Here is a 230,686-nt window from a genome sequence, read left to right as displayed (position 1 = left end):
CATCGTACCTGCGTAGTTTGCGATCGCTTGATTGGCCTCTTGAACTTTGTTTTCAAAGCGATCACACCGCTCGGCTTGGGAACGCGCACTTTCAATTATCATTGAATTGTCTCCGGCCGCCCCGGAAAAACCCTGCACGGTGCATGTGGGATTGTTCGTAACATAGTCCACCAACTCCGAGCAGGCCGAGCGGCAGGAACTGATCGAGCTACTGCAGTTCAAACGATAAGCCGCCACCGCAGCATTGGCCGCGGCAGACAATCCCGCCATCCGCGAACACGCCGCCTGAATACTGGAAGCCGTCTGCTGACCAAACATCAGACTGAGTTGGGAAGCCATGTTGGCCACGCCACCCATTCCGCTGTCATTCTTTTCATCACACGTGTGAGCAGTTTCTTCGACCGCCTCGGAACATCGCTGCGCCAACTCAGAGTACTGCGCAGAGCAATCCGGACCACGCTGTTGAATTTCTGACTGGCATACATATCCACCATTGCCATTCACATCCAGACACTGATTGACGGGGCAACGATTGCCACAAGGATTGGTTTGCGAGGAGCTTGGAGGTTCCTGTTGTTGCCGGGATTCAGCGGGCCGTTGGGTTTGCGAAGGACGAGAGGTGCCGCCCCCGGAACCACGGTTGGTGGAACCTGAGCCACACCGACCTTCCCTCTGTGTTTGCACGACACAGTTATCGTATCGAAGCATCTGATCCCGGCTGGCTGAACCCGATTTGGGCAGATATCGACTGGCACACCATTCAGCACAACCCAGAAAGGTGCCGGCCGAAACCTTCACGCTTCCGAGAAGTACCAAAAGAATAAGAGGGAGGAATCCCCTTAAATACCAGTTTCTCATAGAATGCCTATCGGCCCCCAACCCAGTCTGCTACAACTGTGTTCGGATATGTTCTCATATTTTAATGAAGTTGGATTCGCAAAACAGAATCAAAATGAAAAAACGATTCAAGATGAAACACTTCTTACTAGGGTATCAAAGTGGGACGCACGAACTGATAGCGGTTTTGAATTTTCATCCAGATGTTTGAATGCGGCCCGGTGATACCATCGGGTCCTGATACTCCCGCTGGACCACGAATTTTGGGATCGAATTTTCCACCCGGCAAAAACTGACGAAGATTGGGTGACACCGTTGAAGCGCTCACTGTCGCAGTAACTCCTGCGCTTCCTCTTCCCGCAGGGCCCACCCCTGCAGGGCCAAAACCACCGCCGCCTCCACCGCCATAGAATCCGGCTGTGACAGCATGTCCACCGCCCTCAGATTCTTCGCTTGAGGATTCTGTTGCTTCAAAGCTTCCGCCTGCTGCTCCTGCTCCTGAACCCGAAAGGTTTGCACTGCCACCCTGGCGCCCTTCAACGGCTTCTCCTGACCCACCGGCTCCCGGTTTTCCCGGAGATATCGCCGGCAGACCTGGCAAGTCTCCTATGCCTGCCCCCGCAGCCCCTGGAGTGGTCAAACGCGCTGACGGATTGATGCTTCCCATTTGAATCGACCCGACCGAGCTTTGCGATAAACACATTGGATCGGTCGGGTTCTTGGAGCAGACACAGACTTTATTGGTGGCTAATTCTGGTTTGGTACAATCCACTGGCCCAGCGGGTGTACATCCCGGAAGATTGGGATTGGTTTTACAAACATCCGGAACCTCCGCAGATTCGCCCGACGTTAAGGATGCGCATTGAGAGGCATTGTTCATGGTGCTGCTTAAATTGCTGATGGCCTGATTGGCCTCTTGAACCTTATTTTCAAACTCAGAACATTTTTCTGCGTCAGTTTCGGCCGCCTGCAGGATCAAAGGATTAGTCCCCATGGTCCCTTCAAAACCAGAGGCCATGCATGCTGGATTACTGGCGACAAAATCTTTTAAGCTGGAGCAGACAGAACGGCACTTGGCAATCGCACTGCTGCAGAGCATGCGGTAAGCGGCCACTGCACTGTTGGCCGCTGCCGAAAGACCCGCCATCTTAGAGCATGCCGCCTGAATGCTGGCACCTGTCTGCTGCCCAAACATCAGCCCCAACTGCGTTGCTGTATTGGAAACACTGTTCATTCCTGAATTGCTTTTTTCATCACACGAACGGGACGTTGCCTGAATTTCCTGACGGCAGGCTTCCTGCAATCCGGAATACTGCTGACAACCCTCGCCCGCCACGGGGCTGGTCGAAGGTGAGCCCGCACCCGCAAATCTTTCACGGCATCGACTGTAACAGGTTTCCTGATAGTGAATCATCACATTCACATTGCAGGTCTCGATGCAGTTTTGCTCAGAGAAGGCCCCCTGAACCGTGAAACTGATGGCTCGCATCTCGCGATCCCGTTCATCTGCCTCTGTTTGCTGTGGTAAACTGTTAAGATACTCCAGATGCGCTTCGACGGAACCGTCGTTGGATCGTGAAGGACTTCTTCTTTTATTGGACGAGGCCCAGGCCAGATCCACCACAAGGGTGACAGCCAGAAGAGAATAACTAAGAAGAATGAAACGAACCCCTTGCCTCATGGGTTAAAAATCGGCCAAACGTAAGGACTGCTAAAATTTCCAAATCGGCTATAAGAGAACTACCAAAGATCTGTTTCCTTCTTCAGACGGAACGTATCAATTTGCGCCGCAACTTCTTCCAAGCTATGCTAGCCTTGCATAGACAGGAGATCATATGACAAGCCTTTATAATTTCTCTGTAACCAACGCCAGTGGTAAATCGACTTCTTTGGAAGAGTATCGCGGCAAAGTCGTTCTGATTGTAAACGTCGCCAGCAAATGCGGTTTCACCCCACAATACAAGGGCCTTGAAGAGCTTTACGCTCAGTTCAAGGATCAGGGCTTGGTTATTCTGGGCTTCCCTTGCAACCAGTTCGGCGCACAGGAACCAGGAACAGATTCCGAGATCCAACAGTTCTGTGAACTGAACTATGGCGTTTCGTTCCCGGTGATGGCCAAAATCGACGTGAACGGAGATAAGGCAGATCCTCTTTACCAGTGGTTGAAATCTTCCGCTCCAGGTCTGCTGGGCACAGAGATGATCAAATGGAACTTCACCAAGTTCCTCGTGGGGAAAGATGGTCAGGTTCTAAAGCGCTACGCGCCTCAGGAAGAGCCCGCGAACATCGCCAGCGATATCAAGAAAGCTCTGGCTTAATATTCCGCGAATATCCATAAGCTAATAAATGGCACCGCCCTGTCTGAGACTTCGACAGGGCTTTCTTCACCGCCGACACCACGATGCTTGCGATTGTCTGGCACCCTCGTTGCTATCTCTTCTTTTCATGATGAAGAGCCCTTTTCAGACAATCAGAAACTCGCTGCTCGCAACGACCCTGTGTCTCGTTCTGGGACAGTCATTTGCCTGGGCTGCTGTCACTGTTAAAACTGAAAAGTTCGACAACGGCGTCACCGCGAAAGAAAGTTACTATCAGGATACGGTTCTGACAGAGCGACGCTATTTTGATATCGACGGCCGCTTCACCGGCTGGATGCGGTTCACCAAGTCCACGCAAGGCCTTGTGATAGTGACCGAACTTTCTGTCGAAAAAGAAAACTATGGTCAGATTAAAAGTCAGGAAGAGTGGTCTTTGCTTGATCAGGAAGGCCATCAAACCGACAAGTCACGTCTGATGCGCAAATGGCACTACACCAAAGAAGCCCCTGTCGCTTTGGAATACATTGGCCACCACGAACAGAATGAGCCTTTCAGAGAAATCCGCAAAGACTATTTGAACAAGGAAAATCAAATCACATCCTCGATCTTCCTTTACTACAAGGGACAGGATGAAAAGCCCTACGCCTTTATTGAAAAGAACCCCCAAGGGAAGGTTCTCAGTCAATTTTCCCTTTATGAAAAATATGATCTTGTGGGCAGCTTAAAAAAAGCAGGACTCACGGCAGATGAAATTGCCGTTTTAAAAAAGCAGCAGGAAAACCCCAACCGTTTTCTTGTAGCCATCATCGATTCGGGCTTTGACTATAACCACAAAGAGCTTGTCAGCAAGTGGTGGAACAACCCTCAGGATCCGGTCGATGGCATCGACAATGATGGGAACGGCTGGGTTGACGACAACTTCGGGTGGGAACAAGTGCGCAATATCGGCCTGCCCACAGAATCTTCCATTGGTATGCATAAAGACCACCGTCCGCTGTCCCATGGAACCCATGTCGCCCACATCGCCAGCCGTGGACTGAATAATATCGCACTGGTGGGCTTTGCTGGCGACTACACCCGTGCCGACTACATTCGCAAAATGTCAGATTTCATCAAGAAGCATCAGGTTCGCATCGTCAATATGAGTCTGGGCTTTCCTGCTGACAACAAAGACCTGCTGGGGCTGCGCGACGGTATCCGGGCTTATAAGACTATGATCGAAGAAAATCCCAACACTCTTTTTGTCGTGGCCTCGGGTAACGCCGGTGTTGATCTGGATATCACCAAGAACCGCCAGTACCCAGCCAGCTTCACCCATCCCAATGTTCTGAAGGTCGGCGCGCTGACGGCCAGCACGATCGAAGAAGTGACCCCTGAAAATGCCAAAATGGCTGATTTCAGCAACTTCGGTAAAGAGAACGTCGATATTCTGGCTCCGGGAGTAAAAGTCAATGCGGCTTCCTTGGGCGGCGGTCTGATTGAACACTCTGGCACCTCCATGGCAACGCCTTACATGGTCAACCTGATTGCCCGCCTGTGGAGTGAGTTGCCTGAGCTTTCGGCCATTGAAGTGCGGGACCTTTTCATCTCTACAGCTCAGGTCACCAAAGACCCCGCACCAGTCAAGTCCGGGGGATATGCGGATTTAAAAAAGGCCCTGCTGACTGGAAAGATGAAATTGCTCAAAGACCGCTACGCCAAGGTCGATGGTCCAAACTGCTGGAATGCCTCCACCTATCTGGCCGGAGTTTCCAAAGGACTGCACCACACCTTTGCCAGCGAGTTTGCCAACATCGTGGACTCAGCTCTGTGTCAGCCTGTACCGTTGGAGCAAGCCCAAGCTGGCGACATCATCGCATTTCGTCGCTTGAACAGACACGGTAAAGTTTTACCCGCCGCCTTTGCTTCGGAAGTGCATGGCTACACGCTGATCGGTCCGGGACTGGGTTTCACCAAGAATGGTGTTTCTGCGGCAGCCCCCTATCAAGAGCAGCCTTCACAAGAAATCTTCTACAAGTACCGCTCGCAGGAAGGACGCGAATGCAAGAAACTGGGCATTGAACGCCAGGACTGTCGGTTGGTGCAAATGGCCTATCGCTGCAGGGGACTTGAAGAATTTATGAGCCAACACGGCGGACTTAATGTCTTTGAAAAAGATCTTCTGCTGGAAGTCAGCCGACTGGAAAAAATAGTCCAGAGTCAGATGCTTGATCAGAAGAATCTGAATGTAAATATCGAACCCGTGCTGGAAAGACTAAAAAATAAAGTCCTGGAGCTGAAGGCTCGCGGCAGTTCTTTGATAGTCACCGACTATTTTGAGTCCCGCCTGGAATCTTTGGAATACAGATAAAAAAACAAAACTAAAAAGGAGTTCCCATGAAAAAGATCTTTATCACCGCACTGATTCTGGCCGGCGTTCAAGCCCAGGCTGAAGGCGACCTGCGTATCTTCGTCAACAATCAAGGCTGCAGTGTGATTGAGCAAATCGAAGCCACCAAGCGGATCGTCGATATCCAAAAAGGCAGCGAGCGAGAACTTATTGTCATCAACAGTGATGGCACAATGGATGGCGATCTCCAGATGATCGAAGATGCCGGCGGCATCCGAGCCGTCAGCGCCAATCAGGGCCGCCTTCAGTGCGCTGATCTGGAAGAGGATATCGGGCCTTAGTTAAAAGCCCGGGTGTTCTTTCATAAATTCCAACTCTGCCGTCGTGGACTCTCTCCCCAGGACGGCATTTCTATGTGGATAGCGTCCGAACTGATCGATGATCTTTTTATGGGCGACCTCAAACTTATAAGAATTCTCAAGCCCCTCTTGCGCAAACAGCTTCATGGCCTGTTCATGGATCAACGGCGATTCGCTGTGCATATAGGGCATATAGAGAAAACCACGCTGTTGCAGAGGTAATTCCATATCATCCCCTTGCGAAACTGCTTCCTGAGCCAACACCAAGGCTTGTGCATCACTGGCAAAGGCCTTCGCTGATCCACGAAACATGTTCCGGGAAAACTGATCCAGCACAAGAATTTCTGCCAACCGACCTTCTGGAGAATTTCGCCAAAGATAGGTTTCACCTTTGCTGACTTGGTCATGCAAATCAGAAAAGCGGGCGCGCAGAAGTTGATCAAACTCTTCATTCCTGGCAAACCACAGCTGCGGATCAATTTCTTCAAACCAAAATGAAATAACAGTCTTTGCATTCATGTCTTGAGCATCCCCGAAGCCACCCCCGGTGTCCAGACACATTGAGACATCAGCGGTGCGGAGGCAAAAGAATGACCTTCCTGGTCTTGGGATACCCAGTCCTTTCGCGCACCAAAGCAGCTTCTTCTTCCGTTGCCATTCGGAAAGGAAAGCTGTTTTTGATATTGGCAAACCCCAGACGATGAAAAGTGTTTTCAGGGACAAAGGGTTTGGTAAAACCCGTATAGAAATCAAAACGATTCGGACCTTTGATGGCTCCTCCGGCATCGCGCACGACAAAGAATCCATCGTGTTCCGTTCCATCAGGCATTCGCTGGCCTTCCAAGCGAGGCACAAAAATCACATCCCCCAACTTATAGATACTTAAGTCGGCTGCGACCGTATGATATGGATCCAGGCACACGTTTCTCATGCCATACCCATAGGGGCACTTTCGCAGATCCACTTCCTTAAAGCGTGGCACCCCATCCTCGCCACGAGCATAATAGTTGAACGACCGGAATCGTCCATTTTCATCATGAACGTAGCAAGCCCCTTGCATCACACAATTATTAAAGTCCTTCAGACACAGACGGGTCAGAATTTTGTCCTCTGGGGACAGCATCTCCACACGGGTCTGCTCTTCGCAGCGATCCACATCATATTTGATAATGGGCTTGTAATAGATTGTTGGATTTAAAAAGGTTGGCTCTTGCGGCTCGGGTAAGGGCGGTGGCATCGGTGGCTCAAAAAAGCCCACCCCTTGGGCCTGCACACCCATCGCCAACATTAGTCCCATCACCAACTTGATCATCGGCTCATACTAACAAACTCACAGGGCATCCTTCACAACTAGGTCAAAAGACATAACAAGGTGCGCTTGACCTGAACTGTAAATAAACGACGGTTCAGCGCCGTTTTCGCTCTTTATTTGAATTTATTGAATTAAAAAAACATAAGGTTCAGCCAGAGGGAGATCAGAACTTTTCTAAAACCTCTTTCAGCACATGAGCATGATTGATCTTTTCATCCCGAGCCGCATACAACAAGGTGACGTTCTGAGCTTGCGCACGCTCCGCCAACTCAGCGAGCTTATCTTGGGCTGCCGCAGCCTTGAGTTCTTTTTTGTATTCCGTTTTGAATTCAGAAAACTTTTCGGGCTTGTGTCCGAACTCTTTGCGCAGCTCCGTGCTGGGACAAATCTCCTTGGGCCACTCACTGAATTTCAGCTCTTCTTTCTTAATTCCCCGCGGCCACAAACGATCGACAAGAACACGATAACCATCATCCCGACTAGGCTTTTCATAAACTCGTTTAATCTTAATCATAAAAGGTACCTGCTCACTTTTGCAGAAGCTCTGCGTTTGATTTCTTCCATTTTACGCGCAGCTTCTGCAAAAGTGAGCAGGTACCTTTAGGGTGGTGAAAAAAACAAAACCCACTCTTGTTAGGAGTGGGTTTTGGAGTTGCTTCAGCTTGCGCGACTGCCGTCGCTCCAGCTCTGCCGGCGGGGCCGAGCTCCAGCTCTGCCGCTGGCGCGAGCTAGTGTTTGCCTTTTTTGCCTTTTTTCGGAGCGTCTTCAGCTTCAACTTCTGGCTCAACACCTTCGTGGTCTTCGCCGTTGTTGCCGTTGGTATCAACCAAAAGTTTGCCGATACCGTTGGCCGCAAGGATCTTCTTACGAAGTTCAGTCATGTACTCTGGGTGCTCTTTCAGGAAGGTCTTCGCAGCATCACGGCCTTGGCCCATGCGCTCGCCGTTGATAGAGAACCACGCGCCGGATTTTTCAACCATGCCCGCAGTCACTGCCAGATCCAGAAGGTCACCCTCTTCAGAGATACCTTCACCGTACATCAAGTCGAATTCAACTTTGGTGAATGGAGGTGCCATTTTGTTCTTAACAACTTTCACCGCAGTACGGTTCCCAGTCACGTCCTCACCGTTTTTGATCGCGCCCACACGGCGTACATCCAAACGAACAGAAGAGTAGAATTTCAAAGCGTTACCGCCCGTAGTTGTTTCAGGGTTACCGAACATAACACCGATTTTCATACGGATTTGGTTAATAAAGATAACCAGAGTGTTGGAACGATTGATCGCCGCAGTCAATTTACGAAGAGCCTGGGACATCAAACGAGCCTGCAAACCAACGTGGGAATCACCCATGTCGCCTTCGATCTCTGCGCGAGGAACCAAGGCTGCTACGGAGTCGACAACCAATACGTCGATCGCGCCGGAGCGAACAAGAGTTTCAGTGATTTCCAAAGCCTGTTCACCAGTGTCTGGCTGGGAAATCAGAAGATCTTCCGTGTTCACACCCAGTTTACGAGCATAGTTTACGTCCAACGCGTGTTCCGCATCGACGAAGGCAACAACGCCGCCTTTTTTCTGAGCTTGAGCGATCACAGACAAGCACAGAGTTGTTTTACCAGAAGACTCTGGTCCGTAGATTTCAACGATACGACCTTTTGGAAGACCGCCGATACCCAAAGCGATGTCCAAGCTCAATGCACCCGTGCTGATCGCTTCAACGTCTTTAACCAAAGATTCGTTCGCGCCCAGACGCATGATAGAGCCTTTACCGAATTGCTTTTCGATAGTCGAAACAGCCAATTCAAGGGCTTTGATTTTTTCTGAGTTTGCTTTGTTGTCTACAGTAGCGTTTGCCATCTGTCGTCCCTCTCTCGTGACTTCTGTCACGACACTTTTATTGTTTAAAATTCAGGCCGGGGGCCTTTTACTATTTCTTGTCGAGAACTTCTTTCAGCCAAGACACTGCGTAGTCTACCGAAGCCATCTGGATGGATTTGCGATCGCCTGAAAAGAGTTCTTTTCGGGAATCTTCAAAACCCGGTCCAGCGATGGCAAAGCATACAGTGCCCACTGGCTTTGACGGTGTTCCACCTGTCGGACCAGCGATACCTGTGATTGCCACAGACCAATCAGTTTTAAGCTGACGACGCACTCCGTGCGCCATTTGACGAGCGACTGTCTCGCTCACCGCACCCTCTTGCATGAGAGTGTCTCGACGAACCCCCAGAAGATCCACCTTCGCCTCGTTAGAGTAAGAAACCACAGAGCCTAGAAATATGTCGGACACGCCTGCTTGCTCTGTTACAAAAGCCGAAAGTGCACCTCCAGTACAACTTTCCGCAAAACCCACTGTGAGTTTTTGGTCGCGAAGGGATCGAATGAGTTCTTGAAGCTTTTCATGACTCAGTGACATTAGTTTGCCACCAGAATCTGAGAGCCCAACCAGTTGGTTTGAGTGTAGATCACTTGCATGATGAGGCTCGCAATTATCCCCGCGGCCACGTCATCAATCATCACCCCAAGTCCTCCTTGGATCTTCTTATCTAAATATCCTATGAATAAAGGCTTTGTGATGTCCAGCACTCTGAACAAGGCAAAACCGATTAAAATGGCTTGCCATGTCATTGGCAGCCAAACCATGGTAATCAGAAAACCTAAAACCTCATCAATTACGATCTCTTTGTGATCATGACCGCCCTTAACCTGCTCATAAGCTTCGCAGGCCGCGATTCCGACTGGGAGCAGCAAAATCACCGCCCCCATATAATAGAGCGGCCCCAGTTTGCTTAAAAGAATGACAATAGGAATAGTCACCAGGGTGCCGACAGTACCGGGGCCTTTGGGAAAACGGCCGATACCGAACATAGTCGCAAGTTGTATCAGAAAGCTTGTCATCATACCGATGACGTACGCCGGACCCACAGGCCTTGCAATGCAGAATGAGAAGCGTCAGAACTAAAGGTGCAGTTCCTGATGGAAGCCCACAGGTTCCCGCAAAGAAGACCTCCAGAGCTCGCCGGATTGGGCCGAATATTTTGTGAAGAATTTTTCCCGACGGCAGACCATCACCGCCGAAGAGCGCTCCGGCATCTCCACCACTCCCTGCATCTCAAAACACGTGGCTTCTGCATAGCGAAGCACCATGCGGTTGTTGATGTCCGGTTCACCAAAAACCCGCTGCGTGCGCACATCCTGAAAAAGAAATTTCAAGAAAGCCGCAATCAGCGACGGTGTGAATCTGCGGCCCAGATATTCCTTTTCACCAATAAGGAAATGCAACCCTTGATCAAAGGGCTGAGTTTCCACATAGCGACCCAGAATATCCTGCTGCAACCAATAGCGTTCCCAATAGCTGACGGGAACCCCATCCACACAACCGATAAAAAGACTCTGATGTTTATCTGCGAGTTCTTTTTCCAGATGAGTTTTTAATTCCGCCGGAGATTTTGCCAAGTTCCACCATTGCGATACGTACGACTGATTCATCCACTTGGAGTAGACATCAAAATCACGCTCGATGGAAAAGGGGCGGAAAGAGTACGTGTGCCCGTTTTGCTTGTTATAGATCTCAAAACACTCGGACTGCATACCCAACGTCGTATTTTTCGACCTCCCAACAGGCAAGTTCCCGTCACAAAAAAGGCTCAACTGCAAACCAACCAAAAATATTTTCAAGTGGCTTTCACCTTCGACTGATCATAACTCAGTGCGAAAAACTTATGGCTTCCATCAAAATTAGCGATTCGACTTCTCCGAGTCCTTTTCGCATACTGCCTTCACGGAGGCCCCATGATTCGTTGGATGATTCTGTTGGCTAGCTTGGTCTACTTCGTAGACACTCTGATAGCTCTCCAGTTGTAGATCAAACGCCGGAAACTAAAATGTTTGGTTTCACCTCTAAGACTCTCGGGGCCGACCTATTTTCTTTCCAGAACTCAGTTCCCAGCCACTTCCGTTAATGCTATAGCTTTTTTATGAAACCAATCATTCTTACGGGCGACCGCCCAACAGGTCCCCTCCATCTTGGCCATTATGTTGGATCGCTTAAAAACCGCGTGGATCTTCAGGACTCCCACGATCAATACGTCATCATCGCAGACGTTCAGGCTTTGACGGACAACTACGATGACACCACCAAAGTTCGCGAAAACATTCTGCAAGTAACTTTGGATTATCTGGCGGCGGGTATTGATCCGGCGAAAAGCACGATCTTCGTTCAATCTGAAATCCCAGAACTGTTTGAGATGACCACTTACTTCATGAATCTGGTCACCGTGGCACGCCTGGAAAGAAATCCCACCGTAAAAACGGAAATCCAGCAAAAAGGGTTGGAAAAATCCTTGCCTGCCGGCTTCCTGACTTATCCCGTCAGCCAGGCCGCCGACATTCTGGGATTCAAGGCCAATCTGGTCCCAGCCGGTGAAGATCAAAATCCAATGATCGAACAGACCAACGAAATCGCTCAGCGCTTCAACCATATCTACAAAACGGACTTCTTTAAGCCTGTGAAAGGTATGCCGGGTGTGGCTGGCCGTCTGCCAGGCATCGACGGCAAGGCGAAGATGAGTAAATCTTTGGGGAACGCCATCTATCTTTCCGACGATGCTGACACCATCAAAAAGAAAGTTCAAAAGATGTACACTGATCCAGGGCACATCCGCATTGAAGATCCAGGCAAAGTGGAAGGCAACGTGGTCTTCAGCTTCCTGGATGTCTTCGATCCAAGAAAAGACGAAGTCGCTGCACTGAAAGAACACTATCAGCGCGGCGGTCTGGGGGATGGCACTTTGAAAGTGCGGCTGACCGAGGTTCTCAACACGATCATCGCCCCTATGCGCGAACGTCGTGCGCAGTACGCTCAGGACCCACAGGCAGTTCTGAAAATCTGCAAAGAGGGTTCTCTGAAGGCGCAGACCAAGGTCCACCAGACATTGAAAGAAATGAAATCTTTGATGGGAGTCGGACTCCAATAAGAAAAGGGCGGTACAAACCGCCCTCTTTTTTTTGCATGAACTTCCACTGGCTTGCCTACGGCAGCTCCTGCGCCCAGGTGTCGGCAATGCTGATCTTGGAATCCTCTTCCCAGAACTCATAGGGCGCCCGTTCACCGCTTTGGCGCTTTTGTTTTTCCATCGCAATCAAGTCAGAACGCAAAGTTTCGCCGGCCGTGTTTTTGGGAATTTCCATAAATTCCAGGCGGCGGATCCGTTTAAACGGTGACAGTCTGGTGCGCGCAAAGTTCATAATGTCCAAAGCCAGCTCTTTGGTGGGCTCCACCCCTTTTACAACAGAAACCAAAGCTTTGGGAACGGCCTCACGCACGGGGTCCGGACTGGGAACAACCACCACATCCCGAATCGACGGGAAGTCCTTCAGAACAAATTCAAGCTCGAAAGGACTGATGCGGTAACCCGAGGACTTAAACAATCCATCGATGCGTTCACAGTAAGTATAATTTCCAGAAGCATCGACATAGGCCGAATCCCCCGTGTGATAATATTTTTGAGTGCTGTCCAGCCCGCTCATCAAGCCCCATGGATTGCCTGAGATATCCACACAGATTTCCCCAGTGTCGCTCTGCTCCCCTTGTCCGTCCAGCAGCGCGATTTTAAAGCCTGGCATGGCTTTCCCGGTGGTCCCAAGACTTTCTTTTTCCCCAGGAGGCACTCCTATCAACGTGGCAGTTTCTGTCTGTCCATACCCATCCCGCAGGAAAAGTCCCCAGGCACTGTGAATCTTCACGATAAGATCCGCCGTCAATGCTTCACCTGTGCTTATCACTTCACGCAGACTGATTTCACTGGCAGCAATCTCTTCCTGAGCCAGCAGCCGCCAAACTGTCGGTGGCGCGCACAGGGTTGTGATTGGATATTCTTCCAGCACATCCAGAATCAGCCGTGCATTAAAGCGTTTTTCCTTGAAGACAAAGACCGTCGCTTCGGCATTCCAAGGCACAATGAACGAATTCCAGTCGTGCATCGCCCAGCCTGTGGAGTTGATCGCCAGGTGCACATCCCCAGGACGCAAGCCCATCCAGTACATGGTCGACAAATGCCCGACCGCGAACCCGCCGTGACTGTGTTCGATAGCTTTGGGTTTCACACCACTGGTGGAAATAAAATAGCGAAACAGCGGATCGGTCGCCTTGGTTTTCCCTTCAGGCTCAAACTCTGAACTTTCCAGATAGGCGTTTTCGTAATGAATCCAGCCCTCCTGCTCACCATCAACAACAATGGGAATGACTCCAGAGGCCACCACATCAAACTTTGCAGTGTGAGACTTGGTTGTGGCTATGAGTTTGATCTTTTCCCGATCCAGACGGTCTTTCAGTTCCTGTTGGGATAACAGCGGATTATTGGGCACCAGGATGGCCCCCACCTTCATCGCCGCCAGCATGATTTCCCACAAGGCCACATCATCTTCGATCAGCAGAAAGATGGAATCACCTCTTTGCAATCCCTGAGCTCGCATAAAGTTGGCAACCTGATTAGATCGTCGGGACAATTCTGAAAAGCTGAATTTCTTTTCCCGCCCCGTTTCATCCACCAGCCACAGTCCAATCTTGCTGTTGCCGTTGGCCATTGGGTCAAAGTAATCAAGGGCCCAATTGAATTCATCCAAGCGCGGCCAGCGGAAGTTTTTATAGGCATAATCATAATCCGAGCGATGCAGGATTAAAAAATCCCTCGCCTGTTCAAATTCATTGCGAAAGCTCATACAAACCTCCAGGGATTTTCTAAGGTTAGCACTTCTAACTCGACTCGCCGACGTGTGTTTCTACATTGGACTGTGCAAAGACAAGGGGACATGTTAAAAAAATCCATGGGAATTTTTCGCACTATCGCCAGCACCTTTGTTCTTGTGATCTTCGTCTATGTTTCGCACCAATTGACTCGCTTCACAGATTTTTCGTGGCAAGGCACAACTTTGCTGGTGAGCTTTCTGGCCTTCCTGTTCGCCCTGGTCCTAGGCAGCTTCACACTTCTTCTGCGCGAAAAGCGTCCGGACCACAATCCATGGCGCGATCGTTTTATGAACGGCGCCCTGACAGTCATGGCCTATATCAACTTTCTGATTTCGTTTGTAATTCTGCGTGACGTCCTGGCATTTGCGGATAAGATCTCGGTTGAATCATTGTCGTTGGAAACGCTTTACAGCGCTCAGGCCACGACGACACTGATGGGGCTTCCGCTGTTATTCATCCTTGTAGGTCATCTGATCGTGCGCAAAGGGGCCTTTAATAAAACGGTGCCCATCAAGTTTGCTCATCTGCCCGCCGACTTGGAAAATCTGCGCATTGTTCATATCACCGATCTGCACATCAGCCCCAGCCTGCCTGTTCGGCTGGTTAAAAAACTGGTGGCGCAGGTGAACCGCCTGGACGCCGACCTGATCGTATTTACCGGAGACATACTGGACAGCTTCGCGGAAAAGCACCACGAAGAATTCCAGATCTTAAAAGGTCTTCAGGCTAAACACGGAATCTACTACGTGCCCGGAAACCACGAATACTATTGGAACGGCAGTAAGAGCCTTCAGGCCTTTCGCGACATCGGGTTCCGGGTCCTGATTAACCAGGCCGAATCCCTTCGTTTCGGAACTGCCGAGTTGCAGATGATCGGCATCCCCGACCCTGCCGCCAACCATTTCAAAGAAGAAGGACCGGACCTGGCCAAGGTGCATGCTCAGTTGAAAACGGACAGCTTTAAGGTCCTTTTGTCCCATCAGCCGGCACTGGCTAAAAAAATCGAAAAGCTGGGGGTGGATTTGCAGCTTTCCGGTCACACTCATGGTGGCCAGTTCTTTCCATGGAACCTGTTGATTGTTTTCTTCCAGCGCTACAACAAGGGCTTGTACCGCATCGGCGACATGCAGCTCTATGTCAATCAGGGAACCGGCTATTGGGGACCTCAGTTGCGCCTGGGAACATATTGCGAGCTGACTGAAATTATCCTTCGCAAGAAATAAAAAACGGGGTATTAATTTCCCCTATGTCCCGAGAGAAAGATCCCCTAAAAACCCGACAAGCCGCCAAAAAGAAGGTCATGGACATGATCGCGCGCCGGGACCATTCCGAAAAAGAACTGCGCACCAAGCTGCGCGAAAAGTTCTCGGACGAAGATGACGTGGGGGATATCATCGACGAGGCCATCGAGTTCGCCAAAGACAACCGCTGGTTGGGTGACCCGTTGGACCTGGCCCATCGTTTGGCCGACATGCTTCATCGCCGCAACAAAGGCATCTATTACATCAACAACTACCTTAAGGAAAAAGGTCTTCCCACTATTGAGACCGATCGCGCTTTGGAGCTTGAAAAGGCGCTGGCGATTGTCAAAAATAAGTACGACGAGGACCACAGTTTTTCCCGTGAGGAAAAAGCCCGTGTGGGCCGCTTGCTGGCTTCCCGTGGATTCGATTCTGAGACCGTAAGAAAGGTTATTTATGAAAAGCTCTGAGATCAGAAACGCCTTTATCAAATACTTTGAGAAGAACGGACACAAACATGTCGCCTCTTCTTCCCTGATTCCTGAAAATGATCCTACGTTGCTTTTCGCCAACGCCGGAATGAATCAGTTTAAAAACACATTCCTGGGTCTTGAGAAGCGAGACTACAACCGCGCCGTGACCGCACAAAAATGCGTGCGCGCCGGTGGTAAACACAACGACTTGGAAAACGTGGGATTCACCGCACGTCACCACACGTTCTTCGAGATGCTGGGGAATTTTTCTTTCGGCGATTACTTCAAGAAGGATGCAATTCACTTTGCGTGGGAATTCCTGACAAAAGAATTGCAGATCCCGAAAGAAAAGCTTTACGTGACCGTTCACCTTTCTGACGATGAAGCGGCCGACATCTGGCACACCCAGGAAGGTGTCCCGCGTGAGCGCATTTTCCGCTTCGACAAAGACAATTTCTGGAAGATGGGTGACACCGGTCCTTGCGGTCCGTGCACAGAAATCTTCTATGATCACGGCCCCAAAGCTGGCACCATCGACGATCCTTACAAAGGCATCGCGGCCGGCGAAGACCGCTTCGTGGAAATCTGGAATCTGGTCTTCATGCAGTACTTTGAAAATCCTCCGGGCACTCTGACACCGCTGCCGAAGCCTTCTGTGGACACTGGTGGCGGTCTGGAGCGCATGACTGCAGCCATGCAGGGTGTGTTTAACAACTATGACACCGATCTCTTCCAGCCGATGATTCAACATGCCTGCAAAATCGGTGGTATTGAATACATCACAGACAAAGAGGTGCTGGCGAAAAACCCTGCGGCGGCGGAAACTACAGCCGCTCTGCGCGTACTGGCCGATCACTGCCGTTCCACGTCTTTCCTGATTGCTGACGGCGCTTTGCCATCCAATGAAGGCCGCGGTTACGTGCTTCGTCGTATCATGAGACGCGCCATCCGTTACGGGCGCAAGCTTTCTGCTGACAAGTCCTTCTTGCCTGGCATGGCGGAAGCGTTGATTGAAAGCATGGGCTCTGTTTATCCAGAGCTGAAAACCCGTCGCGACCATATCATCAACACCATCCGTGACGAAGAAGACCGCTTCATCGCCACTTTGGACAAAGGGACCGCGATTCTGGCCGATGAACTTTCCAAGGCCAAAGCCAAAGGCGTTAAAGAGCTTTCCGGCGAAGTCGTCTTCCGTATGTATGACACCTATGGCTTCCCTGCCGATCTGACTCGCGTGATAGCCAACGAACAAGGCATCGAAGTGAATGAAGCCGCGTTCGAAAAGGAAATGGAAGACAACCGTGCCAAATCCAAAGCCTCCTGGAAAGGCAAATCCATGGGCGCTGACGAAGCTCACATGATCAAGTTTGCCAAAGACTATCTTCAGTCCGGCAAAACAGTGACCTTCCTGGGCTATGAAGGAACCATCGGCGACGGTAAAGTGATGGCCCTTTCCAATGGCCAGGCTGAAGTTTCAGAACTCAAAACCGGCGATTCCGGTTTGATGATTCTGGATGCAACAACCTTCTATGGTGAAGGAGGAGGTCAGTCCGGTGACGTGGGTTACATCATGCAGGACACCCACCGTGCGCGTGTCGTGAACACCACAAAAATCGACGATATCGTTCTTCATCATGTTGAGATCGAACACGGCTCGTTCAAAGTGGGCAATGCCGTTGTGACGGGCGTGGATCCAGTTGAAAGACGCAATACGGCTGCGAACCACTCTGCAACTCACTTGTTGCATGCGGCTCTTCGCAAAGTACTGGGCACGCACGTGACTCAGGCCGGTTCTTTGGTTGATTCGCAAAAGACCCGCTTTGACTTTACTCACAACAAGCCGGTGTCTTCTGAAGAAATCAAAAAGATCGAAGACCTGGTGAATGAACAGATCGCGCGTGCCAATCCGGTGCAAACCGAGATGATGTCCCACAAGGCCGCCCTTGAAAAAGGGGCCATGGCACTGTTTGGGGAAAAGTACGCAAGCGACGTGCGCGTTCTGACGATGGGTGATTTCTCTTGCGAACTGTGCGGCGGCACACACGTAAAGAACACTTCCGAAATCCGCTTGTTCAAAGTCGTTTCTGAAGCAGGTGTCAGCTCAGGCGTTCGCCGTATCGAGGCGATTACTGCTGACAATGCCGTTCACTATGTGATGAGCGCTGTAAATCATCTGGATGATGCTTTGGCAGCCGCAGGCTTCCAAAAAAGCCCGCACTATATCAAGCATCTGGAAACCACCGGCGAAACAGCCACTTTGGCAAACCGTGTGGAGTCCCTGAAAGATCAGGTGAAGCAGCTGGAAAAAGAAATGAAGAAACTGCAGGGCGGACAGGTCAACGTCGATGATCTTGCTGCCAAAGCCCTGACCTTCAAAACCAAAGCCGGCGCTTCTGCGAAACTGGTATTGGCGGATGTTCCTTTGGATGACCGTCAGGTTCTGGCAGAGGTCACTGATCATCTGAAGAACAAAATCCAGTCCGGCATCGTGGTTGTGGTTGGCCAGGGGGACGGCAGTCACCCGATCATCGTGAGTGTTTCCAAAGAGATCACCTCCGAAACCAAAGCCGGCGATCTTTTGAAGGAAGTTGCTGGTATTATGGGTGGTAAAGGGGGCGGTCGCCCAGACTTCGCTCAAGGGGCCGCACCAAATCGTGCGCAAATGAACGAAGCCTTCAGTAAGATCAAATCAATGCTGGGTCTGTAAAGACCTGGCTATTCGCAGCTCATGTCCGACCAGTTGGCGCGGACATGGGCGACGTAAGCTTGGAAAACATCAGCCAAGCCGCCACATAAATCCTGGCGACCCCGGCCGCAGGAATCTTTTTCTTCGCCCAGATTCACACGCTTTTCATCTGCATATAAAGAGGCATAAGCTGGCGTGTACTTCATCGCACAAATATCATTCGATTTCACCGGCGCCGCACACACAGAGGAACCACTCAGGATTGTTTTAAGTTCCGCCAGATTAGCAGACCCCAAACAACGCTCTTGCAGAATGTTGTTCCCATCATCGACCAGATGAATTTTTCCCGAATCGATTGCAATCACCAGTCGGTAAGGGCTGACTTCGGAGGCCTTTGCAGATACTGCGCCGTCCTCAGAGATATTGGGAATTTCAACATAGGTGACCTTGCTGGCTTCTGTGGGGGACTCGCCACCAGCTGCCGGAGGCACGATCACAGAGACATCGTTCATGGATGCCATTTCGGATGTTTGAAGTGCACTTTGGCTGCAATTCTGAAATCCCACAATGAGACAGACTGTACCAGCCAACACTGCCAAACGCTTAGTCATGAATTCCCCCTGTTTACCCGTTTCATAATGAATAGAGGCAAGATCCGTTCCGGGCTCAGACCTAAGTAATATCGGGAATAGCTGTTAAGAACTTAACGCTGTCTTGATAGTTTTCACTTTTGTGGGTGCAAATAGATTAGACCTGAGCGGTTTCAATATTCTGCAAACAGTACTTCTGAACCACTTCGAGCACCGTCTGCTTGCGCACCGGCTTACCCAGGTGTTCATCGGCACCGGCAACCAGGCTTTTCTCGATATCTTCTGTAAAGTTATTGGCTGAAATCACCACCACTGGGGTCCGGCGCAGGCCGCGCACCCGTTCTATTTCACGCAGCTTGCGAATGGTGTCCAAACCCGACATCTTCGGCATTTGCACGTCCATAAAGATCAGGTCGTAGTGATTCTTTTCCCACATTTCCAGACATTCAAAACCATTATAGGCGGACTCCGTGGTCACAAAGTCCAAGCGCTTGATATACGCTTTTAACAGCGTGTGGTTTTCTTCCATGTCATCCACGATCAAGACCGTGCGACGACCACTGTCCACCACCTTTGGGGCCGCATCCGTCACGGGGACCGCAGGAGCCAGGTTCAGATCCATCGCCAGACGACGGCTCCACAACTCTGCCTTGCGCGAAACAAACTTCAGCGAGAAATGAAAACGTGAACCCACAAACTGGCGGCTTTCACAATAAAGTTCGCCCCCCATGGACTGCACCACTCGCTGGGAAATACTCAACCCCAGCCCTGTTCCCCCAAAGCGTCGGGTGACGGAAGAATCTTCCTGCCCGAATTCATCAAAGACTTTCTTCAGATTTTCTTTCGCGATACCGATACCCGTGTCTTTGACCTCAAAGAAGATCACTTCACGACCATCTTCTGCGGCTGGATAGGGCTGAATGGTCAGCTCAATGACCCCACGATCTGTGAACTTCACTGCATTCCCCAGAAGATTCATCAGCACCTGCTTTAAACGCAGGGAGTCCCCCACAATCCACCGATCATACTCCGGAGGATGAAACACAAACTGCAGATTCTTGCGCAGCACTGCCGTGGCAATCAACGCCTGAACCTCACGCACCAGATCGCTCAGCAGAAACTCACGACTTTCCATCTGCATTCGGCCGGACTCGAACTTCGAATAATCCAGGATATTGTTCAACATGCTAAGCAGGGTTTCTCCTGCGCTTTGCAAAGAGCTCAAGAGTTCTTTCTGTTCATAACCCAGCGGCGTTTCGCTCAACAGTTCCGCCGAGCCCAGCATGGCATTCAAAGGGGTGCGGATTTCATGGCTCATCGTGGACAAGAAAAGTGACTTGGCGCGAGTGGCGGCCTCAGCCCGATCCCGGGACTCCTGCAATTGGGCCAGGGCTTTTTTATCCTGCTTGATCACGTAGTTCCCGGTCATCCAGACCATCACCGTAAAGACGCCATACGTGACCAAGGCCACAAATCCAAAGAAGAACAAACGGAAGTACAAACCGGAATAAGCTTCCGACTTTTCCTGATAGATTACCAGATGCCAGGACTTGCCTTTGATCGGATTGGAGTAGGTCAGATAAGTTTTTCCATCAGCGCCGGGAAACTCCCGAATCTGTTTTTGCGCCTGGATATTAAAAACTTTCTGCGAAAGCTTCGGCATGGACTTAAATTCGTCCTGACTTAAAGCCCGCAGATATCTGTAACCCAGCAAAGGCAAATCTTTGGCGATCAAGGGCAGCACGGGGCGCCCATGTTCATCCACAATGACAGCCCCACCGGTTTCCCCCAGCTTGAAGCTTCCCAGACGGTGGGCAATGTCACCCGCCAACGTGTCAATTCCAACAACGGCCTCCAACTTACCAGCCTTATAGATGCCGGTGGTCGCACTGAACATGACCTTTTCCATGAAGCCTTTGTCGAAGTAGAAATCTGAATAATTGACGTTTTGATTCTTTTCATTCAACCACCACCACTGTTGATCAGGGTCACGGTCGTATCCAGGTTCAGAAAAAACCTCGGCAATGAATGTCGAAGGTTCATTGTACTGTGGACTGGCGAAAAGTGAAAAGTCCCGGTGCAGGACATAGACGTAAGCTTTTTTTCCGAAGTATTCATTCGCCAGACGAGGCCCCAAAGCCACGTAAGCATTAAACTGACTGCTGTGACTGGCGATGGTTGTGGAGGCAAACTGACGGAACTTTTCAATGCGCGTGCCCTTGGGCATGACATCAAATAGCTCCACCATGCTTTTAAGCCTCAGGACGTTGGCCTCCAAAGCGGCAAAATCGTGGTTCATTCGCTCTACTTCCCGAACGGAAGCCGGCTCCATGCGCTCGCGCAATGCTCTTTGCTCCTGAATGAACAAGTGAGTCCCATAGACCCCCAGCACCGTCAAAAGCACCAGGGTGGTCACCAGTTGGTTCAGCAAAAAAAGATGGACAAAGGTGAGCTTCTTTTTCATCAACCTTCCGTTTAAAAGTTAAGCCCCAACCCCACGGTTCCATAGAAGGTCGTTAATTTGGCTCCGGAGCCGTCAGACTTTTTCTCGTAGTAGTAGTTCTTCAAACCAAACCCCGCCTCGCCAAAGAAGCTGGAGGTCCACAAAACTTTTCCGTGGAAATTCAAAACATAGTCATCACCCAGGGTGATGTCACTGTCCGTGGACGACATGTACTTGATGAACTCCATATCAACCCATTTTGGATAGTTCATGAACGGAAGCTTCGAGAACCAATAATCAATTACTCGCGGCATAGAGCGCGCCCAGAACAGACCCGCTCCCATCTTTGGAACATTGGTGTCCCCCAAGGACATGGCCTCGTAGGCCAGAATCACACCCAAAGTTTCATCCTTTTCCCAAAGTCCCGGAGTCAAACGATAACGTAAATCCACATCCGCCACGTTCAGATTCACATCTTCAGAACCGCCCCCCGCCGTGGATGCCGGAAGTTTTGTTAACGAAGTGAAGTACTTCGCACTGACACCCCATCGTTGTTTGGACAAGTAATAGTTCTGCCAGTCAAAAAGATCATTGAACCACCAGGAAACGTGCCCTTCACCAAGGACCACATAATCACTTTCGCTGGTCACCACACCGGTCAGACGAAGACTCGCCTCGCCCGCACCTGCACGATAGATTTCCATATATGCTTTGTGATTTGCTTTTTCTCCAGGAACTTCCAACAGAACCGTATTCATCGCAAACTTCTGCGGGACATCGAAATGCCAAGGCGTCACTTTGTCTTCTATATCACGCACTGGCACCTGGTCTCTGGAAGAATAAGTACCCTTCGGAGCGCGGTAGGAAATAAAGCGACGATCCTTTTGTCTCGGAGGATCGGCAATTTCCAATCCATAAACGAAGACGCCACCAGATTTTCCAGGAATCACAAGGCGGGTGTTCTTCTGCGGAAGATCGGCCTGCCATAAATCTTTGGGTGCCCCAATGGTGCTTTCAAAACCCAGGATGCGGGTCACAGTCCCATACTGCTCTCCCTGAATTATTGTGGAATCAACCTTCAGCGGGCGTGGCAGTTCGGCTGTCAACGTGACTTGATCTGCTTTCTCAGATTCGATCATGTCCCGCACTACAGGCATCACCGGCTCGGAAACGAATTCATACGTCGCATCTGATGTCAGCGTCGCCAGAAACTGCACCGGCGCTCCCACTGCCACTTCCTCTGAGCCCTGCAGCTTTCCTTCTTCGTTTTGGAAGATCACGCGCGCAGTGGCTTCGGATTTGGTCACACCAATTTGTGCCTGCCCATCTTTGATCTCAACCCCATACCACTGTGAGCAGATGCTCGCATAGCCTTTGCCGACCTCTGAACGCAGACAGAAACGGAATCTTTCACCGTCTTTCCACGGCGGAGCTTTGGCACCGCTCAGTTCAGCTGACTTCCAAGAGCCCGTGCCCTGCACCGTCTGTTTCCACAGCTCTTTTCCCTGCTGGTTGATAATTGAAAGATCTCCGCCTGCAACCAGATCGTAATTCCATGTCACAATCAGGCTTGAGTTTTCCATTTTCGCCACCAAGGAATCACTGCTGAAAGTGACTCCACCGATGTCCATCTGCTTTCCTTTGGAGGTCTTCAGATCATACTCCACGACGGGATTTTTAATTTTCAGTTCCTGATCCATGACCGAGAAAAACAGAGGCTTGGAGTATTCCGATGCAGCTTGTGAAGGCTCTGCCTTCTTCTCTGAATCGGTGGCAGGTTTGGTCTCAGCAGCGGCTGGTGCCGGGGTGGAAGGGGCTTCAGGAGCTTTGTCCTGAGCAATAGATAAGGAGCAAACAAGAATGACGATCAAAGATGAAAGCATGGATTTCACGTAACGTTCCTTCGGCAAATTTTCCTTAACACATAGGGTAATCAAGAAACGCGAGTCTGTCCCTTAAATCAGAGGGAACTCAGACCAAGTGCTAGTAAAGATGTGCGTCCAAGTGTGGGTCATTCTAAAAGTCCTCCTCCAATAGTGCGATGCATTTGGATTGCAAGGCTTCGTCCACTGAAATAGCCTCCCCCCGTTCACCTTATAGGAGGTTGATAATGAAAAAGCTTATTATGGCTGCTTTGGTTCTTATGGGTTCTTCTGCTATGGCAGATACAACAATCATGAAATGTGTTGTTCCTTCCGAAAGCAACGCTGTCACTTTGACAGTTGAATTGGCTGATGATCAGTCCGTTGACTTCGTGGTTGTGAACTTGGTTGAGCGTGCAAAAACGGCTGTCTTCTTCTCTCAAATGGATAAAGGCACCGTGGCACAACAAATCCAAAATGGTTTCTTGAACCTGTTGGCTTTGACTGACAAGTCGTCTCAAGTAGACGGTGTGATCACAAACACTGGTTTCTTGGGTCTGGGTCTTGAAAACGATGGTACGTTCGGTGGCTTCTTGGCTGCGAACGGCAACATCTATCCTTTGTCTTGCACAAAGTAATTTACCGGACTTCAAAAGGCGCCTGCTACAGGCGCCTTTTTTTTATCATCCTGTTACGTCCCCAGAATTCGATTTCAGACAAATTTTATGACGGAATAAATGTAGGACGATCAAAAAAAAGACAAAAAAAAAGGGAGCTCGAAAGCTCCCTTTTTTCTTCCATTCCCAAAATCCGAAGATCTTGAGTCCGTGCGAATTAACGCTTGGAGTATTGGAATCTACGGCGTGCACCAGCTTTACCGTATTTTTTACGCTCAACCATACGAGGATCACGTGTAACGAAGCCAGCTTTCTTCAAGATCCCTTTGAATTCAGGATTGAAAGCGATCAACGCACGAGTGATACCCAAACGGATAGCACCAGCTTGTCCAGACTCACCACCACCGGAAACAGTGATTTTAGCGTCGAACTTGCCAAGTTGGTTCAACAGGTCCAAAGGCTGAACGATAACCATTTGAGACTGCATACGAGTCAAATAGTCGTCAGATTTTTTACCATTGATTGTGATTGTACCTTTACCAGGCTTCAAGAAAACGCGCGCGGAGCTTGTTTTTCTTCTTCCAGTTGCATAGTAGAATTTATCTGCTGCTGCCATTGTCTATCTCCGATTATTTCTTAGAAGGGAGTGTGTAAAGAGCCGGCTTTTGAGCTGCATGAGGATGCTCAGCACCAGTGTATGTCTTCATTTTCGCGATAACGTGACGGGATAGCTTGTTTGTTGGAAGCATACCGCGTACAGCTTCGTGCATGATGAAAGTAGAATCTTTCTCTTTCGCCTGAGCTGCAGTCATCTCTTTCATAGAACCGAAGAAGCGAGTGTGAGAGTAGTACTTCTTATCCTGCCACTTAGTTCCAGAAAGCTCCATCTTGTCCGTGTTGATAACGATCACGAAATCGCCAGTATCAACGTTCGGAGTGTAGATAGCTTTGTTTTTACCACGAAGGATAGTCGCTACGTGAGTTGCTACACGACCAACTTTTTGGCCAGCGGCATCGACAATCCACCATTTTCTTTCAACTTCATCTGCCTTAGCATTGAAAGTCTTCATTAGAATCTCCAGTTTCATTTTGAACAGTCAGTTTTACCGTCTGCTGCTCGGCAAAAATATGTTTGAGTTTACAACGGGCTCTTACACTATTTTGCGGGAAGGGATGTTTTAAAGTTCTAGGCACCTATTGTCAAGGTCCTGAGGATAATAAACCTTCATCAAATACAGGCCTTGAGCGGGCGCCGGAGGCCCTGCTTTCATGCGGTCCTGAGCCGCAATGATCTCCTGCATTTTAGAGGGGGCTAAGCCTTTTCGCTCCAAAAGCAATGAGGTCCCCACAATATTGCGGACCATCTGCTTCAAAAACCCACTGCCAGTAATCGTGAACTGCAAGACACCGGGTTTACGCCATTCCCAGTCGGCCTTATAGATCTCTCGAATGGTGTCCTGAACCGGTGTTCCGACGGACTGAAAGCTCTTAAAGTCTTGATTTCCCAAGAGATATTTAGAACTTTCCTGCAAATGTTCGATATCGATCGGCAGGCGCACCCAATCGGCATAACGGTTCAGATGGGCACTGGGGCGGGGTTTATTCATTATAAGATAACGATATGTCTTATGGGTGGCTGACAAAGTGGCATGAAAGTCCTCTGGAGCAATCCAGGCCTTCTTGGCCACGATGGACGGAGGCAAGTGCGAGTTCAAAGCCCAGCACAGATCCCATTTCTTGGCCGGGTCGATCTTGCGATGCGTAGAAAAGTGGCAGACCTGGTTCAGAGCATGAACTCCGGCATCCGTTCTTCCCGAGGCAAATAGAGTGATTTTTTCATTAAAGACCTTGGAAAGGGCTTCTTCAATAACCTGAGCCACCGAAATCTGATCTTCCGGCTTTTGCTTCTGCCATCCGCAGAATCCTGTTCCGTCGTAAGCAACGGTAAAGCGCACTTTTGTCGTCATGGCCGGAACCTATCAGGTTCCCCTGCCCACGGCAACCCTGAGGGTAAAAGGTACCCACTTACAAAAGAGCACCGTCGCAGCGGATGATTTTTCCGCGATTGAAGGCAAAACTGCGCAGAGCTGATACGATGTTGTCTTTGAAACCCGCCAACGCCGGGAAGGAAGCTCGAAGCCCTTCCGTTCGGAACAAATAATAGCGAGTGGCTTCATCCTGATAAACCAGCAGAATCCCGATCCCCGGAGGCAAAGACATTCCGGTGGAAGCCGCCCAGCCAAACTGCTGAGAGCCCTGACGGAAAACCCCAGTCGCACCTCCATACATGGTCGTGCTCTTTTGACTTCTTATGGAACCTTCACGTTTTTCGAAGACCAGTCCGTAAGTACCCGCCGCCGACACCTCGGCAATTCCGGTCAGAGTTTTCTTCAGTTTTTCCACATCCAGGAAGAGTTCGAAAACAAAACGAGCTTTGCCGTCCGCACCCACCTGCCGAGAAAATCCTGCCCCCAAACCCAGCATGTAATAAAACCCGCCGGACGCCGGGACAAAGTTTCCGATACTGCGAGCTCGCATGGCTTCCATCACTTTTTGAGGCAAGGCCAAGCCCGCAGAAATCGAGAACATCACCGTGCCACCTTTGACGTTACTCTTGGACACCACGTGGGAGCTTTCATAAAAACGGGCGTTTAATTCATTCAAAGCTTTGTTCACTTTCGCCGGGGAAACCTTAAAGAATCTCAGAACCCTGGCAAACTTCCCAAGGAACGCTTTCTTCTTCGCCAGAAAAACTTCGATCTCGGCATCCGGCAACTGCAGCAGCTTTTCCAGCTCCGCTTCAGTACGAGGACCCTCAAATTCATAAACAACATCCTTGGGAATATCGGCCTTCATCGCCAGGCGCGCCCGCTTGATAAAGTCCTCTCGATGAAACTTTTCGGTTTCCGCCACTTCAGAAGGATCCAGCTGAACCACGACCTCCTGGGCCTCGGAACGAATCTGTTCTGAACCCGCACTCTTTTGTTCGAAGATCAGAAGGTTGGCTTCATCATCCACTCCCCAGGCCAGGGAAGCAGAAAGACTTAAGACCAACGCCAGCGCCGCGGTTTTACAAGCATATAAGAGTTTCATGGAAGCACTCCTTGTGCTTCCAAAAAGCAACGACTGTACCAGTCTCATCTTGAGACGGCACCCGCCAGGGACGGCTCAAGTCCCACTCTTTCAAGATCAAACGGTCGGAATGTCACGGCCTGAAGCCGCTGTCGGCAAAAAGCCGTGAATCGGCAGACACTCCGTCGCGTTCTGACACTTTCCGCCTCGCAATCCACCCTGTCCAATTTTCACAGGGCATTGCAATCCCGCGCGGATAGGCGTACTTCTCTGGGCGTTCATTTTCATTATTAACTCAGGAGAATAAAATGAAAGCTTTGATCGCTGTATTGTTGTTGGCTTCCGGTTCCGCAATGGCTCAAACTTCCCAGGTTAACCAGTCCCGTCCAGATGATTTTTATGTAGATTTCATCAGCTGGTGTGACCAAAACAATGTTATGGGTTACGACTCTAACAACCAGGTTTATATTCGCGCCAACTGCAGCACCTACGGTCAAACTTGCTATCAGGCAGTTACTCACCGCCACGCAAGAACCATCTACACAGCAACTTGTGTGAACAAGTAATGAAACAAAAAAAGGGGCCCACGGCCCCTTTTTTAGTAGTCCACCGTCACACCGGCGGCAATGATCCCTGAAGAAAAGTCCACGTCCTCCGTGAACGTCTGCAACTGACGATACTCCAAAGAAATCCAAAGATTTTTAATTCCGTATTCTGAGCTCAGGGTGAAGGCTGTGTCCCGGCTCATGGCCGAAACATTAAACAGCAAACCCCCGGCACCATACACACCCGGTGTTCCCACCAGGGATGGAGACTTGCCGTCATCGCGGATCTCAGCCACGCCGATATAAGTTCCCCCCCCTGAAATGTACGGTGCCACCCACTGACGGTGACCCCACTCCAAACGATAGATAACACCCAAATTCAAAGGAATTGCCAGAAACGTGTATTCCTCTTTGGCTTGCTGATCCGGGAACTGAGGATCTGCCACAATGAAACGCCCCTGACCTGTGGCGTACATGATGCCCAGACCGACCTGCAAGCCCAAGCTTCCAAAGCCGTTAAACGGTTTCCATTCGTAATCAAACATAAAGACCGGCTGAGAGGAGCCACCATACATGGAGCTAAAATCTGTCACCTCATCCGCGGACTTGATTTTGGGAGGATCAATCATTCCCACCCGGAAGGTCCCGGATTCTTTCGACGCCGACGGCGGCTTCACGCGATAAATATAGGCGCCGTCTTTTGTGATGGTCATCAAACCCTTGGCTGCCTGAGGATGCTGAATGTATTCCACCCCACCACTCTTTGAGCGGCGAACCACTTCCACCTGCGGTGTCTTGCGCGCCGGAGCCACTTCGTAAGCGGGTTCTTCAGGCACCGGTGGTTTTTCTTCCACGACGGGCGCAGCTGGCTCTTCAAACAACAGATCTTCTTCAACCTTTGATTCACCGGGACTTTGTTCGTTCAGATTTACTGTTTCTTTTTTGCTCTCTGGTGAAGCGCTTTGAATTTCACTTTCAACAGCTTCCGCCTCGTTTGTGAACAGGTCGTCCTCTGGCGCTGGAACTTCAAATTCACTTTCCTCCTGAACAAAAGGAGGCTCCTGCGGCGCAGACTCTTCCTGCGCTGGGGCCGAATGGAAAGCTAACACAGCCAAAACAACAACGAAGTGCTTATGCCATGATTTCACACTACACCTCTTGCTTTACGCACCTGAAACCAGCGGCGACAAACCGCATAAGCAGACGCCCCGGCCAAAGTCAAAATCAGTAAGGTCGTCCACAATCCGAAGGTCACACTTAAACGTGCAAAGAACAACAACGGCCACAAAACCGCACGTGCCGCGGTCTTGGCATACTCATTTTGAGAAATCCATTCTGCATAGAAAGGACTGTGCTTGTAATAGAACTTCACAAACTTCGTGCCTGCGGAATTGCTCAGTAAATACTTATTACGGAAGTCCCGGAAGCTTTGAACTTCCGGAGCCATGTCGCTGCCAAAAGCTGCCGTGGCAATAAAACAGTGCTTGTCATCCAAAAGTCCGACCACCTGGGAAGGTGTCGCACACAAGTCCGTCGCATTCACTCCCCCGGAGGTTCCCGGCAGTGGCGTGAAGAAGGAAATAATTCCTGTCTGATCCTGGTTCGCCATCACCATGCAGTAGCGAACTTCATTTTTAAGACCATCAATGCGGTTGTCCTGCTCTGGAGAAATCAACTGCATGTAGTCTGACGCATTGGTGATGTTTGCGATGGTGGTGTTGTCGTCTTCGCCCTGCAACTGTTCGCGGAAGAAGAACACCGGGCCGGTGTACTCAATTCCCGCCGCTGTCGTCGCTGGATATCCATCGGCACGACCCAGTTGATCGGCATAAATCTTCGCATCACCACGATAGACTGAAAAGTGACAGTAACCCGAACCCGGCGTCACCTGCGAATCATCGGTCGGACAGTCCTGATAAACCAAGTCCTGCCCGGCGGCGATCGCGCGTCCATATACTTTAAAAGTCAGAAGGTCATTCGTGGTGGTGGAATCCGTTGTGGTCTTAAAACCCAGAGCAAACTCTCCGGAAAAGCTTTTGGTGCAACTGTCATTATCAGTCGCCATCGCCCGGCACAGTTCATACCATTCTACTTGTGCCGTCAGAACGCCATCTGACAACGTCGGTGAGATGTTCGGAGTAAAAGTTGTGTCGTTGATCTTGAAAACAGCATCTGTCACAGCCACAGAGGTGCTGCTGGACCGGATCCGAATGGTCAATCGCATGGTGGGATAGGCATTGCGTTTATTGCAAGGCCACAACTTGCTGCCGCTGACGTCTTCCCCTGTGCAGCTGTCACACGTTTTGGTGACATCCGTAGAGGTACAACTGCCGGCAAAGCCCGCAAAAATCTTCGGCGTTGCGGCCACTGAAAAATCAGTCGCCGAGGCCCCTTCGGCCGACACCAGGGTGATGGTTGCAAAACTGGAAGTTGAAAAAAGCAGACCGCCCACCAACGTGGATAGGGCCCAAGACTTATAATTGTGAATTCCCGTCCATGGAAAGAGTCTCATCCTTTAATCGAACCATGCTAAGGTCCGGAAGTCAAAAAATGGACCCTGCCCAGACCTTGGTCGCACAGAATGAATTAGAAAGGCCGTTTTTGAAACGGCCTTTCCACGATTTTTACTTATTGAAAGAAGATCTTTTCGGCGATCTGAATTCCATTCAGAGCGGCCCCTTTGCGAATGTTGTCAGACACCACCCACATCAACCACATGTTGGGATTATCAACGTCGCGGTGAATACGCCCTACGTAAACCGGGTCCTTGCCTGAAACATCACGAGCCAGCGGGTAAATGCTTTTCTTGGGCTCATCCTGCACCACGATGCCTGCCTGACCTTGCAAAGCTGCGGTCACTTCATCACGACCGACAGACTTTTTCAACGTCACCCACACAGATTCACTGTGAGCATTCAAAGCAGGAATACGAACTGTGAAAGCCGAAACCTTCAGATCATTCTGACCCAGAATTTTGCGGGTCTCTTTCATGATCTTCACTTCTTCACTGCAATAGCCTTGGTCGTTGAAAGACCCGATTTGAGGGATGCAGTTGAACAAAATAGTATGAGGGAATGTTTTCGGTTCATGGCTTTTTTGATGATTGGAGGTTTGCTCCATCAATTCATCATAGCCACCCTGACCAGCCCCGCTGACTGCTTGATAAGTGCTGACACGCACCTCTTCCAAACCGAACTTTTCCTGCAAAGGTTTTAAAGCCACCACCAATTGAATGGTGGAGCAGTTTGGATTGGCAATAATTTGTGGTTTTGAGTCCTTGTTCACCAAATGACCGTTCACTTCAGGAACAATCAAAACTGTGTTCGGATCCATGCGGAACGCCGCCGAGTTATCCACGGCAAAGGCTCCGGCAGCAACAGCTTTCGGCGCCCACTCTGCAGAGATTTCATCCCCGGAAGAAAAGAACACCAAATCCAAACCGTCAAAACAGCCTTCTTTAAGAACCTGCACCGGCCATTGCTGACCCTGCAGTTCAATCTTTTTACCCAGTGAATTTTCAGAGGCAAACGGGCGCAGTTCCGCAATAGGGAAGTCACGCTCTGCCAAAATGTTCATGAAGGTCTGGCCGACCATACCGGTCGCACCAACAACACCAACTTTAAGTTTTCTTTTCATCTTTCACTGCCTGTTCTTCCTCTTCTTCGAGGACTAGGTCGCTCTCATGCACAGAGGCTGGAGCGTACACACTTGGCTTGATCTTACGGATATTCTTTCCGAGCTTGAAGACACCAAAAACAGCACCCAAAGCAGCATAAGCCATGAAGAGAACAAACAGCATCACTTCAGGACGAAGTGCGACAACAACAAGAACACCCAGACCCAGAATCAAATAACGGAAAGGCAAACGCTCTTTCAGATCCAAATCTTTGAAGCTGCGGAATCGGAAGTTGCTAACCATCACCAGCGCCAGCAAAATCGTCATCACCAACAGACCGTAGTTCCCCAGCGGCTCCAACTCAAGATCCTGGAACGCCAAAACGGAAGAAGCCACGATACCTGCCGCCATTGGAATTGGCAGACCCTGGAAGTAGTTCTTTTCAACTACGTTGGCCTGAACGTTGAAACGCGCCAAACGAAGAGCGCCACAAGCCACAAACAGGAAGCACGCCACCCAACCCAAACGGCCAAACGGTTGCAGAGCCCATAGGAACAACAAAACACCCGGCGCCATACCGAAGCTGACCAGATCACACAAAGAATCATATTCTGCACCGAACTTACTTGTGGAACGAGTCAAACGAGCCAGACGACCATCCAACTGGTCAAAGACGGCTGCCACAACGATCGCGTAAGCAGCAAAAAGGTAGTTACCTTTGATGGATTGAATCACCGCAAAGAAACCTGAGAACAGATTCCCTGTCGTCATCAGGTTTGGAAGGATATAAATGTACATCGCCAAGCGCTGAGCCTTAGCGTCTTCAGAGTCAATTTTATCGATGTGAGTTTCAGTAACCATAATATCCGCCTTTAATAAGGACAGACATTATCCTACGGTGGCAAAAAATCCAAAGAAATAAAACAGGATGGTCAACCCCACCGCACTCATCAAAGGCAGAGTCAAATTGTCATCAAGCTTTGCCACAGGAATCAGCTCGGCAAAAGCGCCGACCAAACCTGCGAACAAACTCACGACGATCAGACGATCCATAAGATAGTTGTGGTAGATTAAATAAATGAAAGTCACTGCGGCGCAGACAAAGAATGCCGCCATGAAACCTTGAATGGATTTGTGACCAAAGATTTTATCTTTGCCGTACAAGATTCCAAAATAGCTCGCGATAGGATCGGCAAAAGCCAAGAATAGCAAAGTCAAAGCGACAATGGGTCTTGGGAACAAGACATCCACGATCAAAACACCACTTAGAAGGAAGGTCGTTCCCGCCAGCTTCTTGACTTCACTTTGACGCATGATTGGCTTGAAGGCGTGCATCACCCAGTCATTCAGAGCCGGGTATTTCAAACGCAAGAAATCAAACGGAACAAACAATGCCCACGAAATCAAAAGGATAGCCATGGACGCCGCGGGCGGCAAATAAACATAGCCCAGGAACATCGCGAAGACTCCGGACATATGCCAAATTTTGCGAGCATAATGAATGTCCGAGCGTTTTTTTAAGTCCACAGGTTGGGTTAATCCTTCAATTAGCATCAATAAGTCCACTCACTATCCACACGGTGATCGTGGGACGGGGGCTAACTTAAAGGCAGAGCGAGGCAAGATCAATTTAATTGATCTTACTCTAGCTGGTCGCATTAAGTGCTTGTATTTTCAAGGTTAAATTTGGTTCGAATGGACCAGAACAACCTCTTCAACGGCTTTTCCAGGGCCATCGTGATAACGAATCGTAATTTCGTTGTCGCCCTTCTGCAATTGAATCAGGTCTGTTTGGTATTTGTCAGTGCCTTTGAGGAAAACAGAGGCCGTATAACCATTACTTTTATTGACGATCTCAAGAGTCTTATCCCGAAGACAGTTTTTGCCCTCGAACTGGACATAGCTGCCCTCAACACGCAACGGACTCGCCGCCTTCTTCGCACAACGCAGATCAAGCTGAGCAAGGTGGGAGAGAGCTGAAGACACTTTGTTTGTTAGCCCCGCCGTTGGCACACTGGCCGGAGTTCTTCCCTGTGCGAGCACGGCGCCCGGCCCAGCCGCCACGGCCTCTGGGGCCAAAACATCTTCTTCGGTCAAATTCATGAAGGTTGGCACTCCCAGAAAGAGCACCAAAACAAATGTCACAATGAGAAATTGTGTGTCCGAAGGCTGACGTTTCAACATACTTCCTTGATCGGAAGTTCAACGCAGGACTTTAGCTGTGTCATTTTGAGAAAAACGGCCAAAAAAACCAGACTTTCGCTTTAGTTTTTCCATGATTCTTCCGTATTAAAGTCCAGGCACTGAGGGGAAAGGTGACCATGAACAGACGTATTCTGCGAAAAATTCGAAACTTTCGAGTTCTTTCTGCGATTGTTGTCGCGTCACTCACCATTGTGAGTTTCCAGAACTGCGCGCCACAGAACTCTCTGTGCGGTGGTGCGGACTGTGAAAACCAAAACAGCGAGGGCTCATCCTCGACTGGCTCCAAAGGCTCATCCACAAGCAATTCATCTATTTGGGGCTCCCGACCCGGCAGCAGCGGCGGCATCAATATGGGGGGCGGCTCCAATACCGGCGGAACTTCCGGCTCTGGCAGCCCTTCCGGCGGGGCGGTGACGATCGGCGGTGGATCCGGTGGTGGCTCCTCCGGCGGTGGCGTGAGTGTTGGCGGCGGTGACTCTTCCAGCGGTTCCAATGGTGGCGGGGATGGTCCTCTGAAGATCGTCAATCAACCCACCAGCGTGAGTGTCGTGGAAAAAGGCTCCTTCCAGCTTGAAGTGACCTTCAGTGGAGGAACTTCTCCTTATACAATTCAGTGGTATCACAACAGCAAGGCCATCACCAACGGCATGGGCCACTACAGCTTTTATTCAGGTTCGGCCGATTCGTGGCACAACGAAGGCACTTACTATGTGGTGATCAAAGACAGCCGCAATCAATCAGTCCAAAGTAATTTGGCGCGCGTCACTATTCTGGAGCCTGCGGTGGGTTGCACTGCCGGCCGCTATTTCACCTACACCAATGCGACTTATGATCAGGCCTATAACTACTTCACTGAATATTTTGATGGCCCCCGCGGGAAGTTCCTGCTGCATCAAAGTTACGATCGCTACAATGCCCTGTTCCCTTATCCAAGCTTCAGTAAGCTGAGCAGCTATGACGTCCCGGCATTAAAATATCTGGATAAAACCTGGATGAACTGCCGAACAACCATTCCGCGAATTCATACGCCCACGGTGAACCCCAACTACGACTATGATTATGGGGACCGCTATGCTGACAATTATATGTGGAAATACACCGGAGAAGTTTTATTTGAGTGTCGCAACAACAAACTGAAGCTCATCTCTAACACCTGCAAATGGGTGCGACAGGACAACTAAAAAAGGGCTCTTACGAGCCCTTTTTTAGTTCTATTTTTTATCGATACTGATGGCGAACTTTTTAACTCCGGACCCTTTGACGATATCCAGAAGTCCGACCACTTTTCCGTGCGGCACATCTTTGTCCGCTGAGATGATGGCCTGAACATCCGCGTTCTTGCCCACTTCTTCAGTGGCTTTGGCGCGAACGTCCTCTTCCGTCACGAAAGATCCATTCAGATTGATGCGTCCGTCAGCAGTCAAAGCAATATTCAGCTTGCTCGGAGCTGTCTGGTCACCGCTGGCTGCCTTGGGCAGATTCACGTTGATCGTGGGCTTCATAAACATGGGTGCTGTCACCATGAAGATGATCAGAACCACAAGAATGATGTCCACGAGCGGAACGACGTTAATGTCCGCTATGGCTTCATTATTGTCGCTGTTATTAAATGCCATTTTTAAACACCTTTTTTCTTAGCGTAAGCCAGGCACAACTCTTTCACGCTCTCCAGATTCTGGAACACACCACGAACCTGTTTGCTGTAATAGTTGTACGCCGCCACCGCCGGGATCGCCACGAACAGACCCGCTGCCGTTGCCACAAGGGCCATGGAGATACCCGCCATCACCGTCTGTTGACCCGCTTCTGGAGCTGTCGCCAAGTCGTTGAAAGCTTTCATGATACCCAAAACCGTACCAAACAAACCGATATACGGAGCGTTCGAACCGACTGTTGCCAGGAAGCCCAGGAACTTTTCCAGTTCTGGGCGTTCGGTCAATGCGAAGGTGTTGAAGATCTCGGAAAGACCTTTGCTTCCTGCATCCTTCATATGTTTCAAAGCGTAACCAGCCGCACGACCTTCAATGGAGTTTGGATCCTTTGCCAGATCTTCGACATCTTCCAGGCTGTTGCTTTGCAACGCCAGCTTGATGCGTGCGCGAACACGTTGAGACTCAGCGGAAACTTTTTTCAGAGCAAAGTAACGCTCCAGAATCATGCCGATGCTCAGGACGCTGAGAACAAGCAAGATCCACAAAACGACCTGATCCGCCAAGTGGGCAACTGTAAATATTTTTTCCGTGAGCATGGGTGATTTCCTCCAAATCTTTGACTGCGCAATCTAATTGATCCATTATCACTAAAACCATTACATACGGTCAAGGTATGCGGAAAATCATTTTAACTCTCACACTGCTCCTTCTGAGTTTGGTCCAGCTTTCTTGCCAGACACACGACAGGAAATCCATTCTGGTCATTGCCGTCGATGAATTGACCATCAGCGACGTCAATTGCAATCAAGAAGCCCCCGAGAGGTCTGGTTTTCAATTGCTTTGCAAAGAGTCCGTGCGCTTCACCCACGCCTTTTCACCATCCCCCCTGTCCGTGCCCGCCCTGACTTCACTGCTGACTGGACTTTACCCCTATCAGCACAAGGTTCGTCACAATGGCGGTCCGGGTCTGGCGGCCGAATTTGAACTGGCCTCCGAAGTGGCTTTGGATCAAGACTATCGCACCAGCTTTTTTTCCGGTGGCGCCCCGGTCTTCCGTCGCACAGGTTTAAATCAGGGCTTCGAGCTTTTTGAAGACAATATCGTTCCGACCTTCCGCAGCCTGATCCGTCCCTTTAAGCAGAATGCCGATGCCTTTCGACAATGGGTCCATCAGGACGCGGCCGGTATGGCTTTTTTCAGTGTGATCTACGTTCCGGATCTGCTTTTCACCACAACTGAAACCGTCACGGATCTGGGGGAAACACGCAACCTCAGTTTTGAAAGCCAATTGGATGAGTTGGATGAAAGCCTCTACGAACTTTTTGAGGACCTCAAAAACAGTGGTCGCTGGGACAAGACCACCATCTTCTTGGTCGGCTTAAACGGTCACACAGGCAATGATCGCCCCAAAGAGCTCAGCACCATGAACCTGCATGGCGAAAACACTCAGGTCGCCTTGTTTATCAAACCATCCCAGAAACAAAAACGTGACGAAGCCATTCATTGGAAAATTGACCAGAACGTCAGCCTGGTCGATGTGGGGCGCACCTTATTCCATCTTCTGGGAGAAAGCATCGTGGATCAGGCCCCTCCGGCCTTCCCGGCGCAGTCTCTGGTGGAGGTTCTGAAAAGTCCGAACGCCAACTGGCCTGATGATCGTCCTTTACTGCTGGAATCAGGCTGGGCTCTGTGGCGCAAGGCGGGTCCACTGAAAACCGCTGCCATTTCCAACCATGTTCTGCTGATCAATGATGAAAAGCCTCTTTTGTATAACACCCTGGTGGATCGCTTTGAAACCAATCCACTTCCCATGTTGCAGGAAAGTATTCTACCAACGACTCAACGACTGCAGTCGCTGCTTTACAGAAATCAGTTCCCGGCCTTCCCTCCACTCGCGTCCGAATGGACCACCAAGCTGAGCCTGCCTTTTTCGCGCTGGATGCGACTGGATCAGGAAGCCCAACTGCTGAAGGATCTAAAACGACTCCTGCAAGTTCAACCCGGCAGCCTGGATCTGCTGAACTGGACCGCACAGATCGCCCTGAACCAAAAAGACTGGGAAACCTTGAAACAACTGGGCACCAAACATAAAGTCCCCACCTGGCAGTTTATTGCGGAAAAGAATCTGGGCATCAAAAGCGCCAAGGTTTCAGACCCGTGTTTTGATTTGATTTCCGCCAAGACAATCAACACCGACAACCTGAAAAACTGCGGGGACTCTTTATTCCTGGAATGGATTGACTGGATTCGTGCGGATGCGCGGGGACTTTCTCGTGACACTCAGAAAAAACGTTTTGAGCGTTCATTTAAAAACTACATGTTGGATCAGCAGATTCAGCGCACCAACATCGCCGCAGGCCTGATCTGGGATACGTCCCGGGATAATGTGTTCGCCCCTTCAAGGGTGGAACTGGCGTTAAGCCTGCCGGAATTCAGCAAACTGCGCAGTCAGGTTTATAAGAATCTGACATTGGAAGATCTTTAATCCGCATCCACTTCAATGAGTCCCAACCAGAAAGGCGACTCAGGGCTTTCCTGAATCATACCGGTTGTGACTGAGGACAGATCCAAAGAGTTGCCTTCACGAGTCCACAGGGTCGTCGCGACTTGGCTGCTGGCCAGCAGGACCAGACGATCCCCTTCTTTCACCGAGGTGTGCCCGCACTGGATATAGCAGGTTGGGTCCAAACCTAGAAGCTGGGCCGGAAGCGGTGGCAGTTGCTGGGAGGCCGACTCGCTGGACAGATCCAGCCCCACAGAAAGCGGCTGCAATCGTTGATTCTTTCTTTGAATGAATAAACTCGGACACCCTACATGGGCCCAAGCCAACTGCGATCCTCTTCTAAAGATCGCCATCAGTTCCACACCGGAAAAATATTCGGCGCGGTTTTCACCCCGATACAGCAGATCATTGGCAATCAGAATACCGGTGCGCACATAGTTCACTTCATCTGTCAGGCAGGTTAAAAACTCAAAAGGCGAAGTCACTTCCACGTCAGCCTTGGCAGCACTGACATATTTCACCACTTCCTCCAGGGCACGCTGTGCGTGCTCTGGCTGCCCCCAGGACGTCGCCACGACGATCAGACTTCCGTCATCTTCCCGATGAATCAGCGGCTTGGGGCGAAGCATCTTGGTGCTATAGGACCGTTCTTGAATCTTCACGACTACAGGGCTCCGTATTTCTTCAACTTGATGTAGGCCTTTTTATAGTATTCCCCGTCAGGAATATCCATTTCCAAAATCTTGCGCCATTTGTCCTTGGCACCAGCTTTGGCCTCGCCTCCATCGACGTTCCCGAAGCTTTCCTCAAGAATGCCTTCCTGATAAAGCGTCATCATCTGCTTACGCAATTCCACCACGTAACGTTCGATCCGTTCAGGCAGCTCGTCGTTTGTCGGATCCAAGGTGCGAGCTTTACGCAAAGACAGAATGGCCCCTTTAAGATTCTGAGCCTGATAGTATTTTTCAGCCTCGGCCTGCAAACTAGCCGTCTTGGAATTCATCATCTGACGAATGGAGGCAATCGTCCGCTTCGACTGACCCTTATAGCCGTTCGGATCCGGAAGCTGTGCCTCGATCACTTTCTCATAGGCCGCGATGGCATCCAGTGGTTTGCCTTTTTTATGAACTGCTTGGGCTCTGTCATACAGACCCTTCATTCTTGAAACCAACGATTGATAAGCGGCCTTTTCAGCTGCTTTGGCTTCACGCTGCATATTCAGCATTTCAACCTGAGCTTTCAAATCCATAATTCGTGGATGCTCGGGATTAAATTGCAACACCGGGCTTAAGCAGTCCTCAATTTCTTGAGCCGTGATCATCGGATTGATCTTTTTCTGACATTCCGCGACCTGCTTCTGAATTTTTTCTTCCGCCTCTATCTTGGATTTTTCAATCTCAGCCTGACGTCTTTGCTGCTCCTGAATGAAGATGGCCTCTTTGGACAGACGTTCAATCTCACGAATATCCTCATAATCCGGAACCAGTTCCTGAATCTTGATGATTTCATCCTGAGCCAACTGGTACTTACCCTGCATGTACAGGTTCTTTGCATCTTTATAGCGCTGACGGACCAGAGCCTGCTGTTCGGGTTTCAACTTCGCAAACAGATCTGCCGGTGAACCTGGCGCCACCAAACCCTGCCCCGGTTGCGCCGGAGGAGCCTTGGTGTCATTGCCACTGAACAAATACGCCACCGCCACCAGAACAACCGCGCCAATGATGATCTTTGGACGGTGCTTTTGGAAGTCAAACTTCCCAGCCGCCGCCTGAGGATAATGCGGCTGCGGACCCGGCACACCCATTCCCGGATACTGCATCGGTTGCTGATAAGGCATGGGCGGCATCGCGCCTTGATAAGGGGCCATTTCATAGGACTGCTGCTGTTGATATTCCATCGGCAGACTGTCCTGCGCCGTCGGAACCAGCGGACTGGGTGGCGCCACGCTGACCAGCTCCATACGACTTTGGAAGCTGGCATCGTGCAATTCAAAATAAAGATAGTTTTCCAGCACACTGATCGCATCACCGCTCTTGATCGGTGTCATATCCGTGGAGGAAATAGGGTTTCCATTTAACAAAGTCCCATTGACGCTGCCCAGATCCAGAATGACATACTGGGAACCGGCTCTGCGGATTTCAAACTGGCGACGGCTGACACGCTGATCTCGGATCTGAATATGACAGGACGGATCACGACCCGCAACCCACGAATCCCCCGCATCCAGACGGATCATTTCTTTGGCTTCATTCTGACTGTCCACAATCTTGATGAAGGCCGCCGTCGGCGCCACACCAATCATGGTCTTTTCATCACTGCCTTCAAAGGACTCCAGGTGCGCACCGGCCAACGCAGGCAGGTTTTCCCCAGTAGGGGCCTGCGGCTGCTCTTCATACGCCGGGGCTTCCGCCACTGTGTTCAGGAAATCAAACTCATAGGGCGGAACAGAAAACTGACTGCCGTGATCCAGGGAAAACTGCTGAACCTGCTCTCCGTTATGGATGACTTCGCCATAACGGGACACCACCTCAACATTCCAGGTGCCACCGGCAAAGAAGACCTTGAAATGTTCCCGCGAGATTCCTTTTTCAGGCTGCAACACAATATCGCAGTCCTCTTTACGGCCAGCCACGTAAGAACGGTCTTCACTTAAATTCACTTCACAAACTGTCTTGCCACGAAGGCGAACCCGAAGCAGTGCCATTAGTATCTGCCCTCCAGGTTCAAAGTACATTCTTCATAATACTGTTTGGCTTCTTTATAGGACGGATCATCCTTCCTATGTTGAAGCATTGTCATCACGTTGGAATAGTTGGACTGGCACATTCTCCAGTTCTTCTTCTCTCGGTAGCGGTTGCCCTGAATCATGTTGAATTTCACCAGCTCATCAAACTTAATCTTCGACAAATGGAAATAGCGCTTGGCCAGTTCATTGTCCGGATCCAGATTTAACACCACCTGGAATGCTTCACGGGCACGGGCGTACTGTCCCTGCTGGAAGTCACGGAAGCCCTTGATAAAGTTTTCCTGGGCACGACGATATTGAATGGAATCATACTTTTCTTTTTTTACTGTCAACAGTTCCTGTGAGCGCTTTTCTGCTTCGGCCACATCGGCCATCGACAACGCCGAGGTTCTGAAGGCATTGGCATCCTTTTTCGGTTTTGAATCACCCGAGAACAGGAAGAACCACGCCGCCAGACCAATGAGGGCCACAATTCCATAGAAGCGAACTTTCGGGTTCGACAATGGCCCACCGGTCGGTGGCGGAGCCATCGTTCCCACCGCCGGCCCACCAACACCACCGGAAGGAGGCGGGGTGTATCCACCATAACCCATCGGCTGAGCCGGAGGCATGGACGGATTGGGCATTGATGGCATAGGGCGCGGTTGTTGATACGCCGGCATCTGCTGCGGGCGAGGCGTCGCCACTGGTGTCGGGAACGGATTAGGAGTCAGGCCCGGTGGCCCCTGCTGAAGGGGCGATCCCGGATTCGGAGTCAGGAAGGACACCGGGGCTGGAGCTGCGGCTGGAGGCGGAGCCACCTGAACCTCAGGCATCTCGGCGCGGAAAAGAATTTCTGTCTCACCAATCTGAATCACCGAATCGTTTGTCAACGGCTCGGATTGAACGTTCTGGCCATTGACCATCACGAAGTTCTTTTGACTTAGATTGACGAGCACAAATTCGCTGCCCCGCTGTTTGATTTCCGCATGTTGACGGCTGACGCGCGGGTCCCCGGAAAGAACAATGTCGTTTTCCGGCCCACGCCCCAGCGACACGGAGGCTTTGCTGAACGAAAGCTTCAAACCGCTGTGAGGCCCCTTGATGACCTCAATATCGAATTTCAATGCATCCTTCATTGAAGGGGCTGCACTCATCAGGAGCCTCCTTCAGTTGGCGATACTGTAATTACGAAATAGTCCACTTCTTGTCCTGTGCACATGGCCTGGCAACTCAAAATACAAAGATGGCCGCTGAACTCCAGCTGATCCGTATGGATGCCTCGGGTGTTTTCGCGCGAGCGCACCATCAGGCCTTCAATATTCTGCTGAAGGGCTGCATCCGGAATCGCCTTATAAGGCTGACCCTGCAACTGCGCCATTTCCGCGCGCGCCACCTGCAGGAAGGCAGGATTGCAGGCCACAATGCGACCTTCTTTGGAAATCGTCACACACGGGAAGCCCACGATCTGCACCAGATTTTCTGCTTCGCCGTCTTTATTCACAAAGCCGGCACCACCCGACCCGCTATCCGTGTCACCATGGATATAGCGAGTCAGAAGACTGTTGATATTGCCGATCAAAGCCTGCAAAGGCGGGAACTGGAAATCCAGTGCGGTGTTATCGGTTTTTTCACGCATGGCTGTGTCCAATTGAGCATTCAGTGCCACCAAGGGATATTCGATCAGCTTGTACATGAAGTAATAAATCAAAAGTCCCAACAGGGAAGCGATCACCAGCGTCTGCATGAACAAGCTGATAGCCCGTCCGTCATCGAACGCCAGACTTCCCACATCATACAACACGATGGCATGCGCCTTCACTGACTGCTCACCCGTGTTCGGGTCAAACAAACCAATCGGGAAGCTTGCACCAATTGTGGAGGAATCGACTTCCATAGCCTGAGGCCGCATCTCACGACGAGCCGAATGCACGAATGGAAGATCCGGCGTGGTCCCCGCACGGGAGGCCGGCGCCAGGATCATGCCATCGGACTGCTGCACAATCAGAACCTGCTTCACTCCGTCCTCGGCCTCGGCAGCATTCGTCGACAAAGACGAATAACTGTTCTGGATCAGCGCCGACTGATTCAGCGTTGCCACGGTACGGGCAATGGACGATGCCCTTCTTTTACTTTCATTGATAATACTGGCCCGAGTGATCTGTACCATCGGAATCATCGACAACAGCGTCGTGGAGAAAATAAACAGAACCACAAAGCCCAGCAGGACCATTCTCATTTCCACAAACTGTGGCAAACGATAAACCCCTGGCAATGCCACGCGGTCCATATAGTCGTTCAGCTTATCCATCAAGCCGCGGAATCCACCCTGCTGGAAGGCCGGAGCTGGAGCCGGAGCGACCCCGGGAGGCGCCATCCCCGGCATACCGGCCATCGGTTGCGGCATTCCATGAGGCATCCCCATCGACATTGGTTGTTGTTCGGGCATTCCCATCGGCATGGCCGGTGGCATTTGCGGAGCCGCACCACCACCATAATATGGCATGGGTGCTGGAGCATTATTCTGAGCAGGTCGCTGTGCACGGGCCTCTGGTGACGGGATCACATCGGCAATCACATCATGAATCCCGAGTTTGTCCCCCAAGCGCATCACACCACTTTGCATGCGAACACCATTTAAATAGGTCCCATTGCTGGAGCGCAAATCGGTGATCACAATTTTATCTTTATAAACTGCGATTTCCGTGTGCTCTTTGGAAACACCCGGACTTAAAAGCTTAATATCACACTGCGGAGCCCGACCGATGAGGTTCTTCCCCATCTTCAGCTCAACAACGGATCCGGCCTGTGGGCCGGTCAAGATTCTAAGCGCCCACATAAAGTTGATCTCCCACGCTGACATTCACTTTGCTGACGGTCCCTGCTGCCATTTCAATCACAGAGGCGGCACCCCAAACTGGCAAAATCAGTCTCCAAGGGCGCACATCCCTGCGAATGGCACGAACTTTCAGATTCTTATCCACAAACACACAATCAATTGCAAATTTCATAAAGAAAGTATGAATGCTGTTGCAATGATGAATCCACAACGCCTGATGGGACGGAAGATCCTCCCGCCCCAAAAGTCCCTTGCCACGGCTGAGGAAAGTGGAAGCCACTTCCAAATCCGCTATCAGGGTCTGATTTGTTGTTGCATTCATCAACTTAGCCATCATTACTTACCACCATACATAAAGGACACAGCCACGGGTCCAAAGACGACGATGAAAACCGCTGGCAGAATAAACAGCATCAACGGAATCAAAATCATCTGTGACGCCTGAGCCCCGGCCTTCTCTGCACGCACGAATCTTTCCAGACGCATTTGTACAGACTGGTCTTTCAAAACCTGGGAAATACTGGCACCTGTCGCCTCCGCATCCACCAGAACGGCCACGAAGCTTGTGATCTCGTTCATATCCAGGCGCTCGGCCATCTCTTTCAGGGCCTGGGCCTTGGAGGAACCGATTTTGATATCCTTCAAAACAATCGAAAGCTCATCCGCAAGCACACTGTCGGTCCCACGTGCTTTATCCACGATCTTTTGAATCGCAGAGAAGAAGTCCAAACCCGCCTCTACCGACAAAGCCAGAAGATCAATAAAGAACGGCAAGTCGGCACGCACGGAAAGCTCCCGGCGTTTCTTTTCACCCTTGGCGTGAATCTGCGGCAGATAGAAACCAATCAACCCCATCCCGATCACAACCGGGACAGAAAGACCCAACTGCAACGAAAAGTTCATAATCATCAGGAAGATCGGGAACATGATCCCCCACAGAAGCTGTAAACCGATGAACTCATCTTCATTCAGCTCCGAGGACAGGCCCGAGGTTTTAATGTATTTGCTGATCTTCTTGCGATAGGACTCACTGCGGATTCTCATCGCATGTTGCAAGGTAAACTGATGCACCAAGGGGCGGGAGAAATTAATCACCGGATTTTTGGATTTCACCGGCTCATCGTTATTGGCCCACGACAACTGCTGCTTGTCCGAGTTGCTTGCAAATATCGAACTGACAAATAGGAAGACCGCCACTCCTGCGAGCAGCAATCCCAGAATCAGCATTAACTCTGCACTTCCCATTTTCGCCTCTTCGTGTTCAAGTATTCCCATGAAGCCTTTAGTTCTTGCCTCAGAGTCCCCGCGCCGAAAACAACTGCTTAGTGAAGCTGGTTTTTCATTCGACGTGGTGCCAGTTAAAATATCGGAAATTCCCAATAAAAACCTGAATGTAAACGAGCAGATTTTAGATATTGCTCGTCGTAAGGCGAGGGCCGCTTTGCCCCTGCTAAAGGCCAGTCGCACAGAGCCCTTTATCGTGCTCACAGCCGACACGGAGGTGATTTTTGGGGGTGGTCCGCTGGGTAAACCCCAGGATCGCGAGGATGCCTACCGAATTCTTAGGCTTTTGTCCGGGAAATATCATGAAGTCCTGACTGCGGTCTGCGCCGTCGAGTCCAGTACCGGCAAAGAGCTGTCTCATGTTGAGACGACAAAAGTTTACTTTAAAAATTTGAGTGATGCTGAAATCTGGACCTACATTGACACAGGGGAACCCATGGACAAAGCCGGAGCCTATGGAATTCAGGGCCAGGGTCGAGCCTTCGTGGAACGAATCGAAGGCCCCTTCGACAATGTGGTGGGACTGCCTGTCGAAGCGGTGAAAAATCTACTGTCCAAATTTTAAACGATCAAAGTTCTCTGGGGTCAAAACGCAATCCTCTGGTATGGTGATCCATCATTTTTTACCGGAGGTCGTTCGTGAAACGTTCCGTTTCTCTTGCTCTGGCGGCACTGACATTGGCTGCCACTACCACACAAGCTCAGGAAGTTCTGCCACAAGCCCCTTCCATTCAGGAAATTATTGAACGCCAGGCCGAAGAAGGTCTGAAGCGCACGCAAGAATATGATGACACCTGGGGCATCTGGGATGTGCTAAAGCCCCGCAACAAATGCAAGTACGCAATTCAGCTTCCCGATCCTGTGACCCGCGGAACTATCGCACTGACCTTCGATGACGGTCCCAATCCAGCGACAACTCCGCTGATTCTGGATGTTCTGAAAGCACACAATGCCAAGGCGACATTCTTTATGTTAGGCAGCGCCGTCAAAAACCATCCAGCGCTGGTTCAACGTGTTGTCAACGAAGGTCACCTCATCGCAAATCATTCATACAGCCATCCAAACTTCCACGAACTGGGTTCGTCCAAAGCACAATCCGAGGTGTCTGCCACGGATCGCCTGCTGCGCGCCTTCGATACGCCGGTTTACTTCCGTTATCCTTATGGAAACTCCACTTGTTCTGCCAATGAGCTGGTAGAGTCCCTGGGTTATCGCATCACCGGATGGGATATCGACACTTGTGACTGGGCCTATGCGGATGGCCATGTCAGTGACAAAGAAAATGCCACGTGCCAGACGCCCGACAGCTTGCGCCGCGACTATGCCGGCCACGTGATGCGTGAAGTGGCTAAAACCCAGGGTGGCGTCCTGCTGATGCATGACGTTCACATGAATACAGCACAAAGCCTGGATCGCCTGCTAACTATGCTGGAACAAAAAGGCTATCGCTTTGTCACCTTGGATGATCGCAACATCTTCCCAAAACTGAATCGCTAATCACGAAGATTCAAGAATGCTGGGTCTTCCCAAAAGACCCGGCAGAACCTTGATGTGCTGAAGATGCCTTAGAAGGCCCGCCTCCGCGGCGACAGAAAATTCAGAAACCAGATCCACGATCCGTGTCCACGGTCGAAAATCCCAGAACTTCTTCTGCAAAGCCCGCGTTTTCCCTGATCCCGTGATCAACAAAGCCAGCATGCCACTGACCGCCCGGATAAACGGAGCGAAGGAAGATCTGTTTTTTAGTTTAATCGTTAAATGCAAATCCTGACCGTGGGTCAAAATCTCCCGAATGGAAATGCCATGTTTCATGGCCTGATTTTTCACAACCTGACGAATAATCCGCCGGTTGCGACCGGTTTTCAAAGACCATTCACCCCGGGCCTGCTCGGAATGAAGCGCCACATGCACGGCTCGTTTCAAAGAAAGCGGCCTTGCTGTTTTCGCATGGCTTTTCTTTAAAAGCGTACCCCCGAACTGCTTCACAGGATGCAGCCGGGGGTCATCTATCCGGGTTGTAGCTCTTCGGGAGGAGCGTCTCATGCGTCATGTTCTACCACCATTTCACACATCGTCAACAAAAAAGTAGCGATGGTATTTTAATGGACAAAACGACTTGGATTCTGCTATGAAAAACACATGGATTTAAAAGAGATTCTTCAGAAAGCCCAGCCAGCCAAAGTTCTTGCAGTTTCAAAGCTGCAACCCGCGGATAAAATTCGTTTTCTTTACAGTCAAGGACAGCGACGCTTTGGTGAAAACTATGTGCAGGAGGCTTTGCAAAAACAGAAGGACCTGGCAGACCTGACAGATATCGAGTGGCATCTCATCGGCCACCTGCAAAAGAATAAAGCCAAGATGGTGGCTGGCGCCTTTCACCTGATTCATTCAGTGGATTCTCTGGAGCTCGCACAGACCCTGAGTCGCCAATGCCAAGCCAAAGGCGCTCAACAGAACATCCTGATTCAGGTCAACCTGGCACAGGAAGAATCCAAAGAAGGCTTTTCCAAGCAGAAACTTCTGGAATGCTGGAAACCCCTGACCGAATTGCCTCATTTGCACATATTCGGCCTTATGACCATGCCACCATTAACCGAAACCGGGGCCGAGGTGCGTCCTTACTTTGTAGAGCTGCGCGAACTGCGCGACCAGCTCAAAGGCGTGACAGATCTTCAAACTCACCCACTGACTGAGCTGTCAATGGGCACGAGCCATGATTACTCTGTCGCCGTTGAAGAGGGCGCAACAATCGTACGTCTCGGGACTATTTTGTTTGGCGAACGACCGGCCAAAGGGTAGGATCACTTTATGAATCCCTTGTTGAAATCGCAAAAAGTCGGCTTTCTCGGGGCAGGAAATATGGCGCAAGCCATGATTAAAGGTCTCATCGAAGGAGGCCTGCCTGCCAAAAATATTTACGCCTCCAACCGCTCCGAAGGAAAACTTCACAAACTCGCAGAGACCTACCACATCAACCCAGTGTCGAGTAATGACGAGCTGGTCGATAAGTGCGACATCATCATCCTTGCAATCAAACCGCAGGATCTTTTGAGCGCCCTGGAACCGGTCACACGCAGCTTTGATGAACATAAAATTGTTATCAGCATTGCCGCCGGCATTCGCATGGAAAAGCTTGAACGCTATGTCCAGGGCGCACGCCTGGCCCGAGTCATGCCCAACACCCCCTCCCTGATTGGACGCGGAGTGATCGGCTATCTCCTGAACGATGATGATGACGACGGACTGGAAGCCACCGTCGAAGATCTGTTCACCCCACTTGGGCGTGTCATTCACGTGGGTGACGAAGATCAGTTTGAAGCTTTGATGGTTTCTTGCTCCAGCGGGACCGGTTTTGTTTTCGAAATGATGATGTACTGGCAAGACTGGATTGAAGAACATGGTTTCTCGCCTGAAGAGGCCCGCCTGATGACCATTGAAACATTTGTAGGCGCCTCCCTGCTGGCCGCACAGGCCCGCGAAGACGTGGAAGACCTTCAGGCTCGCGTCACGTCGAAAAAAGGAGTCACCGCAGCTGGACTTCAGTCCATGCGTGAATTGGAGATCGAACGCGCACTTCGCATCAGCTTTGAAAAAGCGGCGATGAGAAACAAAGAAATGGCCCGGGAAATCAAATAGGCTTGCCCACAGACAGACTCGGCCTTTATCCTTAATTCATGTTGTTCAAGGAGGAACAAAATGAGAATTACTCCTATCGATATTGCTCATAAGTCTTTTGGTAAAAAGATGATGGGACTTGATGCTGACGAGGTTATGGATTTCCTGCAGCAGATCGCGGCACAAATGGAAGCTCTGATCCAAGAGCGCAACACACTGAAAGAAGCCATCCGCGAAAAAGAACTTTCTTTGATGGAATATAAAGAGCGCGATCAGGTTTTAAAAGAAACCATCGCCACAGCCACTCAGATGGCGGATCGTTTGCGCCAGGATGCGGACCGCGAAGCAAAGTTGATCATCGCGGACGCTCAACAAAAGGCAGAAATCATCACTCGCGATTCCCGTGATTCATTGAAAAAAATGTATCAGGAAGTCAACGAACTCAAACGCGCACGCATGCAGTTTGAGGCCAACCTGAAAGCCCTGGCGCAAGCTCACCTGTCCCTGCTGGAACAAGGCGAGAAGTACATGCCACAGGCTCAGCTCCCGAATCACAACATCGTGAGTGGGGGCAGCAGCGCAGGTCGCTCTCCAAATGTCTCCCCTCTGTCCGCTGAGTAATTCCGGTCGCCTTCATGATTGAAACAACAAAAGGTGGAGTTCGGCTCCACCTTTTCATTCAGCCTAAAGCCTCTAAGAATGAAGTTGTGGGTCCCCACAATGGCGAATTAAAAATTAAAATCACAGCGCCCCCTGTGGATGGCCGCGCCAACGAGTGCCTGATTGAATTCATGTCCGATCTTTTTGATATTCCCAAAAGAGATGTGCTGCTGGTGAAAGGCGAAACGGGCCGCCATAAAGTTGTCGAACTCAGCGGCCTGTCTGAACAGACTGTCCGGGGCATTTTAAACATACCCCCGGGATAATCAGCGCCCTCTTTGCTTCTTGTTGGATTTCAATTCGATTTGAAATTCGGTATTGTCCAATTCCTGTTGCAACTGATCCTGATTCACACGCTTGCGCTTTTTAGGTTTGGTCGGACGTGGCTTGAAAAGATTCTGATCCACACCATCATCAAGCTGTTCCTGGAAGCGACGAACCTTTTGCTGGGAACTCAACTCGCTTTCTTCGTACATATTGGAACGATAGTTCGGAACCGGGCTCGCCACTGGCGCCACGTACTCAGGTTCTGAATACCCCTCACTCATGTCAAAGCTATAGCGCAAAAATCCGCCGACATGAAAACCCGCAGCGGCATTGGAACCCGTCAAAGTCGTTCCGCCATTGACCTGCAACGTCCACTTGGGTGTCATCAGCCAGGTGGCATAGACCTGCGAATCCATCAGATTGGGTTTCACCCCGTAGAACTTCATCGAACCCGCATTCACTCCGCTGATATAAGAGGTGCGCAGTGCCGCATTCACATCCGTCGTATCATCTGAAACACTCTGATATCCGAACAGCTCCCCGCCCAGACGCAGGCGATTCATTTTGAACTGCGCTCCCACGCCCCAGGGCATCAGGAAGGAACGACCGCCCCCTCGGAAGTTAAAACCCAGCCAACCATATCCACGCAAAGTTCCGAAGTCTTTCTGCGCAATCAAACGGGAGCGAACCTCAAAAACCCCCTCTGAATTCAATACGGTATCCGAAGCAGGATCAACCTCTTCAAAGGGCATGACGGCGATGATTTCAGGAATTAACTGGAAGGCATCGGAATACATCAGAAAATCAAACCCGACGGCCGCCTCACTCAAGGAGCTGTTCGCACGAGTGGCAACAGAATCTTTGCTTTCGGCATTGGAAACCGTTCCCCAGCCAAAAACAGACCAGTTTCTTTTAGGGGTGTACCGAGTTCCAAAAGATGAGTCCAATAATGAATAACTGTTTCCACTGGGCAGATTCTGACTGCCTCCACCAGAAGACGGATAATTGGCCTCAGAATAGAAGTAATTGGCGGACGCCTCGAAATCCCAGCGATCCCGCCGGAACTCTTTGTAATTATCCAAAGCCAGAGCTGACAATGAAACCGAAAAAATACTTAAGAAGGCAATCGCCCCACGCTGAAGATTATTTGCCATTTTCATAACTTCCTAATATTAACAAGCCTATGACGGCGACATCAAACAAATCACAGCTAGCGATCATCTTTTTCACTGTTTTCCTGTATTTAGTGGGCTTTGGTGTGGTTATTCCAATTCTCCCCATCCTTAGTCGCAACTTCGGTGCGACGGCGCTTGAGACAGGCCTTCTGCTTTCTGTGTATTCCTTGATGCAGTTCTTGTTCTCTCCGTTCTGGGGTCGCCTCAGTGACCGCTACGGCCGTCGTCCCATTCTGCTGTTCTGCCTTGTCGGAGAAACTTTTTCTTACATCATGTTTGCCTGGGCCCGCTCGCTGGAGTGGTTGTTTGTCGCCCGCCTCCTTGCTGGATTCTTCGGTGCCAGCCTTTCCACGGCGTCGGCCTATATCTCTGACATCACCCCAAAACACGAACGCTCCAAGGGCATGGCTTTGATTGGCGCCGCCTTCGGCCTGGGCTTTGTCTTCGGTCCGGCACTGGGCGGAGGCTTGGCTGTTTGGGGTCAGCACATTTCCTCAGCTCCGCACTTTGACACTTCTTTTGCCTCTTACTGGGTGGCGGGACTTTGTTTTGCCAACTTCCTTTTTGGTCTGAAGTTCCTGAAAGAATCCTTAAGTGAAAAAAGTGAATCTGCCGCAAAGAAAAAACGCTTTTCAATCATGTGGCAGTACCTGAACAAAAAAACCGTCGGTCCACTGATGATCATCTTCCTTTTAAGTTCGTTGGCGATGTCTTCGATGGAAGCCACCTTGATTCTATTCATGGGTGAAAAGTATCATTGGGACGTCAAACAGGTCAGCTTCGGCTTTGCCTACATCGGTCTGATCATTATCTTCACCCAGGGCTTTCTGGTACGCCGTCTGCTGCCGAAATGGGGTGAACGCAAAGTCTTGCGCCTGGGCATCCTGCTTTTGGCTGTGGGTCTGACAGGAATTGCCGTGGTGGATTCCATCACGGGCATGGCAATCACCATGACGTTACTTTCCTTGGGTAACGGCCTTGCCAATCCCTCCACTTTAGGAAGCATCAGTCTTCTTTCCGATTCTTCTGAACAAGGAGCCACAATGGGTGTCACCCAAAGCATGGCCTCCTTGGGGCGGATTCTGGGACCAGCTCTGGGCGGGGCCCTTTATGGATCTGTGGCCATCACTGCCCCTTTCTGGGCCTCGGGAGTTATGGCCTTCGCTGGCCTTGCTATTGTTGTTGTCATTTACAAACTCATCCCTGAACACGGGCGCGTAGGATAAGCATTATGGAATTTAACTCTATCGGCTACTTTCAATTCGACAATCTCATCCAAACACGCACACCGTTTCTGCTGGTGATTTTGGATCAAGTGGATCTATCTGATTGGTACAAAAGTGTTACCAAAATGCATTTGGACAATATCAGCCTGCACTGTCAGATCGAAAATGTCTTGGAATCCGTGCAGTCCAAGAATCTTCCGCCGCACTTTGCCGTGGTCGTTTTGGATCGGGATGAAAAATCCAGCCCCCAGGTGGTCACACAACTGGAAGGGGCCGGATTCATTAATAGTTTCTATGTCAAAGGTGGCCTGAACGGCTTATTAAGCGAACGCCAACCATAATTTGACATAGAAGCGACAGCTTTTCTCAAAGCCTTGTTGTTGATTTCCGCCGTTTGTAACATACTTGGTACATCAAAACTTGAAACTTTAAACAAGGATGTACCATGAAAAAGTTTTTGATCGCAGCTATTGCAACAACAGTGGCTTCTACAGCTCACGCCGGTTCTTTAAATTTGGATCTGCGTGCTGACTACAACTCCACTACTTACACAGACTCTTCGCAGAAAGACTTCACCAAGTTCTACTTCAAGACGGGCCGCTTGGATTATCAGGGTAAAGCCAATGATGATCTTTCTTTCCGCGTGCGTCTGGCTTTCAACAAAGAAGCCACTCGCTTGAACACCGACAGCGCACAAACCGCTGTGGAGTACGCTTTCCTGACTCACAAGATGTCTGAATACTTCTCTTTGTCAGCAGGTCGCTTCAACACGGAGTTCGGCGGCTTTGAAGGCGCAACAAGTGGTGCGGATCTTTACCTGACATCTCAGTTCTACACTCGCAAAGGACCAAACGGAAATCTGGCGGCAGGTGTGTTTGGAACGGCAGACCTACTGTATATGACTGGGGTTAAGGGCACCTTCACTTTCGGAGATCATTCGATTCATGTTCTTGGAACCAACGAAAAGTTCAAAGAAGCAGCAACTCCGATGGACCAGAACCAATCCATGTATGGTGCGATTTGGAGAGGCGCCTTCATGGAAAAGGCTTTGATGACCAACTTGTCCTACCACACAATGAACGGCCCTGCTGATGGCGACACCAATCAGTTCGTGGCAGCGGGCGTGATGTGGAACTCCAAGCCCGTGATGGTTTCTGTGGACTATCTGATGTCTGAATTCAAAGAAGATGCCTCTGGCGACAAGGACACTGTGACGTCCATCGTAGCGAAATTCGCATACTCCGGCTGGGAACAATGGACACCTCGTCTTGAAGTGGTTTCTTCTGAAGAAAAGCTGGAAACAGCTGGCACTGTGACTAACAAATTCATGGGTTACGGCGCTGTTCTTGAATACAAGCCTTACACTGACGTGAACTTCCGCTACCATCTTGCTTACAACTATCAAAAAGAAGAGTTAGATGCTGGTGGCGACGATCCAGTTTCTCAAGAGATCGTTCTGGGCGCTCGCCTGATGGCGGACTTCCTGAAATAATCCTCTGACAACACAGACTTAGATCGAGGGAGGCTTTCACGCCTCCCTTTTTTTATTTCAACTCACGCCTCAATTTCGCACCGCTCCTCATGCTCGAAGGTCCCACGGGCCCTTTGACCCAGATTCCTTCATTTGGCCTACCCCAAAAGGCTTGAATTTGTTAGTCTCTAAGGGTTAAAAACTTAAGCATTTCATGTCCTTAAACCCTCAGAGGTCTTTACAAATGTCAGAACAGTTATCAGATCGTTACAATCCCGCAGATGTTGAATCTCGCACTTATGAATGGTGGGAAAAAAACGGCTACTTCAAAGCCCAGGATCAATCCACGAAACCTCCGTTTTCCATTATCCTTCCTCCACCGAACGTCACAGGTTTTCTGCACATGGGTCATGCCTTGGACCACACTATTCAGGACATGCTCATCCGTTGGAAAAGAATGAACGGCTACAACACCATGTGGTTGCCGGGAACAGATCACGCCGGAATCGCGACTCAATCCGTGGTAGAGCGTGAACTGAAGAAAGAAAATATCACTCGCCATGACCTGGGCCGCGAAAAATTCGTGGAAAAAGTTTGGGACTGGAAACACCAATACGGCAACCGCATTTACAATCAAATGCGCCGCCTGGGTGATTCCTGTGACTGGGATCGCGCTGTCTTCACTCTGGATGAAGGGGTCTCCAAAGCCGTTCGCAAAGTCTTCGTGTCTTTGCACAAGAAAGGTTTGATCTATCGTGGCCAGCGTCTGGTGAACTGGTCCGGCCCTCTGGAGACGGCAATTTCAGATTTGGAAGTGGAACACAAGCAGGTCAAAGGATCTTTGTACCACATCAACTATCCGCTGGAGGATGGCTCTGGCTTCCTGACAGTGGCGACTACCCGTCCGGAAACAATGCTGGGCGATTCCGCCCTGTGTGTTCACCCGGATGATGAACGCTACAAGCACCTGATTGGCAAAAACGTGGTGATTCCTTTGATCAACAGAAAGATCAAAATCATCGCTGACACTTATGTGGATCAGGCGTTCGGCTCTGGTGTGGTGAAGATCACTCCGGCCCATGACTTCAACGACTATAAAATTGGTAAATCCCACAATCTGGAATTCATCAACATTCTGACCAAAAAAGCAGAACTGAATGAAAATGCAGGCGCTTATAAAGGCCTGAAAGTTCAGGAAGCGCGCAAACGCATTCTGGAAGACCTGAAAGCCCAGAACCTTCTGGCAAAAGAAGAACCACACGTTCACTCTGTAGGTCACTGCTCCCGTTCCGGTGCGGTGGTTGAACCGTTCTTGTCTGAACAGTGGTTCGTCAAAATGGAAGCTCTGGCTGTTCCGGCAAAACGCGTGGTTGAAAGCGGCACCATCCGCTTTGAGCCCGAATCTTGGACAAAAGTATACCTTCACTGGCTGAACAACATCGAAGACTGGTGTATTTCACGTCAGTTGTGGTGGGGTCACCGCATCCCGGTTTGGTACTGCTCTGATTGCAATCACCAAACTGTGGCCGAAACAGACGTCACTGCCTGCGAAAAGTGCGGCAGCACCAAGTTGCATCAGGACGAAGACGTTCTGGACACTTGGTTCAGTTCTGCTTTGTGGCCGTTCTCCACTATGGGCTGGCCAAATGAAACTGAAACTTTGAAGACATTCTACCCAACCAGCTATCTGGTCACTGGTCACGATATCATCTTCTTCTGGGTGGCTCGTATGATCATGATGGGTCTTGAATTCCAAAGGGACGTTCCTTTCCGCACGGTTTACATCCACGGCCTGGTGCGCGACTCTCAGGGCCGCAAGATGTCCAAGTCTTTGGGGAACTCCATTGATCCGGTGGAAATGATTGAAAAGCACGGGGCCGATGCCTTGCGCTTCACCTTTGCTGCGCACTTGTTCTCTGGAAAAGACTTTAAGTTCAGCGAACAGCGCCTGGAAGGTTATCGTAACTTCATGAACAAGATCTGGAATGCGGCTCGTTTTGCCCTTTCCAATCTTTCCGACTTCAAAGCTCCGGCGGAAGGTGTGAAGGCCCTGCCAAATCAGGCGCACATCAGTGTGTTTGATCAGTGGATCATCACCAAGCTTGCCGAAGTGACCAAAGAAGTTGAAGAGGCGATGGAGCAGGAAAGATTCTCTGACGCCTCTATGGCGCTTTATCAGTTCATCTGGAATCAGTTCTGTGACTGGTATATCGAGTTCACTAAACCGATCCTGAATGGCAATAACGCTGAAGAAAAGGCCGCAACACAACTGGTGATCGCGCAGGTTCTTAACCGCATCACCCGCCTGTTGCATCCGTTCACACCGTTTATTTCTGAAGAAATCTATCAGAAACTGCCAATCAAGGGCGAAGCGTGCATCATGGACCAATATCCGAATGTGCGTAACGATAAAGATTTCCTCAGCCTGGGCTCAGCCCAAGCCGCACTGGAAATTGATATTGTGAAGGAAGTGATTACTGCCATCCGTAACATCCGCGGCGAAAACCGCATCAGTCCGGCTGTGAAACTGAATGTCCGCCTGGGTGTGACCAACGATCAAACTCAGAAAATTCTGGGCAACAACCGCACCGCTTTGATGACGATGGGTCGCCTGGAAAACGTGGAAATCGGCCCCGAGGGCAACATGATGAAATGTGCTGTTGCGCCGGTCGTTGTTAAAGACGCCAGCGTAAAAGTGATCATTCCATTGGAAGGTCTGGTGGACTTCGATGAGGAGATCAAACGCATCAACAAATCCATCGAAAAGCTGACTCGCGATATCGGCATGCTGACCGGCAAACTTTCCAATGAAAAGTTTGTGGCAAATGCAGATGAAGACGTGATCGCAGCAGACCGCGCTTTGTTGGCGCAATCCAAAGTTCAACTGGATTCACTGCGCGACGCTTTGACTCGCTTCCAGTAAGTCTTAAGCCCAAAAACACAAATCCTCCGTGATTCGCAGTCACGGAGGATTTTTTTGCCCGAAATCAATACCCTCGGCGCACCCGGCGCAAATGACGACGTTGTCGGCGCCGAGGCTCAGCCCTCTCTTCCCGACTGTCGAAGTCCATGTCATCACTGCCGTAACGAAAATCAAAGTGAGGATCTACATGTGGTTCCAGCTGAGGGTGCAGGGCCTCATAAGAATGACGATAACCATTTTTCTGGCGTTCGGCCTCAAAAGAATCCCAGAGAGTGGACTCGGGCTCGGGCTCTGATGAATCCTGATACTCATTGATAAATTCGCCGTAGTCTCTTTCTGGCTCTTTTCGACGGGAATCCTGTCGTCGCCAACGATCTGATGGCTGCATACAGACCTCCTTGTTTAAGGGCATAACTTATTTTAAAAGTCCGCCGACGCCCGCACAACAAAGCAAAGGGTCCTGTGCCAAAGCAAAGGACCCTTATTGTAGTCTGACATTAAGATGTGCCTCACGGCTTAGAATGTGATCTTGATCGAGTCCGCAGATTTTTTTGCCGGACCGTGGAAAACCGCCTCAATATTGTTCCCGTCCGGGTCCAAGAGGAATGCGGCATAGTAGCCTGGATGATAAGGGCGTTCGCCCGGACCACCGTTGTCTTTGCCTCCGGCGGCCAAACCCGCCTCATAGAATTTCTTTACGGCATCGCGGTCCTGCGCTTGAAATGCCAAATGTGTTCTGCCCGTCAGTTTGCCAGCGCTGGCCTGACTGTCGACGGATGAAATAAACAGTTCATCGTACCAGAAAAACCCTGGACCTTCGCCGCCCATTGGAATCCCCAAAGATCCCAATACCGCCGAATAAAACTTCTTACTTTTTTCAAGATCCGCAACCACCAACTGAAGGTGATCAATCAAACGGCCTCTGTGCAGCTCATTTGTTTCCATTTATTTCTCCTTTTATTTGCACTGACACTGGAAGGTGGAGGATTTATCAGCTCCAGTGCAGCTGTAAGTCGCCCCATCATGTGTCAGCTGGAACGAGAAAATCTTCCCGTTCTTTTCCACCAACAAAAGATCATCCCCGTTTTGATAGAAAATTCGGCGCGAAACGGAACGCCCCACCACTTCACCGTCGGCTTCAAGACTGGCCAACAATGTTTCAGACGGGTTGATTTTCTGCTCTTTTGCAAGCGGAAGCTCTTTGCGAGATCCATCCGCTGCGTAAGAAAAATACTGCAATGAACGTGACCCTTCCGGGTCACCCAATCTTTCCAAATACAGACGACGAAGCTCGCCTTCTTTGGTTCTTAAATCGGTGGCGACCCACTCTTCATCCTGGGTCACAACGTCCCCCAGATCTGCATTAATGGACTGATTGAAGGTTTCAAAATTCACCTCCACACCCGGATCCAAAGGCTTCACGATCATATTCAGGCAGGTGCCCATCTCTTTGATTTTTTGCTGATAGAGCTCGAACTTCTGAGGATCTTCCATCTCTGTGGGCAGGAAACCAGCAGAGGGTGTGACTGCCGGAGCTTCAATGGGAGGAGGCTCGGCTTTAACGGCGGTTTTTCCTTCAGACACAGACGAAGCCGGAGTGCCCAGGGTTTCTGGTGCCAACTCCTTACCTTCCTGTCCTGATTCTCTTTGTCTGTGACAGTAAGAGATAATAAGAACTATGGCGACAATAAGACCTAAAAACAAAGCTGATTTCTTATTCATACCTTCAGTTATCGACTGATATGGACAGAGACGTCAATGGGTACAAACGGTGGCAGCGAAATTCGCCGAAATAGGAACTGAACCTGCAGTTTATCAAAGTACTTGGCCACCAGCGCACAGCCCGGTCCCTTCAGCGCCACATACATCAAATAATTCGGCAGCCCGGGTTCATATTCAAAATGCCACTGACTGACTTGGTGACAGGATTTTTTGGCTTCAACATCATTGGATTCAAAAAGCACTTCCGCTGCAGTCCCAAAAGAGATCGATTGGTTGATCAGCTCCGCATCAGCTTGTGACAACACCAGACCAATGCGCAGAAGAGCCACTTGGGTCAACGGATTCCACAATGACGAATATTCATACCCCTGCGGACCCAACGACTGAATACGGAAGCTCATATGACCTTCTGTCGATGGATTCGCCGTATAACCTTCTGCAGACCACAGAACTGCCAGAATCATCACCACAAACATCAAATATCGCATGATTCCCCCTCATGTGAAATTCGTGAAGTGATTTCTTTTTATTCGGCGACAGGTTCAAAACGCAAGAAAGGGATCTTTGCAGATCCCTTTCTTGAAGTCATTTCAGCTGTGGTGACAAGTTTGGGCTTATTTCAGCAAGCCAATCTCACGCAGTCGCTGCATCAAGAAATCCTGACCAGTAATATCAGGGTACTTCGCACCTGTCCCTTTACAAGATGGCAAGCAGCTCAGCATGGCATCCGGATGAGGATGCATGAAGAACGGCATGGAGTAACGACTTTGATTTGTACCATCTTGTGGATTGATCACACGGTGAGTGGTGGAAGGCAAAACGTCATTGGTCAGACGAGCCAACATATCCCCGACGTCCACGATCAAAGTGTCTGGTTCAGAATCAATATCCAACCAAGTGCCATCACGATCTTTCAATTGCAAACCTGAAGCCGTCGCAGCTGGAAGAATTGTAATGAAGTTGATGTCTTCGTGAGCTGCCGCGCGAACACAGCGCGGATCCACACCTTCAGGAATCGGTGGGTAATGCAAAAGTCTGAGGATGGAATTTCCATCCTTGGTCATCTTAGCAAAGAAATCTTTTTCAACTTCCAAAGGCATCGTCAAAGCTTCCAGCATCACATCGCCGGCTTCTTCCAAGGCCGCATACAGTTTGGAAAAGTGAGACTTGAATTCCGGCAATTCAGAAGGCCATACGTTCGCAGGATAGATTTCTTTCAAAGGATTGCCCTCGGAAAGCTCACGCCCCACGTGCCAGAACTCTTTCAAATCCATCACCGGGGAATCTTTGGCGTGCTCTTGACCAAACGGAGTGTAACCACGCTGGAAGCCCGCGTTTGGAGAAATGTAGGATTTTTTAACTTCAGTGGGAAGCGCATAGAACTTTTTAAGGATGTCGTAAGCTTTGTGCAGATCTTCAGCTTTGACGTTGTGATCTTTAAGAATGATGAATCCGTATTCTTTAAGACCTGTGAAGAGCTTGTCGATGAACTCTGAGCGCTCAGCTCCGGTTCCTTTGGTATAACTTGCAAGGCTCAATGTAGGCACTTTACGAAGAGTGCTGTTTTCAGAATGAGAAGCAGTTTCCGTTGTTCTCAAAGTATCCCCCTTGTATTGGTTCAGCTCGGACTGTAGCCTGCTGCGCAAATAAAAGGCAACAGCAACTAATTATGCATAAAAAGAATATCGAAAACTCTGACGTGCGTCGGGCTTTCAAACTTGAAATGGATATCCCCATCAAACAGTCTTACGGCGTGAGAACTTCTATAAGGCGACTGCCCCTCTTCAAAGCCTCTATACACCACGGGACGCGGATCCAACTTCAAAGTCTCTTCGATAATTTCTCGCAAGGCTTTATCTGGATTTTGACTTTGCCATTGCTGTAAAAGTTGCTCGGCCTTGTCGTCAAAGGTCACTTCAATCGGAGTCTTGGCGATCTCGGCGGGCCACCCCGTTCGGGCTGTCGGAATCGCTTCAACTTCAGGCAGATAAGGTTTGATATCCAAAATAGGTGTGCCATCAACCAGGTCCGCACCGGCAACGATGATGCCGTCTTTTTCCACCTTCACAAGCTCCACCAACGAAAGTCCAATCGGATTTGGGCGATGAGGTGTGCGGGTCGCAAACAGCCCCATACTTTCCCCGCCCAAACGCGGTGGATGCACCTTCGCATGAAAACGAGCGACCTTGTTTTGATGGAAGACCCAGATCAACCAGACATGACTGAACCCCTCCAGACCCTGCAAAGATTCTTCGGGCTGAAGATCGGCACGAATCTTCAAACGCGCCTGAGCCTGCTTTACCAAACCAGGCTGTCGCGGCGTTCCAAATTTATCTTTAAAGCAGGATTCTAAGTAGCCAATCGGTTCCATAAGGTACGCCGTACCTTTTTGGAATGTTATGCGTCAAGGACTTTCGAATTACAGACTGTTTTCAGATGACATGGGCTCTTGAAAGCATAAGAAAGAGGCAAAACAAACAGCCATTAGGAGGCTTCAGATATGAAACAGCTTATTTTGGTCGCTGCTCTGACTTTGGGAGCAACAAGCTTTGCCTTTGCCGGTGAACTGGACAATGAGTCTTCCGTCACCAATCAATCCATGAACGGCACTGTCGTGATCCGCGTGGACAACCGCAACAATCAAACAGCGGTATTGGCAACCCCGTCACCCCTCACAAGCGATGCTCAAGCGCAAACTTTGGCGCAAACAGGTGCTTTCGAACAAGCAGCCAACGTGCGCAGCGAACTTGATCAAGACGGTGGCGCTTCCAGCTGGTACTTCTACAGCGGCTACAACTACTACAGCTACGTTTACTGGTACGGCAACTGGTACACACCATGCTACACGTACAACTACGGCTACTATTCCTACTACTACTACTCTAATTACTACTGGTAAAGCGTCCGGCGGCCTTCCTGGCCGCCCTTAGCAGAGGGTTCACCGCTGGAGACGACCTCCAGCCAGCGGACGCGTTGGCCGCTCAAAGAGCCGACAGGCTGGCGAGGGCAGGAGCCCGAGTCGTCGCAAGCGGTGAACCCTCTGCTAAGGGCCGAAGTAAGTCCTGGGTCTTGGACTTCGAAGATAGTGATAGGGGGAACTTATATGAAAGTTTTTGTTTTTCTTTCTTTGATGCTTTGTTTGGCTTCTGGGGCTTTTGCAGCGAAGCCATTTTCCAATACTGATTCTTTGAAAAACTCTTTGGGTTTTACTCCTTACTACTCGGCTCAGAATCCGGGGCGCAAGTTGAAGATTGCAGTCCTGGACAAGGGCTTCTTTGGCTATGAAAAGGAAATCGGCAGGACTTTGCCAGTGGGAACTCGCTATGTGGCAGGCCCGGTGGCAAATCCTGAAAACTTGAAAGTCGTGCATGGCTTAAAGATGGCGCAGATTCTGATTTCCATGATGACCAACGATATGAAGGCCACACAGTGGATGCCGGAACTGACGCTTTATAATGCCTTTGGTTTTTCCAACTTCAAGGCGGCCATTGATGACGTGATTGCACGCCAGTATGACCTGGTTCTTTATTCTGAGGTTTGGGAATACGGTGGTAATTTTGATGGTGGCGGCTTTATTAATGCGGAAGTCAATCGCGCCACTCGTGCAGGTGTGATCTGGGTGAATGCGGCCGGCAACTTTGCACTGACCACCTATAATGGCCCTATCACAAATGGCCACGACAATTGGGTGCAAATGCCGGATCAGAACAATGCCCTGGCGTTACGCTGCCAGGCAGCTGCTGGTAAAAAATGTCCGGCGAAGATTGTTCTTTCCTGGAATGACTTCAAAGATAACGTTGAGGAAGGTACCACCAAAGACCTGGATCTGGCTTTGACCGATGATCTTTTAAACGTAGTTCAAAGCAGCGCCCTGAAACAATCCGACGACCGCAATGAGAGCCGCCCCGGGTTTTCCAAATACCCGCGCGAAATAATCTCTGTGGAATTGCAACCGGGTCTTTATTTCCTGCGTGTGAAGAATCGTTCCAACAATTTCACTCAGCGCGATCAGTTGCGTCTCACGGCAGATGGTGAAGGCTTGGTGATGCCGTCCCATTCTCGTGGGGAAACATTGCTGAATCCCGCAGACAATCCAACAGTGATCACAGTCGGCGCGAGTGATTCAGACCGTTCGTCGACATCTTTCTTCCGCGACAAACCAGACCTGCTGGCGCCGTCGTCATTGAAATTGGAAGATGGGACTGAATATCGTGGCAGCTCCAACTCGGCAGCGATTGTGGCTGCGGGCCTGGGTCTTTTGAAGTCCCGCGAACCGCGCATGACTCGCGTGGATCTGCTGAATGCTGTCAGTTCAAAACACAACTGGGAACAGCGCGGGCTGTCCTTGAATCTTTTGGGCTTCGGTCCGACGGGCCCAAATTGCTTCTTAGACGTGAGCTTTAATCCTTTGCCTGTGCAAATTCGCGATGTGGTCGCACGCGGCGGGGTCCCGGTACAAACGACAGCTGCTGTGCGCGTGATGGTTCCGTTTGATCCGATTCTTTTGAACACGCAACTGCGCCGAAATCTTCTGAATGACATGATCGTGGCGATGCCTCAAGGGGGCTATGCAATTTATCCTCGCAGAGCTCTGATTCCCGCTGGCGCCGTGGAGATTTTCCAACGTCCGCTTGAAGCCGGCTTGTGTCGCCCCACTCCTGTCAACGGCAAGAACTTCCACCTTTGACAGAGTCGGCAAGTCCAATGGCTGCCGTCTGAAGTATTCATTTGAGTGCCTAAACAATGCCCCGTAGTCTATAAAGAACTGCGGGGTTTTTTGTGTTAAAGAAGCTTCTTTATATCCATTTGTTTGCGGGCCTGATGCTGGGTTGCTCAACCCTGCCGCCAAACAACAATCGAAAAGAATCACACAGCCTTCCTCCCGATCCGACAACTCGTCTTGGCACAGCCATCGACCAACAACTCAAAACCCATCCCGGACAGTCCGCTTTTTATCCGCTCAGTTCAGGTCTTGAAGCCTTCATTGCCCGAATGGCCTCTGTCGCAGTGGCGGATCGAACTTTGGATCTGCAATACTATATCTGGGAAAATGATCTGACCGGACGCCTGATGTTTCATTCTGCTGTCACCGCCGCAGACCGGGGCGTACGAGTGCGAATCCTTCTGGATGACTTAAATCAGGCGCGGCATGAAAAAATGCTGGCGATTTTGGATTCCCATCCCAATATCGAAGTGCGCATGGCCAACCCTTTTGCCAGCAGATCCTTTAGAATTTTCGATATCATGCGCTTTTCCACCGTCAATCGTCGCATGCACAACAAAGTCTTTATCGTCGACAATCAAGCCGGCATCATCGGCGGTCGCAATATTGCCAATGAATACTTCGATGCCAGCACCGAGATGAACTTCGGTGATTTTGATCTTTGGACTTTTGGTCCTGTCGTGCAAAGTCTGTCGCAGGAATTCGACACCTACTGGAACAGTGAAATTTCATATCCCATCACGGCTTTAAACCACTTTCAGGCAAGTCCGGCGGACTTAGAGAATCTTCGTCAGGATTTTGCCAACTCTGTTCAGGAAGCCGAGGCCACTCGCTACGCCGAAGCTTTGCAGGACACCCCGATGGTCCGCCAGTTCACGAAAGAGCCTCTGAAGCTCTTCTGGGGGAAGGCCGAAGTCGTCATCGACCCCCCAGCCAAGTTGAGCAAAATGGATGACCTTAAAGATCAGCATCTGCCCTATCAGCTTTATCCGTTAATTGAAGAAACCAAGAAGGAACTGTTGCTGGTTTCCCCTTATTTCATTCCGGGTGAAAAGGGTGTGAAGTTTTTTGGCAGCTTGCGCGACCGAGGTGTTCAGGCGTTTGTCCTGACGAACTCTTTGGCTTCCAGTGATATCGCCACTGTCTTTTCCGGATATAAGGGGTATCGCCAGGATTTATTGAGAAACGGCGTGAAGCTGTTTGAGCTTAAACCCAACCCAGTCAGCAAAAAGAAAAAGAAGCAAAAAACCATTGGCAGCTTTTCAAGCTCTGGCTTGCACGGAAAGGTGTTTGTCTTTGATCGCAAGAAAGTCTTTGTCGGCTCGATGAATTTAGACCCCCGTTCCGTCACCTTAAACAGCGAAGTCGGGGTCGTCGTGGAAAGCCCCGAATTCGCGCGCACCGTGGCCGACCGATTTATGGAGGATCTTGCCGAAGACACCTATGAAGTGGTGCTGGCGACCGATAAAAACCTTCAATGGAAGACACAAGACGGCCCTCTGCAAAAAACCTACTTCACTGACCCCGAGACAAGCTGGTGGAAGCGTTTCAAGGCCGCCGTTAGCGCCATCTTCATACCTGAATCCTGGCTTTAAAATAAAAAAACCCCGAAGCATACAACCCGGGGTTCATAAGATTCTGTCAGCAGATAGAAGTTTGAAAGAACTAGAAGTTGCCAGATCTTCTCATCAAACCATCTTTGTTTTTGATGATGATCTCTTTGCCATTCAAATCAATCAGTCCTTCGTTTTTGAACTCTGTCAGATGACGTGACAAGGATTCATTGATCGTGCTGGCAAGCTGGGCAAATTCATTTCGTGTCAGTTTCAGATTCAGAGAAATACCCGCTGGCGTCTGCACACCAAATCTGTCAGCCAACAACACCAACTGGTAAGCAATGCGCTCTTGCACAGATGCCAGATAGTGCAACTGACTGGTCGTTTCGAACGACTCCAGATCATTCACAGCTTGATTCAAAAGCAACTTGATCAGTGGACTTGCTTGCGCCATGGCCACTTGAATAAGTTCACGTGGATACAACCAAAGAACTGTCGATTTCACAGCTTTGGCGTGACTCTGCGTGGGGGTTCCTTTGACAAGGGCTTTGTACCCAAAGTACTCCCCTGGGGAAACCAGCTTTGTCACATATTCGTTGGTCGTTGTGCGGCCGCGCGCATGCGAACGGTTAACAACAACTTTAACACATCCTGACTGAACGTAGTAAAGACCCTTCACCGGTTCGCCTTCTTTGAAAATCATCTCTTCTTCCTTGAGATGAATGACTTCGTAGGGAACGTTTGAAGTACTTGGAATACTTAGGTTTTGACCACCCATAAAACCAAGGGAGTTTACTCCGCCGTTGAGTATCGTCTGAGATTCCATACTCTATTACCTCCGAGCTTTCTTCGTTGGGTTATTCGTTGAAGCCATCCTAAGCTGGTATTATACAGCTTCCTAATTGAAATTTCGACATAACAACCTTGTAACGGCCTCTCCTCGAAGGTCCTAACATCCTTTTGACTTGACTCACAGGGACACGTCCCCTACTTTCAGCCCAACTCAAAACTGGAATTTTTTCGTAATTTCAACCTCTTATTCGACAGATTACGGCCTGTTAAAAGAGGTTCAATGGAGTCCAATACATGGTTAAAAGTATTCTTACGACCTTGTTAATCTTGTCATGTAGCACGCTTTCCTCTGCAAACACACTTAAAGTTGGTCTGGTTCTCGATAAAGGTGGCAAAGACGATAAGTCTTTCAACTCTGCTGCGTATCTGGGTGCGAAGAAGGCCGAACAAGATTTGAAGATCGATCTGAAATACGTTGAAGCCACAGACACCAACGCGATTGAAAATCTGCATCGCGCTTTTGCCCGAAAAAATTTCGATCTGGTGATCGGCATTGGCTTCGCTCAGCAAGACGCTGTTAAGAAAGTGGCAGCTCAATTCCCAAAAGTGAAATTTGCTGTCGTCGACGGTGATGTCAAAGCACCTAATGTTCGTTCTTTGCTTTTTGAAGAACATGAAGGATCTTTCCTCGTTGGCGCATTGGCCGCCATGGCCACTCAAACAAACTCTGTCGGTTTCGTGGGTGGCATGGACATCCCGCTGATTCGCAGATTCTCGATGGGTTATGCTGCTGGGGCAAAGTACGTGAATCCGAAAATCAAATTCACAGAAAACTACGTCGGTGTCACTGGCGAGGCCTGGAACAATCCAGCCAAAGCCAAAGAACTGGCGCTAGCTCAGATCGCCAAGGGCAGCGATGTGATCTTCGTGGCTGCTGGTGCTTCCAATACTGGCGTCTTTGATGCTGCCGAAGAAAAAAAGAAATTCGCCATCGGTGTGGATTCAAATCAGAACTGGATCAAACCAGGTGTCATCCTGACCAGCATGATGAAAGCTGTCGACATCGCCGTCTATGACACCATCAAAGAAACCCAGGCTGGAAAGTTCACATCCGGAACTGTACTTTACGGACTTAAAAACGAAGGCGTGAACTACACCCTGGATAAGCACAACGAAAAGCTCATCACTCCCGACATGAAGAAAAAGGTCGAAGAGATCAAAAAGAAGATCATCGCAGGCCAGATCCAAGTTCCTGATTACTACAAGAAAAAGTAATTCGCATGACGGCTGCAGTAGAGTTTAAGGGAATCAGCAAATACTTCGGCGAGGTCCGCGCCAACTCTGATATTTCCTTTTCCGTCGCCAAAGGCTCCATTCACGCCATCGTGGGTGAAAATGGAGCCGGCAAATCCACAGCCATGAAAATCCTGTTTGGAATGTACCGGCCGGATTCAGGGAAAATTCTGATCAACGGACAGGCTGTTGAGTTTGATTCCCCGATTGATGCCATGGCCGCCAAAGTCGGTATGGTTCATCAGCACTTTATGCTGGCAGAGCCCTACACCGCCCTGGACAACATACTTCTGCAGCAAAAGGGCTCAGCCTTTTCCCTGCTTCCTCGCAAAGAGCAACTTCAACGTATCACTGACATCGCCAACCGCTATGGCTTTCACGTGGATCTGAACGCCAAAGTCGAGGATCTTTCTGTCGGCGAACAGCAGCGTATAGAAATTCTGAAAATCCTTTCCCAGGATTCGGACATTCTGATTCTGGATGAACCTACGGCCGTCCTCACCCCACAAGAGGTGCAGGATCTTTTTGCCAATCTTCGCAAACTGAAAGCCGAAGGCAAAACCATTCTGATCATAACCCACAAACTTAAAGAGGTGATGGCTCTTTCCGACGCCGTCACCGTTTTCCGCTCGGGTCGCATGGTGGAATCCAAAAAAACAACCGACACTTCGGTCGAAGATCTTGCCGCCCTGATGGTGGGTCGCTGCATGCAAACACCGGCAGAGCGGGTTTCAGTTATTGATGAATCCAGAATCTTGTTGAACATCGAAAATCTTTCCGCAGATCTGGGCACCCACACACTTCGCAATATCAATTTGAAGATCCGGTCCCGCGAAATCGTCGGTGTTGCCGGCGTTGAAGGCAACGGACAGGATGTTCTGATTCGCTGCCTGCTGGATGCCAAGTCGCTGAATAAGAACTCTTTGATTGGCAATATCCAGTGCCATGGGTTCCTGCAGGCCTTTCCCGAGGACCGCCTGCGCTTTGGTGTTCTTCCGTCACGTCCCGTATATGAAAACTTTCTGCTGGGGCAGGAACATAGATTCACCAAAGGACTTTTCCTGAAAACCCGCGAATTGATCGCGCGCACTCAGGAGATCATGAAAACCTACGACATCCGCCCCCCCAATGAGCACCTTGCCTTTGGCAAACTTTCCGGGGGCAATCAACAAAAGCTGGTCGTGGCGCGAGCGTTGACGCAAAAACCGGATGTGATTCTGGCGGCCCAACCCACTCGTGGTGTTGACATCGGCGCCATTGAATTCATTCATAATGAGATTCGCAAAAGCCGGGATGAAGGCGCAGGTGTTCTGTTAATCTCTTCCGAACTGGATGAATTAATGGCTTTGTCTGATCGTATCGTGGTTCTTTATAAAGGCCAGTTGGTTGCCGAATTCAAGCGCTCTGAATTCAACGAGATCGCCCTGGGTAAGGCCATGGGAGGTGGACAGTGAAACGCATCTTCGGCTTCCTGCTGGGATTGACCCTGGCTTTGCTTTTGACCTTGTTCGCTGGCGAAAATCCTTGGAATGTATTTACTATTCTGGTCCGCAGTGCCTTTGGTTCGATGTATGATCTGGGACTGACCCTTTCCTACACGACTCCGCTTATTTTCTGCGGTCTTTCTGTTGCCATGGGTTTCCATGCGGGGCTCTTTAACATCGGCGCTGAAGGACAAATGACCATGGCCGTTGTTACGGCGGCCGCTGTGGGGGTCTTGTTTCCTCACGTACCCTTTCCGCTGGCGCCCGTTCTGGCGGTTTCTGCTGCACTGATCGCCGGTGGGCTTTGGGGATGGATGGCCGGATGGTTGCGCGCTGAGCGCGGCAGTCACGAAGTTATAATCACTATCATGATGAACTTCATTGCCGCGGGCCTGGCGGGTTGGTTTACCTTAAAAATCATTCCAAACCCTGATTCACAGAATCCGGAAACAGCGTTGGTGTCGCCGAACTACATGTTTAAGGACTATGATCTGATTGCCCGCCTGTTCCCGGATACTCCGGCCAATGCGTCTTTGGTTTTTGCCATTGTACTTGCGATTTTGATGTGGATATTTCTCTGGAAAACCGCTTGGGGCTTCAAGTTGCGGGCGGTGGGATCTAACCCGGAAGCCGCTCATCGCGCGGGTATTTCTGAAAAAAAAGTACAGATCGCTGCCATGACCCTGGCCGGAGCTTTGGCTGGATTTGTGGCCCTTTCAGAAGTTGTTGGCAGCGCTGGGCAGTATCGTATTGGTTTTTCTCCGGACTATGGATTTATCGGTATTGCTGTGGCTTTGATGGCCAGTAACAATCCCTTGGGTATTATCCTTTCCGCTTTTCTTATGGGAGCCCTTCACAAAGGTGCCTCAGATCTAGATCTGGAAACCAGCACCATCACTCGTGATTTCTCCCGCATCATTCAAGCCCTGGTCATTCTGGGCGTCGTCGCCCAGGGTTACTGGGAATGGTTTAAGCAAAAAAGGAGGAAGGGTTAAATGGAAACAGTGACCTGGATTCTGGCACTCACTCTGGCAACACTCCGCCTGGCAACTCCGTTGATTTTTGCTTCCATGGGCGGCCTGATGAGCGAACGCTCTGGTGTTGTGAATGTGGCCCTGGAAGGCTTCATGCTGATGGGAGCTTTTGCTGGTGCAGTTGTGGGCTACAGCACGGCCTCGGCCTGGGCCGGATGGGGTGCCGCTTTGATCGCGGGCCTTATTATTGGTGCTCTGTATGCTTTCTTCGTGATTGAACTGAAAGCTGATCAGATTATCACCGGCATGGCTTTCAATCTTCTGGTGATGGGTCTTATTCCCTTCATCACAAAAATCCTGTATAGCTCCACCGGATCGACACCGGCCTTGTTGGTCGAAGATCGTTTTACCTTTGAACCTTTGTTGTTGGCGATGGCCTTGGTGGCAGCAATCAGCTTCTGGCTGTATCGCACGCGTTCTGGTTTGTGGGTCCTTTTCGCCGGAGAACATCCCGAAGCCCTGACCGCCAGCGGAGTCAGCGTTCGCAAAGTGCGCTGGGCGGCTGTGACTTTGAGTGGCGGCTTTGCAGCCTTTGGCGGGGCAAGTCTGTCATTGTTCCTGGCCTCTGCCTATTCACCGATGATGACCGGCGGGCGAGGCTTTATGGCTTTGGCGGCATTGATCTTCGGGAAGTGGAAGCCACTTCCCGCCTTGGCTGCCTGTATTTTGTTTGCCTTCGCAGATGCCGTCCAGATCCGGCTGCAAGGTGTGAAGGTCGGTGGTGTTGAGATCCCCGTTCAGTTTGTTCAAATTTTACCTTACATCGTGACTATCATTGCTCTTGCGGGCTTCATTGGCAAAAGCCGAGCTCCAAAGGCATTGGGTCACCAATAGGAAGAGGTCACTATGAAAAACGTATTGTTGGCATTGATTCTTTTATCTTCAACCCAAGCCCATGCTTGGGGCGGCCGCGGGCATGATACCATTTGCCGTGTGGCTACGTTCCTGGTGAAAGAGCCAGGCTTGAAAGAATACCTGCAGCACAAACCCCAGATGATGGGTCACCTGTGCAACATGCCGGACTTCTATTGGAAGAGCCTGGGCGGTGACGCTGCCAAGCTTGGCAACTCCACACATTTCATCGACATCGAAGTGATTGGTTTGGACGTCAAAGACATCACTGTTGATTATAAAAAACTGATGGCCGACTTCACCGGTAAACCGAACAAATTCAAAAACGACGGCACCACGATCAAGTCCATTCCACAGGAATTCGGTTCCTCCTGGTGGAGAGCCGACCAGTTCATGCGCCATATCGCCAGCCTGAAGGATCAATTCGCAGCCGCGAAAGCTCCAACCAACTTCAAAGAGGAACAAGACAACGAACTTCCTTACAACAAACTGGCTTACGACATGGTGGTGTCCATGGGCCTGATGGGTCACTTCGTCGGTGACAACTGCCAGCCGTTCCACACAACGGCTGATTATGATGGCTACGCCGCAGGTCATGGTGGCATTCACGCTTACTTCGAAGATCAGGTCGTGGGTCAATTCGATGGTGATTTGGATTATCTTGTTTTGAAATCCGCTCGAGCGATGAAGAACCCTTCGTTCCTAAAACCAAAGACCGCGATCGAGAAGATGAAAGTTTTGAGTGTTATTTCCAACAACGAAATTCCCAAGCTTTTAAAACTTGATCCCGTGATCAAAAAATCCACTTTGGTAAAAGAAAAAGGGATGGAGCTAAAAACAGCGGCCGAAAGAAAGCCCGCTACTGAAGCCTTTAAGAAAATGAAGCCGATGATCGTGACCGAGATGGCTCGCGGTGCAGTTCTTCTGGCAGCCTTGTGGGACGAAGCTTATGTTTCCGCAGGCAAACCCAAAATTGGAGCTTACAAGTCCTACAAGTATCCTTTCACTGTGGATTTTGTAGCGCCGGACTATATTGATGTCCCGAAAGCTGAAACCAAATAAATTCTATTCTTTGACGGTGGACAAACCACCGTCTTTCCCGATGAAAAGATCAGTTATGAGTCTAAAAAAAATTGCAGATTATATTGGAACAACACTGATCTTTTCCTGGGTGGCCCTGCAGTTTATTTCCTGCGAGCCTCAAATCTCACCGACCACCGAGGCGGAACTGCCTCAGAAAATCCAATCCCTCTGGAATGACCTTAAAGCTAAAAACCTTATATCGGGATCCATCCTGATTCAGCAGGGTGATCAGGTGCTATTTCAAGATGGACCGCAGGATCTGCAGTATGCGGTTTCCAGTATTTCCAAATCGCTTGTCGGTTGGAAGTATTATGAACTTTCCCAGCAGGGGTTAAACCTCAACACCCCGGTCTGCCACTGGCTGCAAAACTTTTGCAAGGATTCCCTGAAGTCCATCACCGTTCAGATGCTCTTGGATCATAAGGCAGGATTTGGACGCGACCTCAGCTTTGTTCATTTCTTAAAAAGAACCGTCAACCCGGACTGGAGCATCGAAAATATCGACAAACTTCCCCTGACTGCCGATGATCTGAAGAACCCGCCCGGCCGTCAGTTTCTATATTCCAACTTCGGCTATCTGGTTTTATCCCGCTTGCTTGAAGTTATAAGCAGCAAGAACTTCGCTGGGGTTATCAAAGATGTGGCGGAACAATCCGCCATGAGCGAAACTGATCTGATTGCAAAACACGACATCATTCCCATCAAGTTGCTTCTGCCCTACACTCGATGGCAGACCAGCTTAGAACTTGAAACGATCCTGTATCGATCCGCCGGCACCGGTGGCGTGCGGTCCTCAACCCGAGATCTGGCGAAGCTTTTGGGGACTTTCCAAAAAAAGGACTTTCAGAAGATTTTCACGGAGCCCCAAAGCTACTATCGCCATGGCTGGGTTCGCTCCCAGGACACTTCCTATAAAGCCTACTGGCACAATGGGGCTTCTCTGGGAGCTTACTCGTTGATGGCTCTGATCCCTGAATCCGATCTTCGTATTGTTATTCTCACAAACAACTTTAAACCTGCGAAATTCTGGTCACAACAGGCAGAACAATTCGAGCTGCTTTTCTATTAGGGGCCCGCGTCTCATCCTGAGAATGGCTCCCTCGCTGTATGCCGCTGTTAGGCCTCTGTCATATCTCTAGACAACCCCGAGGCCTCCAATTCCTTTCCAAGCGGGCACGTTGCTCGCATTCATTCTGATTGGAAGAAAATTCCTAAAGGAGAGAGAGTTATGAAAAAGAAGATTGTATTGGCAATGGCCGTTATCATGGTTTTGGGTTCTGTTAAAGCAATGGCGGAGGATTACCATAGCATCAACATGGAAGGAAAACTCCAGGCTACAGAGGCAGATGCCGCTGAAAGAGACGACTTTCAAATGGGCTTCAATCAAGACAAGTGGGATGCCGCTGAACTGGATTCAAATCTCATGACTATTAATTCCAAAATTCAAGAGCTGGAAAAACTGCAGGATGAACTAAGCGACATGGAAAACACCAATGGTCTTCTGAGTGCTATAGGCCAGACGGTCACCACCGCAACTGAAATTCAAAAGGAAATCGCAAAATCATCCGACTTGAAAAAGTCGCGCCAATTAATTCAGGAGCTGAATAGTGAAATCAACAATTTCAAGAATCAGCACCCTATCTATAATATTCGCGGCATTAAGAAGCACGACGAACTGACGTACTAATCAGACAAATAAAAAAATCCAAAAAGCCCCGGACTTAAAACACGGGGCTTTTTTTATTTACCGCGTGCTCGCGCGGTGACGGTGCTGCCTGCAGAGGCGATCACGATACAAACAATGGCTGCCCACTGCACCGGTGCCAAGGTCTCTCGTAAAAATACTATTCCTATAACGGTCGCAACCACGGGTTCCAGACTCATCAGGATGCCGAAAGTTTTTGCTGGCATGTCTCGCATCGCCTTCATTTCCAACGAATACGGTAACGCACTGGAAAGGATCGCGATCGCTATCCCCATAGGCCACAAAGAAGGATTGGTGACCTGTTCAAAGTTCGTAAACAACCCCACCGGAAAAGTCACCAAAGCCGCAAAACACATTCCCACGGCCGCGTTGGCAGAAGAAGACCCTTCTGCATTCCCCACTCTTTTTCCGAAGATGATGTAAAGGCCCCAAAAAGCTCCTGCGCCCAGGGCCAGAACAACTCCGGTCAGGTCCAAGGCCTGGGACACTTCGGATGTCGGCAGAACCAGATAAATTCCCACACCGGCAAGCACCGCCCAGCACAGATCCAAAGCGCGCTTTGAAGAAAACAAGGCCACGGCCAGGGGGCCAGTGAACTCCAACGCCACAGCAATGCCCAGGGGGATGCGCTCAAGAGCAAAATAAAACAGCAGATTCATAAAGCCCAACGAAATTCCGTAGGCGGCTAAAGACTTCAGGCGCTGACCAGAATAACTTTCTTTCCAGGGGCGCATCACCAGAACCAGAATCAACGCCGAGATAAACACGCGCAAAGCCGTGGTGCCCGCAGGCCCTGCAACCGGGAACAGACCCTTGGCAACAGAGGCTCCAAACTGAATGGACAGCATCGCGATCAAAATGAGACCGATGGACTTATAAAGAGAACTCACCTGGCAACTCCGTCACTTTTCTAACAGGGCGCGCGCAATCTAGGGCACGCTTTGGCACTGCGATCTCACACTGAGAATGAGCCCTTATAAGTGCTTGAAAGCTCGTTGGCAAATTCTCATTCCAAAACGCGAGCTCTGGCACGGTCATAGCATTAGGGATATGTATACCGCGTATCGCAAAGGAGTACAAAATGACATTCGCTAAGATCTTCACAGCAGCCATCATCACAGTCACAGCAACAATGTCCTTTGCAGCTACAAAGTGTGACAGCAAAGTGAATGTAGGTCGTTTTGCAAATACGAATCCTCCTGCAAAATTCACTCAAGTTGCCAAAGATGTGAAAACGACGACCAAAGCGGGCGTTCGCTAATTCACAAAGATCTGAACAAACCCCCGAACCCCAGGTCTATCCCCCCCCAAGGCCTGGGGTTTCCCCTTTTAAAGCAAAAGCCTCTCTGTCGAGAGGCTTTTTTATTTAAACTAGATATTCAGAATGTAGCCAGAGCCGTGGACCGACGACAGATGGTCCTTCAATTCAGGGAACTTGCGTTTCAGATTATACAAGTGAGTATCCAGGGAGTTTTTGGCCACATGACGACCACCCCAGATATTCTTTTCGAGCTCTTCCCGAGTGATCAACTGGCGTGATTTGGTATAAAGCGTTTCCAATATGATGTACTCAACACGAGTCAAAGAGCAGGAGCGCCCTTTGAAACTGGCACTTCTATTTAACTGATTTAAAATCAACGAAGAACTAAACCAGTCAATGGCCCGCAAGCGGCTGTTGAGTTCTTCTTCCATGATGGGTTTTTCAATAAATCCACTGACACCATAGTTGATGGCATTGATCGCCATCTCCTTGCTGGAATGGCCGGTGACAATAATAATATGAGATCGAGGATGAGCGCTGCGGATGACCGGAATCAGATCAAAGCAGGTTTTTCCATCCAGATTGTGATCAAGAAAGAATAAATCCCATGACCCCTGACCAAGGCACTTCAAAGCCTCCTCATAGGAGTGCGCACACTGGATTTCGCCAATATGACTGAACTTCGCTTGGAAAAGCAGTGCAAAGTCCTTGTTGTCATCAACAAGAAGTACTTTCTTCTTCATGGCTCCTTCTCACGTTCTATATTACCACTAAAGAATTGATTCAATTTGCTGTGTTAAAGCAGTGTCAAAACTAAACTAACATCAACTTACCTGACAGACATTAGAAGAGTTTTATTCATACTTTGAATTGAGTATTTCTTGAGTTTTTCAGAAAGAATTTGAAACCATCAACCACTAGGGGACCCACTTCAGGATTACGGATTTCAGCCAAATACGACCATTACTTCAGTTTGCTGCTCGGTCGCCCATAATTTGCTTAAATACAACAACATCAGCAAATGACTAACAACATAATCAAGCACGTCGGCCTTATGTGCGTGAACTAATTTTTGCGGTGATGAACCAGGACGAGGTAGCGAAGCTGTTTGATAAGGCTTTAATAAGCTTGCAGGAAGATCATTAGGAAATAAAAAAAGCCCAGGGGTTACCTGGGCTTTTCTCTTCTCAACTTTTAAGACTAGGTCTTAGAAAGTGTAAGTGTAAGCAACTTGAGAGAAGAAGTTGTCAGAGTCGATTTTACCACCAACTGTATCAGAGAAGGTAGCGTCGATCATGCTCTTACCGAACTTGATACCAGCGCCTGCTGCCATTTTAGTAGAATCAAGATCTTCTTTGTCGCCGTCATTAGCGCCACCGGAGATGTCTTTAGTTTCATTCAGGATCACGTTTTGAGCAACGGATGCACGAAGAACCAACCAAGAAGCTGCGTTAGCTTCAACACCCATGTAAACTGGCAAAGTCATAGACTCAGATACATCTTTAGTCTTATTAGAAGCCAATTCTACACCGTAGAAGAAGTTACCTTCGTCAGTTTTAGCCAAAGTGTTAACCATACCAACTTTGTAAGAAGTCTTTTCGATTTCAGCTGCTGCCAAAGCGCCGCCGCCTTCAACTTTAACAGTTTTGAAGTTACCGTAAACTTCCATCTCTGGAGATACATGGTAACCAACTGTCAAGCTAGTCAAACCTTTGGATTCAACACTGTCAGCGCCATTTTCAGATTTGCCAGACAAACCTTGAACCAACTCAACATCCCAAGTGCCATCAGATAGACCAAGAGCCAAACCGGAAGAAGAAACTTTTTGATCAGCACCGTCGTCTTTACCATTGGAGTACTTCAAAGTAACACCGTAAGTCCAGTCAGACATTTTACCAGCGTAGAACAAGTTCAAACCATTCTGTTCTTTAAGGAAAGTTCCTGGAGTACCAATAAGAGTGTTAGCTTGATCAACTGCTGCAGAGAAATCAGCAGAGCGGCGACCGAAGTAAACACCGAATGCAGCTTCATTGTGACGCTTTACAAAACCGCCTTCTGCGTGTGGGTTTACTGCAACCGTATCACCAGTTTGACCCCACTCGATAGTTGCTTGCTCAGAAAGAGCCAAGAACTGGTAAGGTCTGTCAAATGCAGTTTGGAAATCTACAAGGTGACGAGAGTTAGCCAAAGCCTCAACGCGTGCCTTAGAAGCCATCGCCATTGGAGCTGCCATTGTCAAAGCTGCTACTACTAAAAGTTTTTTCATTGTTGCATCCTTTCGTTTCGTTGCAATCGTATGATTTCTTTTAAATCCATTAAAAGTTTTAATCGAGTACACAAAAAATGCTAATGAGGACCTAGCCCAAGATCAACAACAAAAATTTTCGATACGTTTTCACCGCACTGAAAACTTCATCAACGCGATTCATCTTGTGACCTTCCGAACACAGCACTTTGCGACCATCCACCTGTGCGACAGAAGCAAAGTTTTTAGAACAATTATTCCACTCAAACTCGCGCCAGGAGCGGGTTTGACGGGATCAACTTGAAGACCATTTTTTCAAAGCCGCCCAAGGTCCGGTGGCAAATAGGACACTGTTTGAGGTCCAAAAAAGATTTGAAAAATGACAATTGACGCGAAATTTCAATTTCGTCATGCCACGCTAGATCAAGGTCTAGCTTTACAATGTTTTTACGTTACACAACTGGACCTAGGTCTTACCATCTTTTGGTTCCCAAAACATTCACACTATATATAAGGAGCTACTTTGAAAAAGAATGTACTGATCTCGGGTCTATTAATTTTGTGCAGTTTCGGCGCGCAGGCCGCTGAAATCTCTGGTCTGACCGTGAACGGAGAAGTCGCCTTCGACTTTAACTTCCTGTCCACGAAGAGCACAGCGATGCAATACACTGATGGAGTTAGCAATGAAGCTTACCGTTTGCGTAACGCTCAGATCCTGATTAGCAAAGAAACTGATCAGATCTATTTCCTGACTCGTTTGGCGTACTCGCCTACTTCGTACATTTCAGAAGTAGAAACCCCGGCAACACCTACAAATGCCAAATCTTCCACAAACAACTTCGGCGCCCTGGAACAGGCAGAGATCTTCTATAAGCCAATGCAAAATCTTTATGTTGGTTTCGGTCGTTTCCTGACAACGATGGGTTACGAATCACTGATGAAGTATGAAAATGCTTTCTACACGACAACCATCGCATACCAAAGCATCGTGCCAGGTTACGGTGAAGGTTTGCGCGCGAAGTACATTGCGGGTGACTGGTTGACAGGAACTCTTTCCACTTACAATCAAGCTGCTTACGGCGCTTTCGGTGAAGACTACACACCAACCAAAACGACCGAGCTTTCTTTCACTGGTAAAATCGCTGGCGACTTCACGTGGTTTGCTGGTTACTACCTAGGGACAGACAAACCAGATGCTACAAAGGTTGAAAAATCCTCTTCCAGCGTCTGGGCTTCTTATCAAGTCACAGAAAACATGCTGGTGGCTTTGATCTATGATTCATACACAACAAAACCGGATGGCTCTGGCACCCACTGGGCTGATGCAAGTACCGCTTTGATCACCTATGGTCTGGGTATGAACAACTTGGCCCTTCGCTATGAAATGGTCCGTGGCACAAGCACGATCGGCAAATATAGTGCAGGAGAAAAAGTCGACTCTCTGACGGTTGGTGACAAAATCGTTCTTAACGAAAACCTGAATGTTTATGTTGAGTACCGCATGGACAAGGCTGATGAAAAAGTATTTGTAGACGGCGATGGAGCTCCTACAGATACGGCAAACATCATCACTTTGGGCGCATTGGCTCACTTCTAATCTGTATTTTAAAGGCAAGGGAGCCCGCCTCCCTTGCCATCTAAGTCACCGAAAGCACTCGCTTTAGCTCGAATTTGCTTTCTTCACCAATCTACGATATCTTTATTCCACATATCTCTTAGAAAGACTTTCGATAAAGTCTTATCCAGTTTCTAAGTTTCATCATCTGTTCAATCACAAGTCATTGCTGACATTAACAGGACTTCGGCGTCGCATTTATCGCCCAAAGATTCTCCTTTTCGCCTGCCTAACTTGTGATAATCTTTAATAAAAGGAAATACAGCCTGACAATGCAAAAGAAGAAGATCCTCAACGGCACCATTAAAAGACATCCTGACGGATTTGGTTTTTTCATCCCCGACGACAAAGAACACCCTGACGTATACATCCCCCGCCATTCCATGGAAGGCATCATGACCAACGATAAAGTGGCCATCGAGGTTTTCCCGGAAAAGGGTGGTGAACGTTTCCGTGGCGAATTGGTTCGAGTTCTTTCGCGTGGAACCAAAACCGTGGTGGGCCGTTTTTACAAAATGAACGAACGAACCGGCGCCCTTCGCGATGAAGGAAAAGGCTGGGGCCAGGATTTAAAAATCAAACTTGAAGATTCCATGGGCGCCAAAGACAAAGAATTGGTCGCCGCTGAAATCACCAGTTATCCGGATGACGGCAAACCTTTCACGGGTAAAGTCACAGAAATCATCGGCAATGCACTGGACCCTTTGACTGATATCAAACGGGTCATTCGTGCCAACAATATTCCTCTGGAATTTTCAAAAGCGACGTTAGAAGAGGCCGAACACTTCGGCGAGCTTCCTGATGAAAAGGACTTCCAAGGACGTCGTGACTTGCGCGACAAAGCTCTGATCACCATCGACGGTGCGACGGCAAAAGACTTTGACGATGCCGTTTATGTTGAAATGACCAACGAAGGCTTCTTGCTTTATGTGGCTATCGCTGACGTCAGCCACTACGTCAAAATCGGCACCGCGATTGACAAAGACGCTTATGAACGCGGAACTTCCGTGTACTTCCCGAACTATGTTGTTCCCATGCTTCCAGAGGTTCTAAGTAACGGACTGTGCTCTTTGAATCCTCATGTGCCGCGCCTGTGCTTGGTGGCCGAGATGCTGATTGACTTCACTGGTGAGCTGGTAAAATCCGACTTCTATGAAGGAGTCATGGAAAGCAAAGCCCGTGTCACCTACGGTGAAGCCCAGGAGATCATTGACGGCAATGACATCGAAAAGCACCGTCACGTCAAAGAGCATATCTTAAGACTTTATGACCTGGCGAAAATCCTGATGGCAAAACGCTTTAAGGAAGGCTCTCTGGATCTGGAAATCCCGGAAACAGAACTGGTTATTGATGGCGCCGGAGTCCCGGTCGACATTCAAAGGTCTGAACGCCTGTTCTCGCACCGCTTGATCGAAGAAATGATGCTGGCTGCGAACGTGGCCGTGGGTAAGTTCCTGGCCAGTCGCAATATCCCGGCTCTTTACCGTATCCACGAACCGCCAAATGAGATGGCGATTCGGACTTTGGAAAAGTATCTGGAAAACTTCGGCGGAAAAACCAAACTGGGCACTGGTAAGTTGCAAAAGCGCCTGACCAAAGCTTTGGAGGAGTTTGAGAACCGTCCGGAATCTCAGATCCTGAACATCTTGACATTGCGATCCATGAGTCAGGCAAAATACAGCATGAACAACGTCGGCCACTTTGGACTGGGTTTTGAGTTCTACACTCACTTCACCTCCCCGATCCGACGTTATCCCGACTTGATTGTGCATCGTTTGATTAAAAATCAGGTGATGCCAAATTCCCGTTATCGCCTGATGAGCGAAGATGATCTTTCGACAGCGGGAACAATCCTTTCCGCGGCAGAGCAACGCTCGGTGAAAGCCGAACGTCAGGTTCAGTCCATCAAAAAAGCCCGCTTCATGGAAAAATTCGTGGGTCAGGAGTTTGATGGCATGATCAGCTCCGTGGCGAAATTCGGAGTGTTCGTGCTACTTCGCGAATACGACATCGACGGTCTGGTTCGTCTGGATGATCTGGGCGGTGATCGCTTTGAGTTCGACGAAGAGAACCTTCGCCTGGTCGCAAAACGTTCGGGCTTCTCCTACAATATTGGTGACAACATCCGTATTCAGGTGGTGGCGGCTGATCCCGAGCAAGGACAAATCAACTTTGCGCTAGCCGGGTTGGACAAGGATGAACATGACGAACAAACCAGTGCGGAAAGATCTGCGGCAGCGGTTTTAAAGAAACTGCATGCACAGAAGCGCCCGAAAGATCATATTGCCCGCGGCAAAGAACGCCATGAAGAACGTCATGCGGATCGTTCTGAACGCAAAGGCCGATCAGAACACGAAAAAGACCGAAAACACGGCAAATCCAAAGACACTGGCAAAAAGAACTTGCGCGAGGAAGGCCCTGATCGCTTCAAGCAAAAGAACAAAGTTCAGGAGCATGGAAAATCCCGGTTCTTCGGTGATGTTCGCAAAGATGCCCCGGAAGGAAGTTCTGAAAAGCTGCGTAAGGTTGAAAAGCAGTACAATTTGAAACCACGTCAGCTGGATGAAGAAGACAAGAAGGGCCCCGACAAGACTTTGCTCGAGATGATCCTTGGTCCAGAGAAGTACCGTGAGCAGCACCAGGGGGAAGCCGCGGACAAACCAAAGCTCAGCAAAAAATTGATGTTTGCCGAACAGTCTAAACTCCGGGATAATAACGATTATTCGGAGAAGAATAGTGACAGCCTTAAGCACCGGACGCCAGATCGGAAAGACTCTAAAAAACGCAGCAAGACTCAGAACGATCGTGGGGGTGTTCGCAAAGCACGGCTTTCATCAGGTCGCGGAAAAGGTAAAGCTCGGTAAGTTCATTATCCAAAGACTCAACGCAAGCTCTGATGTTGAAGACCTTTCAATGCCAGAGCGTATGCGGATGAGCTTTGAGGAGCTGGGTCCCACGTTCGTCAAACTGGGACAACTGCTTGCAACACGTCCCGACCTTGTTCCCGAAGAGTATGTCGCTGAATTCGAAAAGCTGCATGACCGTGTTCAATCCATTTCATTTGAAACTGTCGAAGCCGTTCTGCGCGAAGAGTTCGGCAACACCCTTTATCAGAAATTCGAAACCATAGAAAAAGAGCCCCTGGGTTCTGCCAGCATCGCCCAGGTGCACAGGGCCCGTCTTAGCACCGGCGAAGATGTCGTTATCAAGGTTCAACGCCCCGGCATTATCCAAACGATCAATGATGACCTGAATGTCCTGTACCTGTTGGCTGATTTGTTGGTGACCTATATTCCTGAAACCAGATCCTACAATCCCGTGGGCATCGTGGATGAATACTTCCGCACTTTGGAGCTTGAAACCAACTTCGTGGTTGAAGCCAACAACATCCGCCGCTTCCAGGAAAATTTCGCCGGGGATGAGAACATCAAGATCCCCAAAGTCTATCTGGATCTGACCACCGAGCGTGTTTTAGTGATGGAAGCCCTTCCCGGTGTTCCACTCAGTCATGAATCTGCGCTGCTGCAAGCTGGGATCAACCCCGAGGAAGTCATTCGCCGGGGGCTAAAAGCCTACCTTAAAATGGTCTTCCAGGACGGTCTTTTCCACGGGGACCTGCATGCCGGAAATTTCTTTGTTCTTCCGGAAAACAAGATCGGTCTTATCGATTTTGGGGTTGTTGGTCGATTGAACTCCCGCACGCAAGCATCCATCGCCAATATGCTTCTGGCTTTGTCCCGTGAGGACTATGAACGGCTGGCTTACGAATATGTCGATCTGGCACCTTTCACGGACCGCGTGAACGTGGACATCTTCGCCAAAGATTTGCGCGAACTCATTGCACCTTATTTCGGATTGACGTTAAAGAACGTCAATCTGGGGAAGGTTCTGATGCGCTCCTCAGGGATTGCGGCCCGTCACCATATCCAGGTTCCAACGGACCTGATGCTGTTCTTTAAATCCATCGTGGCCATTGAAGGCATGGGACGCAAGATCCACAAAGACTTCGACTTCCTTCAATATTCTTTGGAATTTGCCGGCGAACTGGCCAAAACTCATTTTGGTCCGGACAAGTTGATTCACGAGATGTCACAGATGGCCCGGGAATCCAAAAACTTCCTGAATTCGCTTCCCAGACAATTGAACTTCTTCCTGCGCAAAGTAAACAGCCCCGATCATGCCTTCCGTCTGCATGTCGGTGAAATCAAAGAACTGAAAAGATCGGTGGAGAGCTCCTCGAATCTGCTGTTTTTGGCGGTGATCATTGCGGCATTGATTCTCAGTTCCTCGTTTATCTTTGTTCACCCTACCGGAAGTAACGTCATGGGCATGCCAACAATGAGCTTCATCGGCTATGTGATGGCGGCTTTACTGGGCATGCTGGCCTTTTTAAATTATATCAGAAAACCTTAATGCGGAGACTTGATGCAACAGTTGTATTATGAGCTGAGCGTACTGGCAAAAGCTGTGAACTTCAAAAATCTGTCAGCAGCGGCCCTGCATGTGGGTTTAAGCCAACCCCAGCTTTCCCGTATTATCGCAAAAATCGAGGACGAGCTGAAAATCGTTCTGCTGGATCGTTCGGCCAAAAGAAAATCCGGATGGACCAGCGTGGCCTTTCAGCTTTCAGAGATCTTTGAAAAGTCCATCCGTCGTTTGGAAACTGAATTGCAGGGTATTAGCAACAACCAGATGGTGGCAGAACTTCACATCGGAACCCTGGAGGGTCTTTCCGACTTTGCCCTGAACGCTTCTCGACTGTGTTTTGAAGAAGTGGGCGTTAAAAAGATCACCTTGGATATCTTCGATCTGAACGAACTGGAAGCCAATTTCCTTTCCGGAAATCTGGATTTGATCTTCACCTCAAAACAACCCGGTCGACAGAAGTTTAAATATCTGATGGAGCTGGGATTCCAAAGACTGGAGTCGATTGAGACCTCCAGAAAGTTCAATGTGCTGAGCACCTTTGAATATGGAAGAGCCAACAAAAAGGAACTGGAACAGTTCCCTCACCTGTTTGTTTCAAATTCTTTGGCAATTCGTCGTTCCTGGTTTGAACTGAACGGCGGCACTGGGCACCTGCCCACCGAAGCCAAGCGTGGCCGCGCCAAAGACGCTGAGCCCGTTATGATGATCGGCTCAGAGCTGTTAAGCCCCATGCTATGGGAAAACATCACAGCCGCAATTGAAGAATAAAATTAAAGGCCGGGCAACCGGCCTTTTTCAATAGTGACACCCTAAAACGTCACCTCCGTTAAATTAATGCACAGTCTGATCCTTTAAAGCCTCGTAATGAGACGCTGGGCTCTGGCACCCCCCTTGCTCTTAAGGGTTCGGATTCTTTTAACGGAGGACTTATGGAATTCCTATTGTCACTTGGTCGTGGTTTTACTTCTTCAGACGCTTTCTGGATGTGGGCTATCTTGGCTGCTCAAGTCGTGTCTGTAGCGATTATCGCTGAGCGCTCTATCGCTCTTTTCGTCAATCGCAAGATCAATCAAAAAGAGCTTTCTAAAGCGATCGCTGAAGATATTAAAAGCGGTAACTTGGACAAGGCTCTTCGTCGTTCCCTGCAATTGAGCGCCAAAGAGCCATTGGGTGTTGTTGCCTCTGCGGGTATTCAGGCCGCTATTGATATGGGTGGCAAAGAAGAAATCCAACTTAAGATGGATGAAATTCTTCTTGAGGAAAACACTCGCATTGAAAAGCGCATTGGCTTCTTGGCGATGTTTGCCAACGTGGCAACCCTGATCGGTCTATTGGGTACCATCACCGGTTTGATCCACTCTTTCGCGGGTATTGCCAACGCCAACCCGGTTGAAAAAGCGGCGATTCTTTCCAACGGTATCTCTTTGGCGATGAATACAACAGCTTACGGCCTGTTGGTTGCGGTTCCTGCTTTGATCATGTACGCGGTTCTGCAAAACCGTGCTTCCCGTTTGACGGAAGATCTGAACAAAGCCGCGTTGAACTTGTTCATCCAGTTGGGTTTCCACTACGCACCGGTATCTGACAAGAAAGAAAGATCTCTTGTATGAGCCACAAGAAAGAGTTGAACTTTGAAATCAATATCCTTCCTATTCTGGATATCCTTTCCGTCCTGATTTGTTTTCTGTTGTTGACGGCGGTGTTTGTTCAGATCGGGACTTTGGATACAAAGCAGGCCATTGGAGACAACTCCACAGCCGGCGCCAAAAATCCCCCTTCGCTGTGGGTGACGATGGCTGCTGACGGTGGCGTTCAACTCTCTTTGCGAGATGTTCCTAAAGCCAAAGTCCTTGAATCCCGCATTGGCAAATCCACCAAGGGCGTAAACTGGGAAGCTTTGGAAGGAAAACTCAAAGCGCTTCGCGATCAGTATCCAGATCTTAAAACAAGTGTTGTGCGTCCAGAGGCGAACACATCCTATGGCGATGTGATCCGCGTAATGGATCAGCTTAAACAAAGTGCCTTTGAAGGCGTGGGCTTGTCCCCGCTGGGGTAGGAACTATGAAAAAGACATCCTTTTTGGAAACTTCCACAGCCAAACGCTCCCCAATGAAAGAAGCTCTTGCATTGGGTGGCGGCGGCAAAAAACAAAGTCTGCTTCGTCGTGATCTGGCTTTGGCGTTGCCGCTAACCTCACTGATCGATGCGTTTTCGATCATCGTGATTTATCTGCTGATTGGAACTCAAAACGGCGGCATGGAAACACAAATCCCATCTCGCATCAGTCTTCCAACCGCCAATCATAGTCAGGGTGTCGAAAAGGTGGCTCCGATCCTGCGCATCGAAAAGGGCAATTACTTCCTGGATGACAAACGAATTGCTGCGCGTGATCTGACTGACAAGCTAGCAGAAATCAAAAAGAACTCCGAGGAAAAAGACCTCGAGTTGATGATCCAGGCGGACACAGAAATGAAATACGCCGAGCTGGATCCTTTGATCAAAGCAGGCTCTCTGGCCGGTATCGAAAAACTTAAATTTGCTGTGGTGCCTGGAAAATGAAAAATCTAAGACGAATCACCATTCTCAGTGTTGTTTGCCTCGGAGTATTGAATGTTCGTCTTGCCCATGCTGACAAGATGAACTCCGGAACTCAGGACCTGGTTATCCAGAAGATGGAACGGGTCCTGTCTGCCATCGGCAAGGAAGATCCATCTTGGGTTCCCACCCAACAACGTTTGGCCGATCTTTTGGCTGAACGTGCCCGTGACCGCTTTATGACCGAAGTGGAGGCAAACTGCGACGGTTGCAAAGGCTCCAAAGCCGACCGTCAAAAAGCCATTGGCATTTACGAAGAGCTTCTTCGTCAGGTTCGTCTCAACGAACACGGTCCGATCCTGTTCCAATTGGCCCATCTGTATGAAATGGCCGGTCAAAATGACAATGCCATTCGCCTGTTTGAACAAATCATCAAAGAAGCCAAGGCCAAAAAGATCAATCCTTCCATCGTGTCCCGTTCTCACGCGGCCTTGGGTGATCTTCTTTTCCAAAAGAACAAATTCGCTGAAGCTCGAAAAAACTACGTGATTGCGCTTAAAGACGACAAATTGGAAAATCGTGCGCTGGTCACCTACAATATGGCTTGGTGTGATTTCAACGAGGAAAAGCTTTCCTCGGCCATCACGATCATGGAAAACCTTCTTAGAAACAAACACCTCATCACTCGCGACACCGAAGAGGGATCTAAGTATGATCCTGTCTTCCACGCCGATATCATGAGAGATCTGGCGACGTTCTATTCCCGTAAAGCCATCAATGACAAAGAAATCAATGAATTCGAGTCTCTGGCTCCTGCTCAAAACCGTAAAGAGCTGATGTTCCACTTTGCCTCTGAAGCCGACCGCCTGGGACAAAAGCAGGCGGCGCACAAAATTTTAAATCGTTACTTGGAACAACCGGATCTAACCAAAGAAGAACGCCTGGAGGCTTTCGTTCGCCTGGCGCAGGTCAACTACGACCGTGGACAGACCACTCAATCGACGCAAGACTTCGCCAAAGCCGCTGCTGCTTTCAAGAACACCGGCTGTGAAGAATCCAAGTGCGAAGAGCTGCAAAAAACCATGAAGCGTTATGTAACAGAACTTCACCGCTCCAAGAAATTGAAGCCGGATCAGGATCTTCTGAATGCTTACTTAATCTATAACAAGACCTTCCCTCCGGATATCGAGATGGCGAACCGTGGTTCCCAGATCGCCATGGATATGGCGAAGTACCCACTGGCTATCCAGATTTATCGCAGCATCAGCGAAAGCCGTTCTTTCTCTGAAAAAGAGCGTGAAACAGCTTTGGCTAATGAAGTTTCCGCAGCAGAAAAGTCCCAGGACCTGAAACTGCGTCGTGAGGCCTATCTGCACTTCTTGAAATACTCTGATGACGATGCCAAATCTTTCGAAGTCCGCTATCAGCTGGCATATCTGAGCTATCAGGAAAAAAATTTGAAAGAAGCCGCCTTGGCATTCAACAAACTGGCGTTGGATAAAAAAGGCAATACCGATCTTCGTAAGAAGGCTGCGGATCTCTCTTTGGATGCCGCTGCTCAACTGAAAGATGAGGAAGTTCTGCAAGAGTGGGCCTGGGAATACTCTGAAAAGTTCCCGGCTCACAAAGTTGAATTTGCAACTCTGGCTCGCAAGGCCCTGATGAATCAGGTGGCTGCTGTTGCCAACAACCCCAAATCTTCCACTTCAGAACATTCAAAACTTCTAAAAAAAGTTCTGACGACAGACGTCTCTGGTGCGAAGGCCGAAGAAAAAATTCTGTTTTATAACAACATCAGCGTTCTGGCAAAAAAGACTGGTGAAGACTCCACCTACGTTCAGGCGACCCTGGCACAGATTGCGATGCCTGAAGTTTCTGCGTCTCGTAAAGATGAATTGCGCGAACAATTGGCTGCTCACTATGAAAAGCATCTGGACTTCAAGAATGCTTACCGTATGGCATCCCAGGTTCAAAACTCCAAGATGTCCGAAAAAGAACGCGAGTTCCGCCTGGGCACCTTGGCGGATCTGGCTGATTTGAATCCGGAAAGGCACTACAAATCCGCCTTGAAGGCAGGCCTTAAAGGTGAGCGCGCTTTGGTGATGAGATCCCGTTTGGTTCTGTTGTCCTCCAACCCGGTCAAAGAACTTAAAGTGCAAGCCAAAGAGCTGAAGGCAAAACCAGATCTTCTGAATGAAACAGCTTTGCTGGTTTATGCGCGCACCCTGGATAAAAAGGGTTTGAAATCCGTGTTTGAGATGAAAGAGCTTCGTCATAAATCAGCGGCTCAGTTCTTCCAGAAGCAGGACTTCTACAATAAAGTGGGCCAATTCCATCCAACGATTGTCCGTCACCAGTTGAACGCAAAGAATGATCGTACCGTGCAAAAATCCATTCAGGAGCGCATGGGCCTGACAGCGAAAGCGGACAAACTTCTAAGCGAATCTGTGGCCCTGAAAGACATCACAGCCCAGCTGATCATGTTGAATATAGTGGCCTCTGAAAATGAGCGCCTGGTTCGTGATCTGGCGGCTTTGCCAATGCCTAAAGGTCTGAGCCCGGCAGAGCAAAAGCAGTATGTTGATATCCTCAAAGGCCGTTCCAAGCCTTATCTGGTGAAGGCTAAAACAGCTCGTCAGAAAATGGATGAACTGTGGGCAAGCTCTCCCGCTTTGGCGCAACTGGCGAATGAATACAAGATGGCTCGTCCGGAAATTCAGAAGCTTCTGCTGCGTGAAATGCAAATTCTGGAAGAGCTGCCAGGCCGTGGTCGCATGAAAACGGCTGTAGCCGACGCTTTGGACAGTTCTTCATTCACGAGAAAAGATCTGGTTTCTGCACGTAAATCCGTGTCTGAAAACCCGTCCAATGTGCGTGACCTTGAAAACCTGAAATACCTAGAGACAAAAATGGGCCACCCTCTGATGCCGTCTTACCTGGAAGCCCGTTTAAATCAAATTCAGAGAGGAAAAAGCCTATGAAACAGGTGATTTTTCTGGCCCCCCTTTTGCTATCTCTACTAGCGGTACCAGCTTCTGCGTCTCAAAAGGCGACAGGAGCGAATAAGGTGAAAAAAGAGCAAAGCCATAGGCCCAAACTCGGCACCTCGTTCAAATTTGATGGCAGTGCCCTCAGAGGTAAGTACCAGAGTTCGTTGAACACCAAAGCAACCGTTGAGAATGACAAGCTTCTTGAGGATCTGCTGGGTGGTCGAAACCGGTTCGATGACAAAATCGACCAAGACGAGAAAAGAAACTAGGATTGAATATGAGTACTGCAAAGCTGTTAATTCTTGAAAATAGGTTGGGACAAAAGGTCCGCACCTTTGCCGTGGACTCTGAATCGCTGAATATCGTGTACTTGAAAGACAGTCGTCGTATCGAAGCGGTTTCCAACCTTCAAACTCTTGAATCCAACGAGATCGAATACCGTCTTTTGCAAACCATTGATCTTTCCCAGATGAACGAACAAGGCGTTGCCTTGGAAGGCCTGGGGCATCTGCGTCTGGCAGCCAATGGAGTGCCTGCAAACAGTCCGACCTATCAGCTTTCCGAAGACCAGGACGACGAGCAGCTGAAAGTGGTTCTGAAGAAGACCACCTTGGCGCATATCGCAGCCGTTCTGAGTCTGATGATGGGAACCTGGATCTGGGCTTCTTATTTCTCTAAAAAAGAAGAGCCTACTCTAGTGACGATCGTTCTTCCCAAAGAAGAGCCCGCTCAAAAAGTTCAGGAGCCTCGCGCCCACGTGAAGGTCTCTCAAACCAAAATCAAACAGACCAACAAAGTCTATAGACCCAAAGCCCAAGCCAAGCTGAAAACAAAACCCTACAAGGTGAACACAGCCAAAGCCAAGGACGTCAGCCGTATTGGTGCGTTGGCTGCTTTGGGTGGCACACCGAAAGGCACTCGTGGTTACGAGGGACTGAATAACAACTCTATGAAGGCCATCCGTTCTGCCGGCGTGGGCAGCGGCGGTGGCGGTGTTGGTTCCGCAGGCCGTGGTGGCATCAAAGGTTACCTTCCAGGTAACGGCTTGATCGCAGGTTCTGCTGGTGAAGGCAGCGGTCGTGCGCAAAGTGCGGGTGGCTACGGCACGAAAGGTGTTGGTGGTGGTCGCGCCGGTTACGGCAAGATCTCTTTGGTGGGTGGCACTTCGGCTGTCAGCTTGCCATTGGATGAAGAAGCCACTGTCGAAGGCGGTCTGGATCGTGACCAGATCATCGCGGTCATCAATAAAAACAAGGGTCAGATCATCTACTGTTATGAAAAGGGTCTTCAGGCACAGCCATCCATCGGTGGACGCGTGGCCGTGGACTTCGTGATCGGCCCGGCGGGAAGAATCACCACTGCGAAAGTGGCTCAGTCTTCCCTGGGATCTCGTATGGTTGAAAACTGCATGCTGCAGAGAATGAAATCATGGCAGTTCCCTCGCCCTGTTGGAAATGTAAATGTTGACGTTCTTTACCCATTTGAACTTATGCGCGTGAGCAGCCGCTAAGAGAGGTACAAAATGAACTTTCTGAAAACCACTATTCTGACCGTTCCAGTGACTTTGATCCTTGCCGGTTGCGGTGATTGGAAGAAGGATCCTGTACCAAATTCGACTCTTGAAACTTTGAGAAAACACTCTCAGGATGTGATCACTCACGGTCCTGACAAGCCTCGCGAAATCACCAACACTGTTGTGGTTGAAAAGCCCAAAGTCGTGGTGAAAGAAGAATCCACTGTTGACGAAAAGTTCATCGTGATCACTCCGGATGCACAAATGACCTTCAACGAAGGTCAGGAATCTTCTTTCAAAGTTTACGCACGTGTTCTTATTCCGGGCGTTCAGATCAAGTTGACAGCTCAAGGTCTGCCTGAAGGTGCGACACTGGAAGCTTCTGAAAAGGAAAAAGATCTTTATATTCTTAAATACAACCCGGCTCTTTACACTGTGGCATCCACAGCCAACATGAAAGCTGTGAATGTTAAATTCGTCGCTGAGGTTGTTTCAGCCACAAGCCAGAATGCTGACAAGCTCAAAGGCCTTGTGCGTGAAAAAGAAACGACTTTGTTCGTGTTCAAAAACCAGGAAGCTCCGTCTGAATTGAAAGTGGATGGACTGGGTTCTGAAGTGATGCAGGGCCTTGAAACTGTCTTTACCGTCACGGTGAAAGTACCAGGCATCGACGGCCGCAGCCAGCAGAAGCCACGTCTGGTTGTGAGTTATGATGGTGTCAGCTACACAGCCGGGAACGATTTCCTGGAGCTGGATGGCTCTCGTCACGTGATTGCTGATTCAAAACAAAAAGATCCTGAATACCTTGGGGACTCTCGCTGGAAGTTCAAGTTGGTCTTCGACACAAAGAAGATCACTGTGCAACCACAACTGGCGAAAGATGGGACATTCATGGTGAATGCTAATGGGGTGCGTGTTCGCCTTAGCTTTAAAGTTTATGGTCCAAATGGACTGTCAACTCCAGAATCCCTGACTCAGTTGAAAATTCGTTTTGCGCCTGAGCAGGCTTCCCAAGGAGCCCAATAATGAAAACAACACTTAAGCTTCTTTCTCTTTCCGTTATCGCCGCCGCCTTTATGGCGTCTCCTGCGATCGCGGCTGGCAAGGCCTCTGCAAAGAAGGCCACTTTGGCTGATGACATTGATTCCCTGGGCGGAAATCAGGAATTGATGGAAATGGCTCAAAACATCAAGTCCCAGACACGCACACGCATCGTACAGGACCGTATCGTTGAAAGACGCAACCGGGTTGAGTTCGGCGTTTCTTACGGCAGCGTTTTCGGTGGTGACTCTTACGTAAAAACCCAGTCTTTGGGTCTGGCAGCTGATTATCATGTCACTCCCCGCTGGTCTTTGGGCGTTCGCTACTATGATTACGGCAACAAACTGACCGACGAGGGTCAGCGTATCTTCGATCAAGCCAAAAAGAACTACGAAGCCGGCGGCCGCGCCTATGCGGTGGATATCGATTATCCGGAAAACGCTGCCATGGCCGTTGTGAACTGGTACCCGATTTACGGTAAAACCAGCTTCCTGGATATGGGTGTGACTCAGTTTGACCTTTACTTGTTGGCAGGTGGTGGTCAGATGACTCTTTCCAGCGGCACAACCAGCTTGATGACAGCTGGTGCTGGTGTGGGTGCCTGGATCACGAAACACATCTCAGCCCGCGCCGAGATGAGATATCAAACTTATAAAGATCAGCCTGTCACAGGCTCCAGAACTCTGGACACTGTTGTGGGCTCTTTGGGAATCGGATTCATTTTATGATCTCCCGTAGCTTGTTTTTTAAGAACATTCTTATCGCTTCTTTGCTAGGCACGGCGTCCGTCGCTGGCGCTGCAGAGACGCTTGTTCTAAAGAACTGGGGTCAGTCTTTTGAAAAAGCCCTCTCCGCCAAGGACAATGCCACAGCCTTAAAGCTTTTGGATTTCAAGACTCTTGAAAAAGAGATTCTGCCGAAGTGTGTGGATTGCTCAGGCAAAGAATCCATGAAAAAAGCCCGTTTGGCTTTTGCCAAGGGTCAGTTTGACGAGTCCTTGAAGCTTTACAACCAAATCCCCAAAGGCAGCGACTATTGGTTTGAAGCCGTCGAAGAAAAAGGCTGGGCTTATTTCCGTAAAAATGATTCCGAAAAAGCTCTGGCACAGACCAAAACTCTGATCAGCCCGCAGTTTGGTGAGGTTGTTAATTCAGAGGCTTACTTCCTGCGTTCTCTGACTCAATTAAGAATCTGTGATTACAAAGGTGTCTTTGAAACTCACGAAGCCTTTAAGGAAAGACAAAGAAACCGTATCCTGGAAGTTCAAAAGCTGGCTGAAACCGGCATGAACGAATCCTTTGCCAAGGTTCTGTCCAAGACTTTGAACTTCCCACTGAAAGCCTCAGAAGTTGCGGAATCACTGCTGACACTGCCGGTTCTTTACTATAAGGATCTGGATCTTCAGAAGGAAATGCTGCGTTTCAAGGTTTCTGAAAAAGCATTGGAAATCCTGAAGGACCGCAACACTCAGCCCACTTTGCAGTCTCAAGTTGCCAAGATCCAACAGGAAAGCTTTGCGAAACTTAAAAACCGCATGAAGCAGCTGGCAAAGACTGAGTCTGAAGCCAACTTCCGTATCGTTCAGAAGTTGAATTTGATCGAGGTTGAAGCCATTCAAAGAATTCACACCGACATGAAACTGGCCCAAGAGCTTTATTCAAAAGGCGACTTCCAAAAAACAGGCGAAGATCAACTGGTCTTCATGGATGACGGTCGCCCTTGGATTGATGAACTTGATAAGTACGACGTGGCAGCCAAAACCTGCCCGCAGAACATCAGGAGGAAAATGTGAAACAAGTCATTGCCCTTTGCATTTATGCTTCTGCTTTGATGCTGGTTGCGGCCTGCAGTCCGGAATCCAGCGGCATTATGGCGCAACAACCCGAAGTTCCACCGACTCCTGTGGAAATCCCTCAGTATGAACACGTTGAGGAACAGAAATTCACGTGGATCACTGAAGATGGCGGTCAAAGCCAGCTGGATTTCAACCCGCAAGTGGACATCCTGTTTGTGACTGACAACTCTGAAAGTATGAAGTCGGCCCAGGAAAACCTGTTACGCAACTTGGATCGTTTTACCAACGGCATTAACAAGAATGCGATGATCGACTACCACATTGGTGTGATCACAACTTGGGACAGTTCTGAACGTTTCGCAAAAACAAAAAAGGACTCCTTCCAGATCGGCGAACTGCGCTACATCAAGGATTCCAAAGGTCAGTCCTACAACAAGCGTTATGTAACGAAGAAAGAAAAGAGCATTTTGTCCTCTTCTTTGAACGTGGGTGTTGCGCCTTACTCTCAGGGCGGTCCTGAAGACGAAGAATTCTTTGCTCCCCTGACGGCCGCTTTGGAAAAGTCGGGTCGTGGTGGTGTCAATGAAGGCTTCTTCCGCCCCGAAGCGCAGCTGGTAGTGGTTTTCCTGACGGACGCTGATGAAATCAAAAACTCTCGTATCACCACAGAGCAAATGGCTCGTACACTTTTGGACTTCAAAGGCGGTAAGGCGAACAAGCTGTCCGTTTATGGCGTTCTTGTGAAGGCCAATGACGCTGACGAATACAAGGACTGGGCTTTGCGTATTCATCCGAAATACAACCCTCAGTGCTTTGACATGACTCAGAAGACACCAAAAAACAACGGCACTTGCAAAGGTTTTGGTCCTGAAAAGCTGGAAGAACTGATTGTTCTGGCCAACGAGGAAAAAGGATCTCCAGAAACCATTAAGTCAAAATACATTGTCGGCATCGTGAACAAGAACTTCGGTGACGATCTGGCGCGTATCGGTTCTGATATCACCAAAAAAACTTTGGCGAAAGAGATCTTCCTGAGCCAGCGTCCTCGTGTTGACAATGGCGTATTACAGGTTCGAGTTCGTTACGGCACGCCGGCAGAACTTAATGCGGGCCGTGGCCAGATCATCCCGAACAAAGTTGCGGGCGGTTGGGCTTATGATCCGGAAAACAACTCGGTCCGCCTGGGTGGCGACATCGAGTACAAGTATCAGGAAAATGCCCGCTTTGCGGTGGATTTGATTCCTCTTACTCTTGCGCAGTAATTCTGTTGATCAAGTCCGCCACCTCGGCGGACTCGTTGATCGTTCTTTGGCTGATTGCCACGTTTCGTCCGAAATATCCAAAAGCTCTGATCTGGTGAGTGTTCCACACTTCAGGGCTCATGTTGCCAAGATTGTATTTGGCGTTGGCATAGATTTCATGAGTCCACAGTTGATCGACTTTAAGTTCCGGACGTTTATTCAAAACCCATTGAATAGCCGGTTGAGCCACGTGACAACTGACGCAGTCCATGTTTTCCGGGTTGAAATTCTTGGGATTTTCCACGCGGAAAGCAGCCCGCACCTCTTTACGAATCAACTCCTCTGTCCCCGGCTCATCCAGGCGGATGGATTCTCCAGCCAGGTTGCTGAAAGTATCCGGCCCTTTCGGTGAAGGAGCAATGCCCCCGCCCGCAAAGTGATCTTGAGTAACCGCCAGATTTATAAAGGACTGCGCCTTGCGATCTCCCAATCGAGGCACTGACAACATTTGCAACTTGCCACCCTCCGTGGGTTCGAAGCCCGCAAAGGCCCACATGTCAGCATTCCCCCGCAGCACCATGGCGGTCACACGCGTAAAGTTTTCGGCGCCAGCGTACTTCAGAATAATTTTATTAAATTCAGCAAAAGCCGGGGCTGCATCCCCTTGCTGCTTCCACGCCGGGTGCACCTGCAATGGCAGATAGGTCGTATTCACTGAGTGTTTCTTTTTCCACGCCGCCAGCTCTTTCAAAAGACCGTCAAACTCCCAGTCCTGCAGAACATAGAAACTATGCAATGCGGCATCCACAGACTGGATTTCATCACGACGGGATAATTCTATCGGCTGCCACACAAGGCGAATCTGACGCTGGCAAGACTGAGGCGTTGGCAGAGGGAAGCAAGGATCAATACGAACACCCACCACACGCAAAGTAGTGTTGACCTCTTCACGGCTGCGATCGATAGCCAGGACCGGAATCTGATTTACAAAGGATAGGGGCAATAAAGCTCCACCGCGGGCGGGGCTTTCCAGCTTCAGCAAAGAATCTTCGCCCACTTTGTTCGGCAAAGGCATCAAATAAGAAACGTCATTTAAATCCCAGGCTGCCTGAGCCTGAAGCACCATACTGCAAAGAAAAGCCGCAATGAATTTCATAGACTTTGTACGTGCCTTGCGGAAGGCCCCAATTCAACAATATTCGCATTACTCTGGGCGGCATTTGTCTAAATGAAAGTCCGTTGAAAACATGGGAACAGAAAATAAAAAAGGCGGCTCTTTTTTAAAGGAGCCGCCTTTTGCTTTTTAACTTATTAGCCCAAGAGCTTCAAAGCCAATTGTTGTGACTGATTGGCCTGACCCAAAACGGAAACCCCGGCTTGCAACAAGATATTATTTCTTGTCATCTCAGAGGTCTCTGCCGCCACGTCAGTGTCTCTGATTCGGGAGTTCGCTGCCGACAAGTTTTCATCAGCGATCAACAAGTTGTTGGATGTTGATTGCAGACGATTCTGTAAGGCACCGAAGTTCGCGCGAATCGCGTTCACCGATGTCAAGGCCTGATCGATGGTATCCAAGCTCAGCTGAGCTCCTTCCTTCGTCGCCACACTTTCTGCCGTCAATCCCAGGGCATCGATAGTGGCATTGGCCGCACCGGCATTAAAGCTGATGCGATCACGGAACGGGTCGTTGTTTACGCCGACCTGAATATCAATCATTCCACCAGTACCGTTGAGCAGCTCGTAACCGTTGAAAACCGTGGATTCCGTAATACGCTGGATCTCGGATTTCAGCTGTTGATACTCAACGTCCAAAAACTTTCTTTCAGTTTCACCAATAGTGTCAGAGGAAGCCTGTACACCCAACTCTCTCAAACGAATGAGCATATTGGAGACTTCATTCAAGCTGCCTTCCGCGACCTGCACAAGAGAAATACCGTCGTTGGCATTTCGGTTGGCCTGTCTTAAACCTCTGATTTGTCCTTTGAGGTTTTCGCTGATCGCAAGACCTGCAGCATCGTCAGCGGCCTGATTGATTCTCATTCCTGAAGCCAATCTTGCCATTGATCTGTTTGCGTTGATGTTAGTCATGTACAGATTTTTTTGTGCATTCAACGCTGCCACATTGGTACCGATTCTTAATCCCATTCTATCCTCCGTGCTTCATAGTTCTTCCTCCGTGAAAATGTGCCATCCGTTGGCATAAGGCGCGATCCGTGCACCTGTAAAATTAATATTCGGAACTTGCGATACAGTTCCCTGCTTACTTTTCGGAAATAAATTACAACGGCTCGAGTCCAGTTTTTTTCTTTTCTTTTTTATTTTTTGCTGAGGGAAAATTTTCTGAAAAATCGGTCGCTGCAGAAGAGAAAAAGCAGCATCTAAAATTGACGGACAAAGTCACTCGCAACGGAGTCCTTTATCAAAAAAATCGGTCACACATTCAGAAACCGGATGCAGAATCCTGTTTCTTAAATCCACTCCCCGTCAGTCAAGGTGTGACTGAAAAAATGAGGCCGCCGTGAAAGACGGCCTCGGTCGCAGGAAACAGATCAAATTGTCAGCTCGTTTTACAGAGCTCGGGTCGTTACACTTGAGGGTGATCTTGATCAGTCAAGATCGGGAACCTAGGTCACTCCAAGGATTAACCCTGGAATGACTTGTTCAAGAGTCCAAGTGCTACGTTAGCTTGGGAATTCGCTTGTGCTAGGACGGAAGTACCGGCTTGCAGCAAGATGTTGTTCTTGGTCATTTCAGATGTCTCTTCAGCCACATCCACGTCTCTGATTCGAGAGTTCGCAGCTGACATATTCTCTACAGACACTTGAATGTTTGAAACTGTAGATTGAAGACGATTCTGAATCGCACCGAAGTCTGCGCGCATTGCGGAGACACTGACGATCGCCTGGTCAATCGCTGCCAAAGCATTCTGAGCAGAAGCTTTGTCGGCAACAGAGGTCAGGTTCACACCCAAAGCGGCAGAGTTTGCGTCAGCTTTGGAAGCGTCGAAAGAGATACGGTCGATTTCAGGATTATTTCTGGTACCAACTTGGAAGTCCAGGATGGAACCTACACCCGCCAGCAACTGAGTTCCGTTGAACTCTGTACCTTCGGAGATACGGTCGATCTCGGAAACCAGCTGATCGTATTCCACGTTCAGGAACTGTCTTTCTACAGGACCGATAGTATCGGAAGCTGCTTGTACGGACAATTCTCTCAGACGGATCAAGATCGAAGAGATCTCGTTCATGGAACCCTCGGCCACCTGGACCAGAGAGATACCGTCTTGAGCGTTTCGGGATGCTTGTTTTAGACCACGAATCTGAGCTTTCAAATTCTCAGAGATCGCTAGGCCGGCGGCATCATCACCAGCTCTGTTGATGCGGAAACCGGAAGCGAGCTTTTCCATGCTCTTATCCAGACCGATCTTCGTCCCCCAGAGAACTCTCTGAGCATTCAACGAAGCACTGTTCGTATTAATTCTGAGACCCATGTTTCCTCCTCCTTGAAGATTTCTGAGTTTCGATCCTTGAAACTCAGTGCACCTACCGTGGTGCCCTTGGGCGATTCATTTCTTACCTTACTCATCGGAGTCCCCAGAAATTCCTAAAGTGATACGTCTCAATTTTTTACATTTCTGGCCCTTGGACCCGGAGCGCCCCACCCAAGCTCCCTTTTAGGCGTGAGCCCTAAATATCTATTTTCAATGAAGTTTTTTCATTTCCCCATGCCACACCTGGAGTCATAAGATCCCTGTATCTAGCCCTTGGTCCTGTATCAAATACGCATATATAGGCCTCTGAGTGAGAGTCCTTTATCTTTAATTGAAGCTGTTTGACATAGCCTGAGAAGACCCGCTAATTGAGTCTCATAGCAGTGCTGCCCCAGAGGAGAAAAAATGGAAATTCGCGATCCTGTTCATGGCTCTATATATTACTCAGAACCTGAAGTGGCCGTGTTGGATACCGCCGAATATCAACGCCTGCGCGCGATCAAGCAGCTGGGTTATGCGGAATTCAGTTTTCCTGGTGCCACCCACAACCGCTACATTCACTCTGTCGGCGTGGGCCATCTGGCTGGCGAAACCTTCGATGCGATCTTCCGGGTTTATCCCTTTTCAAAACCTTCTGTAAAAACTCGCTTCCGTCAGGTGCTGCGCCTGGGGGCTTTGTTGCATGACGTGGGACACGGCCCTTTGAGCCACACCACTGAACAGGTCATGCCCCATCTGTCTGAATTGAAGATTCAACTTTATAAAGAACAGGAACAGTACGGGGAAGAAGCCCACACGGTGATGAATCACAACCGCCGTGCCAATCACGAAGACTACACGATCAAATACGTTACGGACTCCGCGATCTCTGAAACCCTGCGCACCCAGTTCCCTGACATTCAGCCAATCCACGTGGCGTGCCTGATCGACAAGGCCCTGCACTGCCCGGATGATTTCTTCATCGACAACGGCGTCGATTTCCGTCCGATCCTAAGTCAGCTGGTTTCCAGTGAACTGGATGTGGACCGCATGGACTACCTGGAACGCGACAGTTATTTCTGCGGCACCAATTACGGCAAAATTGATCTGTCCTGGTTGATTCAGAACATGACCTTCCATCGCAAAGAAAACAAAATGTATCTGGGCCTGAACCGCCGTGCCCTTTATTCTTTCGATGACTTCCTGATTTCCCGTCATCACATGCACTTGATGGTTTATTGCCATCACAAAAGCATCATCTACGAGGAAATGCTGAACCGCTATCTGACGTCACCTGACTGTACGTTCGTTTTGCCAGGAGATATCAACGAGTACACCAAGTACAATGACTATCGCCTGCACGAACACCTGTCTGGCGCCAACAACCCGTGGGCGCAAAGAATCGCCCAAAGAAAACCGTTCAAGGTTCTGATCGAGCAACACAACACCGCTGAATCAGAAAGCCCGGAAGCCATCAAGAAGGCACTGGAAGCTGACGGTATTGAGGTCATCCGCACCAGTTCCAAGGCGCGTCTGTCCAAGTACCACACAGCCTCCCCGGAAGAGCGTGCGCTGCAGATTTACGTTGTGGATCAATATGACCGCTGGGCCCAGCCCTCCCCGATCAATCAGACCACCGAGATCTTCCAACGCTATGAAGGCGCTCGTATCATCGACCGCATCTATGTGGCACCGGAAAATCTAAGACAGGCAGAATTGATTCTGAAAGGTCTGAAACTCTAGGCGGAAAGATTCCGCCTAGCTTCGGAAAGCAAAGAACATTTTCAAAAGGACAATCGTGACAAAGGCCAGACCTAGCAACTTGGGGAAGGCCTTTTTCCATTTAGAGGGAAAATTGCGGATGACCTTCACGACCTCAAAGGGACCCACCTCTCGAACAGGGATGTGCTTTAACCCCTCAGGCACATCACCCAGGTAAACCAGATAGTTCACATCCTGACGACGGCAGTGATATAGGTACGCAGGACCGCGCTTGTAGATCGCCTGGACCTCGGAAATATCGAGTTCCAAAGGCGCCTTGTTCCAGCAGTCTTTCAAAGTGTAGTGGGGAATAAAATCCCACCACTGAAACATCACCGATGCCGGACGAATGATAAGCTTACCCTGCTGCATACCTCACCTAACTTAAAGAAATAACCTGACCGTTCACCGCAGCTCCGAACTGACTGACCAGATAAGTCACGGTGTTGGTGACCTTGTCAGGCTCAGTGATTCTAAGATGCGGTTCCTTCACCTTTAACGCCTCCACTGCTTCTTTGATGGATTTGGCTTCCGGGTGTTGGGCCAGAATATACTCTTCGGTCAGTCCCAATTTCAAGACATTCACGGTGATATTATGCTCTGCCACCTGTTTTGCCAAAGACTGAGCAAAGGGCACCAACGCCCCGCGAGCTCCGGCCAGAATCGGATCCGGATAAATTTCATTAAGCAGGTACAAAATTCTGCCGCGCTTGCGATTCTTCAAAAAACTCAGAACAGCATGAGTCAGCATCACAGAAGATTTAAAGTTGTGTTGAATCTCTTCATCCAGATAGTCAATACTGTCGCCAATTTTGTAGCGATTCTGTTTGTTGTAGGTTTGTGCATCAATAAACAGATCCACGCTGCCAAAAGACTGCGCCGCTGTTCCCACCGCATCCTTGATATCGTCCGCGGTTTTCATAGCTGATTTCACCCCCAAAGCTCTGCCAAACTTTGGGTTGATTTCGCGCGCATCATTGATTTGATTGCAAAAACGCTGACTGGCCGTATTGTCGAAATCCAACAAAACACAGTCTGACCCCATTTGAGTCAGCCCCATCACCAGGCTTTGCACGGTTGTTGTAAAAGGACCGACGATCAATGCTGTACGTTCTCGAAGATTAAATTCCATGAAGAGAGTCTTTCACTAAAAGGGCGAATTAACAAAAACCCCGGCAACAGTCGTTCCGGGGTTGGCAAAGTTTTAGATTTTTTCGATGATGATCGCAATACCCTGACCGCCGCCAATACATGCAGAGCCCAGAGCGTACTTCCCACCGCGACGATGAAGCTCATAAACCAGATGATTCATGATACGAGTTCCTGAAGCCCCCAATGGATGACCCACAGCAATCGCACCGCCGTTCACGTTGGTTTTAGCCGGATCGAGTTTTAGTTCTTTTTCGACCGCAAGATATTGAGCAGCGAAAGCTTCATTCACTTCCACCAAATCCATTTGTTCCAACTTCAGGTTCGCTTTTTCCAAAGCCTTGCGAGCCGCCCCCGCAGGTCCAATACCCATGATCGTCGGATCACAACCTACAGAAGCATAACTGATAATGCGAGCCATCGGCTTCAGCCCCAGTTCTTTGGCCTTGGATTCGCTCATCAGAAGCGAACAGGCCGCACCGTCCACAATACCTGAGGCCGTCGCTGCCGTAACCAGACCGTCCTTTTTAAAGACCGGCTTCAAAGTCGCCAGTTTTTCAAGCGTTGAGTCCGGCTTTGGATGTTCGTCTTTTTCGACAACCACCGCGCCCTTGCGACCTTCGACAGTCACCGGACAGATTTCCTGCTTCATGAAGCCTTTTTCAACCGCTGCATTGAATCTTTGCTGGGATTGAATCGCATAAGCATCAGATTGCTCACGCGAGATGCCATACTTCACTGCCAGATTCTCTGCTGTGATTGCCATCGGCATTTTTGCATAAGCATCCGTCAACGCCGAGGTCATCAGATCTTCCAGCTCAAAGTTCCCCATGCGCATACCATCAAAGCGGACCTTGCGAGCAACATACGGAATCTGTGACATCTGCTCGACGCCACCGGCAAGAACGACAGAAGCTTCCCCACACTGGATCATTTGCACGGCATTGACCCAGGCCTGAAAACCGCTGCCACAAAGGCGATTGACAGCAAAGGCACCCACCGCCACTGGCACACCGGTCTTCAAACCGATATGACGAGGCAGGTAGGCGGCATCAGCACCTGACTGCACGACGTTTCCGAAGATCACATGATCGACTTTTTCAGGTGAAAGACCGGCTTGTTCCAGGGTTGCTTTGGCGGCAGCCACACCCAGATCCGTTGCTGAAACATCCTTTAGAGATCCGCCAAAGGCTCCAAAGGGAGTTCTTTTCCCAGAGATAAAAACAATATTTTCCATGAATTAAGGGTAGGACGCTTACCAGGACCAGGCAAGGCCAATCATCGACAAGCCCTGCTCTTTATTGGCTTTATGACTGACAATCAGATCTTTATTATCCAGGACTTTGTCTTTGAACTGAATATCTGTTTCAGAGGCCTTCGCATCGTAGTTGATAGCCGCCTTCAACCAGCCTGAGTATTCCATCTTCGCCAAAGCCTGAAAGGCTTCCACACGGAACGAGAATTTATGAACCACACCGTGCGGAGTTGTGGCCGGAACAACAACATCTGTCTTCAGCTTTTCCTGGGTTTCTTCCACGGCTCGGCCCAGAGCGCTGTTTTTCATAAATTCAGAATTAAACCATAGATTGAATCCGCGGTCGGCAATACGACTCATGACAGATCCGGTGCTTTCATCTTTTTTGATATCCAGGGGAATGATCTTGGCCACATCTTCTTTGGTGATCTTTGGTGTGACTTTATCCTCGGGAATCACCAGCGGCTTGGTGGTACGCAAGTCCACCTTGGCCCAGCAGGCTCCGGAGAAGGTCATCATAAAGAGAAGGCAGGAAACCAAAAGTCTCATACTTACCTCTTATACAAAGAGCGTTCCATGCAAAGTGACCCCAGTCCTTTTAAAATGGAGATAATAAGCAAATAACAGAGGATTCCCTGGAAAAACGTCAGGAGCCGTCCAGTGGCACTTCACTTGGCAATATATTGTCACCTCGACCATAGACTTGTTTCAAAGTGATGCGGCCTGCGCATTGAATTTGCATCGTTGCCACCTGAACTCGTGTGACTACTTGGGAAGTTTAGAAGGAACTATGTGATTCTAAGTATTTAGACCCATAGGAGCCTGCGAAATGTCTCAGGATGGCACGCGAAAAAAGGTAAAGTGGCAAAAAGTTAAACACTGGAGACTTTATGAAATTCAAGAACGTTCAAAGAGGCGCACTGGCATTGGCGCTGACCGCGAGCTTCATTGTGCCCCCTCAGCAAGTGTGGGCCAGTTCAAGCGCAAGCATCTTTTCACTGAACCTGTTTGGTGACGATGATGACACTGGAGTGACGCCAACCAGCCCGACGATTCCAAAAACGAACACGGGATCTTCGACTTCCACACCTCCGAACCGTCCCAACACGTCGAACAATACACGTGTGACTTCTACAGGTTCGGCTCAGGGAAAAATGAATGCAGCCAAAGTTCCTGAAGCATACAGCTGTCCTTTGTTTGACAACCGCCCACATGCGGAACTGATCTCGGCCATTGATTCTTTGAACAAAGAAGTTCTGACGTCTCCGGAATGTACTGGCAGCCCTTCTGCCAAATCCATCGAAGACAACGGTAACGCCATCAAACAAAGCATCGCGGCTTTGCAACAGATCATGCAAACCCAGGATCCTGCTCAGGTGAACGTTAACAGTGTCGAACAAACTATGACAGCTGCTTTGACTGCCGTGGGAAATCTGGGTGACATCGTCAATAACAACAACTTCCTGAACTCCAAGTGCGGTCGTCAGACCATGTCCACGGGTAAAGTTCTTTTGGCTTTGAATGACGTGATCAACGGCCTGGCGCCTTATGCCTTGTTCGCCGTATCCATGAATGCCGCCCTGGCTCCGGCACTGCCGTTCGTTATCGGTGGTGTGGTTGCAACAAGTGGTATTTCTGCCGTTGCCAAAATGATCGATCAGAACACTTTGGATATGAGTAAAGCTGAACACCGCAAAGCGGTTCTTCAGAACACTTGCCAATTCACGAAGGTGGCCAAAAAGGTTCGTTTCATGCAGTTGGCTCAAAGTGGAAAAATCGAAAAGATCACCCAAGAGCTTGAAAAGAGCGTGGATCTTTATAACGCGAAATTCTCAAAACCTTCAGCTGAGCTTACAAATCTGCTGAACTATAAAAATTCTTCTGAGAAATACTTCGCAGCCGTAAACAATCAGCTGGCAAATGACCGTGCGGATGTTGAAACTGTCGAGGCTCAACTTAAAACAAACAACGACGATTTGATGGTTTGTACACTGGCAAACGAGCTGGTGAACTGGGCTTCCGACGGCAAGACCTTCCCGGCTTCTGCCTTCGTAAATCTGGATAAGGCCACAGTACAAAGTGATCGTACCCAGAAGCTTCAGGCTTTGACGCTGAAGACAGTGCATGCGAACTCGATGAAACGTGTTGCTGAATACGCAGCAAAGTCTGTTGAAGACGAAAGTGCCTTGAAACTTTGCGCTCAGAACGGCCGCTCCTGGATTCAGGCGATGCGCCAGGCTGTGAACGCCACTTCCGGTGTTGTGTCCCAAAGCAAAGTGGAGCTTGAAAGTTATCTTTCTAAGAGCGCGGACTACCGTCAATGGAAAGCTCAGTACACTTTGATCGAAACAGAAAAATTGACGATCAAACGTGTTGAAAAAGCGATGCAGGAGCTGGCTCAGGACAACTCCATCATCGACCGTTCTGAATTGGCCCAACGAATGGTCAATCTGAAAGCCGGTCTGTTTGGTTCTCGCAGCTCTTGGGGCTTCGGCAAGCCACCAGTTCTTGCTTGGATCAACCATACAAAGACTATGCATGACCAGGCTGTTGCCGCCTTCACAACCAACATGAGAGCGCTTCGTCAGGGTTCTTTCAGCATGACAGACTCTGGCCAGGGTAAAGGCATCAAAATTGTTATGGGCACAGTCTTCGATGACCCTGTCATGATGAAGAAAAGCAAAGAGATCAGCCAAGCCATGAGCAACTTCAATCTGAGACAGCTTCCAGTGGGTTCTCGTGAGAACGAACTGGTCTGTCAGCAACTTGAGTCAGCTTGGTTGGATTGGTCTGCTTCCATCGACCATATCGGTGCGATCCAGTTCTTCTGCGATATGATCGATCCGGTTTTGGATGTTAAGATGGATTCTGCTGTTGTGATTGCTTGCCGCGGTAACAAACAATTGGGCGGCCAAGGCTACCTGAAATCTGTCGTGGATCAGGCCAGAACGACTCTTGCGACCAAAGGTTTCCAGGCTGACGCCAACCTGGTTAGCAAAAAATTGAAGGAACTTCAGTGCCCAATGCCTGCAGTTTCTGTGATGAACCAATAATAAAGTTCCAGTACAAATGCCAAGACAAAGGGCTCCTCAACGGGAGCCCTTTTCTTTTTCGTATCTTCCCGCCAAATCCCATCAGGGAAAAATCGAAACCTTTTCCGTGTTCAACTGCGCCACATCCAGAATGTCCTGGCGACTTAAGCCCGCCTGCGAAGTGCGAATCACAATCTGCATTCCCGCGCGAACATAGTCCTGTAAATCAGTTTTCGACACAGCGGAATTCACATTCAAAATAAACGACTTCGACGCAGCCATGGCCAACAAATCCAGCTTGCTCAGGCCCGCGCTGCCGGACAAAACCACAATCTGGACGCCGGCATTGAGCAAAGCCACCAGATTATCACGCGACAGGCGACTGCCATCCACGTACAAAACATAAGTTCCGGTTGCAGCCATATCCAACAAATCCTGATAAGAGTAACTGGTTTTGCTGACCGAAATTCCAATATTCACATTGGGATTAGCCAGCATGGCCTGAAGGTCCGCCTTCCCCACAATACTGACCTGATTCTGGCAGTAAGTAATGCGTGAGACTTTGGCGATTTCAGCCACATCGCTCGCACTCATATTCGTGCCACTGTTTTGCGAAAGACATTCTGAAAATTGAGGAGGCAGAGCCGCCCCGGCTGATGCCACCAAAAGAAGAGAGGACAGAAACACCGTGAATTTCATAAACACCTCACCACTTCAGTTTAGTGCTTAAGAAAATTTTAGGCCCATAAATTTCAATGATATTTGCCAAACTTAAGAAGCGACCGGTCGCCCCGCCGGAGTCTATTCGTCGAGGATGTAGTTCAGAGGATCAACAGCCGTACCGTTGATGCGAACTTCGTAGTGCAGGTGAGGTCCAGTGGAGCGTCCGGTATTACCCACCGCCCCGACAACATCCCACTTGTTCACCCGCTGACCGGCCTGCACATAAATCTGTGACAAGTGCCCAAAGCGAGTCGTCACACCGTAACCATAGTCAATTGTGATCAGCTTTCCGTAGGACTCATCATAGCTGGCAAAAACCACAACACCATCTGCAGGAGCATACACCGGCGATCCCGGAGCTGCCGCAATATCAAGTCCCGCATGAAGGGCTGTTTTCCCGGTGAACGGAGAAATACGATAACCGAACCGTGAGGTGATCCAGCCCTTGGCCGGCTTCATATTCGGCGTGGAGTTCAACAAACTCTGCCTTTCGGACAAACTTTCCCAAAGATCGATAACACTTTGTTCTTTAAGCTGGGTTTCCTTCACAGCCTTATCGATACGCACGACCAAAGAGGCATAGTCCTTGTCGGCATTTTCATTGGCCAGCTCCCCGGCCTGATCATTCAAAGGCTTTTTATTGGCAAAAATCTGATCCTGCTCAACCAGCACATCGGCGTCTTCACGCTGTTCCATCGGTTCGTATTCTTCCACGGGCTGACCGGCAGAGGGCTTTGCGCCCATGGTCAACTTGGTGATACGGTCATCCGCTTCGACGTTGGTAATCAATTTCAGTTTGGTCGTGAAGGTCTTTACACGCTCCAGCGAATTTTCCAGGGCACTGACTTTACTTTCAACCACCTGGAACTGCTTGATGAGCTGGGCGTTTTCCGCTTTCAGGCGTTTATTTTCCATGGCCTGCAGAAGCAAACCGAAATAATCCACCAAACCCGCAGCGAAGATAATGATCACAATGGCAGAAATAAAGGAGATGGCTTTAAGCCAGGCAGCCGAGAGCACAAGCTTACGGGTTTTTCCCGTCTGATTGCTCACAATAAACAGCGTGACTTTCTTTTTATCCAAAACCTTAGCTCCTTAAAACAGACTTACTCGTGGAAATGCACCAGCATGACTGTGACGTTGTCATCTCCACCATTGGCCAAGGCTTGTTCTACACAGGCTTTAACAGCTTTGTCAGGTGTATTTTGATTCAAAATCTCAGAAATTCTTTTATCGTCCACCAGACCGGACAGACCATCGGAGCACATCAGGAAAATTTCCCCCGGGAAGATCTCTCGTTCAATGATATCCGGATAGACTTCGCGCTCATACCCCACGCTGCGTGTGATGACATTTCGCCCCACAAACTGACGAACCTGTTCCTCACTCATGACGCCGGCACGCAGTTGTTCATTGATAAGTGAATGATCTTCGGTGATCTGCCACAGATGGGGCCGCTTGAAAAGATAACAGCGTGAATCGCCCACATTTCCCACATACAGGTGTTTGCCGCGAATGTACGCCATCACCATTGTGGTTCCCATTCCCGCCAGTTCGGGGCGTTCATTGGCCGCTTTATCGAAGATGCGTTTGGAGGATTCTTCGTACGCCTGCAGGATCACTTCGCGTGGTGATTTTTTATGAGCATCCGGCTGAAGCATGATTTCCTCAACCGTCTCAACCGCCATGCTTGATGCCACTTCACCGCCGGAGTGTCCACCCATTCCATCCGCCACGATAAAGAGTCCCAGCTCTCGATTGATGAGGCAGGAATCCTGATTCGAATCACGACGAAGACCTTTATCTGTCAGATACCACGAGTCAAATTTCATAGTTGTATCATTTTCACCCACACCTGACAGAAGAGTCAAAGTCTGGCCCTAGACTTGGGTCGCAATCTTTGAGCCCGACTCACCATCAACTCAATATCAAGTGTCATAATACCGATAGAAAGGGGTGAGGTCTTATGAAGAAGTCACCGTCTTTCAGAAAGTATATTGTGCTCTCCCTGGCTCTCCACGCAATCGTGGGGGCGGGTTTCTACATCGCAGGACTTTTCAAACATGAAGCCCCTCTGAAAGAGACAGTCAGCATCGACTTTCTGACTCCAGACCAGCTTCAACAATTTGCCAAGGCCGAGCAGTTAGCTCAAAAGAAAGCCTTGCAGGTATCTGCGAACCAAGTCGTAGAACAGAGTGAGACTTCCGCCAATGAGGAAGAGGTCGACACGCGTTTTTTGAGCGCCAAAAACCAGAAGGTCGCAAAACAAACCATTGCGGCAGAACGTGGTCAGTTTCAGAACGTAAAAAAGGCCGAGCCCACCAAAAGTGGACCGAAGGGTGATGGTCGCCAGAAAACGGCCGCCAAGTCCGAAGAGGCCAAAAAGCAGATCGCCAAAGATCTTTTCAAAGGTTTTGATGCCAACGAAGCCATGGAAAGACAGAAGCTTGCTGAACAAAAAACTGGACTGGGCGAAGGACGTGGAACCGGCGAACAAAACACCGGTACTGGTTCTGAGACCAGTCAATCCAACGATTATGTGAAGGACGTCGACAGAGGTTTGGAGACCCTTTTGAACACCCGCGAGTTTAAGTACTACTCGTACTACAACCGCATTCGCAAGCAGCTGTCCCAGCACTGGGAAGGGCGCGTGCGCGAAAAGCTCAGTAAAATGTTCAAGGAAGGTCGATCCCCCGCTGCGACAAATCAGGATCGCATCACCAAGCTGATGATCGTTCTGAATGACAAGGGCACCTTGGTGCGCGTGCAGGTTCTAAGTGATTCCGGCGTGCGTGACCTGGATGATGCCGCGATTGAGGCCTTCCGTGCAGCAGCGCCATTCCCGAATCCTCCCAAAGGAATCATTGAAGGCGATGGTACTGTGAAGATCCGCTGGGATTTTGTTCTGGAAACCTAAGCGCTTTTCCTGAGGCCTCCTCACTAAGAGGCCTCGTCTGACTTCCTCCGTGCAAATCACAGCTCTTCCTGTTATGAAGAGCCCATGCACTCCTCCACTGCCAAGTACAATGTTCCCTTTGCCGCTCTGATTTTACTTCTGGCCAGCCTGACGGCCTTCGGTCCGCTATCGATTGATATGTACTTGCCCGCCTTCCCTGCGATTGCAGAAAATCTGGGTGTGCCTCTATCGTCCGTGCAGCTTTCCCTGGCTTCTTTCTTTGTGGGACTGGCCACCGGTCAAATCTTCTATGGTCCGCTGACGGATCGCTATGGGCGCAAGAAACCTTTATATGTCGGGCTGAGCATTTATGCCCTGGCATCGGTTGTGTGTGCGTTCACCAAAAACGTTGAAATGCTGATTCTGTTCCGCTTTCTTCAGGCCCTGGGATCTTGCTCGGGCGTGGTGATTTCGCGCGCGATCGTGCGGGATTTGTTTTCTCATCAGGAAACCGCGAAAGTGTTTTCCCTGCTGATGCTGGTGATGGGTGCGGCTCCAATTCTGGCGCCGGTTCTGGGTGGACAGATCAGTGAGCTCTTCGGCTGGCGCATGATCTTCGCCCTTCTGGCGGTTCTGAGCACTTTGTGCATCATTCTAATCGCCACCTTCCTGCCCGAGACACATCATGCTGATCAACGGGTGCATATTAAAGATTCATGGAAAGTGTATGGCAGCATCCTGAAAGACCGTAATTTTATGGGTTACGCTTTGGCGGGCGGCGCCGCCCAGGCCGGAATGTTTGCCTATATCACCGGGTCTTCGTTTGTCTTTATCAATCACTTCGGCATTCCGGCAAAAAGCTTCGGCTGGGTGTTTGGGTCCAATGCCGTGGGTTTGATTCTGTGTTCGCAGATCAACACCCGTCTGCTCAAACGCCAGAGCTATGATGCCATTCTGGAAAAGATCTTTGTGGTCCTGGCTGTGCTCGGAGTTTTTCTGGCAACCGCCGGCATCCTTAACTGGGGCTTCTGGGGCATCATGATTCCTCTGTTCTTATTTATCGCAAGTCTGGGAATGACCTTTCCCAACTCCACAGCAGGTGCCATGGCCACGCAAAAGAAAAGTGCGGGAAGTGCCTCGGCCCTGTTGGGAACTTTGCAGTATGGAATTGCCGCTCTTTCCTCGGCCGCCGTCAGCCGTTTACATAATGGCACAACCATGCCGATGTGTGTGCTGATGGGTTGTTTTGGTGTGCTGGCCTTGATTCTTCATCGCGTGATCATCAAAAGAGCTCTTTAAAAAAACATCCCTTAAAAATTATCGAACACAGGAAAAACGTCAGAGATCGTCACCTCAAGACGACTTTGACAATGTCTTCCATCCCAAGTACCGCCTATTACTTAATAAAGGGCACGATAGCTGCTTTATAAAAGCAGTGACCTCTATTAAGGAGTCTCAGAATGAGAACGCTGTCGCTGCCGGGATTGCTAAATAAAATCAGACTTTGTTCACTTTGGGGCGGGGCTTTTTTCAGCCTGCTATCGTCAGCACCGGCACTTGCTGCTTCTGAGCACTTTGCCGGCGGGGCCCATGAAGTGCAAAACGCTCCATGCCGTTATCCGGTTTTGACGAAGGCCTCGGACCTGGAAAAGTACTTTCAAAACAAAGAACGCCAGTCCGAAAAAAGTAATTTCGAAGTATTGGGCTTTAAATTTGTTAATGACAGCTCTTTCTACGTAAAACACTTTAAAGACCTGATCGAGCCTTCCGAGAACACCGCCTACGATGAGCAAGATCCCCGTATCGAAATCGCCAGACAAAAATGCCAGTCAGTTCGGTGTGCCCTGGCAACGATCATGGGAAAGCCGGAGTCTCTAAAAGCTCTTTATCTTTTGGATAAATACCGCCTGAATGTCGCGCCCATGAAATACTTTGGGGCCGGCTATTTCAAAGACAGGGATCTCGATATTATTCTTGAGGCCATGGCGCTGGTGCCCCCGCACTTGCTGCCCCTTTCAGATATCAAACAGCTGACTCATTCCGGTCCCAAGACCAAACAGGAAGAACGTGTCTATGCGGATTCTTCCATGCAGTTTTACGATTTTTGGGATACGGAATCCGCGGACATGAAGAAGTATCTGCTGTTTCATGAAATTGCCCACAACTGGTCCGACGTGGTAGCCACAGATCTGGATGAATCCCCAGAATGGATGAAAATCACCGGTTGGGAAAAGATCACGTCCTTTATGACGGTGGACTGGAAGCATCCTCATCGTGGGGACTTTAATTACAAGCAATGGGTTTCCCAGTACGCCAGCATCAACTCGTGGGAGGACTTCGCTGAAGCTGTTTCAGCTTATCGCTTCAACCCTGAAAAGCTGTTGAAAGCCAGTCCCGCCCGCTATCAATTCATAAAGAATAAAATCTTCGGCAACATTGACTTCCGCACTGGCAAGAATTGCCAGCTGGACAGTCAGTCGCAAGCTATCGCCCAGTTGGAACAGCAGGCCCTGCAGGCATTGGATCGCAAGATCAATATTTACAACGAAATCACGACTGAGATCGAAACGATTTCTTTACGCGGCGGCATCGCCAAGTCCTGCGGAATCGAGCTTAAGAATACCATCCTGAACAAAGCCGGGGCTGTTTCTCAATTCAATGCCTGCTTCAAAGAAATGATGACAAAGAATCTTGCGGATTCCTTCAATTGGATGACATTGGATCGCCAAGCAGGTTCAACCCGCGTTCAATTTAAAAAGGCCAAACGGGATTTCATCAGTCAATGGCTGGAAACCACGTTTGTAACACAGAAAATGAAATCCATCCGCTGGTCCCCCACAAAGGAGTTGAACTGCTCTTCCTTTGCCAAGAACTACAAAGCCGTGTTTGCACTGGATTTGGAAGCCCCGAATTTGGCAAACAAGGACGTCCATGCCGTGAAACAAGAGCTGGCACCCGCAATTGGCTATTGGATTTGTGCGGATTCAAAAAACAAACGTGCCAGAACTTCGACAATCGACAGAAACAGTTTCGATTTTTTGAAGAAGTGGCTGTATTCCCGTTTGAATCTTTAAATTCCCGAGGCAACTTGCCCCCACCCTGGAGGCGGTCTGCCCCTGCGACCGGCTGATTGTCGCTTTTATTCCAGCCAAGCAGACACGACACTTGCACCGTTGGAGTTTCTAAAAAAGGAGACCCCATGAAACACCATCCAGCAAAGCCACCCATCACCAAGCCCACACAGAAACCAAGTCCTCCAATTCACAAACCCAGTGGCCATCAAGGCACCGCCAGACCGGATACGGGCCGAGTGAAAAGAACCCCCGAGGGAACCATAGAGGAAAGCCCCGAAGAGCAAGCCCCCTAGGCTTAGAAGTCGGTTATAGTTTCTAAATTTCCCTATAAAAACAGTGCTCTATGTGATTTGAGCGGTGCGTCCCAGAGAGAGCCTTTTTCCCTCTGAAAACAGGCTTAAAATGTGGTCCTCTAAGCAACTCTTCCAAAGCCCCCTGTAAATAGAGCCAGAACTCTTGCTGCGGGGCTTAAACCCATGGACTCCTACAGTGTAGAGTGCTAGGTTGCAGACGCTATAAAAGACTGAAAAAACTTAGGAGAACCACGTGGATAACTCTACTCTAAAAAACACAAAACCTGAGGTTCTGGACTCCATCGCAAGACGCGCCCACTACCTGGCAACCCAGATGATCTGGCAAGCCAATCATCGCACTGACAAAGAAAAAGGCGATCCAAAAATCGGTGGTCACCCAGCAGGTTCCGCAAGCTCCCTGCACATCATGGGTGCGTTGCACTTGCTGGTGAAATCTGGTTTCGACCACATTGCCAACAAGCCTCACGCTTCACCAACTGATCACGCTTACAACTATCTTTTGGACAATCTTCTGAAAAGCGATCTTTCCAAACTTTCTTTGGAAGAAGCCAATCAGGCAATGCACGGCTTGCGTAAGTTCTCCAATGGCGACGAATACGTCTTCCAATCTTACCACTCTGCTTACGATCCGGATCAGCACAACTTCTTCCCTTCGGGCTCCGTGGGTATTCCTCCTGTTGAAGCCGGTTACATGGCCCTGGCTTACCGCTATGCTCATGAACACGGTTATGAAGTTCCTAAAGACGCTCACTTCTGGGCTGTTTGCGGTGACTCTGAATTCCGTGAAGGTTCCATGTATGAAGCGGTTCCTGACTTCGCTGAGCGCGAGATCGGCAACCTGACTTGGATTCTGGATTACAACCGCCAATCTTTGGATGGTCACCGTCTGGTGAACAACGCCATCCTGGGCGGTACGGATGCCGACCGTGTTGAAAGAACTATGGCAGCCAACGGCTGGGAAGTGATCCAGGTTCGTCACGGTGCCAAGCGTGAAGCTTTGTTCGCGAAAAAAGACGGTGAAACGTTCAAGACCTTCCTTGAAAAAGAACTGACGGACTATGATCTTCAGGCTTTGTTGCTGGTTCATGATCCGAAACTTTTGAAAGAAAGCCTGATCAAGGACTTCCCGACTTTGAAAAAGTTCCTGACTCCTATTGCAGATCAGGACATCTACGAAGCACTTCGCGACTTCGGCGGACACGACATGATGTCTCTTGCCAAAGCGATGATGAAGTCCAAGGAATCCAAACGCAAACCAACCATCATCATTGCCCACACGCTGAAAGGCTGGGGATTGAAAGCGGCTGCGCAACAAGGTAACCACTCTTCTCTTCCACACGAAGACGAAGTGGAAGAACTGCGCGCAAAACAGGGCATCACAGGTGACACTCTCTATGCACGCTTTGACGAAAAGTCTGCTGAAGGTAAGTTCCTGGCGGCTCGTGGTGAGAAAATCTACGCAGACATCAAGGCTCAAAACGCCCTGAAAGCAAAAAATCAGGAATTCTTCCTGAAAAAGCTGACTGAGTTCGGCGAGATCCCGTCTTCTTTGGAAATCAACACGAAGATGACAAGTTATCCGCACACCCAGTGGATGTTGGGGCAGTTGACTGCTAAACTGACTCGTATTTCCAATACCTCTTTGAATGAGTCTGAACTTAAAGCGGGGCAAAAAGCTCTGACCGACAATGAAAAACCGTTCAAACTGCCGGGTGAACTGTTCATCTCCATGGCTCCGGACGTGGGAACTTCCACGAACTTGAATCCAGCGATGGATGGTAAGATCTTTGGTGCCCAGGAAGTTCAGGATATCGAAGCTGAATTGGGTGTTAAAGACGGCAAGCTTCCTGACCTGGTCCCTGGTGAAGATGTTACGGACCGCTTCCTGCGCTTTGAAATCGCAGAAGGCAACGTGATGTCTTGCGTGGGTGCATTCGGTAAAATGCGCGACATCGTGGGCGTGCCAATCATCCCATTGATGACCGTGTATGACTTCTTCCTGAAGCGTGCTTTGGATCAATACTTCTATAACTTGTACTGGAAGTCCTCTTTCATCTGCGTGGGAACTCCATCGGGCGTGACTCTGTCACCTGAAGGTGCTCAGCACGGCTGGAAGTCCGACATTCAGATTCCAAATCAGATCACGTGGGAGCCATACTTCTGCCAGGAACTTGACTGGATCATGGTGGATGCAATTCGCAGACACGTGATGAATGACAATGCCGGCAGATCCGGTGTGTTGTTGCGTCTTGTGACTCGTGGCGCGGAACAAAAAGATTTCGTGAAGTATCTTTCCAAACAAGCTCGTTTCAAAGTGGGCTTGGAAGGCAAGCTGGCTCGTGCGGAATTCCCGATTGCAGGCGCAGCCAACGAAGAAGAAGTTTCCGCAATGAGCGAAGCAGAAATGTTCGCTGTTGTTCGTGAAGAGGTTCTTAAAGGTGCTTACTTCCTGATTGATTACCGTGGTTACGCGGGCTATGAACCGGGCGACAACGTGATCAATATCTTTGCTATGGGTGCCCTGGTGGCAGAAGCCATTAAAGCTTCTGAAGCCCTTCTGGCTCGTGGTATTTATGCGAACGTGATCGTGGTGACTTCATCTGATCTTTTGACAGGCATCCAGGCTCACGAAAATGATTACCACTACCTGCGCAACGAACTGGGCATCAATGCAGATCTTTACCTGAAAAAGGCGGAAGAAATCTCTACGGGTGATTTGATCACTGTGGCTGGTCGCCGCGTTCCTGTTGTCAGCGTTCACGATGGTGAAGCAGGTCTGTTGGATAACTTGGGCTCTATCATTGGTGTTCGTCAGGAATGTCTTGCGGTTCGCAAACACTCCAAGTGCGGTCGCCCGTCTGAGATCTACAAGTACCACCATCTGGACGACGCTTCTATCGTTGAAGCCTGCGGAAAAGTCCTTTCTGAAACCGCTCTTGAAAAAGTCATGGTTTCAGAACAAGCTTTGGGCGAGGCCAACCAGGCTTCCACCAAGGCTGCTCACTGGACTGATTTGTGGCCATCTGCAACCCACAGCCAGAAGCACTAAGGCGCTTCTGCGCAGGAAGTGCAGCGGGCGAGACCCGCGGAACTGGACTTAGATGAACTACTCTGACTTAGCTCAGCAAGAACTCCCCTTTGATGGGGAGTTCTTTTTAGCTCGCGAGAAGAAGTTTGAAGAACTGATCTTCTTTGTTCATTTCTTCGAAGGCAGCAAAAAGCATCTTCTTCGTCATATCAAGCTCGTGAACTCCTGGGGCTTTGATGCCTTTGTCTTTCAACTTCAGGGTGATCATAAAGACCTTCGCTCTCTAAAGCTTCCTATCAGCGCCAAGGGCGGATTTGGTCTTAAACATATCTATGCCGATCAGATCGAATCCCTGTTGAATCTGATCCCGGGCAAAAAGATCATCTTCTCTTTTTCCAACCCCTCGGCATCGGCCATTGAAGCCATGGCCCGCAGAAGTTGTAGCGATACGGTGGCTTTGGTCTGCGACAGTGGCCCCTCGGGAAGATTCCTGCCATCCGCCTACAACCTGTACACACACGAATACAAAATTCGACCTTTGCCACTAAGACTGGCGCTGACTCCGATCTTAAGCCTGAGCTGGAGTCCGTTCCTGCACAAGGACCTTCACGCAGATCTGGCCAAGTTCCCGGCAGGATTCCGTATTTTGTCGATTCGCGGATGGAAAGATCTGTTGATCCCGCCAGAGCATATTGATGCCGTCTTTGAGCCCCACACACAGCTTGACTGGAGCAAACTGTCCTTACCAGAGGCCGGTCATCTGACAGGGCTTCGTGACTTTAAGACCGACTATGCCCCAACACTGGAGAAGTTCCTGAAACGCGTGGCCCATCCTTGCTCTTGAACAAGACAAAGGAATTTAACTAGGCGTTCGCATGTTCTGTTTTCTATTCTGGTCCCTCATGGAGGGACTATGGCAAATGGAATCCGTCTTCAGATTGTTTTAGTTGCTGGCCTTCTTCTGGGCCTCTCATCCACCGCTTCAGCCTTCGGCTGGGGTCGTAGCTCCGGCTACCTCTACGAAAAGCTGTTCAACAACATGGGGGAGCGCTATCTTTCCCTGCTGGAAGACAAAGCCACCGACAATCCTGCCAATCTGACTCCCGAAAAACGTTCCATTTGTTTAAAACGCTATGGCGGAATTCTTAGCGACGGCGTTCTGGATATCCGCATCGCCCTGGGGTACTTTGATTGGACCACCGGAAGCAACGTCGGCTATTCCGGAAGAAGCTATGGTCTGAGCCCCTCCATGGACATCGGCGCCTTTGAGGCCCTGAAAGAACTTCTGACTTCGCGCTGTAGTGGCAATGCCCGATTCTGCGGATTCCAACAAAGCTCCGAAAGCTCTTCTGTCTTTGGGCGCGAGGTGATAATCCAAGGGCGCCGAATCAAAGCTCGTGTGGAAATCCGCTTTTCCTCGCAGTCCGAGCTTCTTTCTGACAATCTTGGGAAGTATCGGGAACAACAACGCCAACGAACCCAATATATGGAAAACTACTTCAGTAAGGCCCTGAAAGAAGCCGATGCCGTCTTCTACTTCGGACATTCCCGCAATGGCGGCGGACCTGATTTTGCTCCTCCGGTCTTTATTGGCAGCTCCAACAAACTTGACTATGCCGGTTACTACAAAGCCCAACGCCCCGGATTTAAGAAGATGCTCAATGCGCTGTCATCAGGCCCCAAACAAACCGCCGTCCTGGGTTTGATGTCGTGCGCTTCCCGCGATCACTTCCTGTCACGCACACGTTCCATCGCACCCAATACGGGTATTATCACCTCGATGGATGTACTGAACGTTGATGAAGTTTATACAGCGATGATTGGTGGAGTCGATGCCTTGTTGCGAGGACAGTGCCAGCACAGCTTCTATCAATCCATCCGCATGACAAACAACAATCAAAAGTTCATCACCATGGATGGAATGTTTGAATAAACTTTGATTCCTCCAGTTCTTTGTCCTGCCTGCATTTACAAATCTGCAAACCTCCGGTTCCAGGCATTCAGAGACATCTGAATGCCGTATACTGAGTCTATCCAAGGAGGAGATATGAGTCGGCTGGAACACCTGCCCCATCCAAGTCGTTTGCCATCCTTAAATCACCACACACTGGCCTTTTTCACCAATCCCGAAGACGTCCGCAGAGCCGCGTCCGCCCTGATTAACATCGGCTTCAGCGAGGCTGATATTAATATCTTCGAAGGTGACGAAGGTGTTGAGGCGATTGATATAGATGCCACCCATTCTGATTTGGTCAGCAAATACTTCCGCAAGTTTGTAAAGTTTTCTGACGCAGCCGAGTGGCACTTCTTGGCAGAAGCGGATGATGAGCTTCGACGGGGGCATGTCCTTTTCTGCGTGGTCACCATGAACGAAGAGGAAAGGGATAAAGTCGTCCCGATATTAAAGCGCTTTCATGCCTATGACATCCGCTATTGCAGCGGACTTTACGTCGAGGAGGTTGTCTAAGGGCTTCTTCTGCGATAGATCTGTCCGTTCACAAATGAGGTGGACATGGCAGACTTGGAGTTTCATATCTATAAAGTTCCTTCGGAATTTGGCGAATGGCTGGCCGCCTTTGAACAGGATGAATTGATTTTCCTGGGCAGCTACAACGCCGGAAAAAAACGGGTCGAAGGTGATCTGGCTGAGTTCTTTAAAACTCATTATGCTTTTAAGGTCGGCCCCTTCATCCCCGCGAAGTGGAACAAAGGGAACTTCTGGAAAAGCAAGCACAGAATCAAACTTCAGGGTACGGACTTTCAAATGAAAGTGTGGCTGGAGCTCTTGAAGATTCCCGCAGGCAAGACAATCACTTATTCTGAACTGGCGAAAAAGCTCCGCCGTCCCTCCGCCGTCCGGGCTGTGGCCTCTGCGGTTGGGAAAAATCCCATCAGCTATTGGATTCCCTGCCACCGCGTGGTGGGTAAGAATGGCAACATTCTGAAATATCACTGGGGTCCGGAGGTAAAAGAATATCTGCTGAAAGTGGAAGGCGCTCTTTAGAACTGTAGATCCAGAATCATAGTCATCCCGGGGATGCCGCGATAGTTGTCTTCAGCACTAAAACCCAGCCCCGGGATCAGCTGGTAGGACAGGATGTTCTTGTAAATGGTCTGACTCCAAGAAGTGGAAAAGCTAAAGCCGGTCATGCGATAACTGGGTTTATTTTCTGAGATAACAAAGAAGTTGTATGAGATATTGGCGGTTTTGTTAAACCACTGCCCCAAAGCCACACCGTTAGTGACCGTATAAAGGTGTGTTCGGTCCTCATAGTCCCCTTCGTTGATGAACGTCAGGGTGAAAATCTTTGTTAACAGGAAGTTAAAGTTAAATGCCTGGAAGACCCCGGTTCCCTTGTCCGCATCAGCGTAAAACTGCAACTTCGGATTGACCCGATAGTTTTCACCGCGCTCAGCGACACTTTCAAAGGTCAAAGAATTTGAAATTTTGAAAGACCCGGCAAAACTCACGTGAGGCTGAAAGGATGTTCGAACCTCGCCCAACTTTTGGAAGAAGCCCAAGGTCGCTCCATAGTCCCGTTCACGAGGTGTTTGACGAAGATAGGTCTGACTGACCCCGCGCTCTTTGGTTTCATCATAACTGGTGAACGTGATCATCCAGTATTCTTCAACATTGGGCAGACGCAGATTCAGATTGAAACTGGTGGCATCAGAATAGTGATCTTTTTCATTATAATAAAAAGCGGATGAAACCGTTGCCGATGTCGGGTTTCGTTTTCTGGTGTACTGCCGACCGGCCAGAAACAAATCCAAACCTTCGGCCACCCCGTCAAACCACTCTGAAATGGCTTTATTGCCACTGATGAAGGATTCTTCGATGCTTTCTGCCGGGGTTTGTTTGGTCCCAGGTGCGGTGGTGCTGACAGGCTTTTGAGCCCACGCCCCAGAACTGGTTCCCAGAACAAGCAGGATGGAAACAAACGTCTTTAAAGATGTTGATGCTTTTTCCTCTTTCACGTTTTAGTCTCCAAACATGAATTATTTTAGACTGATCCTTTGCTTTCTGTCGCTGAGTATCTCACTTCTTACTGCAAAAACAGCCTTGGCTTATATTCCACAGCGGGGAAATGTCTATGCGGCTTTGGGTCCTTATATTTTTAAAACCAATTATGAAGGCTACAAGTCCGATGAAAGCTCACTGAATTCCACAGGACTTTCGCTGGTGGCCAATGGGGATGTTTCCGACAAAGGCAGTCTTGAAATTGCGGCCATCTACATGAACAAACTCTTTTTCCGCGAAGACAAAAGTAAGTACGTCGTCGAAAAAACTCAGGTGATGCATATCACTTTGGGGTATCGTCGCTGGTGGAGTCCCTCGTTTTCAAGCTCTCTCTCTGTTTACACTTCCTACCCTATGGGCAACATCACGGTTCTTCACAATGACTTCAGCGTCGCGGATGACATGGGGACGACGGCGCGCTCTTCTTCTGAAACAGGCTTGGATCTGGCACTGCAAGGAGAGCTTTGGAGCAGTGGCCGATATGCGATTGTGGCAGAGGGACGCTATTCTTACTCTTTAACGAAGAAGTCCCACGAGTTCGCGGACCAATATGGAGGATCTATCGGGCTTCGGTACTTCATTCAAAGTCGTGTCGCCGCCCCCAAAGAACTGCGCCAACCCTAACGGAAGGCCTGTTTAATTAAATTAAGTTATTGTTTTTTATGTGTTTTATTAAAACACTAACTTTAGTCCATATTTGAAATACGCCCTTTACTTACATATAATTTACATAGTAATTTATATGTAAATGGAGAGCGTATGAGCACCCTGGCCCTTCCCGAATTAGCCAACATTCCTTTTGTCTCTGCCGAGCAATTGCAACCACCAGCAGGGCTCCCCACGGGAGTTCGCCTGCTGGATGATTTTCTGCTGTGGAAAGGGTTCCCGCAAGGGGATCTGAGTCTGTTGCAAGGGGCTCCCGGCACTGGCGCCACGTCTTTGTGGATCCGCCTTGTGCAAGGGGTGCATTCTCAAAATAAGTGGGCGGCTTGGGTGAACGGCGACACGCAATTGTTCCCTGCGCATCTGAACAACTATCAAATCAATCTGAAAAAACTTCTGGTGGTGAAAGAGCCCAAAGATCAGGAACAGTTATTCTGGCTGCTGCAAGAGCTGATCACCAGTTCCCTGTTTGAAGTCATCGGCTGCAACCTGAAAGAAATGTTTTTAAAGAATCATCAGTTGCAGAAACTCAAACGTCTGTGCCGCCTGCACAAAGTGGCTCTGGTTTTTGTAAATCAGAAAGTCAGCAAGTTTGTGAATCCTCTTTTTAGCCTGATGATTCACTTTCAGCGCGACTTTATCACCATTCAGCGCGCCCTTCACCGTCCAACACCGTTTAATCTGGCTGGGAGTATGATCCATGCGAACTTTATGCATCAATTTAAAAACACCGCAAGAAAGCTCCTCAGCTGAGGCGTTTTTACTGCTAAGCCCCCGGGTTCAATTCCGCTTTCCCCATTTTATCTTCGTGGATATCGCCTCAACCCAGCACCTTCTGGGAGGTGAGCGCGGCTGCCTGGAGAAGGCTCTGGAGATTGCCGGAAAATTTTCCCCTGACGCCTCAGCCGCTATTGCAGACACAGCTCCGGCAGCCCAGATGCTGGCCAAGTGGCGACCTTCGCACATCACCCTGCGCGGGAAGGAACAAGAAAGCTTCAAAGGCCTGGGACTGGACGCTTTGAAAGACCTGGAAGGCTTGTCCCCCTGGGCGCAGAAAAAGCCGGTGGAGCACATGATCGCCTTTTTCCACACTCTGGGCGTGCATGGCTTGGAAGATGTTTTAAATTTCCGTCTGAATTCACTGCGCGAACGCTGGGGGGATTTTGGTGTTTTACTTTGGAATCGTCTGCATTCTCAGGACTCTCAAGTCATTTCACCTCTTGTGCCTCGCGACCCTCTTGTGGGCTATGGCTACCTGGATGATCCCATAGGCTCTGCGCCCTTGCTGATGGCGCGCCTGAAAGTGCACTTGGATGTTTTATTTGCGCGTTTGCTGGGGCTGGCCCGCCACGCCCAGCGCCTGGATGTGGTTCTGCACTGCGAATATTCTGACAAACGTTACAATCTGTCGATTGAGCCTGTCAGCCCCACACGGGATCAGAATCTTTTCGAGGATCTGCTGTTCAAAAAATTAGAACAGCAGGTTCTGGAAAATCCAATCCGTGAGTTTGAGATTTCCCTGTTCGACGTGCCGGAAAAAGTGCAGCAGCTGGATTTTTTCGAGCCCCGCGACAACACCGAAGATCGCTGGCGTCGTCTGATCAGCTTTGCCAAACAGGCCCAGTGTGAAATGGGCTTTCTGCAAATGGAGGCCAGTCATTTTCCGGAGCAAAGTTTCCGCCTGGTCACCGACTGGCCGGAAGACTTCAGTCCGCGCGATCTTGTGGAAAGACAGGATGAGGCCTTACAAATCAAATCCGTTTACGCCAAAGCCCTGGCTGAAAGCCCCCGTCCATCGCTTTTATTGGAAAAGCCGCAGGCTTTGTCTGCGGCAGAAGTGCAAAAGCTTCGTTTTGTGTCTTCTTTACCCAGCGAAAGAATCGAATCGGCGTGGTGGCAGATTTCAGTTCAGGATTTAAAAAACCGAGATTATTACTTTGCGCTCTCGCACCAAGGTCAGCTTCTGTGGGTTTTCAAAGATCGCATAAATTCACAGGTCTACTTGCATGGGTACTTTGACTAATAAATCTTTGATCACCTCTCAGAACTCCCGCCTGCCGGCCCAACCCCGGCCGCGCGCCAAAGGATTCGTCGAACTTCTGGGACGCAGTAATTTTTCATTTCTACAAGGAGCTTCCAGCCCCGAAGAGATGGTGTCCCAGGCCGTGGAGTTTGGCTATGACGGGATGGCACTGTGTGATCTGAATGGATTGTACGGTGTGGTCCGTGGTTTTCAGACCATCCAGTCGCCGTCTTTGTTCACCGCTTCGCCCCAGGTAAAAGAAAACTTTCATTATTTGATCGGCTCTGAACTCACTTTGACGGATGAAAGCTCCGTGGTGTTAATCCCGATGAACAAGCAGGGTTATTCGCATTTGTGTGAAATCCTGACGTTGGGAAAACGTCAGGCAGCCAAAGGATTTTCCAAGCTCAGCCTGGAGCAGATTGAAAAGTACAATCAAGGCCTTTTGTGTCTGGCCATCCCGCCCTGGACTGAGGAACGCTATGAGCGCCTGGAGAAAATTTTCGACAACCGTCTGTATCTACCTCTATGGCGGGATCTGACCTGGGAATCCCAGGAGTTTTGCCGGCAGGGATTTGCGCTGGAAGAAAAATATCAGGCTCGTCTGTTTGTCAGTCAGCGTCCGTTTATGCACAGCCCGGAACGCAAGCCCTTGTTTGATGTTCTGACCTGCACCCTTCATCACACCACACTGGCAGAGGCCAAAAACAAACTGATTCAAAACTCTGAACGATGCTTAAAAAGCCTCGAGGATATTTCCTGGCTGTGGCAGGACCGGTTGGATCTTGTGGAGAAAACTGTGGAGATCTCGGCACGTGTGACGTTTTCTTTAAACGAGATCCGTTACCGCTATCCCGCATCCAGCTTGCCTTTGGGGATGACGCCCACAGAACACATGCGCCATCTGACCCTGAAGGGGGCGCAATGGCGCTATCCCGAAGGCATTCCTGAAAAGGCCTTAAAGCAGATCGAATACGAACTGGCTTTGATCAAAGATCTACAGTACGAGGATTATTTTCTGACTCTCAAAGAGATCTGCGATTTTGCCTCGAAAAAAGGGATTCTTTATCAGGGCCGCGGCTCTGCCGCCAACTCGGTGGTGTGCTTTTGTCTGGGGCTGACTGCGATTGATCCTGTAAAAATGGATCTGCTGTTTGAACGATTCCTTTCACGCGAACGGCGCGAACCTCCGGACATTGATATCGACTTTGAACACAGTCGTCGCGAAGAAGTGATTCAGCATATCTACGAAAAATACAATGAACGTCACGCCGCCATGGTGTGCACGGTGATTCGCTATCGCTCGCGCATGGCGATTCGTGAAACCGCCAAGGTGTTTGGCATGCCTCTGCCCAAGATCAATGCCATGATCAAATTCATGGGCCGTGATGGCATGAGACGTCTGCTGGATCCCGCCGTAGCGGCGGATTTCGGCATGGAGCCAGGCGAATGGAAGATGTTTATGACCTTGGCTCAGCAACTGCATGGCTTCCCCCGCCATCTGGGCATTCATACCGGCGGTTTTCTGATCACCCAGGATCCCATCACCGAAATGGTGCCGGTGGAAAAAGCCACCATGGATGGCCGCTATGTCATTCAGTGGAACAAAGACGATGTGGATTTTCTGCGTCTGATGAAAATCGATGTCTTAAGCCTGGGAATGCTGACCTGCCTGCGCAAGTGCTTTGATCTTTTGCGCGATGTAAAAGGGAAAAACTACAGTCTGGCCACTCTTCCCGCCGATGACAAACCCACTTACGATATGATCTGCCGGGCCGACACTGTCGGTGTTTTTCAGATCGAATCCCGCGCACAGATGAACACGCTTCCCCGCATGCAGCCGCGAAGCTTTTATGATCTGGTGATTGAAATCGCCCTGATCCGCCCGGGTCCTTTGCAAGGGGGCATGGTGCATCCGTTTTTAAAACTGCGCCAGAATCGCCCCAAAGAAATCAAGTACGCACATCCCGCACTGAAACCCATCTTGGAAAAAACGATGGGTGTTCCCATCTTTCAAGAGCAAGTGATGAAGATGGTGGTGGCTGTCGCCGACTTCACCCCGGGTGAAGCCGATGAACTGCGCCGGGTGATGTCCTCGGCCTGGAAACGTAAAGCCACCATGGGAGGCATTGAACAACGCCTGCGCGAAGGGTTTGCCCGTCATGGGATTTCTTCTGAATACGCCGATCAAATCTATAAAACCATCGAAGGCTTTGCCAACTATGGCTTCCCCGAAAGTCATTCGGCCAGTTTTGCCCTTTTAACCTACGCCAGTTGTTATCTGAAGTGCCACTACCCAGATGTGTTTGCCTGCGGGCTTTTAAACAGTCAGCCCATGGGTTTTTATGCTCCCCGCACGATCATCGCCGAAGCTCAGCGCAATGGCGTGGTCGTGGCCCCTCTGGATGTTCAGCGTTCAGATTATGACTACACTATCGAAAAAGGCGAAAGCAGCGATGTCCTGCGCGTGGGCTTAAGATCCATCTATGGAATTCCTGAAACCCTGCTTCGTCGAATTGAAGACAGCCGAAAAAATGACGGTCCTTACGCAGATCTGGCGGACTTTATCCGCCGCACTCAACTTCCACGCAGTGTGCTTTTGAAACTTGCCGCCGCCGGAGCCTTTGAAGGCTTTAACAGCAATGTGCGAGAGCTGATCTGGACTCTGGAATCTCTGAGCCTGGATCAGCAAAGTTTTTTATGGGGACACCCCAAAGAGCAGTTCGAACTGGGTGATGACGAAGACGAACCCGAACATCTGCCGTTTGAATCCAACTGGGATCGCTTGCGCCGCGAATATGACAGCAAGGGATACTCCGTCAATTCACACCCGATGTCCGTGCTCAGAACTTATCTGCAAAACAAAAGCAAGGTCTTGCGGGAAAAACGCTTTGTGCCTTATTTCCACTCTGAGGACCTGAAACACATGAAAACAAAAAACAAAGTTCGGGTCGCCGGTCTGGTCGCCATCACCCAGCGCCCACCGACTGCCAAGGGCATGTGTTTCATCACTCTGGAGGACGAGTTCGGCTTTATGAACATCGTTATTCATCCTGAGATTTATCAGAAGGACCGCACCACCATTTACACCCGCTCGCTGCTTGAAATCCACGGTCAGGTTGAAAAAGTGGGCGCCATCACCAATATCCGCGCCGAACGCATTCTGCCGCTGGGATAGAGCCCTGAAAGTGCTTTTCAAGTCCGATCCCCGGGTGTTATGGTGCCGGCATGATCCGCGAAGCCATTGAAATGATTTTCACTCCTGCCACTCCTCTTGCCAAGAAATACGGGTTCTTGTATCACTCGATCTCTTTGAAACACCGCTATGAACGCTGTGAAAAAGTCTGGCTGCCGCATTTGAAGAACTGTCAGGACATCTTTCTGCAAAGTCTTCAGGATCTGCCACAGAAAAAATCCGTGGTGGTGATGGGTAGTGCCCATCTTCATGAAATCCCTTTGCACCTGCTGATGAACAATTTTGAATCTGCCACTCTGGTGGATGTCGTGCATCCGCTGAAACATCATTGGGCTGCGAAAAGAAATCCGCGCCTGAAGCTGGTTACCATGGATCTGGGCGGTTCCTTGGCCGAACTGGAAAAACTCAAATCCCTGCAGGATCTGAAAGACCTGATTCAGAATCTTTCACAAAAAGAACTTTTCCATTTTGAAGCCGATCTGATTGTGTCCGGGAACCTGCTTTCGCAACTGGCTTTACTTCCGATGGAAGCCCTGGAAAAATTCACCAAGACAAATCTGACCCTGACTGAAAAAGACGAGATCTGCACTGCCTATGGCGAAATTCACCTTAAGAATCTGCGTGCCTGCCAGGGGAAAAAGCTGGTTTACAGCGATCGCGCCGTCACCTATCGCGACCCGGAGGGCAAGATCACCTACACCGGATCTTACCCGGTGCACTTTGAGGGCTTCACAAAAATAAAAGACTGGAAATGGATGCTGGCCCCCTTGAAAGAGGCCTCTAAAGACTACTCCATAGAAATGAAAGTCGAAGCCTACACCTCTAACAAGCTGTAACGACCAGCACGTCGACGACGCAGCAACGCCGCTAAAAGCTGATTTTACAGCTTGTTAGCAGCGAGGGCCGCTTGAGCAGGACAAATTGATGCCGGATTCATCCAGCTTAAAGAAGTTCTGGATGCGCTCCTCTTCGGCCTTGCCATCCAGGCACAGGCTGCGGAAAGCTTTTTTCACCTTGGCTTTTTTTACCTCGATGTCTTTTTCGTTTTTCAAAAGGGCATTAAGAACTTTATAGCCCCACAGATCCGCCTGAACCTGATCCACTTGCAAAGAGCTATCAGCGTCCTGACTTAAAGAGCCTCCGGACAAACAAGCCACTGCTTTATCATCTGGCTTGGCTCCGCGCAGTTTCATTTGTACGGCCATTTCACGGGTCAAATCAAAGACCAGGCTCAAGATACGGTCTTCCTTTTCTATCCCGGCATTTCTCATCAAGCGGCCCGGACAAATCGCAATCACTCCATTGGGGCCACCACCGGGAACAATCGACATAGACGCATTTCTTCCGCCGTCCAAACCGCAGGTTTCCTTCAGTTTGGCGACAACTTGATCTTTAAAAGTAAAATGATTGGTCAAAGTTTCAGTGACAGAAAACACCAGTGACGTGTTGATGATGCTAAACAGTAGACGCTTATCATCTTCCGAGATTCCCTGCTCTTTCTCAACAACTCCGATCAAAGCTGTGCGCGCGATCTCCGCGGCCTCTGTCACATCGGCATCGTACTTATAAAAGACCTGATATTCTTCATCCGCCCGTTTCAGAAGCTCTGAATCCAGATTCAGTTTTTTCTTTTCTTCGTCCAACGCCGCAAAGCTTGCCGGCATTCCGTCGAAGTTTTCGCTCAAGCCATGGGCTTTCTTTAAGGCGTTCAAAGCATTTTTGGCCAGTTCGGCCTGCGCTTTGGTTCCGATATTGGTCAAACTCTCGCACACAACCGCCGCGGGCTTGTCACACATGCTGACCGTCTTTCCTACCGGAGCAGTCTGCTCAGCTTTGGCTTTCAGGCCCTCTTTGTTTTTGTACTTTCTGGCATATTCGGAATCGCTCTGGGCACAAGCAGCCAACCCCAAGCTCACAGCAAAAACAAGACTGAGTTTTTTCATAACTGCTCCTTCTCTATTCACATGAAGACAAAAAAATGTCACTTCCATGTGTGAAAGCGGCCCCAGTGGGGCTCATCACTTCAAGGAGAGGAAAAGCAAATGCAGGGCCAGAGGCTTGTCTCAGAATGATTCAGCATCAAAAAGACTGTTCCCTTTGAATTTACAACCATTTCATTTATAGCCCTTTGTTGCACTCATTGACAGGCCCCCTGGTCGCGCAGATAAACGAACCTCCAAACAAAAGGGGTTTTATATGAAGTCCACTATCGTGCTGGCAAGCTTGCTGACACTTTCTCTGAACAGCTATGCTGATCAAAACATCAACTCAAATAGCCTGGAATTTTCCAAAGAAGCTGTTGAAATGGCGCCTCAAGGCCTTTTGCCATTCATCGGCTTCGGTGGTGGTTACACTGGCAACAATGACAATATCCCTGTTGAAGGAACTCCAATTTCTTTGAAAGTCCTTGGCTCTTACTACATGGCTCAACCTTATGTGTTTGACGCCGGGTTTGGCATTTCCAATCAGCAGTTCTCTCAATCTGCTGCCAAAGACACGGCAGTCACCGGTTCCAGTCTTGAGTTGGCAGCTCGCTATCGCTTCGCAAATAAATGGCAGGCTGGTCTGGTTGCAAATCATCTTTTCAAAATGGGCTCCTCCTATGCGGCCTCTCAAGGTGACGCACAGTTTGTCGGTCTTCAGGCTTTGAAAGAGTTCTCTATCGCAAAAGGCTGGCTGGCTCGTGTCGGTGGCCGCGCCATGACTGAAACCAACAACACAGGCGAGATGGTTAACATGTACATGATCGACCTTCAGTTGGGCTGGAATCCGTATGCTCAGGCGACAACTGTGAAAGCTACTGCTGCTGCTCCGAAGGCGCAAACCGCACCTGTAGCCAAAGCTATCGAAGTGAAACCAACTTCTGCTTTGGATTACATCAACTATGCATCATTCGAAAATGGCAACAGCATCTTCTTCCAAGAGGCCAGCTACACCATTGATGCAAAGAACCAAGCTCAATTGAAAAAACTGGCACGCCTGCTGAAACAGAACAAAAATCTTTTCAGCAAAGTGGAGGTTCACGGATATGCAGACATCTCCGGACCGGAAGCGCTAAACCAGTCACTTTCAGAAAAAAGAGCGGAACAAGTCAAAGCTCAACTGATCAAAGGTGGTCTGAATAAAGAGACTATCGTGGCTTTGGGTAAAGGCTCCAGTCAGTCGAAGGAAATTCTGGCTCAGGACCGCAAAGTGGAACTTCTGTTCACAGGCGTAAAAGACGAAAAAGCCCTGCAAAAGGCTTTGGCTCTTTAATATACAAAGGTTCCCGTTTATTTTTGAGGTCCACAATGCATCTAACGCAAAGAGGACCCCAAAAGAGCCGGGAACCTTTTTTACTTTTTAATGGCTACAAAAAGGCCTTCATACGTCGGCACAATTGCCGAATCAAAAAGTGCGGAATCAGACAATCGCTTGTTGAAGTCCTTCATGATATTGATTTGTTTGTCAGAGAATCTTTGCGTGGGTTCTCCCCACACACCACCGGACAAAAAGATATTGTCCGCCAGAATCAATCCTCCAGAACGCAGATTTTTTTCCGCCCAGGTCAGATAGTCAAAGTACGCCGCTTTGTTGCCGTCGATAAAAATGCCATCAAACGGGCCTTCACTGGAAAGCTTTTCCAGTTCCGCGCGGGCATCACCCATCACCAGGTGAATTTTCTTTTTGCTTTGGTCCAATTTCGCAAAGGCCTGCGCGGCATAGTCGCCGTGACGTGGCTCCTTTTCCAGGGTCCACAAAGTGCCACCTTCAGGCAAAGCTTCAAAAATATATTGTGCTGACAACCCCGTCAGGGTTCCGATCTCAACAAATTTGCGACACCCATGCAGACGGATCAACGTGCCGATCAACTGTGCTTCAGCAGGATTGATACTGATGCGGCCCAAGTTCAGTTCATCAGCGAACTGGCGGGACAGTTTTTTAGGCTCTGACTCTTCAGCGAGAAGAGACAGCATGTATTCTTCTTTGTTGGTTAGCACGGATTCACGCATACCTTATCCTCGCATATTCCTGCGATGAAGTTAACAGGAAGTTAATTTGCCCGCCTTGCCTGACAGCGCATAGCCTTTTCTGGATACACACTTTACCCATAGACGGAGGTTTTTCATGCGTTTTCAATCCACGACTGTGAAAGTAGTAACATCCCTGGCTCTGCTACTGGCTCTGGGGGCTTGTGCCAATAAATACAAAAAAGACAACGAGAACATGGTCAGCTCCCAACGCTCCTCTGATCGCGGTCCCCAGTCCGCTTTATCCGGGGCAGCCGGAGATCTCAGCAAAAGCACGAAGTTCTCAACCCTTTCCCAGAATATCCGATTTCACGTCGGCAGCTCCGAGCTGACCGCCTCCAGCCGCCGGGCCCTGAACGAGATCGCTTCAGAAATGAAAAAGACTTCAGGTTCATACGAAAAAATCCGCATTGCCGGTCTGGCTGATCCACAGGGTGATACGGCTCGTAATCAAAGACTTTCCGAAGAACGTGCTGAACGCGTGCGCGAGTACCTGATCTCTAAAGGTGTGCCGGATTCAAAACTGGAAACCATCGGCAAAGGGGCTGTGGCTCGAGACACTCTGGGCACCGCCTCACAAAGAGCACGCGACCGTCGTGTGGACTTTGAGATTGTCGAATAAACATAAAATCGGCAAGATAGAGGGTTATGAATCCTCTTCTTGTCTTTGATCTTGATGGCACTTTGATTGACTCAGCTCCGGATATTATCACGGCCGTCAATCGCACCTTGGCGAATCACTCTAAACCCATATTAAGTGATGCCACTATTATTTCTCATATCGGCGAGGGGATTAAAAAACTCATCGCCGATTTATTTAAGAACGACAATCTGGATCCCGGCGACATGATTGGTCTTGAGATGGAATTCCTGCGCACCTATGAAGAGGAAATGCTGAACAAAACCCGCATTTACCCTGGAGTCGAAAACTTCCTGAGTCAGTATCAAGGCCCAATCGCCATTATCACCAATAAAAACGAAGAGCCCGCCAAGGCCATCATCAATCACCTGGGACTGAACCGCTTTCCCTGGGTCAATATCTTCGGAGCCGACACCCTGGAGGAGAGAAAGCCCAGTCCTCTACCTCTGCGCACCATGATGAAGCTGGCTGGGCGCCTTCCCTCCGACACCCTGATGATCGGAGACGGAACACCGGATATGCTTTCTGCCCAACGAGCCGGCGTAGGGTCCATCGCCATCGGATTCGGCTATACGGACCCACATATTCTTAAAAAATATGAGCCCTTGGCGGTTCTGGATCACTATCAGGATCTGTCGGCGTTACTGGCTAAAATCACCCAAGAGGCTTGACGCATCTTTGCCGTAAAAAATAACCATGCACCCTTTGCGGGCTTGCCTCAGGGCGGCGTGGACTATATAAGGTGAAAGCTTTTTGATAATGGGGGGTTGTCTCCGGTGAACGACATTCTTTTAGAAGTTCAAAATCTTAAGACGCGCTTTAAAACTGACGAAGGCACTTTTCTCGCGGTAGACGACGTTTCCTTTAACGTCAAAAAAGGCCAAACTCTTGGAATCGTTGGGGAATCTGGGTGCGGAAAATCCGTAACCTCTCTTTCCATTATGCGTCTTGTCCAGAAGCCTGGAAATATTGAATCCGGCAAGGTCCTATTTAAGGGCCAAAACCTTCTGGAGCTGTCTGACGACCGCATGAGACAAATTCGCGGTAACGAAATCGCGATGATCTTCCAGGAACCGATGACTTCCCTGAACCCGGTTTACACCGTAGGCGATCAGATTGAGGAAGCCATCCTTTTGCACCAAAAAAACCTGACCAAAACTCAGGCTCGTGAACGCGCGATCGACATGCTTCGCATCGTGGGTATTCCAGCACCTGAAAAACGCTTCCATGAATTCCCGCATCAGCTTTCCGGCGGTATGAGACAGCGTGTGATGATTGCCATGGCGATTTCCTGCAACCCGGAACTGCTGATTGCTGACGAACCAACAACGGCGTTGGACGTGACCATTCAGGCTCAGATTCTGGATCTGATGCGAAAACTGCAAAAAGACTTCAATGCCGGCATGATCCTGATCACTCACGATCTGGGTGTTGTGGCAGAGATGTGCAACGAAGTGGCCGTGATGTATGCGGGCCGCGTGGTTGAATTCGGTACCGTGGAAGACATCTTCTATCGTCCGAAACATCCGTACACTCGTGGTTTGCTGGATTCCATTCCGCACTTCGAAACAGGACACAAGCTGGAGCAGCTGAAGACCATCAAAGGCATGGTTCCAAGTCTTTACAATCTTCCGAAAGGCTGCCGCTTTGCGGATCGTTGTCCTTATGCTCAAGATGACTGTCGCCAGTCTTATCCATCCACTGAAAATCTTCGCGGCATCCATAAGGTCGCTTGTTTCCACCCCTTGTCTGACGAGGTCACGAAATAATGAGCACTCCTCTGTTGAAAGTTGAAAATCTGGTAAAAAGCTTCCCGATTCACGGTGGTATCTTCAATCGCGAAGTGGCCAGTGTAAAAGCAGTTCAGGGTGTATCCTTTGAAATCAACAAAGGTGAAACATTGGGCCTGGTGGGTGAATCCGGCTGCGGTAAGTCCACTTTGGGTCGCTGCCTGATGCGTCTGCACGACACCACCTCTGGAAAGATCATCTATAACGGCAAAGACATCACTCACATCCAGGGCGAAGAACTGCGCGAGATGCGCCGTAAAATTCAGATCATCTTCCAGGATCCGTTTGCGTCTTTGAATCCGCGCATGACTATCGGAGCCATCCTTGAAGAGCCTCTGATTATTCATAATCTTTACGCCACTGCGAAAGAGCGTCAGGATCGTATTCATGAACTGATCGACCTGGTGGGCTTGCGCCGTGAACACCTGAATCGTTATCCGCACGAGTTTTCCGGCGGTCAACGTCAGCGCGTGGGTATCGCTCGCGCTTTGGCGGTGAATCCGGAACTGATCGTCTGTGACGAGCCGGTTTCCGCTTTGGACGTTTCCATTCAGGCACAGGTGATCAACCTTCTGATGGAACTTCAACAGAAGCTGGGCCTGACTTACATCTTTATCGCGCACGATCTGAAAGTGGTTGAACACGTCTCCACTCGTGTGGCCGTGATGTATCTGGGTAAAGTGGTTGAAATGGCAGATTCTGAAGAGCTTTATAAGAATCCGAAACATCCCTATACCAAAGCCCTGATGTCTGCGATTCCGGTACCGGATCCACGCAAAAAAGAAGAGCGTATCATTTTGACTGGCGACGTTCCGTCCCCGATCAACCCGCCTTCTGGCTGTCATTTCCACCCTCGTTGTCCTATGGCGATCGACGATTGCAAGACTATCGTCCCGACACTGGAAACAAAGGCGAAAGATCACGTCGCTTCGTGCATCCGAGTGTAAAGAAGTAACTCATTCTCTCCGATAACTCCTTAGTACACACTGAGGAGTTCATGAAGACGCAGGGGAAAATCTGGATTATCTATGATGCCGAAACCAAAACGCAGACGAAGCCTATGTCTGTGGTTCAGGCGCAAGTGACGATTCTCTCCATCGCGGTCCAAGATCACACCAAATTTTTCCTGTGGACTCCCGGCTGGGAAGGCTGGCTTTCCATCAAGGACTTCCTCGAGTCCGATCAAACTTACTTCGTGATTGTTCAGCCGCCCAAACCGGGCGAAATGCCGGGTTTGCCAGGTGAAGAACACACTTTGACCGCCACCAAAAATGCTCCTGCCACCAAGGGTGACAGTCAATACACTCAAGTTGTGGTCGGCGATATGCCAATTAAACACCGCGAGGTCGGCGGCTATCACGCCAAAGATTTCAACGGTGATGATCTGGATTTAAACAAGATCAAAAAAGACAAATCCGAAATGCCCAAGCCGAAAAAAGCGGCTCAGGCTGAAGAAGCTGTGACCCCCGTGGCCGTTGCGAAGGCAGAACCAAAAGGATCAGACCGTCGCCGCGACCCCCGTCACAACTTTAAAATCGAAGTGGTGTTGGTTTCCAAAGTGCGCTCGTTCAGAACGTACTCCAAAGATATCTCTTTAAGTGGAACCATGCTGGAGGATGAAATCCCCAGAGACTTCCTGAACAAACCATTTGATCTGATCATCGTGAATCCCTTCGAACCGGATCCCGCCAAAGCCCGCCTGCTTTTCAGAGCGAAGATTGTGGGCGACCTGACCGACCCACGCCGTCTGATGTTCATTGAGCAGGACGTGGCGATGACGTTGCGTCTGGATGCTTTGTTGAAAGCTTACGTCGCTTATCAGGATCAGGTTCGCAAGAACGCCGGATAAAAATCCCTCACAGAAATCTGTTGCTCCCAGCAGATGAACTGAGACTTCTCTCTCGACCTTCGTCGCATTCCTTGCAGAAGTTTTTTGTTCATTTCTTACATGAAAACAAACCAGTTCAGAGACTTTTTTGCATTAAAGTATCTTAACGATACATTTAGGCTAGTTTTTCTCAGAAACAATCAAGGACTCTTAACAATCGCCGATATCTTATTTTGAGAACTCGGCAAGGAGAGCCCATGGATCACTTCAGATACGTTGTTGCAATTGGTGTCGCGGCAAATCTGCTTACCGCCTGTCAACCAGAGGTCGAAGAAGCTGCCAAGCCCCGCTATTTATACGTAGCCAGTGGGCTCTGTTATTCGGGAACCGGCAACACAACTTACTCTGCAACCACAGCTTCGAATGTGATCTTTCGCGTGAACCTAGAAACGGCTCAGTACGAGGGGCGCATTGCTGACTTCACAACAGGTTTTGATGCTCCGGGAACAACCCCCGTAGGGATTGCTGACTATGATTCAGAACATTTACTGGTTCTGCTGGAACATACAGGTCAGCGCCGAATTGAGCTGATCAAAAAAACTCTTTCTGGGGAAAGACAGACTTACTATAACAACACTTCCGCAACAGCTCCCATAGGGGCCTTGCAATCAGCCGGCCGATATATTTTTAAAGCGTTGGATGGGTTGCTAATCAGTCGATCCACTGCCATCGAAAAACTGGACACCGGCAAATCCCGCGAAAGTGGAACAGGAACCAATGCGTGGGTTCAGGCGCCGGGCGGCTCTTGCAGCGCCTCAATCACCAACATCACCTCACTGGCCACCTACCCAACAAGCTCCAATACGCTGGGCTATAACATCATCTATACGCATTCGCAGAACGCCTCCAGTGCCAACAATCGCATTGGAATTATCAATGGCCAAACAGGATGGAATGGAACCTCAGGGTGCCTTGCCAGTCAGGCCGCACCGGCCTTAACTGCATACCCCACTTCATCCGTTTATATGCAGGATTCCGGTCGCGTTGTGGTCAGTTATGCAGGAATCTCGGGTTCCATGCTGAATTCGATCTATTCATATGACGTCGATGAAACGGCCAACACCATCAGCGATGAAGTTAATGGCTATGAAGTTCCCAGTGTCATCTATGGCGCCTCTGCCATGACTTATGATAAATCGACCAAAAGTCTTTATGTTGCCACCGGTGGGGCTATCACCAACAATTTCACGACCGGCAATATTCCGTATAACATTGAGAAATTCACCTTTAACAGTACAACCAAAGAATTCACACGCGTAGGTTCCACATCCTTTTATCCGGGGAATCTGGAAACTCGCTGTATTTCATCAATGTTTATTGGAAACTGAATTCGCCCCTACGGAGCACCGATAATATTCACGCCCCAACTGGTCAGCGTGCCGGTGATGTCATTGCTGCCACCATCATAAACCTTCAAAGTCCAGGTTCCGTTGGATCTTTCGTGGAAGAAGGCATTGCTCAGGAAAATTTCATTATTGTATCCGGAAATCCCCGTCAGCGAATTGCGCATATTAATGATCATACTTTTAGTGCCCGAAGGGGAAATCAACTCAACCCCCAGATCTGCGATATTGTTATGAGCAATTGTAAACTGAACCTGAACCGCTTCGATGCGCAGATTGTCGGACACCGACACCGTACTGGACAATCCCGTGGAACTGTATTCGGGGATTGCATTGGGGTTGGGACTGGAGTTTGTCACAAATCCTGTGGCCGTCTGCGCCGCCGTATAAGGTGAACTATAACTTCGTGCCAACGCCACCGCCGCATCCACATTCACACGGCCGAACCCAAACCAGTTTTGAAATTTAAAGCCCGCCGCATTCGTCACCCAGGCATTTTCCCAGACAGCCCCCGTCGGCAGACGCACGTTCTTGGAGGAATCCCCGGGATAACTGTAAAAAGGATGTCTGGCAATGGCCGACATGTTGGGACTGACTGGAACCGCTGTTTTGGCCAGAATGTATTTTACATCTCTCCAGGTCAAAGCCGGGTTGGCTTCCAAAATCAGGGCCACGGCACCGGCCAGAACAGGCGCTGCTGCGGAAGTACCGTTGAATGTCGTCGTGTAATTGCAGTTGCTGTTACCGTTGCTGCCACGCTCGAACTCGATCTTCCCGGAAATCAGGGTCTGGGCATATCCAGCACTGCACCCGCTTCGATCCGTTGTGATCATCGCCGGATAGTCATCGCCAAATTCTCCTCCAAACGAGGAAATCCAAAGATTTGCCCCTGGGGAAGAATAAGAAGCAATTTCTCCCATAGAGTTCAAAGCCCCCGTCATGATCGTGTACGGCATGTTGTTATCCGGATCAAAGTTCGCATTGCCGATACAGTAGACGCTTTCTGAGTTGTGGCACTTCACAATAAAATCGTTGCCCGCTGATTTGACATAGATGGAACCCTTACCCGCTCGCCCATTGACAACGCCGGTAAGCAGTCCGCTTCCCCAAACAGCCACCACTTCAGGAAGATTATTCTGGGTGTTCCCCCAGCTCATGTTGTAAATGTCATGACCACCGGAAACCTGCTGACCAATGCGCGCGTTGGTCTGGGATACATTCTTGGAAAGAAGGTTGTACGAGATAAGTTTGGCTTTGTAAGCCACACCCTTCGTACCCACACCATTCCCACCCACAGCAGCGATCAGCCCCGCGACGGCAGTTCCATGGTTGTCATCAGAGGAATAAGGTGCCGCATTATTTGCCCCCGTCGGCGTCGACTGATGGTAGTCAATCGAGGCGCCATATAAAAAGTTACTTTTAAGATCTTCGTGACTGTCCTGAACGCCATCATCAGACACAACAATCTTCAAACCTGAACCGGAAAGACCAGAGGTCCAAGTCTGGAGCATATCCAGATCAAATCCGACCACCCCGCTCCCAGAAGAGGCAAAGACAGACTGCCCGGTGTTGTTGATATGCCAGGCATAACCCAGGAAAGGATCATCGCCCTCTTTAATATCGGCAACAACCGCATCGAACCCCTGCTTTGAGCAGTTGGTGAAAAGCAGGCTGATGACGGCACCAACCATCATCAATGGCAGAAAGATTTTTACTTTTCCTTTAAAACTTTTCATACTGCCTGCTTAGAATTTCCAAACGTACATCACTGATTCCGGGCTCACTGCCCAGGCGATCCTTCAAAGAAAACAGGTCATAAGGTTGCTGCGCCGATGTGACAAAGTAAACGCGCATCTCGGGCAGTTGACTGACAACTTTCAGATCAAAAGCGCGCAGCAAAGGCTCAATCTCGACTCCTTCACGCAAGGTGATCTCAATACTTCCCGTCACCACTCCGGCCAGACTTTTACGCTCATTGAAAACAACCATGGGTTGTGCATTGGAATAATTTCTTTCATCCACCCGCAAGCCCTCTTGAGGGACCAGATAAAAGCCGCTGACTTCAGCCATCGCATCCGGCCGTGGACCGGCTGACATCGGATAGGCCGTCATTCCCTCCCACACCTTCCACGCGGTTTCTGACAGCATGGAAGACTGAGCCAACCGGCGAGACGTGGGACTAATTCTTTGAGGGGAGGCTTTAGCCTCAGGTAAACGCAAACGGCGGTCTTCAGCTGCTGTGTTGTCACCATGGGAAGGGATATCTGTCACTTGGGTTTTATCCAACGGCTTTGTGCTCAGGGCGATTTCCTCTTCGCTTTGTGGATCTGAGGATTCCACCACAGCCATGGCTTCCTTCACAGATTCTGCGAAAGTCGGCTCCTGATCTTTCTTAAAGAACAAGCCCAGCGCCACCAGGCCGGCGGCAACAACAATGAAGATATACGTGCTTTTACGTGTCATGGGTCCTTATTATTCTAACTTTAAAAAGCAGCTTCGATCACTATTTTCTGCAAGAACCATCGGGAAAGTATGGAGACACGGTGAAATCCCAAACTGAGACAGAACTTTGGTCCATAAAAAAAAGCCCTGCTGTTTCCGGCAGGGCTTTTTGGATATGAGAGATTGAAAATTGGAGGATCTAAGGGTTCAGCTTTAAAAGGGTTTCCACGGTCTTTTTCAGCTTCTCGACATCAAAGGGCTTCTTGATATAGTCGTCGGCTCCAAGCTCGAAAGCTTTCTTCATGTCCTCTTCGGAAGCTTTTCCAGAGACAAACACCAAAGGAATCTTTTTCAGGTCGCGATGGTCTTTCAGCAGTTGCGCCAGCTCAAAGCCGTTCACCCAAGGAAGACCCACGTCCATCAGAATCAAATCCACCGGATGATCATCAAGCACCGTGGAAAGCTCCGTTCCGTCAGCAGCCAGCTTGGTCACATAGCCTTCGCTTTCCAGAATTCTTTTCATCGCCAAACGCATTGTCTCGTCATCTTCGATAACCAGAATGATTTTGGGGTCGAGCTTTTTCTTCGCTTCACGGAACTGATCCAAAGGCACCACTTCCTGGGAAGCAATGCGCGCCTTGGTCATTTTCTCGATCTTTTCGATCAGATCCTTGGTGTTGATTCTTTTATCCTTCATACATTCCTTAGTGAGACTCTTGAGCTTCCAGCCATCTTTCTGCATCGATTGCAGCCATACAGCCCGTACCCGCCGCTGTGATCGCCTGGCGATACACATGATCTTGCACGTCTCCGGCCGCAAAGACACCTGGAATGTTAGTATACGTGGTATTAGGCTGGGTGATCAAATAGCCTGTCTCATTCATATCCAACATTCCCTTGAAAAGGTCTGTATTGGGCTTATGGCCAATGGCCAGGAATAGACCTGTGATTGGAAGTTCTTTGACAGCTCCGTCAACAGTGCTTTTGATTTTTGCGCCGGTCATGCTTTTGCCATCACCCAGAACTTCAACCACTTCTGTGTTGTACAGAACCTCGATCTTTGGATTCTTCAGCGCACGGTCCACCATGATCTTAGAAGCACGGAAATGATCGCGTCTGTGAATCAGATAAACCTTAGAAGCAAAACGAGTCAGGAACTGAGCTTCTTCCATGGCTGTATCACCACCACCGACAACACCGATTTCCTGATTACGGAAGAAAGCGCCGTCACAAGTTGCACACGCAGACACCCCGCGGTTGGCATACATCTTTTCAGAGGGCAGCCCCAGATACTTCGCACTGGCCCCGGTAGAGATAATAATGGATTTTGCCAGATGCAGTTTATCCCCGATCCAAACCTTAAATGGACGCTGGGAAAAATCCACTTTCGTCACATTACGGGTGATAAAGCGCGTGCCAAATCTTTCCGCCTGTTTTCTCATAACTGTGATCAAGTCAGGCCCCGTGATTCCATGCTCAAAGCCAGGGAAGTTTTCAACCTCAGTCGTGGTCATCAGCTGACCACCAGCCTCTTCACCCTCGATCATCAAGGGATTCAGATTCGCACGGGATGTATAGATTGCGGAAGTCAGCCCCGCAGGACCAGAACCGATGATAATGACATTTTCTACTTTTTGATCTTCAGTCATAAATTACCTCATAAATAGGGTCGGAAATTACGCTCAAAGGCTATCAACAAATATGACCCTTTTCATTAGTTCTTTGCACGTTTTGGGCTGCGTCAGCTACAATCGGCTATGCCCTTGATTTCCTTTAAAAAGAACATTCACGCACCTATTGAGGTTCCCTCGCAAACCATCTTGATGACGGCGTTGCTGGATGCAGGACTTCCCGTCGCCTCCAGCTGCGACGGCGACGGCGTTTGTGCGAAGTGCAAAGTCATTATCGTGGAAGGAAAAGAGAATCTGACCCCGGAGAACCCCACTGAGAACTTTCTCAGGGAAACCAACAACATCCCCAAGGATGTCCGCATCAGTTGTCAGACGCAGGTTCTGGGCGACATCACCGTGGACACCACTTATTGGTAGGCTTCAAAGCCGACAAGTCCTGACGACACTTATGCTGTCAGCTAAAGATCCCGCTTCTTAAAGGGAATGCCGGGATCTTCCGGCTCGTGATCAGGACGATCCAGCCGCCGAGCCTCTGTTGGTTTCGGCAAGGCGCAGCGGTCGCCTTCGATGTATGAAAGCCGCAACCGGGCCGCAAGACCCTTCTGATTCTGATTGTAGCAAGGAAGCGCTGAACTGCGCAGGGTGGATACGGAGGGCTCAGCCGGTATAAGGTATTCAGAGCCTCGGACGATCGCAGCTTCCGTGGATGGCGACAAAAGAAGCCCCAAAAAAATCCATCTCATAAGACCCCCTTGCAGAGGTCTCAGTATAGCCTGTTATCACGACAAAATCTTAAATCTGCCAAACGACGCTGGACCCAGCCCCGGGGCCTAGACAGTGCGGTTGTTTCTTAAGCGGACAAAATTGATCTTGATACCTTCACGAAGGAAGATCTTTTCAAAAGCGGTTTCGAAGTTCTGCTCTTTCATTTCTGAATTGTGCAGATCCTGCGTTTCAAAAACGATCTCATAAGGGGACTGACGGATTTCATCCATCGCCCACAGGAAGTACACCAAAGAATCTGTTTTAAAGTTGATGTAAGAGCCCGGCTTCTGCAGACGATACAAAAGCTCCAGATTCTGTTTGCACACAAATCGGTTCTTCGGCTTCTTCGGAGACGTCCAAGGATCCGGGAAATGAATATAAACGTTGTCGATTTCGTTTTCTTCAAACAGCTCATCAATGTTGAAGGCATGAAAACGTGTGATCGCCGCATTCGTGCAGCCCGCATTCACCGCGCGGCGGATGCTTTGAATCAAAGGCTTGTATTTCAACTCCAGGCCCACCAAAAGACGATCCGGATGAGTCTTGGCGTGATGGGCAAAGTAAGTCCCGTTTCCGGTCCCCACTTCCACATCCATCGGCATCTTGGCATCTGCCTTAAAAACATCAGAACGCCATTTGCCCTTGTTAAGCGGCGCACGCAGTTCATCAAAGGCCACATGGGAATATTCCCCGTTCAAAGCCAAAGTGTAAGCGTTCTGATTCGGTAGGTCTTTTGTGATATTAATTTGTCTTCTTGGAGCCTGAGTCGTCATGGGTCCCTTGATTAGTCGGCCCCGGGTCATCGGTCAAGCTTTTCACAGAGAAGTCGGCCAGAGACTGGAACGGCTGCAAACGAATCGGGCACTGAGCCAAATCACAGTGAGCACAAAAGGATTTTTTACAAGGGTCCAAGTGAAAAGCCAGCTCTCCATCAAACTCATAATCCTTGACCACACGAGCCTCGAACTCCTGGGTCATATCGTGAACCTGAGCCACATCCCAATATTCCGGAACCACCATGTGAGCATCCACGTGGTGGAAGCGCCCCGAGCGGATCACACGCATATGATGAATGTCGATGACTCCAGGGACCCGGTTCTTTCTGATCGCCTCCGCCAGAAGCTCCAAAGATCCCAGATCCTGCGCATCCAGTAAACCACCCAGTGATTCACGTACAATTTTGAAGCCGGAATACGCCAGCTGCAACCCCACGACAATGGCAATGACCGGATCCAGCCACTCAAGCCCCGTCAAAAGCACCAGGCCCAAGCCCACCATGACACCCACGGTGGTCCATACATCCGACAAAACGTGAGACCCACTGGCTTTCAGGGCATCAGAATGATGACGAGCCCCCACCGTTTTCAGATAAAACCCAAGAATCAAATTCAGAACTGCCGCACCACCCACAATCAGCAAACCAGTTTCCAGCTTCTGTGGAGGTTCATGAAAAAGCAACGCTTTGGCACTTTCGCCGATGATCATGATCGCTGCAAAAAAGATCATCCCGCCTTCAAATGCAGAAGAAAAGTATTCAGCTTTGCCATGGCCGTAGGGATGATTTTCGTCCGCCGGTTGCGCGGCAAAACGAATCACAAAAAGAGCCACCACTGCGGCAATCACATTCACAATGCTTTCCAGAGCATCTGACAAAACCGCTGCCGAGCCAGTTACTTTGTAGGCCCCAATTTTCAGACTGAAAATCAATACACTGGCTACCGCCGACACCCAGGCCGCGCGCGAACGAACTTTATCTGAAGAAGATGGCATTGCTTTATTCATATATGAGGGTTTTCGTAGATCCCCCCAGGAAGGTCAATAGATATTAGCCCGCAGCCTTACGACGCTTCATCGCCGCTGCTGATTTGAGCTCGACCACCGGGGCCGTTTCGGGTTTGTAGAAAGCCACACGGTTTCTGCCCGCGCGTTTGGATTCATAAAGAGCATGGTCCGCACGACGAACCAGTTCACGGGCACTGATATTTTCCCCAGGAACCGTGATTGCAAACCCAAGGGACGCCGTCAGCTTCATGGAGTCTTCCCCATTGCGGAAGGTCGTCTTTTCAATATTCTCGCGCAAACGTTCGCAGAAATACATCGCTCCGGCGTGGTTGGTCTCTGTCAGAACCATCAGGAACTCATCCCCACCATAACGAGCCGGGATGTCAATATTGCGGGTGTTGGCACGAATGATCTTGCCCACCTCGGACAGCACATAGCTTCCGAACAAATGGTCATGACCATCATTCACGGTTTTGAAGTAGTCCATATCCATCATCACCACGCAGACATCACGATGGAAACGACGTCCCCGCTCCAGCTCGAAGTCCAGACGTTGATACAGCGAACGCATGTTGTACAGACCCGTCAGGTCATCCGTATCCACAAGTTCCTTGAGTTTTTCATTGGCAAAAAGAAGCTGTTCATGCAGATCACGAATTCGCAACTGCGAGCGAATGCGTGCCAGCAGCTCCAGCGGCACAAAAGGCTTCACGATATAGTCATCCGCCCCAGAGTCCAGGGCTTCGATAATAGCTTCAGTGCTGGAGTTTTCAGAGACGAAAACGCAGGAAACATGAGACAAACGCTCACGCACGGATTTTAAAACCCGCAAACCCGCCATCGACGGCGCCATCCAGTCAAGAATCACAATGTGAGGAATCCAGGATTCGATCAGCTTGTGCGCTTCAGCTTCCGTCGTCACACCACGAGCGTCATAGCCTTCCCAACGCAAAGGCTCCAGGAGAATCTCCAGGCTGTCTTTGTCATCGTCGATCACCAGGATACGGCGACTTTTAGGTTGTTTGGGGCTGACTTCAAAACTCATCTACATACCAGTGTAACGTTTGGAATACTGATCGGTTAATTCCGGGAATTGTTTAGACGATTTTCTAATCATTAGACCAGAAGCGGACTTCGGTCGGGGACCGGTCGGAGAAGGGCTGTGGGAGGGGCTCCGGCGCTTCGGACACATCCTCGCTCGTTGCTGCTTTAGGGCTTCGAGATGGTTTTGCGGCTCGTTGGTGGGCCTGTTAGTTAAGTGGTCTGGGATCACTGCGGAACTTGCGACGGAGCCCCTCCCACAGCCCTTCTCCGGCGCGGCGACCTTGTTTCTTACGCAGACTTAAGACTGGGCGGATTCTTAAATTTTCTGTGATTTTTTGTCGGGTGTTTTTATGCGGTCTTGTGCGGGCTTATTCGTTGAATTGTCTTGGGATTTTCGTTATTTATGGTTGTGGTGTTTTTCTTTGAATTTTGAAGGATGTTTTTATGAGTTTGAACTTCACCGAATACGAAGCAAAGTGGCAGAAAAGATGGGCGGACGCGAAAGCGTTTCAGGCTGAAACAAACAGTTCCAAGCCTAAGTACTATGCCTTGGACATGTTCCCTTATCCGTCTGCTTCTGGATTACATGTGGGTCACATGGCCTCTTACACCCCAGGGGATATTATCTCTCGCTACAAGCGCGTGAACGGGTTCAACGTTCTTCATCCGATGGGATATGACGCCTTCGGCTTGCCGGCAGAGCAATACGCCATCCAAACGGGTGTTCACCCGGCTATCACCACTCGCAAAGCTATCGACAGCTTCCGCAAAACTTTGCAGACCTTTGGTTTCAGCTTCGACTGGAGTCGTGAGATTTCCACCTGTGAGCCTGATTACTACAAATGGACTCAATTTATTTTCCTGAAACTTTACGAGCGTGGACTGGCTTATCAAAAAGAAGTTCCCGTCAACTGGTGCCCGGCTTTGAAAACGGTTTTGGCCAACGACGAAGTTGTCGATGGCAAATCCGAGCGCGGCGGTCACCCGGTCATCCGTGTTCCAATGAAACAATGGATGCTGAAGATCACCGACTATGCCGAACGTCTTTTGAATGATCTGGACAAATTGGACTGGCCGGAAAGAACCAAAGAAGGTCAGCGCAACTGGATTGGAAAATCTGAAGGCGCGCGCATCACCTTCCAGGTTTCTGAAGACCCGGAAACCTTTGAAGTCTTCACCACTCGTCCGGACACTCTGTACGGCGTGACCTTTATGGTGATGGCACCGGAGCATCCTCTGGTGAAAAAGATCACTTCTCAGCCACAATACGCGGCTGTGGAAAACTATATTGCTGAGACTGCCAAAAAATCAGAAGTGGACCGCAAAGCCACGACTGAAAAAACCGGTGTTTTCACCGGGGCTCATGCCATCCACCCCATCACGGGCGAAAAGATTGAAATCTGGATCGCCGATTATGTTCTGATGGACTACGGCACGGGCGCCATCATGGCCGTTCCCGGTCACGATGCCCGCGACTTTGAGTTCGCAACCAAGTTCAATATCCCAATCAAGAGTGTTCTGGAAAGTGATCAACTGCCGTTTGAAGGCGACAGCGTCATGATCAACTCTGAATTCCTGAATGGCCTGAACAAGCAAGAAGCCATCAAAAAAATGCTCGACTACCTTGAGCAGAACAAACTGGGTGTACGCGAAGTTCAGTACAAACTGCGTGACTGGCTGTTCAGCCGTCAGCGCTACTGGGGTGAACCGTTCCCGATTGTTCACTTTGCGGACGGCTCCAAGGGTGTCCCTTTGAACGAGCTTCCTGTGGTTCTGCCGGAAGTGGCAGACTACGAACCGGCTGACACTGGCGAAGCTCCGTTGGCCCGCAATGCTGAATGGGTGAAATACATGGATGGCGACAAAGAAGGTCGCCGTGAAACTGACACCATGCCAGGAGCGGCAGGATCTTCCTGGTACTTCCTGCGCTATATTGATCCTCACAACACGGAAGCTCCTTTCAGCCCCGAGGCTGAAAAGTACTGGATGCCGGTGGATCTTTACGTCGGTGGCCCCGAGCACACAGTCGGCCACTTGTTGTATGCCCGCTTCTGGACAAAGGTTCTTTTCGACTGCGGCCTTGTAACCCACGATGAACCTTTCCAAAAACTGGCTCACCAGGGAATGATCCTGGGGCCCGATGGCGAGAAAATGTCGAAATCCCGCGGAAACGTGATTTCTCCAGAGGACATTGCGCGCTCTCACGGGGCTGATGCTTTGAGAACCTTTATCAGCTTCATGGGTCCGGTGGACAAGGACAAGCCTTGGGCTCCGACCGGTATTGACGGCGTCAAACGCTTCCTGGATCGTATCACTCGCCTGGTGGTCAACGACGATGGCCAGTTGGTGGCAACTCAGGACACTTTGACTCCGGAGATTGAGAAATTAGTTCACAAAACGATTAAAAAAGTCACAGAAGACATTGAATCCATGAGTTTCAACACGGCAATCAGTGCCATGATGATTCTGGTGAATGAACTTTACCGTGCAGAATGCCGCTCGGTTTTGGCTCTGAAACCTCTGGTCCAGATTCTGGCGCCGTTTGCTCCGCACTTGGCTGAAGAATTGTGGGAAAAAATGAATGGCGAAGGACTTTGCGCTTTGGCTCCATGGCCAAAATATGATAACACCCTGTGCGCTGATGACACTGTGACTATCGGCGTGCAAGTGAACGGAAAAATGCGCGGCACGATCGAAATTGGCGTGGCAGCTTCTGAACAAGAGGCTGTGGCGGCGGCGAAAGCCGTTCCTCAGGTGGCTTCCGTTCTTGGCGATAAGAATCCCGACAAGGTGATTTACAAAGCCGGGAAGATTTTGAATTTGATCGTTAAATAACTGGGTTCTTTTACCGAAAAGGACCCCTGAAAAACAACATGGGGTCCTTTATCCGGGCCCCCTAGTCGTGAGGGCCAAAAGAGATGTCTAATTGGAGTCCTGAAAAAAGCGCTGAGCTTTATGGGATCAACAACTGGGGCAACGGTTATTTCAGAATTAACAGCGCAGGCAATGTTGCTGTCACTCCTATGGGGGCGAACGGTCCAACTGTGGACCTGCATGAGCTGACCCAAGATCTTTTGGACCGCGGTATTCGCGTCCCTATCATGATTCGTTTTCCGGAAATTATTAAATCCCGCGTGGAGCTTCTGAACGGCTGCTTCCAGAAGGCATTTGCCGATCATGGTTACAAAGGCCAATACCGTGGCGTTTATCCGATCAAGGTGAACCAACAACGTCACCTGGTTCAGGAACTGGTGAAGTACGGTAAAGGTTATTCCATGGGTCTTGAGGCGGGCTCCAAGCCGGAACTATTGGTGGTTCTGGCATTGATGAACACCGAAGACGCGTTGATTATCTGCAACGGCTTCAAAGACTGGGAATACATTGAAACGGCGATCTTGTCCCAAAAACTGGGCCGCAACACCATCATCGTGGTGGATCGTAAAGAAGAATTGAAAATGATCGTGGACGTGGCGAAGAAGTTCAACACTCGTCCAAAAATCGGCTTCCGCGCAAAGCTCAACACTCAAGGCGCGGGTAAATGGGTTGATTCTTCCGGTGCTCGCTCCAAATTCGGTCTGACTTCCACAGAAATCGTCGAAGGTGTGGAGTTCCTGAAAAATGAGGGCATGTTGGATTGCCTGGAACTTCTGCACTACCACATCGGTTCTCAGGTGCCTCAGATCCAGTCCATCAAGTCCTCTTTGAAAGAGGGCGCACGCTTCTACACTGAGCTGTACAAAATGGGCGCAGGCCTGAAGTACATCGACGTGGGCGGCGGCTTGGGCGTGGACTATGATGGTTCTGGCCACTCTGACAGCTCTGTGAACTATTCTGAGCAGGAATACGCCAACGACATCGTGTCTGTACTTCAGACTCTGTGTGATGAAAAAGGCATTCCACATCCAAACATCGTGACAGAGTCCGGCCGCTTCCTGGTGGCTCACCACTCGGTTTTGGTGTTTAACGTGATGGGTGTAAACGATCTTCACCGCCATGAACCGCCTCGTCCCGCGACGAAAGGCGATCATTCCATCATGCAGGACATGCAGTACATCTTTGAAAAGGTGAACAAAGACAATATCAACGAGTGCTTCAATGACCTGGAACAGGCCAAACAAGAAACTCTGCAGTTGTTCACTTACGGCGTCTTGAGCCTTGAGCAGCGTGCATGGTGTGAATCCATGTACTTTGCAATCGCGACCAAAATGGTGAAGCTGGCAAAAGCCACTCCAGACTGTGAAGACATCGTGGCCGCCCTTTCCAAAGAGCTGTGCGACACTTACTTCTCCAACTTCTCTGTGTTCCAGTCTGTACCGGATTCCTGGGCAGTGGGTCAGTTGTTCCCGGTGATTCCTATTCACCGTCTGGGTGAAGAACCCAAGCGTGAAGCGACTTTGGCGGATTTGACTTGTGATTCTGACGGTGTGATCGAAAAATTCATCGACACAGCTTCCGGCGAACCGAAAGAGACCATTCGCTTGCATCAGTTCACCGATGGACAGCAGTACTATCTGGGCGTGTTCCTGACCGGTGCTTACCAAGAGATCCTGGGCGATTTGCACAACTTGTTCGGGGATACTGATGCGGTTCATATCTCTTTGAACGGCGTGGGCTACACCATTGACCACTACGTTCCTGGTGACACTGTGACAGAGGTTCTTTCCTACGTTCAGTACGGCCGCTCTGAAATGGTTGATAGCGTTCGTCAGGCGACGGAGGAAAGTATCCAGAAGGGCTCCATCACCAAGCAGGAAGCCAAACTTCTGATCAAACATTATGAAGAAGGTCTTTCCGGTTACACGTACCTGGAAGAGGCTGAGTAAGAAGAATTTTAAGTTCCCAATAAAAAAGGGCTTCTTACGAAGCCCTTTTTCTTTTTCCAGAAAAATCATCGTCCCGTGGAAACCTTTGAGGAACTCTATAAGTCCCTCAACATAGAATTTATTCTCGCTCTGACATTACTGAATCGTCGCCACAAAGGAACTGCTGGATTTCATCTTGGTCGGAATGATCACAGCCGGGCAGCGAGCGTAGTCTTTTTTTGATTTATAAGCTACTCGATCCTGAGACTGTTTGCGGGTAAAACGATAACCATCCGCGGACTTGGCAAAGGAATAAGTAGTGACTGTATCAAGACGCAAGGTCTTGCGACTGGTTGAATAAGGACGACAGTCGAAATCATACTGCGTGTCCTGATACTGGACTGTAGAGTCAGTGTGGGCTGTGAACTCGACAGCTCCATCCGCCAGAACACGACCTTTTTCCTTCCCTTGGGCATCCACCAAGGAACCACCTTGGACCTTCAAAGACACCGGCAGATCATTCCAACCACCCAGGCGGTTGCAGTCATAGAAAGAAAAATCCAACTCCACTTTTTCGGTGGACTGGTGGTAGTTCAAAGCCACCGTGCACTTTAAATCCATGTTTTCATAGCTGCCATCTAGGCGCTCGTAAGAAGCCGTCATAGAACCTGAGCCCTTCAACTCCCCTAACACCTGCGCTTGGGAAGCCGAGAATCCAAGAACAACTAAAATGGAAGCCATGTATTTCATCTAAAACTCCTTTGGACTGGGATGCTGACGCACCTTAGCCAGAAAAAACAACCAGGCACCTTTTTCCAAAAAAAATGGGTGAACTTTCGTTCACCCACATCATCAAATCTGTTTTTATTTTGCACCAAAAATAAGACTGTTTTGCCTTACATTTTTGAATCGAAGGCGTCGCGGACTGCGAAACCGATATTGATCAACAAAGTCAGTGTCAAAACAATGGCCACCATCGGACCCCAAACGATCCACTCTGCAATCGTGAACCATTTTTGGGCCTGAGCCAACAGCTCACCCCAGCTTGGTGTCGGTGGACGAAGACCCAACCCCAGATAATCCAGGAAGGACAACGTGTTCACCCCACCCGCGATAAAGAACGGCGCGAAGGTCACAATCGGCGTCAAACCGTTCGGAAGGATGTGTTTACCAATAATACGCTTGTGGTCCGCACCAATCGCGCGGGCCGCTTCCACGTATTCACGCTTTCTCAAAGAAAGGAACTGGGCACGCATGTAAGCAGAAATTCCTGTCCAACTAAAGACAGAGAAGAACACAACCAACAACGGCAAGCTTGGGTTGAAGATCGAGATCACTGTGATCAATACGAACAGGATCGGAATACTTTCCACAACCTCAACGATACGCTGACCGAACAAATCGGCTTTGCCGCCCAGATAACCCATCAGGGCCCCCATCGTGATACCGATGGCATAAGTCACAATCCAGCACCCGATAGAGAACAACATCGTATAGCGGAAACCGTAAAGCAGACGAGTCAAGACGTCACGACCACTTTCATCAGTTCCAATCCAGTTGATCTTTGTTGGAGGAGATGGGTAAGTGTCGACCATTTTATTGGCCTCATAAGGGTCCCACTGAATCAGAGGCCAGACTGCCCAGTCGCCCTCTTTCATTTCAAGCTCACGATAGTCCATCACAAAGATGTCATCACGGCCAAAGGCAGTTGGGTGATAATCCTTAAATAGAGGGAAATACAATTTACCCTGATAGCTCAAAACATGGGGATGATTGTTCGCCCAAAGTTCTGCCGTGAAGCTCACGAAGAACATCGCCATCAAAATCCAGAAAGAGACCACAGCCACGCGATCGCGCTTGAATCGCTTATATCTCTTCAACGTCAATTCATTGCGGATAAGATATTTTTCGATCATTTGAAGTCAATCCTTGGATCAATAAGAACGTAAATGATGTCGCTGAAAATACGGCCCAACATCAACAACATGGATGAAATAAAGGTCAGACCCATGATCACGTTATAGTCACGGGACAAAACGGATTGATAACCCAACAAACCAATCCCATCCAAGTTGAACATCTGTTCGATAATCAGAGAACCCGCCAGGAAGGCACCAAAGAAGCCTCCCAAACCTGTGGCAATCGGGATCAAGGCATTACGAAGAGCATGTTTGAAGACGACCACTCTTTCAGCCAGACCCTTGGCGCGTGCTGTACGAACGAAGTCGGACTTGATCACATCCAGCATGGAGTTTCTCATCAAAGTGGAAAGCTCCGTGAAGCCGCCGATCATGTAACAGATCAAAGGCAATACAAAGTGATGGGCGCGGTCCACGATTTTACCCCACGTCGTCAGGGACTCATAGTCGTCGGAGTGCAAACCGCCCAGTGGGAACATATTCAACTTACCTGCCAAAACCACGATCAGGAAGATACCCAAAACGATCGGCGGAATAGAATAAGTCAGATTCAGAATAATGGTTGTCCAGCGGTCGAATCCCCCGCCCGCATTGATGGCCTTACGAACACCCAATGGGATACAAACCAGATAGGTCAAAAGCAAAGAGGCAATACCAAACTGCAGGGAGACCGGGAATTTACTTTTGATAACGTCGATCACCGGCTCCTGGTAGGTGAAGCTTTCACCGAAGTCCATACGAACCAGGTTTTTTACCCAGATAAAATAACGAACGTGGATGGGCTTATCGAAGCCATATTGTTTTTTCAAAGCCTCGATAACTTCTTCATTCACGGAGGTGTCGCCACGGGTGTTGATCCCGCCTCCACCGCCGCCGCCCCCACCACCACCGGCAGCGCCGAAGCGGATGGCTTGAAGCTTCTGCTCAATAGGGCTTCCTGGAGCGAGGTTAATCAACGCAAAGGTGACGATGGTAATTCCGAAAAAAGTCGGAATCATCAATAACAATCGGCGAATCAGGTAAACGATCAAGGCCTTACTCCCACAATATGCATTCGATTACAGATTAGACAGTTACGCTGTAATACTAATTTCGATGAGGCGCAAGAAAGAAGGCGTACATTGTACGCCTTCTGGTAAAAAATTAATTATGATTGCGCAGGGCAAAGGCTATTTAGCCTGCAACCACCAGTAGTCTCTACCGATCTCATATTTGAAGGTGTCTGCAGGTTTCCCCATACGAGAGGAATTTGCATAAAATGCATACTTATCGTTGAACAGGAACGCATAAGGAGCATCTTCAGCGATCTTCGCGTAAACCTTTTTAAGTGCAGCAACACGTTTAGCTTTATTTGGCTCAACACGGGCCTGGTCGATCAGCTTGTCCACTTCAGGGTTTTTGTAAGCGATGAAGTTAGAACCACCGGCAACCGCACTTGCAGAGTGCCAGATTTGTTTAGGATCTGGATCCACAGAACCACCACCCCAAGCCATAGTCACAGCGTCGAAGTTCCCTTCGTCAACCAGCTTCAGGAAAGAGTTCCATTCCAAGTACTTAAGATCCATGTCGATACCCGCTTTTTTCAGGTCTTCACGATACATGGTGTAGTATTTTTCAGTGTCTTTAGACGGATAGATCAATGTGAATTTGAATTCCATCTTTTTGCCGCCAACTTCTTTTTCAAGAACACCGTTCTTGTCTTTGTCAGTCCAGCCAGCTTTAGCCAAAAGTTCTTGAGCTTTCTTCGGATTGAATTCCAAAGCCTTGTTACCTGGGTTGTACTCAGAACGAAGGTAGATCGCACCGTTAGCAAGATCAGACATGCCGTAACGGAACTTTTTGTTCATTTCTTCGCGGTTCAACAAGTGAGCCAAAGCCACACGCACGTTTTTGTCCTGGAACAAATCTTTGCGGAAGTTCCAGCCGATGAAACCGTAGGATTTCGGCGCGCTGTTTTCAACTTTGTTCTTGATGATAGTTTTGCCCCAAGGAGCACCCACCGCTTTTTTCATGAACGCTTCAACACGCAGATCAAGGTAATCAAGCTCGCCTTTTTTCGCGCGCTCAAGCTCTACGTTTTCATCTTTGTAGAAACGCATTGTGATGGTGTCGAAGTTGTACATACCAGCGTATGCAACGTCTTTGTTGCCGTACCACTTATCAAACTTTTTCAAAGAGATCAGCTGACCACGGTCAAACTTGGAAAGAACGTAAGGACCCGCGCAGATAAGCTGGCGGTTCATTTTTTTGGACTTTTCAACATCGCTGTAGATCTTCTTAGGGATCACAGTCAAAGTCGCCGCAGATTCAAAGTTGTTGAAGTAAAGATCACGAGCCGTGAAACGGATTGTGTGAGTGTCGATAACTTCAGCTTTTGTCAAACCTTCGTAGTACGGGCGCAAGTGAGCAGCTTCGTACTTCGGTTCAAAGATCGCGTCGAAAGAGAACTTCACGTCGTCAGCCGTAACTGGCGTGCCGTCGTGGAAAACTGCGTCTTTACGCAGGTGGAACGTGAATACTTTATTGTCTTTGGAGATTTCCCACTTTTCAGCAAGACGTGGTTTCCAGTCGTAAGTTTCGCTATCACGAGTCGCCATGCCGTCACACACGTAGTTTTGAACATAACGTGAGTAAGCGTCTGTTGCTGTGATCGGATGAACCGTCGGAGGCTCACCGCCAAGATTGAAAACGAAATTTCCGCCTTTTGGTGCGTTCGCATTTGGTGCGGCTGCAAAAGCGGGAGCTGTCAAAGCTGAGCTCAATACAAGAGCCAGGAGTCCCTTCATATTCATTGTGTATCCTCCAAGGAATTTCGCTGGGAATTTAAGTGGTTCCCAAAGTTGGGTTAAAATGGGTTATGCGACAAAAATAATCAAGTTATTGCTCGATTGACGCCGCGCTTAAATGCTATACCATTGGGGCTGATTTAAGGAGTAAAAAATGTCTGAAAAGACTACGAAATTTGATCCCACAACCACCATCTCTGCAGAGTTCGGAATCTTCGGAATTCCGATGACCGAAGAAGAGTCCAAAGTCGTCTTGGTCCCTGTTCCCTGGGAAGTGACAACGTCCTATGGCGAGGGCGCCTCTCGCGGCCCAAAAATCATCCGCCAAGCCAGTGAACAGATTGATCTTTTCGACATCGAAGTGGGTAAAGCCTACGAGGTCGGCTACCACATGCGCGATTTCCCGGAAGACCTGTGCACTATGAACGACAAGTTCAAAGCGGTGGCTCAGGAATTGATCGAAATGCGAACAAATCTCAGCGAAGACGAAGCCAAAATGAATAAACTGGCCGCTCAGGTCAACGAAGCCTGCGAAGAGATGAGCCAATGGGTCTATGACCAGTGCTCAGACGTCCTGAAAAAAGGTAAACTTCTGGGGCTAGTGGGCGGCGACCACTCCACACCACTGGGGGCCATCCGTGCCGTCAGCGACAAATACAAAGGCGAGTTCGGCGTTTTGCACATCGATGCCCATGCCGATCTTCGCAAAGCCTACCAAGGTTTCAAACAGTCCCATGCCTCCATCATGTACAACGTGATGACTGATGCTAAAAAGCCTCAGAAACTCGTTCAAGTCGGCATCCGGGACTTCTGCGAGGAAGAATACGACTTCAGCAACTCCCGCGAAGACATCAAAACCTTCTACGACCTGGAACTAAAGCGCCGCATGCTTAAAGGCGAAACCTGGGAACAGGTCTGCAAAGACATCATCAAAGAGCTTCCTCAGAATGTGTATATCTCTTTCGACATTGATGGGCTGGACCCGGCCTTCTGCCCGCACACTGGAACCCCGGTTCCGGGCGGTTTGAGCGTGGATCAGGTGTTCTTCCTGTTCCGTGAAGTTCACGCCTCGGGTCGCAAGATCGTGGCCTTTGACCTGAACGAAGTTTCCACTGGCGGCCTTTCCGAAGAAGAGGTCGAGTGGGACGGCAACGTCGGCGCACGTATTTTGTATAAGATGTGCGGTTGGCTGGTGAAGAGCCATGCTTAAGGTTTACGAATACGCCAAGTGCTCCACTTGCGTGAAGGCTTTGAAGTTCCTCGATGGCAAAAAAGTCAAATATGACAAGTTGCCCATCGTCGACAAAGCGCCCACTCAAAAAGAGCTGAAGGAAATGCTGGCCGCCCTGAAAGAACGTGGCGGCAATCTTCGCAATCTCTTTAACACTTCTGGTGTGATGTACAAAGAGATGAAGCTCAGTGAAAAACTTCCTGCAATGAGCGAAGCGGAGGCGATCAAGCTGCTTTCTGAAAATGGCAAGCTGGTGAAGCGCCCATTTGTGATTGGCGAAAATGTTCATCTGGTCGGCTTCAAAGAAGACGATTGGAAAAAAGAGTTCTAAGACGACAAAAAGGGATTCAGCAACTGAATCCCTTTTTTAATGGCGTGGACGATAGCTCGGAGGACGTTTTTTGTTCACTTCCTCCTCGAAGAATCCATGCTTTTTAAAGCGCAGGATCAACAAAGCTCCCCCGAAACTTAACGCCAGCACCAGAATCACGACAGACAGGCTGATCATACCAACCTCCTCTCTTCGCTTCCTGATTCTTACACAGGAAAATGTGAGCAAATAGCAGAAGTGTCGTCTTAGTTCTTGTTTTTAAACAAGTCAGAAATTCTCTGCATCCAGCGCTTCACTGCACGCCGCAAAGGTGTCGCATCCGACATATCGTCCAGATTCACCAGGACGTGCAGGACCACGATCATCACCGTGACCAAGGCCATAGAGCCTGGAATAAGGGCCAACGCCGGAGAAAGCCCAGAGAGCTCTTCCTGCAGGATTCTAACCGAGATGGCCTGAATAACGAAACAAAGTGGCTATGAGAAGGCCAGATAAAACCATCTTCTTCATAGGGGTGTCCTTTCTAATACAAGCGAAGCCGTTGTGACTCCGTTGCTTGGCAAAAAGGATCTAAAGCAACAGTGATGCCAGAAAAAACGCACCACCTCTTCCGTGAGATTAGATGGCAAATTTCAATTGAGAGGAATCTTCATCTGTCGTGGATTTCTTTTGGGAGCCTAAGCGAACTCCCAACCCCACCAGGCGCACGGGCACCGCACGTCGGTTCCAGGCCTTTACTAAAAGACGTTCAAAATCCTGCAGCGTGGGAAGCTCATGAAAGACCTCCTCATGAGTGGTTTGTTTGAAGTCGAAGAATTTCAACTTCACAACCATGCCCTTGATGCGATCATGATACTGCCCACGATCCATGCGCAAAACAAAGTCCTCGTACAGAGAAGGCAGTGCTTTGGCGCAATCCTCAAGTGTCTGCAAATCCTTGTTAAAGGTTTCTTCCACCGTCAGGGACTTTCGCTCCCACTCAGTGACAACATCACGATTGTCGATCCCCCGGGCGAAGTCATAAAGTTCCGCCGCCCGGGAACCAAACCAATGTGAAAGCTCCAAGACCGAATACTTCTGAATGTCACCGCAGGTGTGCAACCCCAGATCATTCATTTTTTGTCCGGTCACTTTACCAACCCCGAAAATTTTCCCCACAGGCAGATCCTTCACGAAGGCCTCTACATCCTGAGGGCGGATCACAAACTGACCGTTGGGTTTTTTCCAATCGCTGGCTATCTTAGCCAGAAACTTATTCGGAGCCACCCCGGCTGATGCCGTCAACTTCAACTCGGTAAAGATCAAGCGACGGATTTCCTGCGCAATCAGGGTTGCACTGCCACCAAACAGCTGGCAGTCCGTCACATCCAGATAAGCCTCATCCAACGACAGGGGCTCAATCTTGTTTGTGAATCTTTCAAGAATTTCGCGAACTTTGCGACTTTCAGATTTATATAAGTCAAAATGCGGAGGAATCAAAATCAACTGCGGGCACAGGCGCACGGCTTGAGACGACGGCATGGCAGAACGAACCCCGAACTTGCGAGCCTCATAGCTGGCAGTGCAAAGAACACTTCGGGAATTCGGTGGCCCACCGATGCCCAAAGGCTTCCCCTTGAGCTCAGGATGGTGCTTCACCTCCACCGCTGCATAAAAGCAGTCCATGTCGATGTGAATGATCTTCCTCATTTACATATTATTTACACATCAACGGAACTAAATCAAGTCGGATCTGCTTCCATCTCGGCCGGAGGCTGGGCCTCGATCGGAAGTCCCTTCACCGGAACGAACTTCGATGAAATCATCAGATGAACTTTGTCGGCAATCAAACCACGGTCATCTTCCGGGGTGGTATAGACAGGCTCCAGGAATTCGATTTCACCTTTAACGGATTTAAGCACCGCCGACTTCCACATCGAAGTCACAAACGGAATGTCACCATACCAACAAAGGTGATCCCGCCACTTCAATGAAAACTCTTCGCCATTCACTTCACGGAAGTTGATCACCACGGGCTGAATGGGAACCCCGGCCTGAGCCGCCGCCATCATCAGGGTCTTTTTAAATGGCAGGACTCTCTCTCCGTTTGTGGATGTCGCCTCTGGATAAAGCACCACGCGGAAACCGGCACGCAGGGCCTTTACGATGGATTTCATCTCTTCCAAAATTTTTGTGCGGCTGCGGCGCTCGACGTAGATACAACCACCCATTTCAGTGAGCGTTCCCAAAAAAGGAGTTTCACGCATTTCATTGGAAGTCACAAACAGCATCGGGTGGCAGGAAGCAAGCATCAAGATATCAACAAAGCCCATGTGGTTGCTGACTATCAGACACTTCTGGTCCGGCGAAGGTTTATTGACGACTTTCAGATCAAGATTGAAGACTTTAAGAATCAAGCCTGCAAAGAAGTTAGAGTTGCTGGAAAAACGAATCAGTCGCTTATGGGGATCCCGCACCACCAAGTGGCAAATAAAGGACCACACCATAAACGTCAGAATGATGATAACAAAAACGGTCAGTTTTATGACTCCGCGGAGTCCAGCTTGAATCTCTTCCACAGGGTCCTATTTAAATCTTCCCGGTGAAGAATGGTCAAGAAGTCAATGCACTGAAACTCGCGATCCCAGGCCGGTTCCCCGCCGATATAGGCCCCCGCCTTCAGATAAGCACGACATAAAGGAGGAAGAAGTTCCTCGGCCTGAGCTCTCTGAGTCTCCGTGAGAGGGCTTCGGACTTCTTCTAAAAAGTGATTTAACATAGGCATGGTGTATGCCAGAGTCGGGCGCGTGCGCAGTCCCGGTACCACCCGACCTTGTTCCTCAAAGTATCGAGTCAGCAAGGCCGCATCACGTGGGTCATCCGTTTTCACCGTGGCACAGCCAAAAAGCATTTTGGAATCAGAGGCTGCCATGTACTCCGCAATCCCTCTCCACAAAAGAGAAATTAAAACCCCGCGGCGGAAGTCTTTGTGAATGCAGGCACGGCCCAGCTCCAACTTCACACCCGGCTGCGCCAGAATTCCGTTCATCATAAACTCTTTGGCCGAATAAAACTCATCGGTAAAGAGGGAACAGTTCAGGCGATAGGTTCCAATAATGCGATCGCTGCGTTTTTCCTTGATGATCAGATGATCACAATCAAAATCAAACTCATCAACGTCCACTCCTGTCGGAGCTTTCTTCCCCTGCATTTCGCGGTGAAAAACCTCGTAACGCAAAGTCAGGGCCTCTTTCAGCTCTTCCACATCCGTCACCGTTTTGATTTCAAACGGTCCGACATCGGAATGAATCTGGATTTTGGATTTGAACTTGTGAATGCGGTTCAAACGCAATTGATAGAAAGACTGTAAATTCAAAGAAACACGTTCCAGACTGGCGTAAGCAAGTGAGTTGATCATCAAGGCCCCTCCCCTTTTGGATCTGCCTCAGTGTAGCGGGATTTGTTTTTCAGAATTGTCAGAACTCGATCAGGATATTGTTGGCATTACCTTGAAGATCCATGATATGACCAGCTCATGGGTGAAGACACATTCAAAAATACTCTCAATCATTTGCAATTGAACGAAGAGGCTCGGTCCTACCTGAAAGAGATCATTCAGAACCTGCCTCAGGACCTTGCTCCTGATCGCCCCGGTTACTACTCGCACGAAACCATCGAAAAACTTTACACTGACGCCGGAGAAAGACTGTCGCGGCAGTTGGCTTCCGCTTCCGGCATCATCGGTTTTGAAGAGCTTCGCTCTGCTTGGACCATCGTGGTTGTGGACTATCACCGCAACAACAACTGGAACTATCCCGTCACAGACAAGAAACCTGAAAAAATTCTGACCCAGGAACAAAAAACCGCCCGCGAGCTGTGGCCTTATATTCTGATCATGACTCTGGGGCTGCTTGTTTTAAAAACCAGCTTCTTCTATTTCGGAATGCATTCTGCGGCAGCTCCCAGCACAACCAACACGGTCATGCTGGTGGTGACTCTTGTGGCGTTCTTCGGCGCCCTGGGATTCTTTATATGGAAAAAGAATAAGAAGGACTGATTAAATAATCAGAGAAGCCGCCTTGTTCAGGCGATCAAACAAGGATTCCCAACGTTCACCCTGTTGATGAGCTTCGCGATAAAACAGGATGCAGTCCTTGCCATGGGATGCCGATTCGCGCAGATGCCCGTAGAGCTCGCGCGTGGCCAACAAAGGATCTGACGACAGTTTCAGAATCTCATAAGAATGAATACCACCCTGAGGTTTGATGATCTTGATACTTTCGATTTCATCGGGCAGATCATTCATCTTGGTATTTACTTCCGCCAAAACACTTTCGGGGCTGCGCTGCGGGTCCAGACACACAATCAGCGGAACCGGTGGCATATAGTGATGCTTCATGTGGCCGGGTGATTCCCGTTTATCCACTTGCTCAACAAACTCGTAGGCAAGCCCTTTACTTTGCAAAACCTGCTCCAGATCAGATTTCAGAATGTGCCCACGGCGCAAGATCGACAAAACAACTTTTTCCGGGCGGTGACGCACCAACAGCACTGTCGACTCGATACCGATTTCACACTCACCACCATCGACGACAAAGACATTTTCATTTTTGAATTCCACACGCACATGGCTTGCCGAGGTGGGCGAGGTTCGGCCAAATTTATTCGCACTGGGCGCTGCCAGCGGAACACCCACCTGCTGCAAAAGCTCCAGGGCCAAGGGGTGGTTCGGCATACGAATCCCCACCGATTCCAATCCCGAAGTGATCATGGAGTTCACCGACGGATCACGTGGCAGAACCATCGTCAAAGGTCCCGGCCAGAAGGCCTCGGCAAAGGCTTGGGACGCTGGCCCCCAGAAGGCGGTCACCTTTTTGGCTTGTTCAATTGATGCCACATGCACGATCAAGGGATCGAAGAAGGGTCTTTCCTTTGTCGTAAAGATCTTTTCAATGGCTGAGGGGATATCAATACGGGCAGCAAGCCCGTAGACCGTTTCGGTGGGGAAGCCAATGACTCCCCCTTCTTCTAGAATAATTTTTGCCTTAGCCAAGGCTTCGTTCGGCGTCATGGTCTGTTTGTACCACTACTTTTCTTCGCGGAGAATACCTAAAGCACTTTCCCGGACAATATCCACACTGGCCAGGAAGGAAATCAGCAAACTTAAACAGGTGATAATCACCACCGACAACAAAGGCTGAACCAGCGACAACCTGAATTCACTTTCAAATATGAAAGTATTCAGCCCAAAACTGACCAACACGCTCAAGGCGGCCCCGAAAAACGAGGCAATGAAGGCCAAAAACGCAAACTCCGTCAGAATGAAGCTTGCGACCTCACCTCCGGAAGCGCCCAGAATCTTCAACATGTTCAGTTCCCAACGGCGCAGCTTGATCTGACTTCGCACGATCGAAAACAAGACGATGTATCCGGTCAGCAACGCCAGGCCCGCCATCAGCTCCAAAGACCAGCTCATCTTTTCTGCGGTTTTAAGAACATCATCCACCGTGCGAACCACATCGATGATAGATACGTTGGAAAACTGCTGCGCCAACGCATTTTGCAGATCAACCCTTTGCTGTTCTGGCAGGAAAGGAATGGCCGAAATCCACGACTTCGGAGCGTCATTTAAAACACCCTCCTGAACCAAAATAAAGAAATTCGGCTGGAAACTTGTCCACTTCACTTTGCGCAGATTGATGATCTCACCTTCCACCTCCACGCCCTGCACATCAAAGACCAGAACGTCGCCCAGTTTAAAGCCCATGCGATCGGCGAAACGGGTTTCCACCGACAGTTCAGCACGCTTTTGTTTGTCCGGGTCAAACGGCCCTGAGAACGGCCGCCCCTTGATCATGATCTCTGAGCTCGACAGCCCTTCGCGGTAAGACAGATTCATACCTCGATTGCGGAACCGGGCTTCGCGTTCTTCTTCGCGGGTTTTAAAGCCCTGGCTTTCAATCTTTCTTTCATAGTCCTGGCCGTTGACCTTCAAAATACGCGCGCGCACCAATGGTGACCTTGCCAGCGGTGTCACATTTTTTTCTTTTAGAACCTGATCAATGCCCGGCCACTGTTCATCCTGAATATCAAACATGAACAAGGATGGAATTTTGGATTTTCCTTCAAACTGAAATTCGGCCTGCAAAGAGTTTTTCAACTGGGGCAGAATATTAATCAGCAAAGCACCCATCCCCAGCGCCACAAAGACCGCCAGGCTGGCTCCGGCACGTCGGGAAAGACTTAAGAAGCTGAATTTAAAGAACCAACTATGCAATCCCTTGATCAGGCCTGCGGCTTTGACGGTCACATAACCAATCAACAACAATGCCAAAACCACCAGAATCATGGCACCGATAAACAAGCTGCCAATTTTCCAGGAGTGCGCCTGATAGACCGCCAAAAAATAGAAAAGCACCAGACATGGCAGGAACGTCCAATAACGTCTTTGCCCCTCCCCGACAGCAAACTTTTCTTCGCTGAATAATTTTGCCGCGCGAAGATCAAAGATTTTCATCAGGAACGGGATACTGACAACAAAACTGCCAAAGACCGCCATGAAAAGACAAATCACAAACGCTTCACTCGTGATAGTGGGATGCAGATCAAACGGCGTAAAACTTCCTAAGAGTTTACTTAGAAGGGGCAGCACCAAAAGACTGAAAAGCATCGTCGGGACTGTTGCAATCAACCCCAGCATCGAGGCCTGCAGAATATACACCCCAACGGCTTGCCCGCTTTGCAAGCCCAGAGTGCGAAGGATCGCAATCTCCTTCATGCGCGTGGAAAGGAACAGACGGTAGATGTAGGCCGCCCCCAACGCTGACATGAACAATGCCACAATCGACACCAGCCCCAGATAGTCCGAAAGATAACCCAGCTGTCGACCGGAATCCTCTCCTGCGGTCGCCGGGGTTTCCACGTTAATCTGTGGATCGTTCAGCACATTGTAAAGCCCCTCTCGCACCTGGGCTTCCACAGATCCTGATGGCAGCAGAAATAAGTGCGCCAAAGAAAAGGTGCTGCCATACTGAAGCAGACCCGATTGCGGCAACAACTCACGATTGATAAATACACGCGGCGCAAGACTCGCAGCCCGGAAGGTCTGAGTCGCATCCTTCTTGACCAAATCAGAGATCTGCAACTTGAGCTGCCCCAGTTGGATTTCATCACCGGCATCCAATCCCAGTTGGGATCTTAGTTCCGGATAAATCCAGGCCTTTTGTTCTTTCAAAATATCCTTATTGTCGCTGGTCGAGGTGATCTGACGACCGGATTCCAGTTCCAGCTCTCCATAGAACGGATAGGTGCCATCCACGGCCTTAACCAAAACCAGACGCGAGCCCTTGGAAGAACTCAGCATCGCAAAGAACTCGTAGATCTTGCCTTCTTCCGTGCCCGCAGGCAGAGCCTGGCGCATCTTCGCAGTTTCATCTTCGGTCAGCTCACGACGAGCCGTCACAGCCAGATCCGCTGAAAGGATGGCCTTGGAGTTGGCCTGGATTTCAGTTTCCAGCGCCTCATTAAAGGCCTGAAGGGACACAAAGCCCGTCAGCCCCAGACTTAAATTGAAAATAAAGAACAAGCCAAAGCGCCAACTGCGCAAAAGCTCTCGGCAGGCCAGTCTTAATAACATTATGCTTCCCTCAATTGGCCGTCTTCAAGGCGCAAAGTGCGTTCACATTTTTTCGCCAACGCTTCACTGTGTGTCACCAGCAAGGTCGTGATCTTGTGTTTGCGAACGATATCAAAGAAGACATCCATGACCTTGTCACCCGTGTGCGTGTCCAGATTTCCGCTGGGTTCATCCGCTAAAAGAATTTTTGGTTTTACCACCAACGCCCTGGCAATCGCCACACGCTGGCACTCCCCACCGCTCAATTGACTTGGGAAGTGAGTCAATCGATGCCCCAATCCCAGTTCACGCAAAGCCTCTTCGGCTCGTTCGCGCGGGTTTTCCATTTTCAGGATCTCCAACGCCAGCATCACGTTTTCCAAAGCCGTCAAGTGAGCGATCAGGTGATACTGCTGAAAGACGACAGCAATGTTTTGCGCACGAAACAAGGTCATCTGTTGTTCTGTCATCGGGGTCAGGTTGATATTATCCACAAGGATTTCCCCACGATCCGCACGTTCCAAGCCAGCCAAAATTGACAGCAGCGTGGACTTTCCGCTTCCCGATTGACCGACGACGGAAACCACCTGGCCGGGTTCAATGGTGACGTTCAGGCCTTTGAGAACCTGGATCTCGGTTTCGCCTTGGTTAAAACCTTTACGGACATCTTTCAGGATCAAGCTCACAGGGCCCCCTTCAAAGCTGTAAAAACATTGTCAGCAATAATTTTGTGACCTTCTTCATTTGGATGAATTCCGTCGGCCAGATTGTATTTCGGATTTCCCGCCACCTTATCCAGGATGAACGGAATGAAAGTGACCTTGTACTTCTTCGCCAAGGTCTCGTACATCTTTTTGAATTGGTCGGTGTAGGCTTTGCCATAGTTCGGCGGCATGTACAGGCCCCCTAGAATGACCTTCACCTTTTGCCCTTGAGCATACTCTATCGCCTGAGCCAGATGCTTTTCGCTGTCTGCAATCTTAAGACCCCGCAGGCCATCGTTCGCCCCCAAGGCCAGAATCACCGCATCGGGCTTGGACTTAAAGACCCATTTCATACGACTGATACCAGACGCTGTCGTCGACCCACTGACGCCGGCATTGATGACGGTCCACTCCTTTTTGCCAGCTTCATGCAGCTTCTTTTCAAGCACCGCCGGAAAAGCCGCCTCTTTAGCCACGCCATAACCTTCAGTGAGCGAATCACCCAAGACGACTAGTTTTTTTTGAGCAAATGAGAAGGAACTAAAAGTAAGAATCAGAAGAAATAAAAAAGGTCTCATAGGGTTCCTATGAGACCTTAGTTTTGAAGACTATGACAAGTCCAGCTTCGTCAAAGTATGGGCTACTTAGCGAGGACCACCACGGCCGCCACCGAAGCCGCCGCCACGTGGACCACCGGCATTACGGCCGCCACCACCGAAACCACCACGACGAGGACCACCCTCACGAGGAGCTTGAGGACGAGCCTCAGAAACATTGATAGCACGGCCATTCAATTCAACGCCGTTGCCTCTTTCAATCGCCTGATCCGCAGCGGAATCATCAGCCATCTCTACAAAGCCGAAGCCTTTAGAGCGACCTGTATCTCTGTCCATGATGACTTTTGCTGAATCCACCGCACCGAATTGTGCGAAGTGCTGATGAAGTGCCTCATCGTCTACAGAGTAAGGCAAATTGCCTACGTAAAGTTTTTTAGCCACAAAGACCTCCTATAATGGTTGGGCTGTTATACCCGAGGAAGCCTTCGAACAAGATAAAATCGAGTACACTCACACGGGGACCTTAACTATCAATAACGCTAGCATAGCCCAAAAAACGTGCAAGACCAAATTTATGAGCGCATATTATTAAATTGTAAGGGTACTGGGAAATTGCCTCCACGTACCAAGCTGATGCACTCCTGAAGCTCGTCAATACTTTTTGACGACACCTTCAATTTGTCATCAGCAACCTGAGGCTGCACCTTTAACTTGGAATCCTTAATCAATTTAATGATATCCTTGGCAACCTCGCGGTCAATTCCCTGTACTAAAGTGACCTTTTGACGAAGCATTCTTCCGCCGGCTTCCTCAATTTTTTCAAACTTGATGGCTTTAATATCAATCCCGCGACGATGCAGTTTGGTCTGAAGAATACTGGCCATGGCACCGATTTTGTAATCGTCTTCGGCCGTCAGTGTGATTTCTTTTTTATCCCACAGAACTTCAGCTTTACTGCCCTTAAAATCATAGCGCGCTTCGATTTCCTTGCGCGCCTGATTGATGGCGTTGTCCACTTCCTGAATGTCGATTTCAGATACGATATCAAAAGATGGCATAACGTTTTCCTCTATCCAAAAAATCTATTAGTGGTGACCTGCGTCCCCGTGCAAACCATGCGGGTGACCGTGTTGAATTTCTTCAGCCGTCGCTTGACGAACCAAAACCATTTCAATGGCGAACTCAAGATCCTGACCAGCCAAAGGATGATTGCCATCCAAAGTCACCGCTTCGTCAGTGATTTTAGTCACGCGAACGATGTGTGCTCCTTGACCTAGCTCCAAACGAAGGTGAGCGCCCACTTCCAACTGAGGAAGATGTGCAAGCTCTTGCTTAGGAACATCCATGAACATGTTGTCCTTCACTTCACCGTAAGCATCTTTCGCCGCAAGCTTAACAGTTTTTTTATCGCCCTCTTTCATCTCTTTGATTTCTTCTTCCAATTTAGGAATGATCTGGCCCGCACCCTCAAGGAATGGAAGTGGTTGATTCTTTTCAGAAGCGTCCAACACATTGCCATCAGGCCCTTTTAGAACGTAATTAAATGCCAAGACTCTTTTCATTTTTAGGCCTCCTATAGCGCTAATGCCCGAGGGTATCCCATTTTGGGCCCCCTCAGGCAACCGAAAAGACCCAGTTCTTTTGAATATTTAACGAGACACTTGAAATTGAGACGCAGAGCTAGATATAATTATATTTAGGACCTCTTTCTGAATGAAAACGGTCCCGCACCTGAGGGGGGAAGCATGATGCACGTGTCCTCGCTGAGGTCCTTGTTGCTCAACTCCAGTTACGAACCCATGAAGGTCGTAAGTTGGCAAAAGGCCTTGGTATTGTGGTTTCAGGGTAAAGTAGAAATACTTGAATATCACTCAGCGTTTGCCCGGTCGGTCCACCGGAGGTTTCAGCTGCCCAGTGTATTACGGCTAAAAACCTATGTCCGGCCGCGGACCTTCGAAGCCGTCCGGTTCTGCCGGGAAAATGTTTACATCCGCGATAATTACACCTGCCAGTACTGCGGCACCAAACTCGCCGCCAAACAACTCACCCTTGATCACGTCGTCCCCGCCTCTCATAACGGTCCCAAAAACTGGACCAATGTGGTTTCCGCCTGCCGGGACTGCAATCAGAAAAAAGCCAACCGAACACCCCGCACCGCCAATATGCCTTTACTGAACGAGCCTCGTGCTCCATCATGGCTGCCGACACTGGAACTGGAAATCGGCGAAGATCATATTCCACCGGATTGGACGCCCTACTTACGATTGAGCACAGGATGACCCTCGAGCACGAAATTAGAAAAATCAAAACCACCGACACGCTTCCCATCCGCAAGCGTGTCTTGAAACCTTTTCTTTCTGAAGAAGAGTGCATCAATCCTGGCGACGATCTGATTACCACCTATCACTATGGCCTTTTTCACGCCGACAAGCTGATCTCTGTTGCGACTTTCATCCAGGAATCTCACCCAGCCTTCGGCGCGGGCTTTCCTTACCGACTGCGGGGCATGGCCACGGACGACAACTATCGCGGTCAAGGTATCGGACAAAGACTGGTGCGATTTGCGGTTGAAGACTTGAAACAGCGTCGTTGCGATCTTGTCTGGTTCAATGCGCGCATCAAGGCGTTCCCCTTCTATGAACGACTCGGGTTTTCGTACTATGGCGACCTGTTCGACATCAAGGACATCGGCCCCCATAAAGTCATGTACAAGCATCTGATTCCCCGTTAATCTTCCTGTAGGACTTAAACGACCTTAAGTCCTCGTTTTGTCAGGAGGAATTCCGTGAATAAGGATGTTCACAACAAGCTGACCACAGCTCTTACCACCATCATCAGCGAAACAAACGGAATCTCTCTTTCCGACACCATTGACCTGCTGATTTCATCTAAACTTAAAAACGAAAGCCCGGACGCTTATCAGCTGGTTGTCGAGTTTCGGGAACTGCTGAATAGCTTTCAGATCAACCAGGTCACGATTTCGTCGCTGTTAAAGCACCCGCTGTCTGCCGCTCTTTTTGAGTTCTTTAAAAACTTCCCGCTAAAGTATCACGAAGAACACATCCATTTGACCGGTGCCATCACGGCCGAATTCATTTATCCACGCCTGAAGAAACTTCTGGAGGGCCCTGACAAGGCCATCTACGAACAGAAGATCGCAGAGGTCTATGGTGACAAGGCCCTGCCGATTAACTCCGTCGAGGACGTGGATCGACTGATCCGTTTGCAGGAAAATGAAGGCTTTTCGCGCTATCTGAAAATTTTGTATCTGCCGAAGTTGATCTTCATCAACCGCGAAGTTCACAAAGAAGCAGCCTATTCCATGGCCGAAGAGCTTTACTATAAATTCAACGTCGGTCGTGTGCGCCTGAAGTTTTCCCTGTCACGTTCGACGGCCAGCTCTTCTGAACAAATTCCCGGAATTGACAGTGTCACATCTGAAGACGTGGTGTTGGGTTTGTACGAGGGTTTCCGCGCCTTCCAGGAAAAACACCCCAATTTCGACTTCATTCTGTCACCGTCGTTCAGAAAAGAAGCCAATCACTTTGATTCCGAAAAGTACGAAACCCGGCAGGAACACTTCATGGCCCAGATCAACGAAATCGTGGACATGATCGACAAATATCCATTCCTGGAACGACACCTGCGTGATGTCGACACGGTCGGCGATGAACGCGAACTTTATCGCAAAGAGCATTTCAATGAAATGCAAGCCGGCTTCCGCAAGTTGCAATATCGCGGATTCAAGATTCGTTCGCATCACGGCGAAACCTGGCACACCCTGAAAAAGGGCATTCAAGCCGTCGATAACGCCATGAACATCTGGCACATCGACACACTGGAACACGGAATCAGCCTGGGGATTAATCCCAACAAATACTTCCACCGCATCTATCAGGATATTCTGGCGAAAAACCAGCAAGGCCAGGCCATCACAGAAAAGGATCCCCTGTTCCGCGAATTGAATGAGCTGGACTGGGGCTTTAACCGTCATGTCCTTGAAAAACTTCACAAGGGAATCAAACTGACAGCGGAAGAAGACATTCTTTTTGTCAAAGCCAAGTTCCACACGGCCCGTGAAGTTGAACACTACCAGCACGACGTTTTAAATCGCATGATTCAAAAAGGTGTTACTTTGGTATCCCTGCCTTCTTCAAACAACAAGCTGACCGGCAAGTTTGAAGATTACAAAGACCACCCGTTTTCCTGGTGGGAGAAAAAAGGTGTTCAGCTGGGCGTCGGCACCGACAATCACGTGACACTGAACACGAACTTCATCTATGAAATGTTAATACTTCTGTACACGGATGCCGTGAACTTGAAGATCACGAAACTTCTGATGGTGACGACGGGTGAAACCCGCCGCCCTTACATCAGCCACCTTCTTTGGAAGATGAGAAAGCAACTGGGAAAGACAGCACAGAAATGACAACTGTTAAAAAATCACGACGTCTGAGTTGGATGGACACCATCCGCTCGTTGGCCCGACCTAAAGTTTCAATTATGCTGGCCTTGGGCTTTTCTTCCGGACTTCCCTTCATGCTGGTCGGTAATACTTTGGGTTACTGGCTGCGTGAAAGCGGTATTGCCTTAGCCACCATCGGCTTTCTGTCGTGGGTGGGTCTGGCTTATTCGCTGAAATTCCTGTGGGCACCTTTGATCGACAAAATGGATGCTCCTCTGGTCGGAAGATGGCTGGGCCGTCGTCGTGGCTGGATGATCATCTCTCAGGTCCTTGTGGGGCTCTGCCTTTTGGGCATGTCCTATGTGAAGCCTGAAGGTGGATTGATGCTCTTCACCCTGCTCGCAGCTATCGCCGCGTTTGCCTCAGCCACACAGGATATCGTTGTGGATGCGTGGAGGATCGAGGTTTCCGATGCCAGTGAGGATATGGCGCTTTTGTCATCTTCCTACCAATTGGGTTATCGCGCATCGTTGCTTGTCACTGATGCCTTGATTTTGATTTTGGCAGGCGCCATCGGCTGGTCGATCTCTTATTCTGCGATGGGCGCCTTGATGGCCGTAGGAATCATCGCCACTTTGTTTGCCACAGAACCCAAAAGAGGCCCTGCCGTTGCCGATGTGGCCCCGCTGTGGAGTGCCCGCGGCCTGTTCGATGCGGTGGCAGGTCCTTTTATATCCTTCTTTAAACAACACGGCCACCGCGCACTTTTAATTCTGGCTGCGGTCTGCCTGTACCGCCTTTCTGACTTTGTCATGGGTCCGATGGCTAATCCCTTTTATGCGGATCTGGGGCTGACGAAAGAAACCGTGGGAGCTGTGCGTGGCTCCATCGGATTGATTGCATCTGTCGTGGGTGTTGCGGCGGCAGGACTGACCGCGGTTCGATTTGGGTTTATTTCAACCCTGCTGATCGGTGCTGTGATTGGACCGGCCTCCAATCTGGGGTTCTCTGTTCTGGCGATGGTCGGCCCCAGCACGGAAGTGTTCACGGGTGCCATGATCGTGGATAACTTTGCCACTGGATTTGCAGGCACCGCTTTGGTGGGCTACATGTCCAGCCTGACCACTCTGGGTTATACAGCCACACAGTATGCGCTGCTCAGTTCGTTCTATGCTCTGCTGGGAAAAGTTTTAAAAGGATTCTCGGGACTGGTTGTGCAAAAGCTTTCTGAAACTCATGCACTGATGGAATCTTATGCCATCTTCTTCCTGGGAACAGCCCTGATTGGTGTTCCGGCATTGTTGCTTTGTATCTTGTTGGTCCGAAGCAACACCAAGCTGCCAAAAACCTCTAATTCCTAGACCTAAATTCCAATCTGCTTATTTCTCTTGTTAAGCAGATCGGAGTCAAACGACAAACTTAAAGAATCCAATTCACAACAGTGTTGTTTTTACGACAACACTGTTGAAAATAAATCCTTCAGAGCCCAAGTCATTTCGCAACCAGATAAAGGCCTTTCTATTTCTCTCTATCAGAGAAAATGTTAAGGTGGGCCCAGAGGTATATATGCCAACTAAAAAAGTCGTCATCGTCGGTGGTGGTTTTGCAGGTCTCAAGGCAGCTCGTGCGCTCGGCAATAAAGAAGATGTCTCTGTGACGTTGATCGACCGGCGCAACTATCATCTGTTTCAACCTTTACTTTATCAAGTTGCCACCGCGGGACTTTCACCTGCGGAAATCTCGGGCCCGATTCGCGGCATTCTTTCCAAGTATCAAAACATCTCCGTGTTTCTGGACAATCTTGAATCGGTCGATTTACTGAATAAAAAAATTCGTGTTCCCGGTCGCGATATCAACTATGACTATTTGATTCTGGCTTGCGGTGCCAAGCACAGCTATTTCGCCCATCCCGAATGGGAAGAAAATGCACCGGGATTAAAGACACTGGAACAAGCCACTGAAATTCGCCGTCGTGTTTTGATGGCCTTTGAGCTGGCAGAAAAAGAGACGGATCCCGAAAAACAAAAACAACAACTAAGCTTCGTCATTGTGGGAGCCGGTCCCACAGGTGTTGAGCTGGCCGGAACGATCGCCGAAATCAGCCGCCACACACTGACCAAAGACTTCCGCCATATTGATCCTTCCCGTACTCGTGTCATTCTGATTGAAGCAGGTCCACGCATTCTGGCCGCCTTCCATCCGGATCTGTCCCGCAAAGCAGCTCTGGATCTGGAAGATCTGGGAGTGCAGATTTGGACGAACACCCGAGTCACAGATGTGCGCGTTGATTCCGTGGTTTTAGGCGACGAAGTGATCAAGGCGTCCACGATCTTGTGGGCCGCCGGGGTTCAACCTTCCAGCATCAACAAAACCCTGAATGTGCCTTTGGATCGCGGGGGCCGCGTGCTCATCGAAAAAGATTTAAGCCTGAAGAATCATCCGGAGGTCTTTGTGCTGGGGGACCAAGCGTGTTTCCCAACAGAAGACGGCAAATCCTTGCCTGGCCTTGCGTCGGTAGCCATGCAACAAGGTGTGCATGCGGCGAATGTCATTCTAAATGAAATTAGCGGAAAGTCGCGGACCGGGTTTAAGTATCTCGACAAGGGACAGATGGCGACGATCGGTCGCAGAAAGGCCATTGCACAGATTCACAATCTGAAGTTCAGCGGTTTTTTTGCCTGGCTTTTGTGGCTCTTCATTCACGTCTACTATTTAATTGGTTTTAAGAACAAGGTCTTCGTCATCTGGCAATGGGCTTACGCCTACTTCACCTTCAAACGGGGTGCGCGTTTGATCGTCGATAAAGAGTGGAGATCAAAACCAAAGCCGCCTGTTTCGTAACACTGGATCTATTCAAGCCTTGAGGCGATCTCTTAGCCTCAAGGCATGTACTTAGAAAACTTTCACTCCATTCAGCCGCCTTATCAAAAAAACCAAAAGGAATGCCTCGAGTGGCTTTCTGAAGCTCACAAACTGGCGCAGAAGAAGCAGGGGTTTTCGCAGGAAGAATACCTCAAGATGCTTCAGCGCGTGGGCTGTCCGGAAACGCAAATCGAAAAAAGGTATTTCTTCATTCCGGATGTCGAAAAGACCCGTTGGGAGGACAAGCCCATCTATCCGGTGAAAGAAAACTCCCACGGCGTCAGCATGCATCGGCGCCATGAGTACTATCACAAGATCGTCACCGAACTCTTTGATCGCATTTACACCGAACGTCCGTTTCCGGATGATCTGATCCACGTCAGTTGCACGGGATACATTTCCCCCAGTGCGGCACAGATGACGGCAGTGAAGTCCAAAACGCCGGTCACAGTGACTCACTCTTACCATATGGGTTGTTATGGCGCCTTCCCCGCCCTGCGCATGGCTTCGGGCTTTTTGGCCAATGAAAGTATTTTGGGGAAAAAGAAGAAAGTGGATCTGGTGCATACAGAGTTGTGCAGTCTGCATATGAACCCTGAAGATCCGACGCTGGAACAGATGGTGATTCAAAGTCTTTTCGCGGATGGCTGCATTGCCTACTCTTTATCCCAGAATCAACCGCAAAAAGGATTCAAGGTTCTTTCCCTTTACGAAGAGCTTCTGCCGAACACCACAGGAGCCATGGAGTGGATGGTGTCAGACTGGGGCATGAAAATGACTCTGTCGAAGGATGTTCCGATGATGGTGGGCGATAAGATCCGGGAATTCACTCAGCGTTGGTTAAGCGAAAGGGGATTTGATGTGGCTTCCATCATGAAAGACGGATTGTTCGCCGTTCACCCCGGAGGCCCCAAAATCATCGACCAGACGGTAAAACATCTGGAGCTAAAGGAATCACAGGTCCATCACAGTCGGCAGCTGTTACGTCAGCGGGGGAATATGTCTTCGGCTACTTTGCCTCACCTGTGGGAACAAATTCTGCGCGATGATTCCGTGCCTTCAGGAACTCCGATTATCAGTTATGCTTTCGGTCCGGGTCTGACTGTTTGTGGAAGTTTGATGGAGAAACTATGAGCGCGTTCTTAATTGCCTCTGTCGTCCAGGGAGCCGTGATCCTGTTTGATGAATTTGTCTTTCACCGACGCCGGGGCCTGCCTCGGTGGGAACGTATTGGGCACCCTATAGACACTTTCTCGGTGATCGCGTGTTTGCTGTTTTTAACTTTTGTGGATCGCACTCCGACCACCGAAATCGTCTACTATGTGATGGCCATCGGGTCTTGCCTGCTGGTGACCAAAGATGAATGGGTGCATCGCAAGTACTGTTCCGCCGAAGAAATGTGGCTGCACGCCCTTTTGTTCACTTTGCACCCACTGGTTCTGTTCACGGGGATGGCCGAGTGGGAGGACAACCGCCCCTTGTTCCTGGCAGTAGCCGGAGGTGTTTTCGTATTTTTCATCTATCAGATCGTTTATTGGAACTTTGTGGAGGCCCGAGCTCTTAAAGCCAAGCAAAAGGCCCACTATGCCCGGGTCCGGCAGGAGGATTTGTACGAATACTTCAGTGAGTGAGGTCTTTTTTCCGTAGAAGCTCTTGCCTTGCTGCAATGCGCTATGCTATCTTGGCTTCTCTTTACGTTCCTGTTTGCGGAGAGGTGGCCGAGTGGTTGAAGGCGCACGCCTGGAACGCGTGTGTAGGTCACAAGCCTACCGAGAGTTCGAATCTCTCTCTCTCCGCCATTTTTGATCAAGCTACTCGCTTAAATTCTTTCGACTGACGAATTCATTCTCTTCGCTGACAAAGCCTTCCATCCGCGCCAACTGAACAATGGTATTAGATAACATCGCATCGATATTCTTGGCGGCAGTCTGAAGCCAGATGTGAGTCGCGGCATCCTTGGGGTACTTCGTGATACATTCCGTTGTGTAATCGTGAAACTCTCGAACCTTCGCCAGAATCGCCATCAGATGGGCCGGACATTCGCACTCAATTAAATCAGTGTGGCGACTTAGTTCGGCCAGAGCTTCTGGTGTTATGTGACCATTATCAAAAATCATCGGGTTCTCCTAAAAATCTATAAGAATCTATTTGTCGGCAACAACCAATAAGTCGGTTGGCTTGACCTAACACCCCTCAAAGATCGCAAGGGCATTTTCTGAAATTGCATACGCTCTTTACACGCCTCAAAGACCGACTGAGAGACCAAACAGTCCACGAGAAACTCTTTTGTCAAATTCTCAATCCTTGCCGCAAGATTCACGACATCCCCAAGAACAGTAAATTCTGATTTTACAGAGGTTGAGATCACACCCGAGGCAACAACGCCCGTGTGAATGCCCATGCCTACCGCAACGACAGGCTGATCCGCGAAGTAACGCTGAAGATTGAGTTTTGCCACACTTTCGCGAATCCGTACGGCGCACCAGCAGGCGTCCTGAATATGACTCGTATTTTTTTCCAGGACTCCAAAATGGGCTAAGAACCCGTCGCCGGTAAATTTATCGACGACTCCCCCGCAGGCTTCCACCACCATACCCAATTCCGAAAGGACCGAGTTCGCAAAATGAAGAACTTCCATGGGATCATGCTCATCAAACATGTGAGAGAACCCACGTATATCCAGAAATAAAATGGTGGCTTCGTCCCGACTGGGCGCACGTGCCAGGAGTGTTCGTTGAGACGGCATGGGAATCATCTTAATTCGGCGTTAAGATCAGGCAACTAAATTGTCCGCATCTAGACCGTAAAACCGAAATAGGCCCTCCGCTTGCGGCACGCCTTTTTTAGTTGAAGTTGACCGTCGCCGTCGCTGGCACTGAGCCCGCATCAAACACCCCAGGCACTCCCACCGAATTTTCCCCCAGGCTCAGGACACCATTGCTGTAGCTGAAGGTATTGTAGATGTCGTCGTTAGAGGCATTGGGCAGGGTTATGTTTGAACAAGTCATCGTATAGGTGGTTTTTTGCTGGCCGATATCAGCCATGTCACCACCTGGCTGATAAGGGCTGGTCCCACCGCAGGCCGTGTTAAAGCTGTCCTGAACATCCAAATTAAATGCGATGATCGAGGCAGTTTCTGAGCTTAGCACATGAAATGCCATCGTCGATCCGCTGACGGTCCAAAGGCCCCCAGCGTAATGAGCCACCCTGTAGTTTTCAGGCAAACAGGTGCCTGCATACCAGTTTTCAAGATAGCTGTAGGTTCCACTTCCATCCAGGACCAACACGCGCTGAACGTGATCCGCTTCGCTCACGACGGGGTGAACCTTTGCATCGCAAGTCGAAGTCCACTCTTTAATCAGATCGCTGGAGGCCAGATCCCCACCAACGATTTCTTCACCGGCCTTCGGCGCACAACCCATTCCCAAAACGGAAAAGACGGCAAGAAGGCTTACCAAAGAGCGAATAAAATAATTTCTCATTTAGTCCTCCGGCAATAAAAGCTCTTAAAGCTTTTCGACCGAAGTCTTTAGAAGTTTAACCTTTTTAGGCGACTTTCTCACAAAGACTCGCCTAATAGAGTCGTCTTCACAGAATCCCTCTCAAATGGAGATTAAACGACAGCGATATTCAGAATTAAATCAGATATGAAATTCCGATTAACTGCTCATCTTTTGCAGCATCACGATGGCAATAAAATGCAAGGTCGCTGCAACGATTGTCAGGATATGAAAGATCTCGTGATATCCGAAAGTTTTGGGCCAGGGATTGGGTTTCTTCACGGCATAGATGACGGCTCCGATCGTATAAATCAAGCCTCCCACCAGTATCAGCATCAAGCTGGGAAAACCCAGGGCCGCCTTGATATCAGAGATATAAGGTGACGCCAGCCAGCCCATCGCCACATACAAAACCGCCGAAAGCCATTTGGGTGCTTTCACCCAAAACAAGGACTGAATGACCCCCAACAAAGCGGCCACCCATACCAGGATCAAGAAATTCTGGCCACTTTCTTTCAGAGCCAAAGCTCCAATGGGAGTCCCTGTTGCGGCAATCATGATGAATATCGCCGCATGGTCCATTCGCTTCATCCACAAGCGCGAATTCTCGTTCCAGTTAATACGGTGATACAACGAACTGACACCAAATAATGTCACAAGACCCACGGAATAAATGGTCATCGCCACAAATTCCCGCGAACTTCTGCAACCCGCAATCAACATCGCACAAGCACCCAGAGCAAAGTAAAAAGCGCCCTGATGAAAGTGACCCCGAAGAAATGGTTTTACAAGTGCAGGATTGTTGCTCATCGTTTCTCTATTTTTTTCGTTTTTTGGATTTCTTATATTCATCTTCGCTGGCCAGCATCGCTGCCAGACTGCGGTCGATATCGTCTTCCAGCGGAGCAGAAATGACAGCTTTATAGTCGGTCTTGCTCACATTGATCACTTCAACTTTTTTCGTCAGCAGCTCTTCAATGGCTGTCAGAAGCTCTTTTTCGTCCTGACTGCAGAATGAAACTGCAATTCCTTTATTGAATCCCCGCCCCGTGCGCCCGATGCGGTGAACATAGTTCGCAGGTTTTTCCGGCAGGTCATAGTTGATCACGTGAGTGACATCAGGAATATCAATCCCGCGCGCACTTAGATCCGTCGCGATCATGATTTTACAATCACCATTGCGGAAGGCCTTCATGACCTCCGCACGATCAGTCTGATCCTTCTCACCGTGCAAGGTCAAAGACGTGATGCCCGCACGCTCCAGTGCCTTGGCAACACGTTCTGCACGCACCCGGGTGCGCACGAAGATAATAAACTTCCCATCCGGATTCTGGTGCAGATATTCGGCCAGGAAGAAGCGCTTATCGTCCATCTCCACGAACATCACAAAGTGGGACACATTTTTAGACACCGGATCTTCCGGGGAAATCTGAATACGAATGGCGTTGCTGCGCACCTGTGAAAAGGCCAGCTTCTTGATTTCCGGATTGATCGTGGCCGAAAAGAACAACGTCTGATGACGACGGGTCAATTTGCGCTTGATGGATTCAATATCCTCGATGAATCCCAGATCCAGCATGTGGTCGGCTTCATCCAAAACTAAAGTTTCAATGTGGCTGATATCCACATACCCCTGGCTGATCAAATCAAACATACGCCCCGGAGTCGTGATCAAAATATCAATACCGTCTTGGAGCTTTTTGATCTGCGCATCCTGCTCCACCCCACCATAAAGGGCGAATGGCTTGGCTTTGGTGTGTTTGGACAGGCGATTGAAGACTTCACCGATCTGCTGAGCCAGTTCCCGCGTGGGCACCATCACCAGGCAGCGAATGCCCAGGGAACGTTTGCTGCTTTTACTGGCGTGAATGCTGTCGATGATTGGAATAGCAAAAGCCGCTGTCTTACCCGTGCCGGTCTGGGCAATGGCCAGGACATCTTCGCCCTTTAAGATGGACGGAATAGCTTTAAACTGGATATCAGTCGTACGGAAAAAACCATTGTCATGCAGGTTGCGCAACAGATCTTCAGATAGGTGGAACTTCTCAAACTTCAACGCGAACCTCGCTATGGATACAAGTCAAACAGATGATTGCATTTACCACAGAAGGCGACAGGGGTGAAATCCTAAAGAAAAAAAGGCAGAAAGCCTGTGATTACTACACGTTATCACCTCTTTCTGCCTGCCAAAAACCACTAAAAATGGGCCCGTGGGGACTATTTACGACGGAACAGCCCTTTTACAACGTGGGCATAAGGTTCTGCAAAGAACGCCAGATGCAAGGTGAACATCCCGATAATGATGGCCAGAGGAAGCCCACTTGGCGCAAGGAAGGCATGAACAAGAACGATATTCAAAACAATTGGAGCCAAAACCACCAAGGCCAGCGGAACAAAGTAACCACTGAGCAACAACAATCCACAGACAGTTTCAGTCCCCTTCAGAAGAGGGAAGAAATAGCCAGACGCTGCCAGACCGGTATTGAAAGCCACCAGACGCTCGGGTAAATCCGCAGGAGGTGGCACCAGATTCAAAAGTCCGGTCAATCCTGCGGCAAAAAAGATCAGACCCAACAATATTCGCACCACCAATGTCAGTTTGGATTTCATTTAAATCTCCTTTCCCCTATCCCATAACACAATCCCAACGGGGGCAAGAAAACTCTTAAGGCCTTGTCTGACAAATGCCGGATGTGGAAGGATGAGGTATTGGATGATTCAAGATGACTGACACAAGCGTGCTTTTAAATTTTGGCCTTAAAGCCGTCCAAAAACTTTTACTGTTTTCTGGGGGTGCTTTTACGGTCGGTTTTGTTCTACACTGGATTTCGTACGGCCTTAGAAACTGGATTGCGGAAAAATTAGGGGAAAAAGCTTTTTTATGGATTTTCGCTCCAGGGATCATGATTCATGAAATCAGCCATATGCTGGCGGCCCTGGTGTTTCTACACGAAATTGTCGGCTTTAATCTTTTTGATCCCAAGGCCCGCAACGGCAGCCATGGTCACGTCGTCAGTCGGCCCCGCCAAGTCCCGAATATCCTGTTCATTCCACAGATCTGGATCGCCATGGGGGATTTGTTCATTGGCATTGCACCTTTGATCGTAGGCCCCATTCTGCTGGCCGGAGCCTTATATTTCGTTCCCGGCGGCGAAATGTTCTTAAAGCATCCCACCTGGTCATCCATTCCAGGCTTGAGTTGGCAGTTGGGAATCTGGATTTATCTATTTGCCGCGACAATATTTCACATGGAACTAAGCAAGGCCGACCTGAAAGGAACCTGGAAAGGGTTTTTGTGGTTAGTGCTAGCCACATTCGTAGTCGCTATCACTTATAAAAAACTGCATCCCTACTTTCCTTAGGCCTGAGGAACAGTAAAGACAAAACGAGTGTGCTCCGACTGGTTATCCAGATAGATGTCACCACCATGAGCAAGAACAATCCCCTGACTGATACTTAGCCCCAGCCCTGTCCCCTTGCCGACCTCTTTGGTGGTGTAAAACGGTTCAAAAAATCTGTCAGCACCAGAAATATCACTGAATCGCCCACTATCTGAAACACTGAACTCGACCATGGGTCCTACTTTCTGCACCTGCAAACGAATCCATGGGGACTTGGTATCTTCAATGGCATCCTTCGCATTCTGCAGCAAGTTGACCAACACCTGCAGTATCTGAACTTCACGGCAAAGAATCCGAATGTCCTCTTCAGGCAGCTCAAAGAAGAATTGAATCTTTCTGGATGAGTACTGATCCTCAAAGAGCACACTGGCTTCACTTACTATTTTTTCAACCGACACAGGCAAGTAAGGATCAGCTTCATTTTTGCGCGAATACACACTCAAAGCCCTGACAATCTTATTGATCCGCTCGGACATTGAAACAACTCGGGTCAGATAATTCGTCATTGTGGATCGATCCAACGCATCCTCGCCCAGCCCCTCCAAAGTCTCTTCACTTAAACCTTTGATAACTGACAGGGGATTGTTAATTTCATGGGCCACGCTGCTGGCCATCTGCCCCAAGGCCACCATTCGCTCATTGTGGATAATCCGCCCCGCCTCAAGCTCGAGTTCTGCCTGGGCCAGAGCATAGATCGTGCGCAAATACCGGATGATGAAGAAAATCATCATCGCCGAAATCAGAAACGATATCTTGCGATAATTATCAGAACCAATGACCTCAATTGACGGTAAATTCAAACGTGATTCGGGCAAAAGATACTGTCCAATCACAAACAAAGTGATCGTATAAATCACGAACGGAGTGACATAACGATCCTCTTCTTCCTTGTCGAACATAATGAAAGTCACGCAGATCAACATGAAATAGAAGAACTCGGCTCCAGAGCTTCTTCCTGTCACATAAGAAATCGCAAAGATTGCCAGATTCCCCTGAATTAAAAAAGCCACTCGCGTCAGAGCATTCCATTTGGGGTTACCGACAACTAACAAAAGTAAGATGCTGCCAAGAAGAAAGAAAACATTCACTGACATCATCACATAGTCAGCCGTCAGAAGATAAATGATGTCATAGGAAAGATACGCCGGAATGGCCGTCAGCATAACCACATTGGAGGCGCGAATCGCCGTTTTGCGACTGGGCGTATCCTTTGCCGACACACCTCTACTGACCAAGAATCTCAAATACGTACCGATCTTATTACCCATTGTTTGTTTATATATCACAAGGCGCGCTGATCGTTGAAGATTTTCTCTTGAAGACTCCAGAAGTATTTTACCTTACGCGCCACCACGAACAACGGGACTCGTCTTGGCTATTCCCAGATTTTTAGCTTAATAACTTATTCAGATTCTCTGTCGGTCGAGCGACAACTGCAACAGGGCCTTTCACAACCACCGGGCGCTCCATCAACTTCGGATTTGCGGCCAGCTTCTGAGCCACCACTTCCGCAGAGTTCACATCAAACGGCGCCGTCTGGAAGTCCTCTTCTTTCGTACGAACCAGGGCAGGTGCTTCGACACCCAGTTTATTCTGAAGTTCCAGAAGTTCAGATTCAGACAAAGGCTCTTTTAAATACTCAACAACTTTGGCATCAATGGACTGGGCCTGCAACAGAGCCAGAGCCTCGCGGCTTTTGCTGCATTTGGGATTGTGATAAATGATCCAGGAGCTCATGCTTATTTCCTTTTTGTTGAAACACCTTTTTTAGGTGCCACAGACTTTCCGGTAAAGGGATTGATCTTGCCACCGCGGCCTTTAGCTGGCGGTGCAGTCCTTGCGTCGGTCTTCGAATTCTTTGCATCGCCACGCAGATGTTTCTTGGAGCGATCAATAAAGCTGAATCGTGGATCCACCTTGATTTCCTCGGCCCCCTGCAGATATCCCTTGATACGGCCGTACATCCTTGTATCCGATGGGGTCACAAACGTAATCGCCTCACCGGCACGCCCGGCGCGCGCCGTTCTTCCAATACGGTGTAAGAAATCTTCCGGCTGAAAAGGCAGATCAAAGTTCACCACGTGATCGACATGAGGAACATCCAGACCCCGCGCCAGCAAGTCGGTCGCAACCACAATGCGCAGTTCTCCATCACGGAAAGCGCGCACCACGCGGTTTCTTTGCCCTTGAGAAAGACCGCCGTGGATCAGATCCGCCGAAAAACCGTACTCTTGCAGATAACTGCCAACTGCTTCGCAGGATTCCTGATTACCAGTAAATACGATGACTCCGCCACGGGTGGCGTTGAGCTCATCCAACAATCGGTCATTTTTCATAGTGCGATCCAGGAACAAAACCTTCTGCTTCAGACTGGAAACCGGCGCCTCGGCTTTTTCTGAGCGAATCATCGTCACATCGTTACGCATGAACAATTTTGCAATAGCCTCGACATTCGAACCAAAACTTGCAGAATACATCATTGTCTGTCGGGGGCCACGCAGAGTGTTTTGAATGGTTTTAAGCTGTGGGGCAAAGCCCATGTCCAGCATACGATCCGCCTCATCCAAAACGATGATTTCCACATGCTGAAGCAGCAGTTTGTTTGTAGAAAGATGATCATTCATGCGCCCCGGTGTCGCAATAATCAAACGCGGATTCTTCTTCAACTGATTGGCTTGCTTAGAACCGGTGCTTCCGCCAATGGCCAGACAGACTGAAACCGGCATTTCCGTACAAAGCTCCAGAAAGACTTTATAGATTTGTTGAGCCATTTCCCGACTGGGCACCAGAATCAAGGCACGCGCTTGTGGTTTCTGATGCAACGTCGTCAGCAATGACAGGGCAAAAGCCAATGTCTTCCCACTGCCAGTCTGAGCAATGGCAATCAGATCGGAGCCTTCCAGACCCACGGGGATCGCCTGACTCTGAACTGGAGTCGGCTTGGATATTTTCATTTTCTGAAGAGCCGTCATCAGTGCCGGCGCCAGATTCATTTCCTGAAAGGTTTTAGCTTTATGCGAAGATGTATGCAGTTTCATAAGGGGCAGACTTACCACAAACTGCTGAAATGAGACAGAAAAAGCGGCTTCAAACCCTGGGTTTCAAGCCGCTCTTGCAATTATAACAGGCTCTCTTAACGCAAAGACGCCAGAGCTGCCTCGTAGTTCGGCTCGTCCACGATCTCAGCCACCTGCTCGACGTGCAAAACCTTGTTATCCTCAGAAAGTGTCACCACGGCACGGGACAACAAACCTGCCAGCGGGGAATCCGCGATCTGCACACCCCAGTCCTGACCGAAGTTGCTGCGGAATGAAGAAACTGTTTCGCAGTTTTTAATGCCTTCAGCACCACAGAAGCGTGCCTGTGCAAATGGAAGATCTGCAGAGATATTCAAAACAACCGTGTTGTCCAGTTTGGCTGCTTCCTGATTAAAACGTCTGACGGAAGCTGCGCATGTGCCCGTATCAACACTTGGGAAGATATTCAAAACTTTCTTTTTGCCAGCATAAGACGCCAAATTTACTTCGGACAAATCATTGCGCACCAATGAAAAGTCTTTTGCCTTTGTGCCCTTTTCTGGAAGGAAGCCGGATGTCTTTACAGGGTTGCCTTTAAGAGTGATCGATGCCATGAGTTCTCCTTTTTATGCTCAGATATGGAAACGAGAATCAGCATAGCACCGTTCATCTTAAGATCAAACTACTTGCAGAAGGATAGATTCTGACTCCAGCTCAGAATTGATTTGTAGCTGGTCTTATCGCCTGCGCGCAGCACCGACCAATATCTCGCCCCTCCGCGCCATGCTCCATCCACCTTACCTGCAATACGCCCATCGCGCCCCAACCAACGATCCAGAATGCGGATACCGCAGCTAAGATTCTGTTTGGGATCGTGCAAGTCTTTGGTGGTCTTAAATCCACAGCCATACGCATTGCCGCTTTCAATCGAGATCTGCAGCAGACCACGGCTGATCACACGATTGCCATGACTGTCGTTGAAGTCCTCCGTATAAGAAGTCTCGGTCTTAAAATTGCTTTCAAAGCGCACCATGGCTGACAGCATAAAGGCCCAATACTGCTTTCGTTGAGCGTAAGAAAGACTTTGATACTTCGGACAAAACAAATTCTTATCCGCAGGAATCACATCCAACAGATTTTGCCCCAATCGATCCAGCTCACGATCCACATGCGTCGTCCATTCTTTGGCACCACTGACTTTCCCTTCCCATAAAGGTGTGACTTCGCGCAAGACCTCTTCTGTCGTCGTCGGCGGCGGCAGTGCCGGAACCGGATCCGGCTCGGGAACCGGCTGGGGCGTTGGGGTTGGTTCGACGGCTGAAGAGGAGTTGTCAGCAGAACCCTGCGTCCGAGGAGCTTCCGAAGTTTTACAGCCTGCCATGATTTGAACAACGAACAAAACGAGAACAATATAAAATAATTTGTTTGTGGCGTTTTTCATAAGTAACAGATCGGCAGACAAACCCCGATCTTTACTGTTGAAAAAACTGTCGAAATTCTAGTGAAAATTTCAGAGATTGGACTGGCCTAAATTCCGTAAATTAAGGCTATTTACGACTTTGACAGTAACTGGAAATTTTGGTCTTCATCTCATCACATACGCCGCGGATTCCAATTAAAAACCCGGCGCAGGGATCATAGTTCTTCGGACAATAAGCATAGGCCGGAATCCAGTTTTCCATATCTTTCTCACTCAGAATGGAACGGCCCACCGCCACCAGATCTTCCTCGTTCAGTCGCCCACTGACGAACTCTCGGAAGGCAATATCGAAAGAAGTCACAAATGTCCTGGCGTGCGGCGAGATCTTCCCTTCGACTGTTTGTCTTAGATAGATCTCAGCCACTTTCCCCGGGTGCAAAGCTTTCAACAGCTCTGCCAGCTCAAGACTGGCGGTGGAATTATCCAGAATCACAACCAACTGGCTGTTGGGATTTACTTTTAGAACTTCCTCAATGTGATGGATTTTAAATTTCGTGATGGACCATTCGGTCACCCAATCTCTCATTGTGACGGAATGTGGCGGATACTGATAGTCCTTCATAAATTTCTCAACCCGGGACTCCAGCCAGTTTGTCAGTCCCGTGATGACATAGAACTGCCCGGCCCCACTGCTGGCCAACATACGGCGATAGAGTTCCGGCATACCCGCATAGGACCGATCCTTATCCATCAGTTTCAGACCCGCGGAAAGAATGTTGGTGTTGTGGGCTTGGCGAAGGACATCGTCGAAGCCGCTGACCAGGACCACCTTGGGACCCTGCGCTTGGGAAGGCAATGGATCAAATACAAAGAAAAGAATAAACAGAGAGTATAGTAGTGCCGATGTTCTCATATACAAATATTGGCTTAGTCGCTGCTTGTTGGCAACCGGGCTCCGCCTAAAGTCGGCTTCGGAAAGACCTTCCCTTTTTGTCAGGAACTCTTTAAAACAAAGTATGTATTTTGAAAAACGCATCCCCGTCTTTTTACAATTGGGCTTTAATGAGGCCGCTTTGCCTAAGCTCAAGGCTTACCTCGACCTTCTTTGGAGCGCCAACGAAGAGCTGAATTTGATCAGTCGAAAAATGACTTATGAGGAGCTGATCGACAATCACGTGATTGATTGTCTGCTGCCTCTGAGTCTGTTCCCTAAGGATGTTAAAGTGGCTGCGGACTTTGGGTCCGGCGGGGGACTTCCAGGAGTGATCTACGCCATTCAATTCCCGGATATTGAGTATCACCTTTATGAAAAGAGTAATTTAAAACAGGACTTCCTTAAGCGCTGCACAGCCATCGCTCCGAATCTGCGCATCCACGGTGAAATCCCACCCAAGCTGGAGAAAATCGAAGTGGTCACTTCCAGAGCGTTCAAACCGGTGGATGTCATCCTGGAGTTTAGCCGCGACTATTACAAAAAGGGTGGCAAGTACTTCCTGCTGAAAGCTCGCAAAGAAAAGATCGACGAAGAAATTGGCCTGGCCCGCAAAAAGTTCAAAGATCTGAAGGTCACCATCCAACCCCTGACTTCTCCGGTTCTGGAAGTCGAACGCCATTTGGTCCTTATTTAGTTTCTTTGCGAATCAACAACGGCTCGCAATTTAATTTGTCACCCCGGGGCTTCTTCCTAAAATCATACGTTAATGAAAGAAGGAGCTCGCATGCTGAAAGTAACAGCTGAACATCCCAAGTTTAGATACATTGAAATTCTGATCGATGGCGACATCAACTCTGAATCCGTCACGGCCCTTCTGAATCTTCTGCAAAAACGCATTGATGAATGGGGTGAAGTCAACCTTCTTGAAGAAGTGCGAGGCATTGGCAAGGTCGAGCTGGCCGTCTTTTGGAAAGAGCTTCGCTTTGGCCTTAAAAATCTTCACAAGGTCCCCAGAACCGCCATTGTCACAGACATCCACTGGGTCAAGAACATCAGCAACTTTCTGGATCCCATTGTTAAAATGGACATCGAGGTTTTTACCAGCAAAGAGCGTGATGTCGCACGCGCCTGGCTGGCACAAAGCGACCTGGAAGAGTCCATGTATCCCTGACTGTCACAGAGAAAGATTCTGGCCTCCATCTTCCAGCCGCTCAGGACGACGCCAGTAAGAGTACTGTGGTGTCCACTCCTCCATCCCGACTCCCGCCAGACTTAAGATGCTCCACAAGGCACAGAAGTCATCGCCGGGACCGAAGACGCTGCTGTTTTTTCTGAAGATGCGCTCCCCTTTTTTTTCGTAGCAGACGATTCCTGGCATGTTGTTCTGCCCGGCAAGCACACTCTGCTCCCTAATGTACAATCCACCCCCGTGCGAAACCATATTAAATCGCCAGCCTCGCGAGTTGGCAAAACGCCGCTGATCTTCAGGCGCATCCTTGGACAGCATCACAACGGAAAACTGATCCTCCAAAGCCGGTAAAAAACCATTCAGCCCATCTCCCCACAAAGTGCAGGAACGACACCCTTGACCCATATTATGAATGGCGATCAGTCGGCTCTTATCCGCAAACAGATCCCTCAGCGTGACTTCGGCATTGAGACTGTGAAAGATATAATTCTTCACTTCCATCGCAGGTGATTCTTTTCGTAGGGACTCCAGACGACGATGCAGACGATAAATTTCGTTTTCCACTTTCTGGATTTCATTCAAAGGATGTTCGTTCAACATAGAGCCTCCTAGAAGCCCTATTTTAGATTGATCACTATCGGATGTCTGAAAAATCAGTTGGCTCTGTCAGATTTCAGAATTCCCAACACGAGCTGAGCTTCGGGCCGCAGGCTACGACCTTAATCCAGTTTGTCAAAGTGGCCCAGAGGGGTATTTTGACTTCGTGCCAGAACACATTGAGCCTAGTTGCATGCTAGAAATGATTTTGTCTCTTTTCCTCATGACGAAAGCCGCTCCTGCAAGCAATTACACAAGTGTGCAAGACACTCTTCGCCGAATTACTCAGGAGAACCCCACAACAACACAATGGATCGACATCGGGCTTTCCGATTCCGGTCAAATGATTTCAGGCCTGAAGATCGGCAATGGCGAGGTGGCGGACTTGATCGTTGCCACTCACCACGGAAACGAATACGGATCCACAGCTGTTGCTCTGGGAGCCGCCGAGGCCTTTGCGCGAAATCCAATTCCAGGGCACACCGTCTATGTCATTCCCGTGCTGAACGTATCCGGTTACAATTCGCGCAATCGTTACGAAAGAACATCTAACGGCACCGTTGATCAGAACCGCGACTATCCAGGCCCCTGTGTATCAGGTATGTCTTACAGGTCCAAGGCCACCAAAGCCCTGGCTGAATTCCTGGAACAGGCCAACATCGTCAGCTCCGCCACTTTGCACACTCACTGGCCGGCAGTGCTTTATCCGTGGGGTTTTTCTACACGTGACACCCAGACACAGTACGACAGCACGTTTATCGGTCTTTCCAAGGATGCCGTCGTGGAAAGCGGTTATCAGGTAGGAAACTCCAAAGAGCTTCTGTATGCCGCCGACGGAGCGTTTGAAGACTACGCTTACTGGAAACACGGCATCTGGTCTTTGCTGTTTGAAATGGGAACCACGCATTCCCCATCGCAGGCTCAGATGAAGCAGATGATTGAGGTGAATGTGCCGGGCTTGCGTCGTTTCTTCGAAAATGCACCCAAACAGCGCGCAACCAACCATGCCTTTACGGGAAAATGTGACAAGAGCTCCCGTCAAAGAGAGCACTTGGAATAGCGGCCTCTATCTGACCTGAAGAACAATCTTGCCTGTGTGCTGACTGGACTCCATTAGCACATGGGCCTCAGAGGCCCGATCCAACGGCAGAATCTTAAAGATCACGGGTTTCATCTGTCCTTGATTTAACATCGGCCAGATATTTTCCTCCAAAGCCTGGGCAATTCGCGCCTTCTCGACAACGGGACGCGCTCGTAAAGTCGATCCCGTCAAAGTCAGTCTTTTGAACATCATCTTACGCAGATCCAACTCCACCTTAGAACCCTGCAAAGTGGCGATTTGCACCAAACGCCCTTGCATCGCCAAAGCCTCCAGATTCCGCACAAAATAATCCCCGCCCACCATATCCAGAATCACATCCACACCGCGGTCCTGAGTTTCCTTTTTTACCGCGCTGACAAAATCCTCTTCCTTGTAAATGATCACTCGGTCCGCTCCTAAATTTCTGCAGATCTCGACAGAATCCCGCTTTCCAACCGTCGTGAAAACACGAGCCCCCATGGCAGAGGACATCTGAATGGCCGTCGTCCCAATGCCACCGGCACCGCCATGGATCAGAATGCTTTCGCCTTTCTTCAGGGCTCCACTTTCAAAGACATTTGTCCATACGGTAAAGAATGTCTCGGGCACGGCGGCCGCCTCGACCATGCTCATCCCGGCGGGAATGGGCAGGCACTGACCTTCCGGAGCACAGACATACTCGGCGTAACCTCCCCCTGTAACTAACGCACAGACTTCGTCATACAGCTTCCAGCGGGTGACATCTTTCCCGACAGCGACGATCCGTCCTGCCACCTCCAACCCCGGAATGTCAGAGGCACCAGGCGGAGGTGGATAAGTTCCCTGTCTTTGTGCACAGTCCGGACGATTGATTCCTGCGGCGTGAACTTCTATCAGCACTTCGCCCGTTCCTGGTTCCGGCCGGGCTCTTTCTGCCACCTGCAAAACCTCTGGACCACCGGGTGTCTTAATTTCAATCACTCGCATAGAAGCTCCTTTAAAGTTTCAAAATGCTCTTGGAACTTCGCTCAGTCAAGTCAGGCAAACTGGCCCAAAGGCGAGCCCTCCGGCGTTAAGTCTTAAGACGGAAAAACGATAAGTTAACTATGGGAAAATGGCTTGTTTACTTCATCTTGGGTATGGCACTTCAGACACAGGCACAAAGCTCGGTCTATAACTGCAATTTTGCAGAAGACTACAACAACTTCTCGTCAGTGCGCATGAAGAAGTATTTTGATCCGACAGAGAACATGTACTTGGGAAAAGTGGATCTTTTACAGAACACAACGGTCGTGGAAAGCACTCCCGTGCGTATTTATCAAATCCCACTGCTGGACAATCAAACTTATGTGCAACTGTGGAACTCCAAGGACGTGCGCGTGGATGCGCAACTGTCCTATTCGCAAGGTGGCCGCGAATTTCGAGCCACCTACACGAAAAATGAAACCAAGAAAGCTCTTATTTGCAAAGAGCTTCGGGATTAAAGCTCGAACTGACCTGAAGCTTCGGGCTGATAAATCACAGCCTTCACTCTCAGTTTTTTAGTCTGTCCATTTGGCATTTTCCAGTTGATCTCCTGACCGACGCTCAGACCCAACAAAGCAATACCCACCGGTGCCAGAATAGAAAGTCGACCTGCTTCCAAGTTGGCTTCCTGCGGATACACCAAAGTCATCTCACTTTCCTGACCAGTGACTTCATCCAGGAACTGCACGCGAGAGTTCATGGTCACCACGTCTTTAGGGATCTCTTTCTGAGCGATGACGTTGGCTCGGCCCAGCTCTTCTTCCAAGGCTTCTGAAAATGGTCCTTCAACCTGAGACACCAGTGCAGACAAACGATGGAAATCCTGATCGGTAATAAGAATACGAGGTTCTGTGTTCATAAATTCCTCCTCACGAGAGAATGATGTTGTGTGTGTTTTTGATTTTTAAGAAAGATGTTCAGAGAACAAAAAAGATAGAACTAGGCCTTCAGCAGATCTTCTCTGCTGCAACAAAATCTTAGAATAAGATTCATGAACGTTGAACGGCGCATAGAACCATTAGACCTCAAATTCGGGCTTTTTTCAAGGTCGAGCGCGAAATCCGTCTAAGTTGCTGATTACTTTACAAGATCCTGAACCTTCTGGCCCAGATCCAGCAGAATTTGTCGGGCACCGTCATAATCTTTATCAGAGCAATCTTTGAATCCCGTCAGATGATAGAGCTTCTTTAAGGCCGCTGCGCCTTCTGGAGTTGAGGAGAAGCTTTTTAAAGCCTGACTGATCTTTCTTTCCAGCTCCGTTGGGAAGTTTTTTCGGTAAACCACCGGTTCACTGGGGATCGGCCCGGTCTTGGCAAGAATTCGCACCTTTTCATAGACATCCGGAAACTGTGTCGTCACCAAACGACGAGCATCCTGGGGGACTCCGTTTTCAGAGGGGGTGTTATAAGTGGCCCCCGCATCCACGCGTCCCTGATAAACCATGGTGACCACGCTGTCGTGTTTGCCGGCAAAAATGGTTTCACCAAGCTTGATCTTTTCATCCTGCAGAAGTTTGGCCGCAAGAATATATCCCGAAGTTGACACCGGATCGACAAAGGCAAATTTTTTACCGTTTAAATCCTTCAGATTTTTAATCTTCGGATTGGCCGTGATGATCTGACCCCAGTAGTGAGAGTACTCTCCATTGACCCCCATAAGCTTCGCCGTCGCCCCGTATCTTTCGTGCGCCAGGATGTATCCAAAGGGATTTAAGATCGCGACATCCACACGCTCAGATCCCATAGCCTCGACCACAGCGACAAAGCTGACAGGTACCTGCACTCGGACATGCACACCGCTTTCTTGAAGAATCCATTTCTCAAGAATTTTTCCATTTTCAATCAAGACGGCAGAGTCCTGCCCAGGCACCAAAGCAAGACGGACTGGTCTTTGCGAAGAACCCAGTTCCTTTTGTGACGTGCATGTAATCATAAAAGCGGAGCAGACGATGACGAGTACTTTCTTGAACACAAAACCTTCTCCTGAAATCCATTTTTTCGAATCTACTCTCGGTATTAAATGTATGCAATAAACACTGTCATAAACTAATATGAATTGAAAACCTGAGCCATTATCGAGGATAAGGAGGGCATGGAAATGTCTAAAGTGAAGGTTGAAATTGATGCTGACCTACAGGATCTGGTTCCTCAATTTGTTGAGAACCGGAAGAAGGATATAGAGTCTCTGTCTGTTCTTGTAGAGAAAAACGATCTGACAGCCATTGCTCAAATGGCTCACAAAATCAAAGGTGCCGCTGCTGGATATGGTTTCGTTGAACTCAGCGAGCTTGCCGCCCAGATGGAAGTTGCTGCAAAAAAGAATGATTCAACTCCACTTCCTGACCTTCTGAAAAAAATGAAGATTCACTTTCTTAACATCGATATCCACTACGTTCCAATGTAGGAGTCTATGAACCACAAAAACCGCCTGTTTCTTTTCACCTCGGTACTGGTACTGGGCACGCTCCTGGTTGCCGGAACTGTGGGTTATCAGGTGGGCAGTTCTTCACTGGAACAAAGTACTCGGGAACGTCTGACACAGATTCGCCAATCCAAGGCCGAAGAACTGCAAAGCGAATTTTCCTATATCAAAAACACTCTGGTACTGACTTCGGAATACTCTCCGGCCCTGGAATTCCTCAAACGCTTTCCCAGCGAATCTCAGCAAATTCAAGACTGGATTCGCCGTCATCCCAGCCTGAATCAATGGCGCAAGGGTTTGGCCGAAAACTCTCCGCTGACACAAGTGACGGATCTTGAAAAAGTATTGAGTCAAATGACGTCCCTGCCTTTGTTTCTGCAGTATCAGTTCCTGCAAAGCTCAAAAGAGACCGGCCGTCCCCTGTTGCAGGTTTCCACGGTTCAGGGATTCCCGGATCTGGCCTACTTCAAAAGCTACGAATCTTTGCACACCAGATTGGTTGAAGTTCTTGAGCGAGCTCACCTTGGTGATATTCTGCTTGTAGACCCTCGCGGTGTCGTTGCTTATTCAGCCCAGAAAGGGCTGAACTTCGGTGAAAATCTGACAACCGGAACCTTTGCAAACTCGCGTCTGTCACAAGCCTATCGATGGTCACTAAATGCCCCCAAAGGGGCCACCAGATTTTTTGATTTCGCATCGCTAAGCCACTTCTGGCACGTCCCCGCAGGTCTGATGGTGATGCCTCTGTTTGATCAGACAAAGTTTGTTGGCAGTTTGATATTCCAAATTCCACTGGAAAGAATTGATCGCATTCTATCCAACAATAAGAACTGGAAGGATCTGGGACTGGCTGAAACCGGCGAGGTGGTCGCCTTCGGATCTGATGGTTTACTTCGCAACAATCCTCGTCTGTTTCTGCAGTCCCCCGAAGCTTTTTTGAAGAAAGTTCGAAATCATCATGATTCGGCGATCGTCCTTGAAAACATGCGCCGTTCCCAGAACGCCGCTTTGTCCGTGGTCCTTCCCAGCAATCAGGTCCGACGTTATATGGACAAGACCACCCTGTTTGAATCATCGGACGACTATCTGGAAACCCCCAGTTTACAGTCCATCGGCCGTGTTAATATCCTGGACAACAGCGATTGGATTCTGATCAGCAAAACCAGTCTGAATGAAATCCTGGCCCCTTTGTCCCTAAAGATCCCTTGGTTTTTTATCGGTGGTTTTCTTATCTGGAGCCTGGCCTTGGCCGGAGCCTGGCTTTTATACCGCCGCATCTTTTTCCCCACGGCCGTTTTGGCCGACGGCTTGGACAAGCTGAAAGAACACCAGTTTACGGAGAAGCTTCCCCTGAGTGAGGAGGACGAATTTCAAGATATTTTCAAGAAATTCAACGAAGTCTCGGAAGAATTCAGTAAAACTCAACTGGCCCGCGACTTCCTGGAAAATGTGGTTCATTCACTGAATGAAGTGTTCTTTGTTGTTGATGTCGAAGAAACCACTCCAGGAAAGAATGTCTTTCGCATCCGTGGCCTCAATCCGGCAGCCGAGAATCTTATTGGAACCAACGCCGCAACACTCAGAAACACCGACCTGCGCAATTGGCTGGACACTGACTATAAGAAAATCGAAGAGTCTCTTCATCGCAACTCCGGCCCGAAAAATCCACACACCTCGGAAGCCACACTCAAGCAGGTAAACGGGGAAAGAATTCCTCTGGAGATATCCTGGGCCCGCATACGCAGCGAGCGATCCAGTAAAGTCATTCTGGCGCTCATTGGTGCGAATATGACGTGGAAAAAAGAAATCGAAAAAGAGCTCAAACTGAAAGAGGAACTGCTCAAGGAGTCCCAGGCACTGTCAAAAACAGGCTCTTTCCGTTGGGATATTAAGACGGGGCGCTGCCTTTGGTCCGAAGAAGAGTTCCATCTACTAGGACTGACCCCTGAAAATGTTGTCCCCAGCTATGCTCTTTTCCGCTCGCTGATCCACCCCGAGGATCTTCCACTTTTTGATAAAGCTCTGGCCGAGGCCCATAAGAACATTACGCCGTTCCAGGTGGATCTGCGCATGAAGAAGGACGCCAATGAGCTGATTTGGGTTCGCTGCAAGGGCCGGACGGAATATGACGATTACGGAAATGCCCTGTATATGTATGTGACCACTCAGGACATCACAGAGCTTCGAAGGGTTGAACAGTCACTGATAGCTACAAAAAATGAAGCTCTGAAATCGTCGCAGGCCAAATCTGAGTTTCTTGCGCAAATGAGTCACGAGATCCGCACACCGATGAACGCCATCATGGGTATGGCCGAATTGTTGAAGGAAACAAAACTGGACGCAGATCAGCAGTACTATGTGACCATCTTCTGTAAGGCCGGTGAAGTTTTAATGGCTCTTATCAACGACATCCTGGATCTTTCCAAGATTGAGGCCGGCGAGGTCTCGATCGAAAATATCCCTTTTGACCTGAAGAAAATTCTTTCGGACCTGGAGGACATGATCAAACCCCGAGCCCTGGAAAAAGGGCTTCAATGCAGTTGCGAAATCGCCCCGGGAGTTTCACCGTACCTTATGGGAGACCCCACAAAGCTGCGTCAGGTGCTGATCAATCTGATTGGGAACTCGATCAAGTTCACAAATAAAGGGCATGTGCGTGTGTTGATCGGAAAGAACCCCTCGAAGAAGGACACTTTACTGATCAGTGTCAGCGACACCGGAATTGGAATCCCTGAAGAAAAACAGAATGTTATCTTCCAAAAGTTCTCTCAAGCCGACAACTCCATCACACGCAAGTATGGCGGAACCGGCCTGGGTCTGGCCATTTCCAAAAGTCTGGTGGAACTGATGGGTGGACAAATTTGGTTTAAAAGTAAACCCGGAGGAGGCACGACCTTCTTCTTTACAATTCCTTATCGGGAACAGATTTACAATCCGGTGACGCACAAGCCGTTGGCCATGAAAACACCCGAGTTGACTTTTGCCCACCCCAAAGTCCGCGATCCGAACAAGAAAATTCGCATCCTGATCGCCGACGACACGGAAGACAATCGAACATTGTTCACACATTATTTAAAGAACGAACCTTACGAAATAATTGAAGCCGAGAATGGACTTCAAGCCATAGATCAGGTAAAGTCAGGTGAGTTTGACATCGTCTTTATGGACGTGCAAATGCCTGAGATGGATGGCTACGCAGCCACTGATCGAATTAGAGAGTGGGAACGAACTGAGCACAAAAGCCCAGTTCCCATCATAGCCTTGACGGCCCATGCGCTCTCGGAAGATCGCCAGAAGTCTCTGAAGGCGGGATGCAATGACCACATTGCCAAGCCCTTTAAGAAAGACACCCTGTTGGGAGTCATAAATAAATACTCTTTATAGGGAGAACTCAGGATGGCCGGCCAAGAAGAGAAAAGTCGTTTACTGATTGTAGAAGACGATTCTGATATCCGCGAACTTCTAAAGCACTTCCTAAAAGAGTTTGTCGATGAGATTGTCGAGGCGGAAGATGGCTCCGCGGCCCTTCAGTTCGTCAAAGCTCAAGAATTTGATACCATCCTTTCTGATATCGAAATGCCTCACATGAATGGATTGAAGTTCCTGGCCTATGTTCGCTCTTTGGGCCAGATGACTCCCTTTGTGGTTCTAACTGCTCACGGGGATCATTCCCGAGCCCTGGAAGCCCTGTCTCTGGGCGCTTTTGACTTCATCACTAAAGACTCCAAGCGCAAAGTGGTGATCGAAAGTGTGTGTGCGGCTCTCAAATTTGGTCGCGAAATGAAGACCTCCAAGAATGACCCTGTGAGATCCACTCATCTTCGTAAGATCTACGCGGATATGTCCAAGTCCTCAGAAATGCGCCTGCGTAAAATTATCGAAGAGATGTCCTCTTCTTAGTTCTGTCCCCATTGACCTTGCAGCAATTTGAGTCCATGTTAAGGCTTTAGGAGTTACTTCATGGTTAAAATGTCTGCCGTCTATCAAGGTGAAAAACATTGTGAGATCACTCATGGCCCGTCCTCTTCGCGCATTGAAACAGATGCTCCCAGAGACAACAATGGCAAGGGTGAGGCCTTCTCTCCAACGGATCTGTTGGGAGCCGCGATGGGATCTTGCATGATGACTGTGATGGCCATTGCTGCAGAAAAAGATGGTGTTGAGCTTAAAGGCGCTCGCGTTGAGGTTGAAAAGGAAATGGGCACAAACCCACGCCGCATTGTAAAGCTCAACGTTGTTTTACACATGCCTCAAAGTGTTCCACACGATTATCGCAAAAAGCTGGAAGACATTGCCATGACATGCCCGGTGAAACAAAGCGTGCATCCGGACATGCAGGTTCCTGTGTTGTTCCATTACGATATTTAATCATTTAACCAAAACCGAAACCTCACCCAGCTTATTATCCCCATCATAAAGGGAAAAGCGGTGACGACCCAATGAAGGCGACCAAAGATAAGAACCGGTCGCCTTTATTTTTTCTGTTTCATTGATCCGCCAATACAAGTCACGATGAAGTGTGTTTTCAACCAACAAAGGCATCTTTTGATGGGCCGCCGGAATGGCCGGATCCAAGGCCAGAATCATTCCATCCTGAGGATACAAAATACGTGCGCCGGGGTAGGCCTGAGGTTTGGAGACCTCTTTGCCGTCACCTTCAACCAACTTGACCTCTTGTGAAGGGTAATGTTCTTGCAGCCACATCATCGTTTTCTTCCAGATCGGCGCAGCCCCGGTAACCCCCATCACGTTCCACATCGGTTCGCCGCCAAAGTTACCCACCCAAACACCAACGGTAAAACGATCATTCATACCCACACACCAGTTATCGCGCATATCCTTGCTGGTTCCCGTCTTGACGGCAGCGCCAGCAAGGGCCAATGCCGAATCAAGACCAAAACCCAAAGCACGATTCTGATTCTCGGATAAGATCTTACGAACCTCTCTGGCACTTTCGGGTGTAAATACAGGCTGCGCGGGCGGCAGGACTTCGTCGGTTTGCCACTTCATCGGGCCAAAGTATCCTTCACGAGCCAAGCTTCGATAAGCCAGCGTCAGGTCTTCCAAAGTCACATCCGCGACCCCTAACGCCAAGGCCGGGCCATAGTGCTCCGGATCCTCCAGATTTTTAAAGTTCAGGTTTTTGAGTTTGCTCCAGAAAGAGTCATCATTAAGAAGTTTAAAAACCTTCACCGCGGGAACGTTCAGGGAAGAACCTAATGCCGTCTTCGCCATCACCCAACCATAGAACTGCCGATCATGGTTTTGCGGCTTATAAACACCACGATCAAAAACAATGTCCACAGCGGAATCTTCTATCCACGATTCTGCATTCAGCAATTTTTTTTCAAACGCTGTGGCATACAGAAACGGCTTCAAGGTCGATCCCGCCTGCCGCAAAGCCTGAACGCCATCCACATAAGGAGCCGAGGACAGATCACCCGAACCACCCACATAAGCCCAGACTTCACCGGTTGCATTTTCAATCACCAGAACGGCGGCATCGCTCACATTCTGTTCTTTGAGTTTTCGGATCTGACCTGTGATCTGCTCTTGGATATAATTTTGCAATTCGCGATCCAAAGTGGTTTGCACAAGTCCCCGATGCCCCTCACGAGATATCCTTTGCGCCAGATGCAGGGCTTCATTGGTGGTATTCATTTTCAAATTATTGGCGTGACGAATGCGCGACTCAAAAGCAGCACATAAATCCGGCGCCTGCCAGCAGGCCCTCTGCGCCCACTGTTTTGCATCCGCATTCGGAGACCGAATCAAAACCGCCAGCAAAGTTGCATCAAGCCTTGAAACATTCCGCGGAGTCTGACCGTACATGTTCCATACCGCAGCACTGATTCCGCGGGATTCTCCGCGAAATCCCACCAAATTCAGATAGGCCTCAAGGATCTGCTCTTTGCTCCAACGGCTTTCCAGAAAAGACACCGCCACAATTTGTCGGATCTTCCCAGAAAGTCCGCGCCATAGATGCTTGCGTGGATGAAGCAGCTTCAGAAGCTGCATGGAGATCGTGCTTCCTCCCCGCGAGGAGTCCTTAAAGCTGCGCTGATAAGCTGATGCCACAAGAGCTTTCCAGTCCACTCCGTGATGACCAAGAAAGTTTCTGTCCTCTGAAAGAAGAACTGCTGAAATCACTTCCGGCGAGATATCCTTGTATTTCACCCACAGAAAAGAGCGCTTGGACATATCCTGCCGCCATTGCTGCAGAGGCTGACCTTTGCGATCCACCAGAAAAAGATCTGAACTTTTGTAGGACTTCTCCAGTCCGGAAAAGTCCGGCACAGCGGGAGCGGTGTAAGCATAGTACCCCAGCCCCGCCATCAACACCAGAACACCGGTCCCTACGATGAGTCCTGCGATAACCTTCTTTCTCACTCCTGAACCTTCCATACTGATTCTGGCAACTCCGCAAACAGATCCGGGCTGTACATGGCCTCAATGCGGGTGACTGGCAACTGATAAGTTCCGACCTGATTAAAACGCAGTGTGTATTCGATGATCTGCTCTTCCTGAGGGAACCACGAATGATAGAATCGGATCAACTCCGGCTTTCTTTCCACAGAAGTTGCGTAGGATGCTTGAAGAATACTGGCCCCGGTAGGGATCGGATCTTCCACCACCACCCAGGTTTGTGCCGCTTTGGCTTTGATCTTCAGTTGAACCTTCGCGGTATCCCCGACACTCCAAACGCCCTTCTTCTTTTGTTCAACGGCCGTGATCGTCTTTTCCACGTTGAAACCTGCCAAAACCGGCTTGGACACCGGAATGGCCGCTTTGGCAGAAACAGTGATCCAAGGATTGCCCGCACCTTTCTGCTCCAGAGTCAGTTCCCCTTTGTTTGTCGTCCACGGCAACGTCACAACGCCGGTTCCGCCTTTGGACCAATTCCATATTTGAGAGTTTTTATTCAATGTCGCTGCAAAAGTGCCTTCGACCTTGTCAGAATAAACCTCCTGAAGCTTTCTCGCGGTTAAAGAACCCCAGGCATTTCCTGCCGTCAGACTCCACGCTCCTTGCACCTGACGAGCGAGCACACCCTGGAACAATCTTGGAGCATCCTGTTTCCACTGCGGCAAAGTCACAGTCGTCAAAATCAGCCTTAAAATGGAGCTTTCCGGATCTCTCATCAGCCACGGCATGGATTCAAGACTTTCTTCGCGCAACTGCAGTCTCTTAGCAGAGAAATAGAATCTGTTTCTTAAAACAGGTTCTATTTCCACCAGTTTCTGTTCGCGCCCTGGAAGATCTTTTTCCCACAGATGAATCTGATACCACTCAACCAGACTGTACAACGGCCACTGGTTCGGCTGATAGTCCACTCCAGACAGAAGATCCACATTCAAACGACGATAGCGGGAGAGGGTCTCGAAAACAGAAATCTTCTTCAGAACTGTATCCGCTCGATTGAACTCAGCCCCGTCATTCAGTCGGCCTTCTGCAAATGCGTTCATGGCATCAAGCAAACGTGCCTCATGATCGTCACTGAAAGTAAATCCGGCCTCGTGTGCAACACTAAGGATATAAGCCGTCAGGTTCACACTGCCGGGTGAATTCCCCGGGAAGTAGCGCAACAACCCATTGCCATCAATATACGCATCCAGTTTTTCTTCCAGCTTCTGCCAGGCCTTTTTGTCATTTAAAGATACTGTCCGGGACACCTGTTGCTCAAGGCAGGTGAACACATAGTTCTTCCAGAAGTCCTCAATACCCGCGCTGGAGGCTCCTAAGGAGTTTGCCACCTCCACTTGAATCGAACTTTTTGCAGGATCGGCCCCCTGAGGCTGCTGCAACAACAGCTTTTTAAAATCCGGCCAAGAGCCCCATTCACTTTGATAGATTCTTGCCACTCGTAACGGCAGAATGGTCTGTGTTTTCTTGATCTCATCCATCACACGCCCTTGAGAGTCTTTGGCGGTGATCACATAGGTCATGGTGCCTGCCCCCGAGGCCTTGATGTTCCAGAAAACTTCTTTCGCTTCTCCCGGATTCAAACGAAGCTGTTGAACATTGTGACCTTCCTGCGGCGGTGTTACTGCCAATGCCAGATTCAGGTTTTGCACCGATGACGAGGCATTGCGCACGGTAAAGCCAGCCTGGAACGCATCACCTTCACGAGCCACCGCAGACAACCCGGGAAGAATCATCAGATCCTGTGAGGACTGAATGGACGTCCATCCCGTTCCAAACTGATCCTTGCCCTGCAAGGCCACCGCAACAATCCGGAAGCTGGTGGTTGAATCATTCAGGGTGATATCGATCTTGGCTTCACCCTTCGCATTGAGCTTCACGGACGGATTCCAGTAAAGCAAGGTATCAAACAGCTCCCGCCGCAATCCCCCGCCGCCGTCACCGCCAATAGGAAGAGCTTTTAAACCGAAATGACGTTTCCCCACCACCTGCGTCTGCGACGTCGCCGTCTGCACACTATGAGGACGCAAGCGCATCATGGAAGACAAAAGGTCCCACGAGTTATTATCTCGCAAAGCCAAGAGCCCCTCATCCACAGCCACCAAAGCCACTTCCGCCAAAGACGCCGGGCGCCCCAAATGATCTTTCACACTGACAGTGACCTGGGACTTTTGACGGGCCTTATAAGTTTTCTTATCCGTCGTGACCGCGACCTTCAGTGTATTTTCTTTCCAGCCAACTTTGATCTGCGCCAGACCCAGTTTGTAAGCGGGCTTTGCCAAATCCACCAACGCTGTTGGTTTCGGATCGGCCAGTCGACCGCGAATGGCAAAGGCCGATACTACGACATTGGGAACATATTCTTTCTTAATCGGAATCTTGATTGTCGGCTTTTCACCGGACACATCCAGCACTTCGGAATGCAGAACACCTTCACGTTCCACCGTCACCAGAACCTTCGACTGCGGGAAGGGAGTGCGCAGCTGGAACTCCGCCACCTCGCCCGGTTCGTAAGTCTTCTTAAATGGAATCAGGTCCGCGCGATCGTTGTCATCTGCCCCGAACCACTGCGTTTCGCCGGGTTTAAGAATCCACTGCGAAACATTGGCGTAGCTGATGCGTCCCTGGGAATCCTTGCTGGACACCACCGCAATCACATTGCCAGCCACCTTGGATTTTCCGCGACACAGGAACTGCCCTTTTGCGTCGGTGGTGCCTTTGCATAGCTCGCCCACCTTCTTGTATTCTTGGAAGTCCTCGTAAGCGTAGAACCCGCCGACGAGACGCTTCCGGTGAGAATAATAGCGGCTGGTGAAAAGATCGACCTGAATCGACTGGCCCTTCAAAGCCTTCTGGTGCAGATCCAATGCCACCACGTCAAATTCAACGGCCTCTTGTGTCGCAGACCAACCATGGGACTTGATCCCCAGAACAACTGAAGACGGCCAGAGCGGGAATGTGCGACTGACACTTTGAATCTCACCATTGGGATCTTTGAATTCAACTTCGGCGCGAAGATTCTGAGGACCGTCGGCGTACCTGATTCCGCTGACGGTTTCTTCGGCTACACCTTGTTTGTTCAGGCGCAAGTCCTTCACACCGCTTTGAGGAATATAGCGATTGCTGTCGCTTTCCCCCTGACGGAACAATCCCTCTTTCACCGCACCATTAGCAAAAGAATAGTCATTGAAATCATCATCCTGCGGAGAAAAATATCCCGGCTCCACACTCCAGCGCATTTTTGCCTGCAAATCCCCTGTGGGCCCGCCCGAGAAGTAAGTTCCGGAAACCTGCACGGGGACGTCCTTTTGCAGAACATAGGATGGCTGACGGCCGTCCACACGTACCTGAATCAGTGGGACACGGAAGCTTTCCACCGCCACATCCCCAACAACAATCTGCAGGGCCGGCTTGTCGCGCTCCAAAGTCAAAGACCAGTTCCCCAGTTTGGCTCCGGCAGGAATCGTCCACGAAAACAGCGCCACACCCGAATTTTTATTCCACTTCAAAGGCAGTTTGAACGACTGCAGTCCCGAATCATGGACCAGAGAAATCCTGGTTGGAAGTTCCGAATCTGTCGGCAGACCCAATCCGCCCGCCGTGGTTTTGCGAAGAACAATCTTGGCCGAAAGTTTGTCTTCCGGCTTTAATAAAGTCCGATCCAAAATGGCATGCCCCAGAAAGGAACTTTCACTGTCGCCTCCCCGAATCTGGAATCTCCAGGATTCAATGCCCTTATCCCAGGATGTGTGGGTGAAACTAAAATCATCGCCCTTTTCTGCAACAGCAAAGAATCCGCCATAGAAATTACTGCTTTCGTCTCTTTTCCAGTCGGAAATCGACTTTGCAAACTTGAAAGACGCCCACCCCTTGGCATCCGTCGTTGCGGTGGCCATGACATTTCCAGCGTTGTCGAAGATCTGCACTTTGGCACCTGAAACGGTTTTGGCCGACTTCAGCTCCGTGACCCAGACCCAGGCTTCCTGCTGTGTGTACTTCACATGGACAGAAAGATTCGTCACCAATCCGGAAGAGCGAACATAGAATGGTTTCTTTTTGTCCAGAAGACTTTCACCCAATAAAGGACTTTTCATTTCGACCACAAAAAAGCCGTTGCTTTTGAGTGGCACGCCAACGACTTCTGTTTCCGCAGGATTGGACGGTTTTTTAATTTGAATCTTTTGTGTGGGTTTTTTCTTCCACTTCAGTGGTTCTTCACCGTACGGACGTTGCTGCACTTCACTGAGCATGGCGATGATGGATTTAAAATCCGCCGCCTTAAACTGCCCGGTCCATCCGGCAAACTGCGTATCCACCGTCTTTTCCACACGTCGCAAAGTCACGGCCATGGCTGCATCGGAACCGGACTCAATCACACCGAAGCTGGCTGGGAACTTCAGCAGGGCTGGATCATCACCTGTTTTAATTTTTAAAGGAAACTGCGACTGATTTGACAGCAGGCGCCCCTCTTCATCTTTTAAACCTTTGGGGATGACAAGGGTGAACAAAGACTTTTGTGCAAAAGGTCCCTTGAACTCCAGATAGCTGATACGCTCTTTGGCACTTTGATCTTCCAGTCCCCAGGGCTTGAGGATCCTCTTGTCAGACATCTCGATGTAAATCTGACGGGCGTCCTGAAGACTTATTGAAGAATTAAATGAAAGACGCATCCCTAACAGAGGCACGCAGGGCTTTCCCGCCCCTTCCCGTTCACAGCCAAATTCAGCTTTGAACGGCTCACGCACCTGAAACTCGAACGTTTCATCTTCTTGCGAAGTGTTTCCCGAAGGGGACTGAATCCACTTGGACCAGACAAAGCTGACACGACCTCCGGCAGGGAAGGGGCGCTGGGCTTTTAACACAACAATGTCGCCCTTGAATTCCTCTTTTTCATACTGGTATTCCTGCTGGGCCGCCTTGAGAACCTTTTCGGCTTCACCACCAGTGACTTCCACGACCGGCAAGCGGTCGCCCAAGCCCTCCGCAACAAAGTAGGCTTCGGTTTTCAACGTCTCTTTTTTGACCGGCGAATCCAAAACAACAACAAAGTTCTGCTCCGGATCCACAGGGCGATAAATCTGCGGGAAGATCTGCTTTACGTGAGGCCCACCTGTATTGAAGCGGTACTTTTGCCCGTGCACAGTGACCACGCAGGAAAGCCCGCCAGCAAGTGGTTCTTTATAGTCAAATACCCAGTTGCGTGTGTCGATCCAGCGCCCTTGCCCTTTTTTGAAGTCCAGACACGAACTCTGTGCCGGAGCTTCCAGATTCAGCTCGCCGAACTTCACCATGGGTTTAGCAAATTCAATACGAATCTGTTCTACAGATTTGACGTAGCCCTGAGGCGTGAATGTGCTTACTTGCGTTTTTTCCTGAGCGAATCCCACAGAGAAAAGAAGAAAGACAAAGACGTTGAACATAAGAGGAACTCCTTCTGACCTCTAAGCTTGTCCCTCGCTCTCTAAATGGTCACTGGTTGATGCCCTATGACGATGCCTGTGAAGGCCACTTCCACCAAAAACTAGACCTCTCTGGACGCGGGACCTGAAGGTTTTCTCTATAGCGCTCTTAGCTTTTATCTATTGGAGTGGCCTTCTCAGAACATGAGATAATACAAAGAAGTAAAGGAGGCCTTATGACGACTCTTGAAACCAGAGCCAGATTGGCTCCTAAAATCCGCTTGGGCCGCGTGGTCATCTACTTTTATCTGAGCGTTTTTATCCTGGTCGGTATTGTCGCTTATTTTGCGAATGGGTAATGACACGGACAAGTTCTGATGAGTAAACTGTTTTGCATATAAATCACTGAAAGGGGATCTCATATGAAAAACATGTTACTCATCGGGCTTGTATCTCTTTCCATGGCTGCTTGTGCACAGAAGGAAAAGGCCGCCGAAACACACCACCATGATCATCACAATCATGAAGCAGCGGCTGCAGCTCCACAAAAAGCTCAGGCTGTTTTGAAGACTGTTAAAGGGTCCAAACTTAAAGGCATCATCCACTTCACCGAAGAAAACGGTAAAATGAAAATCGAAACAATGGTTGAAGGTATCAAACCAGGTCCTCACGGATTCCATATCCATGAAAATGGTGACTGTTCTGCAGCGGACTTCTCTTCCGCTGGCGGCCACTTCAATCCAAGCAAGGGCACCCATGCAGGTCACGATGTGGCCGGCCGTCATGTGGGTGACTTGGGCAATCTAGTGGCAGACAACAAAAGCAAGGCCAACACCACTTTGATCATTGATGGCATGACCATGAAAGGTCCTGAAAGCATCATTGGTAAAGCTGTGGTTATTCACAAAGACAAAGATGATTTGAAATCTCAGCCTGCTGGCAACTCCGGCGCACGCATTGCGTGTGGAGTGATTGAAGCTCTTTAAGATCAAAGAGCTTCAAAAAGATGGGTGAAGGCTTAAACGGCCTTCACCTTTTGGAAAATTCTTCCGAAGATACTTTCGCCTTTTTCATTCAGCATTTGCATCTCGACAGTATCACCAGACTTCATGAACGGAGTTTTAATAGCTCCTGTTTCAATCTGTTCGATCATACGCTTTTCTGCCAGACAACTTGAACCATTGCCGTGCTCTTCGTTGGATACGGTCCCGCTGCCGATGATGGTGCCAGCCGCCAGATTGCGCGTCTTCGCCGCATGAGCAATCAACTGTCCAAAATGGAAGTGCATAGCTCCCGCATTGGCCTTACCGAAGAATTCTCCGTTATACTTTACATGCAATGGAAGATGGATACGGCCGTCTTTCAAAGCCGACCCCAGCTCATCCGCCGTCACCGCAAACGGAGACAGCGCGGAAGCTGGTTTACTTTGGAAGAAGCCAAAGCCTTGCGCCAGCTCTTCAGGGATCAGCCCACGCAACGATACGTCGTTAATCAGCACATAAAGGCGGATGTACTTCAAAGCTTCCTCAGGAGTCACACCCATCGGAACATTGTCTGTAATCACACCCACTTCACCCTCGAAATCCGTGCCGTGAGCAAAATCACGTTGCGGGATATCTTCCGTCGGAGCCAGGAACTGACCACATTCGCCCTGATACATCAAAGGCACAGTGGTCAAAGTTTCCGGCAACGCCGCCTTGCGGGCCATCCGAACAAGCTTGATATGATAAATAAAAGCCGAACCGTCAGCAAACAGCCACGTGCGAGGCATTGCCGAATGGAAGTCGTCTTCTTTCACCGCAAAAGCGCCGGAGGCTTTACCTTCATTCAGATCTGTGTAGAGCTTCTGCAAAGCAGACTCTTTTTCAGACCATTTTTCCATCGCTTCACGCAGGCTGGGAGCAATATGTGTCGCCTTCACTGCCGTCTTAAGATCACGGCTGATCACACACAATTGTCCATCCTTACTTTCAGAAGACTTCAAAGAACCTAATTTCACGTCACAAATCCTTAGTCAAAAGTGATCATCAAGTTAGCACCCACGGCACGATAGTCTTTAAGATTTTTCGCAGCCTCACCACTTGCTGATTCATAATACAAAGTTGCACCCAACTGCGGGGCAAACTTAAAGCTTGCACCGATCAACAAAGGAATCAGCGGCGATTTAACATCTGTTACTTTGCAACCAGTCGCATCGCAGGAACTATCCAAGTTCATACCCAAAGAAACCCCGGCAAACACACCAGCATATTCTTCGAACTTGTACATCAATGCCACTGGGATATCGAGATAGTTTATGCTAATTTTTGTCTCATCGCCGGAAGCATCATCTTTTGCAATCAAAGGTCTTTGCGTGAACAGCATACCTGTGCGCAGATGCAAAGGACCGGAAATCGGGAAATGAGCTGTGGCCCCAAACTGGAAACCCATCTGAGATTTAGCAGAAGACGTCGCCGCATCCACTTCACCAGACTGCTGACGAATACCCACTTCCAAACCATAATCAATATCAGCCAAAGCCACCGAAGACATCATCCCCAAAGCCGCCACAACAACAACAACTAACTTCTTCATTATATCCTCCAGAAGAAAATCCAATTCAGAGTCACTCAATATCCACTTAAGATACTACCAACACCAGCACGCCGAAGCATTAGTTTTTACAAGGCGCAATGAGAAAGGAGTACTACAAGTATGCCGCCGACGAAGCAACGCAGCTAAAAACTAATGATCCGGCGCGCGAGTTATTTGTCGAGGCACCAGGGGGCATTCAATGCCATCTCATTGATAACCTTGTCCAAGGAGACCTCGCTGTGTTCCAACGCAAGGTGATGAGGCTCGACTGTTCCACGCGCCGCAAGAACGATAACAATCAAAGGCAGAAGTATTCTAAGGACAATTTCGATTTTACCACCGGGCTGTGGTGAGTATTCATCTTTCCAGTCTCCGAATTTCAGACTTTTGATCAGCATGTAACCCAGGCTGAACAAAAGCACCGTGATGATTGTGAATATCCAAGACTGGTTCGCCGGCATAGTCTGAAACTGCTGCAGCCAGGATTCAAAGTTCCACTGACTGTATTCGGCCCAGCGCATGCGCTGACCAAACTTTGCGAAATGGAAGAAGTCCAAGTAAGTTAAAGCACAGATGGCAAACCAGACAGTCAAAAAGTAGAGCTTATAGATCACAAACAAAGACTTGGGCCACTTCTGCGCAAAAGCCTGCAGCATCAATAGAAAATAAATCGGCAGGAAGATAAAGCCGAAGATCAGAAGATCAAATCGAAACCCCGCGAAGAAAGACTGCGCAATTTCAACGAACGCAGCATCCGGTGTCGCATGAAACACTGACAGGAAGTACAGATTCATGCGGAACAACGTCATGAAAGCGATCAGGGTAACAGCCAGAAAACCGAGCTTAAGAAATACTTTCGTTGAAAAACGCAGGGAAAAGATAAAACGATTGGGCATCGAAAAGTCCTTTGACTGAGTATCAAAAGCACGCGAACAATAAAACTCAATAGGAGTCAGTATATGGCCTCGATGGTACTTTACAACTATTTTCGCAGCTCCACTTCTTACCGCGTTCGCCTGGCCTTGCATTACAAAGGTCTGCAGTTTGAATACAAACCGATCAATCTTTTAAAAGGCGAACAACTTTCCGCTGACTACAAAAGAATCAATCCTTTGGGGGGTGTCCCTACTTTGGTTCACGACGGAAAGATCATCCCGGAATCCTTTGCCATCATGGAATATCTGGACGAAGTCTTCCCACAGCATCCCCTGTTCCCCCAAGACGCCTACACCAAAGCGCGCATCCGCCAGGTGTGCGAGGTGATCAATTCCTTCATGCACCCGATGGCCAACCTGAAGACCCTGAAGTACATGGAAACCAAACATGGCTACGACCAAAACCAAAAAGACGAATGGGCCCAACACTGGATCAACCAGGGCCTGGAAGTTTTAGAAACAACATTGAAAGAGTTTTCAGGCACCTACAGCTTCGGCAACGAAATCACCATGGCCGACCTGTTCCTGATCCCACAGCTTCTGACATCACAAAGATACAAGGTGGATATTTCCAAATACCCAACGCTGGTGAAGATCAACGAAAACTGCCTAAAACTGGAAAGCTTCCAAAAAGCCCACCCGTTCGCACAGATCGACACCCCAGAAGAATTCAAAAAGAAATAAAGACAGCGCCGCCGAAGGCCAGCCAAAAAAAGCAGTCGCCAAGACTGTTCAAAACGGTTCAAGCGCAAGGCGGAGGGGTTTATCCGAAACGGCGGCGTGCTCCAAGCACGTCGGAGAGAAGGAGGGGCCCCGACAACGCAGTCGATTGGGCCGTTTTCAACAGTCGTCTAGTTGTGAGAAATAAATAAGAAATTCCATTTGTCGATGACTGGGATGATTAGAAACACCAGCATCGAAACATTCAGCCACATAAAGAACGCCAACCAGCGCTCAGTGCCGTTGGATTTATAGTAGCGATAGAACTCTTGCAGAACTTTGAAGCAGAACGGGAACGTCAGAAGGATGAACATCCAGCTGGCGTGAACAAACATCGGTGCCGCCAAAGCCACGCCCACATATACGAAAGTATACAGGCCCACTTGGAACATCGTGCGGTCCATCCCCAAAGCCACAGGCAAAGTAGGAACACCACCCTTGGCATAATCATCCTTGTAGCGAATCGCCAGCACCCAGAAGTGCGGCATCTGCCACAAGAACATAATCAGGAACAAATACAGGGACTCAGAATTCCAGATGTCAGGATTGGCTACGGCATAGCCGATTGTCACCGGCAAGGCGCCAGGAATGGCTCCAGGTACCGCGGCAAAAGCCCAACGGCGCTTCCACCACAAAGTGTAAGGTCCATTGTAAAGAAACACACAGAACAGACCAATCCAGCCCGCCACAGGCTCCAGCGTGAATAGGAAATTCAAGCCCACAACCAGAAGGCACACAGCCAGAATACCCGCCGCCGCCGGCTTTATTTTGCCAGACGGAATCGGACGCTTGGCTGTGCGAGGCATCTTGGCATCCATCTGCCAGTCCTGCACCTGATTCAGCGCCAAAGAACCCGAGCTGAGGAAATAAATCCCCGCCAGGGTCTCTAAAAAGATTTTCCAATCAAATGTGTTTTCGATCTGAAAACCGGTGGCATAGCCGGCCAGTCCCGCAAGAACTGAGAAAACGACTATGCCAAACTTGGTAAGATCTGCGTAAGTACGTAGCACGATCTTAAAGTGGGCTGATCTCTGGAACGCGAGTTGCGAAGTCCAAAGCACAGATAGCAAATAGCAACGCCAGGAAGAAGAATCCGATACCGAAGATGAAACGATTCATCTTAGTGTCGTCCTTCAAGTGCATGAACCAAAGGATCACAAGGGCCGCTTTGACCAGGGCGATCAAGAATGCCACTGGAGCTGCCCATGAACCCATCTGGTGATGGAACTGGTGTGCAAAGACTGTCAGGAAAGTCAGACCAAACAATGCCAAGGCAACTTTGAAGTAAGTTGCCATTGGCGTGATGTGTGGATGAAGAACATATGCGTTGTTGTCGTTATTTTGAGCCATGTATTACCCCACCAAATATAAAAGAGGGAACAGGAAGATCCAGATCAAATCGACGATGTGCCAGAACAACCCAACACCTTCAACCGGGATCCAGTACTGACTGTGGAAGTCCCCGCGAACCGTACGGATCAAACACCAAGTGATCAAGCCGATACCGATCAAAACGTGGATACCGTGAAGACCTGTCATTGTGTAGTAGAAGCCGAAGTACAAACCAAGGTTGGCGTGCTCTGCACCCACTTTCGCAGCGTCCAGGAACTTACCTGGGTACAAGCCCAAGTGGAACTTATGCTGGTATTCGAAGTACTTGATCACCATGAAGATCGCGGCACACAGAATCGTGGTGGCCAAAGCCAACGCCGCTTTCTTCTGCTCGTTCTTCTGGATGAAGGAAATCGAAATAGCCATGGTGAAGGAAGAGAAGATCAACACCAAGGTGTTCACGAAGCCCATCTTCCAATCCAAGGATTTCGCACCTTCTGCGAACATCTCCGGATACATATTGTGGTAGTAGAAGTAACCAACAAAGATCGCACCGAACATCAGGATCTCTGTCAGCATGAACAACCAGATACCCTCTTTACCAGAGGAGTACTGCTGCTCGGCTGTTTTAAAGTGGTGAGCGACATGCGCTGTGTGAGCGCCGTGTGCGTGATTATCTGTACTCATATGGCCCCGCTGTTACTACTGGTTCAACACTGAAGTTGTCGTGAGGAGGAGGAGATGACGTTTGCCATTCCAACGTTTTAGAGCCCCAAGGATTCATCGGAGCTTTCTCACCTTTCATAAGACCTTGAACAATTGTGTATAGACCGACCAAGAATCCAATACCGATCAACCAAGAACCGACAGTGGAAATCTTGTTCAGAGTCTCATAGGCTGGGATGTAGTCGAAATAACGACGAGGCATACCCATCGCACCCAGGATGAACTGAGGGAAGAAGGTCACGTTAAAGCCGATGAAGATGAACACGAAGGAGATGCGCGCAGCCGCTTCGCTGTACATTTTACCGAACATTTTCGGGAACCAGTAATAGTATCCACCCATCAACGCCATCAAAGTACCACCCACCATCACGTAGTGGAAGTGAGCCACCACGAAGTAAGTGTCGTGGAAGTGAACGTCGATTGGAAGAGTCGCCAACATGATACCTGTCACACCACCGATGGCGAACAAGAACATGAAGCCCAATGCATACAACATCGGAGAGCGGAACTCGACAGAACCTTTATAGAATGTCGCAACCCAGTTGAACATCTTGATCGCCGTTGGAACCCCTACCAGCATCGTCAGGAAGGAGAACACGATACCTGCTGTACCAGACTGACCGGACACGAACATGTGGTGACCCCAAACGAAGAAGGACACCGCCGCGATACCCAAAGAAGAGTAAGCGATTGCTGTGTAACCGAAGATCACTTTCTTGGAGAAAGTCGTGATCAGTTCAGAGATGATACCCATTGCCGGGATAACCATGATGTAAACCGCAGGGTGAGAGTAGAACCAGAAGAAGTGCTGGAACAATACCGGATCACCGCCCAATTTAGGATCGAAGATACCGATACCCAGGAATCTTTCCACTGCCAAAAGAAGCAATGTGATACCCAAAACCGGAGTCGCCAACATCTGAAGGATCGCCGTCGCATACAAAGACCAGATGAACAAAGGCATTCTGTGCATAGTCATGCCAGGAGCTCTTAGTTTGTGCACGGTCACGATGAAGTTCAATCCTGTCAGGATGGAAGACATACCCATGATGAAGGCCGCAAGAACCATCATCGCCGTCGCAGTCCCCGTTCTGATAGAATAAGGAGTGTAGAACGTCCAGCCTGTATCAATCTTCGTAGTGAAGAAAGTTGCAATCGCAAGGATCGCACCCGCCATGAAGCAGTACCAGCTTAGAAGATTGATTTTCGGGAAGGCCACGTCCTTTGCGCCGATTTGCAGCGGCAGGAAGAAGTTACCCAAAATCGCCGGGATACCAGGAACGATAACCATGAAGACCATGATCGCCCCGTGATATGTCATGACCTGATTATAAACGTCACCGTTTGCAAGGATTTGACCCACATTCGGAGCTGTATTTGGAGCAAAAAGCTCCAAACGAAGCAACAGGGCCATGATCCCACCGATCAGGAAGAAGAACATAACAGTGATGAAGTACATCAAACCGATACGTTTATGATCTACCGTGGTCAGCCAAGACCAGAGACCTTTTTCAAAATTAATATAGTTGTCGCCGTGAGCTTTAGTATTCGCCATGCTCAACTCCTTACTTCAGATTCTTGATGTACTCGACCAGAGCACTGAGTTCGTTTTCGTTCAACTGACCCTGGAAGGTAGGCATTACACCTTTAGGGAAGCCTTTAACGATATGTTTATTCGGCTCTAGGATGGATTCACGAATGTAGTTTTCGTCAAACACGATCTTGGATCCATCATCCATAACTTCTTCGTGACCAAACTTCTGGAACAAAGAAGGACCAACCATTGTTGCCGGGCTGTCCACTGCGTGGCAGGATGCACAAGCCTTCACCGCAAACAACTTCTTACCTTTTTCACCCAGCGGAAGATTTCTTTCTTCCTGACCTTGTTCCATATATTTGTCGAAGTCTTCGCGGGAAACGACTTTCACCTTACCGATCATGCCGGAGTGGGAAGTTCCGCAATATTCAGTACAGAACAAGTGGAAATCGCCCAGCTTATCCGCTCTGAACCACAAAGCCGTGTAACGACCTGGAACCGCGTCTTGTTTGATACGGAAAGATGGGACAAAGAAGGAGTGAATCACGTCAGAGGACGTCAGAAGAATCTTAACATCCTGATTGATTGGCACCACGATCTCATTGACGGCTTTGAAACCGTTTTTGTATTCAACTTCCCAAGCCCACTGTTTACCCAAAACGTTGATTTCCAACGCATCTTTAGGCATCGCGCGCATTTGGTGATAAATGTACCAACCCCAACCGAACACAGCCAGGAAGATCACAAGTGGAATAAACGACCACAAGAACTCCAAAGCGGTGTTGTGAGAGATATATGCTGTTTTATCATTGGGAGTCTTACGTCTGTACTTCCAGACGAAGTAGATCATCCCACCGATGACAAGCACGCAGGCAATGAAACTTGTTACAAGCAAAAATCCGTATAGATTGTCGACCTGCTTCGCAATCTCGGTTCCTTGCGTGGGCATGAAGGATTGGGCCTTCGCTAAATTAAACCACATCATGTACCTTTATCTCCCCGCCGTATTTTCCTGCTCTCTGCGAGCACGGATCCATACAGGCAATAACCAAATTACCATCACCAAAACCATTACCGCTCCGCCCATCTTCATGACGTTGAAGGCGACAAGCGTGTACTTGCTTTGATGTGGGTCATACTTAAAACAATAAAGCACCAAGCTGTCGACGAAGGTTCCGATTTTACCATCGGTCGCTTCATTCAGAGCGATCTTGATGTCCTGAGGATTAAACATAATCCCCGGAAGATAGCGCGAGATCGTTCCGTCTGGAGTGATCACGATAGCCGCCGAAGCGTGTGCCCACTCCTGAGCTTTCTCGTCCCATCTGAACTTGAATCCCAAGGCCTGCATCAACGCCTGCACTGTGGATTCATCCGCTGTAATGAAGTGCCAGTCCTTTTCAGCCCCTGCACGATCATACAGTTTCATGTAAGTCTGTTTTTTGTTTGCCGCCAAGTCGGGAGTCTCTTTTGAGTCAAAACTCACAGACAGCAACTTAAACTTCTTACCGACCGTCCAATCTTTATCCATCAACTTGAGCGCGTCGGTCAGACCGTTCAAGTGGAAGTTACAAAGACCCGGACAGGAAAAATACACCGGCGAAATAATCACCGGATGCTTGCCATCGAAGAAAGAACCCAACGCCACTTCCTGGCCATTGTCGTCTTTCACTTTCATAGTCAGGTCGATTTTAGAACCCAACTTTTCGTCGATGCCGACCCCTTCAAGCTCTTGAGGCTTTTCACTAGCCACCATCGGAGCTGGCTTGCCATCGTAAGCAGGCGCCTGAGCCGAAAACAAAACGAGAACGGACGCTGCCAGCGCCGCTCTCATTGCTTTTGTTTTCAATACAAGCTCACCGGCAAGCATGAATAAATCCTTAATTATTGTGCGGTTTTTGCAAACTCAGCAACTTTAGCAGGATCGTCTTTAGATTTGTTTTCAGTGATAGATTCAATGAAATGGATCACAGCCCAGCGATCCGCTGGCTTGAAGTGAGCATAAGCCGCCATGGACGTGCCCTTGATACCATTTTGTAGAACTTGATAGTGGGCGATAAGACCGCCACCTTGAGTCCACTTACCTTCAACCAAGTTACGTGGCTTTGGATTCAGGCCCGCACCCGCAGCACCGTCACCCTTGCCCTCAGCACCGTGGCACATAGCGCAGTTTGTGGCGAAGAACTTTTTACCGTAAGCAACCATTTCAGGAGTGGAAACCCATGGCTCTTGTACTTTCGCGATGTCGAAAACAGGAACCGCACCCTCTTCAACAGGGGCATTTGGATCTACAACGTTTTCACCCAGATCAACACCTTTATTGATCACAACGATGTAAACGAAGAATGCACAGACGAATACCATTGAAAAGGCAAACGCCAGCAGACCACCACGATTATACTCATCTCTAGCTTCAGACATAGGTTGGCACTCCCTAGGGGACGCAAAGTAGTTTTGTCACAGTATTGTAATTTATTAATCGATAACTAACCGAAAACAGACCGATGGGCAACCTATTAAGCCGCCCCGGACTAGTTGATATTATGCACCGCAAAAGACTGTGTCCTTAAGAAAACAGATAACTCCGAGTGATGTTCACAAACTTTTCGGGATTTTCAATGTTTGGACAGTGTCCTTGGCCGGCAATACGTTCGAACTTTCCGTTTACAAACAGGCCTGCCAGAGCCTGAGAATCAACCTCAGGTAGAAGGGTGTCATGCTCCCCGTGCAGCACCAAAACTTCATGCTGAACGGTTTTCAAATCACCGCGAACATCAAGCCCATCAAGCGCTTCCAAGACCCAGTGACCCACAGCCTTCACAGCTTTAAAGGCGTCCTCCACCACCACCTGGCGGAAGAAATCCGAATCGGCATTATTATTATGAATCGTAGATCCGATCACCGCAGCCGTCAGATCCTTGTCCAACTTCATCTTTTCAAACGCCGAAATCATGGAGGAATCAAAGGTAATCCCCTGCGCTCCGACAGGGTCCAGCAAGACCGCCTTGCGGAACAGGTTTGGCTCTTTGGCTAACATCAAGGCCGCAATCAGACCCCCGGTGGAATGTCCAACAACATGATAAGGCCCTGGTCCCATCGACTTTAACAACGCGATGAAATCCTCGGCAAATAGATGCAGATTTACTTCGTCACTGCTTTGGGGAGGCGTGCTTTTGCCGCACCCACGGAATTCGCCGTAAATCAAAGAGCCGGAATAGCTTTTACCGGCCGCCTGTCGCTTCCAAATTTCTTCAGCCGGATACCACCAGCGATTGGACGCCAGATTTCCGTGGATAAAGAAAATGCTTTCGGGAACGACGCCGGAAACAACCTCGTGGTGAATCATTCGCGACCCACCGTCACCTGATCCTGCCCACTGCGAGCCTCGCCTCGGAAGGGATAACCTTCGAAGTCACGACCTGTAGAAAGCAATTTATTTCCCGTCACGATTTCATAAACCCAGGAAGCCGTGAAGTAAGGAACCGCTTCGACCATTTTGTGCTCAGAGCCGTTGATATAAAGACGGCTTGCGCGCGCCGCTGCTGGAACCGCATCCCAGTATTCATCCAGAACGCTTGTTTCGATGTACTGATCCTGGCGGGCAATCATCAAGTGCAAGGACTTGGCCGGGATCGCATGAGTCAAATCCACCGGGCGGAATTTACGAATCCCCTGCACCAGACGGAAAGTCGCTTCCAGCTTGAAGGGATTTTCCAGAACCACAGGTTCTGCCTGCGGATAGGTGGCATAGATGATCTGATGCAAGAAATGATCGTACAACTCGTCATCGGTCATTTTGTTAAAAGGGAAAATCTGACGAGTCGCCCAGATCTGGGATTTGATCCAGCGATCCTGTCCCTCCAGAGGACGCGTGAACGGCGCCATCATAATCAGATTCTTCACCAAGGATGGATAAGCGGCGGTGAAGCCTGCGGCCACACCACCGCCATAAGACAGTCCAACAATATTAAATGGACCTTTTAATTTCATTTTCTCAAGAAGGACTTTCAGGTCCTGCACCTGATCCTGCACAGGAATCGGCGCTACAACCGGGGCATACTTCAAAAGCGTCTGCCCTTGCCCGATGGGATCATAGCGAAGAACACCCACGCCTTTGGCTACCAAGACATCAACAAAGCGTTCCCATTGACGGGTGCTGTAAGTCAGTCCGTTAACCAAAACAACCGTTGGCTGCTTTTCTTTCGCCGGAACATAATCCACAAAAAGCTCTTTTTGCGGAGTGATTTGCACAAATCCCTTAACCGCTTCGGCATTCGCCAAAGATTCCAAGGACACAAAGAAACCTGATACCAAGACAAACAAAGCCAAGAACAGAGATCTCATCGAAGTCACTCCTTCAAAAAGTTTATTTATTACAGAACAATACCGCCATCAACACTGAGAACAGTGCCATTGATATAACTTGCCTGCTCGCTGGCAAGGAACAAACAGGCATTTGCAATATCTTCCACCTCACCCAAACGAGCGACTGGAACTTTCGCCGCCATGCCCTCCAGAACTTCCTTCGGCATCGCCTTGGTCATCGCCGTTGCAATAAAGCCCGGAGCAATCGCATTGGACGTAAAGCCTTTGCGGCCCAATTCTTTACCCCAGGTTTTGGCCATACCGATAACCCCCGCCTTGGCGGCAGCATAATTGGTCTGACCGAAGTTTCCATACAATCCCACCACAGACGAAATACTGATGATACGCTTGTGTGCGGATTGAGGATTGAATTTTTCCAACAATGTTTTCGTCACATTGAACAAACCAGTCAGGTTGGTAGAGATCACGGCATCCCAATCTTCGGGCGCCATCTTCGCGAAAGACTTATCGCGTGTGATCCCCGCGTTGTTCACAAGAATATCCACAGCCCACGGCAAGGAGGCCGCCGCCTTGGCAACCGAATCACGATTGCCAACATCGACTTGCGCCAAATGAAGTTGCGCTGAGTGCTGAGAAAGTTCCGCCTTGGCGTTCTGCAAAGCCTGCTCGGAATAATCCCAGATAGAAACATTTCCACCTGCTTCAAGGAAGCTGCGAGTGATTTGGAAACCGATGCCGGAAGCACCACCAGTGACAACTGCATTTTTATTTTTGAAATCAAAAGTAATATTGTTCATACGTCACGAGTACCCCGACTCTCCCCCCACCCGTCAAAGGAAAAAGCACTTTTTCGCTCGGAGTATAGAGTTAATGCTCTATAAAAGTTTTCTTGCCAAAGTGGCAAAACTGATTTGTAGATAAGCGAAATCGCAAAGGAATAAACGATGAACACGACAAGAAAAGCGACCATTGTAGGAACCGGGATGTACGCGCCTGAACGCGTGATCACCAATCAATACTTTAATGATCTTTACAAAAAAGACATCGGAACTTTCTTAAGTGAGCAAAGAAACATCCGCGAACGCCGCTGGATGAATCCAGAACAACGCACGTCCGATTTGATTCTGCCTGCAGCCGAAGAGGCCATGAAAGTCGCAGGTATCACTGCCAAGGATCTGGATCTGATCATTGTTTCGACCGACACACCTGATTACCTTTCTCCCTCCACCGCCTCGGTGGTGGCTTATCGCCTGGGGGCCGTTAACGCAGGAACCTACGACATCAACACAGCCTGTGCCGGCTTCGTGGTGGGCTGTGATATCGCCTCCAAATACATTGCAGCCGACAGCAAGTACAAAAACGTTCTGGTGGTCGGCGCTTACGGCATGAGCAAGTATCTGAACTTCGATGATTACAAAATCGCCTCCTTGTTTGCCGACGGTGCGGGCGCTGTTGTTTTGCAACCCTCCAAGGACAGCTCCGGCTTTATCGACAGCCAAATGTACACTGATGGTCAGTATCATGACTATATGGGCATCTATGCCGGGGGCACGGCCCAACCGGTCAGTCATCAGGTCATTGAAAACAAAGGTCATCTGCTGGCCTTCCCGAAACGCATTCCCCCTGAAACCAACGGGATTCACTGGCCCCGCCTGACTCATCAGATTCTGGATCGTATTAAAAAGAACCCTTCCGACATCCAGCACTTCTTTATCACGCAGTTTAACGTGCAAAGCATTTACGAAACCATGGATCAGTTGTCCCTGCCTCGTGAGCGCGCCCACTACGTGATGGATCGCTATGGCTACACGGGCTCCGCCTCCATCGGCATGGCCGTGGCGGATGCGGCTTACCAAAAGAAAATGAAAAAAGGGGACTTGGTCTTTATGTTGGGCTCTGGTGGTGGTATGAGCATGGCTGCCTTGGCCTTGGAATGGGGCTACGACACATAGTCGTCTAAGCAAGAGGAACACATGGAACTGGATTGGCTGAAAAAATGGAATATGTACTCGCCACAAAATATCGCCATTCAAGATGGCGATACCGGGCGTGAGTTTTCCTATGCACGATTGTTTGAATTGGCAAACAAAGGAGCAAAGCTTCTTCAGCAAAACTTCCACGTTGGCCAAGGCGACCGCGTTGCGGTTTTGGCCACCAATGAACTGGAATATGTGTTTCTTTTCTTTGCCCTGCAGCGTCTGGGCGCGATCATGGTGCCGATCAACTTCCGTCTGACACAAAGGGAAGTCCGTCACATTCTGACGGACTCCGCTCCGAAGCTGGTGGTACTGCAGGAAAACCTGAACCATCTGATTGAAGATCTTTCTACAGATGTGGTTCCGCAAAAGCTTTTCCTGCAAGGCTCTGACAGCTTTGCCTCGGCACTGGAGGCCTTTTCCGACAGTAGCGAAACCGCTTTCCTTCCGACTGAAGAAGATCCCGTGATGATTTTGTACACCTCGGGGACCACAGGAAGTCCCAAAGGTGCGGTGCTGACATACAAAATGCTGTTCTGGAATTCCATCAACACAACTTTGCGTCTGAACATTTCACAAACAGACTGCACTGTGATCTTCCTGCCCTTCTTCCACACTGGTGGCTGGAATGTTCTGACGACTCCGTTCATACATCGTGGCGCCAAAGTGGTGTTCTTGAAAAAGTTCGATGCCGATCAGATTCTTCGCCTCAGCGAGGAACAAAAGGCCACTTTGCTATTTGGTGTCCCCACAACCATGGACATGATGGCTCGATCACCTCTCTTTAAATCTGTGGATCTTAGCCGCATTCGCTATGCGATTGTCGGTGGTGAGCCTATGCCTTTGGAGCTGATAAAAACCTGGGACAAGAAAGGCGTGCCGGTTCGTCAGGGCTACGGCCTGACTGAGTTTGGCCCGAATGTGTTTTCTTTGAATGAAGAAGATGCCATCCGCAAGATTGGCTCTATCGGTTTTCCGAATTTCTATATAGATGCCAAGGTCGTGGATAATGAAGGACACGAACTGGGCAGCAATCAAGTCGGCGAACTGGTTCTGCGCGGCCCGATGATCATGCAAGGCTATTGGAATAACGAAAAGGCAACACAAGAAACCATCAAAGATGGCTGGCTTCACACTGGGGATCTGGTTCGTCGCGATGAAGAAGGTTATTTCTATGTGGTGGGACGCAAAAAGGACATGTTCATTTCTGGTGGAGAAAACGTCTACCCTCCCGAGGTAGAACAGATTCTCAGATCCCACCCCGCCGTGCTGGAGGCCGCTGTCATCGGAGTTCCTGATGAGAAATGGGGCGAAGTGGGCAAGGCATTCATCGTGCGTCAAAAACCCGATTTGACCGCAGAGGACCTGCTTAACCACTGCGCCAAGAATCTGGCCAAATTCAAAATTCCCAAGCATTTCGTGTTTCTAGCCACTTTACCCAAAGGCGACAGCGGAAAGATTCTCAAACGCCAGCTCATGGAGCCTGCTGCCAGTCATTCCTAAGAATTTTAAGTTATACAACGGCCCCCACTAGAGTTATACAAGGTCCTCGAAATCGGAGTTTTGTATGAAAAAATTTATGTTGGGCCTACTTGTAGCCGCAAATTTGATTTCCCTGAACGCCTCTGCTGACAAGCAATTCGTGGGTGCTGATAAGTTCTATGACTTGGTTGCAGAGTACAAATCTGCGTGCATTCAATCTGAGTGCGCAAAACCCTATCGTGAAATTCCAATCTATTTCGACGGTGCTCGCACAGTCCTTATTTCTGATTACGAAGTCAGAAAACTTCAGCAGATTTCCCAGAAGCAGTCCTTTATCTGGATGGACACCGTCCTTCAAGGTGACTTCCATTCTGATGGAAAAACCGTCCTGGAAGAAGTCGTGGCGATCTTCAAGTCTTCCACTCTGGTCGCTTACAAGATCGATTACAGCGAAAAGGCCTGGTACATCGGCACTTGCAAGTGGGATGGCGTAAATGCCTCCACATTGGCAGGCTGCCCGGAAGGCAAGATCCACGAATCTTCCTTTGTTTCTCCAGACTTCAAAACCTTTATCCGTAACACCGACGATATCGCTAAGTTCTACAACTAAGGGCGACTCGTCGAAAGTCGAGTAATCAACACTTGTCAGGATGTCCGAAGGAATCTCGTGTAAACTGACAAGTATGTTGAAATTTCTCGTTCTGCCTCTGACATTGCTCGCTCTGTGCTCTTGCCAGAAAGGGCCCACACTTGGGCCCGGTGACGAGGATCTTTTAGCCAGTGCCGCAGAAAATGACTGCGGCTTCGTGCAAAACTCTTATGGCCAGCGCGTTTCCTGGAAAGGAAACATCCCGGTTCGCCTGAAACTTCACAAAGACTTCCCGCCAGATTACGAAGACGCCCTTAATAAAGCGGCCTATCGTTGGAATGAAGCTGCTGGGATGACTTTGTTTCATTTCGAACGCGGCAGCGACACTCTTCCCAATGCCGCCACCAAAGACAGTCAGAATACGATTCACTGGCATTTGACCTGGCCCAATAAAAACATCAACTATCAGGGGCTGACTTCCCTTTATTGGAAAACCAACAAACTCTATGAAGCAGACGTGGCCATCAACAATCAGTACTTCAGTTACTTCACCGGGACCACTCCGACAACAATCAAAGACGTGCATCTGGAAAGCCTGTTCGTGCACGAACTGGGTCACGTATTGGGACTCAAACATCGCAGCACCGTTCCCAGCGTGATGTGGGCCGTTCTCAATGGCGGATCAGTTCGCGAGACCCTGACTGAAGCGGACCGAACCACAATAAAGTGCGAGTATTAATATGAAGAAAAACCGGACGCCATTACAAAAAATGTCCCGCATGCTCAGCCTGATTCTGCTCATGGCGGCACTTCCTTTTGCTTTGCACCTTTTGGACAAAAAGTTTCTTCCAAAAAGAAATGTGGCCTCTGACGGAGGCCTAAGTGCCGTGGGAAGCCAAAGTGACAACTTCGATCTGTCCGAGGCTTCTCCAGAAGAGTTCCGCAAGGCTTTTAAGTATCAGATCCTTAAGAACGTCGAATTGGATTCCTTTGAAGCCGGTCCCGGCATCAAACTGGGCTTGTTCCTGATGAAAAGTCCCGCTGGGTCCCGCGTGTTTGTGTGTGACCGCTACCCGACACTGGATCTTTATTTTGCCGCGGAAGGTATTGCGATCTCGGGCGAGATTCCCAAGATGGTCGTGCGCATTCCCTGCACCGTCAGCGAAGATCAAAATCATATCGCGGCCTTCCCGATCCCTTTTCAGGAGATCTTCAAAAGCCCGATCAGTCAGTTTGAATTTACAACTTCAGCCCCCGGCATTCGCGAAACTGGTAAAATCTACTTCCGCAATGTGGTGGATGAGTGGCCTCAGGAATGGACCTGGACAGGTGTGAAGTTCTACGGACGAGAAGCCTCAGACACCTTGGAAGTTAACGGCTATGAGGTGATCTCTGTCTTGGGAGAACCGCTGATTCTTCCGGTGGCAAATTAGCGAACCGGCTCAAAGGTCGGCACATAACGGACTTTGTCTTCGCCTTTGGCTTTCTTTTCATATTCTTCGTAAGACTTGCGATGGCTTTCCACTTCACGGGCCAGCATCTCGTCAATCTCGCGATTTTTTTGATCATTGCGCGTGTCCATGGCTATAGCCGTGCGATCTGCCGGAGGCTGCCAGACATCGCCGACATACACGGCATTGCCTTCAAAGAACTGAACTTCTTTTTCAAAACGAATTCGTTTGTCGTAAAAAACATAGGTCCAGCGGTCTTTACCGTGAAAACGCTGGGTGCGGGTGGGGCTTCCCATCAGATTCAGTACGTCATCTTTTTCCATTCCTGGCGTGATTTCATTAAACTGCTTCAGCATGGATGTCTGACAGGCCGTCGTCACCAAGCTCAGCGAAATCAACGGAATAGCCAAATATCGGAGCATACTTCCCCCACTCTTCTAAGGTATCAGCTTCCACCGATCTCTCAAAGTGAGCAACTTTCTTTTGTCTCATTTTGATGCGCAGAAAATTATTTTTTCAAAATGACAGGATCCACAAGGCCAGGCGCCGGCGTTGTCGCTCCTTTGCCAGCCTGACCGTGGGCTTCAGCCGCATCGTGCTGTTGTCTTTCCTCTGGGGAGCTGTATTGGCTGCGAACCTTTTTCAATGTTCTTTTCACAGAGGAACCCAGGCTCATTTGATTTTCCATCTCCTCAATGGACTTCAAATCAATGCGCTCATATTCCCTTTTGGCCGCCACCCCTTTTTCAGGGTAACGATACTTCAGCAACGTTCGCTGTTGATCATATTCTTTCAGATTCTTTTCCATTTCCTTATGCAAGGCGACCATACTGGAGATGATTTCACTGACTCGCGCCGGATCTTTGCTGGTTTGTTTTTCCAGAATCAACTTTTGGATCTCAGCTTCCCCGGAACGAACCTTGGCTTCCAAAGCAGCCACCCGGGCTTGCACCACAACGAAGGATTCTTCACCGCTGCGGACTTCTTTAGCTCCCTCTACCGGAGCCGCTTCCCCACCGCCTTCATTGGCAAAAGCCAAAGAAACCGACAAAAGGACTGTAAAAAAGCTCAACTTTTTTTTAGGAACCAGACAGGACATCTTGCCTCCAGGAAATTTTAAAAGGCAGATATTTAATTCGGTTGATAAGAACAGATGCTTTAGCCGGATTCAGACCTCGAAGGACCAAACGTCCACCACCAATCTGAGACAAAAGCGAAGGCACATCCCAGCCAAAACGGGAATCCGTCATGGCTTCCTTCAACTGACTGACCAGCAAACTGGATTCAATGCCGTCGATCGTCAGGGTATACGCCAAAGGCCCGCTGACCGTATCTGCATTTGCAAAGTCCGTCACATCTGAAAAGTCCGGTGTATCGCTCACCCCTGATGGAGCCAAGGGCTCCGGCATTGCTGGCGACCCCACGGAGTCCAAAGTCTGACTGAAATCATAGGGGGCTTCTTCCACCGCAGGAACCTCACCATGCACTTCCTGATCTTCAGAAGGCGCTTCGTAGGTCATATCCGCTGGTGGCTGCTCCGCCATATTCAGGGCTTCATTGAAGCCCCCATCGAAAGCGGCCGGCGCCTCAGGTTGCTGATAGCCCTGCTCCTGTTCAGGATAGCCACTTTGCTCTTGGAAGTTTTGATCTTGGAAGTTTTGATCTTGGAAGTTTTGCTCTTGATAGTTTTGCTCGACAGAAGCCTCAAAGGACGGAGCCGCCGTCGGCTCTACAACTGGTTCTGGCTCAGGTTCATGCTGAGCCATCTCAGGTTGGCCATTCCAGTCGATAAAATAAACTGCATTGCAATGGGGACAGGTGTAAAGCGTCCCCAGGTGCTTATCCAGAATCTCTACCGACTTATGGCAATTCGGACAAGGGATCAATTATCTTTTTCCCTTCGAATCTTTTTCCAAACGACGACGCTCTTCGCGGTTCATCGGACGATCCTCACGAGGACCGCTTTGGAAAGTCATTTTGCGTTTCGGAGCCTCTTCAGCTTCCGGAATGCTGTGACCGATATCCGCTTCGCTTGGAGACGAGTAATCCAACTCATCCAAGTCAGCTTCTTCCGGACGCAGGCTTTCCAGCACCTGCTCTTCAGTTTGTTGGGCAACCAACTGAACACGCATCACTTTTTCGATCGCGTCTGACTTGATGGTATTGTTCAACGTCTCAAAGGCTTTGAAAGCCTCTTTTTTATACTCAAGCAAAGGATCTTTCTGAGCATAACCACGCAGACCGATACCTTCTTTCAGCTTGTCGATAACATAAAGGTGGTTCTTCCAGTGGTTATCGATGCTTTGAAGCAGGATCATTTTCTGAACTTGCTCAAAGAACGGACCCATGGAGTTCTTCTGACGATCCCAAACTTCTTTCACACCGGCTTTCACAGCTTCAGTCACTGTGTCGGTGTTCACAGACATTGTCGAGAAATCAACTTTGAAACCGAACGTCTGAGCCAGGGCATTGTTCAGGCCCTCCAGGCTCCACTCTTCTTTTTTTCCGTTTTCAGGGATGTGAGTGTCCAGAATTCCGGAAACCACATCGCCCAACCAGTCCAAAGTGGTTCTTTCGATTTCCTGACCCTCCAAAACCTTACGGCGCATTCCATAGATCGCATTTCTTTGTGCGTTCATCACGGAATCGTATTCCATCAGGTTCTTACGGATATCGAAGTTGTGTCCTTCAACCTTACGTTGCGCACCTTCGATGGCGTTAGTCACCATTTTGGCTGTGATTGGTTCATCTTCAGGGATGTTCAGCATTTCCATGATCTTCTGAATACGCTCGCCGTTGAAGATACGCATCAGCTTGTCTTCCAAAGACAGATAGAATCTGGATTCACCCGGATCCCCCTGACGACCGGCACGACCACGCAGCTGATTGTCGATACGACGGGATTCATGGCGTTCTGTACCGATGATGTACAAACCACCCAGGGAACGAACTTCGGCGCGCTCCGCTTCGACCTGTGGCTTCAGCTTTTGAACGGCCTCCAGATACTCTGGAGAATCATCATTACCGACCTGAGTTTTTGCCAGCATTTCAGCGTTACCACCCAGCATGATGTCGGTACCACGACCTGCCATGTTCGTAGCAATAGTCACAGCCCCTTTACGACCGGCCTGAGCGATAATTTCCGCTTCACGTTCGTGGTGTTTCGCATTCAGGACTTCGTGTTTCACACCCTCTTTACGAAGGAAGGCGCTCAACGCCTCGGACTTTTCAATGGATTCCGTACCCACCAGGATCGGCTGACCCTTGGCAATACGTTCTTTGATATCCGCCGTGATCGCCTTGAACTTTGCAAGTTCAGACTTGTAAACCACGTCTTCCTGATCCTTACGCATGATCGGACGATTGGTTGGAATCACGTTCACATCAAGTTTATAGATCTTTTTGAACTCCACCGCTTCTGTATCAGCAGTCCCCGTCATACCAGACAGCTTTTCATACATACGGAAGTAGTTCTGGAAGGTGATCGTTGCCAAAGTCTGATTTTCAGACTTCACTTCAACACCCTCTTTGGCCTCGATCGCCTGGTGCAAACCATCGCTCCAGCGACGACCCGGCATCAAACGACCTGTAAACTCATCCACGATCACGATTTCACCGTCTTTGATCATGTATTCCACGTCACGACGGTACAGATAGTGAGCTTTCAAACCCTGATACACATGGTGCAGGATTTCGATGTTTTGCGGATCGTAAAGGTTGGAAAGACCCATCAGTTCTTCCACTTTCGCGTTTCCGGCGTCGGTCAAAGAAGCTGTTTTTGATTTTTCCTCCATCGTGAAGTGCACATCGCGCTTCAGGTGAGGAATGATGGCGTTCACAGCGTAGTATTTGTCAGTGGAGGATTCCGCAGGACCGGAAATGATCAGCGGAGTACGCGCTTCGTCGACAAGGATGGAGTCACACTCATCCACGATGGCATAGTAGTGAGGGCGCTGAACGTAGTCATTCAGGTCAAACTTCATGTTGTCACGAAGATAGTCAAAGCCCAGTTCATTGTTGGTGCAATAAGTGATGTCACAAGCATACATCTGCTTGCGTTGCTGGTCGTTCAAACCATGAACGATGATACCTGTGGTAAGACCCAGCCAGCCATACAGACGGCCCATGTGTTCGGCGTCACGACGAACCAAGTAGTCATTCACAGTCACAACGTGAACACCGCGACCCGTAAGAGCGTTCAGGTACACCGGCAGAGTTGCCACCAGGGTTTTACCTTCACCCGTTCTCATCTCAGCGATATTTCCACGATTCAGAACATAACCACCGATCAACTGAACGTCATAGTGGCGCATTCCCAACACACGCTTGGAGGCTTCACGGCAGACCGCAAAAGCTTCAGGCAGAATGTCATCGACAGTTTCGCCCTTTTTCAGACGTTCCTGGAACTCTGGAGTTTTGGCTTTAAGTTGATCATCCGTAAGGGCTGCCATCTGAGGTTCCAAGGCATTGATACGATCCACAGTGGGCTGGATCTTTTTCATCTCACGGTCGTGCTTCGTTCCGAACATTTTTGTCAAAATTTGTGTAACCATAGCCTAAGAGGATAGACCCAAATACTTGCAAGCGGCAAGGTAAGGGGGCAATTTCTGGATGCGTCATTGACGCGATTTCATTCGGAATTTTAAAGACTTGGTCGGGTTGAACCCCGACCAAAGCCTTAAACTATCGCAATGGATACTTGAGCTGACGAAGGCCCTCGTAGGCGGCAATGGCGACACTGGTGGCCAGATTCAGACTGCGCGCACCTTCGCCAATCATTGGAATGGTCACTGTTTGACTGGGGTGTTTCATCAGGAAATCAGGGTCCAGACCCTTGGTTTCCTTCCCGAACACGAACCAATCCCCGGCCTGGTATTGAGGCTCAAAATAGGTTCGCTGTGTTTTGGTCGTAAACAGCCAGATACGGCTGGGATCTTCGACGTGTTTCCACCAGTCTTCGAAAGTCTCGTGGCGGTGCCAGGTCAGATGGGGCCAGTAATCCAGCCCCGCTCTTTTCAGGTTCGTATCGTTGATTTCGAACCCCATTTTTCCCACGATGTGCAGCTCGCAGTTGGTGCCGACACAAGTGCGCCCGATATTTCCCGTATTCTGAGGAATTTCGGGCTCAATAAGAACAATGCGGAAAAGTTTCTCTGTATTAGGCAAGGTGTCTGTAAACCTCTTGGCCCAGTTTAGACAGCGCCAATCGACGACCTTTATCGACGATCAGCTCCAGATTCATCAGCTCACGATAGAGCGTCAGATCAATCGGAACGATCTCGCGGCCCGAAGAACGTCCCAGTCTTTGAATATAAGTTGCTTGCTTTTCACTGAGTTTGGAAGTCAAAGCCGGTTGTTCCTGTAAGGAACGTTTCCAGTCTCCGCCGGCAATCACAGTGGCATTCACCGGAAGTTTTAACGGATTCAGGAAGTAAATCCAAGCTTTCACCGGCTCAGACGCACCCTCTGGATGCACATCAATTTCTTCCCTGGAGTAAAGGCTCTTGTCTGGATCAAGGCGGTTGTATCCGTGGAACTCATCCATCAGATTCAACAAAAGATCGGACCCCTTAAGCTCGATCATCTGCCCCGGAACCAGATCAGATCCCCCTCTGACCAGTGCCGGGAAGCCTACTTTCAAACGGTAAGCTGTGGCCTTAACTCGTGCAAATACTGAAGATTCCACGAAATTTTGGATCTTGCTGAAGTGAACCATGCCTTCGCAGAAAGAACCGTAAACGAAAAAACGATTTGTAGTCATTATCCCCCCCGAGTACGACAACAATAGTGATTTTCCGAAAATGAGGTCCCGTGTGTACCAAAAACCACATAGCCCCGCAAGCCGCTTTACGAGAGCTTTTTCTTTTTTTCCAAACAGTGACACTTACTGGAATGCGTTATGCAGAAATTAAAAAAATAAAATGACCTTTTCAGTTTTTGCATTCTTCGGATGCTTTGTTATCCTTTTACAAATCTGACGTAGGAATTCTTTTTCAGAACAAAGAAGTACATGAAAAAAATTGAGGCCATTATCAAACCCTTCAAATTGGATGACGTGGTCGATGCTCTTACTGAGGTCGGCGTTGAAGGGATCACTGTCTCGGAAGTCCGGGGCTTTGGCCGTCAAAAAGGCCGCACTGAAGTTTACAAAGGTGCCGAATACGTTGTCGACTTTCTCCCAAAAATTAAAATTGAAGTGGTTCTTCCGTCTGCTCTGGTTGATAGCGCCGTGGAAGCCATTCAAAAAACAGCTCGCACAGGAAAAATTGGTGACGGAAAAATCTTCGTTATTCCTGTGGAATCTACCCTTCGCATCCGCACCGGTGAGAAGGACGAACAAGCACTTTAAAAAGTTTTTAACCCCCCATGGAGGCTCACGATGACCGGACAAGATGTTTTAAAATTCGCCAACGAAAAAGGCGCAAAAATGGTGGACCTGAAGTTCTGTGACATGATCGGAACTTGGCAGCACCTGACAGTGCCACTGCACCAGTTGACTGACGAGGCTTTTGAACAGGGCTTCGGCTTTGATGGAAGTTCCATCCGCGGCTGGAGAGGCATCGAAGAATCCGACATGATCATCCTTCCAGATCCGTCCACAGCGATGATGGACCCGTTCATGCAAGTGCCCACTTTGTCTTTGATCTGTGACGTCTGCCTTCCGGAAACTCTTCAAGCTTACAACCGCGATCCTCGTCAAGTGGTGAAAAAAGCCATCGCTTACATGCAATCCACCGGCATTGCTGACACCGCTTACTTCGGTCCTGAAGCGGAATTCTTTATTTTCGACGATATTCGCTACGAACAGACCAACAGCTCAGCTTTCTACATGATCGACAGCGATGAAGCTTCCTGGAACACCGGTCGTGACGAGGGTGGCAACAATCAGGGCTACAAGATCCGCTCCAAAGAGGGCTACTTCCCCGCTTTGCCAACCGATTCCCAACAGGATCTCAGAACAGAAATCTGCCTTGAGCTTGAAAGATGCGGCATGCAAGTGGAACGTCATCACCACGAGGTCGCGGCGGCACAAAGTGAGATCAACTTCCGCTTCGATACAGCCTTGAACATGGGCGACAAAATGATGTGGTTCAAATACATCGTAAAAAACGTAGCCAAACGCTATGGAAAAACCGCGACCTTCATGCCAAAACCCATTTTCGGCGACAACGGTTCGGGAATGCACATCCATATGTCCCTGTGGAAAGATGGCAAAAATCTGTTCGCAGGCAACAAGTACGCCGGTCTTTCGGAGATGGCTTTGCACTATATCGGCGGCGTTCTGAAACATGCTCCAGCCCTTTGCGGAATCATCAACCCAACGACTAACTCTTATAAACGTTTGGTTCCAGGTTTTGAGGCTCCGACGAAGCTGGCTTACAGCTTTAAGAACCGCTCTGCAGCGATGCGTATCCCGAATTCAGGGCCAAATCCGAAGGCAAAACGTATCGAGTTCCGCACTCCAGACCCTTCGGCCAACATTTATCTGGCGGAAGCGGCGATTCTGATGGCTGGTCTGGATGGCATTATCAACAAGATCAATCCGGGCGATCCATTGGATAAGGACATCTACGGACTGCCTCCTCAAGAGGCTGCGGCGATTCCTTCTGTTCCGGGAACCCTGGAAGAAAGCTTAAATGCCCTGCTCAACAACTGCAGCTTCCTGAAAAAAGGCGATGTTTTCAGCGACGATCTGATCCAGACCTGGGTTCAGTACAAAATCGACAAAGAAGTTCGCCCAATTCAGCAAAGACCAGTTCCCTACGAGTTCCATTTATACTACGATTGTTAAGCCGCAACGCGGGGATGTGGTGCGGTTCTGCCGCACCACTGGATTAGATCAGCTTAGATAAGGAAAGATTATGGCATCAGACGACGTTAGAAATTTTATGGGCTACCTTTGGGTGCGCCAGGAAGATGGACTCATCACCATCGGCATCAATGAAGACGGCCTTGAAGACTTCGAATCCATCTCTTCCGTGGATTTACCGGCGGAAAATGAGCAAGTGGATGAAGATGTCGTTATCGGCACCCTTGAAACTGATGACGGTCCTTTGGATATTTATACTCCGGTTGCCGGCACTGTGGTTGAAGTGAACTCTCAGGTCATCGACGATCCGTCCCTTATTATGGAAGACCCTTATGAAGAAGGCTGGCTGATTCGCATCGAAGCCGACGAGGACTTCGATGAGGATGAAGAAGACGATGAAGACGATGAGGATGAGGACGAGGACGAAGACGACGATTATGATGATGAGGACGAAGACTAGTCCTTAGAGCAAAGCCCCGGACAGCCGGGGCTTTTTTTATTTTTTCTTTAGTGCCAAGTTGTGCCCTTCGGCGCAATACGATCGAGTTTTCGAGCGGTCAACCAGGCCCCAATCACAAACACCGCTCCGATCAGGATATGCACAACATGGTCTGCGGTCCCCAGTTCCAGATATCCCGGAATCAAACGCCACCAGAACGAATCATAGTCCATAGTGGGTGGAATCATGCTGGTGTTGGAACCAAACAAGAAGCCCGCCAGCCCCAACATTCCATAGATGGCCCCAAAGATGTAACTAAAGCGTTCTGCCGTGATAATGGAGTTTCCCACTCCAAACCACAGAGCTGTGATTCCTGAAACAATATGAATGATGTTATGCCCCCAGCCCAGATGCATTCCAAACAGATTGGGCAGAACAAATCCCGACATTCCCACCAATACGAACGCCACCCCTAACACCATGCACACCCACTGGGCCGGGCTGGTCTCGGATTCCACCTGAACCGCCGGCTTGCTTTCAACTTTTGCAGTTGTGGGCTTACCGACTTTCTCAGGCTGGGGTGTCTTCTCTAGATCCGGTCTTTGCGGTTCCATAAGATGCTCCTTGTTGATTTGCTCTTTCATTATGCCGCCGGATGAAAGGGCGAAGCAGAAGAGTTCTCGAACTTTGACAAGATTCAGTTGATTCTCTGCGAACCCACAAGAAGTGCAGTGACCCCTTCTGGACCTTCTGCTAAATTTCCTCTATGCCAGCAAGATTCGAAAATCTCATCCTTTACACCATCTGCACCGTGATCTGGGGTTCCACCTGGCTTGTCATCACATTCCAGATTGATTCTGCGTCTCCAGTTACCTCAGTCTTCTGGCGGTTTCTGCTGGCAGCGGGAATGCTTTTCACTTTCTGCTTCTGGAAAAAACAGAACCTAAGATACACCCGACGTGAACATCTGCTTTTTGCGGGTCAGGGTATTTTGATGTTCTCGATTAACTACATGCTGACCTATGTGGCAGAAACCATGATCAGCTCTGGTCTGGTGGCTTTGAGTTTTACCGCCTTGGTTTATTACAACATGTTCGGCATGAATCTGTTTTTCAAAAAACCCATCACCCGCAACGTGATCTGGGGGTCAGCTCTGGGCGGGATCGGAATCATATTTATATTTCTAAATGAGATTCTGCATTTTGATCCGAATTCGAAAACCATCTGGGGTCTTTTGGTCGGTTTTCTGGCAACTCTTTCAGCCTCCATGGGTAACATGGTGGCGCAAAAAAGCTATCAGCTGCGTATTCCCGTCGTTGTCACCAACACTTGGGGCATGATGTATGGAAGTCTCTTCACCTTGCTGGTGGCACTGATTTTAGGTCATGATCTCAGCATCCCACTGACCGCCAAATTCCTGGGAGCTTTGACGTATCTGGCTCTGTTTGGGTCTGTTATTGCCTTTGGGGCCTATCTTTCTTTGGCCGGAAGAATTGGAGCGGAGAAAGCCGCCTATACCAGCGTACTTTCCCCGGTGATTGCTCTGACACTTTCCAGCTTTTTTGAAGGCTTCCACTGGACACCTTACATAGTTTTAGGTGTCGTGCTTTGCCTGCTGGGAAATATCCTGACACTTACCAAGCGGGTGGGTTGATTCCCGGAGGAAGGAAAAACACACCCACCTGGTACATGATTGAAATTGTTTTGTCTGTTGTCTTGCGCAGATCCCGGCCCTGAGGGGCTCCGTTATCCACGATAATCATTCCATCGTCTCCAGCAGAGATATACGTATGCCCCGGCGTATAGCCAGCCCCATTCATCATGATGGATCCCAGAATCGGACGATACTTGGTCGCATCCCACGGAACCCACCCGGCCTTATACAAGGCCATCGAATAATTCACCACCGCTGCTGTACTGGACCAGATCAGCTGATTGCCCTTAGCTTTGTTGAAGTCATCGGCCACCCGATACCCGGCGCGCTGATAAGCCTGTCGCAAAAGTTCTGACTGGAACTCTGCACAGGGCACATTCGAAAAGCCATGACGAACAGCCGTGCCTTGGGTTGCAATACTCCAGGCCCCACTGGTGGATATCACACCGGTCTTTTCAAAGTTAATGGACCACTGAGTCGCAACCGCCTTGTCCATCATCAGATAGGACTTCGGTGTCGCCACGGTTCTGTTCACAGCTTTCTTGAGTTCATTGAAAATCGCCTGATATTTGGCGCGCGTTTCAGATTTCATCGTGTCGGGATTTAGGCCCTTGCTAAGTCTTTCCCCAAATCGTTTCATCACTGACGAGGTGTAATTGAACTTCGGCTTGCCGCTGGCATTAAAGTTTTTGATAAACCCATCCCCCAAAGCCGCAGCTGTCACCACGGCGAAGTTCCCTTCCGTCCCTTGCAGATTTCCGACGATCGAAGCAAAAATGAAAAGCCCGCCAGAGGTTTTGTTAATCTCGGCAATCTTCGCTGCCGTAAACTGAGATTGATACTGGGACAAGACCGAGACCACCTTCACCGGATAGATGAAGCCCGTGCTGGAGCGTTCGACTCCACCGCTGGAAGTGCGATAATCCAGATGTTTGACTTCATAGTTCGCCGGAATCTCGATCTGTGTGCCTTCGGGAAGTTCAATTTTGTTTTCCAGAATGCCAGCCTTTTCGTAACGCAAGGTCATGGCCTGATTCAAAAGCAGTTTCTGACTTGCGGTCACCGGAACTTCCGGAACATCCGGCGCTGGATCCAGCACTTCCGGTGTTCCCGGATCAGAATTGGGAACACTTGGTTCCACGACAGAAGCACTTTCATTTCCGCTTTCATCAAGCGCAGGAAAGTCATTGGAAGGCGCACAAGCTGCCAAGACCAGCAGTCCTGCACTTAAAAGAAGACATCGGGTGATTGCTTTGGTTGCCGCCATAGGACCTCCGTTCCCAGAGGTCTTCGGCCGACTCACATTCGAAATTTAATACTTTTTGTAGTGTCCAAATTCTGTTCACCAATTCACTTTCTACTGTCGAATTTCTTTCAGAAAGAAAAAAGCATCTGTTTGTTTACGCGTCCTGTGTCGTGATCCGACCTTACTTGGCGGAAAGATTGATTGCCGACAAATAAAGGGACTCACTCGGCTTTCTCCCGTATCTAGCACGGATCAAGAAGGAGTTTTATTTTATGAGAATCATCGCTTGCGCTCTGCTATCCACTCTACTGACGTTGTCTCTGACATCCAACGCGGCCCTTTTACAAATGGAACAAGGCACACGTACCATTGAGGGAGTTAACATAGCTAAATCCGCACAAGGCACGGTTGACAGCAAAAAGATTGAACTGGGTTCTGTCGGGGCAGGTCTGCGCTGGAAGAAAGTTCTGTTGATGAAAGTAAAAGTCTATGTGGCTCAGCTTCTTATCAGCAGCCCCGAGCGTTTTGTCAGAAAATCAACGGAAGCTCTGAAGTCTTTGGACGACAGCGAAAGCGTGGCTATTCAACTAAGCTTCCTGCGCTCGGTAGACGCCGATACGGTGCAAAGCTCTTTCCGTGACGCTTTAGGCGCCAACAAAGTGGATATGCAAAATCCTTCCATCAAAGCATTTCTGGATGCTGTCCGTCTGGGAGGCGATGCTGATGCGGGATCCAGCCTGACTATCCTGGTGACTAAGCATTCAGACGGTTCAGAGTCCCTGATCTATGAAGACACCGCAGGCCACTTGACCCGTATCAATGGCGACAAAGGCCTTTCTCAAAAGGTCTTCTCAATCTGGCTGGGCACCCCTGCCGACGATGGTGTGGCTTCTCTTAAGAACGACATTCTCAATCCCTAATCATGGATATTCAGATGAAAAAACTATCTCAATTGCTGATGTCTGCAACACTCATCACGGGCCTTGTCGCCTGTGATGCCCAAGATGCCATCGACAGCACCAAGCAGATTCCCGAAAAAATGAATCAGACCAACTCCAAGATGGATGGCATGCTGGACGCCATGAAAACCACCAACAAAGGTGTGCATGACCAGTCGCTGCTGATTCCCTTGGAAAACCTTTTGAAAGAGGAAAACTACGACACCCTGGCTCCTGTTCCATTCAAGCTGATGCCTTTTGGAAAGAAGTTTGCTGAGGCTGCCACATCCGAAGAACTGGTGGAATTGACTTATCTTTGGCTTAAAGAGGTCGATGAGGCCATGCCCGCCAAAGGGATTGATGAAACCACCGGCGAGGAGCTTCCTTACAGCAAGACACAAATCCAACGCATTAATACGCAAAAGATTGCAAAGCTCACCGCCTTGCAGATCATTGCTGGCTTCACGCCGCAGTCGGTAGTGCAAGAAATGATTCAGAACTACGTCATAGGGGGATCCATCGAGGGCGGGCGTCGTTTTGAAGAAACCACCTATTCCTTCCTGATGATGCGAACGATGTTCATTCGCGATGTGCTTCTAAAGGAAAGCATTCTTTCAAAGTCCATCGACAATGTCGGAAAACTTGAAGAGGCCATGAAATACATCAAAAAAATTGATGCCATCGCACGACTGCGTTTTCACGACAAGATCCAGTTCAAATCCCGAGGTCTGGTGGGTTTCGATGGCCGCCAGCTTCCAGCCGATGAACAACCTCAGGAAAAATTCAATCGATCCACAGCACGACGACTGTGGGAGTCTTTGTACGACAAGGCCTCAGCCCAGATGAAGTTGGAAGTCCGCAGTGTCGGAACTTCACCGGAAGAAGATCAAAAGTTGCTGGAAAACGAAAAGAAGCGGATTCAGTACAATATGCAGCTGATTGAGCAGTCTCTGCAGTACTGGAAAAGCCTGCACCTCGAAGAAAGTGAAAGCTAGATTACCGGGTTCGTTTGATAATGTGATAGCCAAATCGCGTGCGCACTGGTTTGGCTGTCACTTCATTCACCTTCAGTGCAAAGGCTGCTTCCTCAAAGTCCATGTCCATGCGTCCCTCACCAAAAACCCCCAGGTCACCACCGAGTTTCGCTGAGGAACATTGCGAATAACGTTGTGCAAGCTCCTCGAAGCTCTTTCCGTCCTTCAGATTTCTGATCAAATCCTCGGCTTCATACTGATTCTTAACCAAAATATGACTGGCTCTGATTTTCATAAGATCCCTTTTAATTTGACCATCCCGGAAAGACTCCTTAAGGTTCTTAATGTGAAAACTGCTTTAATTTTAATGCTAACAAGTCTGACGACTTGGGCGAAACCTATTCCCGTTCGACTGGGGGGATATGAGTTTCCACCTTATGTCATCAACCGCGGCGGCACTTATGAAGGGCTGACGCTGGATCTCATTGCATTATTAAATCAAAAGCAGACGAAGTATGTCTTTTCTTTTGTTCCCACAACCACCTATCGACGATACCACGATATGAAATCGTCCCGCTATCAAATCATGGCATTTGAAAGCAAGACCTGGGGGTGGCCAGCCGAATCTGTTGAAACCTCAAAAATATTTCGCCACGGCGCCGAAGTTTTCATTGCCCATAAAGACAACGCCAAAAGCCAAAAATATTTTGAAAACCTTCACAACAAAACCATCAAGGGCATGCAAGGGTATCATTATGGATTCCTGGGCCACTCCACCAGCGACAAAGCGCTTAAGCGATTCAACGTGGAGTTCACAAATACTATAGATGGCAACATTCGATCGGTCGTAACCAAACGAGCAGATATTGCCATGGTGACCAAAGAATACCTTGAAATGTACCTGAAGAATCATCCCGAAGAGCGAAGCAAGCTGGTGGTTTCCACCAAGTATGATCAACTTTATGATCTGGGTATTCTGGTATCAAAAGGACAACACGTCATCACCGTTGCGGAAATCAATCGACTGATCGATCAAATCGTCAATGACGGCTCCTGGTCAGCTCTTTTAAAGGACAAAGGCATCGAGGAAATGCGAGACTAAGAGTCCTCGTTACCAAAAACCAGCTCAACCGTCATGTAAAGGGCCCATGCCGGAGTAAAACCGTCTTCGCGCGACCAAGACAACGAGGGCGTGGTCTTCAGGTAAATCCACTGCATCGGAAGTCTTTGGGTAAAGGTTGAGGAAAGAACGAAGCTTTCGCTGTACATCGCACTGCCAATCAACTTCGTATTATAACGAAAATCTTGTGACAGGGCCGAGTCCTCACTTAAAGTGCGAATCAGGGACGGACCATGATGCGTATCAAAGTCCCGGTTGGTCATTGCCCAGTTGGCTTCATTGACGAAACGAAATAGCAAATCCCGGGAAATTGCATAGTCCGTCGTCAGTGAGGTGCGCTCTTCCCATTCGTCCTTCTTTGACCAGCCAATCTGTTCAAAGAAAGAATTTTCAAAGTACCCCCATAAAAAATTGCGACGCAGACGAAGACGCGCAAAATAGTTCACGGGGATAGCCACGACCAATCCCGTCTCGCTATTCAGATCCCACAGTCGCTCTTCAGTATCGCCTTCAGAGGAACTCGAAGTTCCGGCAGATCCCGCACCTGGTTTAGGTAACTGGATCTTGTCCTGAACCGCCCTTTCCCAGCGCTTCAAGTTCGGCAGAAAAAGATTTAATGAGGTCCCCGGATCGTCTGCCCCCAAGTTTCCGCGACGAATATAGTAGGTCTGGCTTACACGCAGCGTACTGGTGTTCTTCTGGTCGTCCGCCCGGGCATTGCCAAACAAAGAATCTACACTTTCAGACAGACGGATTACGCGCGAAGACAGCAACTCTCGTGTGCCCTCCAAATAGGCGGTGGCTTTTTGTGCAGAAGTGGTTTGTTCAACGGATTCTTCCGGC

At 49.4% G+C, this 230,686-nt stretch carries 227 protein-coding genes, 1 tRNA gene and 1 pseudogene (2 of these 229 only partly in view); 107 read left to right on the top strand and 122 right to left on the bottom strand.

Annotated features, from left to right (window positions below):
• On the bottom strand, positions 1-858 hold the 5' portion of the coding sequence (locus ACZ50P_RS02285) for a hypothetical protein (RefSeq protein ID WP_464133152.1). The gene continues 723 nt to the left of window position 1, outside the view; the window shows 858 of its 1,581 coding nt (coding positions 1-858); the start codon lies at positions 856-858; the stop codon falls past the left edge of the window.
• A gap of 127 nt (positions 859-985) precedes the next feature.
• Positions 986-2,518 (bottom strand): hypothetical protein, encoded by a 1,533-nt coding sequence (locus ACZ50P_RS02280; protein ID WP_464133151.1) that lies wholly within the window; start codon positions 2,516-2,518, stop codon positions 986-988.
• Positions 2,519-2,672: 154 nt separating this feature from the next.
• Between ACZ50P_RS02280 and ACZ50P_RS02275 the strand changes: the two genes are divergently transcribed.
• The 3 genes from ACZ50P_RS02275 to ACZ50P_RS02265 all read left to right on the top strand — a co-directional run bounded on the left by ACZ50P_RS02275 (position 2,673) and on the right by ACZ50P_RS02265 (position 5,825).
• Positions 2,673-3,155, top strand: coding sequence for a glutathione peroxidase (locus ACZ50P_RS02275; RefSeq protein WP_464119981.1), 483 nt, complete (start codon positions 2,673-2,675; stop codon positions 3,153-3,155).
• A 127-nt stretch (positions 3,156-3,282) separates the two neighbouring features.
• Positions 3,283-5,505 carry a S8 family serine peptidase gene (locus tag ACZ50P_RS02270; protein ID WP_464133149.1) on the top strand — a complete coding sequence of 741 codons (2,223 nt, stop codon included), beginning with the start codon at positions 3,283-3,285 and terminating at the stop codon, positions 5,503-5,505.
• Positions 5,506-5,531: 26 nt separating this feature from the next.
• Positions 5,532-5,825 (top strand): hypothetical protein, encoded by a 294-nt coding sequence (locus tag ACZ50P_RS02265; protein ID WP_464119979.1) that lies wholly within the window; start codon positions 5,532-5,534, stop codon positions 5,823-5,825.
• Here ACZ50P_RS02265 and ACZ50P_RS02260 read toward each other — a convergent pair whose 3' ends face one another.
• From ACZ50P_RS02260 to ACZ50P_RS02225, 8 genes are all read right to left on the bottom strand, one after another.
• Positions 5,826-6,362, bottom strand: coding sequence for a DUF924 family protein (locus ACZ50P_RS02260; RefSeq protein WP_464133147.1), 537 nt, complete (start codon positions 6,360-6,362; stop codon positions 5,826-5,828).
• A 49-nt stretch (positions 6,363-6,411) separates the two neighbouring features.
• Positions 6,412-7,155: a 3D domain-containing protein gene (locus tag ACZ50P_RS02255; protein ID WP_464119977.1), complete on the bottom strand. Its 744-nt coding sequence runs from the start codon at positions 7,153-7,155 to the stop codon at positions 6,412-6,414.
• Positions 7,156-7,318: 163 nt separating this feature from the next.
• Positions 7,319-7,669 (bottom strand): DUF488 domain-containing protein, encoded by a 351-nt coding sequence (locus tag ACZ50P_RS02250; RefSeq protein ID WP_464119976.1) that lies wholly within the window; start codon positions 7,667-7,669, stop codon positions 7,319-7,321.
• A gap of 214 nt (positions 7,670-7,883) precedes the next feature.
• On the bottom strand, positions 7,884-9,011 hold the full coding sequence (gene recA, locus ACZ50P_RS02245; protein ID WP_464119975.1) for a recombinase RecA: 1,128 nt from the start codon (positions 9,009-9,011) through the stop codon (positions 7,884-7,886).
• A 70-nt stretch (positions 9,012-9,081) separates the two neighbouring features.
• Positions 9,082-9,567 carry a CinA family protein gene (locus tag ACZ50P_RS02240; protein WP_464133145.1) on the bottom strand — a complete coding sequence of 162 codons (486 nt, stop codon included), beginning with the start codon at positions 9,565-9,567 and terminating at the stop codon, positions 9,082-9,084.
• On the bottom strand, positions 9,567-10,052 hold the full coding sequence (locus ACZ50P_RS02235; RefSeq protein WP_464133143.1) for a phosphatidylglycerophosphatase A family protein: 486 nt from the start codon (positions 10,050-10,052) through the stop codon (positions 9,567-9,569). The genes ACZ50P_RS02240 and ACZ50P_RS02235 overlap by 1 nt, the downstream gene beginning before the upstream one ends.
• Positions 10,049-10,141 (bottom strand): hypothetical protein, encoded by a 93-nt coding sequence (locus ACZ50P_RS02230; RefSeq protein ID WP_464121381.1) that lies wholly within the window; start codon positions 10,139-10,141, stop codon positions 10,049-10,051. The genes ACZ50P_RS02235 and ACZ50P_RS02230 overlap by 4 nt, the downstream gene beginning before the upstream one ends.
• Complete coding sequence (locus tag ACZ50P_RS02225) at positions 10,110-10,742, bottom strand: GNAT family N-acetyltransferase (RefSeq protein WP_464119972.1); 633 nt, start codon at positions 10,740-10,742, stop codon at positions 10,110-10,112. The genes ACZ50P_RS02230 and ACZ50P_RS02225 overlap by 32 nt, the downstream gene beginning before the upstream one ends.
• Positions 10,743-11,128: 386 nt before the next feature.
• Here ACZ50P_RS02225 and trpS point away from each other — a divergent pair, with 386 nt between their 5' ends.
• Positions 11,129-12,127: a tryptophan--tRNA ligase gene (gene trpS / locus ACZ50P_RS02220; RefSeq protein ID WP_464119971.1), complete on the top strand. Its 999-nt coding sequence runs from the start codon at positions 11,129-11,131 to the stop codon at positions 12,125-12,127.
• Positions 12,128-12,182: 55 nt separating this feature from the next.
• Here the strand turns inward: trpS and ACZ50P_RS02215 are convergent, their stop codons facing one another.
• Positions 12,183-13,871 (bottom strand): AMP-binding protein, encoded by a 1,689-nt coding sequence (locus ACZ50P_RS02215; protein ID WP_464119970.1) that lies wholly within the window; start codon positions 13,869-13,871, stop codon positions 12,183-12,185.
• A 90-nt stretch (positions 13,872-13,961) separates the two neighbouring features.
• Between ACZ50P_RS02215 and ACZ50P_RS02210 the strand changes: the two genes are divergently transcribed.
• The 3 genes from ACZ50P_RS02210 to alaS are packed head-to-tail and all read left to right on the top strand — an operon-like array spanning position 13,962 to position 18,320.
• On the top strand, positions 13,962-15,122 hold the full coding sequence (locus ACZ50P_RS02210) for a metallophosphoesterase (RefSeq protein WP_464133141.1): 1,161 nt from the start codon (positions 13,962-13,964) through the stop codon (positions 15,120-15,122).
• 23 nt (positions 15,123-15,145) lie between these two features.
• Positions 15,146-15,610, top strand: coding sequence for a regulatory protein RecX (locus ACZ50P_RS02205; RefSeq protein WP_464119968.1), 465 nt, complete (start codon positions 15,146-15,148; stop codon positions 15,608-15,610).
• A complete protein-coding gene (alaS, locus tag ACZ50P_RS02200) occupies positions 15,597-18,320 on the top strand; it encodes an alanine--tRNA ligase (protein WP_464133139.1) in 2,724 nt (907 codons plus the stop codon). The genes ACZ50P_RS02205 and alaS overlap by 14 nt, the downstream gene beginning before the upstream one ends.
• Before the next feature lie 8 nt (positions 18,321-18,328).
• Here alaS and ACZ50P_RS02195 read toward each other — a convergent pair whose 3' ends face one another.
• The 3 genes from ACZ50P_RS02195 to ACZ50P_RS02185 all read right to left on the bottom strand — a co-directional run bounded on the left by ACZ50P_RS02195 (position 18,329) and on the right by ACZ50P_RS02185 (position 23,242).
• Positions 18,329-18,910 carry a hypothetical protein gene (locus tag ACZ50P_RS02195; protein ID WP_464119966.1) on the bottom strand — a complete coding sequence of 194 codons (582 nt, stop codon included), beginning with the start codon at positions 18,908-18,910 and terminating at the stop codon, positions 18,329-18,331.
• Positions 18,911-19,046: 136 nt separating this feature from the next.
• A complete protein-coding gene (locus tag ACZ50P_RS02190) occupies positions 19,047-21,353 on the bottom strand; it encodes a hybrid sensor histidine kinase/response regulator (protein ID WP_464133137.1) in 2,307 nt (768 codons plus the stop codon).
• Between the two features lie 11 nt (positions 21,354-21,364).
• Entirely contained in the window at positions 21,365-23,242 is a 1,878-nt protein-coding gene (locus ACZ50P_RS02185) for a hypothetical protein (protein ID WP_464133135.1), read from the bottom strand.
• A gap of 200 nt (positions 23,243-23,442) precedes the next feature.
• Here ACZ50P_RS02185 and ACZ50P_RS02180 point away from each other — a divergent pair, with 200 nt between their 5' ends.
• Positions 23,443-23,832, top strand: coding sequence for a hypothetical protein (locus ACZ50P_RS02180; protein ID WP_464133133.1), 390 nt, complete (start codon positions 23,443-23,445; stop codon positions 23,830-23,832).
• Between the two features lie 196 nt (positions 23,833-24,028).
• On the opposite strand, the gene rpsI is transcribed toward ACZ50P_RS02180, so the two are convergent.
• The 4 genes from rpsI to ACZ50P_RS02160 all read right to left on the bottom strand — a co-directional run bounded on the left by rpsI (position 24,029) and on the right by ACZ50P_RS02160 (position 26,904).
• Positions 24,029-24,427, bottom strand: coding sequence for a 30S ribosomal protein S9 (gene rpsI, locus ACZ50P_RS02175; RefSeq protein WP_262553763.1), 399 nt, complete (start codon positions 24,425-24,427; stop codon positions 24,029-24,031).
• Between the two features lie 13 nt (positions 24,428-24,440).
• Complete coding sequence (gene rplM / locus ACZ50P_RS02170) at positions 24,441-24,881, bottom strand: 50S ribosomal protein L13 (RefSeq protein ID WP_464119961.1); 441 nt, start codon at positions 24,879-24,881, stop codon at positions 24,441-24,443.
• A 108-nt stretch (positions 24,882-24,989) separates the two neighbouring features.
• Positions 24,990-25,778, bottom strand: coding sequence for a tRNA pseudouridine(38-40) synthase TruA (gene truA, locus ACZ50P_RS02165; protein ID WP_464119960.1), 789 nt, complete (start codon positions 25,776-25,778; stop codon positions 24,990-24,992).
• Positions 25,779-25,836: 58 nt separating this feature from the next.
• Positions 25,837-26,904 (bottom strand): hypothetical protein, encoded by a 1,068-nt coding sequence (locus tag ACZ50P_RS02160; RefSeq protein ID WP_464119959.1) that lies wholly within the window; start codon positions 26,902-26,904, stop codon positions 25,837-25,839.
• A gap of 287 nt (positions 26,905-27,191) precedes the next feature.
• Here ACZ50P_RS02160 and ACZ50P_RS02155 point away from each other — a divergent pair, with 287 nt between their 5' ends.
• Positions 27,192-27,449, top strand: coding sequence for a hypothetical protein (locus tag ACZ50P_RS02155; protein ID WP_464119958.1), 258 nt, complete (start codon positions 27,192-27,194; stop codon positions 27,447-27,449).
• Between the two features lie 32 nt (positions 27,450-27,481).
• Here ACZ50P_RS02155 and ACZ50P_RS02150 read toward each other — a convergent pair whose 3' ends face one another.
• The 6 genes from ACZ50P_RS02150 to ACZ50P_RS02125 all read right to left on the bottom strand — a co-directional run bounded on the left by ACZ50P_RS02150 (position 27,482) and on the right by ACZ50P_RS02125 (position 33,228).
• Complete coding sequence (locus tag ACZ50P_RS02150) at positions 27,482-28,576, bottom strand: hypothetical protein (protein WP_464119950.1); 1,095 nt, start codon at positions 28,574-28,576, stop codon at positions 27,482-27,484.
• Positions 28,573-29,940: a CFI-box-CTERM domain-containing protein gene (locus ACZ50P_RS02145; RefSeq protein WP_464119949.1), complete on the bottom strand. Its 1,368-nt coding sequence runs from the start codon at positions 29,938-29,940 to the stop codon at positions 28,573-28,575. Before ACZ50P_RS02145 ends, ACZ50P_RS02150 begins: the two co-directional genes overlap by 4 nt.
• 116 nt (positions 29,941-30,056) lie before the next feature.
• The gene (locus tag ACZ50P_RS02140; protein WP_464133131.1) at positions 30,057-31,064 is read right to left on the bottom strand and encodes an aspartate-semialdehyde dehydrogenase; all 1,008 of its coding nucleotides are present in this window, start codon (positions 31,062-31,064) and stop codon (positions 30,057-30,059) included.
• Positions 31,048-31,905, bottom strand: coding sequence for a CDP-diacylglycerol--serine O-phosphatidyltransferase (gene pssA, locus ACZ50P_RS02135; RefSeq protein ID WP_464133129.1), 858 nt, complete (start codon positions 31,903-31,905; stop codon positions 31,048-31,050). Before pssA ends, ACZ50P_RS02140 begins: the two co-directional genes overlap by 17 nt.
• A gap of 27 nt (positions 31,906-31,932) precedes the next feature.
• Positions 31,933-32,571: a diacylglycerol/polyprenol kinase family protein gene (locus ACZ50P_RS02130; RefSeq protein ID WP_464133127.1), complete on the bottom strand. Its 639-nt coding sequence runs from the start codon at positions 32,569-32,571 to the stop codon at positions 31,933-31,935.
• A 153-nt stretch (positions 32,572-32,724) separates the two neighbouring features.
• Positions 32,725-33,228 (bottom strand): hypothetical protein, encoded by a 504-nt coding sequence (locus tag ACZ50P_RS02125; RefSeq protein ID WP_464133125.1) that lies wholly within the window; start codon positions 33,226-33,228, stop codon positions 32,725-32,727.
• Between the two features lie 137 nt (positions 33,229-33,365).
• Here ACZ50P_RS02125 and ACZ50P_RS02120 point away from each other — a divergent pair, with 137 nt between their 5' ends.
• Positions 33,366-34,430, top strand: a complete 1,065-nt coding sequence (locus ACZ50P_RS02120) for an immunoglobulin domain-containing protein (RefSeq protein ID WP_464133124.1) — start codon at positions 33,366-33,368, stop codon at positions 34,428-34,430.
• Between the two features lie 30 nt (positions 34,431-34,460).
• Here the strand turns inward: ACZ50P_RS02120 and ACZ50P_RS02115 are convergent, their stop codons facing one another.
• Both ACZ50P_RS02115 and ACZ50P_RS02110 read right to left on the bottom strand, forming a co-directional pair.
• A complete protein-coding gene (locus ACZ50P_RS02115; protein WP_088566372.1) occupies positions 34,461-34,865 on the bottom strand; it encodes an ExbD/TolR family protein in 405 nt (134 codons plus the stop codon).
• 2 nt (positions 34,866-34,867) lie between these two features.
• Positions 34,868-35,497 (bottom strand): MotA/TolQ/ExbB proton channel family protein, encoded by a 630-nt coding sequence (locus ACZ50P_RS02110; RefSeq protein WP_464119943.1) that lies wholly within the window; start codon positions 35,495-35,497, stop codon positions 34,868-34,870.
• A 77-nt stretch (positions 35,498-35,574) separates the two neighbouring features.
• Between ACZ50P_RS02110 and ACZ50P_RS02105 the strand changes: the two genes are divergently transcribed.
• The gene (locus ACZ50P_RS02105; protein WP_464133121.1) at positions 35,575-37,386 is read left to right on the top strand and encodes a sulfatase-like hydrolase/transferase; all 1,812 of its coding nucleotides are present in this window, start codon (positions 35,575-35,577) and stop codon (positions 37,384-37,386) included.
• Here ACZ50P_RS02105 and ACZ50P_RS02100 read toward each other — a convergent pair.
• From ACZ50P_RS02100 to ACZ50P_RS02075, 6 genes are read right to left on the bottom strand one after another with little or no spacing between them, the layout of a single operon-like run.
• Positions 37,383-38,066, bottom strand: coding sequence for a hypothetical protein (locus ACZ50P_RS02100; protein ID WP_464133120.1), 684 nt, complete (start codon positions 38,064-38,066; stop codon positions 37,383-37,385). The two genes, ACZ50P_RS02105 and ACZ50P_RS02100, sit on opposite strands and share 4 nt — an antisense overlap.
• A 2-nt stretch (positions 38,067-38,068) precedes the next feature.
• Complete coding sequence (locus tag ACZ50P_RS02095) at positions 38,069-40,108, bottom strand: FHA domain-containing protein (protein WP_464133118.1); 2,040 nt, start codon at positions 40,106-40,108, stop codon at positions 38,069-38,071.
• Entirely contained in the window at positions 40,108-41,286 is a 1,179-nt protein-coding gene (locus tag ACZ50P_RS02090; protein WP_464133116.1) for an FHA domain-containing protein, read from the bottom strand. The genes ACZ50P_RS02095 and ACZ50P_RS02090 overlap by 1 nt, the downstream gene beginning before the upstream one ends.
• Positions 41,286-42,968 (bottom strand): FHA domain-containing protein, encoded by a 1,683-nt coding sequence (locus tag ACZ50P_RS02085; RefSeq protein WP_464133114.1) that lies wholly within the window; start codon positions 42,966-42,968, stop codon positions 41,286-41,288. Before ACZ50P_RS02085 ends, ACZ50P_RS02090 begins: the two co-directional genes overlap by 1 nt.
• Positions 42,955-43,305, bottom strand: a complete 351-nt coding sequence (locus tag ACZ50P_RS02080) for a DUF192 domain-containing protein (RefSeq protein ID WP_464119937.1) — start codon at positions 43,303-43,305, stop codon at positions 42,955-42,957. Before ACZ50P_RS02080 ends, ACZ50P_RS02085 begins: the two co-directional genes overlap by 14 nt.
• Positions 43,305-44,243, bottom strand: coding sequence for a type II secretion system F family protein (locus ACZ50P_RS02075; RefSeq protein ID WP_464119936.1), 939 nt, complete (start codon positions 44,241-44,243; stop codon positions 43,305-43,307). The genes ACZ50P_RS02080 and ACZ50P_RS02075 overlap by 1 nt, the downstream gene beginning before the upstream one ends.
• Between ACZ50P_RS02075 and ACZ50P_RS02070 the strand changes: the two genes are divergently transcribed.
• On the top strand, positions 44,242-44,817 hold the full coding sequence (locus ACZ50P_RS02070; protein ID WP_464133111.1) for a Maf family protein: 576 nt from the start codon (positions 44,242-44,244) through the stop codon (positions 44,815-44,817). The genes ACZ50P_RS02075 and ACZ50P_RS02070 overlap by 2 nt on opposite strands.
• A gap of 74 nt (positions 44,818-44,891) precedes the next feature.
• Positions 44,892-45,749: a polysaccharide deacetylase family protein gene (locus ACZ50P_RS02065; protein WP_464133110.1), complete on the top strand. Its 858-nt coding sequence runs from the start codon at positions 44,892-44,894 to the stop codon at positions 45,747-45,749.
• On the opposite strand, the gene ACZ50P_RS02060 is transcribed toward ACZ50P_RS02065, so the two are convergent.
• Positions 45,750-46,238, bottom strand: a complete 489-nt coding sequence (locus tag ACZ50P_RS02060) for a hypothetical protein (RefSeq protein ID WP_464133108.1) — start codon at positions 46,236-46,238, stop codon at positions 45,750-45,752. It abuts the gene before it with no gap.
• 153 nt (positions 46,239-46,391) lie between these two features.
• On the opposite strand from ACZ50P_RS02060, the gene ACZ50P_RS02055 reads away from it, so the two are divergent.
• The 4 genes from ACZ50P_RS02055 to ACZ50P_RS02040 are packed head-to-tail and all read left to right on the top strand — an operon-like array spanning position 46,392 to position 48,793.
• Positions 46,392-47,051 (top strand): YggS family pyridoxal phosphate-dependent enzyme, encoded by a 660-nt coding sequence (locus ACZ50P_RS02055; protein WP_464133106.1) that lies wholly within the window; start codon positions 46,392-46,394, stop codon positions 47,049-47,051.
• A 9-nt stretch (positions 47,052-47,060) separates the two neighbouring features.
• A complete protein-coding gene (gene proC, locus ACZ50P_RS02050) occupies positions 47,061-47,888 on the top strand; it encodes a pyrroline-5-carboxylate reductase (RefSeq protein ID WP_464133104.1) in 828 nt (275 codons plus the stop codon).
• Positions 47,889-47,948: 60 nt separating this feature from the next.
• The gene (locus tag ACZ50P_RS02045; RefSeq protein ID WP_464119930.1) at positions 47,949-48,488 is read left to right on the top strand and encodes a DivIVA domain-containing protein; all 540 of its coding nucleotides are present in this window, start codon (positions 47,949-47,951) and stop codon (positions 48,486-48,488) included.
• 14 nt (positions 48,489-48,502) lie between these two features.
• Positions 48,503-48,793 carry a DUF167 domain-containing protein gene (locus tag ACZ50P_RS02040; protein ID WP_464119929.1) on the top strand — a complete coding sequence of 97 codons (291 nt, stop codon included), beginning with the start codon at positions 48,503-48,505 and terminating at the stop codon, positions 48,791-48,793.
• Here ACZ50P_RS02040 and ACZ50P_RS02035 read toward each other — a convergent pair whose 3' ends face one another.
• Positions 48,794-49,948 (bottom strand): hypothetical protein, encoded by a 1,155-nt coding sequence (locus tag ACZ50P_RS02035; RefSeq protein WP_464133101.1) that lies wholly within the window; start codon positions 49,946-49,948, stop codon positions 48,794-48,796.
• Positions 49,949-49,977: 29 nt separating this feature from the next.
• On the opposite strand from ACZ50P_RS02035, the gene ACZ50P_RS02030 reads away from it, so the two are divergent.
• The 4 genes from ACZ50P_RS02030 (at position 49,978) to ACZ50P_RS02015 (ending at position 55,589) form a co-directional block, all read left to right on the top strand.
• On the top strand, positions 49,978-51,195 hold the full coding sequence (locus ACZ50P_RS02030; RefSeq protein WP_464133100.1) for an MFS transporter: 1,218 nt from the start codon (positions 49,978-49,980) through the stop codon (positions 51,193-51,195).
• 5 nt (positions 51,196-51,200) lie between these two features.
• Positions 51,201-51,536 carry a rhodanese-like domain-containing protein gene (locus ACZ50P_RS02025; RefSeq protein WP_464133099.1) on the top strand — a complete coding sequence of 112 codons (336 nt, stop codon included), beginning with the start codon at positions 51,201-51,203 and terminating at the stop codon, positions 51,534-51,536.
• A gap of 104 nt (positions 51,537-51,640) precedes the next feature.
• A complete protein-coding gene (locus ACZ50P_RS02020; RefSeq protein WP_464133096.1) occupies positions 51,641-52,687 on the top strand; it encodes a porin in 1,047 nt (348 codons plus the stop codon).
• A gap of 223 nt (positions 52,688-52,910) precedes the next feature.
• On the top strand, positions 52,911-55,589 hold the full coding sequence (locus ACZ50P_RS02015) for a valine--tRNA ligase (RefSeq protein ID WP_464119924.1): 2,679 nt from the start codon (positions 52,911-52,913) through the stop codon (positions 55,587-55,589).
• Positions 55,590-55,653: 64 nt separating this feature from the next.
• Here the strand turns inward: ACZ50P_RS02015 and ACZ50P_RS02010 are convergent, their stop codons facing one another.
• From ACZ50P_RS02010 to tsaA, 6 genes are all read right to left on the bottom strand, one after another.
• On the bottom strand, positions 55,654-55,977 hold the full coding sequence (locus ACZ50P_RS02010; RefSeq protein WP_464133094.1) for a hypothetical protein: 324 nt from the start codon (positions 55,975-55,977) through the stop codon (positions 55,654-55,656).
• Between the two features lie 128 nt (positions 55,978-56,105).
• The gene (locus tag ACZ50P_RS02005) at positions 56,106-56,534 is read right to left on the bottom strand and encodes a VOC family protein (RefSeq protein WP_464119922.1); all 429 of its coding nucleotides are present in this window, start codon (positions 56,532-56,534) and stop codon (positions 56,106-56,108) included.
• A gap of 12 nt (positions 56,535-56,546) precedes the next feature.
• Positions 56,547-57,311 (bottom strand): hypothetical protein, encoded by a 765-nt coding sequence (locus ACZ50P_RS02000; RefSeq protein ID WP_464133092.1) that lies wholly within the window; start codon positions 57,309-57,311, stop codon positions 56,547-56,549.
• 8 nt (positions 57,312-57,319) lie between these two features.
• On the bottom strand, positions 57,320-57,799 hold the full coding sequence (locus ACZ50P_RS01995; RefSeq protein ID WP_464133090.1) for a hypothetical protein: 480 nt from the start codon (positions 57,797-57,799) through the stop codon (positions 57,320-57,322).
• Between the two features lie 126 nt (positions 57,800-57,925).
• Positions 57,926-58,909: an isopenicillin N synthase family dioxygenase gene (locus tag ACZ50P_RS01990; RefSeq protein WP_464133088.1), complete on the bottom strand. Its 984-nt coding sequence runs from the start codon at positions 58,907-58,909 to the stop codon at positions 57,926-57,928.
• A 65-nt stretch (positions 58,910-58,974) separates the two neighbouring features.
• The gene (gene tsaA, locus ACZ50P_RS01985; RefSeq protein WP_464119918.1) at positions 58,975-59,682 is read right to left on the bottom strand and encodes a tRNA (N6-threonylcarbamoyladenosine(37)-N6)-methyltransferase TrmO; all 708 of its coding nucleotides are present in this window, start codon (positions 59,680-59,682) and stop codon (positions 58,975-58,977) included.
• A 129-nt stretch (positions 59,683-59,811) separates the two neighbouring features.
• Here tsaA and ACZ50P_RS01980 point away from each other — a divergent pair, with 129 nt between their 5' ends.
• The 3 genes from ACZ50P_RS01980 (at position 59,812) to ACZ50P_RS01970 (ending at position 63,629) form a co-directional block, all read left to right on the top strand.
• Positions 59,812-60,210 carry a hypothetical protein gene (locus ACZ50P_RS01980; RefSeq protein ID WP_464119917.1) on the top strand — a complete coding sequence of 133 codons (399 nt, stop codon included), beginning with the start codon at positions 59,812-59,814 and terminating at the stop codon, positions 60,208-60,210.
• Positions 60,211-60,414: 204 nt separating this feature from the next.
• The gene (locus ACZ50P_RS01975) at positions 60,415-61,998 is read left to right on the top strand and encodes a S8 family serine peptidase (protein ID WP_464133085.1); all 1,584 of its coding nucleotides are present in this window, start codon (positions 60,415-60,417) and stop codon (positions 61,996-61,998) included.
• 92 nt (positions 61,999-62,090) lie between these two features.
• Positions 62,091-63,629 (top strand): phospholipase D family protein, encoded by a 1,539-nt coding sequence (locus tag ACZ50P_RS01970; protein WP_464133084.1) that lies wholly within the window; start codon positions 62,091-62,093, stop codon positions 63,627-63,629.
• Positions 63,630-63,699: 70 nt separating this feature from the next.
• Here the strand turns inward: ACZ50P_RS01970 and ACZ50P_RS01965 are convergent, their stop codons facing one another.
• A complete protein-coding gene (locus tag ACZ50P_RS01965; protein ID WP_464119914.1) occupies positions 63,700-64,416 on the bottom strand; it encodes a Crp/Fnr family transcriptional regulator in 717 nt (238 codons plus the stop codon).
• Between the two features lie 260 nt (positions 64,417-64,676).
• On the opposite strand from ACZ50P_RS01965, the gene ACZ50P_RS01960 reads away from it, so the two are divergent.
• The 7 genes from ACZ50P_RS01960 (at position 64,677) to ACZ50P_RS01930 (ending at position 71,815) form a co-directional block, all read left to right on the top strand.
• Positions 64,677-65,657: a BMP family lipoprotein gene (locus tag ACZ50P_RS01960; RefSeq protein ID WP_464133081.1), complete on the top strand. Its 981-nt coding sequence runs from the start codon at positions 64,677-64,679 to the stop codon at positions 65,655-65,657.
• A 5-nt stretch (positions 65,658-65,662) separates the two neighbouring features.
• Positions 65,663-67,129 (top strand): ABC transporter ATP-binding protein, encoded by a 1,467-nt coding sequence (locus ACZ50P_RS01955; RefSeq protein ID WP_464133080.1) that lies wholly within the window; start codon positions 65,663-65,665, stop codon positions 67,127-67,129.
• Positions 67,126-68,154, top strand: coding sequence for an ABC transporter permease (locus tag ACZ50P_RS01950; protein ID WP_464119911.1), 1,029 nt, complete (start codon positions 67,126-67,128; stop codon positions 68,152-68,154). Before ACZ50P_RS01955 ends, ACZ50P_RS01950 begins: the two co-directional genes overlap by 4 nt.
• Positions 68,155-69,027 carry an ABC transporter permease gene (locus tag ACZ50P_RS01945; RefSeq protein WP_464133078.1) on the top strand — a complete coding sequence of 291 codons (873 nt, stop codon included), beginning with the start codon at positions 68,155-68,157 and terminating at the stop codon, positions 69,025-69,027.
• A 12-nt stretch (positions 69,028-69,039) separates the two neighbouring features.
• Positions 69,040-70,107 carry a hypothetical protein gene (locus ACZ50P_RS01940; protein WP_464133076.1) on the top strand — a complete coding sequence of 356 codons (1,068 nt, stop codon included), beginning with the start codon at positions 69,040-69,042 and terminating at the stop codon, positions 70,105-70,107.
• Positions 70,108-70,162: 55 nt separating this feature from the next.
• The gene (locus tag ACZ50P_RS01935; RefSeq protein ID WP_464133074.1) at positions 70,163-71,197 is read left to right on the top strand and encodes a serine hydrolase domain-containing protein; all 1,035 of its coding nucleotides are present in this window, start codon (positions 70,163-70,165) and stop codon (positions 71,195-71,197) included.
• 159 nt (positions 71,198-71,356) lie between these two features.
• Positions 71,357-71,815 (top strand): hypothetical protein, encoded by a 459-nt coding sequence (locus ACZ50P_RS01930; RefSeq protein ID WP_464133072.1) that lies wholly within the window; start codon positions 71,357-71,359, stop codon positions 71,813-71,815.
• A 53-nt stretch (positions 71,816-71,868) separates the two neighbouring features.
• Here ACZ50P_RS01930 and ACZ50P_RS01925 read toward each other — a convergent pair whose 3' ends face one another.
• Complete coding sequence (locus ACZ50P_RS01925; protein WP_464135160.1) at positions 71,869-72,681, bottom strand: EamA family transporter; 813 nt, start codon at positions 72,679-72,681, stop codon at positions 71,869-71,871.
• A gap of 233 nt (positions 72,682-72,914) precedes the next feature.
• Between ACZ50P_RS01925 and ACZ50P_RS01920 the strand changes: the two genes are divergently transcribed.
• Entirely contained in the window at positions 72,915-73,094 is a 180-nt protein-coding gene (locus ACZ50P_RS01920) for a hypothetical protein (protein ID WP_464119906.1), read from the top strand.
• Positions 73,095-73,204: 110 nt separating this feature from the next.
• Here the strand turns inward: ACZ50P_RS01920 and ACZ50P_RS01915 are convergent, their stop codons facing one another.
• Together ACZ50P_RS01915 and ACZ50P_RS01910 are read right to left on the bottom strand one after the other, a co-directional pair.
• Positions 73,205-73,837 (bottom strand): response regulator transcription factor, encoded by a 633-nt coding sequence (locus ACZ50P_RS01915; RefSeq protein ID WP_464119905.1) that lies wholly within the window; start codon positions 73,835-73,837, stop codon positions 73,205-73,207.
• A gap of 464 nt (positions 73,838-74,301) precedes the next feature.
• Complete coding sequence (locus ACZ50P_RS01910) at positions 74,302-75,360, bottom strand: hypothetical protein (protein ID WP_464133070.1); 1,059 nt, start codon at positions 75,358-75,360, stop codon at positions 74,302-74,304.
• Between the two features lie 502 nt (positions 75,361-75,862).
• Here ACZ50P_RS01910 and ACZ50P_RS01905 point away from each other — a divergent pair.
• The 14 genes from ACZ50P_RS01905 (at position 75,863) to ACZ50P_RS01840 (ending at position 92,518) form a co-directional block, all read left to right on the top strand.
• Complete coding sequence (locus tag ACZ50P_RS01905; RefSeq protein WP_464133068.1) at positions 75,863-76,936, top strand: outer membrane beta-barrel protein; 1,074 nt, start codon at positions 75,863-75,865, stop codon at positions 76,934-76,936.
• A 290-nt stretch (positions 76,937-77,226) separates the two neighbouring features.
• Positions 77,227-79,818 (top strand): ribonuclease R, encoded by a 2,592-nt coding sequence (rnr, locus tag ACZ50P_RS01900; protein WP_464133066.1) that lies wholly within the window; start codon positions 77,227-77,229, stop codon positions 79,816-79,818.
• A complete protein-coding gene (locus ACZ50P_RS01895) occupies positions 79,766-81,367 on the top strand; it encodes an ABC1 kinase family protein (protein ID WP_464133064.1) in 1,602 nt (533 codons plus the stop codon). Before rnr ends, ACZ50P_RS01895 begins: the two co-directional genes overlap by 53 nt.
• Positions 81,368-81,379: 12 nt before the next feature.
• Positions 81,380-82,150: a LysR family transcriptional regulator gene (locus ACZ50P_RS01890; protein ID WP_464133062.1), complete on the top strand. Its 771-nt coding sequence runs from the start codon at positions 81,380-81,382 to the stop codon at positions 82,148-82,150.
• A gap of 161 nt (positions 82,151-82,311) precedes the next feature.
• Positions 82,312-82,992 (top strand): MotA/TolQ/ExbB proton channel family protein, encoded by a 681-nt coding sequence (locus ACZ50P_RS01885; protein ID WP_464119896.1) that lies wholly within the window; start codon positions 82,312-82,314, stop codon positions 82,990-82,992.
• Positions 82,989-83,438: an ExbD/TolR family protein gene (locus ACZ50P_RS01880; protein ID WP_464119895.1), complete on the top strand. Its 450-nt coding sequence runs from the start codon at positions 82,989-82,991 to the stop codon at positions 83,436-83,438. Before ACZ50P_RS01885 ends, ACZ50P_RS01880 begins: the two co-directional genes overlap by 4 nt.
• Positions 83,439-83,443: 5 nt before the next feature.
• Positions 83,444-83,941 (top strand): ExbD/TolR family protein, encoded by a 498-nt coding sequence (locus ACZ50P_RS01875; RefSeq protein ID WP_464133060.1) that lies wholly within the window; start codon positions 83,444-83,446, stop codon positions 83,939-83,941.
• Positions 83,938-86,898, top strand: a complete 2,961-nt coding sequence (locus tag ACZ50P_RS01870; RefSeq protein ID WP_464133058.1) for a tetratricopeptide repeat protein — start codon at positions 83,938-83,940, stop codon at positions 86,896-86,898. Before ACZ50P_RS01875 ends, ACZ50P_RS01870 begins: the two co-directional genes overlap by 4 nt.
• Positions 86,895-87,176, top strand: coding sequence for a hypothetical protein (locus ACZ50P_RS01865; protein ID WP_262554450.1), 282 nt, complete (start codon positions 86,895-86,897; stop codon positions 87,174-87,176). The genes ACZ50P_RS01870 and ACZ50P_RS01865 overlap by 4 nt, the downstream gene beginning before the upstream one ends.
• An 8-nt stretch (positions 87,177-87,184) precedes the next feature.
• Positions 87,185-88,417: a TonB family protein gene (locus tag ACZ50P_RS01860; RefSeq protein ID WP_464133055.1), complete on the top strand. Its 1,233-nt coding sequence runs from the start codon at positions 87,185-87,187 to the stop codon at positions 88,415-88,417.
• 12 nt (positions 88,418-88,429) lie between these two features.
• Entirely contained in the window at positions 88,430-89,446 is a 1,017-nt protein-coding gene (locus ACZ50P_RS01855; RefSeq protein ID WP_464133054.1) for a hypothetical protein, read from the top strand.
• A complete protein-coding gene (locus ACZ50P_RS01850; RefSeq protein ID WP_464133053.1) occupies positions 89,446-90,189 on the top strand; it encodes an outer membrane beta-barrel domain-containing protein in 744 nt (247 codons plus the stop codon). The genes ACZ50P_RS01855 and ACZ50P_RS01850 overlap by 1 nt, the downstream gene beginning before the upstream one ends.
• On the top strand, positions 90,186-91,253 hold the full coding sequence (locus tag ACZ50P_RS01845; RefSeq protein ID WP_464133051.1) for a tetratricopeptide repeat protein: 1,068 nt from the start codon (positions 90,186-90,188) through the stop codon (positions 91,251-91,253). The genes ACZ50P_RS01850 and ACZ50P_RS01845 overlap by 4 nt, the downstream gene beginning before the upstream one ends.
• A complete protein-coding gene (locus ACZ50P_RS01840) occupies positions 91,250-92,518 on the top strand; it encodes a hypothetical protein (RefSeq protein WP_464133049.1) in 1,269 nt (422 codons plus the stop codon). The genes ACZ50P_RS01845 and ACZ50P_RS01840 overlap by 4 nt, the downstream gene beginning before the upstream one ends.
• Here the strand turns inward: ACZ50P_RS01840 and ACZ50P_RS01835 are convergent.
• The 3 genes from ACZ50P_RS01835 to ACZ50P_RS01825 all read right to left on the bottom strand — a co-directional run bounded on the left by ACZ50P_RS01835 (position 92,502) and on the right by ACZ50P_RS01825 (position 95,987).
• Positions 92,502-93,653 carry a hypothetical protein gene (locus ACZ50P_RS01835; RefSeq protein ID WP_464133047.1) on the bottom strand — a complete coding sequence of 384 codons (1,152 nt, stop codon included), beginning with the start codon at positions 93,651-93,653 and terminating at the stop codon, positions 92,502-92,504. The genes ACZ50P_RS01840 and ACZ50P_RS01835 overlap by 17 nt on opposite strands.
• A 155-nt stretch (positions 93,654-93,808) precedes the next feature.
• The gene (locus tag ACZ50P_RS01830) at positions 93,809-94,642 is read right to left on the bottom strand and encodes a flagellin N-terminal helical domain-containing protein (protein ID WP_464119886.1); all 834 of its coding nucleotides are present in this window, start codon (positions 94,640-94,642) and stop codon (positions 93,809-93,811) included.
• A gap of 496 nt (positions 94,643-95,138) precedes the next feature.
• Positions 95,139-95,987, bottom strand: a complete 849-nt coding sequence (locus ACZ50P_RS01825; protein WP_262554465.1) for a flagellin N-terminal helical domain-containing protein — start codon at positions 95,985-95,987, stop codon at positions 95,139-95,141.
• A gap of 405 nt (positions 95,988-96,392) precedes the next feature.
• Between ACZ50P_RS01825 and ACZ50P_RS01820 the strand changes: the two genes are divergently transcribed.
• Positions 96,393-97,709: an HD domain-containing protein gene (locus tag ACZ50P_RS01820; protein ID WP_464119885.1), complete on the top strand. Its 1,317-nt coding sequence runs from the start codon at positions 96,393-96,395 to the stop codon at positions 97,707-97,709.
• A gap of 15 nt (positions 97,710-97,724) precedes the next feature.
• Here ACZ50P_RS01820 and ACZ50P_RS01815 read toward each other — a convergent pair whose 3' ends face one another.
• The 4 genes from ACZ50P_RS01815 to ACZ50P_RS01800 form a co-directional block, all read right to left on the bottom strand.
• The gene (locus tag ACZ50P_RS01815) at positions 97,725-98,099 is read right to left on the bottom strand and encodes a hypothetical protein (protein ID WP_464133045.1); all 375 of its coding nucleotides are present in this window, start codon (positions 98,097-98,099) and stop codon (positions 97,725-97,727) included.
• A gap of 7 nt (positions 98,100-98,106) precedes the next feature.
• A complete protein-coding gene (locus ACZ50P_RS01810; RefSeq protein ID WP_464133043.1) occupies positions 98,107-98,859 on the bottom strand; it encodes an SDR family oxidoreductase in 753 nt (250 codons plus the stop codon).
• A gap of 72 nt (positions 98,860-98,931) precedes the next feature.
• A complete protein-coding gene (locus ACZ50P_RS01805) occupies positions 98,932-100,113 on the bottom strand; it encodes an acetyl-CoA C-acetyltransferase (RefSeq protein WP_464133041.1) in 1,182 nt (393 codons plus the stop codon).
• 18 nt (positions 100,114-100,131) lie between these two features.
• Positions 100,132-100,680 carry a hypothetical protein gene (locus tag ACZ50P_RS01800; RefSeq protein ID WP_464119881.1) on the bottom strand — a complete coding sequence of 183 codons (549 nt, stop codon included), beginning with the start codon at positions 100,678-100,680 and terminating at the stop codon, positions 100,132-100,134.
• Positions 100,681-101,021: 341 nt separating this feature from the next.
• Between ACZ50P_RS01800 and ACZ50P_RS01795 the strand changes: the two genes are divergently transcribed.
• Positions 101,022-103,184 (top strand): hypothetical protein, encoded by a 2,163-nt coding sequence (locus tag ACZ50P_RS01795; RefSeq protein ID WP_464119880.1) that lies wholly within the window; start codon positions 101,022-101,024, stop codon positions 103,182-103,184.
• An 81-nt stretch (positions 103,185-103,265) separates the two neighbouring features.
• Here the strand turns inward: ACZ50P_RS01795 and ACZ50P_RS01790 are convergent, their stop codons facing one another.
• From ACZ50P_RS01790 to ACZ50P_RS01780, 3 genes are all read right to left on the bottom strand, one after another.
• Positions 103,266-103,862 carry a hypothetical protein gene (locus ACZ50P_RS01790; protein ID WP_464133039.1) on the bottom strand — a complete coding sequence of 199 codons (597 nt, stop codon included), beginning with the start codon at positions 103,860-103,862 and terminating at the stop codon, positions 103,266-103,268.
• Between the two features lie 102 nt (positions 103,863-103,964).
• Positions 103,965-104,969: a M23 family metallopeptidase gene (locus tag ACZ50P_RS01785; RefSeq protein ID WP_464119878.1), complete on the bottom strand. Its 1,005-nt coding sequence runs from the start codon at positions 104,967-104,969 to the stop codon at positions 103,965-103,967.
• A 23-nt stretch (positions 104,970-104,992) separates the two neighbouring features.
• Entirely contained in the window at positions 104,993-105,718 is a 726-nt protein-coding gene (locus ACZ50P_RS01780; protein WP_464119877.1) for a Stp1/IreP family PP2C-type Ser/Thr phosphatase, read from the bottom strand.
• A gap of 134 nt (positions 105,719-105,852) precedes the next feature.
• Here ACZ50P_RS01780 and ACZ50P_RS01775 point away from each other — a divergent pair, with 134 nt between their 5' ends.
• From ACZ50P_RS01775 to ACZ50P_RS01735, 9 genes are all read left to right on the top strand, one after another.
• The gene (locus ACZ50P_RS01775; protein WP_464119876.1) at positions 105,853-106,803 is read left to right on the top strand and encodes a TonB family protein; all 951 of its coding nucleotides are present in this window, start codon (positions 105,853-105,855) and stop codon (positions 106,801-106,803) included.
• An 84-nt stretch (positions 106,804-106,887) separates the two neighbouring features.
• Positions 106,888-108,081, top strand: a complete 1,194-nt coding sequence (locus ACZ50P_RS01770) for a Bcr/CflA family multidrug efflux MFS transporter (protein ID WP_464133037.1) — start codon at positions 106,888-106,890, stop codon at positions 108,079-108,081.
• Positions 108,082-108,242: 161 nt separating this feature from the next.
• Positions 108,243-109,856 carry a putative zinc-binding metallopeptidase gene (locus ACZ50P_RS01765; RefSeq protein WP_464133036.1) on the top strand — a complete coding sequence of 538 codons (1,614 nt, stop codon included), beginning with the start codon at positions 108,243-108,245 and terminating at the stop codon, positions 109,854-109,856.
• 125 nt (positions 109,857-109,981) lie between these two features.
• Complete coding sequence (locus tag ACZ50P_RS01760; RefSeq protein WP_464119873.1) at positions 109,982-110,149, top strand: hypothetical protein; 168 nt, start codon at positions 109,982-109,984, stop codon at positions 110,147-110,149.
• Positions 110,150-110,402: 253 nt separating this feature from the next.
• On the top strand, positions 110,403-113,219 hold the full coding sequence (locus ACZ50P_RS01755; protein ID WP_464133034.1) for a pyruvate dehydrogenase: 2,817 nt from the start codon (positions 110,403-110,405) through the stop codon (positions 113,217-113,219).
• Positions 113,220-113,271: 52 nt separating this feature from the next.
• Positions 113,272-114,042, top strand: a complete 771-nt coding sequence (locus tag ACZ50P_RS01750; protein WP_464133032.1) for a hypothetical protein — start codon at positions 113,272-113,274, stop codon at positions 114,040-114,042.
• 69 nt (positions 114,043-114,111) lie between these two features.
• Positions 114,112-115,131, top strand: coding sequence for a hypothetical protein (locus ACZ50P_RS01745; protein ID WP_464133031.1), 1,020 nt, complete (start codon positions 114,112-114,114; stop codon positions 115,129-115,131).
• Positions 115,132-115,245: 114 nt separating this feature from the next.
• The gene (locus ACZ50P_RS01740; RefSeq protein ID WP_464133028.1) at positions 115,246-115,665 is read left to right on the top strand and encodes a hypothetical protein; all 420 of its coding nucleotides are present in this window, start codon (positions 115,246-115,248) and stop codon (positions 115,663-115,665) included.
• Between the two features lie 45 nt (positions 115,666-115,710).
• The gene (locus tag ACZ50P_RS01735; protein ID WP_464133027.1) at positions 115,711-116,202 is read left to right on the top strand and encodes a methylated-DNA--[protein]-cysteine S-methyltransferase; all 492 of its coding nucleotides are present in this window, start codon (positions 115,711-115,713) and stop codon (positions 116,200-116,202) included.
• Here the strand turns inward: ACZ50P_RS01735 and ACZ50P_RS01730 are convergent.
• The gene (locus tag ACZ50P_RS01730; RefSeq protein ID WP_464133025.1) at positions 116,199-117,176 is read right to left on the bottom strand and encodes a hypothetical protein; all 978 of its coding nucleotides are present in this window, start codon (positions 117,174-117,176) and stop codon (positions 116,199-116,201) included. The genes ACZ50P_RS01735 and ACZ50P_RS01730 overlap by 4 nt on opposite strands.
• Before the next feature lie 16 nt (positions 117,177-117,192).
• Between ACZ50P_RS01730 and ACZ50P_RS01725 the strand changes: the two genes are divergently transcribed.
• From ACZ50P_RS01725 to ACZ50P_RS01705, 5 genes are all read left to right on the top strand, one after another.
• Entirely contained in the window at positions 117,193-117,843 is a 651-nt protein-coding gene (locus tag ACZ50P_RS01725; protein ID WP_464133023.1) for a hypothetical protein, read from the top strand.
• Positions 117,844-117,978: 135 nt separating this feature from the next.
• The gene (locus tag ACZ50P_RS01720) at positions 117,979-118,635 is read left to right on the top strand and encodes a recA protein (protein WP_464133021.1); all 657 of its coding nucleotides are present in this window, start codon (positions 117,979-117,981) and stop codon (positions 118,633-118,635) included.
• Complete coding sequence (locus ACZ50P_RS01715) at positions 118,583-119,905, top strand: hypothetical protein (protein ID WP_464133019.1); 1,323 nt, start codon at positions 118,583-118,585, stop codon at positions 119,903-119,905. Before ACZ50P_RS01720 ends, ACZ50P_RS01715 begins: the two co-directional genes overlap by 53 nt.
• Complete coding sequence (locus tag ACZ50P_RS01710; RefSeq protein ID WP_464133017.1) at positions 119,889-123,083, top strand: DNA polymerase III subunit alpha; 3,195 nt, start codon at positions 119,889-119,891, stop codon at positions 123,081-123,083. Before ACZ50P_RS01715 ends, ACZ50P_RS01710 begins: the two co-directional genes overlap by 17 nt.
• 50 nt (positions 123,084-123,133) lie before the next feature.
• Positions 123,134-123,937: a hypothetical protein gene (locus ACZ50P_RS01705; protein ID WP_464133016.1), complete on the top strand. Its 804-nt coding sequence runs from the start codon at positions 123,134-123,136 to the stop codon at positions 123,935-123,937.
• A gap of 54 nt (positions 123,938-123,991) precedes the next feature.
• Here the strand turns inward: ACZ50P_RS01705 and ACZ50P_RS01700 are convergent, their stop codons facing one another.
• Positions 123,992-125,044, bottom strand: a complete 1,053-nt coding sequence (locus ACZ50P_RS01700; RefSeq protein WP_464133014.1) for a hypothetical protein — start codon at positions 125,042-125,044, stop codon at positions 123,992-123,994.
• A gap of 253 nt (positions 125,045-125,297) precedes the next feature.
• Between ACZ50P_RS01700 and ACZ50P_RS01695 the strand changes: the two genes are divergently transcribed.
• Complete coding sequence (locus ACZ50P_RS01695; RefSeq protein ID WP_464133012.1) at positions 125,298-126,356, top strand: OmpA family protein; 1,059 nt, start codon at positions 125,298-125,300, stop codon at positions 126,354-126,356.
• Between the two features lie 80 nt (positions 126,357-126,436).
• Here the strand turns inward: ACZ50P_RS01695 and ACZ50P_RS01690 are convergent, their stop codons facing one another.
• The gene (locus tag ACZ50P_RS01690; RefSeq protein ID WP_464133010.1) at positions 126,437-127,093 is read right to left on the bottom strand and encodes an O-methyltransferase; all 657 of its coding nucleotides are present in this window, start codon (positions 127,091-127,093) and stop codon (positions 126,437-126,439) included.
• A gap of 115 nt (positions 127,094-127,208) precedes the next feature.
• Between ACZ50P_RS01690 and ACZ50P_RS01685 the strand changes: the two genes are divergently transcribed.
• The 6 genes from ACZ50P_RS01685 (at position 127,209) to ACZ50P_RS01660 (ending at position 132,757) form a co-directional block, all read left to right on the top strand.
• On the top strand, positions 127,209-127,733 hold the full coding sequence (locus ACZ50P_RS01685) for an OmpA family protein (RefSeq protein WP_464133007.1): 525 nt from the start codon (positions 127,209-127,211) through the stop codon (positions 127,731-127,733).
• 26 nt (positions 127,734-127,759) lie between these two features.
• Entirely contained in the window at positions 127,760-128,422 is a 663-nt protein-coding gene (locus ACZ50P_RS01680; RefSeq protein WP_464119857.1) for an HAD family hydrolase, read from the top strand.
• Positions 128,423-128,527: 105 nt separating this feature from the next.
• Positions 128,528-129,520 (top strand): ABC transporter ATP-binding protein, encoded by a 993-nt coding sequence (locus ACZ50P_RS01675; RefSeq protein ID WP_464119856.1) that lies wholly within the window; start codon positions 128,528-128,530, stop codon positions 129,518-129,520.
• Positions 129,520-130,488 (top strand): ABC transporter ATP-binding protein, encoded by a 969-nt coding sequence (locus tag ACZ50P_RS01670; protein ID WP_464133006.1) that lies wholly within the window; start codon positions 129,520-129,522, stop codon positions 130,486-130,488. Before ACZ50P_RS01675 ends, ACZ50P_RS01670 begins: the two co-directional genes overlap by 1 nt.
• Before the next feature lie 50 nt (positions 130,489-130,538).
• Complete coding sequence (locus ACZ50P_RS01665; protein ID WP_464133004.1) at positions 130,539-131,390, top strand: PilZ domain-containing protein; 852 nt, start codon at positions 130,539-130,541, stop codon at positions 131,388-131,390.
• Positions 131,391-131,626: 236 nt separating this feature from the next.
• Positions 131,627-132,757 carry a hypothetical protein gene (locus tag ACZ50P_RS01660; protein WP_464133002.1) on the top strand — a complete coding sequence of 377 codons (1,131 nt, stop codon included), beginning with the start codon at positions 131,627-131,629 and terminating at the stop codon, positions 132,755-132,757.
• An 8-nt stretch (positions 132,758-132,765) separates the two neighbouring features.
• Here the strand turns inward: ACZ50P_RS01660 and ACZ50P_RS01655 are convergent, their stop codons facing one another.
• The 4 genes from ACZ50P_RS01655 to trxB all read right to left on the bottom strand — a co-directional run bounded on the left by ACZ50P_RS01655 (position 132,766) and on the right by trxB (position 136,863).
• Complete coding sequence (locus tag ACZ50P_RS01655; RefSeq protein ID WP_464133000.1) at positions 132,766-134,508, bottom strand: S8 family peptidase; 1,743 nt, start codon at positions 134,506-134,508, stop codon at positions 132,766-132,768.
• Positions 134,495-135,235 (bottom strand): hypothetical protein, encoded by a 741-nt coding sequence (locus tag ACZ50P_RS01650; RefSeq protein ID WP_464132998.1) that lies wholly within the window; start codon positions 135,233-135,235, stop codon positions 134,495-134,497. Before ACZ50P_RS01650 ends, ACZ50P_RS01655 begins: the two co-directional genes overlap by 14 nt.
• A 178-nt stretch (positions 135,236-135,413) precedes the next feature.
• Positions 135,414-135,911 carry a response regulator gene (locus ACZ50P_RS01645; RefSeq protein ID WP_262554540.1) on the bottom strand — a complete coding sequence of 166 codons (498 nt, stop codon included), beginning with the start codon at positions 135,909-135,911 and terminating at the stop codon, positions 135,414-135,416.
• Between the two features lie 7 nt (positions 135,912-135,918).
• Positions 135,919-136,863: a thioredoxin-disulfide reductase gene (gene trxB, locus ACZ50P_RS01640; protein WP_464132996.1), complete on the bottom strand. Its 945-nt coding sequence runs from the start codon at positions 136,861-136,863 to the stop codon at positions 135,919-135,921.
• Positions 136,864-136,971: 108 nt separating this feature from the next.
• Between trxB and ACZ50P_RS01635 the strand changes: the two genes are divergently transcribed.
• Positions 136,972-137,262: a 2Fe-2S iron-sulfur cluster-binding protein gene (locus tag ACZ50P_RS01635; protein ID WP_464119849.1), complete on the top strand. Its 291-nt coding sequence runs from the start codon at positions 136,972-136,974 to the stop codon at positions 137,260-137,262.
• Between the two features lie 41 nt (positions 137,263-137,303).
• On the opposite strand, the gene ACZ50P_RS01630 is transcribed toward ACZ50P_RS01635, so the two are convergent.
• From ACZ50P_RS01630 to ACZ50P_RS01615, 4 genes are all read right to left on the bottom strand, one after another.
• Positions 137,304-137,588, bottom strand: a complete 285-nt coding sequence (locus ACZ50P_RS01630) for a hypothetical protein (RefSeq protein WP_464132993.1) — start codon at positions 137,586-137,588, stop codon at positions 137,304-137,306.
• A gap of 87 nt (positions 137,589-137,675) precedes the next feature.
• The gene (trmB, locus tag ACZ50P_RS01625; protein ID WP_464119847.1) at positions 137,676-138,383 is read right to left on the bottom strand and encodes a tRNA (guanosine(46)-N7)-methyltransferase TrmB; all 708 of its coding nucleotides are present in this window, start codon (positions 138,381-138,383) and stop codon (positions 137,676-137,678) included.
• Positions 138,352-139,392 (bottom strand): cation diffusion facilitator family transporter, encoded by a 1,041-nt coding sequence (locus ACZ50P_RS01620; protein ID WP_464132991.1) that lies wholly within the window; start codon positions 139,390-139,392, stop codon positions 138,352-138,354. The genes trmB and ACZ50P_RS01620 overlap by 32 nt, the downstream gene beginning before the upstream one ends.
• A gap of 43 nt (positions 139,393-139,435) precedes the next feature.
• Entirely contained in the window at positions 139,436-140,437 is a 1,002-nt protein-coding gene (locus tag ACZ50P_RS01615) for a GGDEF domain-containing response regulator (protein WP_464119845.1), read from the bottom strand.
• Between the two features lie 443 nt (positions 140,438-140,880).
• Here ACZ50P_RS01615 and leuS point away from each other — a divergent pair, with 443 nt between their 5' ends.
• On the top strand, positions 140,881-143,271 hold the full coding sequence (gene leuS, locus ACZ50P_RS01610; RefSeq protein ID WP_464132989.1) for a leucine--tRNA ligase: 2,391 nt from the start codon (positions 140,881-140,883) through the stop codon (positions 143,269-143,271).
• Positions 143,272-143,354: 83 nt separating this feature from the next.
• A complete protein-coding gene (gene speA / locus ACZ50P_RS01605; RefSeq protein WP_464119843.1) occupies positions 143,355-145,259 on the top strand; it encodes a biosynthetic arginine decarboxylase in 1,905 nt (634 codons plus the stop codon).
• Positions 145,260-145,394: 135 nt separating this feature from the next.
• On the opposite strand, the gene ACZ50P_RS01600 is transcribed toward speA, so the two are convergent.
• The 4 genes from ACZ50P_RS01600 to ACZ50P_RS01585 form a co-directional block, all read right to left on the bottom strand.
• Positions 145,395-145,988, bottom strand: coding sequence for a hypothetical protein (locus ACZ50P_RS01600; RefSeq protein WP_464132987.1), 594 nt, complete (start codon positions 145,986-145,988; stop codon positions 145,395-145,397).
• Between the two features lie 146 nt (positions 145,989-146,134).
• The gene (locus ACZ50P_RS01595; protein WP_464119841.1) at positions 146,135-147,154 is read right to left on the bottom strand and encodes an ABC transporter permease subunit; all 1,020 of its coding nucleotides are present in this window, start codon (positions 147,152-147,154) and stop codon (positions 146,135-146,137) included.
• Complete coding sequence (locus ACZ50P_RS01590) at positions 147,151-148,188, bottom strand: ABC transporter permease subunit (RefSeq protein ID WP_464132984.1); 1,038 nt, start codon at positions 148,186-148,188, stop codon at positions 147,151-147,153. Before ACZ50P_RS01590 ends, ACZ50P_RS01595 begins: the two co-directional genes overlap by 4 nt.
• A gap of 138 nt (positions 148,189-148,326) precedes the next feature.
• Positions 148,327-149,949 carry a peptide-binding protein gene (locus ACZ50P_RS01585; protein ID WP_464132982.1) on the bottom strand — a complete coding sequence of 541 codons (1,623 nt, stop codon included), beginning with the start codon at positions 149,947-149,949 and terminating at the stop codon, positions 148,327-148,329.
• A 148-nt stretch (positions 149,950-150,097) separates the two neighbouring features.
• Here ACZ50P_RS01585 and ACZ50P_RS01580 point away from each other — a divergent pair, with 148 nt between their 5' ends.
• Both ACZ50P_RS01580 and ACZ50P_RS01575 read left to right on the top strand, forming a co-directional pair.
• Positions 150,098-151,153 (top strand): agmatinase family protein, encoded by a 1,056-nt coding sequence (locus tag ACZ50P_RS01580; protein WP_464132981.1) that lies wholly within the window; start codon positions 150,098-150,100, stop codon positions 151,151-151,153.
• Positions 151,146-151,505 (top strand): arsenate reductase family protein, encoded by a 360-nt coding sequence (locus ACZ50P_RS01575; RefSeq protein ID WP_464132979.1) that lies wholly within the window; start codon positions 151,146-151,148, stop codon positions 151,503-151,505. Before ACZ50P_RS01580 ends, ACZ50P_RS01575 begins: the two co-directional genes overlap by 8 nt.
• A 36-nt stretch (positions 151,506-151,541) precedes the next feature.
• Here ACZ50P_RS01575 and ACZ50P_RS01570 read toward each other — a convergent pair whose 3' ends face one another.
• The 5 genes from ACZ50P_RS01570 to ACZ50P_RS01550 form a co-directional block, all read right to left on the bottom strand.
• A complete protein-coding gene (locus ACZ50P_RS01570) occupies positions 151,542-151,682 on the bottom strand; it encodes a hypothetical protein (protein WP_464119836.1) in 141 nt (46 codons plus the stop codon).
• 68 nt (positions 151,683-151,750) lie between these two features.
• On the bottom strand, positions 151,751-151,888 hold the full coding sequence (locus tag ACZ50P_RS01565) for a hypothetical protein (RefSeq protein WP_464132977.1): 138 nt from the start codon (positions 151,886-151,888) through the stop codon (positions 151,751-151,753).
• A 235-nt stretch (positions 151,889-152,123) separates the two neighbouring features.
• On the bottom strand, positions 152,124-153,194 hold the full coding sequence (gene dinB / locus ACZ50P_RS01560) for a DNA polymerase IV (protein ID WP_464132975.1): 1,071 nt from the start codon (positions 153,192-153,194) through the stop codon (positions 152,124-152,126).
• Between the two features lie 32 nt (positions 153,195-153,226).
• Positions 153,227-154,063: a lysophospholipid acyltransferase family protein gene (locus tag ACZ50P_RS01555; RefSeq protein ID WP_464119833.1), complete on the bottom strand. Its 837-nt coding sequence runs from the start codon at positions 154,061-154,063 to the stop codon at positions 153,227-153,229.
• A complete protein-coding gene (locus ACZ50P_RS01550) occupies positions 154,027-154,902 on the bottom strand; it encodes a GNAT family N-acetyltransferase (RefSeq protein WP_464132973.1) in 876 nt (291 codons plus the stop codon). Before ACZ50P_RS01550 ends, ACZ50P_RS01555 begins: the two co-directional genes overlap by 37 nt.
• A 117-nt stretch (positions 154,903-155,019) precedes the next feature.
• Between ACZ50P_RS01550 and ACZ50P_RS01545 the strand changes: the two genes are divergently transcribed.
• Positions 155,020-155,541, top strand: a complete 522-nt coding sequence (locus ACZ50P_RS01545) for a hypothetical protein (protein WP_464132971.1) — start codon at positions 155,020-155,022, stop codon at positions 155,539-155,541.
• On the opposite strand, the gene ACZ50P_RS01540 is transcribed toward ACZ50P_RS01545, so the two are convergent.
• From ACZ50P_RS01540 to ACZ50P_RS01510, 7 genes are all read right to left on the bottom strand, one after another.
• The gene (locus tag ACZ50P_RS01540; RefSeq protein ID WP_464132970.1) at positions 155,542-156,537 is read right to left on the bottom strand and encodes an L-threonylcarbamoyladenylate synthase; all 996 of its coding nucleotides are present in this window, start codon (positions 156,535-156,537) and stop codon (positions 155,542-155,544) included.
• A 33-nt stretch (positions 156,538-156,570) separates the two neighbouring features.
• Complete coding sequence (locus ACZ50P_RS01535) at positions 156,571-159,120, bottom strand: ABC transporter permease (protein ID WP_464132968.1); 2,550 nt, start codon at positions 159,118-159,120, stop codon at positions 156,571-156,573.
• Positions 159,120-159,785, bottom strand: a complete 666-nt coding sequence (locus ACZ50P_RS01530; protein ID WP_464132966.1) for an ABC transporter ATP-binding protein — start codon at positions 159,783-159,785, stop codon at positions 159,120-159,122. Before ACZ50P_RS01530 ends, ACZ50P_RS01535 begins: the two co-directional genes overlap by 1 nt.
• The gene (locus tag ACZ50P_RS01525) at positions 159,782-160,381 is read right to left on the bottom strand and encodes an arylesterase (protein WP_464119827.1); all 600 of its coding nucleotides are present in this window, start codon (positions 160,379-160,381) and stop codon (positions 159,782-159,784) included. The genes ACZ50P_RS01530 and ACZ50P_RS01525 overlap by 4 nt, the downstream gene beginning before the upstream one ends.
• Before the next feature lie 66 nt (positions 160,382-160,447).
• Entirely contained in the window at positions 160,448-160,801 is a 354-nt protein-coding gene (locus ACZ50P_RS01520; RefSeq protein ID WP_464119826.1) for an RNA recognition motif domain-containing protein, read from the bottom strand.
• 131 nt (positions 160,802-160,932) lie between these two features.
• Entirely contained in the window at positions 160,933-161,418 is a 486-nt protein-coding gene (locus ACZ50P_RS01515) for a YajQ family cyclic di-GMP-binding protein (RefSeq protein WP_464119824.1), read from the bottom strand.
• Between the two features lie 27 nt (positions 161,419-161,445).
• Positions 161,446-161,922, bottom strand: coding sequence for an FKBP-type peptidyl-prolyl cis-trans isomerase (locus ACZ50P_RS01510; protein ID WP_464119822.1), 477 nt, complete (start codon positions 161,920-161,922; stop codon positions 161,446-161,448).
• Between the two features lie 183 nt (positions 161,923-162,105).
• On the opposite strand from ACZ50P_RS01510, the gene ACZ50P_RS01505 reads away from it, so the two are divergent.
• From ACZ50P_RS01505 to ACZ50P_RS01470, 8 genes are all read left to right on the top strand, one after another.
• Positions 162,106-162,639 (top strand): HNH endonuclease, encoded by a 534-nt coding sequence (locus ACZ50P_RS01505; protein WP_464119820.1) that lies wholly within the window; start codon positions 162,106-162,108, stop codon positions 162,637-162,639.
• Entirely contained in the window at positions 162,636-163,091 is a 456-nt protein-coding gene (locus tag ACZ50P_RS01500; RefSeq protein WP_464132963.1) for a GNAT family N-acetyltransferase, read from the top strand. Before ACZ50P_RS01505 ends, ACZ50P_RS01500 begins: the two co-directional genes overlap by 4 nt.
• Positions 163,092-163,145: 54 nt before the next feature.
• A complete protein-coding gene (locus ACZ50P_RS01495; protein ID WP_464132961.1) occupies positions 163,146-164,789 on the top strand; it encodes an amidohydrolase family protein in 1,644 nt (547 codons plus the stop codon).
• Positions 164,786-166,126, top strand: a complete 1,341-nt coding sequence (locus tag ACZ50P_RS01490; protein WP_464132960.1) for an AmpG family muropeptide MFS transporter — start codon at positions 164,786-164,788, stop codon at positions 166,124-166,126. The genes ACZ50P_RS01495 and ACZ50P_RS01490 overlap by 4 nt, the downstream gene beginning before the upstream one ends.
• A gap of 205 nt (positions 166,127-166,331) precedes the next feature.
• Complete coding sequence (locus ACZ50P_RS01485; protein ID WP_464119813.1) at positions 166,332-167,606, top strand: NAD(P)/FAD-dependent oxidoreductase; 1,275 nt, start codon at positions 166,332-166,334, stop codon at positions 167,604-167,606.
• A gap of 45 nt (positions 167,607-167,651) precedes the next feature.
• Complete coding sequence (locus ACZ50P_RS01480) at positions 167,652-168,761, top strand: 3-oxoacyl-[acyl-carrier-protein] synthase III C-terminal domain-containing protein (RefSeq protein ID WP_464119812.1); 1,110 nt, start codon at positions 167,652-167,654, stop codon at positions 168,759-168,761.
• A complete protein-coding gene (locus ACZ50P_RS01475; protein WP_464132958.1) occupies positions 168,758-169,258 on the top strand; it encodes a hypothetical protein in 501 nt (166 codons plus the stop codon). Before ACZ50P_RS01480 ends, ACZ50P_RS01475 begins: the two co-directional genes overlap by 4 nt.
• Before the next feature lie 77 nt (positions 169,259-169,335).
• A tRNA-Ser gene (locus tag ACZ50P_RS01470) sits at positions 169,336-169,426 on the top strand.
• Between the two features lie 12 nt (positions 169,427-169,438).
• On the opposite strand, the gene ACZ50P_RS01465 is transcribed toward ACZ50P_RS01470, so the two are convergent.
• The 6 genes from ACZ50P_RS01465 to ACZ50P_RS01440 form a co-directional block, all read right to left on the bottom strand.
• Positions 169,439-169,744 (bottom strand): hypothetical protein, encoded by a 306-nt coding sequence (locus tag ACZ50P_RS01465; protein WP_464132956.1) that lies wholly within the window; start codon positions 169,742-169,744, stop codon positions 169,439-169,441.
• Positions 169,745-169,761: 17 nt separating this feature from the next.
• Positions 169,762-170,373 carry an adenylate/guanylate cyclase domain-containing protein gene (locus tag ACZ50P_RS01460; protein ID WP_464119791.1) on the bottom strand — a complete coding sequence of 204 codons (612 nt, stop codon included), beginning with the start codon at positions 170,371-170,373 and terminating at the stop codon, positions 169,762-169,764.
• A gap of 97 nt (positions 170,374-170,470) precedes the next feature.
• Entirely contained in the window at positions 170,471-171,109 is a 639-nt protein-coding gene (locus ACZ50P_RS01455; protein WP_464119789.1) for a hypothetical protein, read from the bottom strand.
• A gap of 177 nt (positions 171,110-171,286) precedes the next feature.
• Positions 171,287-171,937, bottom strand: a complete 651-nt coding sequence (gene trhA, locus ACZ50P_RS01450; RefSeq protein WP_464132954.1) for a PAQR family membrane homeostasis protein TrhA — start codon at positions 171,935-171,937, stop codon at positions 171,287-171,289.
• 7 nt (positions 171,938-171,944) lie between these two features.
• A complete protein-coding gene (locus tag ACZ50P_RS01445) occupies positions 171,945-173,183 on the bottom strand; it encodes a DEAD/DEAH box helicase (RefSeq protein WP_464132951.1) in 1,239 nt (412 codons plus the stop codon).
• 161 nt (positions 173,184-173,344) lie between these two features.
• Positions 173,345-173,737: a DoxX family membrane protein gene (locus ACZ50P_RS01440; protein ID WP_464132950.1), complete on the bottom strand. Its 393-nt coding sequence runs from the start codon at positions 173,735-173,737 to the stop codon at positions 173,345-173,347.
• Between the two features lie 113 nt (positions 173,738-173,850).
• Here ACZ50P_RS01440 and ACZ50P_RS01435 point away from each other — a divergent pair, with 113 nt between their 5' ends.
• Positions 173,851-174,489, top strand: coding sequence for a hypothetical protein (locus tag ACZ50P_RS01435; protein WP_464132947.1), 639 nt, complete (start codon positions 173,851-173,853; stop codon positions 174,487-174,489).
• Here ACZ50P_RS01435 and ACZ50P_RS01430 read toward each other — a convergent pair.
• The 6 genes from ACZ50P_RS01430 to ACZ50P_RS01405 all read right to left on the bottom strand — a co-directional run bounded on the left by ACZ50P_RS01430 (position 174,486) and on the right by ACZ50P_RS01405 (position 179,878).
• Positions 174,486-175,748: a sensor histidine kinase gene (locus ACZ50P_RS01430; RefSeq protein WP_464132946.1), complete on the bottom strand. Its 1,263-nt coding sequence runs from the start codon at positions 175,746-175,748 to the stop codon at positions 174,486-174,488. The genes ACZ50P_RS01435 and ACZ50P_RS01430 overlap by 4 nt on opposite strands.
• A 169-nt stretch (positions 175,749-175,917) precedes the next feature.
• The gene (arsC, locus tag ACZ50P_RS01425) at positions 175,918-176,265 is read right to left on the bottom strand and encodes an arsenate reductase (glutaredoxin) (protein WP_464132945.1); all 348 of its coding nucleotides are present in this window, start codon (positions 176,263-176,265) and stop codon (positions 175,918-175,920) included.
• A gap of 2 nt (positions 176,266-176,267) precedes the next feature.
• The gene (locus ACZ50P_RS01420) at positions 176,268-177,566 is read right to left on the bottom strand and encodes a DEAD/DEAH box helicase (protein ID WP_464132942.1); all 1,299 of its coding nucleotides are present in this window, start codon (positions 177,564-177,566) and stop codon (positions 176,268-176,270) included.
• 95 nt (positions 177,567-177,661) lie between these two features.
• Complete coding sequence (gene tpx, locus ACZ50P_RS01415; protein WP_464132941.1) at positions 177,662-178,159, bottom strand: thiol peroxidase; 498 nt, start codon at positions 178,157-178,159, stop codon at positions 177,662-177,664.
• A gap of 68 nt (positions 178,160-178,227) precedes the next feature.
• Positions 178,228-178,986: a transglycosylase SLT domain-containing protein gene (locus ACZ50P_RS01410; protein ID WP_464132938.1), complete on the bottom strand. Its 759-nt coding sequence runs from the start codon at positions 178,984-178,986 to the stop codon at positions 178,228-178,230.
• Positions 178,987-179,092: 106 nt separating this feature from the next.
• Positions 179,093-179,878 (bottom strand): phosphatase domain-containing protein, encoded by a 786-nt coding sequence (locus ACZ50P_RS01405; protein WP_464132936.1) that lies wholly within the window; start codon positions 179,876-179,878, stop codon positions 179,093-179,095.
• A gap of 160 nt (positions 179,879-180,038) precedes the next feature.
• Between ACZ50P_RS01405 and ACZ50P_RS01400 the strand changes: the two genes are divergently transcribed.
• Both ACZ50P_RS01400 and ACZ50P_RS01395 read left to right on the top strand, forming a co-directional pair.
• A complete protein-coding gene (locus ACZ50P_RS01400) occupies positions 180,039-180,593 on the top strand; it encodes a 16S rRNA (guanine(527)-N(7))-methyltransferase RsmG (RefSeq protein WP_464132933.1) in 555 nt (184 codons plus the stop codon).
• Between the two features lie 90 nt (positions 180,594-180,683).
• Positions 180,684-181,070 carry a SpoIIAA family protein gene (locus ACZ50P_RS01395; RefSeq protein ID WP_464132931.1) on the top strand — a complete coding sequence of 129 codons (387 nt, stop codon included), beginning with the start codon at positions 180,684-180,686 and terminating at the stop codon, positions 181,068-181,070.
• Between the two features lie 3 nt (positions 181,071-181,073).
• Here ACZ50P_RS01395 and ACZ50P_RS01390 read toward each other — a convergent pair whose 3' ends face one another.
• On the bottom strand, positions 181,074-181,688 hold the full coding sequence (locus ACZ50P_RS01390; protein ID WP_464132929.1) for a DUF899 family protein: 615 nt from the start codon (positions 181,686-181,688) through the stop codon (positions 181,074-181,076).
• 190 nt (positions 181,689-181,878) lie between these two features.
• Here ACZ50P_RS01390 and ACZ50P_RS01385 point away from each other — a divergent pair, with 190 nt between their 5' ends.
• Positions 181,879-182,745, top strand: a complete 867-nt coding sequence (locus tag ACZ50P_RS01385) for a M14 family metallopeptidase (RefSeq protein ID WP_464132927.1) — start codon at positions 181,879-181,881, stop codon at positions 182,743-182,745.
• 6 nt (positions 182,746-182,751) lie between these two features.
• Here the strand turns inward: ACZ50P_RS01385 and ACZ50P_RS01380 are convergent, their stop codons facing one another.
• Positions 182,752-183,732 (bottom strand): NAD(P)H-quinone oxidoreductase, encoded by a 981-nt coding sequence (locus ACZ50P_RS01380; RefSeq protein WP_464132925.1) that lies wholly within the window; start codon positions 183,730-183,732, stop codon positions 182,752-182,754.
• 119 nt (positions 183,733-183,851) lie between these two features.
• On the opposite strand from ACZ50P_RS01380, the gene ACZ50P_RS01375 reads away from it, so the two are divergent.
• The gene (locus ACZ50P_RS01375) at positions 183,852-184,229 is read left to right on the top strand and encodes a cell wall hydrolase (protein WP_464132922.1); all 378 of its coding nucleotides are present in this window, start codon (positions 183,852-183,854) and stop codon (positions 184,227-184,229) included.
• Here ACZ50P_RS01375 and rnk read toward each other — a convergent pair.
• Positions 184,226-184,630: a nucleoside diphosphate kinase regulator gene (rnk, locus tag ACZ50P_RS01370; RefSeq protein WP_464119756.1), complete on the bottom strand. Its 405-nt coding sequence runs from the start codon at positions 184,628-184,630 to the stop codon at positions 184,226-184,228. The genes ACZ50P_RS01375 and rnk overlap by 4 nt on opposite strands.
• Before the next feature lie 218 nt (positions 184,631-184,848).
• A complete protein-coding gene (locus ACZ50P_RS01365; protein WP_464132921.1) occupies positions 184,849-185,742 on the bottom strand; it encodes a phosphate/phosphite/phosphonate ABC transporter substrate-binding protein in 894 nt (297 codons plus the stop codon).
• A 126-nt stretch (positions 185,743-185,868) separates the two neighbouring features.
• Here ACZ50P_RS01365 and ACZ50P_RS01360 point away from each other — a divergent pair, with 126 nt between their 5' ends.
• Genes ACZ50P_RS01360 through ACZ50P_RS01345 form a run of 4 tightly spaced genes read left to right on the top strand, consistent with a single transcriptional unit; the run spans position 185,869 to position 190,560 of the window.
• Entirely contained in the window at positions 185,869-186,174 is a 306-nt protein-coding gene (locus tag ACZ50P_RS01360; RefSeq protein WP_464132918.1) for an Hpt domain-containing protein, read from the top strand.
• Between the two features lie 6 nt (positions 186,175-186,180).
• Positions 186,181-189,576, top strand: coding sequence for an ATP-binding protein (locus ACZ50P_RS01355; protein WP_464132917.1), 3,396 nt, complete (start codon positions 186,181-186,183; stop codon positions 189,574-189,576).
• A gap of 12 nt (positions 189,577-189,588) precedes the next feature.
• On the top strand, positions 189,589-190,092 hold the full coding sequence (locus ACZ50P_RS01350; protein WP_464132914.1) for a response regulator: 504 nt from the start codon (positions 189,589-189,591) through the stop codon (positions 190,090-190,092).
• Positions 190,093-190,152: 60 nt separating this feature from the next.
• Positions 190,153-190,560, top strand: coding sequence for an OsmC family protein (locus ACZ50P_RS01345; RefSeq protein ID WP_464119747.1), 408 nt, complete (start codon positions 190,153-190,155; stop codon positions 190,558-190,560).
• Here the strand turns inward: ACZ50P_RS01345 and pbpC are convergent, their stop codons facing one another.
• Both pbpC and ACZ50P_RS01335 read right to left on the bottom strand, forming a co-directional pair.
• Positions 190,561-192,582 (bottom strand): penicillin-binding protein 1C, encoded by a 2,022-nt coding sequence (gene pbpC, locus ACZ50P_RS01340; protein WP_464132913.1) that lies wholly within the window; start codon positions 192,580-192,582, stop codon positions 190,561-190,563.
• Positions 192,579-198,035, bottom strand: a complete 5,457-nt coding sequence (locus ACZ50P_RS01335) for an alpha-2-macroglobulin family protein (protein WP_464132911.1) — start codon at positions 198,033-198,035, stop codon at positions 192,579-192,581. Before ACZ50P_RS01335 ends, pbpC begins: the two co-directional genes overlap by 4 nt.
• A 215-nt stretch (positions 198,036-198,250) precedes the next feature.
• Between ACZ50P_RS01335 and ACZ50P_RS01330 the strand changes: the two genes are divergently transcribed.
• A complete protein-coding gene (locus tag ACZ50P_RS01330; RefSeq protein WP_262554655.1) occupies positions 198,251-198,373 on the top strand; it encodes a hypothetical protein in 123 nt (40 codons plus the stop codon).
• 63 nt (positions 198,374-198,436) lie between these two features.
• A complete protein-coding gene (locus tag ACZ50P_RS01325) occupies positions 198,437-199,000 on the top strand; it encodes a superoxide dismutase family protein (RefSeq protein WP_464119740.1) in 564 nt (187 codons plus the stop codon).
• 32 nt (positions 199,001-199,032) lie between these two features.
• On the opposite strand, the gene ACZ50P_RS01320 is transcribed toward ACZ50P_RS01325, so the two are convergent.
• The 3 genes from ACZ50P_RS01320 to ACZ50P_RS01310 form a co-directional block, all read right to left on the bottom strand.
• Positions 199,033-200,013: a fumarylacetoacetate hydrolase family protein gene (locus tag ACZ50P_RS01320; RefSeq protein WP_464132909.1), complete on the bottom strand. Its 981-nt coding sequence runs from the start codon at positions 200,011-200,013 to the stop codon at positions 199,033-199,035.
• An 11-nt stretch (positions 200,014-200,024) separates the two neighbouring features.
• The gene (locus ACZ50P_RS01315) at positions 200,025-200,588 is read right to left on the bottom strand and encodes an outer membrane beta-barrel protein (RefSeq protein WP_464132908.1); all 564 of its coding nucleotides are present in this window, start codon (positions 200,586-200,588) and stop codon (positions 200,025-200,027) included.
• A gap of 170 nt (positions 200,589-200,758) precedes the next feature.
• The gene (locus ACZ50P_RS01310) at positions 200,759-201,484 is read right to left on the bottom strand and encodes a hypothetical protein (protein ID WP_464132905.1); all 726 of its coding nucleotides are present in this window, start codon (positions 201,482-201,484) and stop codon (positions 200,759-200,761) included.
• 63 nt (positions 201,485-201,547) lie between these two features.
• On the opposite strand from ACZ50P_RS01310, the gene maiA reads away from it, so the two are divergent.
• Positions 201,548-202,207: a maleylacetoacetate isomerase gene (maiA, locus tag ACZ50P_RS01305; RefSeq protein ID WP_464132904.1), complete on the top strand. Its 660-nt coding sequence runs from the start codon at positions 201,548-201,550 to the stop codon at positions 202,205-202,207.
• 167 nt (positions 202,208-202,374) lie between these two features.
• Here the strand turns inward: maiA and ACZ50P_RS01300 are convergent, their stop codons facing one another.
• The 10 genes from ACZ50P_RS01300 to fabG form a co-directional block, all read right to left on the bottom strand.
• Positions 202,375-203,253, bottom strand: coding sequence for a UbiA family prenyltransferase (locus ACZ50P_RS01300; RefSeq protein WP_464132902.1), 879 nt, complete (start codon positions 203,251-203,253; stop codon positions 202,375-202,377).
• A 4-nt stretch (positions 203,254-203,257) separates the two neighbouring features.
• Positions 203,258-203,593 (bottom strand): cytochrome C oxidase subunit IV family protein, encoded by a 336-nt coding sequence (locus tag ACZ50P_RS01295; protein WP_464119729.1) that lies wholly within the window; start codon positions 203,591-203,593, stop codon positions 203,258-203,260.
• A 3-nt stretch (positions 203,594-203,596) separates the two neighbouring features.
• Entirely contained in the window at positions 203,597-204,262 is a 666-nt protein-coding gene (locus tag ACZ50P_RS01290; protein ID WP_464119727.1) for a cytochrome c oxidase subunit 3 family protein, read from the bottom strand.
• Positions 204,249-205,856, bottom strand: coding sequence for a cytochrome c oxidase subunit I (gene ctaD / locus ACZ50P_RS01285; RefSeq protein WP_464132900.1), 1,608 nt, complete (start codon positions 205,854-205,856; stop codon positions 204,249-204,251). Before ctaD ends, ACZ50P_RS01290 begins: the two co-directional genes overlap by 14 nt.
• A 10-nt stretch (positions 205,857-205,866) precedes the next feature.
• On the bottom strand, positions 205,867-206,823 hold the full coding sequence (gene coxB / locus ACZ50P_RS01280; RefSeq protein ID WP_464132899.1) for a cytochrome c oxidase subunit II: 957 nt from the start codon (positions 206,821-206,823) through the stop codon (positions 205,867-205,869).
• 6 nt (positions 206,824-206,829) lie between these two features.
• On the bottom strand, positions 206,830-207,687 hold the full coding sequence (locus tag ACZ50P_RS01275; protein ID WP_464119721.1) for an SCO family protein: 858 nt from the start codon (positions 207,685-207,687) through the stop codon (positions 206,830-206,832).
• A gap of 35 nt (positions 207,688-207,722) precedes the next feature.
• Positions 207,723-208,259: a c-type cytochrome gene (locus tag ACZ50P_RS01270; RefSeq protein ID WP_464132896.1), complete on the bottom strand. Its 537-nt coding sequence runs from the start codon at positions 208,257-208,259 to the stop codon at positions 207,723-207,725.
• 145 nt (positions 208,260-208,404) lie between these two features.
• Complete coding sequence (locus tag ACZ50P_RS01265) at positions 208,405-209,184, bottom strand: alpha/beta fold hydrolase (protein ID WP_464132895.1); 780 nt, start codon at positions 209,182-209,184, stop codon at positions 208,405-208,407.
• Positions 209,181-210,182 (bottom strand): alpha/beta fold hydrolase, encoded by a 1,002-nt coding sequence (locus ACZ50P_RS01260; RefSeq protein ID WP_464132893.1) that lies wholly within the window; start codon positions 210,180-210,182, stop codon positions 209,181-209,183. The genes ACZ50P_RS01265 and ACZ50P_RS01260 overlap by 4 nt, the downstream gene beginning before the upstream one ends.
• Positions 210,183-210,211: 29 nt before the next feature.
• Positions 210,212-210,961, bottom strand: a complete 750-nt coding sequence (gene fabG / locus ACZ50P_RS01255; protein ID WP_464132891.1) for a 3-oxoacyl-ACP reductase FabG — start codon at positions 210,959-210,961, stop codon at positions 210,212-210,214.
• 147 nt (positions 210,962-211,108) lie between these two features.
• Between fabG and ACZ50P_RS01250 the strand changes: the two genes are divergently transcribed.
• From ACZ50P_RS01250 to ACZ50P_RS01230, 5 genes are all read left to right on the top strand, one after another.
• Positions 211,109-212,116: a ketoacyl-ACP synthase III gene (locus ACZ50P_RS01250; RefSeq protein WP_464132890.1), complete on the top strand. Its 1,008-nt coding sequence runs from the start codon at positions 211,109-211,111 to the stop codon at positions 212,114-212,116.
• 21 nt (positions 212,117-212,137) lie between these two features.
• On the top strand, positions 212,138-213,643 hold the full coding sequence (locus ACZ50P_RS01245) for an acyl-CoA synthetase (RefSeq protein ID WP_464132888.1): 1,506 nt from the start codon (positions 212,138-212,140) through the stop codon (positions 213,641-213,643).
• A gap of 64 nt (positions 213,644-213,707) precedes the next feature.
• Entirely contained in the window at positions 213,708-214,232 is a 525-nt protein-coding gene (locus ACZ50P_RS01240) for a hypothetical protein (RefSeq protein WP_464132886.1), read from the top strand.
• Between the two features lie 73 nt (positions 214,233-214,305).
• A complete protein-coding gene (locus ACZ50P_RS01235) occupies positions 214,306-214,950 on the top strand; it encodes a matrixin family metalloprotease (protein WP_464132883.1) in 645 nt (214 codons plus the stop codon).
• Position 214,951: 1 nt separating this feature from the next.
• Entirely contained in the window at positions 214,952-215,644 is a 693-nt protein-coding gene (locus ACZ50P_RS01230; protein WP_464119705.1) for a hypothetical protein, read from the top strand.
• Here the strand turns inward: ACZ50P_RS01230 and ACZ50P_RS01225 are convergent.
• The 6 genes and pseudogenes from ACZ50P_RS01225 to ACZ50P_RS01200 form a co-directional block, all read right to left on the bottom strand.
• Positions 215,641-216,084 (bottom strand): outer membrane protein assembly factor BamE, encoded by a 444-nt coding sequence (locus ACZ50P_RS01225; protein ID WP_464119703.1) that lies wholly within the window; start codon positions 216,082-216,084, stop codon positions 215,641-215,643. The two genes, ACZ50P_RS01230 and ACZ50P_RS01225, sit on opposite strands and share 4 nt — an antisense overlap.
• Positions 216,085-216,170: 86 nt before the next feature.
• The gene (locus tag ACZ50P_RS01220) at positions 216,171-216,761 is read right to left on the bottom strand and encodes a hypothetical protein (protein WP_464132881.1); all 591 of its coding nucleotides are present in this window, start codon (positions 216,759-216,761) and stop codon (positions 216,171-216,173) included.
• Positions 216,742-217,428 (bottom strand): hypothetical protein, encoded by a 687-nt coding sequence (locus ACZ50P_RS01215; protein ID WP_464132879.1) that lies wholly within the window; start codon positions 217,426-217,428, stop codon positions 216,742-216,744. The genes ACZ50P_RS01220 and ACZ50P_RS01215 overlap by 20 nt, the downstream gene beginning before the upstream one ends.
• A 318-nt stretch (positions 217,429-217,746) precedes the next feature.
• A pseudogene (secA, locus tag ACZ50P_RS01210) lies at positions 217,747-220,215 on the bottom strand (preprotein translocase subunit SecA); the annotation flags it as partial.
• Between the two features lie 130 nt (positions 220,216-220,345).
• Positions 220,346-220,828 (bottom strand): tRNA (cytidine(34)-2'-O)-methyltransferase, encoded by a 483-nt coding sequence (locus ACZ50P_RS01205; RefSeq protein ID WP_464119698.1) that lies wholly within the window; start codon positions 220,826-220,828, stop codon positions 220,346-220,348.
• On the bottom strand, positions 220,821-221,423 hold the full coding sequence (locus ACZ50P_RS01200) for a gamma-glutamylcyclotransferase family protein (RefSeq protein WP_464119696.1): 603 nt from the start codon (positions 221,421-221,423) through the stop codon (positions 220,821-220,823). Before ACZ50P_RS01200 ends, ACZ50P_RS01205 begins: the two co-directional genes overlap by 8 nt.
• 249 nt (positions 221,424-221,672) lie before the next feature.
• Between ACZ50P_RS01200 and ACZ50P_RS01195 the strand changes: the two genes are divergently transcribed.
• From ACZ50P_RS01195 to ACZ50P_RS01185, 3 genes are all read left to right on the top strand, one after another.
• Complete coding sequence (locus ACZ50P_RS01195; RefSeq protein ID WP_464132876.1) at positions 221,673-222,011, top strand: P-II family nitrogen regulator; 339 nt, start codon at positions 221,673-221,675, stop codon at positions 222,009-222,011.
• A gap of 30 nt (positions 222,012-222,041) precedes the next feature.
• Positions 222,042-223,454: a type I glutamate--ammonia ligase gene (gene glnA / locus ACZ50P_RS01190; protein WP_464132874.1), complete on the top strand. Its 1,413-nt coding sequence runs from the start codon at positions 222,042-222,044 to the stop codon at positions 223,452-223,454.
• A gap of 70 nt (positions 223,455-223,524) precedes the next feature.
• Positions 223,525-223,932, top strand: coding sequence for a glycine cleavage system H family protein (locus ACZ50P_RS01185; RefSeq protein ID WP_464132871.1), 408 nt, complete (start codon positions 223,525-223,527; stop codon positions 223,930-223,932).
• A 47-nt stretch (positions 223,933-223,979) separates the two neighbouring features.
• On the opposite strand, the gene ACZ50P_RS01180 is transcribed toward ACZ50P_RS01185, so the two are convergent.
• The gene (locus tag ACZ50P_RS01180) at positions 223,980-224,525 is read right to left on the bottom strand and encodes a DUF4383 domain-containing protein (protein WP_464119690.1); all 546 of its coding nucleotides are present in this window, start codon (positions 224,523-224,525) and stop codon (positions 223,980-223,982) included.
• Between the two features lie 152 nt (positions 224,526-224,677).
• On the opposite strand from ACZ50P_RS01180, the gene ACZ50P_RS01175 reads away from it, so the two are divergent.
• Positions 224,678-225,565 (top strand): DMT family transporter, encoded by an 888-nt coding sequence (locus ACZ50P_RS01175; RefSeq protein ID WP_464119689.1) that lies wholly within the window; start codon positions 224,678-224,680, stop codon positions 225,563-225,565.
• On the opposite strand, the gene ACZ50P_RS01170 is transcribed toward ACZ50P_RS01175, so the two are convergent.
• A complete protein-coding gene (locus ACZ50P_RS01170) occupies positions 225,546-226,832 on the bottom strand; it encodes a hypothetical protein (protein WP_464132869.1) in 1,287 nt (428 codons plus the stop codon). The two genes, ACZ50P_RS01175 and ACZ50P_RS01170, sit on opposite strands and share 20 nt — an antisense overlap.
• Before the next feature lie 251 nt (positions 226,833-227,083).
• Between ACZ50P_RS01170 and ACZ50P_RS01165 the strand changes: the two genes are divergently transcribed.
• Both ACZ50P_RS01165 and ACZ50P_RS01160 read left to right on the top strand, forming a co-directional pair.
• Positions 227,084-227,731 carry a chalcone isomerase family protein gene (locus ACZ50P_RS01165; protein WP_464132867.1) on the top strand — a complete coding sequence of 216 codons (648 nt, stop codon included), beginning with the start codon at positions 227,084-227,086 and terminating at the stop codon, positions 227,729-227,731.
• Positions 227,732-227,745: 14 nt separating this feature from the next.
• Entirely contained in the window at positions 227,746-228,744 is a 999-nt protein-coding gene (locus ACZ50P_RS01160; protein ID WP_464132865.1) for a hypothetical protein, read from the top strand.
• A 1-nt stretch (position 228,745) separates the two neighbouring features.
• Here ACZ50P_RS01160 and ACZ50P_RS01155 read toward each other — a convergent pair whose 3' ends face one another.
• Positions 228,746-229,018 carry a peptidylprolyl isomerase gene (locus tag ACZ50P_RS01155; RefSeq protein ID WP_464119681.1) on the bottom strand — a complete coding sequence of 91 codons (273 nt, stop codon included), beginning with the start codon at positions 229,016-229,018 and terminating at the stop codon, positions 228,746-228,748.
• A gap of 51 nt (positions 229,019-229,069) precedes the next feature.
• On the opposite strand from ACZ50P_RS01155, the gene ACZ50P_RS01150 reads away from it, so the two are divergent.
• Entirely contained in the window at positions 229,070-229,825 is a 756-nt protein-coding gene (locus tag ACZ50P_RS01150) for a substrate-binding periplasmic protein (RefSeq protein WP_464119680.1), read from the top strand.
• On the opposite strand, the gene ACZ50P_RS01145 is transcribed toward ACZ50P_RS01150, so the two are convergent.
• Positions 229,822-230,686 carry the 3' portion of a hypothetical protein gene (locus ACZ50P_RS01145; protein WP_464132863.1) on the bottom strand. Its footprint extends 74 nt past the window's final position, so 865 of the gene's 939 nt are visible here — the last part of the coding sequence; the start codon falls outside the window, past its right edge — the gene reads right to left on this strand; its stop codon occupies positions 229,822-229,824. The genes ACZ50P_RS01150 and ACZ50P_RS01145 overlap by 4 nt on opposite strands.

Source organism: Bdellovibrio sp. CKG001 (assembly GCF_055397465.1).
Note: the sequence above shows the minus strand (reverse complement) of the source record. Positions and strands in the feature narration are given on the sequence as shown.

Coding starts and splice junctions, on each gene's coding strand:
- ACZ50P_RS02095 (WP_464133118.1), bottom strand. CDS start 40,108: ATGGCACTGCTTCGGGTTCGCCTTCGTGGCAAGACAGTTTGTGAAGTG.
- ACZ50P_RS02090 (WP_464133116.1), bottom strand. CDS start 41,286: ATGAGTGCAGCCCCTTCAATGAAGGATGCATTGAAATTCGATATTGAG.
- fabG (WP_464132891.1), bottom strand. CDS start 210,961: ATGAACAATATTACTTTTGATTTCAAAAATAAAAATGCAGTTGTCACT.
- ACZ50P_RS02110 (WP_464119943.1), bottom strand. CDS start 35,497: ATGCTCACGGAAAAAATATTTACAGTTGCCCACTTGGCGGATCAGGTC.
- ACZ50P_RS01655 (WP_464133000.1), bottom strand. CDS start 134,508: ATGAAAAGTTTTAAAGGAAAAGTAAAAATCTTTCTGCCATTGATGATG.
- ACZ50P_RS02040 (WP_464119929.1), top strand. CDS start 48,503: ATGATTGAAACAACAAAAGGTGGAGTTCGGCTCCACCTTTTCATTCAG.
- ACZ50P_RS01475 (WP_464132958.1), top strand. CDS start 168,758: ATGAGCGCGTTCTTAATTGCCTCTGTCGTCCAGGGAGCCGTGATCCTG.
- ACZ50P_RS02250 (WP_464119976.1), bottom strand. CDS start 7,669: ATGATTAAGATTAAACGAGTTTATGAAAAGCCTAGTCGGGATGATGGT.
- ACZ50P_RS01795 (WP_464119880.1), top strand. CDS start 101,022: ATGAAATTCAAGAACGTTCAAAGAGGCGCACTGGCATTGGCGCTGACC.
- ACZ50P_RS01650 (WP_464132998.1), bottom strand. CDS start 135,235: ATGACACGTAAAAGCACGTATATCTTCATTGTTGTTGCCGCCGGCCTG.
- ACZ50P_RS01700 (WP_464133014.1), bottom strand. CDS start 125,044: ATGAAAAAACTCAGTCTTGTTTTTGCTGTGAGCTTGGGGTTGGCTGCT.
- ACZ50P_RS01185 (WP_464132871.1), top strand. CDS start 223,525: ATGGCATCAGACGACGTTAGAAATTTTATGGGCTACCTTTGGGTGCGC.
- ACZ50P_RS01580 (WP_464132981.1), top strand. CDS start 150,098: ATGTCTGAAAAGACTACGAAATTTGATCCCACAACCACCATCTCTGCA.
- ACZ50P_RS01335 (WP_464132911.1), bottom strand. CDS start 198,035: ATGTTCAACGTCTTTGTCTTTCTTCTTTTCTCTGTGGGATTCGCTCAG.
- ctaD (WP_464132900.1), bottom strand. CDS start 205,856: ATGGCGAATACTAAAGCTCACGGCGACAACTATATTAATTTTGAAAAA.
- ACZ50P_RS01570 (WP_464119836.1), bottom strand. CDS start 151,682: ATGATCAGCCTGTCTGTCGTGATTCTGGTGCTGGCGTTAAGTTTCGGG.
- ACZ50P_RS01525 (WP_464119827.1), bottom strand. CDS start 160,381: ATGAGACCTTTTTTATTTCTTCTGATTCTTACTTTTAGTTCCTTCTCA.
- ACZ50P_RS02120 (WP_464133124.1), top strand. CDS start 33,366: ATGAACAGACGTATTCTGCGAAAAATTCGAAACTTTCGAGTTCTTTCT.
- ACZ50P_RS01200 (WP_464119696.1), bottom strand. CDS start 221,423: ATGACTACAAATCGTTTTTTCGTTTACGGTTCTTTCTGCGAAGGCATG.
- ACZ50P_RS01500 (WP_464132963.1), top strand. CDS start 162,636: ATGACCCTCGAGCACGAAATTAGAAAAATCAAAACCACCGACACGCTT.
- ACZ50P_RS01230 (WP_464119705.1), top strand. CDS start 214,952: ATGAAGAAAAACCGGACGCCATTACAAAAAATGTCCCGCATGCTCAGC.
- ACZ50P_RS01620 (WP_464132991.1), bottom strand. CDS start 139,392: ATGAATAAAGCAATGCCATCTTCTTCAGATAAAGTTCGTTCGCGCGCG.
- ACZ50P_RS02160 (WP_464119959.1), bottom strand. CDS start 26,904: ATGAAACTCTTATATGCTTGTAAAACCGCGGCGCTGGCGTTGGTCTTA.
- ACZ50P_RS01790 (WP_464133039.1), bottom strand. CDS start 103,862: ATGAAATTCACGGTGTTTCTGTCCTCTCTTCTTTTGGTGGCATCAGCC.
- ACZ50P_RS02015 (WP_464119924.1), top strand. CDS start 52,911: ATGTCAGAACAGTTATCAGATCGTTACAATCCCGCAGATGTTGAATCT.
- ACZ50P_RS01850 (WP_464133053.1), top strand. CDS start 89,446: ATGAAAACAACACTTAAGCTTCTTTCTCTTTCCGTTATCGCCGCCGCC.
- ACZ50P_RS02280 (WP_464133151.1), bottom strand. CDS start 2,518: ATGAGGCAAGGGGTTCGTTTCATTCTTCTTAGTTATTCTCTTCTGGCT.
- ACZ50P_RS01735 (WP_464133027.1), top strand. CDS start 115,711: ATGGCAGACTTGGAGTTTCATATCTATAAAGTTCCTTCGGAATTTGGC.
- ACZ50P_RS01685 (WP_464133007.1), top strand. CDS start 127,209: ATGCGTTTTCAATCCACGACTGTGAAAGTAGTAACATCCCTGGCTCTG.
- ACZ50P_RS02155 (WP_464119958.1), top strand. CDS start 27,192: ATGAAAGCTTTGATCGCTGTATTGTTGTTGGCTTCCGGTTCCGCAATG.
- ACZ50P_RS01995 (WP_464133090.1), bottom strand. CDS start 57,799: ATGCGATATTTGATGTTTGTGGTGATGATTCTGGCAGTTCTGTGGTCT.
- ACZ50P_RS01510 (WP_464119822.1), bottom strand. CDS start 161,922: ATGAAAAGAGTCTTGGCATTTAATTACGTTCTAAAAGGGCCTGATGGC.
- ACZ50P_RS01665 (WP_464133004.1), top strand. CDS start 130,539: ATGAAGACGCAGGGGAAAATCTGGATTATCTATGATGCCGAAACCAAA.
- ACZ50P_RS01310 (WP_464132905.1), bottom strand. CDS start 201,484: ATGCCCAATCGTTTTATCTTTTCCCTGCGTTTTTCAACGAAAGTATTT.
- ACZ50P_RS01180 (WP_464119690.1), bottom strand. CDS start 224,525: ATGGAACCGCAAAGACCGGATCTAGAGAAGACACCCCAGCCTGAGAAA.
- ACZ50P_RS01670 (WP_464133006.1), top strand. CDS start 129,520: ATGAGCACTCCTCTGTTGAAAGTTGAAAATCTGGTAAAAAGCTTCCCG.
- ACZ50P_RS01830 (WP_464119886.1), bottom strand. CDS start 94,642: ATGGGATTAAGAATCGGTACCAATGTGGCAGCGTTGAATGCACAAAAA.
- ACZ50P_RS01750 (WP_464133032.1), top strand. CDS start 113,272: ATGAACTACTCTGACTTAGCTCAGCAAGAACTCCCCTTTGATGGGGAG.
- ACZ50P_RS01770 (WP_464133037.1), top strand. CDS start 106,888: ATGCACTCCTCCACTGCCAAGTACAATGTTCCCTTTGCCGCTCTGATT.
- ACZ50P_RS01745 (WP_464133031.1), top strand. CDS start 114,112: ATGGCAAATGGAATCCGTCTTCAGATTGTTTTAGTTGCTGGCCTTCTT.
- dinB (WP_464132975.1), bottom strand. CDS start 153,194: ATGAGGAAGATCATTCACATCGACATGGACTGCTTTTATGCAGCGGTG.
- ACZ50P_RS02085 (WP_464133114.1), bottom strand. CDS start 42,968: ATGTGGGCGCTTAGAATCTTGACCGGCCCACAGGCCGGATCCGTTGTT.
- ACZ50P_RS01595 (WP_464119841.1), bottom strand. CDS start 147,154: ATGATCGAAAAATATCTTATCCGCAATGAATTGACGTTGAAGAGATAT.
- ACZ50P_RS01930 (WP_464133072.1), top strand. CDS start 71,357: ATGAAAAAGAAGATTGTATTGGCAATGGCCGTTATCATGGTTTTGGGT.
- ACZ50P_RS01870 (WP_464133058.1), top strand. CDS start 83,938: ATGAAAAATCTAAGACGAATCACCATTCTCAGTGTTGTTTGCCTCGGA.
- ACZ50P_RS01875 (WP_464133060.1), top strand. CDS start 83,444: ATGAAAAAGACATCCTTTTTGGAAACTTCCACAGCCAAACGCTCCCCA.
- ACZ50P_RS01855 (WP_464133054.1), top strand. CDS start 88,430: ATGAACTTTCTGAAAACCACTATTCTGACCGTTCCAGTGACTTTGATC.
- ACZ50P_RS01165 (WP_464132867.1), top strand. CDS start 227,084: ATGAGAATCATCGCTTGCGCTCTGCTATCCACTCTACTGACGTTGTCT.
- ACZ50P_RS01395 (WP_464132931.1), top strand. CDS start 180,684: ATGCTGAAAGTAACAGCTGAACATCCCAAGTTTAGATACATTGAAATT.
- ACZ50P_RS01515 (WP_464119824.1), bottom strand. CDS start 161,418: ATGCCATCTTTTGATATCGTATCTGAAATCGACATTCAGGAAGTGGAC.
- ACZ50P_RS01630 (WP_464132993.1), bottom strand. CDS start 137,588: ATGAGATGGATTTTTTTGGGGCTTCTTTTGTCGCCATCCACGGAAGCT.
- ACZ50P_RS01690 (WP_464133010.1), bottom strand. CDS start 127,093: ATGCGTGAATCCGTGCTAACCAACAAAGAAGAATACATGCTGTCTCTT.
- ACZ50P_RS01390 (WP_464132929.1), bottom strand. CDS start 181,688: ATGTTGAACGAACATCCTTTGAATGAAATCCAGAAAGTGGAAAACGAA.
- ACZ50P_RS01330 (WP_262554655.1), top strand. CDS start 198,251: ATGACGACTCTTGAAACCAGAGCCAGATTGGCTCCTAAAATCCGCTTG.
- ACZ50P_RS02115 (WP_088566372.1), bottom strand. CDS start 34,865: ATGGCATTTAATAACAGCGACAATAATGAAGCCATAGCGGACATTAAC.
- ACZ50P_RS01460 (WP_464119791.1), bottom strand. CDS start 170,373: ATGCCGTCTCAACGAACACTCCTGGCACGTGCGCCCAGTCGGGACGAA.
- ACZ50P_RS01505 (WP_464119820.1), top strand. CDS start 162,106: ATGATGCACGTGTCCTCGCTGAGGTCCTTGTTGCTCAACTCCAGTTAC.
- ACZ50P_RS02010 (WP_464133094.1), bottom strand. CDS start 55,977: ATGCAGCCATCAGATCGTTGGCGACGACAGGATTCCCGTCGAAAAGAG.
- ACZ50P_RS02195 (WP_464119966.1), bottom strand. CDS start 18,910: ATGACTAAGCGTTTGGCAGTGTTGGCTGGTACAGTCTGTCTCATTGTG.
- ACZ50P_RS01890 (WP_464133062.1), top strand. CDS start 81,380: ATGCAACAGTTGTATTATGAGCTGAGCGTACTGGCAAAAGCTGTGAAC.
- coxB (WP_464132899.1), bottom strand. CDS start 206,823: ATGATGTGGTTTAATTTAGCGAAGGCCCAATCCTTCATGCCCACGCAA.
- trmB (WP_464119847.1), bottom strand. CDS start 138,383: ATGACGACTCAGGCTCCAAGAAGACAAATTAATATCACAAAAGACCTA.
- ACZ50P_RS01380 (WP_464132925.1), bottom strand. CDS start 183,732: ATGCGAGTGATTGAAATTAAGACACCCGGTGGTCCAGAGGTTTTGCAG.
- rplM (WP_464119961.1), bottom strand. CDS start 24,881: ATGAAGACTTTCAATGCTAAGGCAGATGAAGTTGAAAGAAAATGGTGG.
- ACZ50P_RS01705 (WP_464133016.1), top strand. CDS start 123,134: ATGATCCGCGAAGCCATTGAAATGATTTTCACTCCTGCCACTCCTCTT.
- ACZ50P_RS01290 (WP_464119727.1), bottom strand. CDS start 204,262: ATGAGTACAGATAATCACGCACACGGCGCTCACACAGCGCATGTCGCT.
- ACZ50P_RS01490 (WP_464132960.1), top strand. CDS start 164,786: ATGACAACTGTTAAAAAATCACGACGTCTGAGTTGGATGGACACCATC.
- ACZ50P_RS01485 (WP_464119813.1), top strand. CDS start 166,332: ATGCCAACTAAAAAAGTCGTCATCGTCGGTGGTGGTTTTGCAGGTCTC.
- ACZ50P_RS01480 (WP_464119812.1), top strand. CDS start 167,652: ATGTACTTAGAAAACTTTCACTCCATTCAGCCGCCTTATCAAAAAAAC.
- ACZ50P_RS02035 (WP_464133101.1), bottom strand. CDS start 49,948: ATGGCAAATAATCTTCAGCGTGGGGCGATTGCCTTCTTAAGTATTTTT.
- rnk (WP_464119756.1), bottom strand. CDS start 184,630: ATGAACACAGAACCTCGTATTCTTATTACCGATCAGGATTTCCATCGT.
- ACZ50P_RS01820 (WP_464119885.1), top strand. CDS start 96,393: ATGGAAATTCGCGATCCTGTTCATGGCTCTATATATTACTCAGAACCT.
- ACZ50P_RS01780 (WP_464119877.1), bottom strand. CDS start 105,718: ATGAAATTTGACTCGTGGTATCTGACAGATAAAGGTCTTCGTCGTGAT.
- ACZ50P_RS01860 (WP_464133055.1), top strand. CDS start 87,185: ATGAGTACTGCAAAGCTGTTAATTCTTGAAAATAGGTTGGGACAAAAG.
- ACZ50P_RS02240 (WP_464133145.1), bottom strand. CDS start 9,567: ATGTCACTGAGTCATGAAAAGCTTCAAGAACTCATTCGATCCCTTCGC.
- ACZ50P_RS02260 (WP_464133147.1), bottom strand. CDS start 6,362: ATGAATGCAAAGACTGTTATTTCATTTTGGTTTGAAGAAATTGATCCG.
- ACZ50P_RS01455 (WP_464119789.1), bottom strand. CDS start 171,109: ATGAGAAATTATTTTATTCGCTCTTTGGTAAGCCTTCTTGCCGTCTTT.
- tsaA (WP_464119918.1), bottom strand. CDS start 59,682: ATGGAACCGATTGGCTACTTAGAATCCTGCTTTAAAGATAAATTTGGA.
- proC (WP_464133104.1), top strand. CDS start 47,061: ATGAATCCCTTGTTGAAATCGCAAAAAGTCGGCTTTCTCGGGGCAGGA.
- ACZ50P_RS01550 (WP_464132973.1), bottom strand. CDS start 154,902: ATGATCAACTCACTTGCTTACGCCAGTCTGGAACGTGTTTCTTTGAAT.
- ACZ50P_RS01800 (WP_464119881.1), bottom strand. CDS start 100,680: ATGAGACTTTTGGTTTCCTGCCTTCTCTTTATGATGACCTTCTCCGGA.
- ACZ50P_RS01195 (WP_464132876.1), top strand. CDS start 221,673: ATGAAAAAAATTGAGGCCATTATCAAACCCTTCAAATTGGATGACGTG.
- ACZ50P_RS01545 (WP_464132971.1), top strand. CDS start 155,020: ATGGGTGAAGACACATTCAAAAATACTCTCAATCATTTGCAATTGAAC.
- ACZ50P_RS02205 (WP_464119968.1), top strand. CDS start 15,146: ATGTCCCGAGAGAAAGATCCCCTAAAAACCCGACAAGCCGCCAAAAAG.
- ACZ50P_RS01845 (WP_464133051.1), top strand. CDS start 90,186: ATGATCTCCCGTAGCTTGTTTTTTAAGAACATTCTTATCGCTTCTTTG.
- ACZ50P_RS02210 (WP_464133141.1), top strand. CDS start 13,962: ATGTTAAAAAAATCCATGGGAATTTTTCGCACTATCGCCAGCACCTTT.
- ACZ50P_RS01615 (WP_464119845.1), bottom strand. CDS start 140,437: ATGAGTTTTGAAGTCAGCCCCAAACAACCTAAAAGTCGCCGTATCCTG.
- ACZ50P_RS01585 (WP_464132982.1), bottom strand. CDS start 149,949: ATGAATATGAAGGGACTCCTGGCTCTTGTATTGAGCTCAGCTTTGACA.
- ACZ50P_RS01865 (WP_262554450.1), top strand. CDS start 86,895: ATGAAACAGGTGATTTTTCTGGCCCCCCTTTTGCTATCTCTACTAGCG.
- ACZ50P_RS01955 (WP_464133080.1), top strand. CDS start 65,663: ATGACGGCTGCAGTAGAGTTTAAGGGAATCAGCAAATACTTCGGCGAG.
- ACZ50P_RS02275 (WP_464119981.1), top strand. CDS start 2,673: ATGACAAGCCTTTATAATTTCTCTGTAACCAACGCCAGTGGTAAATCG.
- ACZ50P_RS01160 (WP_464132865.1), top strand. CDS start 227,746: ATGAAAAAACTATCTCAATTGCTGATGTCTGCAACACTCATCACGGGC.
- ACZ50P_RS01980 (WP_464119917.1), top strand. CDS start 59,812: ATGAAACAGCTTATTTTGGTCGCTGCTCTGACTTTGGGAGCAACAAGC.
- maiA (WP_464132904.1), top strand. CDS start 201,548: ATGGCCTCGATGGTACTTTACAACTATTTTCGCAGCTCCACTTCTTAC.
- ACZ50P_RS01220 (WP_464132881.1), bottom strand. CDS start 216,761: ATGTCCTGTCTGGTTCCTAAAAAAAAGTTGAGCTTTTTTACAGTCCTT.
- trxB (WP_464132996.1), bottom strand. CDS start 136,863: ATGACTGAAGATCAAAAAGTAGAAAATGTCATTATCATCGGTTCTGGT.
- ACZ50P_RS01880 (WP_464119895.1), top strand. CDS start 82,989: ATGAGCCACAAGAAAGAGTTGAACTTTGAAATCAATATCCTTCCTATT.
- ACZ50P_RS01960 (WP_464133081.1), top strand. CDS start 64,677: ATGGTTAAAAGTATTCTTACGACCTTGTTAATCTTGTCATGTAGCACG.
- ACZ50P_RS01695 (WP_464133012.1), top strand. CDS start 125,298: ATGAAGTCCACTATCGTGCTGGCAAGCTTGCTGACACTTTCTCTGAAC.
- ACZ50P_RS01805 (WP_464133041.1), bottom strand. CDS start 100,113: ATGGAAAATATTGTTTTTATCTCTGGGAAAAGAACTCCCTTTGGAGCC.
- ACZ50P_RS01660 (WP_464133002.1), top strand. CDS start 131,627: ATGGATCACTTCAGATACGTTGTTGCAATTGGTGTCGCGGCAAATCTG.
- ACZ50P_RS01740 (WP_464133028.1), top strand. CDS start 115,246: ATGAGTCGGCTGGAACACCTGCCCCATCCAAGTCGTTTGCCATCCTTA.
- ACZ50P_RS01635 (WP_464119849.1), top strand. CDS start 136,972: ATGCCCTTGATTTCCTTTAAAAAGAACATTCACGCACCTATTGAGGTT.
- ACZ50P_RS01720 (WP_464133021.1), top strand. CDS start 117,979: ATGAGCACCCTGGCCCTTCCCGAATTAGCCAACATTCCTTTTGTCTCT.
- trhA (WP_464132954.1), bottom strand. CDS start 171,937: ATGAGCAACAATCCTGCACTTGTAAAACCATTTCTTCGGGGTCACTTT.
- arsC (WP_464132945.1), bottom strand. CDS start 176,265: ATGAGCTCCTGGATCATTTATCACAATCCCAAATGCAGCAAAAGCCGC.
- ACZ50P_RS01940 (WP_464133076.1), top strand. CDS start 69,040: ATGAAAAACGTATTGTTGGCATTGATTCTTTTATCTTCAACCCAAGCC.
- ACZ50P_RS01225 (WP_464119703.1), bottom strand. CDS start 216,084: ATGCTCCGATATTTGGCTATTCCGTTGATTTCGCTGAGCTTGGTGACG.
- ACZ50P_RS02225 (WP_464119972.1), bottom strand. CDS start 10,742: ATGCAGTCCGAGTGTTTTGAGATCTATAACAAGCAAAACGGGCACACG.
- truA (WP_464119960.1), bottom strand. CDS start 25,778: ATGACGACAAAAGTGCGCTTTACCGTTGCTTACGACGGAACAGGATTC.
- rnr (WP_464133066.1), top strand. CDS start 77,227: ATGCAAAAGAAGAAGATCCTCAACGGCACCATTAAAAGACATCCTGAC.
- ACZ50P_RS01295 (WP_464119729.1), bottom strand. CDS start 203,593: ATGGCTCAAAATAACGACAACAACGCATATGTTCTTCATCCACACATC.
- ACZ50P_RS01465 (WP_464132956.1), bottom strand. CDS start 169,744: ATGATTTTTGATAATGGTCACATAACACCAGAAGCTCTGGCCGAACTA.
- ACZ50P_RS01920 (WP_464119906.1), top strand. CDS start 72,915: ATGACATTCGCTAAGATCTTCACAGCAGCCATCATCACAGTCACAGCA.
- ACZ50P_RS02030 (WP_464133100.1), top strand. CDS start 49,978: ATGACGGCGACATCAAACAAATCACAGCTAGCGATCATCTTTTTCACT.
- ACZ50P_RS01410 (WP_464132938.1), bottom strand. CDS start 178,986: ATGAAAAACGCCACAAACAAATTATTTTATATTGTTCTCGTTTTGTTC.
- glnA (WP_464132874.1), top strand. CDS start 222,042: ATGACCGGACAAGATGTTTTAAAATTCGCCAACGAAAAAGGCGCAAAA.
- ACZ50P_RS02080 (WP_464119937.1), bottom strand. CDS start 43,305: ATGATGGCTAAGTTGATGAATGCAACAACAAATCAGACCCTGATAGCG.
- ACZ50P_RS01245 (WP_464132888.1), top strand. CDS start 212,138: ATGGAACTGGATTGGCTGAAAAAATGGAATATGTACTCGCCACAAAAT.
- ACZ50P_RS01405 (WP_464132936.1), bottom strand. CDS start 179,878: ATGAGAACATCGGCACTACTATACTCTCTGTTTATTCTTTTCTTTGTA.
- ACZ50P_RS02105 (WP_464133121.1), top strand. CDS start 35,575: ATGCGGAAAATCATTTTAACTCTCACACTGCTCCTTCTGAGTTTGGTC.
- ACZ50P_RS01910 (WP_464133070.1), bottom strand. CDS start 75,360: ATGAAAAAACTTTTAGTAGTAGCAGCTTTGACAATGGCAGCTCCAATG.
- ACZ50P_RS01240 (WP_464132886.1), top strand. CDS start 213,708: ATGAAAAAATTTATGTTGGGCCTACTTGTAGCCGCAAATTTGATTTCC.
- ACZ50P_RS01260 (WP_464132893.1), bottom strand. CDS start 210,182: ATGAGATCTCTGTTCTTGGCTTTGTTTGTCTTGGTATCAGGTTTCTTT.
- pssA (WP_464133129.1), bottom strand. CDS start 31,905: ATGGTTACTGAAACTCACATCGATAAAATTGACTCTGAAGACGCTAAG.
- ACZ50P_RS02190 (WP_464133137.1), bottom strand. CDS start 21,353: ATGAAAAAGAAGCTCACCTTTGTCCATCTTTTTTTGCTGAACCAACTG.
- ACZ50P_RS02005 (WP_464119922.1), bottom strand. CDS start 56,534: ATGGAAACAAATGAGCTGCACAGAGGCCGTTTGATTGATCACCTTCAG.
- ACZ50P_RS01925 (WP_464135160.1), bottom strand. CDS start 72,681: ATGCTGTCCATTCAGTTTGGAGCCTCTGTTGCCAAGGGTCTGTTCCCG.
- ACZ50P_RS02255 (WP_464119977.1), bottom strand. CDS start 7,155: ATGATCAAGTTGGTGATGGGACTAATGTTGGCGATGGGTGTGCAGGCC.
- tpx (WP_464132941.1), bottom strand. CDS start 178,159: ATGGCATCGATCACTCTTAAAGGCAACCCTGTAAAGACATCCGGCTTC.
- ACZ50P_RS01535 (WP_464132968.1), bottom strand. CDS start 159,120: ATGTTATTAAGACTGGCCTGCCGAGAGCTTTTGCGCAGTTGGCGCTTT.
- ACZ50P_RS01565 (WP_464132977.1), bottom strand. CDS start 151,888: ATGGCCTTGGTCACGGTGATGATCGTGGTCCTGCACGTCCTGGTGAAT.
- ACZ50P_RS02070 (WP_464133111.1), top strand. CDS start 44,242: ATGAAGCCTTTAGTTCTTGCCTCAGAGTCCCCGCGCCGAAAACAACTG.
- ACZ50P_RS01945 (WP_464133078.1), top strand. CDS start 68,155: ATGGAAACAGTGACCTGGATTCTGGCACTCACTCTGGCAACACTCCGC.
- ACZ50P_RS01765 (WP_464133036.1), top strand. CDS start 108,243: ATGAGAACGCTGTCGCTGCCGGGATTGCTAAATAAAATCAGACTTTGT.
- ACZ50P_RS01170 (WP_464132869.1), bottom strand. CDS start 226,832: ATGGCGGCAACCAAAGCAATCACCCGATGTCTTCTTTTAAGTGCAGGA.
- ACZ50P_RS01360 (WP_464132918.1), top strand. CDS start 185,869: ATGTCTAAAGTGAAGGTTGAAATTGATGCTGACCTACAGGATCTGGTT.
- ACZ50P_RS01680 (WP_464119857.1), top strand. CDS start 127,760: ATGAATCCTCTTCTTGTCTTTGATCTTGATGGCACTTTGATTGACTCA.
- ACZ50P_RS01420 (WP_464132942.1), bottom strand. CDS start 177,566: ATGAAACTGCATACATCTTCGCATAAAGCTAAAACCTTTCAGGAAATG.
- ACZ50P_RS01915 (WP_464119905.1), bottom strand. CDS start 73,837: ATGAAGAAGAAAGTACTTCTTGTTGATGACAACAAGGACTTTGCACTG.
- ACZ50P_RS01810 (WP_464133043.1), bottom strand. CDS start 98,859: ATGGAATTTAATCTTCGAGAACGTACAGCATTGATCGTCGGTCCTTTT.
- ACZ50P_RS01715 (WP_464133019.1), top strand. CDS start 118,583: ATGCGAACTTTATGCATCAATTTAAAAACACCGCAAGAAAGCTCCTCA.
- ACZ50P_RS01710 (WP_464133017.1), top strand. CDS start 119,889: ATGGGTACTTTGACTAATAAATCTTTGATCACCTCTCAGAACTCCCGC.
- ACZ50P_RS01575 (WP_464132979.1), top strand. CDS start 151,146: ATGCTTAAGGTTTACGAATACGCCAAGTGCTCCACTTGCGTGAAGGCT.
- leuS (WP_464132989.1), top strand. CDS start 140,881: ATGAGTTTGAACTTCACCGAATACGAAGCAAAGTGGCAGAAAAGATGG.
- rpsI (WP_262553763.1), bottom strand. CDS start 24,427: ATGGCAGCAGCAGATAAATTCTACTATGCAACTGGAAGAAGAAAAACA.
- ACZ50P_RS02055 (WP_464133106.1), top strand. CDS start 46,392: ATGGATTTAAAAGAGATTCTTCAGAAAGCCCAGCCAGCCAAAGTTCTT.
- ACZ50P_RS01725 (WP_464133023.1), top strand. CDS start 117,193: ATGAATTATTTTAGACTGATCCTTTGCTTTCTGTCGCTGAGTATCTCA.
- ACZ50P_RS02215 (WP_464119970.1), bottom strand. CDS start 13,871: ATGAGCTTTCGCAATGAATTTGAACAGGCGAGGGATTTTTTAATCCTG.
- ACZ50P_RS02000 (WP_464133092.1), bottom strand. CDS start 57,311: ATGAATAAGAAATCAGCTTTGTTTTTAGGTCTTATTGTCGCCATAGTT.
- trpS (WP_464119971.1), top strand. CDS start 11,129: ATGAAACCAATCATTCTTACGGGCGACCGCCCAACAGGTCCCCTCCAT.
- ACZ50P_RS01815 (WP_464133045.1), bottom strand. CDS start 98,099: ATGCAGCAGGGTAAGCTTATCATTCGTCCGGCATCGGTGATGTTTCAG.
- ACZ50P_RS01235 (WP_464132883.1), top strand. CDS start 214,306: ATGTTGAAATTTCTCGTTCTGCCTCTGACATTGCTCGCTCTGTGCTCT.
- ACZ50P_RS01435 (WP_464132947.1), top strand. CDS start 173,851: ATGACTGACACAAGCGTGCTTTTAAATTTTGGCCTTAAAGCCGTCCAA.
- ACZ50P_RS01265 (WP_464132895.1), bottom strand. CDS start 209,184: ATGATTCACCACGAGGTTGTTTCCGGCGTCGTTCCCGAAAGCATTTTC.
- ACZ50P_RS01175 (WP_464119689.1), top strand. CDS start 224,678: ATGCCAGCAAGATTCGAAAATCTCATCCTTTACACCATCTGCACCGTG.
- ACZ50P_RS01975 (WP_464133085.1), top strand. CDS start 60,415: ATGAAAGTTTTTGTTTTTCTTTCTTTGATGCTTTGTTTGGCTTCTGGG.
- ACZ50P_RS02180 (WP_464133133.1), top strand. CDS start 23,443: ATGAAAAAGCTTATTATGGCTGCTTTGGTTCTTATGGGTTCTTCTGCT.
- ACZ50P_RS01775 (WP_464119876.1), top strand. CDS start 105,853: ATGAAGAAGTCACCGTCTTTCAGAAAGTATATTGTGCTCTCCCTGGCT.
- ACZ50P_RS02020 (WP_464133096.1), top strand. CDS start 51,641: ATGAAAAAGTTTTTGATCGCAGCTATTGCAACAACAGTGGCTTCTACA.
- ACZ50P_RS01965 (WP_464119914.1), bottom strand. CDS start 64,416: ATGGAATCTCAGACGATACTCAACGGCGGAGTAAACTCCCTTGGTTTT.
- ACZ50P_RS02075 (WP_464119936.1), bottom strand. CDS start 44,243: ATGGGAATACTTGAACACGAAGAGGCGAAAATGGGAAGTGCAGAGTTA.
- ACZ50P_RS02045 (WP_464119930.1), top strand. CDS start 47,949: ATGAGAATTACTCCTATCGATATTGCTCATAAGTCTTTTGGTAAAAAG.
- ACZ50P_RS01645 (WP_262554540.1), bottom strand. CDS start 135,911: ATGAAGGATAAAAGAATCAACACCAAGGATCTGATCGAAAAGATCGAG.
- ACZ50P_RS01345 (WP_464119747.1), top strand. CDS start 190,153: ATGGTTAAAATGTCTGCCGTCTATCAAGGTGAAAAACATTGTGAGATC.
- ACZ50P_RS01835 (WP_464133047.1), bottom strand. CDS start 93,653: ATGAAATTCATTGCGGCTTTTCTTTGCAGTATGGTGCTTCAGGCTCAG.
- ACZ50P_RS02265 (WP_464119979.1), top strand. CDS start 5,532: ATGAAAAAGATCTTTATCACCGCACTGATTCTGGCCGGCGTTCAAGCC.
- ACZ50P_RS02235 (WP_464133143.1), bottom strand. CDS start 10,052: ATGATGACAAGCTTTCTGATACAACTTGCGACTATGTTCGGTATCGGC.
- speA (WP_464119843.1), top strand. CDS start 143,355: ATGTCTAATTGGAGTCCTGAAAAAAGCGCTGAGCTTTATGGGATCAAC.
- ACZ50P_RS02125 (WP_464133125.1), bottom strand. CDS start 33,228: ATGTTGAAACGTCAGCCTTCGGACACACAATTTCTCATTGTGACATTT.
- ACZ50P_RS01215 (WP_464132879.1), bottom strand. CDS start 217,428: ATGGCTCAGCATGAACCTGAGCCAGAACCAGTTGTAGAGCCGACGGCG.
- ACZ50P_RS02270 (WP_464133149.1), top strand. CDS start 3,283: ATGATGAAGAGCCCTTTTCAGACAATCAGAAACTCGCTGCTCGCAACG.
- ACZ50P_RS01760 (WP_464119873.1), top strand. CDS start 109,982: ATGAAACACCATCCAGCAAAGCCACCCATCACCAAGCCCACACAGAAA.
- ACZ50P_RS01270 (WP_464132896.1), bottom strand. CDS start 208,259: ATGTCTGAAGCTAGAGATGAGTATAATCGTGGTGGTCTGCTGGCGTTT.
- ACZ50P_RS01385 (WP_464132927.1), top strand. CDS start 181,879: ATGCTAGAAATGATTTTGTCTCTTTTCCTCATGACGAAAGCCGCTCCT.
- ACZ50P_RS02140 (WP_464133131.1), bottom strand. CDS start 31,064: ATGAAAAGAAAACTTAAAGTTGGTGTTGTTGGTGCGACCGGTATGGTC.
- recA (WP_464119975.1), bottom strand. CDS start 9,011: ATGGCAAACGCTACTGTAGACAACAAAGCAAACTCAGAAAAAATCAAA.
- ACZ50P_RS01325 (WP_464119740.1), top strand. CDS start 198,437: ATGAAAAACATGTTACTCATCGGGCTTGTATCTCTTTCCATGGCTGCT.
- alaS (WP_464133139.1), top strand. CDS start 15,597: ATGAAAAGCTCTGAGATCAGAAACGCCTTTATCAAATACTTTGAGAAG.
- ACZ50P_RS01885 (WP_464119896.1), top strand. CDS start 82,312: ATGGAATTCCTATTGTCACTTGGTCGTGGTTTTACTTCTTCAGACGCT.
- ACZ50P_RS01315 (WP_464132908.1), bottom strand. CDS start 200,588: ATGAAGAAGTTAGTTGTTGTTGTTGTGGCGGCTTTGGGGATGATGTCT.
- ACZ50P_RS01440 (WP_464132950.1), bottom strand. CDS start 173,737: ATGAAATCCAAACTGACATTGGTGGTGCGAATATTGTTGGGTCTGATC.
- ACZ50P_RS01155 (WP_464119681.1), bottom strand. CDS start 229,018: ATGAAAATCAGAGCCAGTCATATTTTGGTTAAGAATCAGTATGAAGCC.
- ACZ50P_RS01350 (WP_464132914.1), top strand. CDS start 189,589: ATGGCCGGCCAAGAAGAGAAAAGTCGTTTACTGATTGTAGAAGACGAT.
- ACZ50P_RS01600 (WP_464132987.1), bottom strand. CDS start 145,988: ATGAAATACATGGCTTCCATTTTAGTTGTTCTTGGATTCTCGGCTTCC.
- ACZ50P_RS01375 (WP_464132922.1), top strand. CDS start 183,852: ATGGGAAAATGGCTTGTTTACTTCATCTTGGGTATGGCACTTCAGACA.
- ACZ50P_RS02025 (WP_464133099.1), top strand. CDS start 51,201: ATGGAATTTAACTCTATCGGCTACTTTCAATTCGACAATCTCATCCAA.
- ACZ50P_RS01935 (WP_464133074.1), top strand. CDS start 70,163: ATGAGTCTAAAAAAAATTGCAGATTATATTGGAACAACACTGATCTTT.
- ACZ50P_RS02145 (WP_464119949.1), bottom strand. CDS start 29,940: ATGAGACTCTTTCCATGGACGGGAATTCACAATTATAAGTCTTGGGCC.
- ACZ50P_RS01825 (WP_262554465.1), bottom strand. CDS start 95,987: ATGGGTCTCAGAATTAATACGAACAGTGCTTCGTTGAATGCTCAGAGA.
- ACZ50P_RS01250 (WP_464132890.1), top strand. CDS start 211,109: ATGAACACGACAAGAAAAGCGACCATTGTAGGAACCGGGATGTACGCG.
- ACZ50P_RS01355 (WP_464132917.1), top strand. CDS start 186,181: ATGAACCACAAAAACCGCCTGTTTCTTTTCACCTCGGTACTGGTACTG.